This window comes from Agromyces sp. GXS1127, from assembly GCF_050565425.1.
Lineage (GTDB): Bacteria > Actinomycetota > Actinomycetes > Actinomycetales > Microbacteriaceae > Agromyces.
This window is the reverse complement of the sequence record NZ_JBOCIG010000001.1, coordinates 440,599-647,358: the sequence shown is the minus strand read 5'-3', so window position 1 is coordinate 647,358 and position 206,760 is coordinate 440,599. Positions and strand designations below refer to the sequence as shown.

Annotated in this window: 183 protein-coding genes, 1 tRNA gene, 1 other RNA gene and 1 pseudogene (1 of these 186 only partly in view); 86 read left to right on the top strand and 100 right to left on the bottom strand. The window is 72.8% G+C overall.

The annotated features are described in order from the left end of the window. Positions 1-76: 76 nt before the first annotated feature. Positions 77-352, top strand: a pseudogene (locus ACQ393_RS02955) (integrase core domain-containing protein); the annotation flags it as partial. Positions 353-943: 591 nt separating this feature from the next. On the opposite strand, the gene ACQ393_RS02950 reads toward ACQ393_RS02955, so the two are convergent. Together ACQ393_RS02950 and ACQ393_RS02945 are read right to left on the bottom strand one after the other, a co-directional pair. Next, positions 944-2,026: a CU044_5270 family protein gene (locus ACQ393_RS02950; protein WP_430645322.1), complete on the bottom strand. Its 1,083-nt coding sequence runs from the start codon at positions 2,024-2,026 to the stop codon at positions 944-946. Continuing rightward, the gene (locus ACQ393_RS02945) at positions 1,992-2,600 is read right to left on the bottom strand and encodes an RNA polymerase sigma factor (RefSeq protein WP_430645321.1); all 609 of its coding nucleotides are present in this window, start codon (positions 2,598-2,600) and stop codon (positions 1,992-1,994) included. The genes ACQ393_RS02950 and ACQ393_RS02945 overlap by 35 nt, the downstream gene beginning before the upstream one ends. 436 nt (positions 2,601-3,036) lie before the next feature. On the opposite strand from ACQ393_RS02945, the gene ACQ393_RS02940 reads away from it, so the two are divergent. Further along, a complete protein-coding gene (locus tag ACQ393_RS02940) occupies positions 3,037-3,564 on the top strand; it encodes a VanZ family protein (RefSeq protein WP_430645320.1) in 528 nt (175 codons plus the stop codon). Between the two features lie 8 nt (positions 3,565-3,572). Here the strand turns inward: ACQ393_RS02940 and ACQ393_RS02935 are convergent, their stop codons facing one another. From ACQ393_RS02935 to ACQ393_RS02890, 10 genes are all read right to left on the bottom strand, one after another. After that, positions 3,573-5,327, bottom strand: a complete 1,755-nt coding sequence (locus ACQ393_RS02935) for an ABC-F family ATP-binding cassette domain-containing protein (protein ID WP_430645319.1) — start codon at positions 5,325-5,327, stop codon at positions 3,573-3,575. Positions 5,328-5,722: 395 nt separating this feature from the next. After that, positions 5,723-7,267, bottom strand: coding sequence for a malate:quinone oxidoreductase (locus ACQ393_RS02930; protein WP_430645318.1), 1,545 nt, complete (start codon positions 7,265-7,267; stop codon positions 5,723-5,725). A 108-nt stretch (positions 7,268-7,375) separates the two neighbouring features. Next, complete coding sequence (locus ACQ393_RS02925) at positions 7,376-7,504, bottom strand: hypothetical protein (RefSeq protein WP_430645317.1); 129 nt, start codon at positions 7,502-7,504, stop codon at positions 7,376-7,378. Positions 7,505-7,724: 220 nt separating this feature from the next. Next, positions 7,725-8,780: an aspartate-semialdehyde dehydrogenase gene (locus ACQ393_RS02920; RefSeq protein ID WP_430645316.1), complete on the bottom strand. Its 1,056-nt coding sequence runs from the start codon at positions 8,778-8,780 to the stop codon at positions 7,725-7,727. A gap of 165 nt (positions 8,781-8,945) precedes the next feature. Next, positions 8,946-10,220: an aspartate kinase gene (locus ACQ393_RS02915; protein ID WP_430645315.1), complete on the bottom strand. Its 1,275-nt coding sequence runs from the start codon at positions 10,218-10,220 to the stop codon at positions 8,946-8,948. A 176-nt stretch (positions 10,221-10,396) separates the two neighbouring features. Then, the gene (locus ACQ393_RS02910) at positions 10,397-10,750 is read right to left on the bottom strand and encodes a nuclear transport factor 2 family protein (protein ID WP_430645314.1); all 354 of its coding nucleotides are present in this window, start codon (positions 10,748-10,750) and stop codon (positions 10,397-10,399) included. A 117-nt stretch (positions 10,751-10,867) separates the two neighbouring features. Next, complete coding sequence (locus tag ACQ393_RS02905) at positions 10,868-12,370, bottom strand: DUF222 domain-containing protein (protein WP_430645313.1); 1,503 nt, start codon at positions 12,368-12,370, stop codon at positions 10,868-10,870. A 7-nt stretch (positions 12,371-12,377) separates the two neighbouring features. Continuing rightward, on the bottom strand, positions 12,378-12,644 hold the full coding sequence (locus tag ACQ393_RS02900) for a hypothetical protein (RefSeq protein WP_430645312.1): 267 nt from the start codon (positions 12,642-12,644) through the stop codon (positions 12,378-12,380). An 88-nt stretch (positions 12,645-12,732) separates the two neighbouring features. Next, a complete protein-coding gene (gene recR, locus ACQ393_RS02895) occupies positions 12,733-13,329 on the bottom strand; it encodes a recombination mediator RecR (RefSeq protein ID WP_328289218.1) in 597 nt (198 codons plus the stop codon). Between the two features lie 3 nt (positions 13,330-13,332). Continuing rightward, positions 13,333-15,771, bottom strand: coding sequence for a DNA polymerase III subunit gamma and tau (locus tag ACQ393_RS02890; RefSeq protein WP_430645311.1), 2,439 nt, complete (start codon positions 15,769-15,771; stop codon positions 13,333-13,335). Positions 15,772-15,972: 201 nt separating this feature from the next. Here ACQ393_RS02890 and ACQ393_RS02885 point away from each other — a divergent pair, with 201 nt between their 5' ends. Next, positions 15,973-16,347 carry a TraR/DksA family transcriptional regulator gene (locus ACQ393_RS02885; protein WP_430645310.1) on the top strand — a complete coding sequence of 125 codons (375 nt, stop codon included), beginning with the start codon at positions 15,973-15,975 and terminating at the stop codon, positions 16,345-16,347. Between the two features lie 99 nt (positions 16,348-16,446). Here the strand turns inward: ACQ393_RS02885 and ACQ393_RS02880 are convergent, their stop codons facing one another. The 4 genes from ACQ393_RS02880 to pta all read right to left on the bottom strand — a co-directional run bounded on the left by ACQ393_RS02880 (position 16,447) and on the right by pta (position 21,780). Continuing rightward, on the bottom strand, positions 16,447-17,814 hold the full coding sequence (locus tag ACQ393_RS02880; RefSeq protein ID WP_430645309.1) for an MFS transporter: 1,368 nt from the start codon (positions 17,812-17,814) through the stop codon (positions 16,447-16,449). Continuing rightward, positions 17,811-18,389, bottom strand: coding sequence for an ArsR/SmtB family transcription factor (locus tag ACQ393_RS02875; protein WP_430645308.1), 579 nt, complete (start codon positions 18,387-18,389; stop codon positions 17,811-17,813). The genes ACQ393_RS02880 and ACQ393_RS02875 overlap by 4 nt, the downstream gene beginning before the upstream one ends. Positions 18,390-18,454: 65 nt before the next feature. Next, positions 18,455-19,642: an acetate/propionate family kinase gene (locus tag ACQ393_RS02870; protein WP_430645307.1), complete on the bottom strand. Its 1,188-nt coding sequence runs from the start codon at positions 19,640-19,642 to the stop codon at positions 18,455-18,457. Continuing rightward, a complete protein-coding gene (gene pta, locus ACQ393_RS02865) occupies positions 19,639-21,780 on the bottom strand; it encodes a phosphate acetyltransferase (protein WP_430645306.1) in 2,142 nt (713 codons plus the stop codon). Before pta ends, ACQ393_RS02870 begins: the two co-directional genes overlap by 4 nt. A gap of 138 nt (positions 21,781-21,918) precedes the next feature. Between pta and ACQ393_RS02860 the strand changes: the two genes are divergently transcribed. From ACQ393_RS02860 to ACQ393_RS02830, 7 genes are all read left to right on the top strand, one after another. Then, positions 21,919-23,337: a flavin-containing monooxygenase gene (locus ACQ393_RS02860; protein WP_430645305.1), complete on the top strand. Its 1,419-nt coding sequence runs from the start codon at positions 21,919-21,921 to the stop codon at positions 23,335-23,337. After that, positions 23,334-24,323, top strand: a complete 990-nt coding sequence (locus ACQ393_RS02855) for a bile acid:sodium symporter family protein (RefSeq protein ID WP_430645304.1) — start codon at positions 23,334-23,336, stop codon at positions 24,321-24,323. The genes ACQ393_RS02860 and ACQ393_RS02855 overlap by 4 nt, the downstream gene beginning before the upstream one ends. Beyond that, positions 24,320-25,282, top strand: a complete 963-nt coding sequence (locus ACQ393_RS02850) for an NAD-dependent epimerase/dehydratase family protein (protein ID WP_430645303.1) — start codon at positions 24,320-24,322, stop codon at positions 25,280-25,282. Before ACQ393_RS02855 ends, ACQ393_RS02850 begins: the two co-directional genes overlap by 4 nt. A 6-nt stretch (positions 25,283-25,288) precedes the next feature. Next, positions 25,289-25,385: signal recognition particle sRNA small type (ffs, locus tag ACQ393_RS02845), an RNA gene on the top strand. Next, positions 25,383-25,467, top strand: a tRNA-Ser gene (locus ACQ393_RS02840). The genes ffs and ACQ393_RS02840 overlap by 3 nt, the downstream gene beginning before the upstream one ends. A gap of 277 nt (positions 25,468-25,744) precedes the next feature. After that, on the top strand, positions 25,745-26,329 hold the full coding sequence (locus tag ACQ393_RS02835; RefSeq protein ID WP_430645302.1) for a hypothetical protein: 585 nt from the start codon (positions 25,745-25,747) through the stop codon (positions 26,327-26,329). A 186-nt stretch (positions 26,330-26,515) separates the two neighbouring features. Then, positions 26,516-27,016: a hypothetical protein gene (locus ACQ393_RS02830; RefSeq protein WP_430645301.1), complete on the top strand. Its 501-nt coding sequence runs from the start codon at positions 26,516-26,518 to the stop codon at positions 27,014-27,016. A 21-nt stretch (positions 27,017-27,037) separates the two neighbouring features. Here the strand turns inward: ACQ393_RS02830 and ACQ393_RS02825 are convergent, their stop codons facing one another. Together ACQ393_RS02825 and ACQ393_RS02820 are read right to left on the bottom strand one after the other, a co-directional pair. Beyond that, entirely contained in the window at positions 27,038-27,712 is a 675-nt protein-coding gene (locus ACQ393_RS02825; protein WP_430645300.1) for a GNAT family N-acetyltransferase, read from the bottom strand. Next, on the bottom strand, positions 27,709-29,550 hold the full coding sequence (locus tag ACQ393_RS02820; protein ID WP_430645299.1) for a helicase HerA-like domain-containing protein: 1,842 nt from the start codon (positions 29,548-29,550) through the stop codon (positions 27,709-27,711). The genes ACQ393_RS02825 and ACQ393_RS02820 overlap by 4 nt, the downstream gene beginning before the upstream one ends. Positions 29,551-29,599: 49 nt before the next feature. On the opposite strand from ACQ393_RS02820, the gene ACQ393_RS02815 reads away from it, so the two are divergent. Continuing rightward, entirely contained in the window at positions 29,600-30,451 is an 852-nt protein-coding gene (locus ACQ393_RS02815) for an aminoglycoside phosphotransferase family protein (protein WP_430645298.1), read from the top strand. 13 nt (positions 30,452-30,464) lie between these two features. Here the strand turns inward: ACQ393_RS02815 and ACQ393_RS02810 are convergent, their stop codons facing one another. Next, positions 30,465-30,890, bottom strand: coding sequence for a rhodanese-like domain-containing protein (locus ACQ393_RS02810; protein WP_430645297.1), 426 nt, complete (start codon positions 30,888-30,890; stop codon positions 30,465-30,467). Between the two features lie 44 nt (positions 30,891-30,934). On the opposite strand from ACQ393_RS02810, the gene trxA reads away from it, so the two are divergent. The 4 genes from trxA (at position 30,935) to ACQ393_RS02790 (ending at position 33,211) form a co-directional block, all read left to right on the top strand. Continuing rightward, positions 30,935-31,315, top strand: a complete 381-nt coding sequence (gene trxA / locus ACQ393_RS02805; protein WP_430645296.1) for a thioredoxin — start codon at positions 30,935-30,937, stop codon at positions 31,313-31,315. Continuing rightward, positions 31,312-31,587 (top strand): YgaP family membrane protein, encoded by a 276-nt coding sequence (locus ACQ393_RS02800; protein ID WP_430645295.1) that lies wholly within the window; start codon positions 31,312-31,314, stop codon positions 31,585-31,587. The genes trxA and ACQ393_RS02800 overlap by 4 nt, the downstream gene beginning before the upstream one ends. Before the next feature lie 110 nt (positions 31,588-31,697). Then, complete coding sequence (locus ACQ393_RS02795; protein ID WP_430645294.1) at positions 31,698-32,579, top strand: endonuclease/exonuclease/phosphatase family protein; 882 nt, start codon at positions 31,698-31,700, stop codon at positions 32,577-32,579. Continuing rightward, positions 32,579-33,211: a hypothetical protein gene (locus ACQ393_RS02790; RefSeq protein WP_430645293.1), complete on the top strand. Its 633-nt coding sequence runs from the start codon at positions 32,579-32,581 to the stop codon at positions 33,209-33,211. The genes ACQ393_RS02795 and ACQ393_RS02790 overlap by 1 nt, the downstream gene beginning before the upstream one ends. 2 nt (positions 33,212-33,213) lie before the next feature. On the opposite strand, the gene menC is transcribed toward ACQ393_RS02790, so the two are convergent. The 9 genes from menC to ACQ393_RS02745 all read right to left on the bottom strand — a co-directional run bounded on the left by menC (position 33,214) and on the right by ACQ393_RS02745 (position 42,258). Further along, a complete protein-coding gene (gene menC, locus ACQ393_RS02785) occupies positions 33,214-34,530 on the bottom strand; it encodes an o-succinylbenzoate synthase (RefSeq protein ID WP_430645292.1) in 1,317 nt (438 codons plus the stop codon). Continuing rightward, positions 34,530-35,351, bottom strand: coding sequence for a GNAT family N-acetyltransferase (locus ACQ393_RS02780; protein ID WP_430645291.1), 822 nt, complete (start codon positions 35,349-35,351; stop codon positions 34,530-34,532). The genes menC and ACQ393_RS02780 overlap by 1 nt, the downstream gene beginning before the upstream one ends. Before the next feature lie 146 nt (positions 35,352-35,497). Continuing rightward, entirely contained in the window at positions 35,498-36,775 is a 1,278-nt protein-coding gene (locus ACQ393_RS02775) for a saccharopine dehydrogenase family protein (protein ID WP_430645290.1), read from the bottom strand. 68 nt (positions 36,776-36,843) lie between these two features. Continuing rightward, on the bottom strand, positions 36,844-37,743 hold the full coding sequence (pucL, locus tag ACQ393_RS02770) for a factor-independent urate hydroxylase (protein ID WP_430645289.1): 900 nt from the start codon (positions 37,741-37,743) through the stop codon (positions 36,844-36,846). 2 nt (positions 37,744-37,745) lie between these two features. Further along, positions 37,746-38,108, bottom strand: a complete 363-nt coding sequence (gene uraH, locus ACQ393_RS02765) for a hydroxyisourate hydrolase (RefSeq protein WP_430645288.1) — start codon at positions 38,106-38,108, stop codon at positions 37,746-37,748. Then, positions 38,105-38,599, bottom strand: coding sequence for a 2-oxo-4-hydroxy-4-carboxy-5-ureidoimidazoline decarboxylase (uraD, locus tag ACQ393_RS02760; protein ID WP_430645287.1), 495 nt, complete (start codon positions 38,597-38,599; stop codon positions 38,105-38,107). Before uraD ends, uraH begins: the two co-directional genes overlap by 4 nt. Next, on the bottom strand, positions 38,589-40,094 hold the full coding sequence (locus ACQ393_RS02755; protein WP_430645340.1) for an amidohydrolase family protein: 1,506 nt from the start codon (positions 40,092-40,094) through the stop codon (positions 38,589-38,591). Before ACQ393_RS02755 ends, uraD begins: the two co-directional genes overlap by 11 nt. A gap of 8 nt (positions 40,095-40,102) precedes the next feature. Beyond that, positions 40,103-40,963, bottom strand: coding sequence for a bifunctional allantoicase/(S)-ureidoglycine aminohydrolase (locus ACQ393_RS02750; RefSeq protein WP_430645286.1), 861 nt, complete (start codon positions 40,961-40,963; stop codon positions 40,103-40,105). Beyond that, positions 40,960-42,258, bottom strand: a complete 1,299-nt coding sequence (locus ACQ393_RS02745) for a DUF6986 family protein (protein ID WP_430645285.1) — start codon at positions 42,256-42,258, stop codon at positions 40,960-40,962. Before ACQ393_RS02745 ends, ACQ393_RS02750 begins: the two co-directional genes overlap by 4 nt. A gap of 250 nt (positions 42,259-42,508) precedes the next feature. Between ACQ393_RS02745 and ACQ393_RS02740 the strand changes: the two genes are divergently transcribed. Genes ACQ393_RS02740 through xdhC form a run of 3 tightly spaced genes read left to right on the top strand, consistent with a single transcriptional unit; the run spans position 42,509 to position 47,287 of the window. Continuing rightward, entirely contained in the window at positions 42,509-44,014 is a 1,506-nt protein-coding gene (locus ACQ393_RS02740) for a xanthine dehydrogenase small subunit (RefSeq protein WP_430645284.1), read from the top strand. Beyond that, complete coding sequence (gene xdhB / locus ACQ393_RS02735; protein WP_430645283.1) at positions 44,011-46,404, top strand: xanthine dehydrogenase molybdopterin binding subunit; 2,394 nt, start codon at positions 44,011-44,013, stop codon at positions 46,402-46,404. Before ACQ393_RS02740 ends, xdhB begins: the two co-directional genes overlap by 4 nt. Positions 46,405-46,414: 10 nt before the next feature. After that, positions 46,415-47,287: a xanthine dehydrogenase accessory protein XdhC gene (gene xdhC / locus ACQ393_RS02730; protein ID WP_430645282.1), complete on the top strand. Its 873-nt coding sequence runs from the start codon at positions 46,415-46,417 to the stop codon at positions 47,285-47,287. 66 nt (positions 47,288-47,353) lie between these two features. Here the strand turns inward: xdhC and ACQ393_RS02725 are convergent, their stop codons facing one another. From ACQ393_RS02725 to ACQ393_RS02710, 4 genes are all read right to left on the bottom strand, one after another. Continuing rightward, positions 47,354-48,181 (bottom strand): phosphatase PAP2 family protein, encoded by an 828-nt coding sequence (locus tag ACQ393_RS02725; protein ID WP_430645281.1) that lies wholly within the window; start codon positions 48,179-48,181, stop codon positions 47,354-47,356. Between the two features lie 139 nt (positions 48,182-48,320). Continuing rightward, on the bottom strand, positions 48,321-49,592 hold the full coding sequence (locus ACQ393_RS02720) for a multidrug effflux MFS transporter (RefSeq protein WP_430645280.1): 1,272 nt from the start codon (positions 49,590-49,592) through the stop codon (positions 48,321-48,323). 228 nt (positions 49,593-49,820) lie between these two features. Further along, positions 49,821-51,011: an ROK family transcriptional regulator gene (locus ACQ393_RS02715; protein WP_430645279.1), complete on the bottom strand. Its 1,191-nt coding sequence runs from the start codon at positions 51,009-51,011 to the stop codon at positions 49,821-49,823. Next, positions 51,008-51,199, bottom strand: coding sequence for a hypothetical protein (locus ACQ393_RS02710; RefSeq protein ID WP_430645342.1), 192 nt, complete (start codon positions 51,197-51,199; stop codon positions 51,008-51,010). The genes ACQ393_RS02715 and ACQ393_RS02710 overlap by 4 nt, the downstream gene beginning before the upstream one ends. On the opposite strand from ACQ393_RS02710, the gene ACQ393_RS02705 reads away from it, so the two are divergent. From ACQ393_RS02705 to ACQ393_RS02675, 7 genes are all read left to right on the top strand, one after another. Continuing rightward, complete coding sequence (locus ACQ393_RS02705; protein WP_430645278.1) at positions 51,156-52,448, top strand: ABC transporter substrate-binding protein; 1,293 nt, start codon at positions 51,156-51,158, stop codon at positions 52,446-52,448. The genes ACQ393_RS02710 and ACQ393_RS02705 overlap by 44 nt on opposite strands. A 7-nt stretch (positions 52,449-52,455) precedes the next feature. Beyond that, the gene (locus ACQ393_RS02700; RefSeq protein ID WP_430645277.1) at positions 52,456-53,487 is read left to right on the top strand and encodes a carbohydrate ABC transporter permease; all 1,032 of its coding nucleotides are present in this window, start codon (positions 52,456-52,458) and stop codon (positions 53,485-53,487) included. Then, positions 53,484-54,374 carry a carbohydrate ABC transporter permease gene (locus ACQ393_RS02695; RefSeq protein ID WP_430645276.1) on the top strand — a complete coding sequence of 297 codons (891 nt, stop codon included), beginning with the start codon at positions 53,484-53,486 and terminating at the stop codon, positions 54,372-54,374. The genes ACQ393_RS02700 and ACQ393_RS02695 overlap by 4 nt, the downstream gene beginning before the upstream one ends. 119 nt (positions 54,375-54,493) lie before the next feature. Then, positions 54,494-56,830, top strand: coding sequence for a glycoside hydrolase family 3 N-terminal domain-containing protein (locus ACQ393_RS02690; protein ID WP_430645339.1), 2,337 nt, complete (start codon positions 54,494-54,496; stop codon positions 56,828-56,830). Between the two features lie 80 nt (positions 56,831-56,910). Beyond that, positions 56,911-57,306 (top strand): RidA family protein, encoded by a 396-nt coding sequence (locus ACQ393_RS02685; RefSeq protein WP_430645275.1) that lies wholly within the window; start codon positions 56,911-56,913, stop codon positions 57,304-57,306. A 121-nt stretch (positions 57,307-57,427) separates the two neighbouring features. Further along, positions 57,428-57,742 (top strand): hypothetical protein, encoded by a 315-nt coding sequence (locus tag ACQ393_RS02680; protein WP_430645274.1) that lies wholly within the window; start codon positions 57,428-57,430, stop codon positions 57,740-57,742. After that, positions 57,739-58,224, top strand: a complete 486-nt coding sequence (locus ACQ393_RS02675; protein ID WP_430645273.1) for an SRPBCC family protein — start codon at positions 57,739-57,741, stop codon at positions 58,222-58,224. The genes ACQ393_RS02680 and ACQ393_RS02675 overlap by 4 nt, the downstream gene beginning before the upstream one ends. Before the next feature lie 63 nt (positions 58,225-58,287). Here the strand turns inward: ACQ393_RS02675 and ACQ393_RS02670 are convergent, their stop codons facing one another. Beyond that, positions 58,288-58,797 (bottom strand): MarR family winged helix-turn-helix transcriptional regulator, encoded by a 510-nt coding sequence (locus tag ACQ393_RS02670; RefSeq protein ID WP_430645272.1) that lies wholly within the window; start codon positions 58,795-58,797, stop codon positions 58,288-58,290. A gap of 163 nt (positions 58,798-58,960) precedes the next feature. On the opposite strand from ACQ393_RS02670, the gene ACQ393_RS02665 reads away from it, so the two are divergent. Next, positions 58,961-60,214, top strand: coding sequence for an MFS transporter (locus tag ACQ393_RS02665; RefSeq protein ID WP_430645338.1), 1,254 nt, complete (start codon positions 58,961-58,963; stop codon positions 60,212-60,214). A gap of 68 nt (positions 60,215-60,282) precedes the next feature. Here the strand turns inward: ACQ393_RS02665 and ACQ393_RS02660 are convergent, their stop codons facing one another. Further along, the gene (locus tag ACQ393_RS02660; RefSeq protein ID WP_430645271.1) at positions 60,283-61,041 is read right to left on the bottom strand and encodes a hypothetical protein; all 759 of its coding nucleotides are present in this window, start codon (positions 61,039-61,041) and stop codon (positions 60,283-60,285) included. A 171-nt stretch (positions 61,042-61,212) separates the two neighbouring features. Here ACQ393_RS02660 and ACQ393_RS02655 point away from each other — a divergent pair, with 171 nt between their 5' ends. Beyond that, positions 61,213-62,373: a sensor histidine kinase gene (locus tag ACQ393_RS02655; RefSeq protein ID WP_430645270.1), complete on the top strand. Its 1,161-nt coding sequence runs from the start codon at positions 61,213-61,215 to the stop codon at positions 62,371-62,373. Further along, entirely contained in the window at positions 62,370-63,086 is a 717-nt protein-coding gene (locus ACQ393_RS02650; protein WP_430645269.1) for a response regulator, read from the top strand. The genes ACQ393_RS02655 and ACQ393_RS02650 overlap by 4 nt, the downstream gene beginning before the upstream one ends. 10 nt (positions 63,087-63,096) lie before the next feature. Here ACQ393_RS02650 and ACQ393_RS02645 read toward each other — a convergent pair whose 3' ends face one another. Next, complete coding sequence (locus tag ACQ393_RS02645) at positions 63,097-64,377, bottom strand: low temperature requirement protein A (protein WP_430645268.1); 1,281 nt, start codon at positions 64,375-64,377, stop codon at positions 63,097-63,099. A 111-nt stretch (positions 64,378-64,488) separates the two neighbouring features. Continuing rightward, complete coding sequence (locus tag ACQ393_RS02640; protein WP_430645267.1) at positions 64,489-65,523, bottom strand: LacI family DNA-binding transcriptional regulator; 1,035 nt, start codon at positions 65,521-65,523, stop codon at positions 64,489-64,491. A gap of 123 nt (positions 65,524-65,646) precedes the next feature. Here ACQ393_RS02640 and xylA point away from each other — a divergent pair, with 123 nt between their 5' ends. The 3 genes from xylA (at position 65,647) to ACQ393_RS02625 (ending at position 68,836) form a co-directional block, all read left to right on the top strand. Beyond that, positions 65,647-66,837 (top strand): xylose isomerase, encoded by a 1,191-nt coding sequence (xylA, locus tag ACQ393_RS02635; protein WP_430645266.1) that lies wholly within the window; start codon positions 65,647-65,649, stop codon positions 66,835-66,837. A 118-nt stretch (positions 66,838-66,955) separates the two neighbouring features. Then, entirely contained in the window at positions 66,956-68,371 is a 1,416-nt protein-coding gene (gene xylB / locus ACQ393_RS02630) for a xylulokinase (RefSeq protein ID WP_430645265.1), read from the top strand. A gap of 195 nt (positions 68,372-68,566) precedes the next feature. Then, positions 68,567-68,836 carry a hypothetical protein gene (locus ACQ393_RS02625; RefSeq protein WP_430645264.1) on the top strand — a complete coding sequence of 90 codons (270 nt, stop codon included), beginning with the start codon at positions 68,567-68,569 and terminating at the stop codon, positions 68,834-68,836. A gap of 122 nt (positions 68,837-68,958) precedes the next feature. On the opposite strand, the gene ACQ393_RS02620 is transcribed toward ACQ393_RS02625, so the two are convergent. The 4 genes from ACQ393_RS02620 to ACQ393_RS02605 form a co-directional block, all read right to left on the bottom strand. Then, entirely contained in the window at positions 68,959-70,056 is a 1,098-nt protein-coding gene (locus ACQ393_RS02620; protein WP_430645263.1) for a glycerate kinase, read from the bottom strand. Continuing rightward, entirely contained in the window at positions 70,053-70,784 is a 732-nt protein-coding gene (locus tag ACQ393_RS02615; RefSeq protein WP_430645262.1) for a ThuA domain-containing protein, read from the bottom strand. Before ACQ393_RS02615 ends, ACQ393_RS02620 begins: the two co-directional genes overlap by 4 nt. A 34-nt stretch (positions 70,785-70,818) precedes the next feature. Continuing rightward, positions 70,819-72,912, bottom strand: coding sequence for a beta-galactosidase (locus ACQ393_RS02610; RefSeq protein WP_430645261.1), 2,094 nt, complete (start codon positions 72,910-72,912; stop codon positions 70,819-70,821). A gap of 61 nt (positions 72,913-72,973) precedes the next feature. Beyond that, positions 72,974-74,263 (bottom strand): ABC transporter substrate-binding protein, encoded by a 1,290-nt coding sequence (locus ACQ393_RS02605; RefSeq protein ID WP_430645260.1) that lies wholly within the window; start codon positions 74,261-74,263, stop codon positions 72,974-72,976. 250 nt (positions 74,264-74,513) lie between these two features. Here ACQ393_RS02605 and ACQ393_RS02600 point away from each other — a divergent pair, with 250 nt between their 5' ends. The 3 genes from ACQ393_RS02600 to ACQ393_RS02590 all read left to right on the top strand — a co-directional run bounded on the left by ACQ393_RS02600 (position 74,514) and on the right by ACQ393_RS02590 (position 77,809). After that, positions 74,514-75,836 (top strand): ABC transporter substrate-binding protein, encoded by a 1,323-nt coding sequence (locus ACQ393_RS02600; protein WP_430645259.1) that lies wholly within the window; start codon positions 74,514-74,516, stop codon positions 75,834-75,836. A gap of 72 nt (positions 75,837-75,908) precedes the next feature. Beyond that, positions 75,909-76,886 carry a carbohydrate ABC transporter permease gene (locus ACQ393_RS02595; RefSeq protein ID WP_430645258.1) on the top strand — a complete coding sequence of 326 codons (978 nt, stop codon included), beginning with the start codon at positions 75,909-75,911 and terminating at the stop codon, positions 76,884-76,886. Beyond that, positions 76,880-77,809 carry a carbohydrate ABC transporter permease gene (locus ACQ393_RS02590; RefSeq protein WP_430645257.1) on the top strand — a complete coding sequence of 310 codons (930 nt, stop codon included), beginning with the start codon at positions 76,880-76,882 and terminating at the stop codon, positions 77,807-77,809. Before ACQ393_RS02595 ends, ACQ393_RS02590 begins: the two co-directional genes overlap by 7 nt. 40 nt (positions 77,810-77,849) lie before the next feature. Here the strand turns inward: ACQ393_RS02590 and ACQ393_RS02585 are convergent, their stop codons facing one another. Next, a complete protein-coding gene (locus ACQ393_RS02585) occupies positions 77,850-78,713 on the bottom strand; it encodes an AraC family ligand binding domain-containing protein (protein ID WP_430645256.1) in 864 nt (287 codons plus the stop codon). A 128-nt stretch (positions 78,714-78,841) separates the two neighbouring features. Between ACQ393_RS02585 and ACQ393_RS02580 the strand changes: the two genes are divergently transcribed. Genes ACQ393_RS02580 through ACQ393_RS02570 form a run of 3 tightly spaced genes read left to right on the top strand, consistent with a single transcriptional unit; the run spans position 78,842 to position 85,757 of the window. Beyond that, positions 78,842-82,120 carry a DUF5107 domain-containing protein gene (locus tag ACQ393_RS02580; RefSeq protein WP_430645255.1) on the top strand — a complete coding sequence of 1,093 codons (3,279 nt, stop codon included), beginning with the start codon at positions 78,842-78,844 and terminating at the stop codon, positions 82,118-82,120. Then, positions 82,117-83,427 (top strand): cellulase-like family protein, encoded by a 1,311-nt coding sequence (locus ACQ393_RS02575; RefSeq protein ID WP_430645254.1) that lies wholly within the window; start codon positions 82,117-82,119, stop codon positions 83,425-83,427. The genes ACQ393_RS02580 and ACQ393_RS02575 overlap by 4 nt, the downstream gene beginning before the upstream one ends. Further along, positions 83,424-85,757 (top strand): beta-galactosidase, encoded by a 2,334-nt coding sequence (locus ACQ393_RS02570; RefSeq protein WP_430645253.1) that lies wholly within the window; start codon positions 83,424-83,426, stop codon positions 85,755-85,757. Before ACQ393_RS02575 ends, ACQ393_RS02570 begins: the two co-directional genes overlap by 4 nt. Positions 85,758-86,052: 295 nt before the next feature. Here the strand turns inward: ACQ393_RS02570 and ACQ393_RS02565 are convergent, their stop codons facing one another. From ACQ393_RS02565 to ACQ393_RS02520, 10 genes are all read right to left on the bottom strand, one after another. After that, entirely contained in the window at positions 86,053-86,724 is a 672-nt protein-coding gene (locus ACQ393_RS02565; RefSeq protein WP_430645252.1) for a hypothetical protein, read from the bottom strand. 10 nt (positions 86,725-86,734) lie between these two features. Next, positions 86,735-87,658, bottom strand: a complete 924-nt coding sequence (locus tag ACQ393_RS02560) for a carbohydrate ABC transporter permease (protein WP_430645251.1) — start codon at positions 87,656-87,658, stop codon at positions 86,735-86,737. Then, positions 87,655-88,650: a carbohydrate ABC transporter permease gene (locus ACQ393_RS02555; RefSeq protein ID WP_430645250.1), complete on the bottom strand. Its 996-nt coding sequence runs from the start codon at positions 88,648-88,650 to the stop codon at positions 87,655-87,657. The genes ACQ393_RS02560 and ACQ393_RS02555 overlap by 4 nt, the downstream gene beginning before the upstream one ends. Positions 88,651-88,721: 71 nt before the next feature. Next, the gene (locus ACQ393_RS02550) at positions 88,722-90,023 is read right to left on the bottom strand and encodes an ABC transporter substrate-binding protein (protein WP_430645249.1); all 1,302 of its coding nucleotides are present in this window, start codon (positions 90,021-90,023) and stop codon (positions 88,722-88,724) included. Between the two features lie 116 nt (positions 90,024-90,139). Further along, complete coding sequence (locus tag ACQ393_RS02545) at positions 90,140-91,108, bottom strand: family 43 glycosylhydrolase (RefSeq protein WP_430645248.1); 969 nt, start codon at positions 91,106-91,108, stop codon at positions 90,140-90,142. Then, positions 91,105-92,211, bottom strand: a complete 1,107-nt coding sequence (locus ACQ393_RS02540) for a Gfo/Idh/MocA family protein (protein ID WP_430645247.1) — start codon at positions 92,209-92,211, stop codon at positions 91,105-91,107. The genes ACQ393_RS02545 and ACQ393_RS02540 overlap by 4 nt, the downstream gene beginning before the upstream one ends. Next, complete coding sequence (locus tag ACQ393_RS02535) at positions 92,208-92,948, bottom strand: cupin domain-containing protein (RefSeq protein WP_430645246.1); 741 nt, start codon at positions 92,946-92,948, stop codon at positions 92,208-92,210. The genes ACQ393_RS02540 and ACQ393_RS02535 overlap by 4 nt, the downstream gene beginning before the upstream one ends. Beyond that, positions 92,945-93,937, bottom strand: coding sequence for a PmoA family protein (locus tag ACQ393_RS02530; RefSeq protein WP_430645245.1), 993 nt, complete (start codon positions 93,935-93,937; stop codon positions 92,945-92,947). Before ACQ393_RS02530 ends, ACQ393_RS02535 begins: the two co-directional genes overlap by 4 nt. Positions 93,938-94,031: 94 nt before the next feature. Then, complete coding sequence (locus tag ACQ393_RS02525; protein WP_430645244.1) at positions 94,032-94,397, bottom strand: hypothetical protein; 366 nt, start codon at positions 94,395-94,397, stop codon at positions 94,032-94,034. Further along, positions 94,394-94,852, bottom strand: coding sequence for a VOC family protein (locus ACQ393_RS02520; protein ID WP_430645243.1), 459 nt, complete (start codon positions 94,850-94,852; stop codon positions 94,394-94,396). The genes ACQ393_RS02525 and ACQ393_RS02520 overlap by 4 nt, the downstream gene beginning before the upstream one ends. A gap of 92 nt (positions 94,853-94,944) precedes the next feature. On the opposite strand from ACQ393_RS02520, the gene ACQ393_RS02515 reads away from it, so the two are divergent. Then, complete coding sequence (locus tag ACQ393_RS02515) at positions 94,945-95,661, top strand: 4a-hydroxytetrahydrobiopterin dehydratase (protein ID WP_430645242.1); 717 nt, start codon at positions 94,945-94,947, stop codon at positions 95,659-95,661. Between the two features lie 228 nt (positions 95,662-95,889). Here the strand turns inward: ACQ393_RS02515 and ACQ393_RS02510 are convergent, their stop codons facing one another. Together ACQ393_RS02510 and ACQ393_RS02505 are read right to left on the bottom strand one after the other, a co-directional pair. After that, positions 95,890-96,990, bottom strand: coding sequence for a M24 family metallopeptidase (locus ACQ393_RS02510; RefSeq protein WP_430645241.1), 1,101 nt, complete (start codon positions 96,988-96,990; stop codon positions 95,890-95,892). Continuing rightward, entirely contained in the window at positions 96,987-98,033 is a 1,047-nt protein-coding gene (locus tag ACQ393_RS02505; RefSeq protein ID WP_430645240.1) for a LacI family DNA-binding transcriptional regulator, read from the bottom strand. Before ACQ393_RS02505 ends, ACQ393_RS02510 begins: the two co-directional genes overlap by 4 nt. A 202-nt stretch (positions 98,034-98,235) precedes the next feature. Here ACQ393_RS02505 and ACQ393_RS02500 point away from each other — a divergent pair, with 202 nt between their 5' ends. The 5 genes from ACQ393_RS02500 to ACQ393_RS02480 are packed head-to-tail and all read left to right on the top strand — an operon-like array spanning position 98,236 to position 104,201. Next, complete coding sequence (locus ACQ393_RS02500) at positions 98,236-99,306, top strand: NAD-dependent epimerase/dehydratase family protein (RefSeq protein ID WP_430645239.1); 1,071 nt, start codon at positions 98,236-98,238, stop codon at positions 99,304-99,306. Further along, positions 99,303-100,301, top strand: a complete 999-nt coding sequence (locus tag ACQ393_RS02495) for a 5-dehydro-4-deoxyglucarate dehydratase (RefSeq protein WP_430645238.1) — start codon at positions 99,303-99,305, stop codon at positions 100,299-100,301. The genes ACQ393_RS02500 and ACQ393_RS02495 overlap by 4 nt, the downstream gene beginning before the upstream one ends. Beyond that, a complete protein-coding gene (locus ACQ393_RS02490) occupies positions 100,298-101,410 on the top strand; it encodes a mandelate racemase/muconate lactonizing enzyme family protein (RefSeq protein ID WP_430645237.1) in 1,113 nt (370 codons plus the stop codon). Before ACQ393_RS02495 ends, ACQ393_RS02490 begins: the two co-directional genes overlap by 4 nt. Beyond that, entirely contained in the window at positions 101,407-102,984 is a 1,578-nt protein-coding gene (locus ACQ393_RS02485) for an aldehyde dehydrogenase (NADP(+)) (protein WP_430645236.1), read from the top strand. The genes ACQ393_RS02490 and ACQ393_RS02485 overlap by 4 nt, the downstream gene beginning before the upstream one ends. Positions 102,985-102,992: 8 nt before the next feature. Next, positions 102,993-104,201, top strand: a complete 1,209-nt coding sequence (locus ACQ393_RS02480) for an MFS transporter (protein WP_430645235.1) — start codon at positions 102,993-102,995, stop codon at positions 104,199-104,201. 99 nt (positions 104,202-104,300) lie between these two features. On the opposite strand, the gene ACQ393_RS02475 is transcribed toward ACQ393_RS02480, so the two are convergent. Then, positions 104,301-105,368 (bottom strand): DUF2510 domain-containing protein, encoded by a 1,068-nt coding sequence (locus ACQ393_RS02475; protein WP_430645234.1) that lies wholly within the window; start codon positions 105,366-105,368, stop codon positions 104,301-104,303. A 60-nt stretch (positions 105,369-105,428) separates the two neighbouring features. Next, entirely contained in the window at positions 105,429-106,778 is a 1,350-nt protein-coding gene (locus ACQ393_RS02470; RefSeq protein WP_430645233.1) for a Gfo/Idh/MocA family protein, read from the bottom strand. Positions 106,779-106,976: 198 nt separating this feature from the next. On the opposite strand from ACQ393_RS02470, the gene ACQ393_RS02465 reads away from it, so the two are divergent. After that, positions 106,977-108,020, top strand: a complete 1,044-nt coding sequence (locus ACQ393_RS02465; RefSeq protein WP_430645232.1) for a LacI family DNA-binding transcriptional regulator — start codon at positions 106,977-106,979, stop codon at positions 108,018-108,020. A 96-nt stretch (positions 108,021-108,116) separates the two neighbouring features. Here ACQ393_RS02465 and ACQ393_RS02460 read toward each other — a convergent pair whose 3' ends face one another. Continuing rightward, the gene (locus tag ACQ393_RS02460) at positions 108,117-114,521 is read right to left on the bottom strand and encodes a fibronectin type III domain-containing protein (RefSeq protein ID WP_430645231.1); all 6,405 of its coding nucleotides are present in this window, start codon (positions 114,519-114,521) and stop codon (positions 108,117-108,119) included. A 439-nt stretch (positions 114,522-114,960) separates the two neighbouring features. Between ACQ393_RS02460 and ACQ393_RS02455 the strand changes: the two genes are divergently transcribed. The 4 genes from ACQ393_RS02455 to ACQ393_RS02440 all read left to right on the top strand — a co-directional run bounded on the left by ACQ393_RS02455 (position 114,961) and on the right by ACQ393_RS02440 (position 119,915). After that, complete coding sequence (locus ACQ393_RS02455) at positions 114,961-116,148, top strand: Gfo/Idh/MocA family protein (protein WP_430645337.1); 1,188 nt, start codon at positions 114,961-114,963, stop codon at positions 116,146-116,148. 2 nt (positions 116,149-116,150) lie between these two features. After that, positions 116,151-117,386 carry a dihydrodipicolinate synthase family protein gene (locus ACQ393_RS02450; RefSeq protein ID WP_430645230.1) on the top strand — a complete coding sequence of 412 codons (1,236 nt, stop codon included), beginning with the start codon at positions 116,151-116,153 and terminating at the stop codon, positions 117,384-117,386. Further along, positions 117,383-118,282, top strand: a complete 900-nt coding sequence (locus ACQ393_RS02445) for a sugar phosphate isomerase/epimerase family protein (RefSeq protein ID WP_430645229.1) — start codon at positions 117,383-117,385, stop codon at positions 118,280-118,282. Before ACQ393_RS02450 ends, ACQ393_RS02445 begins: the two co-directional genes overlap by 4 nt. A gap of 97 nt (positions 118,283-118,379) precedes the next feature. Continuing rightward, a complete protein-coding gene (locus tag ACQ393_RS02440; RefSeq protein ID WP_430645228.1) occupies positions 118,380-119,915 on the top strand; it encodes an alpha-N-arabinofuranosidase in 1,536 nt (511 codons plus the stop codon). Between the two features lie 5 nt (positions 119,916-119,920). Here ACQ393_RS02440 and ACQ393_RS02435 read toward each other — a convergent pair whose 3' ends face one another. Continuing rightward, positions 119,921-121,690, bottom strand: a complete 1,770-nt coding sequence (locus ACQ393_RS02435) for an ABC transporter ATP-binding protein (RefSeq protein ID WP_430645227.1) — start codon at positions 121,688-121,690, stop codon at positions 119,921-119,923. A gap of 103 nt (positions 121,691-121,793) precedes the next feature. Between ACQ393_RS02435 and ACQ393_RS02430 the strand changes: the two genes are divergently transcribed. Continuing rightward, positions 121,794-123,227: a GNAT family N-acetyltransferase gene (locus ACQ393_RS02430; RefSeq protein ID WP_430645226.1), complete on the top strand. Its 1,434-nt coding sequence runs from the start codon at positions 121,794-121,796 to the stop codon at positions 123,225-123,227. A 43-nt stretch (positions 123,228-123,270) separates the two neighbouring features. On the opposite strand, the gene ACQ393_RS02425 is transcribed toward ACQ393_RS02430, so the two are convergent. From ACQ393_RS02425 to ACQ393_RS02410, 4 genes are all read right to left on the bottom strand, one after another. Beyond that, positions 123,271-124,404: an AI-2E family transporter gene (locus ACQ393_RS02425; RefSeq protein WP_430645225.1), complete on the bottom strand. Its 1,134-nt coding sequence runs from the start codon at positions 124,402-124,404 to the stop codon at positions 123,271-123,273. 75 nt (positions 124,405-124,479) lie between these two features. Continuing rightward, entirely contained in the window at positions 124,480-125,736 is a 1,257-nt protein-coding gene (locus tag ACQ393_RS02420) for a serine/threonine-protein kinase (protein ID WP_430645224.1), read from the bottom strand. 178 nt (positions 125,737-125,914) lie between these two features. Continuing rightward, complete coding sequence (locus tag ACQ393_RS02415; RefSeq protein WP_430645223.1) at positions 125,915-126,472, bottom strand: MarR family winged helix-turn-helix transcriptional regulator; 558 nt, start codon at positions 126,470-126,472, stop codon at positions 125,915-125,917. A gap of 67 nt (positions 126,473-126,539) precedes the next feature. Next, entirely contained in the window at positions 126,540-127,256 is a 717-nt protein-coding gene (locus ACQ393_RS02410; protein WP_430645222.1) for an NUDIX hydrolase, read from the bottom strand. A gap of 36 nt (positions 127,257-127,292) precedes the next feature. Here ACQ393_RS02410 and ACQ393_RS02405 point away from each other — a divergent pair, with 36 nt between their 5' ends. After that, a complete protein-coding gene (locus tag ACQ393_RS02405; protein ID WP_430645221.1) occupies positions 127,293-128,111 on the top strand; it encodes an MBL fold metallo-hydrolase in 819 nt (272 codons plus the stop codon). 32 nt (positions 128,112-128,143) lie between these two features. Here the strand turns inward: ACQ393_RS02405 and ACQ393_RS02400 are convergent, their stop codons facing one another. From ACQ393_RS02400 to ACQ393_RS02385, 4 genes are all read right to left on the bottom strand, one after another. Continuing rightward, on the bottom strand, positions 128,144-128,953 hold the full coding sequence (locus ACQ393_RS02400) for a TerC family protein (protein ID WP_430645220.1): 810 nt from the start codon (positions 128,951-128,953) through the stop codon (positions 128,144-128,146). Between the two features lie 28 nt (positions 128,954-128,981). Continuing rightward, positions 128,982-130,520, bottom strand: coding sequence for a lipase maturation factor family protein (locus tag ACQ393_RS02395; protein WP_430645219.1), 1,539 nt, complete (start codon positions 130,518-130,520; stop codon positions 128,982-128,984). A gap of 66 nt (positions 130,521-130,586) precedes the next feature. Continuing rightward, on the bottom strand, positions 130,587-130,904 hold the full coding sequence (locus tag ACQ393_RS02390) for a hypothetical protein (protein WP_430645218.1): 318 nt from the start codon (positions 130,902-130,904) through the stop codon (positions 130,587-130,589). Positions 130,905-131,091: 187 nt separating this feature from the next. Next, on the bottom strand, positions 131,092-131,667 hold the full coding sequence (locus tag ACQ393_RS02385) for an NADPH-dependent F420 reductase (protein WP_430645217.1): 576 nt from the start codon (positions 131,665-131,667) through the stop codon (positions 131,092-131,094). A 112-nt stretch (positions 131,668-131,779) separates the two neighbouring features. Here ACQ393_RS02385 and ACQ393_RS02380 point away from each other — a divergent pair, with 112 nt between their 5' ends. Together ACQ393_RS02380 and ACQ393_RS02375 are read left to right on the top strand one after the other, a co-directional pair. Then, entirely contained in the window at positions 131,780-132,301 is a 522-nt protein-coding gene (locus ACQ393_RS02380; protein ID WP_430645216.1) for a MarR family winged helix-turn-helix transcriptional regulator, read from the top strand. A 195-nt stretch (positions 132,302-132,496) separates the two neighbouring features. Then, positions 132,497-133,714 carry a hypothetical protein gene (locus ACQ393_RS02375; RefSeq protein WP_430645215.1) on the top strand — a complete coding sequence of 406 codons (1,218 nt, stop codon included), beginning with the start codon at positions 132,497-132,499 and terminating at the stop codon, positions 133,712-133,714. A gap of 12 nt (positions 133,715-133,726) precedes the next feature. Here ACQ393_RS02375 and ACQ393_RS02370 read toward each other — a convergent pair whose 3' ends face one another. Further along, positions 133,727-137,551 carry an adenylate/guanylate cyclase domain-containing protein gene (locus tag ACQ393_RS02370; RefSeq protein ID WP_430645214.1) on the bottom strand — a complete coding sequence of 1,275 codons (3,825 nt, stop codon included), beginning with the start codon at positions 137,549-137,551 and terminating at the stop codon, positions 133,727-133,729. A gap of 113 nt (positions 137,552-137,664) precedes the next feature. Here ACQ393_RS02370 and ACQ393_RS02365 point away from each other — a divergent pair, with 113 nt between their 5' ends. Beyond that, positions 137,665-138,288 carry a ClpP family protease gene (locus ACQ393_RS02365; RefSeq protein WP_430645213.1) on the top strand — a complete coding sequence of 208 codons (624 nt, stop codon included), beginning with the start codon at positions 137,665-137,667 and terminating at the stop codon, positions 138,286-138,288. Further along, entirely contained in the window at positions 138,285-138,911 is a 627-nt protein-coding gene (locus ACQ393_RS02360) for a ClpP family protease (protein WP_430645212.1), read from the top strand. Before ACQ393_RS02365 ends, ACQ393_RS02360 begins: the two co-directional genes overlap by 4 nt. On the opposite strand, the gene ACQ393_RS02355 is transcribed toward ACQ393_RS02360, so the two are convergent. The 7 genes from ACQ393_RS02355 to ACQ393_RS02325 form a co-directional block, all read right to left on the bottom strand. Then, positions 138,893-139,321 (bottom strand): helix-turn-helix domain-containing protein, encoded by a 429-nt coding sequence (locus ACQ393_RS02355; protein ID WP_430645211.1) that lies wholly within the window; start codon positions 139,319-139,321, stop codon positions 138,893-138,895. The genes ACQ393_RS02360 and ACQ393_RS02355 overlap by 19 nt on opposite strands. Before the next feature lie 176 nt (positions 139,322-139,497). Next, positions 139,498-140,259: a hypothetical protein gene (locus ACQ393_RS02350; RefSeq protein WP_430645210.1), complete on the bottom strand. Its 762-nt coding sequence runs from the start codon at positions 140,257-140,259 to the stop codon at positions 139,498-139,500. Positions 140,260-140,290: 31 nt separating this feature from the next. Beyond that, complete coding sequence (locus tag ACQ393_RS02345; protein ID WP_430645209.1) at positions 140,291-142,495, bottom strand: alpha-galactosidase; 2,205 nt, start codon at positions 142,493-142,495, stop codon at positions 140,291-140,293. Between the two features lie 9 nt (positions 142,496-142,504). Beyond that, entirely contained in the window at positions 142,505-143,833 is a 1,329-nt protein-coding gene (locus ACQ393_RS02340; RefSeq protein ID WP_430645208.1) for an ABC transporter substrate-binding protein, read from the bottom strand. Between the two features lie 49 nt (positions 143,834-143,882). After that, a complete protein-coding gene (locus ACQ393_RS02335) occupies positions 143,883-144,689 on the bottom strand; it encodes a carbohydrate ABC transporter permease (RefSeq protein WP_430645336.1) in 807 nt (268 codons plus the stop codon). Between the two features lie 137 nt (positions 144,690-144,826). Beyond that, positions 144,827-145,777 carry a carbohydrate ABC transporter permease gene (locus ACQ393_RS02330; RefSeq protein WP_430645207.1) on the bottom strand — a complete coding sequence of 317 codons (951 nt, stop codon included), beginning with the start codon at positions 145,775-145,777 and terminating at the stop codon, positions 144,827-144,829. Further along, positions 145,774-147,876 (bottom strand): beta-galactosidase, encoded by a 2,103-nt coding sequence (locus ACQ393_RS02325; protein WP_430645206.1) that lies wholly within the window; start codon positions 147,874-147,876, stop codon positions 145,774-145,776. Before ACQ393_RS02325 ends, ACQ393_RS02330 begins: the two co-directional genes overlap by 4 nt. 121 nt (positions 147,877-147,997) lie before the next feature. On the opposite strand from ACQ393_RS02325, the gene ACQ393_RS02320 reads away from it, so the two are divergent. After that, positions 147,998-149,020, top strand: coding sequence for a LacI family DNA-binding transcriptional regulator (locus tag ACQ393_RS02320; RefSeq protein WP_430645205.1), 1,023 nt, complete (start codon positions 147,998-148,000; stop codon positions 149,018-149,020). Between the two features lie 10 nt (positions 149,021-149,030). Here ACQ393_RS02320 and ACQ393_RS02315 read toward each other — a convergent pair whose 3' ends face one another. Continuing rightward, positions 149,031-149,861: a helix-turn-helix domain-containing protein gene (locus ACQ393_RS02315; protein ID WP_430645204.1), complete on the bottom strand. Its 831-nt coding sequence runs from the start codon at positions 149,859-149,861 to the stop codon at positions 149,031-149,033. 87 nt (positions 149,862-149,948) lie between these two features. On the opposite strand from ACQ393_RS02315, the gene ACQ393_RS02310 reads away from it, so the two are divergent. After that, on the top strand, positions 149,949-150,902 hold the full coding sequence (locus ACQ393_RS02310) for a phytanoyl-CoA dioxygenase family protein (RefSeq protein WP_430645203.1): 954 nt from the start codon (positions 149,949-149,951) through the stop codon (positions 150,900-150,902). 14 nt (positions 150,903-150,916) lie between these two features. Here ACQ393_RS02310 and ACQ393_RS02305 read toward each other — a convergent pair whose 3' ends face one another. Then, positions 150,917-151,558, bottom strand: a complete 642-nt coding sequence (locus ACQ393_RS02305; protein WP_430645202.1) for an SDR family oxidoreductase — start codon at positions 151,556-151,558, stop codon at positions 150,917-150,919. 284 nt (positions 151,559-151,842) lie between these two features. Between ACQ393_RS02305 and ACQ393_RS02300 the strand changes: the two genes are divergently transcribed. Then, positions 151,843-152,328, top strand: a complete 486-nt coding sequence (locus tag ACQ393_RS02300; protein ID WP_430645201.1) for an NUDIX domain-containing protein — start codon at positions 151,843-151,845, stop codon at positions 152,326-152,328. 31 nt (positions 152,329-152,359) lie between these two features. Here ACQ393_RS02300 and ACQ393_RS02295 read toward each other — a convergent pair whose 3' ends face one another. The 3 genes from ACQ393_RS02295 to ACQ393_RS02285 are packed head-to-tail and all read right to left on the bottom strand — an operon-like array spanning position 152,360 to position 154,762. Beyond that, positions 152,360-153,172, bottom strand: a complete 813-nt coding sequence (locus tag ACQ393_RS02295; protein ID WP_430645200.1) for a nitroreductase family protein — start codon at positions 153,170-153,172, stop codon at positions 152,360-152,362. A gap of 4 nt (positions 153,173-153,176) precedes the next feature. Beyond that, complete coding sequence (locus tag ACQ393_RS02290; RefSeq protein WP_430645199.1) at positions 153,177-153,572, bottom strand: hypothetical protein; 396 nt, start codon at positions 153,570-153,572, stop codon at positions 153,177-153,179. Beyond that, entirely contained in the window at positions 153,569-154,762 is a 1,194-nt protein-coding gene (locus tag ACQ393_RS02285) for an AI-2E family transporter (protein ID WP_430645198.1), read from the bottom strand. The genes ACQ393_RS02290 and ACQ393_RS02285 overlap by 4 nt, the downstream gene beginning before the upstream one ends. A gap of 100 nt (positions 154,763-154,862) precedes the next feature. On the opposite strand from ACQ393_RS02285, the gene ACQ393_RS02280 reads away from it, so the two are divergent. Next, positions 154,863-155,936: a PHP domain-containing protein gene (locus tag ACQ393_RS02280; RefSeq protein WP_430645197.1), complete on the top strand. Its 1,074-nt coding sequence runs from the start codon at positions 154,863-154,865 to the stop codon at positions 155,934-155,936. A 112-nt stretch (positions 155,937-156,048) separates the two neighbouring features. Here ACQ393_RS02280 and ACQ393_RS02275 read toward each other — a convergent pair whose 3' ends face one another. From ACQ393_RS02275 to ACQ393_RS02265, 3 genes are read right to left on the bottom strand one after another with little or no spacing between them, the layout of a single operon-like run. Then, positions 156,049-156,243: a hypothetical protein gene (locus ACQ393_RS02275; RefSeq protein WP_430645196.1), complete on the bottom strand. Its 195-nt coding sequence runs from the start codon at positions 156,241-156,243 to the stop codon at positions 156,049-156,051. A gap of 13 nt (positions 156,244-156,256) precedes the next feature. Further along, positions 156,257-156,667, bottom strand: coding sequence for a DoxX family protein (locus ACQ393_RS02270; protein WP_430645195.1), 411 nt, complete (start codon positions 156,665-156,667; stop codon positions 156,257-156,259). A gap of 31 nt (positions 156,668-156,698) precedes the next feature. Then, positions 156,699-157,640, bottom strand: a complete 942-nt coding sequence (locus ACQ393_RS02265; protein WP_430645194.1) for a cytochrome b/b6 domain-containing protein — start codon at positions 157,638-157,640, stop codon at positions 156,699-156,701. A gap of 166 nt (positions 157,641-157,806) precedes the next feature. On the opposite strand from ACQ393_RS02265, the gene ACQ393_RS02260 reads away from it, so the two are divergent. Further along, positions 157,807-158,544, top strand: coding sequence for an EI24 domain-containing protein (locus tag ACQ393_RS02260; protein WP_430645193.1), 738 nt, complete (start codon positions 157,807-157,809; stop codon positions 158,542-158,544). Between the two features lie 213 nt (positions 158,545-158,757). Here the strand turns inward: ACQ393_RS02260 and ACQ393_RS02255 are convergent, their stop codons facing one another. Both ACQ393_RS02255 and ACQ393_RS02250 read right to left on the bottom strand, forming a co-directional pair. After that, on the bottom strand, positions 158,758-159,477 hold the full coding sequence (locus tag ACQ393_RS02255; protein WP_430645192.1) for an NAD-dependent deacylase: 720 nt from the start codon (positions 159,475-159,477) through the stop codon (positions 158,758-158,760). Further along, a complete protein-coding gene (locus ACQ393_RS02250) occupies positions 159,474-160,079 on the bottom strand; it encodes a class I SAM-dependent methyltransferase (protein WP_430645191.1) in 606 nt (201 codons plus the stop codon). Before ACQ393_RS02250 ends, ACQ393_RS02255 begins: the two co-directional genes overlap by 4 nt. A 328-nt stretch (positions 160,080-160,407) precedes the next feature. On the opposite strand from ACQ393_RS02250, the gene ACQ393_RS02245 reads away from it, so the two are divergent. After that, positions 160,408-161,157: a maleylpyruvate isomerase N-terminal domain-containing protein gene (locus ACQ393_RS02245; RefSeq protein WP_430645190.1), complete on the top strand. Its 750-nt coding sequence runs from the start codon at positions 160,408-160,410 to the stop codon at positions 161,155-161,157. Positions 161,158-161,258: 101 nt separating this feature from the next. Further along, positions 161,259-162,527, top strand: a complete 1,269-nt coding sequence (locus ACQ393_RS02240; protein ID WP_430645189.1) for an endonuclease/exonuclease/phosphatase family protein — start codon at positions 161,259-161,261, stop codon at positions 162,525-162,527. Between the two features lie 87 nt (positions 162,528-162,614). Here the strand turns inward: ACQ393_RS02240 and ACQ393_RS02235 are convergent, their stop codons facing one another. Both ACQ393_RS02235 and ACQ393_RS02230 read right to left on the bottom strand, forming a co-directional pair. Next, positions 162,615-163,166: a hypothetical protein gene (locus tag ACQ393_RS02235; protein WP_430645188.1), complete on the bottom strand. Its 552-nt coding sequence runs from the start codon at positions 163,164-163,166 to the stop codon at positions 162,615-162,617. A gap of 97 nt (positions 163,167-163,263) precedes the next feature. Beyond that, a complete protein-coding gene (locus ACQ393_RS02230; protein WP_430645187.1) occupies positions 163,264-163,881 on the bottom strand; it encodes a histidine phosphatase family protein in 618 nt (205 codons plus the stop codon). A gap of 193 nt (positions 163,882-164,074) precedes the next feature. Here ACQ393_RS02230 and ACQ393_RS02225 point away from each other — a divergent pair, with 193 nt between their 5' ends. From ACQ393_RS02225 to ACQ393_RS02210, 4 genes are all read left to right on the top strand, one after another. Next, on the top strand, positions 164,075-164,938 hold the full coding sequence (locus tag ACQ393_RS02225; protein WP_430645186.1) for a class I SAM-dependent methyltransferase: 864 nt from the start codon (positions 164,075-164,077) through the stop codon (positions 164,936-164,938). Positions 164,939-165,029: 91 nt separating this feature from the next. After that, entirely contained in the window at positions 165,030-165,281 is a 252-nt protein-coding gene (locus tag ACQ393_RS02220) for a hypothetical protein (RefSeq protein WP_430645185.1), read from the top strand. An 83-nt stretch (positions 165,282-165,364) separates the two neighbouring features. Beyond that, positions 165,365-167,641 (top strand): LuxR C-terminal-related transcriptional regulator, encoded by a 2,277-nt coding sequence (locus ACQ393_RS02215; RefSeq protein ID WP_430645184.1) that lies wholly within the window; start codon positions 165,365-165,367, stop codon positions 167,639-167,641. Between the two features lie 232 nt (positions 167,642-167,873). Beyond that, positions 167,874-168,491, top strand: a complete 618-nt coding sequence (locus tag ACQ393_RS02210) for a dihydrofolate reductase family protein (RefSeq protein WP_430645183.1) — start codon at positions 167,874-167,876, stop codon at positions 168,489-168,491. 15 nt (positions 168,492-168,506) lie between these two features. Here the strand turns inward: ACQ393_RS02210 and ACQ393_RS02205 are convergent, their stop codons facing one another. From ACQ393_RS02205 to ACQ393_RS02185, 5 genes are all read right to left on the bottom strand, one after another. Then, the gene (locus ACQ393_RS02205; RefSeq protein ID WP_430645182.1) at positions 168,507-168,974 is read right to left on the bottom strand and encodes a VOC family protein; all 468 of its coding nucleotides are present in this window, start codon (positions 168,972-168,974) and stop codon (positions 168,507-168,509) included. After that, positions 168,971-170,515: an ATP-dependent DNA ligase gene (locus tag ACQ393_RS02200; protein WP_430645181.1), complete on the bottom strand. Its 1,545-nt coding sequence runs from the start codon at positions 170,513-170,515 to the stop codon at positions 168,971-168,973. Before ACQ393_RS02200 ends, ACQ393_RS02205 begins: the two co-directional genes overlap by 4 nt. Before the next feature lie 99 nt (positions 170,516-170,614). Further along, positions 170,615-171,802, bottom strand: coding sequence for a HupE/UreJ family protein (locus ACQ393_RS02195; protein WP_430645180.1), 1,188 nt, complete (start codon positions 171,800-171,802; stop codon positions 170,615-170,617). Further along, complete coding sequence (locus ACQ393_RS02190; RefSeq protein WP_430645179.1) at positions 171,799-175,353, bottom strand: metallophosphoesterase; 3,555 nt, start codon at positions 175,351-175,353, stop codon at positions 171,799-171,801. The genes ACQ393_RS02195 and ACQ393_RS02190 overlap by 4 nt, the downstream gene beginning before the upstream one ends. Positions 175,354-175,578: 225 nt before the next feature. After that, positions 175,579-176,019, bottom strand: a complete 441-nt coding sequence (locus ACQ393_RS02185; RefSeq protein ID WP_430645178.1) for a VOC family protein — start codon at positions 176,017-176,019, stop codon at positions 175,579-175,581. 119 nt (positions 176,020-176,138) lie between these two features. On the opposite strand from ACQ393_RS02185, the gene ACQ393_RS02180 reads away from it, so the two are divergent. The 8 genes from ACQ393_RS02180 (at position 176,139) to ACQ393_RS02145 (ending at position 182,310) form a co-directional block, all read left to right on the top strand. Continuing rightward, on the top strand, positions 176,139-176,624 hold the full coding sequence (locus tag ACQ393_RS02180; protein ID WP_430645177.1) for a DUF3806 domain-containing protein: 486 nt from the start codon (positions 176,139-176,141) through the stop codon (positions 176,622-176,624). 111 nt (positions 176,625-176,735) lie between these two features. Continuing rightward, positions 176,736-177,461, top strand: coding sequence for a hemerythrin domain-containing protein (locus tag ACQ393_RS02175; protein ID WP_430645176.1), 726 nt, complete (start codon positions 176,736-176,738; stop codon positions 177,459-177,461). Between the two features lie 51 nt (positions 177,462-177,512). Then, positions 177,513-178,259 carry a GntR family transcriptional regulator gene (locus tag ACQ393_RS02170; RefSeq protein WP_430645175.1) on the top strand — a complete coding sequence of 249 codons (747 nt, stop codon included), beginning with the start codon at positions 177,513-177,515 and terminating at the stop codon, positions 178,257-178,259. 9 nt (positions 178,260-178,268) lie between these two features. Further along, entirely contained in the window at positions 178,269-179,291 is a 1,023-nt protein-coding gene (locus tag ACQ393_RS02165; protein ID WP_430645174.1) for a 1-aminocyclopropane-1-carboxylate deaminase, read from the top strand. Between the two features lie 27 nt (positions 179,292-179,318). Continuing rightward, on the top strand, positions 179,319-179,465 hold the full coding sequence (locus ACQ393_RS02160; RefSeq protein WP_430645173.1) for a hypothetical protein: 147 nt from the start codon (positions 179,319-179,321) through the stop codon (positions 179,463-179,465). A gap of 49 nt (positions 179,466-179,514) precedes the next feature. Then, positions 179,515-180,441, top strand: coding sequence for a 3-methyladenine DNA glycosylase (locus ACQ393_RS02155; protein WP_430645172.1), 927 nt, complete (start codon positions 179,515-179,517; stop codon positions 180,439-180,441). A 105-nt stretch (positions 180,442-180,546) separates the two neighbouring features. Further along, positions 180,547-181,353, top strand: coding sequence for a VOC family protein (locus ACQ393_RS02150; protein WP_430645171.1), 807 nt, complete (start codon positions 180,547-180,549; stop codon positions 181,351-181,353). Positions 181,354-181,356: 3 nt separating this feature from the next. After that, the gene (locus ACQ393_RS02145) at positions 181,357-182,310 is read left to right on the top strand and encodes an NAD(P)/FAD-dependent oxidoreductase (RefSeq protein WP_430645170.1); all 954 of its coding nucleotides are present in this window, start codon (positions 181,357-181,359) and stop codon (positions 182,308-182,310) included. Positions 182,311-182,337: 27 nt separating this feature from the next. On the opposite strand, the gene ACQ393_RS02140 is transcribed toward ACQ393_RS02145, so the two are convergent. After that, positions 182,338-182,508 carry a hypothetical protein gene (locus ACQ393_RS02140; RefSeq protein WP_430645169.1) on the bottom strand — a complete coding sequence of 57 codons (171 nt, stop codon included), beginning with the start codon at positions 182,506-182,508 and terminating at the stop codon, positions 182,338-182,340. Between the two features lie 157 nt (positions 182,509-182,665). Here ACQ393_RS02140 and ACQ393_RS02135 point away from each other — a divergent pair, with 157 nt between their 5' ends. Beyond that, the gene (locus tag ACQ393_RS02135; RefSeq protein ID WP_430645168.1) at positions 182,666-183,493 is read left to right on the top strand and encodes a DUF2306 domain-containing protein; all 828 of its coding nucleotides are present in this window, start codon (positions 182,666-182,668) and stop codon (positions 183,491-183,493) included. A 73-nt stretch (positions 183,494-183,566) separates the two neighbouring features. On the opposite strand, the gene ACQ393_RS02130 is transcribed toward ACQ393_RS02135, so the two are convergent. Together ACQ393_RS02130 and ACQ393_RS02125 are read right to left on the bottom strand one after the other, a co-directional pair. Beyond that, the gene (locus ACQ393_RS02130) at positions 183,567-184,043 is read right to left on the bottom strand and encodes a GNAT family N-acetyltransferase (protein WP_430645167.1); all 477 of its coding nucleotides are present in this window, start codon (positions 184,041-184,043) and stop codon (positions 183,567-183,569) included. A gap of 72 nt (positions 184,044-184,115) precedes the next feature. After that, a complete protein-coding gene (locus ACQ393_RS02125; protein ID WP_430645166.1) occupies positions 184,116-185,168 on the bottom strand; it encodes a 2,3-butanediol dehydrogenase in 1,053 nt (350 codons plus the stop codon). 158 nt (positions 185,169-185,326) lie between these two features. Here ACQ393_RS02125 and ACQ393_RS02120 point away from each other — a divergent pair, with 158 nt between their 5' ends. Beyond that, positions 185,327-185,914 (top strand): TetR/AcrR family transcriptional regulator, encoded by a 588-nt coding sequence (locus ACQ393_RS02120; RefSeq protein WP_430645165.1) that lies wholly within the window; start codon positions 185,327-185,329, stop codon positions 185,912-185,914. A gap of 7 nt (positions 185,915-185,921) precedes the next feature. On the opposite strand, the gene ACQ393_RS02115 is transcribed toward ACQ393_RS02120, so the two are convergent. The 4 genes from ACQ393_RS02115 to ACQ393_RS02100 form a co-directional block, all read right to left on the bottom strand. After that, complete coding sequence (locus ACQ393_RS02115; RefSeq protein ID WP_430645164.1) at positions 185,922-188,150, bottom strand: hypothetical protein; 2,229 nt, start codon at positions 188,148-188,150, stop codon at positions 185,922-185,924. A gap of 163 nt (positions 188,151-188,313) precedes the next feature. Continuing rightward, complete coding sequence (locus ACQ393_RS02110) at positions 188,314-189,654, bottom strand: serine hydrolase domain-containing protein (protein WP_430645163.1); 1,341 nt, start codon at positions 189,652-189,654, stop codon at positions 188,314-188,316. Positions 189,655-189,740: 86 nt separating this feature from the next. After that, positions 189,741-190,175, bottom strand: coding sequence for a hypothetical protein (locus ACQ393_RS02105; RefSeq protein ID WP_430645162.1), 435 nt, complete (start codon positions 190,173-190,175; stop codon positions 189,741-189,743). A 7-nt stretch (positions 190,176-190,182) separates the two neighbouring features. Then, positions 190,183-191,091, bottom strand: coding sequence for a DNA-formamidopyrimidine glycosylase family protein (locus ACQ393_RS02100; protein WP_430645161.1), 909 nt, complete (start codon positions 191,089-191,091; stop codon positions 190,183-190,185). Between the two features lie 92 nt (positions 191,092-191,183). On the opposite strand from ACQ393_RS02100, the gene ACQ393_RS02095 reads away from it, so the two are divergent. The 5 genes from ACQ393_RS02095 (at position 191,184) to ACQ393_RS02075 (ending at position 194,499) form a co-directional block, all read left to right on the top strand. Then, positions 191,184-191,804: a TetR family transcriptional regulator gene (locus tag ACQ393_RS02095; protein ID WP_430645160.1), complete on the top strand. Its 621-nt coding sequence runs from the start codon at positions 191,184-191,186 to the stop codon at positions 191,802-191,804. Beyond that, entirely contained in the window at positions 191,804-193,159 is a 1,356-nt protein-coding gene (locus ACQ393_RS02090) for a glycosyltransferase (RefSeq protein WP_430645159.1), read from the top strand. The genes ACQ393_RS02095 and ACQ393_RS02090 overlap by 1 nt, the downstream gene beginning before the upstream one ends. Before the next feature lie 66 nt (positions 193,160-193,225). Beyond that, complete coding sequence (locus tag ACQ393_RS02085) at positions 193,226-193,621, top strand: YybH family protein (RefSeq protein WP_430645158.1); 396 nt, start codon at positions 193,226-193,228, stop codon at positions 193,619-193,621. Between the two features lie 67 nt (positions 193,622-193,688). Next, complete coding sequence (locus ACQ393_RS02080) at positions 193,689-193,946, top strand: DUF4190 domain-containing protein (protein WP_430645157.1); 258 nt, start codon at positions 193,689-193,691, stop codon at positions 193,944-193,946. Between the two features lie 115 nt (positions 193,947-194,061). Further along, positions 194,062-194,499 carry a phytase gene (locus ACQ393_RS02075; protein ID WP_430645156.1) on the top strand — a complete coding sequence of 146 codons (438 nt, stop codon included), beginning with the start codon at positions 194,062-194,064 and terminating at the stop codon, positions 194,497-194,499. A 108-nt stretch (positions 194,500-194,607) separates the two neighbouring features. On the opposite strand, the gene ACQ393_RS02070 is transcribed toward ACQ393_RS02075, so the two are convergent. Then, positions 194,608-199,107 (bottom strand): beta strand repeat-containing protein, encoded by a 4,500-nt coding sequence (locus ACQ393_RS02070; RefSeq protein ID WP_430645155.1) that lies wholly within the window; start codon positions 199,105-199,107, stop codon positions 194,608-194,610. A gap of 274 nt (positions 199,108-199,381) precedes the next feature. On the opposite strand from ACQ393_RS02070, the gene ACQ393_RS02065 reads away from it, so the two are divergent. From ACQ393_RS02065 to ACQ393_RS02045, 5 genes are all read left to right on the top strand, one after another. Further along, positions 199,382-200,047 carry a class I SAM-dependent methyltransferase gene (locus tag ACQ393_RS02065; RefSeq protein ID WP_430645154.1) on the top strand — a complete coding sequence of 222 codons (666 nt, stop codon included), beginning with the start codon at positions 199,382-199,384 and terminating at the stop codon, positions 200,045-200,047. Positions 200,048-200,254: 207 nt separating this feature from the next. Continuing rightward, positions 200,255-200,986, top strand: a complete 732-nt coding sequence (locus ACQ393_RS02060; RefSeq protein ID WP_430645153.1) for a DUF2306 domain-containing protein — start codon at positions 200,255-200,257, stop codon at positions 200,984-200,986. After that, positions 200,983-202,113, top strand: coding sequence for a sensor histidine kinase (locus ACQ393_RS02055; protein ID WP_430645152.1), 1,131 nt, complete (start codon positions 200,983-200,985; stop codon positions 202,111-202,113). Before ACQ393_RS02060 ends, ACQ393_RS02055 begins: the two co-directional genes overlap by 4 nt. After that, complete coding sequence (locus ACQ393_RS02050; RefSeq protein WP_430645151.1) at positions 202,110-202,787, top strand: response regulator; 678 nt, start codon at positions 202,110-202,112, stop codon at positions 202,785-202,787. The genes ACQ393_RS02055 and ACQ393_RS02050 overlap by 4 nt, the downstream gene beginning before the upstream one ends. Before the next feature lie 119 nt (positions 202,788-202,906). After that, on the top strand, positions 202,907-203,200 hold the full coding sequence (locus ACQ393_RS02045) for a hypothetical protein (protein ID WP_430645150.1): 294 nt from the start codon (positions 202,907-202,909) through the stop codon (positions 203,198-203,200). Positions 203,201-203,231: 31 nt separating this feature from the next. On the opposite strand, the gene ACQ393_RS02040 is transcribed toward ACQ393_RS02045, so the two are convergent. Further along, entirely contained in the window at positions 203,232-203,819 is a 588-nt protein-coding gene (locus ACQ393_RS02040) for a VOC family protein (RefSeq protein WP_430645149.1), read from the bottom strand. Between the two features lie 151 nt (positions 203,820-203,970). Between ACQ393_RS02040 and ACQ393_RS02035 the strand changes: the two genes are divergently transcribed. Then, positions 203,971-206,364, top strand: a complete 2,394-nt coding sequence (locus ACQ393_RS02035) for a hypothetical protein (protein ID WP_430645148.1) — start codon at positions 203,971-203,973, stop codon at positions 206,362-206,364. 373 nt (positions 206,365-206,737) lie between these two features. On the opposite strand, the gene ACQ393_RS02030 is transcribed toward ACQ393_RS02035, so the two are convergent. Further along, positions 206,738-206,760, bottom strand: the final stretch of a protein-coding gene (locus ACQ393_RS02030; protein ID WP_430645147.1) for a hypothetical protein. It continues 2,959 nt past the right edge of the window; only the last 23 of its 2,982 coding nucleotides appear in the window; the start codon falls outside the window, past its right edge — the gene reads right to left on this strand; it ends in the stop codon at positions 206,738-206,740.

Here is a 206,760-nt window from a genome sequence, read left to right as displayed (position 1 = left end):
AGTTCGAGGTCATCATGAACACGCCAGCCGCACTGGCTGCGTGACTAAAAACTGTCACCTATCCGTGCAGCAGACCCGTGGTCATCTCGGCCGGCTCGTCGAGCACGTGTCACGGCTGGGCGTGGAGGCGATCACGGGCAAGCCGTACAAGCCGACCACGCAGGGCAAGAACGAGCGCTTCCACCAAACCCTGTTCCGCTACCTCGACAAGCAGCCCCTCGCGCCGAGCCTGTTCGAGCTGCAGGGGCAGGTCGACGCGTTCGACGAGATTTACAACACCCAGCGCCCCCATCAGGGCCTGCCCGGCCGCGTCACCCCGCAGACCGCCTGGAACGCCACCCCGAAGGTCGAAGCGCCGCGCCCGCGACCGGCACCCTACGTCGTCCGCGCCCCGCGCGAGCCCAAGCCGCCCACGCAGCGGCCGGCGAACCTGCCCGATGGCACCACGATCCGCACGCTCAGCAGCGCCGGCACGCTCATGGTCGACCGAGTCACCTACAAGGTCGACGGGCGCCGCGCCTACGAAGACGTGCTCGTCATCGCCGACGGCCAGCGCATCACGATCGTCGACCTGCACGGCGAGGTCCTCATCGAGCACACCCGCCCGGCACCAGGGATCACCTACGTCGGCAACGGAAACCCACGGGGCCCGCGGGTCAAGGCGCCTTCACCGTCACCGATGTCTTGATACATGAACTGTCACCGATGTCCTGAGGCAGAACTGCCTCAAGACATCGGTGACACGCCACCTCGCCCCGGAGGCCCGCCACCACAGCGCCAACCGGGCGCGACGACGCTCAACCCGGCCCGCTCCCCAGGGCGACGAAAGATCGAGGCTAGCTCGCGCTTTCGGGCGGCACGACGATGACAATCGGCTGGGTCGGCGGGAGTGTCAGGTCGGCGGGACCGGATCCCACACCGTCGCCGTGGGGACCATGCGCGCTCAGCACTGGCCCGTCTCCGGGTTGACGGGCATCTTGCCGCACACGGTACCGCCGTCCGGTGCGCTGTCGACGACGGTTGTCGTGACAGTCGTCCACGAGAGGGCGGTTCCTGTGGGGACGCCGTCCTGGTCGCGAAGCAGCACTTCACGGTCGCCGATGAACTCTCCGGTCGTCGGGTCGACGATGATCTCGACCCGCGTGCCCCAAGCGTCTTCGACGCGTCCGATCGCGACACCGGTGCGGCCGTCGAGGGTGGCCTGGTCGTCGACGAACTCGACTCCGGGGATCAGTGCTGCCGCTTCGTACATCGCGGCGCGAAGCTCCGCGGGCACGTTTCCGATCCGCAGCCGGTCAGCGATGTACACGAGTGCTTCGGTGTCGGGCGAAGGACCCGCGCCGAGCGTCGCCCGGTAGATGTAGTTCAGGAGGCGGTAGGGGTCGCGTGGCAGCGCGTCGAGGTCGTCGAACCCGGCGTACTTCGGGCCGCCGTAGAACGCGCCCGCGGGGGCGCGGAGCACGTCACCGGTCTCGAATGAGTCGGACGACGAGACTGCTCGCCACCACATGTCCGCGATCTCCTCCGACTCCGGGCCGAAGGTGCCGTACACGGACTGCGGCCCGCGCACCCAGACCCATTCGTCCTCCGGATCCGCAGGACGGTAGAGCGTGTCGTCCGAGGCGTACTGATAGGACGCGACGACATCGTCGTAGCCGCCGCTCGAGAGGTGGACCCCGCGGGTCCGCACCTCGAGGTACTGCCCCGGCGAAAGCACCGGATCGACGGTCTGGATCGCGGCGGTGGATGCCTCTTCCAGAACGGCGGCGGCCGCAGGATCCGCCCCTCCCCGCCAACCGGCGAGTCCGACGACATCGGTGAGCACGAGTCCCGTCACCAGCGCTGCCGCGCCCAGGGTGCTCAGGCCGCCGATTGCGAACCGTCGTCGAGCGCGCGTGTGCCGCGCCGGGCGAGGCGCAGCCGTTCCGGCGGCGCGCTCCAGGAGGGCCGCACGCCCCCTGTTCAGTGCCGCTCCCGGCGGCTCTTCCTCGCTACGCGTGTTGCGCAGCAGCGTCAACTCGTCCATCACCTGTCTCCCGCTCGATCTCGGGGTTGCCGACTGCGTTTCGGAGCAGTCGGCGCGCCCTGTTCAGACGTGAGCGCACTGTGCCGATCGGCACGTCGAGCGCGGCAGCGACACCGGCGTAGTCGAGGTCGCCCCAGGCGTACAGCAGGAGGGTGTCGCGATCGGATGCCGTCAACGCGCGCAACGCCGAAGCCAGGCGCCGTGTCGTACGCGCGGCATCCAACCGCGCACCGGCCCGCTCGATCATGTCGGGCGCGAGCTGCGCCGCGACATCCGCGACCATGCCCTTCCATGCCCGCGCCTCCAGCCGCACATGCTTGCGCATGAGGCGGGTGGCGATCCCCAGCAGCCAGGGACGAGCGTCGACGACCTCGAGGTCGTAGTCTGCTCGCTTCTCGAAGGCAACGAGGAAGGTCTCGGACATGATGTCCTCGGCCCGGTCATCTCCGAGTCGCTGCGCCGCGTAGCGATAGATCGACGGCGCGTGTCGGTCGAAGAGCGACGCGAACGCGGCCGGCTGTTCCGCCGACCGCTTGATCACCTCGTTGTCTGCACTCACATCCGTATTGCTCATTCACCGCAATCGAGTTCACAGATCGCCCTGGCTTGGGGAAGACTACCGGGGAAGAACAGCTAGCGATGCGTTCGAGCTGCGGCGGCGCGCTCATGCTGGATCGGGTCACCGACAAGGTAGACGGGCGCCGATCCTACGAAGACGTCCTCGTCATCACCGACGGCGACCGCATCACGATCGTTGACCTGCACGGCGGGGTCCTCATCGAGCACACCCGCCCGGCACCCGGGATCACCTACGTTGGCAACGGAAACCCGCGAGGCCCGCGGGTCAGAGCGACTCCACCGTCACCGATGTCCTGATGCATGAACTGTCACCGATGTCCTGATGCAGAACCATCACCGATGTCCTGAGACATCACAACGCACGGATCGCCGACAGCCCGCGGCAACGTCGAAGCAATGCCGTGGCAATGCCGCCGGGCTACGCTGTCACGATGCCCCGGCTGCCCGACTCCGAGCGCGCTCGGCGCGCCCCGGCCTCCGACGGGCCGTCGGGCCGAGCGCTGGCATGGCGCCGTCTGGTCATCATGGTCGTGGGCGTCGCCTACGGCATCGGACTCTGGACCGTGCTGTTCTGGCCGGTCCATGTCGACGGCGAGGGCGGGCTCATCCGCGTCGACGGGATCATCGAGCTCCTGGCGCGGATGGGCATGCCCGCGCGCATCCGATACCCGCTCGTGCAGTCCGGGCTGAACGCCGTGCTCTTCCTGCCGTTCGGGGCCCTGTGGGCGGCGTGGTTCCGGCGGCAGCGGTTCCACCTCGTGGTCTCCGCCACGCTGCTGGCGTCCGCGGTGAGCCTTGCGGCGGAGTTCGCCCAGCGGGCGTACCTGCCCGACCGCACGTTCGACCTCCGCGACGTCGTCGCGAACGGCGTCGGCGCGGGCATCGGGGCGCTCATCGTGGTGCTCGCGGCGCGTTCGGGCCGCAGCCCGGGCGCGGGTCCGGGCCGCGGCCTCGAGTAGCGCCGCCGTCAGGCCGCGCGCGCCCGTGCATCGAGCGCGAACTCCTCCCCCGCCCAGCGGCGCCGGAGCCAGCGGTCGTGGCTCGCCACCACGACCGCGCCCGGGAAGCCCCCGAGGGCCGCTTCGAGGTCGCCCGCGAGCGCGAGCGAGAGGTGGTTCGTCGGCTCGTCGAGCAGGAACACGTGCGGCGGCGACGCGATCACGAGCGCGAGTGCGAGCCGCCGCTGCTGCCCGACCGAGAGCCGCCCGACCGGCCGGTCCAGGTCGCGCGGCGCGATCAGTCCCAGCCCGGCGAGCGGCACACGCTCGGCGCGCCGCTCCCCCAGCGCCAGCTCGTAGATCGCGCGCGGCGAGGCATCCGGATCGGGGAACCGCACGTCCTGCTCGAGGAGGCCGACCCGCAGGCCCCGACGACGATGCACCGCGCCCCGATCGGGCGCGAGGCGCCCGGCGAGGAGCGACAGGAGCGTCGACTTGCCCGCGCCGTTCGCGCCCGTGACGAGCAGGCGCGTCGCCGACGACACCCGCAGTGCGGGGACGTCGAGGCGGCCCGCGACCGACACGTCGGCGACCTGCAGCAGCAGCCCCGGGTCATCCGAGAGCGCGTGCGCGCCTGCCGGGATGCCGGCGAACGCGAGCGGCGCCGGCGGCCGGGCGACCTGCGTGCGCTCGAGCTCGGCGAGGCGCACCTGTGCGTTGCGCACCCGCCGGGAGACCGCCTCTGCGACGTTCTCGCCCTTGAAGTGCCTGATGAACCGGTCGTTGTCGGTCGGGCCGCGGCCGGGGGCGACGCTCCGGGCGGTCTCGGCGACCGCGAGTCGCAGCCGCTTCAGCTCGGCCTGCTCGTCGTCGTGCTGCCGACGCCATCGCGCGAGCTCGTCGTCGCGGACGCCGAGGTACTCGCTGAACGAGCCCCCGAAGACCGTGCCGACGGATGCCGCGAGCGCCGCCTCACGCGAACGCTCGCCCGGCGCGCGTCCGGCCGCACCGGCGAGCGCGAGCGCCGTCGCACCCGAGCGCCCGGGATCCAGGTCGAGCAACCCGGTCGCGACCCGGTCGAGGAACTCGCGGTCGTGACTCGCGAAGACGACCGGCCCGGGCCACGCACGGAGCCGGCCCTCGAGGAACGCCGCGGCGTCGTCGTCGAGATGGTTCGTCGGCTCGTCGAGCAGCAGGGCCTCCGGCGCCGAGAGCAGCAGGGCCGCGATCGCGAACCGGCTGCGCTGGCCCCCGGACAGCTCGTCGATGCGTCGGTTCCGGCCGAGCCCGGCCAGGCCGAGCCCGGCGAGCAGCTCGTCGCGTCGCCGTTCGACCGACCACACGTCGGCCCGCTCGGCCGCCCCGAGCGCCCTGGCGTAGCGTTCGGCCGCAGCGGCCGCGGGCGCTGCGGCGACGCCGGCGCCGTCGCCCGCTGCGAGCGCCGCCGCCGCGTCGTCGAGCTCGCGCTCGATCGCGCGCACCTCGGCGATCGCCGCCTCGATCACGTCGTCGACGCGGTCGTCGGGTGCGAACGGCAGCTCCTGCAGCAGCAGCCCCGTTCGCCCGGGCCGGGCGACCCGACCCTGCACGACCGCCCCGTTGAGGGGCTCGTCGGCGAGCAGCCGGAGGAGCGTGGACTTGCCGGCGCCGTTCTCGCCGATGAGCCCGAGCCGCTGCCCGGGCGGAACGGCGAAGCCGAGATCGGCGAACACGCTCCGATCGCCGAATGCGACCGACAGCCCGTCGGCGCGGAGGTGGGAGGAGTGGGAATGGATGACCGTCATGCGGAAGGGATCCCTTCGCGAGGTGCCCCCGCCGGAGTCCGCCGCGCGCTGCGGTGAGCATGGGCGACACGTCGACCGGCCGGTCGTCGCGCGTGAGCGACGACGACGGCCCGGGAGCGGAGGTGGATCCCGCCGGGCATGTGCCGTCGTCGAGGCGCGCGCGAACACGGTCGCGATCAGTGCTAGAGCGCACACCCCGATGTCAACGGCGCCTCAGGCGCGGGACGGTGGGATGTACTCACTTCATAGCGTCGTCGAGAGTAGCAGAGGTCGGGGCGCGTGAGAAGAGCGGATGCCGCGGGGCTGGGGTCTCGATACGGGCGCTGCGCGTCCTGCTCGACCACCGGGGGTCTCGACACGGGCGCTGCGCGTCCTACTCGACCAACGTCGCCGGGTCAGGCGGTGAGCTGCAGCGCGGCCGCGGTCCGGGCGAGCGAGGCCGCCGCGGCATCCGGGTCGTCGGAGAGGGTCGTGCCGTACGACGGGATCATCTCGCGGATCTTCGGCTCCCACTCGCCGATGCGCTCGGGGAAGCACTTCTTCATGACCTCGAGCATGATCGGCACCGCGGTCGACGCGCCAGGCGAGGCCCCGAGGAGACCGGCGATCGAGCCATCCGCCCCACTGATCACCTCGGTGCCGAACTGCAGCACGCCGCCCTTCTCCGGGTCCTTCTTCATGACCTGCACGCGCTGGCCGGCCGTGATGAGCTCCCAGTCCTGCGTCTTCGCGGTGGGCATGAACTCGCGGAGGGCCTTCATCTTCTTCTCGCGCGAGGCGAGCAGTTCGGAGACGAGGTAGCGCACGAGGTCGAAGTTGCGCAGGCCCACCTGCAGCATCGGGACAAGGTTGTGCAGGCGGATCGAGAACGGCAGGTCGAACCACGTGCTCGTCTTGAGGAACTTCGGCGTGAAGCCCGCGTACGGTCCGAACAGCAGCGACGTCTCACCGTCGACGACGCGCGTGTCGAGGTGCGGGACCGACATCGGCGGGGCGCCGACGGCGGCCTTGCCGTAGACCTTCGCCTGGTGCTGCGCGACGATCTTCGGGTTCGTGGTGCGGAGGAACTGACCGGAGATCGGGAAGCCGCCGTAGCCCTTGATCTCGGGGATGCCGGAGTGCTGCAGCAGCGCGAGCGCGCCGCCGCCGGCGCCGACGAACACGAACCGCGCGCGAACGGTCTCGGGGGTGTTGCCGACGAGATTGCGGATCTTCAGCTTCCAGGTGCCGTCCTTCTGGCGCTTGAGCCAGGTCACCTGGTGGTCGGTGCGGATCTCTGCGCCGCGGGACTCGATGTCGCGGAGCAGCTGCACGGTCAGCGCGCCGTAGTCGACGTCGGTGCCCGACTCGATGCGCGTCGCGGCGATCCTCGCCTTCGGGTTGCGCTTCTTCGCGAGGAGCGGCGCCCACTCGGCGATGGTGTCGAGGTCCTCCGAGTACTCCATGCCGGCGAAGAGCGGCTCGCCCTCGAGCGCGTCGACGCGCTTCTTCAGGTAGTCGATGTTCGACCGCCCGCGCACGAACGTCATATGGGGCGTCGAGTTGATGAAGCTCCTCGGCTCGGGCAGCGCGCCCGACTCGACGAGGTGCGCCCAGTACTGCCGGCTGACCTGGAACTGCTCGTTGATCGAGACCGCCTTGTCGGCGCTGACCGTGCCGTCGGCCGCCTCGGGCATGTAGTTCAGCTCGCAGAGTGCGGCGTGCCCGGTGCCGGCGTTGTTCCACGGGTTCGAGGATTCCTGGGCGACGCGACCGAGGCGCTCGTAGACGCGGATGCTCCAGTCGGGCTGCAGCCTCGAGATCAGGGAGCCGAGCGTGGCGCTCATGATGCCCCCGCCGATCAGCACGACGTCGACGGTGTCCTCGGAATTCACGCGTTCCAGTGTATGGGCGGTCGGATGGACGCGATGACCAGCCCGTTCGTCGCGACCGGCCGACATGTCCAGCGGATGCCGCGGGTGGAAGTCGGGGATGACCTGCCGCGTCGCAGTGGCGGCGACGAGACGGGCGCATCTCCAGCCGTTCCCTCCCGGCGGCCGGTCGCGAGATCAGAGGGCCCGAACGCCGCCCGCGATGATCCCGACACCGGCGGTGAGGAGTCCGATCGTGAGCGAGGCGGCGCCGAGCCACAGCAGCAGGATGGCGCGGCCCGGCTTCTGCGGATCGCCGCCCAGCACGGAGAGGAAGAACCCACGACCTCTCCGCGACGCTCGGCCGCGCGGTCGGCGCGCTCGCAGCGGCCCGCCCGGAGCGGCGCGCCGTTCGCCGTGCGTCGGATTCGTTCGCGGTCGCGGCCGATCGCACCCGGGCCCCCGGGCTGGCGCCCGCGCGCCGTCCGCCCGGATACGACGAGACCCGGCCGTCGTCGGGACGGCCGGGTCTCGGAAGCGGGTCTGGTCAGACCGACGCGAGCGACTTCGCCGCGACGAGCTCCGCGATCTGCACCGCATTCAGCGCGGCGCCCTTGCGCAGGTTGTCGTTCGAGACGAAGAGCACGAGGCCCTTGCCCTCGGGCGCCGACTGGTCCTGGCGGATGCGGCCGACGTAGCTCGGGTCGGTTCCGGCGGCCTGCAGCGGCGTGGGGATGTCGCTGAGCGCGACGCCCGGGGCATCCGCCAGCAGCTCGGTCGCGCGCTCGGGCGTGATCGCGTTCGCGAACTCGGCGTGGATCGAGAGCGAGTGGCCGGTGAAGACCGGCACGCGCACGCACGTGCCCGCGACGCGGAGGCCGGGCAGCTCGAGGATCTTGCGGCTCTCGTTGCGGAGCTTCTTCTCTTCGTCGGTCTCGAGGTCGCCGTCGTCGACGATCGAGCCGGCGAGCGGGATCACGTCGAACGCGATGGGCCGCGGGAACTTCTGCGGCTCGGGCATCGTCACGGCGCCGCCGTCGTGCACGAGGCCGATCGCGTCCTGGGCGACCGCGGCCTTCGCCTGCTCGAGCAGCTCCTCGCCGCCGGCGAGGCCCGCGCCCGAGACCGCCTGGTACGTCGAGACCATGAGCCGCTCGAGGCCGGCCTCGTCGTGCAGCACCTTGAGCACCGGCATCGCGGCCATGGTGGTGCAGTTCGGGTTCGCGATGATGCCCTTCTTCGCCTCGTCGATGGCGTGCGGGTTTACCTCGCTGACGACGAGCGGAACCTCGGGGTCCATGCGCCAGCCGCTCGAGTTGTCGATGACCATGACGCCGGCCGCCGCGAAGCGCGGCGCCTGCGCCTTCGAGAGCGTGGCGCCGGCGGAGAAGATCGCGATGTCGAGGCCAGTGGGGTCGGCGGTCGAGGCGTCCTCGACGAGGATCTCCTCGCCCTTGAAGGGCAGCGTCGTGCCCGCCGACCGCGCCGAGGCGAAGTAGCGGATCGAGGCGACCGGGAAGTCGCGCTCCTCGAGGAGGCGGCGCACGACCGCGCCGACCTGTCCGGTGGCGCCGACGACGCCGATGTTCACTCCGTGTGCCATGGTGCTTCCTCTCGTGGCATCCATCAAGTATTCAGGAGGTCCGGCGGTGCGCAGGACCCGAGTCGGCCGATCGTCCGGCATTGGCAGTGATCCGCGGCGATCCGGCAGTCGGTCGACGGATGCCGCGTGGCGCGCCGCGTCGCGGCATCCGCTCGCTTCGACGGGTCAGCGACCGGTTCCGGCGTAGACGACCGCGTCGTCGTCGCCGTCGAGGTCGAACGCCGTGTGCACCGCGCGGGCGGCGGCGTTGACGCTGTCGGCGCGCGTGACGACCGAGATGCGGATCTCGGAGGTCGAGATCATCTCGATGTTGATGCCCGCCTCGTAGAGCGCCTCGAACAGCTTCGCCGAGATGCCCGCCGCCGAGCGCATCGCGGCGCCGACGAGCGAGAGCTTGCCGATCTGGTCGTCGTACTGCAGCGACTGGAAGCCGAGCGCCTCCTGCACGCCGGAGAGCGCCTTGAGCGCCTTCTCGCCGTCGGACTTCGGCACCGTGAACGAGATGTCGGTGCGGCCGGTCGCGGCCGCCGAGACGTTCTGCACGATCATGTCGACGTTGGCGTTCGTGCCGGCGACGATCTTGAAGATCTTGGCCGCGGCGCCCGGAACGTCGGGGACGCCCACGACGGTGATCTTCACCTGGGACAGGTCGACCGCGACACCGGCGATGACGGACTCTTCCACAGCTTCTCCTTCGGGAAGACGCTCGGGGTCGTAGACGATCGTCCCCTCGCTGTTGTTGAACGACGAGCGCACGTGCAGCGTGACACCGTGGCGGCGCGCGTACTCGACGGCGCGGATGTGCAGCACCTTGGCGCCGGAGCCGGCGAGCTCGAGCATCTCCTCGCTCGTGATGCGGTCGAGCTTGTGCGCCTTCTTCACGACGCGCGGGTCGGACGTGAAGACCCCGTCGACGTCGGTGTAGATCTCGCACACGTCGGCGTCGAGGGCGGCGGCGAGCGCGACTGCCGTGGTGTCGCTGCCGCCGCGGCCGAGGGTCGTGATGTCGCGCGACTCGCGGCTGAAGCCCTGGAAGCCGGCGACGATGACGACGGCGCCCTCGTCGAGTGCTTCGCGGAGGCGCACCGGGGTGACCTCGACGATGCGTGCGGCGCCGTGCGTGGCATCCGTGATCATGCCGGCTTGGCTGCCGGTGAACGAGCGGGCGTCGTGGCCGAGGCTCTTGATGGCCATGGCGAGGAGCGCCATCGAGATGCGCTCGCCCGAGGAGAGGAGCATGTCGAGCTCGCGCGGGGCCTGGATCGGGGTGACCTCGTTGGCGAGGTCCATGAGCTCGTCGGTCGTGTCGCCCATCGCGGAGACGGCGACGACGACGTCGTTGCCGGCCCGGCGGGTCTCGACGATGCGCTTCGCGACCCGCTTGATGCTCTCCGCGTCGGCAACGGACGATCCGCCGTATTTCTGCACGATCAAGCTCACGTGGGCGCTCCCGGGGGGTGTCTGGGCCGGGGAAACGTTCACCCGGCGCCGGAAGGTCCATCATACGGCGGCACGCATACGCGCCCGGCCATGTGACGGCGGGCGGCATCGGCGACGGATGCCGCGGGCGCGCGTCATCACGTCGGCGCCGCGCGGCGCCGCGCCCCGGCGCACGGTCAGCGGTCGCGCTCCATGTACCACTCGGTGAAGCGCGTCGCACGGCCGTCGGGCGCCAGGCGGATGACCCAGAGGTTGTCGTAGAGCTTGGCGGCCGGGTAGTCGGTGCGGCCCTGCACGACGACGAGGTCGTCGGTCTCGGTCAGGACCTCCCAGTCGAAGTGCCAGTCGCCGGGCTCGTCGCGCGAGTCGAGCCATCCGGCGATGATCGCCTCGCGGCCGCGGAGCGCGTCGGGGTCGTCGGGGCTGAACTCGTAGATCGCGTCGTCGGTGAAGAGGGCGGCGATGTCGTCGGCGTCGTTGGACTCCCATGCCCGGACGTACCCGGCGACCCAGTCGGTTCCTGCGCTCATGGGCTCCGTTCTACTGGCGTGCTGTCAGGTCGTCAACCGGGTTCCGGCAGGTCATCAACCGGGTTCCAGCGCGCGGTGGGATGAGGGACGTACGACATGCGACGATCCACCGCGCAATCATGCGGCGGATCCGATCGGGGGATCATCCGTGGGCGCCCGCGGTCTCTCTCGCACGGGGACGCCGTCGAGTTCGACCGGGTTCACGATGTCGGCGCGGGTCTTCGGTCGCATCTCGCGGGGGCGTTGCTCGGGGTCCACGAACGGCGGCGGGATGAGCCAGTACCTGCCGCCCTCGCGTCGGACCTCCCAGCCCTGGTTGTGGTACCTCAGGTGATCGCCGCGGCAGAGCAGGATGCCGTCGGCCAGATCGGTTCTGCCATCGTCACGCTGCCAGTGGTCGATGTGGTGCGCTTCGGTCCATGACGGCGGCCGATCGCAATCGGGATCCATGCACCCGCCGTCTCGTACCGCCAACGCGATCTTCTGCGCGCGTGTGAAGAGGCGTTCCTCCCGACCGAGGTCGAGGCACTTCCCGTCGTCGTCGAAGCGCAGCGGAAGATACCCCTCGCAGAGACCGCGTGCGATGGCCGTGAGTGGAACCGCGTGCTCGTGGCCCTCGATCGCACCGGAACCGCCGTGTTCGAGCGAGCGGGCGTTGACCACCAGCCGAACCGACGGTCGACGCTCGTCGAGCAGCCGATCCGGATCGACGCTCGCACCGGCGCGGAGGAGCTGCACGAGCCCTTCGGCCGCCGCCCTGCCCCGTGTGGCGAGGTCGCCGTCGAACCGCTCGTCGCGCACGACCGGGTCGCCGAAGCGACGACCTCGAGCCGCGTTCGCGGAGCGGTCGCCGACACGACGCGGGTGCGTGAGCTGGTCGAAGACGGACTTCACGAGCATGCCGCCCTCGGGTTCGAGCTCGAACTCGCCCCGCACCATGCCGTCTTCTTTCACCCAGAGCCGCCAGAACTGGCTTCGCCGTCGGGCTTCGTGGGACTCGGCCACTCCCGTGACGTCGAGTCGGTCGCGCAGGGCGCGAGCCGCACGGCGCGCCTGGTCGGCGCTCAACGTGCGGCACTCGTCGATGAGTGCCGGAAGCGCGCCCGCCAGCACCTCGCCCGAGACCCGCTCATTCGGTTCGCCGAGCCCTGCGCGGATCGCCTCGACGAGACCGAAGGAGAGGATGCGTCGCTCGAACGCCTCGGCGAGCGCGGCGAACCACGGAGCATCCGCCGCGGTCATCGCCGCCGTGCCGCGGGCGACCTTGCGATCTCGGGCGACCTCGTCGACGGCGGCCGTCTCGGCGAGCATCTCGCCGACTCTCGCGAGGCGCCTGGCGTCGTGCGTGGTACCACCGGTCTCGGAGCGGATCATCGCCTGCGCGCTGGCATGCCCCTGCCGTTGCGCGAGCCCCTGCAGCCCGGCGGCCGGCCGCGACCGGTGTGCGACCTCGGCCGCGCAGAGCGCCGACCAGCGGGTCACCTCGCGCGAGAGCGCTGCGATCGACCGCTGCAGCGCGACCACCTCGTCATCGCCGAGCGCGCGGAACACCGAGGTGCCGCTGGACTCGCCCTGCAGTCGGGCGGCCAGCTCGTCGATGAACGCGGCCGGGGAGGACATGTCTCGATCACACCACGACCCACCGACATCCGCTCGCCTCAGAAATCGGGCCGTGAACTGGGAAAATGCCTGTGAAGAAGACACGAACCCCGGCGCCTGTGGAGGACAGGTCGATGCCGACCAGCACGCGCGAAGCCTGCGGCGGATCAGGTGGGCGCGGGCGCCGCAGGTACCACTCCGTGAACTCGGTCGCGCGTCCGTCCGCGTCGAAGCGGATCACCCACGGGTTGATGACGTCGTCGGCGCGGCCGGGGTAGTCGGTGCGGCCCCGCACGATCGCGAATCCGGATGTCTCGAGCTCGACGTGCCAGTCGAGGGCCCAGTCGCCGGGCTCATCGGCAAGCGCCGGCCGCGGCCGGCGCTCAGCCGACGACGCGGCGGCCCTCGAAGGCGCGACCGAGGGTGACCTCGTCGGCGTACTCCAGGTCGCCGCCGACCGGGAGGCCGGAGGCGAGACGGGTGACGCGGATCTCGAGGGTCGTGAGCAGGCGGCTGAGGTAGGTCGCGGTGGCTTCGCCCTCGAGGTTGGGGTCGGTCGCGATGATGACCTCGGAGACGGTGCCGTCGGCGAGCCGCTGCATGAGCTGGCGGATGCGCAGCTCGTCGGGGCCGATGCCGTCGATCGGGCTGATCGCGCCGCCGAGCACGTGGTAGAGGCCGCGGAACTCGCGCGTGCGTTCGATGGCGACGACGTCCTTCGCCTCTTCGACGACGCAGATGAGGCTGGGGTCGCGGCGCGGGTCGCGGCAGATCGAGCAGGTCGACTGCTCGGCGACGTTGCCGCAGATCTCGCAGAACTTCACCTTGTCGCGCACCTCGATGAGGATCTCGGCGAGCCGTGAGACGTCGAACTGCTCGGTCTGCACGATGTGGAACGCGATGCGTTGCGCCGACTTCGGCCCGATGCCGGGGAGGCGACCGAGTTCGTCGATGAGCTCCTGGACGATGCCCTCGTACACGCGCTACCCCCGCTCGCCGAATCGGGCCTGCGGCGCCTCGACCTCTTCGAGGAAGGTCGCGCCGAGCAGGTCGCGCACGACGGCCTCGCCGTAGCGCTGGATCGCCGGGGCGGCGCCGGCGGTCGCGCCCTGGGCTGGGCGGGATGCCGGCTTCCGCGCGCCGCCTCGGGCAGGTGCGGCGGGTGCCGGGCCGGCGTGCATGTCGGGGCCGGGGCCGGGCGCGTAATCGGGCTCCGGTTCGAGCGGCGGCGCGTCGGCATCGTCGAGGGGCGGCGGCACGTCGTCCCGCGGCGGCACGTCGTCGGCGGCGGCCTGCACCGGGGCCGGCCCGGCGGGCGCGGGCGCGGGCCGTTCTGCGACGGCGGTGCGCGTGGCCGATCGAGCGGCGGGGGCGGATGCCTCGGCGGTCGCCGAGTCGGATGCCGGTGCCGTCGGGTCCGAGGTCGGGATGGCGACGGTCGCCCACGAGTCGACCGGGCCGCTCGAGGTGACCGCCGTCGCGTCGGCCGGCCTGCCGGTCGATCGCGTGCTCGACGCGGACGCGCCCGATGGGGACGAGGAGGCGGACGCCGGCGCCTCGGCACGGGTCGCGGCGGCCGACGCGGCGGGCGCGGGAGCAGCCGGGGCCTTGCCGCCGTCACGCGCGGGCGACGAGCCGGCGCCGGGCGTCGCGGGGCCGCGGTCCGCTCCACCGCCGGCGGACACGACGCGCGCGAGGAACTTCACCCGCACGCCGAGGACCTCGGCGATCGCGGCTCGGAGCAGGTCGCCGACGCTCTGCCCGGGAGGCCCGGAGCGGAAGTTGCCCATGTCGGATTCGCTCGGGAATCCGAGCACCAGCACGTCGTCGTCGCGGTACTCCAGAACCTGCGCGGTGAACGCGACCATCCACGCGCTGCGCTTGGTGCGCTGGAGCGACGAGAGCACCTCGGGCCAGGCGTCGCGCATCTGCTCGACGGTCACCGGGCCGACAGGGCGCACCGGCACGGTGGGGGCCGCCGGCTCGGCGGGGGCGAGCGGCGCGGGCGCAGCTGGCGCCGCGGCGGTGGTCGCGGCGGAGCCGGCGGGCGAAGCGGGCCCGGCGCTCGTGACGGGCCCGGTACTCGGCGTCTCCCACTTCGGCGGCGCCGAGGCTGCGGAACGCTCCGGTGCCGGCGGCTTCTCCGCGGACGTTGCAGTCGCCGGTGCAGGCGTCGCCGAGGCAGGCGCAGGCGTCGCAGCCGGGACGGGCGCGGGCGCGGCGGGAGCAGGCGCGGAACCGCCGCCCGCGGCATCCGTCACCCCGACCCGGCGCTCGAGCCGCTCGACTCGGGCGAGCGCGCCGCGTTCGGTCTCGTCGCTCGACGGCACGAGCACACGGGCGAGCATGAGCTCGAGATGCAGGCGCGGGGAGGTCGCGCCGGTCATCTCGGTCAGGGTCTGGTTGACGAGGTCGGCCACGCGCGAGAGCTCAGCCGAGCCGAAGACGGATGCCTGGGTCGCCATGTGCGCGAGCTCGTCGGCCGGGACGCCCCGGAGCACGGCGGCCGCCGCCTCGGGCGTCGTCGCGGCGACGACGATGAGGTCGCGCAGCCGCTCGAGCAGGTCCTCCACGAAGCGACGCGGATCCTGTCCGGTCTGCATCACGCGATCGGCGGCGGCGAACGCACGCGCCGCATCGGCGGCTCCGATCGCCTCGACGACGTCGTCGAGCAGGGCGCCGTGCGTGTAGCCGAGCAGCGCGACCGCGCGCTCGTAGCCGACGGTCGATCCCTCGGAACCCGCGATGAGCTGGTCGAGCAGCGAGAGCGTGTCTCGCGGCGAGCCGCCGCCGGCGCGGACGACGAGCGAGAGCACGCCCGGTTCGACCTGCACCCCCTCCTCGTCGCAGAGCTTCTGCACGTAGTCGAGCATCGGCGCGGGCGGCACGAGCCGGAAGGGATAGTGATGCGTGCGCGAGCGGATGGTGCCGAGCACCTTGTCGGGCTCGGTGGTTGCGAAGATGAACTTCACGTGCTCGGGCGGCTCCTCGACGAGCTTCAGGAGCGCGTTGAACCCCTGCGGCGTGACCATGTGGGCCTCGTCGAGGATGAAGATCTTGTAGCGGTCGCGAGCCGGTGCGAACACCGCACGCTCGCGCAGGTCGCGGGCGTCGTCGACGCCGTTGTGGGATGCCGCGTCGATCTCGACCACGTCGAGCGACCCGCCGCCCGCGCGCGACAGCTCCACGCAGCTCGGGCAGACGCCGCACGGAGTGTCGGTCGGCCCCTCGGCGCAGTTCAGGCAGCGCGCGAGGATGCGCGCCGACGTCGTCTTGCCACAGCCGCGCGGGCCGGAGAAGAGGTACGCGTGGTTCACCCGATCGGTGCGCAGCGCCGTCATGAGCGGCTCGGTGACCTGGGACTGGCCGATCATCTCGGCGAACGTCTCGGGCCGGTAGCGGCGATAGAGGGCGGTGACCACGCGTCAATGGTAGTCGCGCCCTCCGACACGTCCGCCGCCGATCCGGAGGGGCGGCGCACGATCGCCGGCGGTGCCCGACGGCGGCACACCGGGCCGTAGGACCCGGCCGCGAAGTGGGCGGCACGGCATAGGATCGGTGGACCGCACCGGCGCGGACGCGGCATCCGACCCCGCCCGGTGCACGACGACGGAGGTGGTCACGTGACGACGGGGGTCAGCACGCCCGCGCAGCTCGAGCGGTTCCGGGAGCTCCTGCTCGCAGAGCGGCGAGAGGCCGAGGAACGACTCGCCGAGCAGAGCGAGGGGATCACGGCGGTGCGCGAGGCGAGATCCGACACGTCGGTCGACGACGAGCACGACCCCGACGGGCCGACCATGAGTCAGGAGTGGTCGCAGCGGACGGCGGTGCTGCACGACGTCGAGCACGAGCTCACCGACATCGACCAGGCGCTCGCGCGCATCGACGACGGCACCTACGGCGTCTGCGAGCGCTGCGGAGAGAAGATCACGGTCGCGCGCCTCGAGGCGCGTCCGACGGCGACGCGCTGCATCGACTGCGCGCGGCTCGTGCACTGAGCCCAGAAACGCAGGTCCGGCAGCCGGCTCGGCCCCGCCCCCGTTCGGCCCGGCGGACCATCCCGCCCGCGGCATCCGCTACCCCGGGCCGGCAAGCCCTCACCCGACCGTCCGCAGGCCGCGGAACGACTTCAGATACAGCGGCGACGACGCGAGCACGAGGTAGATCACGGCGCACGCCGTGACCGTCGGCGCGAGGCCGAGCTGCTCGGCCGCGAGGCCGCCGAGGACGGCGCCGAGCGGCATCGTGGCGGTCACGCCGGCCGTCGTCACGCCGAAGACCCTGGCCCGCATGCCGTCGGGGATCAGCCCGTACATCGCGGTCGAGATCATCGGGTTGATGGCGCCGGCGGCGAATCCCGAGAGGGCGAGCACCGGCAGCAGCACCGCCGAGGCAGCACCGAGCGCCATGGTCAGGTACGGCACGGTGCCGGCGACCATGAAGCAGGCCGCGAACAGCAGCCGCCCCGAGAACCGGTGCCCGACGGACCCGAACACGATCGACCCGGTCAGGGCGCCGCCGGCGAAGCATCCGACCATGAAGCCCAGCTGGGCCGGGTCGCCCAGCACCTCGGTCGCGTAGAGGGGCTTCAGCACCATCATGCCCGCGGCGTCGATCGCGTTCGTGAGCGTGACGAGCAGCACGATCGAGCGCAGCAGGGGTGAGGATGCCACGAAGCGGAGCCCCTCGACGAAGCCGCCGCGCCCACCGGGCACGAGTTCGACCCGACCCTGCGCGGCATCCGCGTCGGCAGCGCCCGGGCCGGGCCCGGCGACGGGCCGGGCGTCGTGGCGCGGGATGAAGAACGCGACGAGGAGTGCGGACACGACGAACCCGCCGGCGTCGACGAGCAGCGCGGCCATGGGGCCGAGCAGGGCGACGAGGCCGCCCGCGGTCGCCGCGCCGAGCATGATCGCGGTGCGCTCGACCGCGGACTGCGCGCCCGCCGCACGTTCGATGGGCCAGCGCGCGAGCGCGGCCAGGTCAGGCGTCAGCGACGTCTTCGCGGTGTCTCCGGGCGGGTCGAGGAGGCCGCCGAGGAAGACGAGGGCGAGCAGGGCGCCGAACGGCAGTCCCACAGTTGCGTGCAGCAACGGGATCGCGAACACCGTGGCCGCGCTCGCGAGATCGGCGACGATGCTCGACGCCCGGTAGCCGAAGCGGTCGACGAGCACGCCGCCGAGCGCCCCGCCGATGACGAGCGGCACGGTCGCGAACACGCCGACCACGCCCGCGGCGAGCGGCGAGCCGGTCTGCTGGAGGGCGATGATCGGCAGCGCGACGAGGGCGATCGCGTTGCCGCCCCGGGAGAACAGCGCGGCGGCGAGGTTCGCGAGGATCGGCAGGCGGCGGCGCGGCGGCAGCTGCGGCTGCGGCTCCTCGAGATGCGGCGCGGCCGTCTCGCTCGCGGGGCCGCCTTCGGACGTCGAGCGATCGTCGACCCGGGCCTCCGCATCCGCGCTCATTGCCCACTCCGCGGGAAGGTGTGCGTGATCCAGCGCACCGCACGCGTGCCGGGGCGCGGCTCACGGCCCACTGCCCACCACTTCTCGCGCACGGCCGCGAGGTCGGCGGTGAGTTCGCGGAACTCGTCGAGCGTGAGCTGCGCGCCGCCGTCGCTCGAGTCGGATGCCGCGATCCACTCGGGCTCGAGGTCGAGCTCGGCGTCGAGCGCGGCGAGCAGTTCGCGGTGGTAGGAGTCGATGACGGTGCGACGCATCGCCTCGGCGGCCTCGCGGCGGTCGGGGTCGTCGAGGTAGCTCTCCGCGCTCAGGCTCGTCATCTCGTGGGCGGAGCGCCACCAGCGCTCACGCCCGTCGCGCTCGTGCTCCGGTGCGGGCTCGACGAAGCCGTACTTCGCGAGGGTCGAGAGGTGGTAGCTGATCGACCCCGACGCCGCGCCGGTCGCCTCGGCGAGCATGCCGACCGAGTGCGGCCCCTGCATGCGCAGCAGGCCGAGGATGCGCAGCCGCAGCGGGTGCGCCATGGCGCGCATGGCCCCCGAATCGCGCAGGTCGATGGACTTTCCGTGTTCGCTCACGCGACGATCGTAACTCTACAAGAGTTCTTGCACAACATTTCTTGCAGAATCGATGCGGCGTCGGTTCAGATGGCGGCGAGCGTCTGCCGGGCGATCTCCAGTTCCTCGTTCGTGGGCACTACGAGCACGGCCGTGCGGGACCCGTCGGTCGAGATCCGCCGCGCCTCCCCCGAGCGTTCCGCGTTGCGCGCGGCATCCACCTCGACGCCGAAGCCCTCGAGCCCGGCGAGTGACATGGCGCGCACGTCGGCCGCGTTCTCCCCCACGCCCGCGGTGAACACGATCGCGTCGACCCGGCCGAGCTGCGCCGCATAGGCGCCGACGTACGCGCGCACGCGGTGCGCGTACACCTCGAGCGCGATCCGCGCCCGTTCGTCGCCGGATGCCGCGGCCTCCGTCAGGTCGCGCATGTCGCCGTGCCCGCCGAGGCCGAGCATGCCGCTGCGCTTGTTCAGCAGGTCGTCGACCTCGTCGACGCGGAGCCCGACGCGACGCTGCAGGTGCAGCACGACGGCCGGGTCGAGGTCGCCTGAGCGCGTGCCCATCGCCAGGCCCTCGAGCGGGGTCATCCCCATACTGGTCTCGACCGAACGCCCGCCGTCGACCGCACAGGCCGAGGCGCCATTGCCGAGATGCAGCACGATGAGCTTCAGCTCCTCGACGGGCCGGCCGAGGAACGCCGCCGCCGCACGCGAGACGTACCGGTGCGAGGTGCCGTGGAACCCGTACCGGCGGATCCGGTGCTTCTCGGCGAGGTCGCGGTCGAGCGCGTAGAGGTACGCCTCGGGCGGCATCGTCTGGTGGAACGCCGTGTCGAACACGGCGACGTGCGGAACCGACGGGAACGCGCGCTCGGCCGCGACGATGCCCGCGAGGTTCGCAGGGTTGTGCAGCGGCGCGAGCACCGACAGCTCGTCGATGTTGATCTTCACGAGCTCGGTGATGATCGTCGGCTCGAAGAACCGGGCGCCGCCCTGCACGACGCGGTGGCCGACGGCGACGGGCGGGTGCTCGTCGAGGGACGGGCCGTGCGCGGCGAACGCCTGAAGCATCCACGCGAAGGCCGCGTGGTGGTCGGCGATCGTCGCCTCTTCGCGGAAGGTGTCGCCCGCAGCATCCGTGTGGGTGGCTCGACCGGCGCCGGCGCCGATGCGCTCGACGAGGCCAGACGCGAGCGGCTCGCCCGCCTCGACGTCGACGAGCTGGTACTTGAGGGACGACGAACCGGAGTTGATGACGAGGACGACGCTCACGACGCCGCCTGGATGGCGGTGATCGCGACCGTGTTCACGATGTCCTGCACGAGCGCGCCGCGCGAGAGGTCGTTGACGGGCTTCTTGAGGCCCTGCAGCACCGGCCCGATCGCCACGGCGCCGGCAGAGCGCTGCACCGCCTTGTAGGTGTTGTTCCCCGTGTTGAGGTCGGGGAAGACGAACACCGTCGCACGCCCGGCGACCGACGAGCCCGGCAGCTTGGTGCGCGCCACCGCGGCGTCGGCCGCGGCGTCGTACTGGATCGGCCCTTCGACGGGCAACTCCGGCGCGCGCTCGCGCACGAGTTCGGTCGCCCGCCGAACCTTGTCGACATCCGCCCCCGAACCGGACTCGCCGGTCGAGTACGACAGCATCGCGACGCGCGGCTCGATGCCGAACTGCTCGGCCGTCTTCGCCGACGAGATCGCGATGTCGGCGAGCTGCTCGGCGGTCGGGTCGGGCACGACCGCGCAGTCGCCGTAGACGAGCACCCGGTCGGCGAGCGCCATGAGGAACACGCTCGAGACGACGTTCACGTCGGGCTTCGTCTTGATGATCTCGAAGGCGGGGCGGATGGTGTGCGCCGTCGTGTGCATCGCGCCGGAGACCATGCCGTCGGCGAGGCCGAGCTCGACCATCATCGTGCCGAAGTACGAGACGTCCTGCACGGTGTCGCGCGCCTGCTCGAGCGTGACGCCCTTGTGCGCACGGCGGCGCTGGTACTCGTCGGCGAACCGGTACACGAGCACGTGGTCGTGGTTGGAGAGCACGGTCGCCTTGGAGAGGTCGAGGCCGAGGCCGATCGCGCGCGAGCGGATCTCGATCTCCTCGCCGAGGATCGTGAGGTCGGCGACGTCGCGCGCCAGGAGCGTCGCGGCCGCACGGAGGATCCGGTCGTCGTATCCCTCGGGCAGCACGATGTGCTTGCGCACGTCGCGCGCGCGCGCGAGCAGCTCGTACTCGAACATGAGCGGCGTGACGACGTCGGTGCGCGCCACGTCGAGCCGGTCGAGCAGTTCGGCCTCGTCGACGTGCTTCTCGAAGAGGGCGAGCGCGGTGTCGCGCTTGCGCTGCGACTCGGCGGCGAGCTTGCCGCGGGTCTGCGTGATCGCGAGCGCGGTGTCGTAGCTGCTGAGCTGGGTGCGGATGATCGGCAGGCCCGACTTCAGGCCCTCGATCAGTCGCTCCACGGTCTCGGAGATCGGGAACCCGCCGTTCAGCACGATGCCCGCGATCGACGGGAACGTCGCCGAGGAGTGCGCGGTGAGCACTCCGAGGAGCACCTCGCTGCGGTCTCCCGGCACGACGACGACGGCACCCTCGGTGAGCCACGCGAGCACGTTCTCCATCGACATCGCAGCGACCACGACGCCGAGCGCCTCGCGCTCGAGCAGCTCGGGATCGCCCGCGTACAGGGTGCCGTCGACCGCCTTCATGATCGAGCGCATGGACGGCGCGACGAGGTACTGGTCCTCCGGGATCGCCCAGACCGAGACGGATGCTTCGGGCCCGCCGGCCGCGTTCGCGCCGCTGGAGGCCGACCGCACGGCGTCGACGATCGCGTCGAGCCGATCGGGGTCGGCCCGGTTCGCGACGACGCCGAGCAGCGCGGCGTGCTCGCGCTCGAGCTCCTCGACCGCGAGCTCGGTGATCTGCGCGAGCTCGTCGGGCGTCCGTGCGTCCGTATAGCCGAGGCGTTCGCTCGCGCCGCGGCCCTGCGTCACGCGCCCGCCGACGACGAGGAGGACCGGTGCACCGAGGTTCGCCGCGATGCGCGCGTTGAAGGCGAGCTCGGTCGGGCTGCCGACATCCGTGTAGTCGGACCCGATCACGACGACCACGTCGCACCGCGCCTCGACGGCCTTGAACCGGCGGACGATCGTGCCGAGCGCGGCCTCGGGGTCGCCGTGCACGTCCTCGTAGGTGACGCCGATCGCCTCGTCGTAGCCCAGGTCGATGACGCCCTCGTGCGCGAGCAGCAGCTCGAGCACGTAGTCGCGCTCCTCGGTCGACCGGGCGATGGGGCGGAAGACCCCCACCCGGGTCGCGCGTCGGCTCAGCGTGTCCAGCGTCCCGAGCGCCACCGTCGACTTGCCGGTGTTCCCCTCGGCGGAGCAGATGTAGATGCTGTGCGCCACCCGGCCAGCCTATCGAGCGCCGTTCGGGCTGCGCAGGGGCGCACCCCGGTTCCGGAACCCGAGCGCCGTTCGCTTATGCTGTTCGCACCCGACGCGGCGTCGGCCCCGACGACGTCGCCCACGCAGCAGGAACCACCCGTGAACCCCATCGCCCTCATCGGAGCGGGCCCATCCGGTCTCGCCGGTGCCCGCGCGCTCAGCCGCGCCGGCATCCCCTTCATCGGCTTCGAGGCCGGCCCCGACGTGGGCGGCCTCTGGAACATCGACAACCCGCGCTCGACGATGTACGAGTCGGCGCACCTCATCTCGTCGCGCACGACGACCGAGTTCGCCGAGTTCCCGATGCGCTCGACCGCCGACTACCCCGGGCATCGCGAGCTGCACCGCTACTTCCGCGACTACGCCGACGCGTTCGGCCTGTGCGAGCACTACCGGTTCGACACCAGGGTCACGGCGGTCGAGGCGATCGACGGCGATGCGACCGGGGCGAGCGGATGGCGCGTGACCGCCGTGGCCGCGGACGGCACGAGCACCACGACCGAGCACCCGGCCGTCATCCTCGCCAACGGCACGCTCGCCGAGCCCAACGTGCCGACCTTCCGCGGCGAGTTCGCGGGCGAGCTCATGCACACGAGCGCATACAAGAGCCCGAAGGTGCTCGAGGGCAAGCGCGTCCTCATCATCGGCGCCGGCAACTCGGGGTGCGACATCGCCGTCGACGCGGTCCACCACGCGGCATCCGTCGACCTGTCGGTGCGCCGCGGCTACTACTTCGTGCCCCGCTACCTGTTCGGCCGGCCGGCCGACACCCTCAACCAGGGCCGCCCGCTGCCCGCGCGCATCAAGCAGTTCGTCGACACGCGCGTGCTCAAGTCGTTCACGGGCGACCCCGTGCGGTTCGGCTTCCCGAAGCCCGACTACCGGATCTACGAGTCGCACCCGATCGTGAACACGCTGATCCTGAACCACCTCGGCCAGGGCGACCTACGCGTGGTCGCCGACATCGACCGGTTCGACGGGTCGACCGTGCACTTCGCCGACGGCAGCGCCGCCGACTACGACCTCGTCATGCTCGCGACGGGCTACCGGCTCGACTACCCCTTCGTCGACCGGGCGCACCTGAACTGGACGGCCGCGGCACCCGAGCTCTACCTCAACGTCTTCCCGCCGAGCTTCAACGGCCTGTTCGTGCTCGGCATGATCGAGGCCTCCGGCATCGGATGGCAGGGTCGCTACGAGCAGGCCGAGCTGATCGCCGCCTACCTCGCGGCCGCGCGAGACGAGCCGGATGCCGCGTCCCGCTTCCGGGCGACGGCCGCGAAGCCGTGGCCCGACCTCACGGGCGGGTACCGCTACCTCGGGCTCGATCGCATGTCGTACTACGTGAACAAGGACGCGTACCGGCGTACGGTCAAGCGCGTGCTGCGGACGCTGCCCGCGCCCGCGGCATCCGTCGTGCCCGCGGCATCCGGCCACCCCGTGGCGTCCGCCGGGCCGGCGCCCGCCTCGGCAGGCGACACCGCGACCGACACCCGGAAGGCGGACACCCGCGCATGAACATCGACGACGTCGTCCTCAACTTCGCGCCCGGCTCGATGATCGCCCTGAACGTCGTGCTCGGCTTCATCATGTTCGGCATCGCGCTCGACACCTCGCCCGACGACTTCCGCGCCGTCGCGCGCGCGCCGAAGGCGATGGTCATCGCGCTCCTCGCGCAGGTCATCCTCCTGCCCGCGGTCACGTTCGGGCTCACGCTCCTCCTCGACGTGCAGGCCTCGGTCGCGCTCGGCATGCTGCTCGTCGCGGCCTGCCCGCCCGGCAACATCTCGCAGGTGCTGACCTACCGCGCTCGCGGCAACGTCGCGCTGTCGGTGTCGATGACCGCCGTCGCGAACGTGATCTACATCTTCGTGCTGCCGCTCAGCATCGCGTTCTGGGGCAGCACCCACCCCAAGGCGTCGGAGCTCGTGCAGGCCGTCAGCCTCGACGGCTGGCAGATGCTGCTCGACATCTTCCTCATCATCGGGCTGCCGTTCATCGCGGGCTTCGTCATCCGCGCGATCTGGCCGCGCTTCGCGGCGCGCGTGCAGCCCTACGCGCGCTGGATCAGCCTGCTCGCGCTCGTGGGCTTCATCGTCGCCGCGCTCGTCGGCAACTGGGCGATCTTCATGGCGTACATCGGCGTGGTCCTCCTCGCCGTGTTCCTGCACGACGCGATCGCGCTCGGCCTCGGCTACGCGAGCGCGCGGATCGGCGGCCTCGGCGTGCGCGACCGCAAGGCGATCACGTTCGAGGTCGGCATCCGGAACGCGGGCCTCGGCCTCGGCCTCGTGTTCTCGTTCTTCGGCGGGATCGGCGGCATGGCGATCGTCGCCGGCTGGTGGGGCATCTGGGACATCATCGCCGGGCTCGCGCTCGCGACCGTCTGGGCGCGACGCACGAGGCGAGCGGATGCCGCGGCCGACGGTGATGCGGACGCCCCGGCCGACGGCGACGCGGATGCCGCCTCCGGCCCCTCGACCACGAGCGGGGCGGCGTCGTGAGCCGCCGCATCCTCGTCACCGGGGGCAGCGGGTTCCTCGGCTCGAACGCGGTCCGCGCCCTGGCCCGGGACCCGGACGTCGAGCTCGTCGTCTCGGGCGACGTGCGCCGGCCCGCGGCATCCGTGCCCGAGGGCGTCGTCGTCGAGGCGTGCGACGTGACGGATGCCGCGGCCGTCGCCGCCGTCGTGGAGCGGCACGCGATCGACACGATCGTGCACCTCGCCGCGATCGTGAACCCCGGCGGGCTCAGCGAGGAGGTCGAGTACCGCGTCGACGTCGAGGGCACGCGCAACGTGCTCGAGGCCGCCGTCGCGGGCGGCGTCACGCGCATCGTGGTGTCCTCGTCCGGTGCCGCCTACGGGTACCACGCCGACAACCCCGAGTGGCTCACCGAGGACGACCCCATCCGCGGCAACGACGAGTTCAGCTACTCGCGCCACAAGCGGCTCGTCGAGGAGATGCTCGCCGACTACCGCGCGCGCCACCCCGGACTCGGTCAGGTCGTGCTCCGCATCGGCACGATCCTCGGCCCGAGCGTCGCGAACCAGATCACGGCGCTGTGGGAGGCGCCGCGCATCCTCCGCATCGCCGGTTCCGACAGCCCGTTCGTGTTCGTCTGGGTGGACGACGTGGTCGGCGCCATCGTGCACGGCGCGACGGGCGACGTCACGGGCGCGTTCAACGTCGCCGGCGACGGCCGCGTGACCGTGACCGAGATCGCGGACGCCCTGGGCAAGTCGACCGTGACCGTGTCGCCGAAGCTCCTCACCGCGGTGCTGCGCGTCGGGCGCGCCCTGCGCCTGACCGTCCACGGGCCGGAGCGCGTCGGATTCCTGCGCTACCGGCCGGTGCTCGACAACACCCGCCTGAAGCGCGTGCTCGGCTACTCGCCCGAGCGGACGAGCCGCGAGGCGTTCGACGAGTACCTCGCGGTTCGAAGCGCCCGCTCGCTCGGGTAGACTGTCCGAGGCTCCTCACGTGGCGCCATCCAGGCCAACTCCCCCAGGGCGGAAACGCAGCAAGGGTAACCGGGCTCTGGCGGGTGCGTGAGGGGTCCCAGGAGGATTCGCCTAGTGGCCTATGGCGCACGCTTGGAAAGCGTGTTGGGTGAAAGCCCTCGGGGGTTCGAATCCCCCATCCTCCGCCGAGCAGATGAGCGCCGCGCCCGAAGGGTGTGGCGCTCATCTGCTTCATGGACGCTGCGATTCGAGGAGGAGGGAGGGCGGAGCCCGACCGACGGGGTCCCCCATCCTCCGCCGATGCGAATCGGTCCGAGCCCCCGGTCCCGCACCGGGGATCCTGCCGTTTCCACCCCCGAACGGGCGTCGCCGCAGACGCCCGAACGCGGGATGATTCGCCCAGCCCGGACTCCGCTGCGCGACGACGCACGACCTGCGTCGCGCGCCCGAGGAGGGGAACCCGTGTCAGCATCCAGCCCGATCCACCGTCGCGGCCTGATCGCCGCCGTCTCCGCCGCCGCGCTCGCGACGTCGGTCCTCGCCGCCGCGCCCGCTTCGGCGCGCCCGCTCGAGAACCTGCGCTTCGTGGAGGAGGAATCGTTCACCGACGAGGACTTCTGCGGCGCCGGTGTCAGTGTCGACGTCGAACTCACCCGCGAGGTTCATGTCCTGTTCAATACGCGGAAGCCCGGCACGGCGCCGTACTGGGGCGGGAACTTCAGCGTCGACGTCCGATACACGAACGAAGCGGGTGACACGGTCACCGAGATCGTGCGCGGCTATGAGCGGGATCTGAAGATCACGGACCACGGCGACGGCACGATGACCATCCTCGTGCTCTCGACGGGGAACGCGACGGTCTACGACGAATCGGGGACGGCGATCGCGCGAAACCCGGGTCAGGTCAGGTACGAGGTCCTCATCGACCACGGCGGCACTCCGGACGACCCGTCAGATGACGAGTTCATCGCCTTCCTCGGGCTCGTGAAGGAGTCGACGGGCCGCACCGACGACTTCTGCGCGGCGGTGCTGCCCATCCTCGGGTGAGTACGCCCGACGCGCAGAGCGCAAGTCCCCCTTAATGCCGAATAGCGGCATCCGGACCGTCGGCACATCATGGTTCCGATGTCAGTGGCAACGGTGAGAACGGGATACGGGGACGCAGGGGACTCCCGCACCGGCCAGGCAGGGGGCAGGGGTCTCAGGGTGCTCACCCTGAGACCCCGACGCTCCTTGACCCGGTCCGTCGGGCTCCCGGTGCTCGCCCTCCTGCTGCCCGTCGTGCTGACCGTGCTCTGGCTCGTCTCGCCGCTCGGCGCGGCGGCCATGGGCTTCACCACGGCCGCGATCGTCGTCCTCTTCGTGCTCGGCGCCGCCGCGTACATCGGATACCAGCGGGCCGAGGTCGTCGTGAGCCCGCACGGCGTCGTCGAGCGCGGGTTCCTGGGCCGCATCAACAGCGTCGCGCGCCGCGAGATGGCCCGCGTGCTCCGGCTGGAGACGTACCGGGGCGACACGCTCGAGACCGTGCAGCAGCTGTTCATCGTCGACGATCACGGACGCTGCCTGTTCCGCATGCGCGGGACCTTCTGGGACGACCGCTCACTGGACGCGATCGCCGGCGTGCTCGAGCTCGACGAGGAGATCCGCACCGAGCCGGTGACCATGAGCGAACTCCGCACGTCCGACCCGCACCTGCTCTACTGGTTCGAGGGGCGCGGCCTCCCCTCCTGAGCGAGCCGGCCGAGGCGACGCTCAGCGCGTCGCGATGCCGAACCGCGGCGCGTCGGCCGTGCTGGACGGCAGCTCGTGGAAGCCGAGCCGCTCGTAGAACGCCCGCGCGCCGACGTTCGCCGGATCGATCCCGAGGTGCAGCGCCGGCACCCCGCGGTCGGCGAGTGCCGCGCGCAGCGTGTCGACCAGCCGGCGGCCGAGCCCCCGGCCCTGCAGCTCCGGCAGCAGGTCGATGTGCAGGTGCGCGGGGTACGCGCCGAGTTCCGGGATCCGCATCCGCTCGGGATCGCCGCCGTCGGCGATGAGCTGCGACTCGGTGTAGGCCGGACGGTGCTCGGTGGGCGGGCCCGCCACCGGATGCCGCTCCCGGAACGCCGGCGCCCACTCGCGCGCGTACCAGTCGATGAACTCGGCCGTGTCGGCGATGCCGAGGACGTAGCCGCCGACCCGACCGCCGCCGCGCTCGACGACGAACGCGAGGTCGGGCGCGTAGTCGACGTAGGGCAGCGCGTACACCTCGGGCATGAGTGAATCGTCTCGGTACACGCCCCTGGCGTCGCCGCCGCCCGCCGCGGTCAGCAGGCAGATCCGGGCGATCGCCTCGCGGTCCTCGGGCCGATACGCGCGGATGACGGGTTCGGGCACCCCGACGTCCGGGTCCCCGGCGTCGCGCGCCGGCCGCGCGGCATCCGTCATCTGCGCTTCGCCATGCCGAAGAGGCCCGTCAGGACCTGCGTGATCACCTTCTGCGTCGTCTTCGAGCCGAGCACCTCCTCGAGCGCGGAGCGCCGGGGGGTGCGCGAGCGCGATCGGGACGTGCCCGAGGTCTTCTTCAGGAGCCGGTCGTACTCCGCCTGCGCCTGCTTCTCGGCCTTCGCCTGGTCGGCCTCGATCTTCGCCTGCATCTTCGCGTACTCGGCGTCGGCCCTCGCCTTCGCCTCGGCGGCTTCGGCCGCGTCCGCCGCGGCCGCGGCATCCGCCATGCGCCTGGTCAGCAGTTCGTGCGCGGATTCGCGGTCGATCGCCGTGCCGTACTTCGCAGTGAGGGGGGATGCCGCGACGGCGGCGTCGATCGCGGCATCCGCGCTCGGCGACATCGAGGCCTGCGGTGCACGCAGGCGCGTCCAGGCGACGGGGCTGGGCGCGCCCTTCTCGTTCATGACGGTCACGATCGCCTCGCCGGTGCCGAGCACGGTGAGCGTCTCCTCGAGGTCGTAGCCCGAGTTCGGGTACGTCGAGACCGTGGCACGCAGTGCCTTCGCGTCGTCGGGCGTGAACGCGCGCAGCTGGTGCTGCACGCGCGAGCCGAGTTGGGCGAGCACGTCGCCCGGCACGTCCTTCGGCGTCTGGGTCACGAAGAACACGCCGACGCCCTTCGAGCGGATGAGCCGCACGGTCTGCACGACCTGGGCGAGGAAATCCTTCGAGGCATCCCGGAAGAGCAGGTGCGCCTCGTCGAAGAAGAACACGAGCTTGGGCTGGTCGAGGTCCCCGACCTCGGGCAGTCCGCCGTAGAGGTCGGCGAGCAGCCACATGAGGAACGTCGAGTAGAGCGCCGGCTTGTCGGCGACGCCGGGCACCTCGAGCAGGCTGATCACGCCGCGGCCGTCGGCGGCGGTGCGGAGGAACTCGGCCGTATCGATCTCGGGTTCGCCGAAGAAGACGTCGGCGCCCTGGTCGGCGAACGCGATGAGCTCGCGCAGGATGACGCCGACGGTCGCCTTCGACAGGCCGCCGAGCCCCTCGAGCTCGCCCTTGCCCTCATCGCTCACGAGGTACGCGAGCACGGCCCGCAGGTCGTCGAGGTCGAGGAGCGCGAGGCCGTTCTTGTTGGCGTAGTGGAAGACGAGGCCGAGGCTCGACTCCTGCGTCTCGTTGAGCCCGAGCACCTTGCTGAGCAGCAGCGGTCCGAAGCCCGAGATCGTCGCGCGGATCGGCACGCCCCGGCCGACGCCGCCGAGCGAGAAGAACTCGGTCGGGAAGCTCGCCGCCTCCCACGCCTGGCCGATGCCGTCGGTGCGCTTCAGCAGCTTCTCACTGCTCGTTCCGGGCGTCGCGACGCCGGAGAGGTCGCCCTTGATGTCGGCCGCGAACACGGCGACGCCGGCCGCTGCGAGCTGCTCGGCGAGCACCTGGAGCGTGCGGGTCTTGCCCGTGCCCGTCGCCCCGGCGACGAGGCCGTGCCGGTTGGTCATCGCGAGCGGGATGCGCACCGGCACGTCGGGCATCGCCTCGCCGTTCACGAGGGCGCCCATCTCGAGCGCGGGACCCTCGAAGGCGTACCCGGCGCGGATGCGGTCGACCTCATCGGCGTCGAGCGGGCCGTCGGCCGAGGGCGGGGCGGATGCCGCAGGGGCGGCGGGTTCGGCGGCGGTGGGCGCCGCATCCGTCGCCGCGTCGGCCGCCGCCTTGGCGAGGGCGGCCGCCTCCTCCGCCTTGCGGATCGCCTCCGCCGCCTGCTCCTGCAGCGCCGCCGCCGCTGCCGCCGCGACCTCCGCCGCCTCCTGTGCCCGCTTCACCGCGTCGTCCGACATGGGGCCGATCCTAACGGCGCACTTCGGGCGGCGAGGCGATACTGGGCGGATGAGCGATCTCGGACCCGTCGACCCCGGGAGAGCGGACGAAGCGGCGTGGCTGCGCCGTTGGCGGCTGCGACCCGACGGTGATCCGGCGACCACCGCGACGAGCCGCCTGCTGCCGGTCCGGACCGACGACGGCGAGCCCGCCGTCCTGAAGATCGCGCACGAGTCGGAGGAGGCCCGCGGCGCCGCGCTGCTCGCCGCGCTCGACGGGCACGGGGCCGCGAGGGTCCTGCGGCGCGACCACCGGGCGCTGCTGATCGAGCGCGCGACGGGCGCCCGCGACCTCGTCGACCTGGTCCGCGCGGGCGAGGACGACGCGGCCACCCGCATCATCTGCGAGGTCGCCGCGGTGCTCCACGCCGAGACCGGACGCGTGCTCGGCCTCGACGACCCGCCGGACCTCGTGCCCCTCGAGCAGTGGTTCGGGCAGCTCTTCGCGCAGGCCGACGGACTCGGCCCGCTGCACCGGGCCGGCGCCGACCTCGCGCGCCGCTTGTTCGACGAGGATCACGAGCCCGAGGTGCTGCACGGCGACCTGCACCACGGCAACGTGCTCGACTTCGGCGAGCGCGGATGGCTCGCGATCGATCCGAAGGCACTGCTCGGCGACGCCGAGTTCGATGCGTGCAACCTGCTGTGCAACCCGTCGCACGAGCGCGCGCTCGTGCCCGGCCGGCTGGCGCGTCAGTTCGCGGTCGCCGTGGAGGCGACGGGCTTCGCGCCGAAGCGCCTGCGCGACTGGCTCGTGGCCTGGAGCGCGCTGTCGTCGACCTGGTTCGAGCTCGACGACCGCCCCGAGCGCGCGGCGACGGCCGCACGGATCGGCGAGACCGCGGCCGGGCTCGCCACGTGAGCCGTCGCCCGTCCTACTGGACGATCGGCAGCCCCGTGGCATCCGCTGCCTGCTGCATCGAGCCGGCGTCGGTGACGTCGAGGCCGGCGTCCTCCATGAGCGCCGTGGCCTGGGCGGAGCGGTTGCCCGACTGGCAGTAGACGACGTAGTCGCCCTCGGCGTCGAGCGTCGGGATCTCGGCGGCGAGCTGGCCGGAGGTGAGGTCGAGGTTGACGGCGCCGTCGAGGTGGCCGGCGGCGTACTCGGCAGGCGTGCGGACGTCGACGACGACGGTGTCGGCGCCGAGTTCGATGGGTTCGGTCGAGGCGCAGCCGGCGAGCGCGAGCGCGGCGGCGCCGGCGGCGGCCACGAGGGCGGCGCGGATGCCGCGGGCGGGCCGAACGGGACGAAGGGGGCGGGTCGCCGGGGCGCCCGCGGGGGTGCTGATCATGGTCTGCATGACCTGAATAATACCCCAGGGGTATCATCTGGTAGAATCGGGGCATGGCTTCCGTGAACATCACCAACGACACGATCGAGTCGACCATCAAGGACAACGACATCGTGCTCCTCGACTTCTGGGCCGAGTGGTGCGGGCCGTGCCGCATGTTCGGCCCGATCTTCGAGCGCTCCTCGGAGCAGCACCCCGACGTCGTGTTCGGCAAGGTCGACACCGAGGCCGAGCAGGCCCTGGCCGCGGGCTTCCGCATCACGTCGATCCCGACGCTCGTCGTCTTCCGCGAGGGCATCATCGTCTTCGCCCAGCCGGGCGCCCTGAACGGCGCCCAGCTCGAGCAGGTCATCGAGGGCACCAAGGCCCTCGACATGGACGACGTGCGCCGCCAGCTCGCCGAGCAGCAGGCCGCTGCCGCCGCCCAGGCGTGAACCGCCTCGTCCGCTCGCTCGCCTCGCGCTCGTGCGCGGTGAGTCGCGGTGAGCGGGTGCTCCGCGGCGTGATCGCGGTGTTCCTCGCCGCGTTCGCACTGTCCAACCTCGACAACCTCTGGTGCGCCATCCCGGCGGGCGTCTGCGCCACGTTCCTCGCGATCGGCGCCGTGACGGGCTGGTGCCCGACCGACCTGTTCTCCCGGGCCGCGGTCGAGACCGAGCCGAACGCGCTCGGCTACCCCGAGGCGCGGCGCGAGCTGCTCGGCTGAGCGGGCGGGCTGGTGCGGGTCCGCCGGGCCGGCTGCGGCCGGGCGACGACGGCCCGCCGCGCGGGCCGGGCGATCCGATCAGCGGCACGGCCCGGGCGTACGCTGGGCGCATGACGTCGGACGAGCCGCTCATCGGCCCGGTCGAGGCGCCCGACCTCCACGTGATGTCCTTCAACATCCGCCGACGGATGCCGCGGAACCGGCCCGGGAGCCCCGACCGATGGGCTGTGCGCAAGCCCCTGGTCCGGCGACTCCTCGCGGCGGAGCGACCCACCGTCCTGGGCGTGCAGGAGGCCCTCGACGAGCAGGTCGAGGTCGTGGCCGACGCCCTCGGCGGCAGCCACCGCTGGGTCGGCACGGGGCGCGACCCCGGCGGCCACGGCGAAGCCTGTCCCGTCTACTTCGACGCCGAGCGGCTCGAGCTCACCGACTGGCGCCAGCGCGCACTCTCCGCGACGCCCGACGAGCACGGCTCGCGGTCGTGGGGCAACCTCACGCGCCGTCTCGTCGTCTCGGCCGAGTTCACCGACCGCGAGACCGGCGGGCGACTGCACGTCTTCAACACGCACCTCGACCACCTGTCGCGCCGCTCGCGGATGCAGTCGGCGCTCATGATCGCCGGGCTCGCCCACGCCGCCCGACTCGACGAGCCCGGGACGGCGATCGTCGTCACCGGCGACTTCAACGCAGACGAGCGCTCGGCGGTGCACCGGCGGCTCACGATCGACGGCGTGCTGCACGATGCCTGGGACGCCGCGGGCGAGCGGCTCACGCCCGAGTGGGGCACGTTCTCCAACTACGGTCCGCGCCGTCGCGGCGGTCGCCGGATCGACCTCATCCTCGTCGGCGGCGCCGCCGAGGTCACGCACGCCGGCATCAACGCCGCGCGCTTCGAAGGGCGCGCGGCATCCGACCACGAACCCGTGCAGGCCGTGCTGCGGCACCGGCCGCACGACGACACGGCCCCCGGCCGGGAGGAGGAGCGTCACTGATGCGGAGCCTGTGGAACGCGCTGACGCGACGGGCCGAGGGCCCGGCGGAGATCACGGCCGACGTCATCCGCCTCATCGGGCTGCTCTGCATCCCGATCGCGGCGATCGGCTGGGGGCCGCTCGGCGGCGTGAGCCTCGCGTTCGCGACCGGAGGGATGGTGATTCCGCGCGCACTGCGGCTCCGGCCGGGCTTCGACATCCTCTTCGGCATCGTCACGCTCGTCGCGGTGTGGAGCAGCGTGACCGACCTCTACGTGACGGTGAAGTGGTGGGATCTGCCCGTGCACTTCGCCCTCAACGGGCTCATCGCCGCGGTCGGCTACCTGCTCCTGGCGCACTTCCGCATCGTCGCCGACGAGCGGTCGCTGCCGCGGCCCGTGCTCTCCACGGCCATCGTGACGACGGCGCTCGGCATGACGTTCGGCGTGTTCTGGGAGATGTTCGAGTGGTTCGGCAAGAACTTCATCGACGGTGAGATCTACGTCGGCTACACCGACTCGATCGGCGACCTGCTGCTCGGGGGCATCGGCTCGGTGGTCGCGGGGCTGACGATGCCGATCATCCGCGCACACCGCCGGAGCGAGCCCGAGCCGCAGGTCGATCCCTCCACCGCGGAGCGACGCGACGCCTGACCTCAGTGGCGACCGACGGTCACGGGCGGACGCGCCGCCCAGGCTCGCACGAGCTCCTCGCGCACGTGCACGCCCGTGCCCGCGCCATCCGGAACCCGCAGCTGCCCGCGGTGCTCGCCCGTGCCGAGCACGAAGGGCTCGGTGACATCCTCGGCGAAGTAGCGATCCGATGCCGAGGTGTCGCCCGGCAGCACGAATCCGGGCAGCGCCGCGATCGCGACGTTCGCGGCGCGACCCACTCCCGTCTCGAGCATGCCGCCGCACCACACCGGCACGTCGCGGGCACGGCACGCGTCGTGCACGCGCAGCGCTTCCAGGAACCCGCCCATGCGGCCGGGCTTGATGTTCACGATGCTCGTCGCGCCGCGCTCGATCGCGTCGACCGCGGTCGTCACGCCGAGGATCGACTCGTCGAGGCACACGGGCGTCTCGGCGGCCTGCGCGAGTCGAACGTGCGTCGCGAGGTCCTCCTCGGCGAAGGGCTGCTCGATGAGCAGCAGCTCGAACGGGTCGAGGCTCGCGAGCAGCGGGATGTCGTCTGCCGTGTACGCCGTGTTGGCGTCGACCTGCAGCATCGCGTCACGGCCGATGAGCTCGCGCACCGCGGCGACCGGAACGAGGTCCCAGCCGGGCTTGACCTTCAGCTTGATGCGGCGGTAGCCCGCCTCGACGTAGCCCGCGACCTCGTCGAGCAGCTCCTCGACCGTCGGGGCGATGCCGACCGAGACGCCGCAGTCGACCCACTCGCGCGCGGCGCCGAAGCACTCCCCCATGGACCGGCCCTGCGCGCGGAGCTCGGCGTCGAGGACGGCCGCCTCGAGCGCGGCCTTCGCCATGCGATGGCCGGCGACGAACGAGAGGCCGGGGGCGACGGATGCCGCGAGCGGCACGCTCGCGATGGACCCGGCCGCACCGCCGCCCGTGCCGGGCGCCGCGGCCCGGCCGTCGGCCCGCTGCTCGCGGTCGTCGACCCACATGCCGGCCGCGTGCGCCGGATCCTCGATGAGCACGCCGCTCACGTGCCCGTCGTCGACGACGTGCGGCGCGGGCGACCGCAGCAGTGCAGGCGCGAGGTAGTGCTCGATGACGGATGCCGCGCCGTCGACGTACTCGCCCGAGTAGAACGGGTCGCGGCCCGCGACGCACTCGCCCCAGCCGTCGCCGCGGTCGGTGCGCACGCGCACGAGCAGGACCTCGCGCGCAGTCTCACGGCCGAACGAGGTCTCGAAGGGCCGGACGAGCGGCACCTCGAGCCGGTGCAGCTCGATCGCCTCGATGCGGGGAGCGGTCGTCGTCGTGGGTTCCGGTGTGTCGGACATCAGGCCTCCCGGTCGGGGTCGTCGGCGGTGAAGACGTAGTCGCCGCTCGCGTCGAGCTCCGGGCGGAGGCGGCCGTCGGCGAGGGCGGCGAACGCGTCGCGCGACGCGGCGCGGAGTGCGGCCGCGGTCTCGGCGTCGGCCGCCCTGACGGCCTCGAAGTCGGCCACGAGCGGGAGGCCGCCCTCGGCGTGCCAGGCGGGCTGCGGCATCCGCTCGAGGGCCTGCGCCGTGCGCGGCGAGGTCAGCCGCCAGCGCACCTCGAAGCGGTCGCTGCGGTCGCCGCGCGAGATCGCGTCGCGGAGCTCGCCGTAGAAGTCGGGGCGGTAGGCGGCGACCTCGGCGCCCAGCCGCACGAGGTTCATGCGTGCGTTGCGGCGGATGAGCGGGTCGTACGTCCAGCGGATCTCGTCGACGCCGTGGTCGAGGCAGATCGCGCGCTGGCGGAGCTTCAGCGCGACGCCGATGCCGCGCCCGCGCGCCGCGGGGTCGACGGCGTTCATGTGCGAGTGCACGTGGAGGCCGCCATCCCAGCCGAGGAAACCCAGCGCCGCCCCGAGCGGCGGATCCGCGGGGTCGGCGAGCTCGCCCGCGGCATCCGCTCGCCCCTTCTCGAGAACGGCGACGAGCACCGTGTTGCCAGCGTGCGCGATCGCCTTGAGCGACGCCAGATCGACGGAGCGGCCGGCGCCCCACGTCGCGTCGAAGCGCGCGAGCGCGCCCGCGAGCTCGTCTGGCCGCGCCTCGCGGGTGACGACACCGGCGCGGCGGTCCTCCTCGTCGGCGAGCTCGTGCGCGCGGGCGCGGGTCGCGGCATCCGTCATGGTCCGGACACTACCGCGTCCGAGCGTCGCCCGGGGGTCCCTCCGGCCCCGCCGCCAGTGAGGTTTCTGCACTGGAGGCACGCACCGAATCGCGCTTCGGCGCAGAAACCTCACTTGGAGGAGAGAGGACCCGGGCGCGGCGCGGGTCAGCGCGCCAGGCGGTCCTCCATGCCCCACGGCTGGCCGTAGCCGCCGTCGGCCTCGGCGCGCGCCATGAGCTCGAGGAACGGCTGCGCGTCGAATGCCTCCGGGCCGAGCACGCCGCGGCCCGACCAGACGCCGGTGGCGAGCAGCTCGAGCGCGATCACGGGGTTGAGCGCGGTCTGCCACACGACGCACTGCGCCTCGTACTCCCGCATCGTCCACTCGTTGTCGCTCACGTGGTAGAGGTACACCTCGCGGGGCGCGCCATCCGTGCCGGTGCCGGTGACCCAGAGCCCGGCGCAGGTCTTGCCGGTCATGCGCGGGCCGATCGTGGCGGGGTCGGGCAGGGCGGCGGCGACCACGTCGCGCGGCGCGACCTCGACGGGGCCGTTCGCGCTCCGCACGCGCACGGGCGTGGTCGAGTCGAGCCCGAGCAGGTGGAGCGTCTTCAGCACGTTGATGAACTCGTCGCCCAGGCCGTACTTGAAGGTCACGCGCTTCGCGTCGACCCAGCGCGGCATGAGGAGGACCTCCTCGTGCTCGACGTTCACGCACTCGACCGGGCCGATGCCCTCGGGGAACTCGAACACCTCGGGCTCGCTGAAGGGCGGGGTCGTGAACCAGCCGCGCTCCTGCTCCCAGACGACGGGCGGGTTCAGGCACTCCTCGATCGTGGTCCAGATCGAGAACGAGGGCGCGAAGATCTCGTTGCCCTCCTCGTCGCGGACGACGAGGTTCGCGCCGTCGCGCGTGCCCAGCTCGTCGATCTCGCTGAAGAGGTGGTCGGCGGCGTAGCGCGCGAACACGTCGGAGAGCCCGGGCTCGACGCCCATGCCGACGAGCGCGAGCCGGCCCGCCTTCTCCCAGTCGTCGGCCTGGGCGAACTGGTCGTCGCCGAGCTTCACGCCGGTCTCCGCGTACGGGTCGGTGGGGTGCGGCTCGGACAGGCTCATCGCCATGTCGAGGTAGTCGGCGCCGGCGGCGAGCGCGCCGGCGAAGATCGACGGCACGAACTTCGGCTCGACGGCGTTCATGACGTGGGTGGCGCCGTGCTCGCGGGCGACGGATGCCACGACCTCCGGGTCGCTCGCGTCGACCTGCGCGGTGGCGAGCCGGGCCGCCACGGCCTCGCCGTGCCTCCCGGCGATCCAGTCGACCGTGCGGCGGGCGCGGGACTCGTCGTAGTCGCTCACGACGAGGAGTTCGAAGAAGTCGCGGCGGGCGGCGATCTTGGCGATGGCATCGCCCACGCCCCCCGCGCCGATGAGGAGGATTCGCATGGTCGGTACGGTAGCCGTCCGCGCTTCAATTGTCCAGTTGGACAACTGACGTGAGGCCCCGCCACCGCCTAGCAGAAGCCGGCGATGCCGTCCCACGCGACCGCCGGCGAGACCGCCCCCTCGCGCACCACCGCCGCCTCGATGAGCCCGTAGGGCCGGTCCGCGGCGTGGAAGACCTCGTTCGGGTTGTCGAGCCCGAAGGGCGAGAGGTCGACGGCGAAGTGGTGCTTGTTCGGCATCGAGAAGCGGATCTCCGCGATCTCCCCGTGCGCCTCGAGCACCCGCCGGCCCATGCCGTAGAGCGTCGCCTGCAGCCCGGGCGAGTATGGCTCGGCGAAGGCATCGAGGAGCAGCGACCGCACGCTCGTCCACGTCGCGTCGTAGTCGACGTCGGCGCGGCCGTACCGCCAGCGGGTCGTGACGTCCGTCGCCAGGATGCGGTCGCGCGTCTCGGCGAGCGTCGTGTAGCGATCGCGGGGATACGCCTCGAAGCCCGATCCGGTCGTGCGCAGGACGGTGAGTCCCGTGAGCCCGGCGAGCACGTGCCGCTCGTCGCCGTCGGCGACGACCACAGCCGTGCGCACCTCCTGGCCGCTCCGCACGAACGCGTGGTCGTGCTCGGCGCCCGCCACGTGCATGCGCTGCCAGGCGTACCGGTCGGCCGCCCAGCGGCCTCCCGTCACCCACTCGAACGACGAGGTGAAGTGATCGGCGAGCCGCAGCAGGAACGCCTCGGGGGAACCGACGCCGTCCTGCGCGAACGCGTAGATGGTGTTCTTCTGCGTGTCGGTCGGCACGATGTGCGCGTTGTCGCCCTCGACGTGCGCCGCGGTGAAGTCGCCGCGCAGCTGCGACGTGACATCGAGGTCGTCGATCTCGTGACGGGCGCGGTCGCGCGTGACCTTCACCACGCGCACCTCGGCCTTGCCGTACTGGTTCGCGCCGAGGACGATGGCGGGCTCGGACATGGTCAGCTCCCTCGGTAGGTCGAATAGGCGAACGGGCTGAGCAGGAGCGGCACGTGGACGTGCCGCCCATCGTCGGCCACGCGGAAGGTGAGCACCACCTCCGGGTAGAACGACTCGGTGCCGCGCGCGGCGAAGTACGCCGCGGTGTCGAAGCGGAGCCGGTAGACGCCCGCGGGCGGCGCGTCGGGTCCGATCCGCGAGACGCGCCCGCCGGCGTCGGTGACGGCTGCGTCGAGCCGGCGCCATCCGTCGCCGTCCCCGGCGGAGAGCTCGACGGCCACGCCCTCGGCGGGGCGACCCGAGCTCGCGTCGAGCACGTGGGTCGTGATGCGCGACCGCGATGGCGCGGCGGCCTGGCTGCTCATGCGAGGAGTCCCTTCAATCGGAGCACGGCGATCCGGCGGAGCTGGTCGGCGACGACGGGCGCCTCCTCCTCCGGCGTGTGCGCGAGGCGCTCGGTGAGCGCCTCGAGGATGTCGCGCGACGACCGCCCGGCGGCCCGGATGAGGAAGACGCGGCCGAACCGCTCCTCGTAGGCGCGGTTGCCCTCGGCGAGCGCGGCCGCGACGTCCGCGTCGGCGGGGTCGACTCCGGACTGCTCGGCGCGCGATATCGCGGCGTGCGCGCCCGCTCCCGTCGGACGCTCGCCGATGCGCGGATGGTGCGCGAGGGCGCCCTCCACCTCGGCGTCGGTCAGCGGGTGCGCCGCGGACTCCGCCGCGGCGAGCGCGTCGCCGACCGAGGCGTACGGGCGGCCGTCCACGAGCTCGGCGCACCACCGGTCGACGTCGAGGCAGGGCCGCACGAACGCGATCGCGTCGTCGCGATCGGCCCCGTTGAACGTCTCAAGCGACATCGCCCGGTCCACCCTCCGATCGTGCCCGCCGGAGCAGTCGCCCGCGCGGCACCGCGCCGACGGCCGGGCCGACCGGGTCCGCCGCACCCGCGAGCGCGACCGGCACCCCGCCGAGGTACGTCGCGCGCACCGCGCCGACCAGCGCCCGGCCGTCGTACGGCGTGATCGGGTGGCGGTGGTGCAGGGCGGCGGCATCCACCGTGAACGCCTCGTCGGGTGCGACGATCACGAGGTCCGCGTCCGCGCCCTCGGCGATCGCCCCCTTGCCGGCCAGCCCGACCAGGCGCGCCGGCGCCGTGCCCATCCACTCGACCACCTGCTCCAGGCCGATGCCGCGGCGGCGCGCCTCGGTCCAGACGACGGGCAGCCCGAGCTGGAGCGACGCGATCCCGCCCCACGCCTCGGCGAAGTCGCCGCCGCCGGCGAGCTTCATCGCGGCGGGCGCCGGCGAATGGTCGGAGACGACGGCGTCGATGACGCCCGCCCGGAGGCCCTGCCACAGCGCGTCGCGGTTCGCAGCGCCCCGGATCGGCGGGCAGCACTTGTACGCCGTGCCGCCGTCGGGGACCTCGCCGGCGGTCAGCGCGAGGTAGTGCGGGCAGGTCTCGACGGTGAGGCGCACCCCGTCCGCGCGGGCCCGGGCGATCGCGTCGAGCGCGTCGGCCGAGCTGAGGTGCAGGATGTGGACGCGGGCGCCCGTGCGACGCGCCGCCTCGATCACGGCCGCAACCGCGGCGCCCTCGGCGGCATCCGGTCGGGATGCGAGGAAGTCGGCGTAGGCGCGGCCGTGCGCGTGGGGCGCCGCGTCGATCACGGTCGGGTCCTCGGCGTGCACGATGACGAGCGGGGCGTCGGCGAGGCCGGAGCCGGGGTCGGCGCCGGGACGTGACCTGGCGCCGGAGCCGGAGCCGGAGCCGGCGCCCGCGAGCACCGCCATCGCGCGCTCCAGCTCGTCGGCCGACACCGGCGGGAACTCCGGGACCCCGGAGTCGACGAGGAAGCACTTGAACCCGAACACGCCCGCGTCGGCGAGCGCCAGCAGGTCGGCCCCGTTGCCCGGCACGATGCCGCCCCAGAACCCGACGTCGACGACCACCCGGCCGCGCGCCGCAGCCCGCTTGGCCTCGAGCGCGGCGACCGACGTCGTCGGCGGGATGCTGTTGAGCGGCATGTCGACGATCGTCGTGACGCCGCCCGCCGCCGCGGCGCGGGTCGCCGACGCGAACCCCTCCCACTCAGTGCGCCCGGGCTCGTTCACGTGCACGTGCGTGTCGACGAGGCCGGGGATCAGCACCTCGTCGTCGGCGAGGCGAACGCGGCGCCCGCCCTCGAGGCGCATGCCGCGGCCCGCGACCCGCGCGATCCGCCCGTCGCGGACCCCGATCTCGGCGGGCGCGAACCCGCCGTCGACGAGCACCCGGTCGCCCGCGAGCACGAGGTCGTACACGACGGATGCCGCGACCCGTCCGGTCGCGACGTCGTCGCCCCGCGGCATCCGCTCGCTCACCCCCACCGGCTCGCCGCCCGACCGGCGCCCGCGCCGTCGGCCCGGCCGGTCAGCCGTACCTGGCGGTTGACGTCCTTGTAGAGCAGGTACCGGAACGGACCCGGCCCGCCGGCGTAGCAGGCCTGCGGGCAGAACGCGCGGAGCCAGATGAAGTCTCCGGCCTCGACCTCGACCCAGTCGGCGTTCAGCCGGTAGACGCCCTTCCCCTCGAGCACGTAGATGCCGTGCTCCATGACGTGCGTCTCGGCGAACGGGATCGACCCGCCCGGCTGGAACGTGACGATGTTGACGTGCAGGTCGTGGGCGAGGTCCTCGGGATCGACGAAGCGCGTGGTGGCCCAGGCTCCGTCGGTGTCGGGCATGGGCTGCGGGGCGACGTCGGCGTCGCTCGTGACGAACGAGGCGGGCGGGTCGATGCCGGGCGCCGGCTCGTAGGCCTTGCGGATCCAGTGGAACGAGACGGGCGCGTCGCCCTCGTTGGCGATCGACCAGGCGGCGCCCGCGGCGACGTACGCGTACCCGCCGGGGCCCAGCACGTGTCGCGTGCCGTCGAGGTCGAGCGTCAGGTCGCCGGACGTGACGAAGAGCACCGCCTCGACGCCCTCCTCGGCCTCGGGCCGCGGCGCCCCGCCGCCAGGTGCGAGTTCGACGATGAGCTGCGCGAAGGTCGTCGCGAACCCGGCGATCGGCCGGGCGAGGATCCACGAGCGTGCACCGTGGAAGCCGGGCAGGCGGCTCGTGACGATGTCGCGCAGCACGCCCTTCGGGATGACGGTGTACGCCTCGGTCACGATCGCGCGACCGGAGAGCAGCTCCGTCTGCGCCGGCAGGCCGCCCGGCGGCGTGGAATAGCTCATGCGTCCTCCTCGTGCGTGCGCCAGCCCGTCGCCGGACGCGGGCGGTCGGTAAGCCGCGGCCGTTCCAGGTCGGCCAGCTTCGCCGGGTCGAGCCCGGTGCCGGCAGCCACCTCCTCGGCCGTGATCGCGCCGCACTGCACGCCCCGGCGCACGAACCCGGCGAGCGCGCGCACGGTCGCCGGCTCGTCGAGCACGGCACCCGCGGTGCGATCGTGCACGTGCCGGAGCCGCGCCGCCGCCCCGGGGTAGCCGTCGCGGAAGTACGCGTACGTCGCGATGTACCGCGTCGGCAGCTGGGCGGCGTGCAGGTCCCAGCCCTGCGCGAACCCGCGTTCGAGCGACCGCCGCACGAGCCGGGCGTGACGCCGCCGGGCCTCCCCCGCGCGGTCGCCGACCGGCAGCACGTTCGACGAGCCGTCGGAGAGGCGGATGCCGGTGCCGGCGACGGCCAGCTGCATGACGGCCTTCGCGTGGTCGGCGGCCGGGTGGTCGAGCGACTGGTGCGGCGCCGCGATGCCGATTGCGGCGGTGTAGTCGTAGGTCCCGAAGTGCAGGCCGGCGACGCGGCCCGCGCCGGCGTGCGCGATGCGCGCGATGGGCACGCGGCCGTCGGGCCCGAGCACGACCTGCGGGGTCTCGACCTGCACCTCGAACCGGAGCCGGCCGTCGGGCAGCCCGTGCGCGCGCTCGAGGGCGGCCGCGGCATCCGCCATCGCCTCGACCTGGGCGAGCGTCGAGACCTTCGGCAGGGTGAGCGCGAGGCCGTCCGGCAGGTCGCCCCGATCGACGAGAGCGGTCACGAAGAGGTCGAGCGAGCGGATGCCGCGGCCGCGCGTCGCCGCCTCGAACGACTTGAACCGGATCCCGACGAAGGGCGGGGCGACGCCGTCGGCGGCCGCCTCGGCGACGTGGCGGACGGCGCGCAGCACGTCGGCGTCCTCCGCGTCGTCGCCGCGGTCGCCGTAGCCGTCCTCGAAGTCGATGCGGAGGTCCTCGATCGGCTCGCGCTCGAGCTTGCGCTCGACGAACGGCGCCACGGCCGCCGCGACCTCGGGCGCGACGCCGACGTCCACGGCGAGCGCCTCGACGCCGCCGGCGGAGGCGGACTCCGCCAGCGCCGCCGCTCCCCACACCGAGACCAGCCCGGGCGTGAACGCGTCGCCGGGCACGTAGACCGTGTGCACCGGCTGCCGCGACCCGTCGTCACCCGGGTACTCGGTCGCGAGCAGGCGATCGGTCTCGGCCAGCCTCGCGTCGATCGAGGCCAGGGCGGCGGTGGGCAGGGCCGTGCGCACGGATCAGCCCGTCGTCCGGCCGTCGCGCAGGGCGCGGCCCGGGTGGGCAGCGTCGCCTGCGGCGCGGGCGTCGCCCGGGATGTCGACGGTCATGCGGTTGCGGCTCCCTTCCGCTCCGATGCGGGTGGTGCTCCTGACCTCGCCCTCATCTTCGCGCAGAAGCGCATCGGCGGGAACCGCCGCGCTCGCATGCGCGCGTCGGCGGGCCGTGCCTGCGCGCGGCGTAGACTCCGGACTGAGGGGGCCAGGCATGGACATCGTCGTCACCGTCAACGGCCGGCCGCGGGACGCCTCGGGCATCGCGGCCCACACGACCGCGCTCGACTGGCTTCGCTGGATCGGCCTGACCGGCGCCAAGGAAGGGTGCGCGGAGGGCGAGTGCGGCGCGTGCGCGGTGCTCGTCGCGACGCCCGGCGAGGGCGGCGGCGCCGACTGGACGGCGGTGAACGCGTGCCTCATGCCCGCGGCCGCGCTGGACGGGCAGGAGGTCGTGACGGCCGAGGGCCTCGGCACGCCCGAGCGGCTGCACCCGGTGCAGGAGGCGCTCGCCGCCGCGGGCGGTTCGCAGTGCGGGTACTGCACGCCCGGGTTCGCGTGCAGCATGGCGGCCGAGTTCTACCGGCCGAGGGGCGGGGCGGATGCCGCGGCATCCGATCGCACGGACGACGGAGACGGCACGGGCGACGGCGGTGCGCGCGACGGCGGGAGCGACGGCGCCGAGTCGTTCGACCTGCACGCGCTGAGCGGCAACCTCTGCCGCTGCACGGGCTATCGTCCGATCCGCGACGCCGCGGCATCCCTCGAGCGCCCCGCGGCCGACGACCCGCTCGCCGAGCGCCGGCGTCGACCCGCTCCGGCCGCGCGCGCGACGCGCATCGGGCGCGACGGCGGCTGGTTCGTCCGACCCGGAACCCTGCACGAGGCGCTCGCACTGCTTCGCGACGAGCCGGACGCGGTGGCCATCGCCGGCTGCACCGACTGGGGCGTCGAGGCGAACCTGCGCGGCCGGCGCGCACCGCTCCTCGTCGCGATCGACCGGCTCGACGAGCTCCGCGGGTACGACGAGGGCGACGAGGGCCTCGAACTCGGCGCCGCGCTCACGCTGACCGAGCTCGAGCACCGGCTCGACGGGCGGGTGCCGCTGCTCGCCGAGCTGTTCCCGCAGTTCGCATCGCCGTTGATCCGCAACCGCGCGACCCTCGGCGGCAACCTCGGCACGGCCTCCCCCATCGGCGACGCGCCGCCCGCGCTGCTCGCGCTCGAGGCGCGGCTCGTGTTCGCCTCCGCCGACGGCGAGCGCGAGGTCGACCTCGCGGTGTGCTTCACCGGCTACCGGCAGACCGTGCGGGAGCCGGGCGAGCTCATCCGCTCCATCCGCATCCCGCGCCCCACCGCGAACCTCACCGCGTTCCACAAGGTCGCCAAGCGCCGGTACGACGACATCTCGAGCGTCGCGGTCGCGTTCGCGATCGACCTCGACGAGGAGCGCCGGTCCGTGGCATCCGCTCGCATCGGACTCGGCGGGGTCGCGGCGACGCCGATCCGGGCGCGCGCCACCGAGGCCGCCCTCGTCGGGCGCGACTGGGGGGACGCCGACGCGGTGCGCGAGGCCGCGGCCGTGCTCGGCGGCGAGGGGACGCCGATGTCCGACCACCGTGCGAGCGCGGAGTACCGCGCGGCGATGCTCGAGCGCTCGCTGCTGCGGCTCCACCGCTCGACGGCCCGCGACGAGACGCGCGAGGGGGCACCGGCGTGAGCGGGCTCGCCGATCGGCCCGACGGCGCCGTCGTCGGCACGCCGGTCGCGCACGAGAGCGCCCGGCTGCACGCCGCCGGCACGGCGGTGTACACCGACGACCTCGCCGCCACGCGGCGCGACGTGCTCACCGCGTGGCCGGTGCAGTCGACGCACGTGCACGCGCGCGTCGACCTCGACGTCGCGCCCGCCCTCGAGGTGCCCGGCGTCGTGCACGTGCTCACCGCGGCCGACGTGCCCGGCGCGAACGACGGCGGCGCGAAGGGCGACGAGCCGCTCTTCCCCGATGCGGCCCGGTACCACGGGCACGCGCTCGCGTGGGTGCTCGGCGAGACCGCGGAAGCGGCCCGCCTCGGCGCCGCTGCCGTCACCGTCGCCTACGACGACCTGGCCTCGATCGTGACCGTCGAGGAGGCGATCGCGGCCGGGTCGTTCCAGGGCATGGCGCCGACCGTGCGGCGCGGCGACGCGGCATCCGCCCTCGTCTCGGCGCCGCACGTGTTCGAGGGCACGAGCGTCGTGGGCGGGCAGGAGCACTTCTACCTGGAGACGCAGGCGTCGCTCGCGCACGTCGACTCCGAGGGGCAGGTGTTCGTCGAGTCGAGCACGCAGCACCCGTCGGAGACGCAGGAGATCGTGGCGCACGTGCTGGGCGTACCCAAGCACCGCGTGACCGTGCAGTCGCTGCGCCTCGGCGGCGGCTTCGGGGGCAAGGAGATGCAGCCGCACGGGCTCGCGGCGGTCGCCGCGCTCGGCGCGGTCCGCACCGGTCGGCCGGTGCGCGTGCGGCTCACCCGCGCGCAGGACACGACGATGACGGGCAAGCGGCATCCGTTCCACGCGACCTGGCGCGCCGGGTTCGACGACGACGGGCGCATCCTGGCCCTCGAGGCGACGCTGACCTCGAACGGCGGGTGGAGCCTCGACCTCTCCGAGCCCGTGCTCGCGCGCGCCCTCTGCCACCTCGACAACGCGTACTGGATCCCGAACGTCACGGCGCACGGGCGCGTCGCCCGCACGAACATCACCTCGCAGACCGCGTTCCGCGGCTTCGGCGGACCGCAGGGCATGTTCGTGATCGAGGACGTCCTGGGGCGCGTCGCGCCGCTCCTCGGCATCGACGCCGCGACGCTCCGGGAGCGCAACCTCTACCGCCCGGGGCAGACGACGCCGTACGGCATGGAGGTCCGGCACGCGGACCGGCTCGCCACCGCCTGGCGTCGCGTGCTCGACGACGCGGAGGTCGCGCGCCGGCGCGCCGAGGTCGACGCCGCGAACGCGGCCGACCCCGACGTCAAGCGCGGGCTCGCGATCACGCCCGTGAAGTTCGGCATCTCGTTCACGTTCACGGCGTACAACCAGGCCGGCGCGCTCGTGCACGTCTACTCCGACGGCTCGGTGCTCGTGAACCACGGCGGCACCGAGCTCGGGCAGGGCCTGCACACGAAGATGCTGCAGGTGGCCGCGACCGCGCTCGGCGTGCCGTTCGCGCAGGTGCGGCTCGCGCCGACGCGGACCGACAAGGTGCCGAACACGTCGGCGACGGCGGCGTCGGCCGGCGCCGACCTCAACGGCGGGGCCGTGAAGGATGCCTGCGAGCAGATCCGTGCCCGGATGGCGCCGGTCGCGGCGCAGCTGCTCGGGGCGCCGGAGGACGCGGTGCGGTTCGAGAGCGGTCGGGTGCACGCGGGCGCCGACGCATCCGTCTCGTTCGCCGAGGTCGCGGCGGCGGCGTACGCCGAGCGGGTGCAGCTGTTCGCCGCGGGGTTCTACCGGACCGAGGGCCTCGGCTGGGATCCCGCGACGATGACCGGCACGCCGTTCAAGTACTTCGCCTACGGGGTCGCCGCGAGCGAGGTCGAGGTCGACGGATTCACCGGTGCGACGCGCATCCGCCGCGTCGACATCGTGCACGACGTCGGCGACTCGCTCTCGCCGGTCATCGATCGCGGACAGGTCGAGGGCGGGTTCATGCAGGGCGTGGGCTGGCTGACACTCGAGGAGCTGCGCTGGGACGCCTCCGACGGGCCCGGACGCGGCCGGCTGCTGACGCCGTCGGCGAGCACGTACAAGCTGCCGAGCTTCTCCGAGCTGCCCGACGAGGTGAACGTGCACTTCCTCGACCGCGCGCACGAGGACGGCGCCGTCTACGGCTCGAAGGCGGTCGGCGAACCGCCGCTCATGCTCGCGTTCAGCGTGCGCGAGGCGATCCGCGACGCCGTCGCGGCCTTCGGCCCGGCGGGGCACTCGGTCGAGCTCGGGGCCCCGTCGACGCCCGAGGCCGTCTTCTGGGCGATCGAGGCGGCGCGGGCGGCCGCGCGCCGGGGCGCGGGGCCGATGACGGATGGCGCGGGCGCACCCGCCGCCGCCGGCGCCGGTGCAGGCCGCTGACGGGACGCCGATGGACTGGATCGACGCCGTGCAGCGGCTCCGAGCGGCGCGGACCCCCGCCGTGCTCGTCACGCTCGCCATGGTCCGCGGCCACGCCCCGCGGAACGGCGGCGCGAAGATGGTCGTCGCGCCCGACGAGGCGGTCGGCACGGTCGGCGGCGGCAACCTCGAGCACACCGCCCTCGCCCGGGCGCGCGAACTGCTCCGCTCCGGCGCCGCGGAGCCGGAGCTGCTCACGCTCGCGCTGAGCGACCGAGCCGCCGCGGACTACGGCGTGCAGTGCTGCGGAGGAGAGGTCACGATGCTGCTCGAGCCCCTGCCGGTCGTCCCGGCCGTCGCGATCTTCGGCCTGGGTCACGTCGGCCTCGAACTCGCGCGGATCCTGGCCCGGCATCCGCTCGAGCTCGACCTCGTCGACTCGCGCGAGGCGATGCTGGCGCCCGAGCGCGTGGGAGCGATCGGGCCGGCCGGCGCGGCCGGGCCGTCGGATCCGCCGCCCGGAGCGGCCGGTCCGTTCGCCGATGCGGTCGCCACGATCCGCGTCCACCACCTGCCCGTGCCGGAATCCGCGCTCGCCGACCTGCCGACCGGGGCGCACGTGCTCGTCATGACGCACGACCACGCCGAGGACCTCGCGATCTGCGACTCCGCGCTGCGCACGCCCGGGCTCGGGTCGATCGGCCTCATCGGCTCGCGCTCGAAGTGGGCTCGGTTCCGCACGCAGCTCGCCTCGGCCGGCCATGACGACGCGGCGCTCGCCCGCATCGAGACCCCGATCGGCATCGACGGCATCCGGTCGAAGGAGCCCGCCGCGATCGCCGTGAGCGTGGCGGCCGAACTGCTGCAGCGCATCGAGCAGACGGCGGCCACGAGCGCTCGCTGAGAGGCGCCCCGACGGGTCCGCGGTGACGCCGCGTCGGCGCGCGGGTCGGGCGCGCGGGCGCGACGGTCAGGCGCGCGGGCGCGCGGGCGGCGTCACGTGCGCCTGCGCGAACTCGCGGTTGCGCTCGGCGATGATCGCGGCGCGGGCGAGGCGTTCGCGTTCCATCCGCTGCGCGAAGATCGTCCAGACGAGGAGGGCCGCACCGGCGCCGACGAGCGCCCCGCCGATGGTGTCGGTGACCCAGTGCGCGCCGAGGTAGGTGCGGCTGATCGCCATCAGCAGCGTGTAGACCGCGCCCGCGATCCATACCCAGACGCGGGGCCAGATGATGCCGAGGGTCACCGCGATGGTCGCGGCGTTCGCCACATGCCCCGACGGGAATGAGCCGAAATCCGAGAGCACGATGATGTCCTCGGGGCGGGCGCGCCCGAACAGGTTCTTCAGCACCTGCACGATGAGCGCGCTCGCCGCGGACGCGACGACGAAGTAGAGCGCGGCCCACGGCCTGCGGAGGACGAGCAGGATGACGGCGATCGTGATCGGCACGACGAACACGCCCATGATCCCGCCGCCGAGGGCGTCCATGCCGAACGCGAACAGATCGCCGATGGGGCCCCGGAGGGTGAAGACGTCCTCCGCCCACTCCTCGTCGATCTCGAACATCGTCTCGGCGCGCAGCAGGATCACGAGGCCGAGCACGAACGCGATGACGACCGACGCGATGCCGGCCGCGAACGGGACGAACCGCCCGACGTGCTCGGTCCGTTCCTCGCGCGCCTCGGGCTCGAGGCGTTCGCCGGTCGCGGCGACCGGGCCGCGCTCCGTCACGTCCTCCGGGCCCTCGTCGCCGGAGTGCTCGGTCCGGACGGCGTCGTCGCTCGCGGGTTGGCTCATGGAGACACGCTAGTCGCGGCGGCGCCGCGCAGCGAGGCACGGACGCCGCGTGGCACGGAGCGTTCTCGCGCGGCACCCGACACCGGGAACGAGCGGATGCCGCGGCCCATGCGGCACGCGGCATCCGCTCGGCCCTCGGTCAGTCGGCGAGCGCTGGCACCGTCTTCGGCCGGACGAGCAGCCACACCGCGGCGATCGCGACCAGCGCGGCGCCGAGCATGAAGGCGGCCATCGGCACGGCGCTGCCGACGCCGAACAGGCCGACCATCGGCGAGATGACGCCCGCGAGGCCGAAGTTCAGCGCGCCGAGCAGCGATGCGGCGGTGCCGGCCTCCGCGCCGTGGTGCGCGAGCGCGAGCACCTGGACGGCCGGGAAGGTGAACCCGCACGCGAGGATGTAGATCCAGAGCGGGATCGCGGTGCCCCAGAAGCCGGCGCCCGAGGAGTCGAGCACGACGATCGCGGTGGCCATGGCGGCGTGCACCACGGTCGCTCCCGCCAGCACGTACTGCGGCGGGATCGGCCCTCGGATGAGGCGCGAGGAGGTCTGCACGCCGATGATGACGCCGACCGAGTTGACCGCGAACAGGAGGCCGTACTCCTGCGGGCTGAACTCGTAGACCTGCTGGAACAGGAATGACGACGTCGTGAGGTACGAGAACAGGCCCGTGAAGGTCATGCCGCCGATGAGCGCGGCGCCGAGGTAGATGCGATCGCGGAAGAGCGCGCGGTAGCGCTCGCGCATCGACGAGTGGCCGGCGACGTGGCGGCGCGACTCGGGCAGGGTCTCGACGATGAGGAACGAGACGGCGAGCACGACGGCCACGCCGTAGAACGCGAGGACCCAGAAGACGCCGCGCCAGTCCATGAAGGCGAGCAGTTGCGAGCCGATCACCGGGGCGATGACGGGCGCGAGGCCGTTGACGAGCGCGAGGCGCGAGAGCATGCGCACGAGCGGCTTGCCGCCGAACAGGTCTCGGACCATCGCCATCGCGACCACGCCGCCCGCCGCGGCACCGAAGCCCTGCATGAGGCGGAAGAACGCGAGCCACGCGATGTCGGGCGCGAACGCGGCGGCGATCGACGCGGCGATGTGCAGCACCGTGGCGAGGATGAGCGGCAGCCGACGACCGACCTTGTCGCTCCACGGACCGACGATGAGCTGGCCGAGGCCGAACCCGATCATGGTCCCCGTGAGCGTGATCTGGACGGCGGCCGCGCCCACGCCGAATTCGCCCTCGAGCGCCGGGAAGGCGGGCAGGTAGAGGTCGACGGTGAACGGGCCGAGCGCGGTGAGCGCGCCGAGCACCAGGACGTAGACGAGGCGCTGGCGGCGGCTCAGCAGGTCGCCGGGGTGGCGGGCTGCGGTGTAGTCGTCCGGGCGGACGATGGGGATGGAGGCGGTGGACATAGGCGGTTCCCGAGGCGTGCTGGAGTGCGGTCGTGCGGAGGCGGCTGTGCTGGCGCACGCCGTCGGGCGCCGGGCGAAGAGGAACGGCGCCCCGTGGGGCGCCGCCGGGAGCGATCTCGGCCATCTCGGCCTCGAATCGATTCGACTGAACTTCGAGTGTACCGGGTGGACCCCCGGTCGGCGCAAGCCGAGCGGCATTCGGATTCCGAGTACGGGCCCGTACGGGCGTCAGCGCGCGACCGAGAGCGGGTCCGCGAGGAGGCGCGCGAACGCCAGCTCGGCGGCCCCGATCATGAGGCGGTCCTCGCCGAGGGCGGCGACGACGACCTCGACGTCCTCCATCGCCGCGGGCATCGCCTGGGCGGCGACCGCGGCGCGCAGCGCGTCGGGATCCTGCTCGGCGAGCGTCGCGAGGAATCCGCCGAGGATCACGAGCGACGGGTTCAGCACGTTGACGGCGTTCGCGAGCGCGGTCGCGAGGATCCGGCGCTGGCGATCGAGCTCGTCGGCGATCGCCGGGTCGCCCGCGTCGACGGCCGAGCGGATGGCGCCCGCGAGCGTCGGCTCGTCGGCCGATCGGAGCCCGACCGCCTCGAGCAGCCTGGCGCGCCCGACCTCGTCCTCGAGTACGCCGCCGTCGGCACGGCGGTCCCCCGGCGCGGCGATGCCCGGACGGTTCTGCCCGAACTCCCCCGCGTAGCCGCTGTGCCCGCCCACGGCGCGACCGTGCACGACGAGCCCGCCCCCGATGCCGCTCGCGCCGCCGTTGAGGTAGACGAGGTCGTCGACGCCGCGACCGGCGCCGAAGAGATGCTCGGCCAGGGCGCCGAGGCTCGCGTCGTTGCCGACGGACGCCGGCAGCCCGGTGGCCTCCTCGACGACCTCGCGCACCGGCGCCTCGCGCCACTCGAGGTGCGGCGCGAACCGCACGAGTCCGTCGGCGGCGCGGACGAGGCCGGGGACGGCGAGCCCCACGCCCGCGAACCGGGCGTGCGCGAGGGGCCCCTCGCGCCAGCGCCGGATCGCGTCGGCGACGAGCAGTGCGGTGCGCTCGGGCGTCACGAGGTCGTCGAGCTCGATCCGCTCGCGCACGTCGATGCGTCCGCCGAGTCCGACCGCGGCGAGCGTGACGGCGTCGACCTCGGGGTTCACCGCGACGGCGACGACGCCGGGATGGGCGGCGACGACGGGCGAGGGCCGGCCGACCCGGTTCGTGGGGTCGGGCGCGCGCTCCTCGACGAGCCCCAGTTCGACGAGTTCGCCGGCGAGGGAGGCGACGGTCGAGCGGTTCAGCCCGGTCAGCGCGGTGATCCGGGCACGCGACAGCGGGCCTTCGAGATGCGCGAGGCCGAGGATCCTCGCGAGGTTGCGTCGATGCACCCCGTCGAAGCTCCCGGCGCTTCCGTTGCGGTCGGTCACGCGCACCACTCTAGGTTCGCGGACACGCGAACGGACGCACGCGCGCCGGATTTGTTGCGCTTGACCGCATATCGGCCAGCGCGTATATTCGACACGTCCACATCACTTTCGACGTTGAAGTCGAAAATTTCGAGAGGTTCAAAGATGAACAGACGCAGCATCGGCAGGATCGCGGTGATCGGAAGCACCGCCCTCCTCGCAGTCGGCGCCCTCGCGGGATGCGGTGCGGGAGACTCGGAGGACGGCGGAGACGTCGAGCTCTCGCTCTGGCACAACGCCTCGACCGGCCCCGGCAAGGAGTTCTGGGAGCAGACGGTCGCGGACTTCGAGGCCGACAACCCCGGGGTCACGATCGACATCCAGGCGATCCAGAACGAGGACCTCGACGGCAAGCTCCAGACCGCACTCAACGCGGGCGACGCGCCCGACATCTTCCTCCAGCGCGGCGGCGGCAAGATGGCCGCCATGGTCGAGGCCGGGCAGCTGAAGGACCTCACCGACGGCATCGCCGGTGCCGCCGCCGAGGAGATCCCCGACGCCGCCTACTCGGCGAACACGCTCGACGGCAAGGTCTACGCCATGCCGATCGCGGTGCTGCCCGGCGGACTGTTCTACAGCCAGGACCTCTTCGACGAGGCCGGCATCGCCGAGAACCCGACGACCATCGACGAGCTCGACGACGCCGTCGCGAAGCTGAAGGAGACGGGCGTCGCCCCGATCGCGCTCGGCGCGAAGGACGCGTGGCCGGCAGCGCACTGGTACTACTGGTTCGCCCTCCGCGAGTGCAGCCCCGACACGCTCGCCCAGGCCGCCGACGAGCGCGACTTCAGCGACGAGTGCTGGATCCGCGCGGGCGAGGACCTCGAGGAGTTCGCCGCCACCGAGCCCTTCAACGAGGGCTTCCTGACCACGTCCGCCCAGCAGGGCGCCGGCAGCTCGGCCGGTCTCGTCGCCAACCACCAGGCCGCGATGGAGCTCATGGGCGCCTGGGACCCGGGCGTGATCGCCTCGCTCACGCCCGACCAGCAGCCGCTGCCCGACCTGGCGTGGTTCCCGTTCCCCGAGGTCGAGGGCGGCGACGGCGAGCCCGGCTCGATGATGGGCGGCGTCGACGGCTACTCGTGCTCCGTGGACGCTCCCGACGCGTGCGTCGACTTCCTCAACTACATCGGCACCGCCGACGTGCAGCAGGCCTACTACGAGGCGTTCAACGCCCCGCCTGTGAACACGGTCGCCCAGGAGGCGGTCACCGAGCCGTACCTGCAGCAGATCCTCGAGGCGTACAACGCGGCGCCGTACGCGTCGCAGTGGCTCGACACGGTCTACGGGCAGAACGTCGGCAACGCGCTGAACGTCGCGGTCGTCGACATGCTCGCGGGAAGCGGCTCGCCCGAGCAGATCATCGAGGCCGTCGACGCGGCCGCCGCCAAGGAGTGATCCGGCGATGACCGCTCGCGTGGACTCTGCGACGGAGATCGACGTGCCGGCAGGGCCCGCGCACCACGACGGGGGCGTCGCCCAGGCGGCGCCCCCGTCCCCCCGGCGCCGTCGCGGCGCGGGCTGGGGCGCTCGGCTCGAGATCGCCCTCATGGTCGGACCGGCACTGATCGTCTTCCTCGGCCTGGTGATCTTCCCGGTCGTCATGGCCGCCTATTACGGCTTCTTCAGCTGGAAGGGCTACGGACCGCCCACCGACTTCATCGGATTCCGGAACTACGTCACGATCCTCCAGGACCCGGCCTTCCAGGAGGCCGTCCTGCACAACTTCACGATCGTCGTGCTCTCCCTGGTCCTCCAGGGGCCCGCGGCGTTCCTGCTGGCACTGCTCCTCAATCGCCGCATGCGCGGCCAGTCGATCATCCGCGTCCTCATCTTCGTCCCGTACGTGATCGCGGAGGTCGTGGTCGGCACCGGCTGGAGCCTGATGCTCCAGACCAACGGCGCCGTCAACGACCTGCTCGAGAAGATGGGCCTCGGCTTCCTGGCCCAGGACTGGCTGAGCAATCCCGACCTCGCCATCTGGACGCTCATGGGCATCATCACCTGGAAGTACATCGGCTTCGCCGTGATCCTCTTCCTGGCGGGCCTGCAGGGCATCCCGGAGGAGCTCAACGAGGCGGCCGCCATCGACGGCGCGTCGTTCTGGCAGATCCAGCGCCACATCACGCTCCCGCTGATGGGACCGACGCTCCGGATCTGGGCCTTCCTGTCGATCATCGGATCGCTCCAGCTGTTCGACCTCGTGTACATCATCTGGGGCCAGTACGTCGCCTCCACGGCCGGCACCTCGACCATGGCGACGTACATGGTGTCCGAGGGCAGGAACGCCGGCAACTTCGGCTACGGCAACGCCGTCGCCGTCGTCCTGTTCGTCATCTCGCTCGTGGTGGCACTCGTCTACCAGCGATTCGTCCTCCGACGCGACACCGAAGGCGCGATCACCGGAGACCAGAAGAAGGGCCGGTTCCAGCGATGACCGCCTATCCCGAGACCGCGGCCGCGGTGCTCCCCGCCGACGGACGCGGACGGCGATCGACGTCGCCGCGCCTGCGGGCCGCAAGCCCGATCGTCTACCTCGTCGCCGTGCTCGTGATCGGCGTGATGCTCGCGCCGATCGCCTACATCATCATCGGCGGCTTCCGCACGAACTCGCAGATCACGGTGGACCCGTCGGGACTGCCCGACCCGTGGGTCTTCGTGAACTACCTCGACGTGCTGACCGGCGAGGTGTTCTGGCGCGAGGTGCTGAACTCCACCATCGTCGGCCTCGCCACCACGCTCGGCGTGATCGTGCTCGGCCTGATGGCCAGCTTCGTCCTGGCGCGCTACCGCTTCGCGGGGCGGGGGGCGCTGTATGCCCTCTTCGCAGCGGGCCTGATGTTCCCGCTCACGGTGGCGATCACGCCGCTGTACATCGTCGTGCGCTCGCTGGGGCTCATGAACTCGCTCGGCGGCGTCATCCTGCCGCAGATCGCGTTCGCACTCCCGGTGACGATCATCATCCTGGTGCCGTTCCTGCGCGCGATCCCCGAGGAGATCCAGGAGGCTGCCGCCATCGACGGCTGCAGCCGGCTGGGCTTCTTCTGGCGGATGGTGCTGCCGCTCTCGATCCCCGGTGTGGTGACCGTCGGCATCCTCGCGTTCGTCGGCAGCTGGAACAGCTACCTGCTCCCGCTGTTCATCCTCAACGACCAGGCGGCCTTCACGTTGCCGCTCGGCGTGCAGGCGTTCTCGTCGGAGTACTCCGTCGACACGGCGAAGGTGCTCGCGTTCACGTCGCTCTCGATGATCCCCGCGCTCATCTTCTTCAGCGTCTTCGAGCGCCGGATCGTCGGCGGCCTCACGGGGGCGGTGAAGGGATGACCGCGCTCGACGGCTCGACCCCGTTCGACGGGGCGACGACGCACGGCGACACCCTGCAGGCCACGGATGCCGCGTGGCGCGACGCGTCGCGACCGATCGACGCGCGCGTGTCCGCGCTCATGGCCGAGATGACGCTCGACGAGAAGCTCGCGCAGCTCTACGGCGTGTGGGTCGGCGCGTCCGACGACGGCGGCGGCGACGTCGCCCCGCACCAGCACGACCTGAACGACGACGTCGACCTCGACGCGCTGCTCCCTTCGGGGTTGGGCCAGGTGACCCGCCCGTTCGGCACGGCCCCGGTCGACGCCGCGGTCGGCGCGCTCTCGCTCGCGCGCATGCAGCAGCGCATCGTCGGGGCGAACCGCCTCGGCATCCCGTCGGCCGCGCACGAGGAATGCCTCGCGGGCTTCGCCGCGTGGGGCGCGACGGCCTACCCGGTGCCGCTCTCGTGGGGCGCGTCGTTCGACCCGGCGCTCGTCGAGCGGATGGCGCGGCGAATCGGCGGCGATATGCGCTCGGTGGGCGTGCACCAGGGCCTCGCGCCCGTGCTCGACGTCGTCCGCGACGCGCGCTGGGGCCGGGTCGAGGAGACGATCGGCGAGGACCCGTACCTCGTGGCCACGGTGGGCACCGCGTACGTGCGCGGGCTCGAGGCATCCGGCGTCGTCGCGACGCTGAAGCACTTCGTCGGGTACTCGGCCTCGAAGGCAGGCCGGAACCTCGCGCCCGTCTCGATCGGGCCGCGCGAGCTCGGCGACGTGCTGCTGCCGCCGTTCGAGATGGCCGTCCGCGAGGGCGGCGCGCGCAGCGTCATGAACTCGTACTCCGACCTCGACGGCGTGCCGTCGGCGGCGGACCGCCGGCTGCTCACCGAGCTGCTGCGCGAGACGTGGGGCTTCGACGGCACGGTCGTCGCCGACTACTTCGCGGTGGCGTTCCTGAAGCTGCTGCACGGCGTCGCCGACACGTGGGCGGATGCCGCGGCCGCGGCGCTCGAGGCCGGCATCGACGTCGAGCTGCCGACGGTCAAGGCGTTCGGCGAACCGCTGCGCGCGGCCGTCTCGACGGGCGCGGTGCCGATGGAGCTCATCGACACGGCCCTCCGCCGGGTGCTGCGGCAGAAGGCCGAGCTCGGCCTGCTCGACGCCGGCTGGTCGTCCGTTCCGCCCGCGCTCGCCGGGCTCGGCCTCGCCGACGCCGACCTCGCGGACGCCGACGGCGCGCACGCCGACCGGCTCCGAGGTCGCATCGACCTGGACCCTCCCGGCAACCGCGCGCTCGCGCGCGAGCTCGCCGAGCGCGCCGTCGTGCTGGTCCGCAACGACGGCACCCTGCCGCTCGCCGCGGACGGCGCGGACGTGCCGCGCGTCATCGCGGTCATCGGCCCGAACGCCGACGACCCGTACGCGATGCTCGGCTGCTACTCGTTCCCCACGCACGTCGTGACGCAGCACCCCGGCGTCGAGATGGGCATCCGCATCCCGAGCCTGCTCGAGGCGCTCCGGGCGGAGTTCCCCGGCAGCGAGGTCCGGCATGCGGTCGGGACGAGCGTCGACGGGGGCGAGACCGACGGCCTCACCGAGGCGGTCGAGCTCGCGGCATCCGCCGACGTCGTCGTGCTCGCGCTCGGCGACCGGGCCGGGCTCTTCGGGCGCGGCACCAGCGGCGAGGGCTGCGACGCCGAGACGCTCGCGCTGCCCGGTGCGCAGCAGGCGCTCGTCGACGCCGTGCTCGACGCCGGCACGCCGACGGTGCTGGCACTCCTCGCCGGGCGACCGTACGCGCTCGGCCGCGCGGTGTCCGAGTCGGCGGGCATCGTGCAGGCGTTCTTCGCCGGCGAGGAGGGCGCGGGCGCGATCGCGGGCGTGCTGAGCGGCCGCGTGAACCCGAGCGGGCGCCTGCCGGTGTCGATCCCGGCCTCGCCCGGCGCCCAGCCGACGACGTACCTCGCGGCGCCGCTCGCGCGGGCGAGCGACGTGTCGAACGTCGACCCGACGGCGGCGTTCCCGTTCGGGCACGGGCTCGGCTATGCGACGTTCGAGTGGTCGGAGCTCGCGGGCGGCGAGACGTCGATCGCGACCGACGGCGCGGCCACGGTGCGCCTGCGCGTGCGCAACCTCGGCGAGCGCGCGGGCGCCGAGGTCGTGCAGCTCTACCTGCACGACCCCGTCGCGTCGGTCGTGCGGCCCGTGCAGCGGCTCGTCGGCTTCGGCCGGGTCGAGCTGGCGGCGGGCGAGGCGGCGGTGGTGCGGTTCACCGTGCCGGCCGATCTCGCCTCCTTCACCTCCCGCACGGGCGAGCGCATCGTCGAACCGGGCGAGATCGTCCTCTCGGTCGGGCGCTCGAGCGGCGACCTGGTGTCGGCGCACTCAGTGCGCCTGGCGGGCCCGGTGCGCGTGGTCGACCATCGTCGCGCGCTGCACCCGACCGTCGAGATCGACCGGGTGGGTGCATGACTCCGGCGTGACCGCCGGGGCCGGCCGGCGTCATGTCGGATGCATGCGGCACACTCGGAACGACCCGAGAGGAGCTCCGCATGAGCACGCACGTGACGCCGGTCGACCCCGAGGCGCTCCCGACGAGCCCCGCCTTCGCGCAGGGCATGATCGCTCCGGCCGGCCCATTGCTCTTCGTCGGCGGCCAGAACGGCACGGATGCCTCGGGCGCCCTGCTGAAGGGCCTCCGCGCGCAGACCGAGCAGGCGCTCCGCAACGTGCTCGCGGTGCTCGCGGCCGCGGGCACCGGGCCCGAGCATGTCGTGAAGCTCACGATCCACCTCGCGCCGGGCATCGACCCCGGCGACGGGTTCGCCGCGAGCGCGGCGGTCTGGGGCGCGAACCGCACGGCCGTGACGGTCCTCATGGTCGCGCCCGCCAAGCCGGGCGCGCTGGTCGAGGTCGACGCGGTCGCGGCGATCCCGCCGTCCGAGTAGACCGGCGGACGGGTCGGCACGAGCCGCACGTGCTCCGCGCCGATCGGCCGGAGTACCACCCCCGATCGACCCGACGCGCGATACCGTGGCGGTGCACGCGACGCCAGCGACGAGGAGCGCCATGACCACGGAATCCATGCCCAAGACGGTCATCTGGTGGGGCATCGCGATCGCCCTGGCCGGTGGCTTCCTCATCGCCGCGGCGCCCTACGCGCTCAGTGCCTGGTGGGCCGTGAACACGGCCGAGTGGAGCGCGGCCGTGGTGGTCGTCGAGATCATCCTCGCCATCGCGCGGACGACGCTCGCGCCGCTCGGCGCCGCGCTCATCGCTGCGGGCCTCGTCATGGTCTACGTCGACCGTCGCCTCCGCGGCGACCGGATCGCCGACCGCCCGCACCGCTGGCGGTTCCCGAGCGCCGAGGAGGTCGAGCGATGACCGGCGGCGCGGGCGGATCGGTCGGCCGGCGTGCCGTACTGCGCGACGAGTTCGAGCTGCCGCTCACGCGGCGTGCCGCGTTCCGGCTGTTCACCGCGCGCGGCGAGGAACTCTGGGTGCCGGGTTGGGTGCCGAGCTTCTTCGTTCACGACGCCGACGACCTCGAGATCGGCACGGTGTGGCAGACGCGCGACGACCGCGACCGCCTGACGACCTGGATCGTGCTCGACTGCGAGCCGGGCCGGGGCGTGCGCTACGCGCGCGTGGCCGAGCGGTGGACGGCCGGCACCGTGACGGTCGAGCTCGACGACATCGAGGGCGGATGCCGCGTGCGCGTCGCGTACGACCTCACCGCGACGACGACGGATGCCGCGGCCGACCTCGCGCGCTTCGCCGACGGTTACGCGGCGTACCTCGCCGAATGGCGCACGGCGATCCTCGACCACCTGGCGTCGGGCGGCGCGATGCCGGATCCGGTCTGACCGGAGGCGCACGCGCGTCACCGCGTGGCGCGCTCGTCGGTGCTCGTCGCGGCGCGTCGGTGCTCAGGCGTCCACGTCGTCGAGGCGGGCGATCACGACCTCGAGCAGGCGCGCGAGCTCCTCGCGCTCGGCGTCCCCGAGATCCTGCAGCACGTCGGACTCGACCACGTCGGAACCGCGGATCGCGAGGCCGAAGAACTCCCAGCCGGGCTCGGTGAGCTTCACGAGGATCCGCGTGCGGTTCTCGGCGTCGGGCGTGCGCTCGACGAAGCCGCGCTCGACGAGCTTGTCGAGCCGGTGCGTCATCGACGAGGGGGCGACGTTGGTGAGGTCGGCGAGCTGGCTCGGCGTGAGCGCGCCGCCGTCCTTCGCGAGCGTCGCGACCACGGCCCACTCGCCCGCGGTGATGTCGAGGTCGGCGAGTTGCCTGGCATACCACTGGTCGAGCTTGCGCGAGAGGCCCTGCACGGCCGTGATCACGCGCTGCACCGACTCCTCGCCGCCCGCCGCCACATAGGCCGCCACGGCCCTGCGGTCCTGCTCCTCGGCCGCACTCGGCCCGCGTCTCGCCATGCGGGAATTCTCGCACACGTCTTTCGGTTGCTAAGATTTCGACATCGAAGTATTCGACACCGAAGCCAAGCGCGGCGGAGGTGTCGCCGCGGCGGCCGGCCGCGGCATCCGTCGTCGATCGTTCGGCCATCAACCACGCGAAAGGAGTGCGCCCGTGCGCGCGATGCTGCTCGTCCTCGCCTCGAGCATCGGTTCCCTGGGATGGGGCGGGATCCTGCCCTACCAGTACGCCTATGCCGCGGAGACACGGGATTGGGGCGCACTCGTCGCCGCGGGCGCCGCCTCGCTGTTCTCGGTCGGCGCGCTCGTGGCCGCACCGCTCGCGGGGCGGCTCAGCGACCGGTTCCCACCGGTGCGGGTCGCGGTCGTCGCACAGCTCGTCGCCGCTGCCGGCGCCGCGTCGCTCATCCTCGCCGACGGGCCGGCCGCGTTCCTCGCGGGCATGCTCGTGTTCGGCATGGGCCTGTCGGCCTCGTCTCCCGCGAAGCAGGTACTCGCGCTGCAGTGGTCGTCGAGCGACGACCGCCGCAAGGTCTTCGCCTACAAGTTCACGGGCGAGTCGCTCGGCATGGCCGCGGGCGCGTTCATCGCCGGGCTCCTCGTCGACCTCGACCGGCACGACGGGCTCGACGTCGGCTTCCTCATGGCCGCAGCGGGGTTCGCGGTGTCATCCGCCATCATCTGGCTCGCCGGCCGCGGTGCGGCGGTGCCGACCGACTTCGCGGCCGACCCGACCGGCTCGATCCGCGCCGTCGAGGCGCGATCGCGCGGCATCCTTCGCGTGATCTTCACCACCCCGGCGCTGCGCTGGACCGCGATCGTGACGATCACGCTCGCGCTCGGGTTCTACGCGCAGTTCGAATCCGGCCTGCCCGCCTACGGGATCACCGTGCTCGGCGTCGACCCGACCGTGATCGGCACCGCGGCCGCCGTCAACTGCCTCGTGATCGTCGCGATCCAGGTCGTCATGGTGCGCCTGACCGCCAAGCGCAGCGCGCCCGTGCTGCTCATGGCCGTCGGCGCGATCTGGGTCGTCTCGTGGCTCGGCCTCTCGGCGGCGCAGTTCGCGCCAGGCATCGCATCCGCGATCTTCGTGATGACGTACGGCGTCTTCGCGGTCGGCGAGACGATCTACAGCCCCGTGCTGAACCCGCTGACGGCGTCGCTCGCACCGAAGGGAATGGTCGGGCAGACGCTCGGCACCATGGCGGCCCTGCAGACGGCGTTCACCGCCGCCGGGCCGCTCGTCGCGGGCGTGCTGCTCGGCGCCGGCCTCGTCGACGGGTTCCTCTGGATGCACCTCGGCGTGAGCGTGCTCGCGGTGTTCGCGGCGTGGCGGGTGCACCGGGCGCTCGCGTCGCGCCGCATCGCCGAGCCGCCGCTCACGCGGCCGATCCCGGTCGCAGGCGGGGCCTGAGTGCGCCGGGCCGGCGCGCCGGCGCGGCGCGCGGGACGTCCCGAGCGCCGCGCCGCGGGCCGGGCCGATCAGACGACGGATGGCGCGACCGCGCGTCGCGCGACCGATTCCGCCGCGAGCGCCCAGCCCCACATGAGCGGGAGCATGGCACTGCCCATCGACGTGACCTCGGTGATGACGAAGAAGAACGGCAGCATCGCGATCAGCAGCCAGGCGGTCGTGCGCGGGCGGAACCCGCGCCGCAGCAGCACGATGCCGAGCGGGATGCCGCCGAGGCCGATCACGGCGAACGCGACGAGGCCCACCAGGAAGAACGAGTCCGTCCACGGGGTGTAGTAGTCGCCGGCGAGGGCGAGCACGAGGAGCCCGTACGCGGCGAGCTGCACGCGCCAGAGCATCCGCTCGCCGCCCACGGGGCCGCGGGCACGGTAGGCCAGGATCGCAGCGGCGAGGAAGGCCAGCCCGACGGGCAGCCAGATCTTGCCGTACGTCCAGTAGACGAGCGTCGGGTCGCCCCAGTCGAGGAGCGGCTGGAGCGCGTCGATCGCCGGCGGCGCCCACGCCGCGACCAGCGGCGACTCGAGGTCCTCCGGGTGGGCGGCGACGCGCGACAGCGCGTGCAGCTGCCCGCCGACGGTGCCGATCGCGGCCATGACCCACGCGATGACCGCGATCACTCGGGCTCGGCGGGCCGGGACGGCCGGCACGGCGCCGGGACGCTGCCCGGCGGTCGGTGCGTCGAGCGTCGTGGTCGCTGCGGCGAGGCCCGGGGTCGCGCCGGTCGTGGTGATGGCCCCGGACGCGCTGGGCGTGGTGCGGTCGGTCATGGTCGCTCTCCTTCGATGGTGGTGCGATGCGGTGCGGTCGGCGCCGACACTAGGGCGAGCGGATGTCGCGGGCGTCGTGCCGCGGCATCGACTCCGTGGACCACGGGACGAACCGGCGCGTCCTCCCACGGGAGGATGCCCTCCGGGCCCCGTCGGGCGTAGCATCCCCACGTGCAGGCGAGGATCGGGGGCATCGACATCGCGGTCGCCGCGGTCGTGTTCGTGGTCGCGCAGCTCGACGTCTGGGCCGGCGTGGGCACGACGAACGCGGTGGGCCCGGAATGGGCTCGATCGGTCGCGTTCGCCGTGGCAGCCGGCCTGCTCCTGTTCCGCCGGAGGCATCCGCTCGGGGTGCTCGCCGGAGTGACGGGTGTGTACCTCATCGAGTTCGCGATCTTCGGCTCACCGGAGGGCAACGCGGTGCTGCTCGCCCCGCTGGTCGCGGTCTACACCGTCGGCCGGCTGGAGTCGATGCCACGGTCGTTGCTCGGCGTCGCGATGGGTGCGGTGCTCTGGTTCGGGTGGTCCTGGTTCGACCCCCTGAACGCCTCGTTCTCGGACCAGCTCGACGCCGTCGTGTGGCTCGCCCCGTGGGTGATCGCCTGGCTCGTCGGGGCGCTCCTGCGCACGACGGTGCAGGTCCGCGAACAGCGACGTGCGGCGCTCGCGCAGCGCGAGTCGCGCGCGATCGCCGAGGAGCGGAACCGGATCGCGCGTGAGCTCCACGACGTGGTCGGGCATGGCCTGTCGGTCATGATCGTGCAGGCCGCGGCCGTGCGTCGGCGGTTGGCGCCCGAACAGGAGGTCGAGCGCCAGGCACTCGTGTCCGTCGAGTCCGTGGGCCGGGAGGCACTCGTCGAGATGCGCCGGCTCGTCGGCGTGCTCCGCACCGACGAAGCCGCCGAGCGCGAACCCGCACCCGGTCTCGGCGACCTCGATCGACTCGCCGATCGCGTGACGGCGGCGGGCCTCCCCGTCTCGGTGTCCGTCAGCGGCGAGGAGCGCGAGCTCCCCGCCGCGCTCGACGTCACGGCCTACCGGCTCGTGCAGGAGGGCCTGACGAACGCGCTGCGGCACGCCGAGGGCGCCACCCACGCGCACGTCGACGTCGACTTCGGCGACACTGCGCTGCGCCTGCGCGTGCGCGATGACGGCGCCGGGTTCGACGCCTCGAGGTCGGGCTCGGGTTCCGACCCGCACTCCGAAGGCGGCGGCAGCGGGCTCGCCGGGCTGCGGGAGCGGGTCGCGCTGTACGGCGGTTCACTCCTCGTGCGTCCGCATGACGACGGCGGCTGCGAGCTGTCGGCCGAGCTGCCGTGGGAGACCGCATGAGCGCGGCCGAGCCGACGCGGCATCCGTCGCCGGACCCGGGTGGTTCGGAGGGCGACGCGATCCGCGTGCTCGTCGTCGACGACCAGGCACTGGTGCGCACCGGCTTCCGCATGATCCTCGAGATCGAGCCCGACCTCGACGTCGTCGGCGAGGTCGCCGACGGCGAGGAGGCGATCGCCGCGGTCCGCGCACTCGAACCCGATGTCGTCCTGATGGACGTGCGGATGCCGCGCACCGACGGGATCGAGGCGACGCGGCGCATCGTCGAGGAGCACGGCACGACCGTCCGGATCGTCATGCTCACGACCTTCGACCTGGACGAGTACGTCTTCGACGCGCTGCAGGCGGGCGCGAGCGGATTCCTGCTGAAGGACGTGCAGGCCGAGCTGCTCGTCGCCGGCGTGAGGGCGGTGCACCAGGGCGAATCCCTCCTCGCGCCGAGCGTCACCCGTCGGATGATCGAGACGTTCGTCGGGCGACCGCGGCCGGACGCGGCATCCGCCCCATCGCACCTCGTCGCCGCGCTCACCGATCGCGAGCGCGACGTGCTCGCCCTCGTCGCGCAGGGCCGGACGAACGGCGAGATCGCCGACGACCTGTTCATCTCGGAGACGACCGTCAAGACGCACATCGGACGGCTGCTCGCCAAGCTCGGCGCGCGCGACCGTGTGCAGGCGGTGATCATCGCCTACGAAGCGGGCCTCGCCGGCTGAACCGCCCGCCTCAGCCCTCGCGGCGCACGTCGGCCTCGACGTGCCGGTAGCCCGCCGTCTCGTAGCCGACGGCCACGACGAACGGCGAGAGCATGACCACGAACAGGCACCACCCCATCGGCACCCCGAGCATCGCGAGGGCCACGCCGGCGACCAGGAAGGCGGTCATGCCGGCAGCGAGCAGGACGTGGAACGCGTCGACCGCGCGGAAGAGGATCGACCAGAGCACGAAGTACGACAGTGTGAACACGAACACCGGGATCGCGACCGAGAGGACGACCCCGGTCGTGCCGATGCTCGTCTCCCCCTCGGCGGCGTACGCCGCGACGTGCAGCCCGGCTCCGACCGCGGCGATCGCGCCGAACAGCACGATGTGGCCGTATCCCCACGCCCACTTGCGCTCGCGATGCCGGGCGAGCACCGGTGCCGACGGGAGGATGAAGTAGGTCCACCACATGCCGAACGTGAGACCCGTGCCGGCGATGACGATGAGGATCGCCTCCCCGCTCCAGCCGACATGCGCGACGACGGCCGCGACGGCAGTGACCGTGCCGAGGATCACCTCGCCGAGCGTGATGATGACCATGAGCCCGTAGCGCTCGGCGATGTGCCGGGGATTCCACGGGGTCCCCTGCCAGCCGTGGTGCTCGTCCGTCACGCCCCTCGTGGCATACGGATGGCCCGCGAACTCGGCGATCCAGAGGATCACGATCGACGCGATGAGGAACCTCCGGTCCTCCGGCTGGGCGAGCGCGAGCGCGAGCCATCCGGCCTGGATCACGACGTTGAAGACCGCGTATCGCACGGCGACCCGGCGATAGGCGGAGTCCTGCGCGGCGACGCGCAGCCACATCAGCACCAGGGAGACCCGCATCACCACGTAGCCCACGGCCACGAGGACGAAGTCGAAGGGCTCGCCACGGTCGATCGATTCGAAGACCGGCGGGATGCCGAGCGCCAGGATGATGACGCCGATCATCTGCACCATGGTCAGGCCGCGCTGCAGCCAGTCGTCGGTGTCGAACGCCGAGGCGAACCACGTGAAGTTGATCCACGCCCAGCACACCGAGAGCAGCACGAACACGAACCCCCACACGGCCGTGGCGACGTGTCCCTCCGCCACGTAGTGCGCGAGCTCGTCGCCGGCGCGCGAGAACGACACGACGAAGGTCAGGTCGAACAGCAGCTCGAGCGGCGTGACCGAGCGGTGGCGCTCGTGGGGGTCACGGCCCAGCATCCGTCGCAGCCCGTGCGGCCGCACGCGCTCGTCCACCGGCTCGAGAGCAGACACGCGATCAGGATAGGGAGCACGAGTCGGATCCACCACAGCCGCGGCGCGCCGGCGCGTCGGGCCGATGGTCGGAGGTCTGCGAGCCGAGGCATCGTGCGCGGCGCGTCGGGGTCAGGCCGACGGCGCCGCCGTGCTGTCGCGCACGACGAGGCTCGTCGCGAGGTCCATGCGCGGCGTCGGCGCACTCGCGTCGAGCGGCTCCTCGGCGAGGCGGATGGCGAGTCGCGCCGCCTCCTCGCCCATGCGCCGCAGCGGCTGGTGCACGGTGGTCAGCTTCGGCGTGAGCCAGCGCGCGAGCGGGATGTCGTCGTAGCCGACGACCGAGAGGTCCTCGGGCACGCGGATGCCGCGCTCGCGCGCCGCCTCGAGCACGCCGAGCGCCTGCATGTCGCTTCCGGCGAAGATCGCGGTCGGGCGGATGTCGCGGTCGAGCAGTTCTCGGGCGCGATCGCGCCCACCGGAGACGTGGAAGTCGCCGAACCGGATCCACTCCTCGTCGATCGGCAGCCCTGCCGAGTTCATGGCGGACCGGTAGCCGTCGATGCGCGCGAGCGAGCACATCATGTCGGCCGGGCCGGTGATCGCGGCGATGCGCGTGTGGCCGAGCTCGATGAGATGCCGCGTCGCGGCGAGCCCGCCCGACCAGTTCGCAGAGCCGACCGACGGCACGTCGGGCGAGGGATCGCCGGCCGGGTCGACGATGACGAACGGAATCGCGCGCGAGTTCAGCTGCTCGTGGTACTCGGGCGCCAGGTCGCTGAAGACGAGCACGACGCCGACCGGTCGGCGACGCATGACGCCCTCGACCCAGTCGGGGTCGGGCGAGTGGCGGGTGCCGCTGACCGTCAGCACCACGGAGAGCCCGTGCTGCTTCGCGACCGACTCGACCCCGTCGATGACCTCCATCGACCAGATCGGGTCGAGCTCGTGGAAGACGAGCTCGATGAGCTCGGCGCGCGACTCGGAGCGGCCGCCGCCGCGTCGCCGGTACCCGCGGTCGGCGAGCACCTGCTCGACACGCGCTCGGGTCGCTGCCGCGACATCCGACCGGCCGTTCAGCACCTTCGAGATCGTCGCGAGGGACACGCCGGCCTCGGCGGCGATGTCGGCGAGCGTGACGCGCTCGGGCGCGGCATCCGTTGTCATGTTTCGAATTGTAATCGCGAAAGTTTCATTCGCCCGCACCGCCCCGGCGACTTGCGCCGCGGATGCCGCAGGGTTATGTTTCTCTTGCCAACAAATCATCGATGACGCTGAAAGGCGGATCTCATGGCCAGCGCGCCCACCCGCGACGACAAGTTCTCCTTCGGCCTCTGGACCGTGGGCTACAACGGCACCGACCCGTTCGGCGGTCCGACCCGCAACGCGCTCGACGTCGTGCATGTCGTCGAGCAGCTCGCCGAGCTCGGCGCCTACGGCCTCACCTTCCACGACGACGACCTGTTCGCCTTCGGCTCGTCCGACGCGGAGCGCGACAAGCAGATCGAGCGCCTGAAGGACGCGCTCGCCGACACCGGCCTCATCGTGCCGATGGTCACCACCAACCTCTTCTCGGCGCCCGTGTTCAAGGACGGCGGCTTCACCGCCAACGACCGCGACGTGCGTCGGTTCGCACTGCGCAAGGTGTTCCGCCAGCTCGACCTCGGCGCCGAGCTCGGCGCGAAGACCTTCGTCATGTGGGGCGGCCGCGAGGGGGCCGAGTACGACTCGGCCAAGGACATCCGCCAGGCGCTCGAGCGCTACCGCGAGGCGGTGAACCTGCTCGGCGACTACGTGACCGACAAGGGCTACGACATCCGGTTCGCGATCGAGCCGAAGCCGAACGAGCCGCGCGGCGACATCCTGCTGCCGACCCTCGGGCACGCGATCGCGTTCATCGACTCGCTCGAGCGCCCCGAGCTGGTCGGCCTCAACCCCGAGGTCGGGCACGAGCAGATGGCGGGCCTGAACTTCGCCGCGGGCATCGCGCAGGCGCTGTACCACGGCAAGCTCTTCCACATCGACCTCAACGGCCAGCGCGGCATCAAGTACGACCAGGACCTCGTGTTCGGCCACGGCGACCTGCACAACGCCTTCGCCCTCGTCGACCTGCTCGAGAACGGCGGCCCCGGCGGCGTCCCCGCCTACGACGGCCCGCGTCACTTCGACTACAAGCCGTCGCGCACCGAGGACGAGACCGGCGTCTGGGAGTCGGCCGCCGCGAACATGCGCACCTACCTGCTGCTCAAGGAGCGGGCCGCGGCGTTCCGCGCCGACCCCGAGGTGCAGGAGGCACTCGCTGCGGCCAAGGTCGACGAGCTCGCGCAGCCGACGCTGAACCCGGGCGAGACCTACGACGACTTCCTCGCAGACCGCTCGGCGTTCGAGGACTTCGACGCGAACGCCTACCTCGGCGGCAAGGGCGCCGGCTTCGTCCGCCTGCAGCAGCTCGCGACCGAGCACCTGCTGGGCGCGCGCTGACCGACCGCGCCTGCCGAGCCGGCCGAGTGATACACCGTCCGCCGAGTGTTACTGCTGCACCGGTATCACTCGGCGCGAGGTGTATCACTCGAGGACCCCACCACACAAGGAGAACGCGATGACCCTCGTCGCCGGAGTCGACTCGTCGACGCAGTCGTGCAAGGTCGTGATCCGGGATGCCGCGACCGGGGCGCTCGTGCGCTCCGGCCGCGCCGCCCACCCCGACGGCACCGAGGTCGACCCCGCAGCGTGGTGGGGCGCCCTCCTCACCGCGGTGGCCGAGGCCGGTGGGTTCGACGGCGTGGAGGCGATCTCGGTCGGCGGTCAGCAGCACGGCATGGTCGTGCTCGACGCCGAGGGCCGCGTCATCCGCGACGCCCTGCTCTGGAACGACACGCGCTCGGCGCAGGCCGCGCGCGACCTGATCGACGAGGTCGGCGCGGCCGCGTACGCGGAGCGCACGGGCGTCGTGCCGGTCGCGTCGTTCACGGCGACGAAGCTGCGCTGGCTGCGCGATGCCGAACCGGATGCCGCGGCTCGCGTCGCGGCGGTGGCGCTCCCCCACGACTGGCTGACCTGGCGCCTCCGCGGATACGGGCCGGCCGGCGAGTCGCCGCTCGGGCCCGTCCTGGAGGAACTCGCCACCGACCGGTCCGACGCCAGCGGCACCGCGTACTGGGGCGCCGACGGATACGACCGCGACCTCCTGGTGCGCGCACTCGGGCACGACGCGATCCTCCCCCGCGTGCTCGGCCCCGGTGAGGCGGCCGGCCGCACGCCCGACGGGATCCTCGTCGGCCCCGGCGCCGGCGACAACGCCGCCGCAGCGCTCGGGCTCGATGCCGCCCCGGGCGACGTCGTCGTGTCGATCGGCACGAGCGGCACGGTGTTCGCCGTGACGGATGCCCCCGTGGCCGATGCCTCGGGGACCGTCGCCGGGTTCGCCGACGCGTCCGGGTCGTGGCTGCCGCTCATCGCGACGCTCAACGCCGCCCAGGTGCTCGACGTCGTGGCGCGGATGCTCGACGTCGACCACGCCGGACTCGGCCGGCTCGCCCTCGAGGCGTCGCCGGGCGCCGGCGGTGCGGTGCTCGTGCCGTACTTCGCCGGCGAGCGGACACCGAACCTGCCGGATGCAACGGCATCCCTCACCGGCCTGACGCTCGCGAACGCCAACCGCGCGAACCTCGCGCGCGCCGCCGTCGAGGGCATGCTGTGCGGACTCGCGGACGGCCTCGACGCGGTGCGCTCCCAGGGCGTCGAGTCGACGCGGGTGCTCCTCATCGGCGGCGCGGCGCAGAATCCCGCCGTGCGGGCGGTTGCCGCCCAGGTGTTCGACGCGCCCGTGGTGGTGCCCGAGCCGGGAGAGTACGTCGCCGACGGCGCCGCACGCCAGGCCGCGTGGGCGCTCACCGGCGACCGGCCCGCCTGGCCCGTCGCCGTGGCCGCCGAACTCGCGCCGGACACGCGCGCGGTCATCCGCGAGCAGTACGCGGCGGCGGCCGCGGGCGGCGTTCGCGCGAACCTCCCCTGAACTCCGGCCGGACCGGCGGCGGGGGTGGAGCCCGGCGCCGGCCCGCCGGCTTCGCACTCCGCCCGACGGGGTCCCGCACCGGCGCACCGGCGCACCGGCGCGGCTCGATACTGTCCAGGGCGGGCGTCGCGGCCTACGATGGCGAATGGGCGTCGCCCCGTGACGACGCCCGGCCGACGAGGCAGGAGGATGACGATGTCCGAATCCGATCAGGTCCAGCGACCCGACCCCGACGACGTCGAGGGCACGTACACCGAGGTCGACGGCGAGTCCGCCCAGAAGCGGACGGTCGAGGGCGAGTACACGCGCACCGACGGCGTCGACGAGGACGAGACCGTCGTCGGTGACTACACGTCGACCGCCGAGCACCCCGAGACGCACCCTGCGTCCGAGGAGCACGGCGACTACGCGCGTTCGGACGAGGGCCACCACCCCAAGCCGCACCCCGGGCCGCATCGGGTCTGACGCCGCCGGCCACCACTCGGCCGGTCGGCCCGCGCCTCGCACGGCGACCGGGCCCGACCGCGCGCCGTCGCCGAGCGAGCGCGCTTCGCCGAGCGAGCGCGCCTCAGCTGAGGGCGCGCGCCTCAGCCGAGCGCGCGCGCCAGCCGCGCCCCGGCGGCCTCGAGCCAGCGCAGCGGCTCGGACATCGCAGCCGCCCCGCCGCCGGCGAGGTCGGTGAGCGACGCGGATGCCGCGAACCGCGACGTGTCCGCATCGATGGCGCCGGCGACGAGCGCGACCGGCACACCCGCGGCATCCGCTCGCGCGGCGACCTCGGTGGGCACCTTGCCGGCCGCCGACTGGCCGTCGAACCGGCCCTCGCCCGTGACGACGATCGACGCACCGTCGAGCGCGGCCGTGAGCCCGATCGCATCGGCGACCGCACCGGCTCCCCCCGCCATGTGCGCGCCCCACACGAGCAGCCCGAATCCGGTGCCGCCGGCTGCTCCCGCGCCGGCCGCGTCCGCGAACGCCGCCCGATCGGGCAGCGCACGCACGAGCCGGCCGAGGTTGCGTTCCATCGGCTCGATCAGCTCGGGCGGCGCCCCCTTCTGCGGACCGAAGATCGCGGCGGCGCCGAACGGCCCGAACAGCGGGTTGGTGACGTCGGACAGGATCGCCGCGCCATCCGCCGGCCGTTCGCGGAGCCCCGACAGGTCGGCCCTCGTGATCGCCCCGAGCCCGCGGTTGCCGTTCGGGACCGGCCATCCGTCGGCGTCGAGGAATCGCGCGCCGAGCGCGGCGAGCGCGCCGGTGCCGCCGTCGGTCGACGAGCTCCCCCCGATCGCGAGCAGGAGTCGGGTCGCACCACCCTCGAGTGCGGCGGCGATCGCCTGCCCGAAGCCGACCGTGTGCGCATCGAGCGGACGGAGCGGGTCGAGCAGCGTGATGCCGCTGGTGAGGGCGAGCTCGACGAGCGCCGTGCCGTCGGGCAGCCGCAGCCACGCGGCATCCACCGGCCGGTCGTCGGGCCCCTGCACGGTGACCGGCACGCGCTCGGCGCCGGGCACGGCCGCGGCGAATGCGTCGAGCGTGCCCTCGCCGCCGTCGGCCATCGGCTTCGGCACGACCTCGTCGGCGGGTGCGACCGAGCGCCAGCCGCGCGCGAGCGCCTCGGCGGCGTCCGCAGCGGTCGCGGTGCCCTTGAACGAGTCGGGCGCGAGGACGATCCGGCGGCTCACGCGGTGCCGCCGGCCTGCGGGATGGGCTGGTCGGCACGGGTCGGCGCGGGCACGTGGGAGAGCCATTCGAGCGCGTTCGCGATGAGCGCGCGGTGCCCGGCCGAGTCGTAGGACCGCGCGTCGTGGCCGAGCGCGTCGAAGACGAGTCGGGACCGTCCGACCTCACGCGCCCAGGCGAGGGGGTGGCGGATGCCGTCCTCCTCGTGCTCGGCGATGGGCTCGATCACGTCGTGCAGCACGAGCCCGCTGTACCGCTCGTCCTCGACCGTGAAGTCGTCGAGCCCGTCGCGGACCGGATGGTTGCCCACGAGGTGCACCTGCGCCTCGCCGAACGGCGGGTGCCACGACACGTCGCGCTCCCAGCGCCCGCCGATCGCCCGATCGAAGGCGGGATAGTCGCGGAGGCTCGCAGCGCCCGAGTGCATGACCAGGATGCCGATGCCGCGATCCAGCGCGGCGTCGAGGGCGGTCGGGTCGACGTCGGGGGCGGCGCCCGTGCGCTCGGCCCGCGTCTCGCCGTCCGCACGCGGACGCTCGGGATCGCCCGCGTTCACCACGAGCAGCCCGATGTCCTCGCCGAGCGCCACGAGCGCGGCATCCACGTCCTCCCGGACCTCGGCCTCGTACCCGGACGCCGCGACGAGCCCGGCGAGCCGGGCGCTCGTCTCGGGATACGGATGCCACGGGTCGGCGTACCGCCCCGCCCCGCTCAGGATCAGCGCGCGCATGGGAACCTCCTCGCTCCGCTGCATCGTACGGCGCTCAGTCGGCGAGCACCATGGCCCACTCGAACGCGCCGAGCTCGACGCGCTCGACGCGATCTCCGGTGACGGCGTCGGTACCGGTGAGGTCGACGGATGCCGCGGGGCCGCCGTGGTTCACGATCGTGACGAGTCGTCCGCGGCGGGCGACCTCGACGTGCTCGGGCAGGCCGGCGATGACGGGGTCGACGCCGGATGCGGCGAGCAGGTGGTCGACGACGGACTGCACGCCCGCCTCGTCCGGGACGGTCGCGAGGTAGCGCGCCGAACCTCCCGCGGCCCCGATCAGACGCACGGTGAGCGCGGGGTCTCCGCCACGGCGGCCGGCGGTGAAGGCGGCCTCGACGCGGGTGTCGCCGCCCACGACGTGGACCTCCTCGGCGAGCAGCGTGCCCGATCCCGCGAGGGCCGGGCCGGCGGCATCCGACCCGGACTGCTCGTCGGCCGCGAACGGCGCGACCCGCTCCCCCGGCGTCGCGGCCGCGGCATCCGGCGCCATCAGCGCCCCGAAGTCCTCGATGCGGATGCCGCAGAGCGGGCCGAGCTGCGTCGCGAACCCGTCGACGCGGAACCGGTCGGCCTCATCGACGACGTCGCTGAACGGCCCGACGAGCAGGTGCCCGCCGGCCTCGGCGAACGACGCGAGCGCGGCGGCATCCGTCTCGCGCACCAGGTAGAGCAGCGGCGCGATCGCGACGTCGTAGCCCTCGCCGACGCGCGCGGCCGGCACGATGTCGACCTGCACGTGCCGGCGGTGCAGCGCGCGGTACCACCGCTGGATGATGGCGAGGTAGTCGAGCGCGTTCTGCGGGTGGTCGGAGGCCTCGACGGCCCACCAGTTCTCCCAGTCGAACACGAGCGCGACGCGCGCGTCGCGGGCCGTCGCCTCGCCGCTCGGGAGTTCGGGCAGCGCGGCGAGCGTCTCGCCGAGCGCGACGACCTCGCGCCAGGTGCGCGTGTCGGTGCCCGCGTGCGGCAGCATCGCGGAGTGGAACTTCTCGGCACCCGCCCGGGACTGGCGCCATTGGAAGAACAGGATGCCGTCGGCGCCGCGCCCGATCGCCTGCGCGCTGAGCGCGGCCATCTGCCCGGGGGCCTTCGGCGCGTTCGCCGGCCGCCAGTTCAGGGCGTTCGTCGCCTGCTCCATGAGGATCCACGGCACGTCGGGCTTCAGCGAGCGGACGAGGTCGCGCTGGAATGCCGCCGCGCGGAACGACTCCGGGTCGTTCGGGTCGGGGTAGCAGTCGTCGCTGACGACATCCAGGAGCTCGGCCCACTGGGCGTAGTTCGCCGGCTTGAACGCGCCCATGAAGTTCGTCGTGATGGGCTGCGTCGCGCCGGCCGCACGGATGATCTCGCGCTCCATGAGGTAGCACTCGAGCAGCATGTCGCTCGTGAACCGGCGGAAGTCGAGCTCCTGCCCGGGGTTGCGCGAGTAGGGCGCCTTGCGCGGCGGGAACACCTCGTCGAAGGACTGGTAGCGCTGCGACCAGAAGTTCGTGCCCCACGCCTCGTTGAGCGCATGCAGGTCGCCGTAGCGATCGGCGAGCCAGCGGCGGAACGCGTCGCGCGCGGCATCCGAGTAGTCGGCGTTGAGGTGGCAGCCGTACTCGTTGTTCACGTGCCACATGACGACCGCCGGGTGGTGCGCGTACCGCTCGGCGAGCGCGGTGACGAGCTCGCCGGCGAGGCGCCGGTAGACCGGCGACGACGGCGCGAACTGCTGGCGGCTGCCCGGCCAGTAGGTGGCGCCGTCCTCGTCCTGCGGGAGCATCTCGGGGTACGCGGCGGTCGCCCACGGCGGGGGCGACGCGGTCGCGGTCGCGAGGTCGACGGCGATGCCTCCCTCGTGCAGCAGGTCGATGACCCGGTCGAGCCAGGCGAAGTCGAACTCGCCCTCGCGCGGCTGGATGCGCGACCACGAGAAGATGCCGAGGCTCACCATGGTGACGCCCGCCTCGCGCATGCGCGCGACGTCCTCGGGCCAGATCTCCTCGGGCCACTGCTCGGGGTTGTAGTCGGCGCCGTAGTGCACGTCGGTCTCCTCGTCGAGTATCAGGGGCGGGGCGGATGCCTCGGGCTCGCCGCCGCACATCGGAATCATGCCGCGGGCGCCGACCCCCGTGTGGGAGCCGGCGCCCGCGAGCTGGATCAGGTCAGCCGAGGATGACGTTCGCCTCGGTGAAGAACTGGTCCACGGCCTCGTCGACGGTGATCGCGCCGAGCCCGATCGACTTGCCGAGGTCCCAGAAGGTCTGCTCGAGTGAGCCGTACCCGACGACCGGCACCGGCGGGGCGTCGCCGATGCGGTCGGCCACCGAGTCGAGGTAGTCGGCGACCTGCGCGTCGACGCCCTCGAGGGTCGTGCCGGCGAGCTTCGTCTCCGAGGCCGGGAAGCCGAGCGTGGTGCCGAAGACCTCGCCGGCCTCCTCGCTGTTCACGACGAAGTCGAGCCACAGCGCGGCCGCCTCGGGGTGCTCGGTGTCGGCCGAGATCGCCATCTGCAGGCCGGCCTGCCGGTAGAGGTCCTTGCCGCCGGCCTCGTCGATGGGCGGGGCGACCATGGTCACCGACTCGGCGCCCGAGTCGGCGAGGTAGCCGCCGAGGAAGTTGCTCCAGCTCGCCTCGCTCGCGGTGCGGTTCGAGCCGAAGCCCGAGATCGGGGCGATCTCCTCGAGCTGCTGCTGCGGGATCGCGACGCCGTCGCGCGCCTCGGCGCCCGAGTTCCAGAAGTCGGCCAGCTCGTCCTCGGTGAAGCCGAGCTCGCCGTCCTCGGTGTAGAGGTTGCCGCCCTGCGCGCGCAGCACGTTCTCGAACGTCTGGATGCGCTGCGTCATGTCGGTGCCGCCGTAGACCTCGCCGCCCGTGGCCTCGGTGACCTCGGCCATCCACTCGGTGTACTCGTCGTACGACGTGCCGCCCTCGTAGGGCTCGACGCCCGCGTCGGCGATGAGCTGGTCGTTGAGGAACACCGCCCAGGCGCTGTAGCCGGTCGGCAGCGAGTACTGCGTGCCCTCGAGCTGGCCGGTCTGCTTGAGGCCGTCGTCGAACGCGTCGAAGTCGATGTAGTCGCCGACCGTCTCGAGGTCGAGCAGCAGGCCCGGCTCGGCGTACTCGCGGAGGTAGGAGTCGGAGAACTGCCACACGTCGGGCAGGCCGCCGCCGGCCGCCTCGGTCTTGCGCTTCTCCCAGTACGAGGGGAAGTCGGTGAAGGTGCCGTCGATCGTGATGTTGGGGTGCTCGGCCTCGAAGGCCTCGATGAGCTGCCCGTAGCGGTCGGCGCGGTCGTCGTTGCCCCACCAGGTGAAGTTCAGCGTCACCTCCGCCTCGGGATCGTACTCGCCGCCGGCGTCGCCGGCGCCCGAGCACCCGGTCAGGGCGAGGGCCGCGGCCCCCGTGATGGCCGCGGCGGTGAGCCAGTGGCGGCCGTTCTTCCTCGTGAACATCGTCGTCCTCCGTGCAGTGGGGTGAGAGGTGCTGCTGCGCTCTGGGAAAGCGCTTCCCGGCACCATAGCGTGCAACGATTCAGTTGGTCAACACCCGAGTGTCCGACCTGGCCGCCCTCCGTCGCCCCCGCAACGCGTCGGATCATCGGATCGTCCATGCTGCAGGGGCGATCGGCTATGGGATCGCATGCCGGCCGCGCGTAGCGTCGCCTCCGCACCGCTTCCCCACACCATGCAAAGGAGCATTCCCATGCAGCAGCATCGCGCCCGTCGCCGCGCGGTCGCCGGCGTCGCCGTCGCCGCGGTCGCCGTGATCGGCCTCGCATCGTGCGCCGCCGGCTCGGAGTCCGCCGACTCCGGCGAACCGGTCGAGCTCACGTTCCAGTCCTGGGTCCCGAACATCGACCAAGCGGTTGACGCGTTCAACGACGCCCACGACGACATCCACGTCACGCTCGAGACGATCACCGCCGGTCCGGACGGCGGGTACGCGAAGATGATCTCCGCGGTACAGGCCGGCAACCCCGCGGATGTCGCCCAGGTCGGCTACGACGCCATCCCCGAGTTCCTCGTGAACGACGCGCTCGAGGACATCACCGACCACGTCGGCGACGCCGGCGACCGCTTCACCGAGTGGCAGTGGGAGACGGGCGTCTTCGACGACCGCGTCTACGCCGTCCCGCAGGCCTCCGGCCCGCTCGGCCAGTTCTACCGCAAGGACATCTTCGACTCGCTCGGGCTTGCGGCCCCGACCACATGGGACGAGTACTACGAGGCGGCCAAGGCCATCCGCGCGTCCGACCCGGACCGCTACATCGCGGCCTTCGCCTTCAACCAGGCGCCGTGGCTCATCGGCCTGTCCCAGCAAGGCGGGGGCGAGTGGTTCACCGTCGACGGCGACGCCTGGAAGGTCGCGATCGACGACGACGAGACGCTCAAGGTCGCCGAGTTCTGGCAGAAGCTCATCGACGAGGACCTCGTGAAGATCGAGGCCGACTTCTCCAGCGAGTGGAACGCCGACATCCAGAACGGCAACGTCGCGAGCTGGATCTCGGGATCCTGGGCCGACGCGATCGTCCGCGGTACCGCACCCGACACCGCCGGAAACTGGGCCGTCGCGGCGATGCCGCAGTGGAGCGAGGGCGAGACCGTCTCCGCGACCTGGGCCGGGGGCTCCGCCAACGTCGTCCTCAAGGGCTCCGAGCACCCGGCTGAGGCCGCGGAGTTCGCGCTCTGGCTCAACAGCGACCCGGAGAGCGTGAGCATCCTCACCAGCATCGGCGCCGGGTGGCCGGCCATCACCGACCTCGAGTCGATCGACAGCCTCCAGGACGACCCCGAGGTGTTCGCCTTCTACGGCGGACAGGACATCTGGGACGTGTTCGCCGAGTCGGACGCCGCGGTCGCCGCGACGTGGAAGTGGCCGCCGCTCTCGCAGACGCTCTTCGCCGACCTCACCGACAACGTGAAGTCCGCCGTCGAGTCGGGAACGCCGCTGACCGAGGCGTACCGGCAGACGCAGGAGGACTTCACCGCGGCGCTCGAGGACAAGGGCATCTCGGTCGCCGAGTGAACCGACGGGCGTGCCGGGCCGGACGGTCCGGCACGCCCTCCCCGTATTCCCACCAGCACGAGGAGCCCCAACGTGACCGCCACCGACACCGCCGCGCCGGACCGCGCGCGGCGGACGCCGATCGCGCCAGGCGACGCGCCCGCGCCGGCATTCCGTCGCCGACGCCGGACCCCCGGTGCCCTGTGGGTGCTGCTCATCCCGTTCCTCGTGATGTTCGCCGCGTTCTTCATCGCCCCGATCGTGTTCGCCGTCGTCGACAGCCTGTTCACGCAGCGCTCGAGCGGTCTCGGGCTCGGTGCGCCGACCCGCGAGTTCGTCGGCCTCGACAACTACGTCGGCGCCTTGACGAGCTCGTCCTTCCTCTCGAGCCTCGGCCGCCTGCTCGCGTTCGCGGGGATCGAGGTCCCCCTCATGGTCGTCACCGCGCTCGGGCTCGCGCTCCTGCTCGGCGCCGCGACCGCACGGTTCCCCCGCATCTTCCGGGTGACGTACTTCATGCCCTACGGCGTGCCCGGCGTCATCGCATCACTCCTGTGGGGCTTCCTCTACATCCCGGCGACGAGCCCCGTGCTGCAGGCCCTCGGAGCGCTCGGCGTCGACGGGGTGAACCCCCTGAGCTCCGACGCCGTGCTCTTCGCCATCGCGAACATCGCGCTCTGGGGCTTCGCCGGCTACAACATGCTGATCCTGATCGCCGCCCTCGACGCCATCCCCGCAGAGCTCTACGAGGCCGCGCGACTCGACGGTGCGGGCGAGTGGCGACTCATCTGGCATATCAAGCTCCCGCTCATCCGCCCGTCGATCGTGCTCATCACCCTCTTCACGATCATCGGCACGCTGCAGCTCTTCGTCGAACCGCTCGTGCTCCGCCCCCTGACGACCGCCATCAGCTCCGACTACACCCCGAACCTCGCCGCCTACAACCAGGCGTTCGCGCAGGGCAATCCGAACCTCGCCGCGGCGATGGCCGTCATCGTGGCGCTGCTCGCGTTCGGCTTCTCCGCCCTGTTCCTGCGGATCGTCAACCGGAAGGGGAACCGCGCATGGTGACCTCGATCGCCCCGGCCGCGACATCCGTCGACCACCAGGGCCGAGCCCACGGCCCCGACCGCGAGACGAGTCGGCGCGCGCGACGCTCCGCCGCGAGTTCCGTCGCCGTGAACGGCCTGCTCGTCCTCACCGCGATCTACTTCGTGCTCCCCATCGCCTGGGTGCTCATCGCCGCGACGAAGTCCCCGGGCGACCTGTACTCGACCTTCGGTCTGTGGTTCTCCGACAGCCCGCAGGCTTGGGCGAACCTCGTCGACCTCTTCACGCAGGACGGCGGCGCCTTCTCGCTCTGGATCGTGAACAGCGTCGTCTACTCGGGCGTGGGCGCCGCCGTGGCGACCGTGCTCTCGGTCGCCGCCGGGTACGCGTTCGCCAAGTACGACTTCCCGGCGAAGGAGGCGGTGTTCTGGACCGTCCTCGGCGGCGTGCTCGTCCCGGCGACCGTCATCGCGCTCCCGCTCTACTTCCTGCTGAACACCGTCGGCCTCACCGGTACGTACTGGAGCGTCCTGCTGCCGTGCACGGTCAGTCCCTTCGGCGTCTACCTCGCGCGCATCCACGCGAACGCCTCGGTCCCCGACGAGGTGATCGAGGCGGCGCGGATCGACGGCGCCGGCGACCTGCGCATCTTCGGCGGCATCGCGACCCGCATGATGACCCCCGCGATCGTCACGGTCTTCCTGTTCCAGTTCGTGACGATCTGGAACAACTACCTGCTGCCGCTGGTGATGCTGAACGACCCGAAGCGGTTCCCGATCACGCTCGGCCTCACCCTCTGGAACTCCCAGACGCAGCGCGACCCCGCCTTCACGACCCTGGTGGTCACCGGCTCGGCCGTCTCCGTCATCCTGCTCGTCGTCCTCATGGTCTCGCTGCAGCGGTTCTGGCGCGCCGACCTGACGGCCGGCGCCACGAAGGGCTGAGGGCGATGACGGATGCCGCGGCGGCGCGACATCCGTCGCCTCACCCCTTGCGGTGCTCGCGGTAGGCCGTCGGGCTCATGCCGTGCATCCTGCTGAACTGGCGGGAGAAGTAGAACGGGTCGGCGTAGCCGATCTCGCGGCCGACCTCGGCGACGTGCAGGTCGGTCGTGTCGAGCAGGAGCCGCGCGCGGGCCATCTTCAGCGCGGTGTGATGGGCGAGGACGCCACCGCCGGTCGCCTCTCGGAAGAGCGCCCCGAGGTGGGACGCCGAGACGCCGACGAGGCGCGCGAGGTCGTTCACCCGGATGCTTCCGTCCACCCGCTCCTCCAAATAGCGCATCGCGCGTTCGAGGGGTTCGCCCTGCTCGGGCAGTCGCCGGTCGACCGCGAGCTGCGTCATGAGCCGCCACGCGATGCCTGAGGTCGCGAGCAGCCGGGCGGGAGACTGGTCGCGTTCGAGCCCTGAGACGATCTCGTCGAGCAGCGCCGTGACGCGGTCGAGCGCCCGGAGTGAGACCGTCGGCCGCTCCGCCGACGCGCCGACGGCCTCCCACAGGTCGCCGAGGTCGCTGCCCCGGAGGTGGCACCACCAGATCGTCCACGGCCGATCGTCGGCGGCGCCGTAGGCGTGCGGGGCGCCCGGTGGGATCAGCACCGCGGTCCCGGGAGCGACGCGCGTGCGGGCGCCGGCGAGGTCGACCCATCCGCTGCCGTCGATGCACACGATCACGATCGCCTCGGCCGCGCCGCGCGGCCGGCGTCGCACATGCCCCTCCGCCGCCGGGAACAGCCCGGCGTCGGTCACGACGAGACGCCGGGTCACGGGTCGGGAGAGCGCTGCGTCGACGAGCGGTCGCGGCACGACGCACAATCGCTGGTGCTCGAACCCGTCTCGACGCTCCATCCCTTCATCCTCGCACCGGTCGCCCCCCGAAGCCGCGCATGCGCCTGCGCCGGCGATCATCGGAACGTCCATGCCGCACCGGTGATCGGCCATGTCCGCGGCGTGCGCACGCACCTACGCTCGATCGCGTGAGTTCCCTGCACCGTCGCATCCAGCTTCCCGGACCGCCGCCCGCCGAGCGGGCTCGACTCGAGGCGGGCGGCGTCGCGTGCTGGGAGGAGGCGCTCGTCATCCAGACCTACGAGCCTGCGGAGCCCGACCGCTATCCGCTCTTCCTCGACCGCCGGGTCTACCAGGGCTCGAGCGGGCGGGTCTACCCGATCCCCTTCACCGACCGCATCGAGGCGGTGTCCCGGCCGCGCACCTGGCGCGCCATCCATCTCGAGAACCGGTGGGTCCGGCTGGTACTGCTCCCCGAACTCGGCGGGCGCATCCACATCGGGTACGACAAGACGCGTGACTACGACTTCTTCTACCGCAACAACGTGATCAAGCCGGCGCTCGTCGGGCTCGCCGGGCCGTGGGTGTCGGGCGGGGTCGAGTTCAACTGGCCCCAGCACCATCGCCCCGCGACGTTCCTCCCGGTGGAGACGCACATCGAGCGTGCGGGCGACGACGAGGTCGTCGTGTGGCACTCCGACCTCGATCCGCTGCAGCGCATGCGGGGCACGCACGGCATCCGCCTCCGGGGCGACTCGTCGGCGATCGAGCTCGAGGCGACCCTCGTGAACCGGACCGACGTCCCCCAGACGTTCCTGTGGTGGGCCAACGTCGCGGCGCGTTCGCACGAGCGCTACCAGTCGTTCTTCCCCACTGACGTCCGGTACGTCGCCGACCACGCGCGTCGCGCGATCACCGCGTTCCCCGCCGCGGACCGCCCGTACTACGGCGTCGACTACCCGGCGTTGGCCGCCGAACGCCCGGGTGCCGATCGCATCGATGTCGCCTCGAACATCCCGGTACCGACCTCGTACATGATCACCGACACCGTCGACGACTTCTTCGGCGGCTACGATCACGACGCCGGAGCAGGCTTCGTGCACTGGGCCGATCGCGCGATCGCCCCGGGGAAGAAGCAATGGACCTGGGGTGCCGGCGAGGTCGGGCAGGCGTGGGATCGCCACCTGACGGACGACGACGGCCCGTACGTCGAGCTCATGGCCGGCGTCTTCACCGACAACCAGCCCGACTTCAGCTGGCTCGCGCCCGGCGAGACCCGGCGCTTCAGCCAGTTCTGGTACCCGATCCAGGCGATCGGGCCCGCGGTGCAGGCGACCCTCGAGGCGGCACTCGGGCTCGAGGCGGATGCCTCGTCCGCGCGGGTCGGCGTCGTGACGACGGCCGCGCACGACGTCGTGCGGGTCGTGCTCCGGCGCCGCGGCGGCGCCGACCTGGGAGAGTGGTTCGCCGCGATCGCGCCGGGTGCGCCCTTCACGGCGACGCTCGACCTCGACCCCGCCCTCGGCATCTCGTCGCGGGACGACCTCGAGGTCGACGTCATGGTCGGCGAACGCAGCCTCGTCGCCTGGCGCCCGCACGCCGCCGTCCCCGGCGAGCCGTGGGTGGCGACCGAGCCCGCGGCGCCCGACGAGATCGCGGGCACCGACGAGCTCGTCCTCACGGGGCTCCACCTGGTCCAGTACCGGCATCCGACGAGGCCTGCCGAGCCGTACTTCCTCGAGGCGGTCCGGCGGGACCCCGGGGACTCCCGGGCCCGCCTGCAGCTCGCCCGCATCGCGTTCGCGCGCGGCGAGCTCGCGACCGCACTCGCGCACGTCGACACCGCACTCGAGCGACTCACGCGCCGGAACCTCAATCCCGAGCACGGCGACGCGCACCTGCTGCGCGCGCTGGTGCTCGAGCGTCTCGGCCGGCGGGATGGCGCGGCGGATGCGTTCGGGAAGGCGGGCTGGGACGGCGCCCTCGCGCTGCCCGTGGCGCTCGGCCGGGCGCGACTCGCCCTCGCGACCGGCGACGCCGAGCTCTCGCTGGCGTTCGCCGACACCGCCTGCGCCGCCGATCCGGCGAGCACGGCCGCGATCGCGAGCCGTGTGGTCGCGCTCCGCGCGCTCGGCCGGGGCGCCGACGCCTCCCGCGACCTCGATCGGGCGCGCGCCGTCGATCCGCTCGATCCGCTGCTCGCGGCACTCGACGACGCCCTCGACCCCGTCGACCCGCGTACCCTGCTGACCATGGCGCACGAGGTGTTCCGCATGGGCGATCGCCCCCGCGGCATCGCGCTCGCGGAGCGGGCGTCGGCCGCGCCGGTCACGCCGTTCGGCAATCCGGCGCCGCTCGCCGCGTACGCGCTGGCGGCATTCCTCGACGTGGTCGACCGGCCGACGGATGCCGCGACCGCACGCGCCGACGCGGTGGCCGCCGATCCGACGCTCGCGTTCCCGCACGGGCTCGACGACCTGCAGGCGATCGAGGCGGCCCTCGAGATCGACCAGGGGAATGCGCGGACCGCCGGATACCTCGGCTGCTGGCTGCTCGACGCGGGCCGCACCGAGGCCGCGCTCCACGCCCTCGACGACGCGATCGCCGCCGGCATCGACGACCCGGTCGTGTGGCGCAACGCCGCCGTGGCACTGGTGAACGCGGGCGGCGACCTCGCGGAAGCCGACCGACGCTACGGCGAGGCGCTCCGGCGCAGTCCCGGTGACGCGAGGCTCGTCTACGAGCGCGACCAGCTCGCCGCCATCCGCCACGTGCCGTCGATCGAGCGGCTCGCCGCCGTCGAAGCAGCCGGGCACGAGGTCCTCATCCGCGATGACCTCGCGATCGCGTACGCGAACCTGCTCGTCGACGTCGGACGAGCCTCCGACGCGCTCGCGTTCCTCGACGGCCGAGCCTTCCAGCCGTTCGAGGGCGGAGAGGGCCAGGTCATCCGCGTGTTCGATCGCGCGGGCGCCGCGGTCGCGCGCGACCTGATGGCGCAGGGCGACGCGCGAGCCGCGGCGGACCTGCTCCGCGAGGGCATCCGCGTTCCCGAGCACCTGGGCGAGGGTCGCCATCCCGCCGATCCCGTGGCCGAGCGGTTCGTCCTCCTCGGCGACGCCCTGCACGAGCTGGGCGACCGCGACGGGGCTCGCACCGCCTGGCAGCGCGCGCTCGGCGGCGGTCCGCTCGCCGCGGCGTCGCGCACGCCCGACGAACGCGACGCGTGGATCGGCATCGCCCGCACCCGGCTCGGCGATGAGACGGGCGCCCTCGCCGTCTGGCGCTCGCTCGAGGACCGCGCGGACGCGCTCGATGCCGCCGCCGACCGAGTCGACTACTTCGCGACCTCCGTCCCGGAACTGCTGCTGTTCTCGGTCGACACCGCAGAGCGGCGACGGGCGCAGGCCGGCCGCCTCCGGGAGCTCGCGACGGCGGGCCGGCTCGGGGAGGTGCGCGCCGCATGACCGAGCGCTACCTCGGCACCCCGCTCACCGCGGAACCGGACCAGACGCTCACCGGCCCGATCCCCGAGCACCTTCCGAATCGCCTCGCGATCTGCCTGTGGGACTTCTCGTGGATCACGCGCGCCGGCGAGGGGGAGCCGTTCGCCGACCTCGACCGGGCGATGACGGAGACCGTCGATCGCGGCTACAACGCCGTCCGCATCTGCGCCGCGCCGATCCTCGTCGCCGGGACGCTCGGTCTCGACGCGCTCGCACGCGACCTCGAGGTCGAGGGACTCGGCGCCGCCCCGACGGGCGGCTTCTACGGACAACGGACCCGGTGGTACGACGCGCCTGGCGGGTACCGCCTCGATGTGCGCGCCCGCCTCTTCGAGCTCGTCGAGACGGCGAAGCGGAGCGGCGTGTCCGTCATCCTCTCGAGCTGGGAGTACCAGCAGACGCCCGCGTTCGCGGCGGACCCGGCATGGTTCCGGGCGCTCGACGCGGTCCCGGTCGACGAGCGCGACCGGGTGCTCGGGGATGCCTTCGACCGCCTGCTCACCGACCTCGAGCATGCGGGCCTCGGCGACGCGATCGCGTTCACCGAGCTGCACAACGAGGTCGACTTCTCGATCCTCCCGCCCATCGAGCGCGGCGGCGAGGCTGTGCTCGGGTGGCTCCGATCGCGGCATCACGGCCGGCTCGTGACGGCGAGCTACGGCAAGCCGCCCCACCTTGCGATGCATCGGGTGTCCGAAGCCCTCGACGTCGCGCAGTTCCACGTCTACTCGTACGGCGTGCTCGACGCCCTGCAGCGGCGCATCGACATCCGCTCCGAGGGCACCGAGGGCTTCCCGAACGCCGACCTCCGCGCCCTGCTGCGCGACGATGCGCCGACGTTCGCCGAGTACGGCAGCGCGGCCGACTGGAAGCTGCAGGCGACCGTCGTCACCGACCAGATGATCTACGGCTACGACTGGATCGACCCGGCGAAGTGGGACGGATGGCTCGCCGAGCACCTCGAGCCGTACCGCGAGGTCATGCGCCGCGAGGTCGAGTCGCGGGTCGTCGCGGTCGCCGAATGGTCGCGATGGCGCGAGGTCCCCGCCGCGATCGGCGAGGGCTGGGTGGGCTACACACCGCGCGACGGGCGCTTCGAGGAGACCGGCTTCGGGCTCGAGCTCGCCGAGCACGGCATCCGGACGGCGCTCGCCAACGGGGTGTGGGGCGTCGTCACGTGCTCGAACGCGGCGCCGCACCATCCGATGTGGGCCGACGTCGACTGGCAACGTCGCATGACCGGTCTCGTCACCGGGGCCAGTCGGTGACCGAGCGGATGCCGCTGCGGCTCGCCGCACGCGTGACCCCGCCGCCGCTGACGCGACCGGCGATGTCGAACGGGCGCGACCGCCACCATCGGATCGCGCTCACGAGCCGGTACGTCGAGCTCGACGGGCGGCCCGCGATCCCGGTCTCGGGTGAGCTGCACTTCTCGCGCGTGCCTCGCGCGCAGTGGCGAGAGCGACTGCAGCTCATGCGCTCGGGCGGCGTCACGGTCGTCTCGACCTACGTGATCTGGATCCACCACGAGCCGGTGCGCGGCGCGCCGCGTTTCACGGACGGGCTCGACCTCGCCGCCTTCGTGCGGCTCGCGGCGGAGGTGGGGCTCGACGTCGTCGTGCGCGTCGGCCCGTGGTGCCACGGCGAGGTGCGCAACGGCGGATTCCCGGACTGGGTGGCTGCGGCATCCGTCGCCCATCGCACCGACGACCCCGCGTACCTGAGCCTCGTCCGCGGCTGGTTCGCCGCGATCGGCCGCGAACTCGGGCCACTCTGCGGCCCCGACTCCCCGATCATCGGCATCCAGGTCGAGAACGAGCTCATCGACCAGCCGGGTCACCTCGCGACGCTCGTCGGCCTCGCGCGAGACGCCGGCCTCTCGGCGCCGATCTGGACGGCCACGGCCTGGGACGGCGCGGACCTCCCGCCGGACGTCGTGATGCCCGTGTTCGGCGGGTACGCCGACGGGTTCTGGGTCGACGCGGAAGCGCCATGGCCGTCGAGCTTCCGTGCGCATTTCCGCTTCGCGCACGACTGGGACGACCCAGGCATCGGCGCCGACCTCCGCGGGGAGCGAGCGGATGGCGCGGCGACCCCCGTGGCCGCGGCCCCGCCGCGCACCCGCGCGGCGGCCTCCCCCGACTTCCCGGTCGCGACGTGCGAGCTCGGCGGCGGCATGGCGACCGCCTATCACCGTCGCCCCCTGCCCGGCGCGCTCGATCTCGCGGCGGTCGCGAACGCGAAGCTCGGCTCCGGCTCGAACTGGCAGGGCTACTACATGTACGCGGGCGGCCTGAACCCGGGCGACGGCCTGCAGGAGTCGCTCGCGACCGGCTACCCGAACGACCTGCCGCGCTTCGACTACGACTTCCATGCGCCGATCGGCGCGGCGGGGCTGCTCGCGCCGAGCCATGCGGCGTTGCGCCTGCAGCACGCGTTCCTCGCCGCCGTCGGCGACCACCTCGCCCCCATGACGTCGGTCCTGCCCGAGCGGATGCCGCGGGGCGATGACGATCGCGACACGCTCAGGTGGGCCGTCCGCTCGGACGGCGACACGGGGTTCCTGTTCATCGGGCACCACCAGGCGTTCGAGCAGCTCGAGCCCGTCGACGGGGTGCGCTTCGAGGTCGAGTTCGACACGCGGAACGTGGTCGTGCCGCCCGCCGACCGACCCGCGCTCACGATCCCGCCCGGCACGGTCGCACGTTGGCCCCTCGGCCTCGCGCTCGGCGGCGCAATCGTGGAGTGGGCGACCGCATCGGTGCTGACGGTGCTCGGCGGGGACGTGCCGACGCTCGTGCTGCTCGCCGAGGCGGGCATCACCCCCGAGGTGGCGGTGCGGGCGGATGGCGCGGCCGCGCCGGTCGTGGTCGCCGCACCGTCGCACGGCGACGCCGACGCGGTGCTCCGATTCCGCGACGACGGCTCGGCACTCGACGTGCTCGTGCTCCCGGCGGCGTGGGCCGACGGACTCTGGGTGCTCGACGCGTGCTCGGGCGAGCGGATGGTGCTGCGCTCGCGCAGTCCGCTGTGGCTCGACGACGGCGCACTCCGCGCCCGGTCCGACCGGATGCCGCTCGTCGAGCGCTACGACCCGACCGCCGGCGCCTTCGTCGGTGTCGCCTTCGACGGGATGGAGTCGCAGCGTCTCCCCGTCAGGCACACGGAGGTCGTGCGGTTCGACCCGAACCTCACCCGCGTCGACTTCGGCGGTACGCCCGCTCGCCGTGCCGCGCCGACCGCCGACGACCTCGACCGGCTCGCGGTGCGCATCCCGCTCGGGGGACTCGGCTCACCGGAGGACGGCGTCCTGCGCACGCTCCTCGTCGAGTGGGCGGGCGACGTGGCGACGCTCGAGATCGACGGCCGCACGGTCGCCGACCGCTTCTGGGACGGCACGCCCTGGCTCATCGACCTCGACGCGGCCGGGGTGCACGCCGGTGCGGAGGTCGTGCTGCGCATCCTGCAACTCCACCCCGACGTCGAGATCCACCTGCCGCCCGTGGCGGCCGCCGGCCGTCAGGCCCACGACGGTCCGCTCGGCTCGCTGGATCGACTCGTCGGCCTCCGGTCGACCGTCTGGCGAGCCATCCCCTGAATCGAGACGTCGCGTCTGCACGGCCGCACCCTGCATCTGCGACGTCTCGATCGCTTGCCGCCGGCGCAGTGTCTCACCTCAGCACCCCCGCACCCCCGCACCCCCGCACCCCCGCACCGCGAGAAGTCGCACATGCACAGTCGCACCCTGCATTCGCGACTTCTCGATCTGGGCCGCTGGCCCGGCATCGCACCTCCGCTCCCCGAGAAGTCGCAAATGCACAGCCGCACCCTGCATCTGCGACGTTTCGATGAGTGACGCGCCTGCGCGCGGCGCGCGGACGGGCGCGTGAAGCTCAGTCCGCGTCGACGCGACGCCGCCGCGGCCGCTCGGGCACGGCGACGATCGCGAGCGCGACGCAGCCGAGCGCCGGCACGACGAGCGGGAACAGCTGCCACGTCACGACGACCGCGAACACCGCCGAGGCCACGAGGTACGCCGCCCCGACCGGGTCGCCCGCCACCGCGCGCGGTGCCGCGCGCAGCGCGCCCAGCCAGCCGAGCTCCGGCGTCCAGAGGCCGGCCGCCGTGAAGAGCGCGAGCGCGAGCGCCGCGAGGCCGAGCCAGCCGACCGCCGCGACGACCGGCCCGCCTGGCAGCGCACCGCTGCTCGCCAGGTCGATGTCGAGCAGCAGCACGAGCACGATCACGACGGATGCCGCGCCCACGCCGATCCCGCCGAGGAGTCCGGCCCGCACGTCGGCCCAGAACAGGCCGAGCTTCGAGCCCTCCGCGAGCAGGTACCGCCGCAGGTGCCGCACACCGGCGGCGAGCGCCGCGGGCAGGGTCACGAGCGGGATCGCGACCAGCGCGACGAGCACGCCCACGAGGAGCACCTCGCCGAGCAGCCCGAACGCGCTCGTCGCACCCGGGAAGCGCGCGGGCGCCGCGCCCGAGCGGACCGGACCGGAGCCCGACCGCTCGTCGCGACGCGCCGCACGTTCGGAGCGACCGCCTGCCGGAGACATCCGCTCGCCCCTAGCCCTTGAGCCCCTGGGTGGCGACGCCGTCGACGAGGAAGCGCTGGAACACGATGAAGAAGATCAGGATCGGCAGCAGCGCGAGGAAGGAGACCGCGACGGTGGCGCCGTAGTCCGAGGTGGAGGTCTGGTCGTTGTAGAGGCGCAGCGCGACCGGCAGCGGGTACTGCTCGGGGCTGTTGACGTAGAGCAGCGGGCCGAGGAAGTCGTTCCAGGTCCAGATGAACGTGAAGATCGCGGACGTGATCAGGGCCGGCTTGATCAGCGGCAGGATGATCGAGAAGAACGTGCGCCAGTGGCCGGCGCCGTCGATGCGGGCCGCCTCGTCCATGTCGCGCGGGATGTTGCGGATGAACTGCACGATCAGGAACACGAAGAACGCCTCGGTCGCGAGGAACTTCGGCAGGATCAGCGGCCAGTACGTGTCCACGAGTTCGAGCTTCTGGAACATGATGTACTGCGGGATGATCACGACGTGGAACGGCAGCAGCAACGTGCCGATCATCGCGGCGAACAGGATCCCGACGCCCTTGAACTGCACCCGCGCGAACGCGTACGCGGCCAGCGCCGAGGAGAACAGGGTCCCGATCACGGCCATCACCGCGATGAAGGTCGAGTTCGCGAAGAACCGCCACAGCGGCACGCCCGCGATGCCCTCGAGCACCTTGAAGTAGTTGTCGATCGTCGGGTTGTCGGGGATCAGGCCGGGGTTCTGGCCGAACTCGCTGGACGGCTTGAACGTGGCGATGAAGAGCCATACGAGCGGATAGAGCACGATCGCGGTCAGGATCGCGAGCACCACGAACCAGATGATCGTGTTGATCGTCTTGCGCTTGATGCGGCGGCGACCGCCGTCGCCGCGCTCCTGGAGCTCGACCTCGAGGAACTCGGCTCGGGGCTGCTCGATGGTGGAGGTGCTCATCGGTTGTCTCCCGCGTAGTGGACCCACGACTTCTGGGTCTTGAAGAGGATGGCGGCGATGATCGCGACCACGATCACGAGGACCCACGCCATCGCGGCGGCGTAGCCCATCTGCAGGTCGGCGAAGCCGCGCTTGTAGAGGTAGACGGTGTAGAAGTTCGTCATGCCCGCCGGGCCGCCCGAGCCGTTGGAGATGATGTACGCCGACGCGAACACCTGGAACGCGTTGATCAGCTCGAGCAGCAGGTTGAAGAAGATCACGCTCGAGAGCATGGGGAAGGTCACCGAGCGGAACTTCCGGATCGGGCCGGCGCCGTCGACCTCGGCCGCCTCGTACAGCTCCCGCGGCACCTGCTTCAGGCCCGCGAGGAAGATCACCATCGGGGCGCCGAACTGCCACACCGCGAGCAGGATCATCATCGGCAGCACCAGGGCCACGTTGCCGACCCACCCGCCGATCTCGATGCCGAAGAACGACAGGGTGTTGTCGACCGGCCCGTCGGTGGAGAACATCGCCCGCCACACGATCGCGACCGACACCGACGCGCCGATCAGCGACGGAGCGTAGAACGACGAACGGAAGAACGTCGAGCCCCGGTCGCGGTAGTTCAGCAGCATCGCGACCGCGAGCGCAGCGGCGAGCTTGATCGGGGTGCCGACCAGCACGTACACCAGCGTGATCTGCACCGACTGGATGTACTGCGGGTCCTCCGTGAACATGCGCACGAAGTTGTCCAGCCCGATCCACTCGGGCTCGGTGAAGAGGTTGTACTTCGTGAACGCGAGGTACAGCGAGTAGATCATCGGGCCGAGGGTCAGGCCCAGGAAGCCGATCATCCACGGGAGGAGGAAGGTGTAGCCCGTCGCCGTCTCGCGACGGTTGCGGACCTTCAGTCCGTGCCGCGTGGGGGTGTCGGGGCCGCGACGGCCGAGGAGGCGCTGGCGGCCTTCCTTGTCGGCCGTGACGATCGCTCTCGTCAGGGTGGTGCTCATGGTCTCTCTCCCGGGTTCCGTGCCGAGGGTACTCCGGGTCCGGGCCGTCGGGGCCCGGACCCGAGAGGTCCCTACTGGTTCAGGACGACGTCCATCTCGGAGAAGAACTGGCTCACGGCCTCGTCCACGGTGAGGGTGCCGAAGCCGAGCTCCGTGCCGAGCTGGCGGAACTTCTCCTCGAGGGTGCCGTAGCCGACGATCGGCACGGGCGGGGCGTCGCCGAGACGGTCGCTGATCGACTCCTCGTAGGCGCGGATCTGCTCGCCGAGCGGGTCGAGCTCAGCGCCCTCGAGCATGGTCTCCGACGCGGGCAGTCCGCGGTTGGTGCCGAAGATCGCACCCGCCTCGGGGCTGTTCACGAGGAAGTTCACGAGCGTCGCGGCCGCCTCGGGGTGGTCGGTCGTCGCGGCGATCGAGTGCAGCATCGAGGGCTTCAGGTAGAGGTCCTGCGCGCCCTCCTCGGTGACCGGCGGGGCGATGAGGCCGAGCTCGGTGTAGCCCTCGCCGAGGTTGCCGAGGTAGCCGGCGCCGAAGTTGTCCCAGGTCAGCTCGCTCGCGGTCTTCGCCGCGTCGAAGCCCGAGACCGGGTAGATCTCCTCGAGCTCCTGCTGGCTGATGACGGTGCCGGACTCGCGGATCGCGTCGCCCTGCTCCCAGAACGCCGCGAGGTCCTCCTCGGTGAAGTTCGGCTCGCCCTCGTCGGTGAAGAGGTCCTCACCGGCGGCGCGCTGCTGGATCTCGAAGTTCTGGATGCGGCCGGTCCAGTCGGTGCCGCCGTAGACCTCGCCGCCGGAGGCCTCGGTGACCTCGGCCATCCAGTCGTTGTAGTCCTCCCAGCTGCCGCCGGCGAACTCCTCCACCCCGGCCTGCTCGAGGAGCACCGGGTTGGTGAACATGCCCCACGCGTTGGTCGAGGTCGGGATGCCCGTGGTCTCGCCGTTCACGACGCCGATGCCGAGGATCTGCTCGCTGAGCGGCTCGGTGTCGATGATCTCGCCGAGGTAGGGCTCGAGGTCGAGGAGGAGCCCGTTCTCGGAGTACTGGCGGAGGTAGGAGTAGTCGAACTGCATGACGTCGGGCAGGCCGCCGCCGGCCGCCTCGGTCTGCCGCTTCTCCCAGAACTCGGGGAAGCCGAGGAAGGAGGAGTTCACCGTGATGTTCGGGTACTCCTCGTTGAACGCCGCGATCGCCTGGTCGTAGAGGTCGGCGCGCACGTCGTTGCCCCAGAAGGCGAGGTTGAGGGTCACTTCCTCGTCGGGGTCGTACGTCGCGGCCGGCTCGGAGCCGCCGGAGCAGCCCGTCAGCACGAGTGCGGCGCTCGCCGTGACCGCCGCTGCGGCGAGTGCCGCGCGTCGGGTGCGAATGTTGAACATCGTTGTCCTCCCGGAAACGTCTCTGTCTGCCTGGTGCAAGTCACGCTGGGTGGGAAAGCGCTTCCCCAAATGTAGCCCCATCGTCGCGAATGGTCAATGCGGCGAGGAAAATCGTTTCAATCCGTGATCGAACCGAGATCGGCCGTGGCGTCCCGGTCGCAGGTCAGCACGCCGTCGACGACCTCGAGCGGCACGGCGAAGATCGCACTGCGGCGCGCGGCCGCGGCATCCGTCGACCCCAGCTCCGACCCGTCCCAGTGCGGGTGCGTGAAGTAGAACAGGATGCCGCGGCCGCGGCCGACCACGACGTCGCCGTGCCGCCCGAATGTCGCGTCGCCGCGCCGCCGACCGGGCGCGCCGAGGATCACGTCGTCGGGCCCGCCCTGGCGTTCCCACGTCACGGCGTCGGCCGACCGGTGCACGCCCATGCCCCGCCACTCGTCGACGAGCATCCACCACCAGCCGCCGAGCTCGAACACGTTCGGCCCCTCGTGCGCACGCCCGCCGATCGCGCGGCCCTCGACGCGCCAGGAGCCCGGCGCGAGGTCGGCGCTCGCCGCGACCCACGTGGTCGAGTCATCCGCCTCGTCCTTGAACCACATGCGCCAGCGCCCGTCGGGGCAGCGCGCGACGCACGCGTCGATCACGCGATCGGAGCTGAGCGGGATCTCGCCGACCAGCCGCCAGGTCGCGAGGTCGTCGCTCGAGTACTCGACGATGCGGCGCGCGTGCCCCTCCCACCGGTCGGGGACGCCCTCGATCACGGTGAGGTACATGCGATACCGCGAGCCGTCGAAGATCACCTCGGGGGCCCAGTGCGTCTCGTTCCACGTGCCGTCGTCGTCGCCGAGCTGCAGGTCGTCGACCGTTCCGGCGTATCGCCACCGGCGGCCGTCGGCCGAGCGCGCGACGCCGATGCGGGTGCCGTGCACCCACGCGACGCCCGGCTCGTCGACCGACGCCCGCCGCTGCGTGTAGTACATCCACCACTCCCCCGTCAGGTGGTGGCGGATCACGGTCGGATCGGTCGCCCCGTCGTGCACCGGGTCGTGGAAGAGGGCGTCGTCGTCGGGCAGCGGCGTCACGTGCGCAGGTCGACGATCGGGCTCTCGAGGCTGCGCATCCGGGCGGCGTCGTCGCGCAGCGACGCGCGCTCGACCGTGCGTCCGCTCGTGGCCGACGAGTAGATCGCCGTGACGATCTCGAACGAGCGAGCCGGGTCGGCCGCCGTCGAGGGCAGCGGCGCACCGGTGGCGAGCGCGCGGTAGATGTCGCGCACGAGCGGGTCGTGGCCGCTCGGCTCCTCGTCGGCGGGCAGCGCCGACCACGCGTCGACGACGGCCGGGTCGACGGCCGGCGCGGGCGTGATGCGCCAGTGCTCGTGCCCGTGGCCGTAGAGGTGGTCGACCGTGACGGTCGCGAGCTCGGCGTCGATGCGGATCGAGCTGGTCTCGCGGGGCGACAGGGCGCTCGTGATCACCGACGCGACGACGCCGTTCTCGAACGCGACGGTCGCGGTCGAGACGTCCTCCATCTCGGTCTCGCGCGCGAGCCGCCAGAGCTGCCCGTTGACGCTCGCCCAGTCGCCGAGGAGCCACGCGAGCAGGTCGATCTGGTGGATGCCGAGGCCGAGCGTCGGCCCGCCGCCCTCGGTCGCCCACTTGCCGCGCCACGGCACCGCGAAGTACTCGGGCGCGCGGTACCAGAGCGTCTGGCAGGTCGCGACGAGCGGCCGGCCGAGCGCGCCCGACTCGAGCAGTCCCTTGACGTGCGCTGCGGCGGTTCCGGTGCGCTGCTGGAACACGACGGCCAGGCGCCGGTCGTTGCGGGACGCGGCAGCCGTCATCGCATCGAGCTCGTCGAGCGCGAGCGCGGCGGGCTTCTCGCACACGACGTGGACGCCCGCGTCGAGGGCGGCGATCGCCTGCTCGGCGTGCACGCCGGGCGGGGTGCAGACGTGCAGCACGTCGACGGCGCCGGTGGCGAGGAGCGCCTCGAGCGAATCGGCGACAGCGGGCCCGCCCCATCGATCGGCGAACGCCTGCGCGCGGGAGAGGTCGCGGTCGATCACCGCGACGAGCTCGCCGTCGGGCGTGGCGCGGAGCGCCTGCGCGTGCGCGTCGGCGATGGCCCCCGTGCCGACGATCGCGGCTCGGAGCGGGGTGGTCGGGCGTTCGGGGGCCGTCATCGTTCTCCCTGCGGGTGGTGGGTCGTGGTGTCGTAGCGTCGCAGCAGCCCGCACATGCCGTAGGCGGGGGCGACGGATGCCTCGGCCACGCGCGCCTCGGCGAGGCCCGCCTCGCCCGAGCTCTCGAGCGCGTCGAGGCGGTGCCCGGTCTCGCGGGCGGCGGCGAGCGCGCCGGCCTCCCAGCCGGCGCGCCAGTCGGCGACGCGCGGACGCACGAGCGCCGCCGCGCGCGCGTGCAGGCGTGCGAGCCGCTCGGGGTCGACGCTGCCGTCCTCCCCGAAGAGCGCCAGGTACCCCTCGACGGCGAGATCGCGCCGCGTGTGCGCGGCGGCGAGTCGGTCGGCGTCGGATGCCTCGGGGCCGGGAAGTGCCGCGGCATCCGCGTACCGCTCGGGGTCGGCGAGCACCTCGTCGGGGAACGTCATGACGGCGTCGCCCGCCTCGGGGAGCCCGGCGTTCTGCATGATGACGCGGACCTCGAGGACGCCGTCGTTGACGGCACGGTGGATCACGCCCGGCGCGAACCACACGAGGTCGCCGGCCGCGAGCGCGCGCTCGGCGAACGCGCCGGCGCCGTCGATCGTGTGCAGCCGGCCGCGACCGCCGACGACGAGGTACGCCTCGGCCGAGACGAGGTGCAGGTGCGGGGTGCCCCCGGCGAGCCCGTCGGCCGCGACGCCGTCGTAGACCTCGAGCGCGCTGACCGAGGTCGCGCCGGGGAAGCCGGGCGCGGTCACGGCGTGCCCCGGTCGCCGGGGGTCGCGGTCGCGGCCGCAGGACCGAGCAGTGCGGGCAGCCGTTCGGCGGCACGCGCGGCGAGCTCGGCCGCGCGCTCGGGGTCGGACGCGCCGTCCGCGATCACGACGCCGTAGCGCAGGGCCATGGTCGCGCCGGGCTCGATCACGTGCTCCTCGCTGAAGAACGGTGCGGGGCACAGGCACGCGAACTCCTCGCTGCGCGCGAACCACTGGGGCGGGTGCTGCAGGTTGCCGGGGTCGTCGACCATCACGATCGTGGAGGACGTACCCGTCTCATCGTGCCGGCCCGTGAAGCCCATCCACGGCGCGCGCGTCCCGCGCAGTTCGTCGCCGCCGGCGACCCCGGGAGCGAGCACCCGTCCGCCCGTGAACGAGCGCGGGCCGCGCCAGAACAGGCCGCCGTAGCCGGCGTTGTCGCGGCCGCGCGTCGTGGGCGAGCCGATCGGGATGGCGCGGCCGATCGTGTTCGTCAGCGCGGTCGCGAAGCCGAGCAGCCAGGCGTCATCGTCCAGAACGGATGCCGCGAGCACGCGCTCCTCGGCGAGGATCGTCTCGCCGGCCCGGGCGACCCAGTCGAGGCGCTCGCGCGCGCGGGCGACGGCGCCGTCGGTGCCGCCGCCGGCCGCGGCATCCGTCGCCTCGAGCTCGTCGGCCTCGAAGCCGACGTGCCGCTGCTCGCCGTTGTTGGGCAGCTGCACGTAGCCCTCGCCTCGCACGAACGTCGGGCCGCCCCAGAAGTTCTCGTCGCCGACGACCGGGAGGGACCACGCGATGCCCTTGTGCCAGACGTGGTCGTGCGGGCGGTAGAGGCTCACGGTCTCGCCGCCGAGCGTGCGGATCGGGCTGAAGTACGGGCGCGGCGACTCGAACGTCGGGTGGTCGGGGAGGAAGACGTACTCGGCGAGCACCGCGGCGCCCGTGCGGATCAGCAGGCGGTCGGCGTCGCGGTCGATGCGGAGGTCGGGCATCGGGCTCCTTCGGGTTCGTCGTCGATCCGGAGTGCGCGCGCGGCGCACGCTGGCGCCGGGCTGCGTGGGAAAGCGCTATCCCGAGCGTACACCGTCAGTGCGCATCGCGCACGAACGGCCGCAACCGGGCGGGTGCCGGGAACTCGAGGGCGAAGAATCGCCGGGGCGCCCCGACGCCGACGGCGCCCCAATCGTCCTTCTTGACTCGGATGCCGCGGGGCGACGCCTCGATGATCCGCACGCGAAGCCACTCGCCCGACTCGAGTTCGAGCTCGTAGGGATCGCCGAGGTAGCCGATCCCGAGCGCCTCGAGCGCCTCCTCCGCCGCGAGCCAGTCGAGCGGCGGCGTCCGCTGCCGGCCGAGCAGGTCGATCGCGACGAACCCCTCGCCCACCGGCTCCATCCAGCCGAGCAGCTCGCCGTCGACGCCGCGCCGGTGCTCGATCCAGTCGGGATTCACGGATCCAGCGTACGGCCGGGGCGTCCGACGGGCTCCCCTGCGGCGTCCCCCACCGGGTCATCCGTCCCGACGCCTCGCGGTCGCTCCTCGATGAGGGTCAGCAGGTTGCCGTCGGGATCGACGAGATGCCCTGCACGCAGTCCCCACTCCCGCGGCCGCACCTCGTGCAGGCGCGGGAAGCCCGCCTCGGCGACCGGCACCCCGGCCGCGACGACGGCGGCCGCCAGCTCGTCGACATCGGCGACCCGGACGGTGCACCGGCTCGCGCTCGTCGCCGGATCGAGCCCGGGCCACGGGAAGAACTCGAGCTGCACGTCGCCGCGGCGCAGGATCATCCATCCGTCATCGCGGAAGCTCCGCGTGAAGCCGAGGCGGACGTAGAACTCCTCGGTCGCGTCGAGATCGCTCGACGGCAGGTTCGGGACGGCACGATCGCGGGTGGCGGCATCGGACATGCTCGCATTGTGTCCTGATCACGGCCATGCCACCATTCGAGGGGGTCCGTTCCGGGTCGCCGGAGTATGCCGAACCGAGGGAGAACTCGACGATGGACATGCTGAGAAGCGGCGAGATCGCGGCAGCGGGACTGACCGACTGGCGCAAGCTGGCCCAGGCGCTGCATGCGCGCTACCTCGTCGGCGACTTCGCCACCGCCGCGCGGTTCGTCGCAGGTGTGGGCGAGGCGGGCGATGCGATCGGACACCACCCCCGCGTGTCGATCTGCGACGGCTGGATCGACCTCCAGCTGGTGAGCACCGACGCCGTCTACCGCGACGACGAGGGCGTCGAGCACCTCGTCGAATGGGTGACGCAGCAGGACGTCGACCTCGCCCGGCGGATCAGCGAGGTCGCCGCCGACCACGGGATCGACGCGGAGCCGAGCTCGGTCAGCATGGTCGAACTCGGCCTCGACACCGCGCGCTCCGCGACCATCGCCCCGGTGTGGGCGGCCCTGCTGACCGGGCACGCCGAGTCGCAGGGCCACGGGTCGCCGAGCGACGAGATCCGCGACCCCACCGGACGCGTGCCGCACCTCTGGTTCGGCGATGCCGATGACGCCGCCGCGTCCGCCGGTGCCCGGCAACGGTTCCACGTCGAGGTCTACGTGGCGCCCGAGGTGCTCGAGCAGCGCATCGCCGCGGCCGTCGCCGCGGGAGGAACCGTCGTCGATGACCGTGAAGCGCCGTCCCTCACCGTCATCGCCGACCAGGATGGCAACACCGGCGTCATCTGCACCGACGCGGCAGCCGCGTCGGCGCGCTGAGCCCTCGCCCGGCTCACGAAGCCGCGGCTCGTCGAGCGTCGCAGCCTCTCGTCGGCCGCCGCGATGTCGTGCCGCAGTGGGACCGGCTGGGAGGACCGGCACGGTGGATCGGCGGATGCGGTTGTCGTCAGGTTGTGCGGGTGCAATGGGCTTCGAACCCGCCAATCGTGACGACATCCGCGAATGACGACCGCCGGCCCCCGCGAAGCAGTCCCGATGAGGGGACCCTCAGCGCGACGCCGGCCCCGGTCGCTCGAGCTCGACCGGGCGTTCGCGACCGGCGACGCGGATCGTCGGCCAGCGCGGATCGACCGTGAGCACCTCGATGCCGTCGGGTGCGACGAGCACGGTGTCCTCGACCTTCGCACCGGGCGCGGTCGGGTTCCAGGCGAAGGCCTGGCCGAGCTGCACGACGTCGTCGATGCCGGGAACGGCGCGCGGGTCGCGGCCGGCGTAGCCGGCAGCGCCGCCCTGGTGGTGCCGCGTCCATTCGTGCGGGTCGAAGCCGTGCGACGCGTAGGCGGCGGCGCCGGCCGCGAAGACGTCGCCGAGCTCGGCACCGGGCACCGCGGCGTCGAGGAAGGCGGCCTCGACGTCGAGGATGCGCCGCGCGGCATCCGCTTCGGCGGCAGCACCAGCACGGGCCGGCGAGAACCGCAGCCATCGCGTCGCGTTCGCGATGAGCCCGTGGCGCCGGCCGCAGACGACGAGCATGGCGCGGTCGCCGAGCGCCGAACCGGTGGGCAGCGGATGCCGGTGGGCCAGCCGGGAACGTCCGGCGACGAGGGTCACGAGCGGGTCGATCCCGCGCGCCGCCAGGTCGCCCGCGAGGCGCCCGGCCACGGCGGTCTCGGGCTCCTCGGGCGACGCGGCGAGCGCGGCATCCGTCAGCACCTCGGCGACGTCGCGGCAGAGGGCGCGCAAGCGCGCGAGTTCGGCGGGGAGCAGTGAGGCGCGCGCCGCGCGCAGGTCGACCGCGGCATCCGGCTCGTCGAGGGCGCCCTCGACCGGCGCGACGAGCGGCTCGTGCCACGGCACGCGAACCACCTCGAGGTCCGAGACGTCGCCGAGCTCCTCGGCGAGCATCCGCTCGGCCTCGTTCGCGAACACGTGCAGCGCGTCGCCGCCGGGCCGCACCACGATCGCGGCGATCGGGTCGCCCGCGAGCGACACGTGCGTGCGCGCGCCGTCGAGGTACCACGACACGGCGGTGTGCGACCGCAGCACGAGCGCGGAGGCGCCCCGCCGCTCGAGCAGGCCGAGCACGCGGGCGCGCTTGGCGGCCCGATCGATTCCGAGGGCGGATGCCGCGGGCGCGAGCCCGCTCACGCCGACGCTCCGCCCGCAGCCGCCGCCGGCCGCGCCGATGGCGCGGCCGTGCTCTCCCTCGCCTCGAGGCGCGGCCGGTACAGCATGGTGTGCTCGACCGGTCCCCCGGCGATCAGCGTGCGCAGCCGCGCCCACACCTGCGCGCCGAGCTCGGTGCGCGGCACCGACATGCTCGTGAGGCGCGGCGTCGCGTAGCGCGCCATCGGCACGTCGTCGAAGCCGGCGACCGACAGCTCGCCCGGCACGTCGACGCCGAGCTCTCGGAGCCGCGTGAGCAGGCCGAGCGCGACGAGGTCGTTGAACGCGAGCACTGCGGTGACGCCCGCCCGGTGCGCGTCGACGACGGCCGGCGCGACGGCCTCGCCGTCCTCCGGGCGCGACCCGCCCGCGATGCGCTCGATCCGCACCGACGGATGCATCGCCACCGCCTCCTCGACCCCGCGCACCCGCTCGGCGTTCGAGGCGCTCGTCTCGGGGCCGGCGACGTAGGCGAGGTGCCGGTGCCCGAGCCCGACGAGGTGCTCCACGAGGTCGCGGATGCCCCGGACGTAATCGACGCCCACGATCGGCACGGCGAGGTCGGGCAGCGGGCGGTTCACGACCACGACGGGTGCCACGCGCTCGACGAGCCGGCGCAGCTTCGCCTCCGGCATGCGCGGCGCGCACAGCACGAGCGCGTCGCACCGTTGGCGCGCCTCGATGGCCGTGGTCTCCTCGTCCTCGACGCGCTCGGCGGTGTCGGCGAGGAGCACGCGATAGCCGTCGTCGGCGGCAGCGAGGCTGAGGCCTTTGAGGATGCCCTGGAACAGCGGATTCCCGAGGTCGGGCACGACCATCGCGACGGTCGCGTTGCGTCCGCTCACGAGGCTTCGGGCCGTGGCGCTCGGCGCGTAGCCGAGCGTCGCGATCGAGGCCTGCACGCGCCGCACGATATCGGGGTCGACGCTCGCCCGGCCGTTCAGCACGCGCGACACCGACGCCGGCGACACCCCGGCGTGCGTGGCGACGTCCGAGATCGTCACTCCCCTGCTGCGGTCGCCCATGCGTCCCCTTCCGGATGCCGCGGCGCGCGTCGCCCGCCCGCTCACGCCGTGTTTCGAACCCGTCGCCTGCTCGGTCTGCCGGCGCGCGCCTGCGCGCCGAGAAATCGGTTCCTCAGTCGAGCGATCAAGTTGCCCTGATCCTCGCTCCTAGCCTAGGCTAGCGCCGAGAAATCGGTTTCTCAAATCCCGGAATGGAGCTCGGATGCGCGTCGTCGTCACCGGATCGTCCGGCCGCCTCGGCCGTTCGCTCGCGAGCGGCCTCGCCGCCGCCGGGCACGAGGTGATCGGTCTCGATCGCACCCCGGCCGGCCTCGAGGGCGTCGACGAGCGGACCGTCGACCTCGCCGCGCTCGGCGCGGCAGCCCACGCGCTCGACGAGCTCCGCCCCGACGCGCTCGTGCACCTCGCCGGCATCGCGGTGCCGTTCAGCGCACCTGAGCGCGACATCCTGCTCACGAACACGGCGCTCGCGCACGACGTGCTCGCCGCCGCGGCATCCGCTCGGGTCGGTCGCGTGCTCGCCGCGTCGAGCCCGACGCCGATCGGGTACTCCTCCCCCTCGTGGCGGGCCACCGCGGTGCCGATCGACGAGACGCATCCGCTCGCGCCGGCGAATGCCTACGCCCTGTCGAAGGTCGTCATCGAGGAGACCGTGCGGATGTTCGCGCGCACCGCGCCCGGCGCGTTCGGGTTCTTCCGCCCCTGCTACGTGATCTCGCCCGAGGAATGGGCGGGCGCGCCCACCCAGCAGGGCCACACCGTCGCCGAGCGGCTCGCCGACCCCGCCCTCGCGGCGGTGAGCCTCTTCAACTACGTCGACGCGCGCGACGTCGCCGGGTTCGTCGACGCCTGGCTCGCCGCGCCGGCCGATGCGATCGACGGCGAGGGCTTCTTCGTCGGAGCCGCCGACGCGCTGGCCGAGCGGCCCGTCGCCGAGCTGTGGCGCGAGTTCGCGCCGGCGCTCGGGCCGGCCGCCGACGACCTCACGGGTACCGCGCCCGTCTTCTCTGTCGCGAAGGCACGGGATCGGCTCGGCTGGTCGCCGACCCGCGACTGGCGCTCCGAGCTCGCCGCCGCCGCGGCATCCGGCCCCGCCGCCGCACCCGGCGACGCCGCCCCCGCCCACCCCACGCCGAGTGTTACCGCTCTCGCCGAGACCGACCGGCCCACCGGTATCACTCGGCGCGAACTGCATCACACGGCGGAGGGGACCACCCCGGCCGCCCCCGCCACCGACACCGCCGCCGCCACCACCGGAACGAGGACCGCATGACCGCCCCCACCCGCCGCCTCGACTTCGACGGGGTGCTGTTCTTCCCGGTCACGCCGTTCGACGCCGACGGCCGCGTCGACCTCGACGTGCTCGGCGAGCACCTCGAGACGCGCCTGCCGTTCGGCCCGGGCGGGGTGTTCCCGGCGTGCGGCACGGGCGAGTTCCACGCACTGTCGGCGCGCGAGGCCATCGACGTCGTGCGCACGAGCGTCGACGTCGTCGCGGGCCGCGTGCCCGTGATCGCGGGCGCGGGCGGTCCGCTCGGCCACGCGATCGAGCTCGCCCGCGGGGCGGCCGAGGCCGGCGCCGACGGGCTGCTGCTCCTGCCGCCCTACCTCGTGTCGGGCACGACCGACGGGCTCGTCGCCTGGGTCGAGGCCGTCGCCGCGGCATCCGACCTGCCCGTCATCGTCTACCACCGCGGCACCGCGCGGTACTCGGCCGACGCGATCACCCGCCTCGCCGCGAACCCGAAGGTCGTCGGCTTCAAGGACGGCACGGGCGACATCGGCCTCGCGCAGGAGATCGTGCTCGCCGCCGAGGCCGCCGGGCGCGACGACTGGGCGTTCTTCAACGGCCTGCTCACCGCCGAGCTCAGCCAGGGCGCGTACCGCGGCATCGGCATCCCGCTGTACTCGTCGGCCGCGTTCGCGATGATCCCCGAGCTCGCGGCGCTGCACTACCGGGCGTACGTCGACGGCGACGAGGCGACGCGGCTGTCGCTGCTGCGCGAGTTCTACACGCCCCTCGTGCGCCTGCGCGACGAGACACCGGGCTTCGGGGTGTCGCTCATCAAGGCCGGCCTGCGGCTGCGCGGCCTGCCGGTCGGGTCGGTGCGTCCGCCGCTCGTCGACCCGACGTCCGAGCAGGAGCGGCGCCTCGCGGCGATCCTCGACTGCGGGCTCGCGCTCGTCGAGCTCGGCGGCACGCGTCCGGCCGCGTCGACGTGCCCGTCGACGGCACTGGCGGATGCCGCGGGGGCCGCGTCGCGGTGACGGCGACCATCGCGCGCATCGCGACGCGCCCGATCCGCATCCCGCTGCTCCGGGCGTGGGGGCCGGACGTCCGCGACCTCTCGGTGATCGAGGTCGCGGTCGAGGACTCCGACGGCGCCGTCGGCTGGGGCTTCTCGTGGACGCCCTCGATCGGCGCCGCGGCCGTGCGGGCGCACCTCGACCACGACATCTCCGACTTCGCGCGAGGGCGCGAGGCCGAGGCATCCGCCCTGTGGGACCCGCTCTGGACGCACCTGCACGAGGGCGGCAGCGGCGGCATCACGACGATCGCGATGGCGGGCCTCGACCTCGCGCTGTGGGACCTCGCCGGCCGGCGCGCCGGGCGGACGCTCACCGACCTCGTCGGCCGGCGCCACGAGACCGCGACCGTGTACGGCAGCGGCGTGAACCTCCACTACCCCCTCGACGAGCTCGTCTCGCAGGCCGGCCGTTGGGTCGACGCGGGCTTCGACGCCGTGAAGGTCAAGGTCGGCAGCCCCGACCTCGCGCGCGACGTCGAGCGGATCGCGGCGGTGCGCGAGGTGCTCGGCTCCGACCGCGGGCTCATGATCGACGCGAACCAGCGCTGGAGCCTCGAGCAGGCCGAGCGCGCCATCGGCGAGCTGTCGGTGTTCGACCTCGCCTGGGTCGAGGAGCCGCTCCGCGCCGACGACCTGCCCGCGCACGTCGAGCTGCGCCGCCGCATCGAGGTGCCCGTCGCGCTCGGCGAGAACGTGCACACGCGCTACCGGTTCGCCGAGTTCATCGACGCCGGCGCCGTCGACCTCGTACAGCCGAACGCGGTGCGGGTCGGCGGAATCACGCCGTTCCTCCGGATCGCCGACCTCGCCGCCGCCCGCGGCGTCGGCCTCGCGCCGCACCTGCTGCTCGAGCTCTCCGCGCAGCTCGCGCTCGCGCTGCCCGGCGAGCACCTCGTCGAGTCCGTCGAGGATGCCTCCTTCGCCGCGCTCGGCGCACTCGACGCGCCGTCGCCCGTGGCCGTCTCGGGCGCCACGGTGTCCACGACCGGGCAGCCGGGCCTGGGCATACGCTTTTCAGACGAGCTCACGGATGCCGCGGCATCCGTCTCACCCACGGAGGACCAGTGACCGAGACCGAGACCGAGACCGCCGGACACGCCCGCACCGTCGCCGCACCCGCCGATACGACGCGCGACGAGCTCGACGCGGTGGTCGCCGCGGCGCGCCGCGCGTTCGCGATCACGGTCGCCTCGACCGCCGCCGAGCGCGCGAGCTGGCTGCGCGCCGCCGCCGACGCCCTCGACGCCGCCCGCGACGAGCTCGTGCCGATCGCCGACGAGGAGACCCACCTCGGCGCGGCGCGACTGAACGGCGAGGTGGCGCGCACCACCGCGCAGCTGCGCCTCTTCGCCGACGCGATCCTCGAGGGCTCCTACCTCGAGGCGACGATCGACCACCCCGACGGCACGACCATCCCGCCGCGCCCGGACCTCCGCCGCATGCTGCGTCCGCTCGGCCCGGTCGCCGTGTTCGGCGCCTCGAACTTCCCGTTCGCGTTCTCCGTCGCGGGCGGCGACACCGCCTCGGCGCTCGCGGCCGGCTGCCCGGTCATCGTGAAGGGCCACCCCGCCCACGCGCGCCTGTCCGCACGCACGGCCGACGTCGTCGCCGGCGCACTCGTCGCCGCCGGCGCCCCCGACGGGATCTTCGGACACGTCACCGGCCACGAGACCGGGGTCGCGCTCGTGCAGCACCCCGAGGTCCGAGCGGTCGGCTTCACCGGTTCGCTCGCCGGCGGGCGCGCGCTGTTCGACCTCGCGCAGCAGCGCCCCGACCCCATCCCGTTCTACGGCGAGCTCAGCGCCGTGAACCCCGTGCTGATCACGCCCGCCGCGATCGACGCGCGCGCGGACGATCTGGCGGCCGGCCTCGCGGGCTCGTTCACGCTCGGCGTCGGGCAGTTCTGCACGAACCCGGGCGTGGTGCTCGCGCCCGCCGGTGCGGGCTTCGGCGAGCGCGTGCGTGCGGCGGTCGACGGGGCGTCCGCCGGCCCGGCGACCATGCTCACCGAGGGCATCGCGGCGGCCTTCGCGTCGGGCGTCGCCGGACTCGCCGCTCGCGACGACGTCGAGGTGGTCGCCAGCGATCCGACCGCGCAGCAGGTCGGCACGGGATCGCCCGTCGTGCTGCGCACCACGACCGCCGCCGTGATCGCCGACCCGGGCGCCCTGTTCCACGAGTGCTTCGGGCCGTCGACCCTGATCGTCGAGTACACGGATGTCGCCGACGCCCTCGCCGCCGTCCGTGCGGTGGGCGGCAGCCTCACGGCCACCGTGCACGCCCAGCCGGGCGACGAGCTCGCCCCGATCGTCGAGGTGCTCTCGGAGGTCGCGGGCCGCGTGCTCTTCTCGGGCTGGCCGACGGGCGTCGCCGTGAGCTGGGCCCAGCAGCACGGCGGGCCGTGGCCATCGACCACCTCGATCCACACGTCGGTCGGCGTGAGCGCGCTCCGCCGGTTCCTGCGGCCCATCGCATTCCAGGACGCCCCGCATGCCGCGCTGCCGCCTGAGCTCCGCGACGGCAACCCGCGCGCCATCCCGCGTCGCGTCGACGGGGTGCTCGTGCTGCCCGGCGACGCCCGAGCCGATGCGGACGCCACGGCTGCCGGTGCTCGCGCCGGGCACGCGCCGGCGGCCGGCTGAGCCACCGCGTGGGCGTCGCCTCCTACCTCCTCGCCGCGACCCCGCCCCGACTCGCCGTCGGCGGGATCACGATCGCGATCCCGGTCCTCGCGGTCGAGCAGGGCGTCGGCGTCGCGGTCGGCGGACTGCTGGCGTCCGCCGCCCTCGGGCCGAGCATCGTCGCCGCGCCGATCGCCGGCGCGATGCTCGACCGGAGCCGTCGACCCGGCGCGCTCGTCGCGGGGGCCGGGCTCGTCATCGCCGCGGCGTACGCGTTCGCGGCGTTCCTCGGGCCGGTGCCGGCCTGGGCCGTCGCGATCGCGCTCGTCGCGGCGGGCTTCGTCACGCCGTTCGTCTTCGGCGGGCTGTCGAGCTTCGTGACCGAGGGCATCCCCGACGAGCGACGCGCGTACGCGATCGATGCGCTGGCCTACAACCTCGGCGCGGTCGCCGGGCCGGCCGTGGTCGCCGCGGCGGCGGCGCTCGGCTCGGCGCGCATCGCCACGATCGTCATGGCCGTGAGCGCACTGGCGGGCGCCGTCGGCACCGTGCCGCTGCGGCTCCGGCCGGCCGCCGCGTCGCCGCACGAGCGGCCGTCGTTCCTCGGCACGATCGCCGCCGGGTTCCGCCACATCGGGACGCACCGCCCGCTCGCAGTGGTCACCTGGAGCGGCACGCTCAGCCAGTTCGGCTCCGGCGGGCTCGCGATCGCCGCGGTCGCGCTGTCGGTCGCCCGGACCGGCGACGCCGGCGAGGGCGCGATCATCGTGACCTCGTTCGCGATCGGCGGGCTCCTCGGTGCGCTGTGGAACTCGCGGCGGCCACCCCGCCGGCCGCCCGAATGGATGATGGGCTGGGGCTTCGCCGCGACCGGACTGTGCACGGTCGTCGCCGCCGCCGACCTCGGTCCGGCCTGGGCGATCGCCGCGATCGGCGCGTCGGGCCTCTTCACCGCGCCGAGCGCGGCCGCGATGCTCCTGATCCGCAAGCAGCAGAGTCCGCCGGCGCTGCGCTCCCAGGTCTTCACCGTCGGTGCCGGCCTTCGGGCGGCGGCCGCCGCCGCGGGCGCCGCCGTCGCCGGGCTCGCCGCCGGAGTCGGCGCCGAGGCGCTCATCGTCGCGATCGGGGTCGTCTGGATCGCCTCCGGCGCGATGCTCCTCGCCTACCCGGCCGGCGCCCCCGCCATCGACCGCTCCGGCGACCCACCCTCCCGTGCCGCCGACGACGCGCAGCCGTGACCGTATGCCCTCGCGACCGACCCCGGCACGGCTCCGGCTGCGAGTTCCGGACGACCATGTCGTCCGGAACTTCGCGGTGGATGGGGTCGCGCGCGCGCCCTACTGCGGAACGTTGGTGAAGACCACGTCCTCGTACTCGAACGACGGGGCGGTCTGCATCGTGAGGGAAGCCTCGTCGGCGACCGACCACGCCTCGCTCCACGTGATCGACGATCCGGGCAGGATCGCCGTGGTCGGCGGGATGCCGACCTGGCCGCCCTCGGCGCCGACGTCGAAGATCCGTGTCGCCTCGGTCCCGCCGGACGCGAGCCGCGAGAACACGACGGGCTGCACGTTCTCGGTCGAGTCATTCGTGATCGTCAGCGTGAAGACGAGGTCGACGGCCTGATCGGCGCCCGCCGACAGGTCGGACGGCGTGAACGGCTCCGGCTCGGACACGATCATCGAGACGCCGTTGCTCCACACCATGGTCTCGCCGAAGGCGAGCACCTGACCCTCCCCGGCCCCGGCGCCGGGCTCCTCGCTCGCCGGCGCCGTCGGTTCGCCGAACTCCTCCTCGAGCTGGCGGTCGATCTCATCCTGGATGACACCCGAGTCGACGATCTGCCCGAACACGCCGAACGCCACGACGGCGAACACGATCGCGCCGACGATGCCGCCGACGACCGACAGGATGAGGCCGGTGATCGCCGGCCACTTCCGGCCCTTCATGAAGAGCGCGACGATCGCGAGCACGAACGCGATCGGCAAGAGGATGAACCCGACGACCTGCACGAACGGGATGCACGCGAACACGAAGCCGACCGCGGCGACCACGAGTGCGATGATGCCGAGCACGTTGGTGCCCTCGGCGTCCGGTGCCGGACCCGGCACGCCCGGCCCGGCCGCCGCTCCCCCGTACGCGCCGTACGTCCGGTGCCCCTCGTATCCCGCGGGCGGGACGCCGCCCGGTCCGGCCGGTCCGCCGGTCGGCAGCCCCGCGAACGGGGTCGTGTCGGCGTACGGCGACGACGACCGGTCACTGCCGAGTTCCGCGGCGTCGTACGGTCGCGTCGCCGCCTCGGGGAGCGGTGCGGTGTGCTCGGTCCACTGCGCGCCGTCCCAGTACCGCTGCTGTCCGCGCCCGTCGTCGTACCACCCCGCGGGCGCGCTCGTCGGATCCCCCATGTCGGCGATGATCGCAGCGCCCCGAGGCATCCGCTCGGGTATTTAGCCCCGCGGGGCGGCTCAGACGCCCAGGTCGAGGTCCGCGATCCGCACCGGCTCGCCCGTCTCGAGCGACCGGTTCCCGGCGATGCCGACCGAGACGGCGCGCACGCCGTCGGCGTAGCCGGCGACCCGGCCGAGGGGCGCGTCGTCCGTCACCCGGTCGAACAGGTGCTGCAGCAGGTACGCGTCGCCGCCGCCGTGGCTGCCGATGCCCTCGGGGATCGGCACGACCTGCGCGCCCTCCCAGTGCCGCTGCAGCACGAGCCGCTCGGAGTCCGGCCGCACCTCGTCGACCGGCGAGTGGTCGGGGTGCATGCTCGGGTCGACGACGACGCGGCCGTCCTCGCCGATGAGCACCGCGCCGCGCTCGACCACCTCGAGCTCGGCGCGACCCTCGGTGCCGTTGACCGTGACCCGGTACCCCTCCCATGGCGCGTGCGCGTTCAGCGAGTAGCTGAGCGTCGCGCCCGAGTCGTAGTCGACGAGCGCCGCGAGGTTGTCCTCGATGGTGATGCCCTCGTCGAACACGTCGCGGTCGCGGAGGTAGCCGTCGTGGTACTCCTGGTCGAGGTAGAGCTCCTTGAGGCGCGCGTCGGCGGCGAGGTCGAGCGAGAAGGGCCCACCGGCCTCGCCCGCGCCCGTGCCGCGGCCCGGCCGCTCGCCGAGCCCGCGCGACGCGGCGTTCTCCGCGCCGTAGAAGCGGAGCCCGCCGCTGGCGAACACCCGCACCGGCGCCGCGCCGATCCACCAGTTCACGAGGTCGAAGTGGTGCGAGGCCTTGTGGATGAACAGCCCGCCCGAGTTGGCCTTGTCGCGGTGCCAGCGACGGAAGTAGTCGGCGCCGTGCACGGTGTCGAGCGCCCACTCGAAGTGCACGCTCGTGACCTGCCCGACGCGCCCGTCGGCGATCACGCGACGGAGGGTCGAGTTGCGCGGGCTGTAGCGGTAGTTGAACGTCGTGATGACCTCGCGGCCGGTCTCGCGGATGGCGGCGCCGATGCGGCGCACGCTCTCTGCGTCGATCGTGAGCGGCTTCTCGACGACGACGTCGGCGCCCGCGCGCAGCGCGCGCACGATGAACTCGGCGTGCGTGAAGTCGGGCGTCGTGATGACGACGCGGTCGAGGCGCTCGTCGGCGATCATGCGCTCGAGGTCGTCCACGGCGTACCGCGCGGGCGACGGATGCCCCGCCGCGACGACCTCGCGCTCGTACACGTCGAGCCGGCCCGGGTTCACGTCGGACCACGCGACGAGTTCGGCGACCTCGGGCACGCGCTCGGCGCCGAGCACGGTGCCCGTCATGGCGCCGATGTACATGCCCGCTCGGCTGCCCGCGCCGATGAGTCCGTACCGTTCCCGCTGCGTCATCGCTGCTCCACTCGCTGGTCCTGCTCCCGGGTGCCGCGCGTCCGGTCGAACAGGCCGGGAAAGCGCTATCTCACTACGGTAGCATTGCGACATCCGAGCACTCCGCGGCCGCGACGTCCGCGGCATCCGGCGCCCCCGGCGATAGCATGGGGCGCCTGCCAAAGCCTCGCGAGAGTGCCTCACGGATACGGAGGACGCATGACCGACGACGCCGTCGAGACCCGGCGCGCAGCTCCCGCGACGCTGCACGACGTCGCTCGCGAGGCGGGCGTGTCCCTGGCCACCGCCTCCCGATCGCTGAACGGCAGCACGCGCAAGGTCAACGAGGAGTACCGCCAGCGCGTGCTCGCCGCCGCCGCCAAGCTGAACTACTCCCCCAACCTCTCCGCCCAGGCCGTCGCGCGCGGCACCACGACGACCGTCGCGCTCCTCGTGGCCGACATCGCCGACCCGTACTTCTCGCAGATCGCCGCGGGCGTCGTCCGCGAGGCCGACCGCGAGCGGCTCATCGTCACCATGGCCGCGACCGAGCGCGACACCGAGCGCGAACTCGACCTCGTCCGCACGCTCCGCGGCCAGCGACCCCGGGTCATGATCCTCGCCGCATCACGCCGTGAGGACGACCCCAACAACGACGCCCTCGAGGCCGAACTGCGGGCCTTCGAGTCGAACGGCGGCCGAGTCGCGTTCGTGAGCAGTGCCGCCGGGGCGTTCCGCGCCGTGCAGCTCGACAACCGCGCCGGCGCCGAGGCCCTCGCGCGCGAACTCATCGGGCTCGGCTACCGCCGCTTCGCCGCGGTGACGGGCGCCGAGGGCATCCGCACCGCCGACGAGCGCCTCGCGGGCTTCCGCGCCGGTCTCGAGGCCGGCGGCGGCACGCTCGACCGCATCGTGCGCCCCGCGTTCACGCGCGACGGCGGCTACGAGGGCATGACGCAGCTCATCGAGGAGGGCCTCGACGGCGTCGAGCTGGTCTTCGCCGGTAACGACGTCATGGCCGTCGGCGCGATGTCGGCCATCCGCGACGCCGGTCTCACCCCCGGCACGGATGTCGCGGTCGCCGGCTTCGACGACATCCCCACGGTGCGCGACGTCACCCCGCCGCTCACGACCGTCCGGATCCCGCTCGAGGAGGTCGGCCGACGCGCCCTCCGCCTCGCGCTCGACGAGCCCGGCGCGGTCGACGAGTCCCCCGTGCACACGGAGGTCGTGCTGCGCGAGTCCACGCCGCGCCGCGGCTGAGCGGCGCGCCGGGCCGGCGCCATCCGCCCGCAGCCGCCCGCACGTGAGGGCCCCGGCCCGCCCGAAGGCGAGCCGGGGCCCTGCGCCGCGGAAGCGCTACTTCACGCGCACCGTGAGCGGCCTCGAGGAGGTCGCACCCGCCGCGTTCGCGAACTCGGCGACGTACACGTACTCGCCGGGCGCACGGCCCGCGATCGCGGTCGACGCCGACTGCGCGTTCGGGGAAGCCGCCGCGAGCTGCTGCTCGTCCACCAGCACGCCGTCCTCGTACAGGCGGTAGGAGGTCGCGTTCGTCCCCCACCAGAGGTTCGCGGTCACGACGTAGTTGCCGTCGCGATCCCGGTTGTCGTGCGACAGCACGGGGGCGGAAGGCGCGGCGTCGCGGACCTTCACCGTCACCGACGACGTCGCGGTGACCCCGGCGGCGTTCACGAGTTCACCCGTGTAGACGTGGTCGCCGTTCTCCGTGCCCGCCACGTCGAACGTCGCGAGCTGCGCGTTCGGCGAGTCGGGCGAGAGCAGCTGCGTCGACACGAGCTCGCCGTCCTCGTAGAGCCGGAACACGGAGCCGTTGACACCGTGCCACAGGTTCATCGAGATCGTGTACGCGCCGTCGTGCAGCCCGTCCTCCCAGCCCGAGTCCGACGACAAGATGCCGCGGCCCGGCGCCGCCGTCACCCCGCCTTCGTCCTCGTAGACGAGCAGCGACACCGACGACGCGATCACGAGGCCCGCGTGGTTCGCGGCGCGCACCGTCAGGGTGTGCGCACCCGCGAGGCCCGCGAGGTCGATCGACGCGCCAGGCGACACCGGCTCGCCGTCGAACGCCACGTCGAGGTTGCGCACGCCGGACTCGTCGTCGGTCGCGGCGACCGCGAGCTCCAGCGAGCCCGAGTCGGCCAGCAGCGTCCCGTCGGTCGGCAGGCCCGTGACGACGGGAGCCGTGGCATCCGTCGGCCCGCCCGGTGCCGCCGTCAACGCGAGCTGCGGTGCCGCCGGGTCGGCCATGCCGTCCCCGATGAAGAAGCTGGGGTGCGGGGGCTGGTTGTAGCCGGTGTTCTGCCAGGCCACGGCGACGCGGTACTGCGTGTCGTGCATGAGCGTGCGGATGCGCAGGTCGGTCGCCTCGGTCGTGGCGTAGATGCGCAGCTCCGACGAGTCGGCGCTCCGCCAGGCGATCTCCTCGCGCCAGTCGCCGAACAGGTCGGCCTGGAGGTTGGGCGTGCCCTTCGTGCCGTTGTTCGACCGGGCACCGTCGTCGGCGAGGAGCAGGTCCTCGGACTCGGTCTCCCAGTTCCACTTCGACACGGTCGGGGTGCCCTGGTTCGCCTCGGCGTTCCAGTCGTGGTCGACGATCTCGCGGAGCGGGTCGCCGTCGAACCAGGCGAGGAAGTTCGCCGCGGGGATCTCCTCCGCGATGAGCTCGCCCGTCGCCGACTTCAGCTGCCCGACGGGCGAGTTCCACGCGGCGTCGCCGCCGACCGCCCAGCCCTCGGCGCCCGCGTACCGCGGGTCGATGTCGCCGGATGCCGCGCGGCCGGTGTCGACCGTCGCCGGGATGTCCCACAGGATCTCGCCCGTACGCGCGTCGCGCATGGTCGCGCCGCGGTCGCCCGAGCTGCCCATGTCCTCGTGCGCCGAGAACACCTCGAGGCCGGGTCGCGACGGGTCGAGGTCGGACACGTGCTGGGCGTCGCCGTGGCCGAGGCCCGTCGAGTACAGCAGCTCGCCGTCGTCGTCGATCGTCGCGGAACCGTAGACGATCTCGTCCTTCTGGTCGCCGTCGACGTCGGCCACCGACATCGAGTGGTCGCCCTGGCCGTAGAGGCCCTCTGCGCCCGGCTCGTCGGAGTCGATCACCCACCGTTCGGTGAGCTCCGTCCCGTCGAAGTCGTACGCCGCGACCACGGCCCGCGTGTAGTACCCGCGACTGAAGAGCACGCTCGGGTGCTCGCCGTCGAGGTACGCGACGCTCGCGAGGAACCGGTCGACCCGGTTGCCGTAGGTGTCGCCCCAGGCACCGACCTCGCCGCGGGCCGGCGTGTAGTCGATCGTGTCGATCGCGGCGCCGGTCTCGCCGTCGAAGACGGTCAGGAACTCCGGCCCCTGCAGCACGTAGCCCGAGCTGTTCCGGTGGTCGGCGGCGGCGTTGCCGATGGGCTGGCCGACCCCGTCGACCGTGCCGTCGCCGGTCTTCATCGTGACCTCCGCGCGGCCGTCGCCGTCGAGGTCGTAGACCATGAAGTGCGTGTAGTGCGCGCCGGCTCGGATGTTCGGCCCGAGGTCGATCCGCCACAGGCGCGTGCCGTCGAGGCGGTACGCGTCGAGGTACACGATCCCGGTGTAGCCGGCCTGCGAGTTGTCCTTCGCGTTCGACGGGTACCACTTGACGAACAGCTCGTACTGCCCGTCGCCGTCGACGTCGCCGACGCTCGTGTCGTTCGCCGAGTACGAGTAGGGCTGGCCGTCCTTCGTGTACGCGTCGGCCGGCTTGTCGAGCGGCACCGACAGGTACGACGCGTCGCGCACGCCGAACTCGTCGGTCACGGTGACCTCGACGTCGTCGAGCACGCGCGTGACGAAGTAGGTGGAGTCGGCCGAGCCCTCGGCGTCGAGCAGGTTCGTCGAGTCGTCGATCGGCTCGTCGGTGATCCGGTCGCCGTCGCGGTAGACGTGGAACGCGACCGCATCGGGGTCCGTGCCGAGCATGCGCCACGACACCAGCACCCCGGAGTCGACGGCGACCGCGGTCGGCGCCCGGTCGAGGTACTCGGCCTGACGCTGGAGCACGGTCGGCGCGGGCGTCTCGAACTCCTCGGATGCCGCGGACGCACCTCCCGCGTTCACGGCCACGACCCGGTAGAAGTACGGGATCGTGGTGAGCACGTCGGCGTCGGTGAAGCGCGCCCCCTCGGTGATGCCGACGAGCTCGCCCTCCTCACCGGCGACCTCGGAGCGGAACACCAGGTAGTAGAGCGAGCCGACCGGCTCCGACCATGACAGTTCGAGGGAACGCGCCTCGATGGACTCGAGCGTGATGCCGCTCGGTGCGCCGGGCGCGTCGACGTCGAGGTCGACGAGTACGGCGTCGACGGTGCCCGACGGCACCGACTCCAGCCCCGTCTGGTCCACCGCGGTCACGTGGTACGCGTACTCGAGTCCGATGCGCGCGGTCTCGTCGGTGAACGCGGGCTCGTCGACCGAGCCGATGAACTCCGGCTCCGACTGGAACTCGCTCTGCCGGTACACCTTCCAGGTTAGGTCGTCCTCGGCATCCCACGCGAGCGAGACCGCCGGCGCGTCCGGGTCGGCCGCGACATCCGTCACCTCGAGCCCGGTGGGACCGAGCAGGATCGGCGTGACCTCGAGGCCGTTGATCCGGGTGGCGGCGGCGGCGCCGTGGATGCGCACGGTCAGCTGCCCGTCGGTGACGAGCACCGGCCCGCGGACCGACTCGTTGACGCTCGCCCTGCCCGCGTTGCCCGACCCGAAGCTCCGGCCCTCGAGGTCGAAGTTCGTGCGGGTCGAGCCGATCCAGTCGCCCGAGTAGGTCTTCACCGAGTAGGTGCCGTTCGGCACGTCGAGCAGGAACTCGGCCGAGTCGCCGGGCAGCACGAAGTCGCGCTGCAGGTCGTTCGGCACGCCGTCGGTCGAGCCGCGGTCGCGGTCGCCGAGGCCGGCAGTGCTCGCGAAGCCGAAGCCGCGCTCGGCGTCGTAGCCCGTGCCCGGGTTCACCGCCGTGTAGCCGGTCATCACCGGCTGCGTGGCCGGCCCGAAGTCGAACTTCCAGCGCGCCTGCTTGGTCGTGAAGGTCACGATGTCGGATGCCGCGGACTCGCCGCGCCCGTTGACCGCGACGACGGAGTACCGGTAGGTCGCGCCCTCGAGGAGTCCCTGCACGATGGAGCTCGTCTGCGTCGTGGTGCCGACGAGCGACCACGAGTTCTCGGGATCGCCGACGAGCTGCCGGTGGATCTTGTAGATGTCGGCCGTGGCCGAGGCATCCCACTGCAGGACCGCGCCGGCGTTCGAGATCGACCCGGCGACGAGGTTCGCCGGGGCCGGCGGCACCTCGGCGGGCGGTTCGACGTCGACGACGGATGCCGCCAGCGGATCGTCGAGCTCGCGCACGTCCTGTGCGATGAGCCGGGCCATCTGGATGGCGCCGTACTCCTGGAAGTGCGTGTCGTCGGCGATGCCGGCGGGCCGGTTCGGGAAGATACCCGGGTCGACGTGCAGGAACACCGCCTTCGCCGCCTCGGGGCCGATCTCGTTCAGGTAGGCCCGGCTCGAGGCCGACAGGTCGACGAGGAGCACGTCCTCCTCGACCGCGAGCTCGGTCATCTTCGCGACGTACTCCGGGAAGCTCACGTTGAAGATCCCGGTCTCGGGGTCGAAGCTGCGCCGCGAGACGGGCGTGACGAGCACGGGCGTGGCGCCGCGCTGGCGCGCGCCCTCCACGTAGACCCGCAGGTACTCCTTGTAGTCCTCGGGGCTCGCGTAGCGGTCGTCGACGCCCTGGGTCGCGTCATTGTGCCCGAACTGCACGAAGAGGTAGTCGTCGGGGCGGATGCCGCGGAGGATCTCGTCGAGCCGGCCCTGGCTGATGAAGTTCTTCGAGCTGCGGCCGCCGATCGCGTGGTTCGCCACGGCGACGTCATCGGCGAGGAACCGGTCGAGCATCTGGCCCCAGCCCGCCTGCGGCGCCCACGCGATGGGGTCGTAGGTCTGCACGGTCGAGTCGCCGGCGACGAAGATCGTCGGCTCGGCGCCCGCGAGGCGCTCCGCCTGCCGGGTGATGACGAGCGAGTTGATCGCGGCGGCGTCGCCGGTGACCTCGAGCGTGAGGCGACCGTCGACGAGCGCGATGGGGAACGACATCGCGAGGTACTCGCCGGCCGCCTTGGGCTGCAGCTGCACCTTGGCCATCGACTCCGCGGTGATCGCGAGCGAGGTCGCGGCCTGCGCGTCGCCCGCGACGAGCGCGACCGAGTAGTCGCCCGCACCGAGGTCGACCTCGAAGGTGCCGCCCTGCGCGAGCACGAAGTCGCTGCGGAGCGCGTCGTCGCCGCCGCGGTCGACGTCGGCCTCGCCTGCCGAGGTGGTGGGCGCGACCGAGAAGCCGTAGCCCCATTCGCCGTCGAAGGCGGTGCCCGAGGTCACGGGTAGCGCGCCGTCGGCGACGGCACCCGGGCCGAAGTCGAAGGTGACGACGTCGCCGGCCGGAATCGGGTCCGGTGCGTCGTAGACGGGCGACTCGACGACGGCGGATGCCGCGGACGACCCCGCCTCGTTCCGTGCCGTCACCCGGTAGGACCAGGGCCGCTCGACGTCGACGCCCGCGTCGAGGTGACCGGGCTCGGTGACGACGGCGATCTCCGCGAACGCGTCGGCCGCGCCATCCGCTCGCTCGATGACGTACTCGGCCGCGTTCGGCACGGCGCTCCAGGTCAGCGTCACGCCCGCGCGCGTCACCTGCGCGACGGCGAGGTCGGCGGGCGCGGCAGGCGGCTGGAGCGGCGGGATCTCGCCCGTGAGGACGGGCGGCTCGCTGCGCGGCGACTCGAGGCCGTCGGCCCCGACGGCGCTGACCGCGTACGCGTACGACGCGCCCACCGCGACGGAGGCGTCGGCGTAGGCGGCATCCGTCGCCTCGCCGATTACGGCGAACTCGCCCGCGACGGGCATGCCTGCGTCGTCGAGGGTCACGGGAGCGCGGTGGACCCGGTAGGCGGATGCCCCGTCGACGGCGGTCCAGGCCAGGTCGACGCCGTCGTGCGCGATGCGCGTGATCGACAGGTCGGCGGGCGCGGCCGGCGCTTCGGGCACGACCGGCGTCACGACGATGCCGTTGACGTAGCCGCCCGCGCCGGCGCCGGTGATGCCGACGGTCAACTGGCCGTCGGCGACCGTCGTCCGCCAGGTCTGGGATGCGACGACCTGACGCGTCGAGATGCGTCCGGCCTCGGCGCCCTCGAGCGAGACGCTCGTGGCGGTGGTGGACGTCCCGGGCAGTTCGTCGCCCGAGAGGACGGTGACGTCGTAGGTGCCGTCGGCCAGGTCGACGACGAACTCCCACGCCGTCGCAAGGACGAAGTCGTTGTTGACCGGGTCGATCGGCACGGTCGAGCCGTCGGTCTGACGCCAGCGCGAGATGGGCGAGACGCCCTCGGCCGGGACCGGGCCGTAGCCCTGCTCGGCGGAGTACCGGGTCGCCTCGGTCACCTGGACGGCGCCGTCGGCGACGGGGCTCGCAGCCGTGCCGAAGTCGAAGCGGTAGGCGCCGTCGGCGCCGGGTTCGAGGCCCGCCGCGGCGGCGGGCGTCGCGGTCAGCAGCGAGCCGACGACGGCGACGGCGGCGCCGATCGCGAGGGTGCGCGCCGAGACGCGGCGGCCGACGTCGGTGCGCTGGGGCGCGCGCGAACGCGAGCGTGAGCGTGTCGGAGGAGGCGTCGGATCGACGTCGACGGCGCGGTCTCTGCGCACGGGTGGGTAGGGCACGGTTCCTCCTCGGACAGCGTTGGCAAAGGACGCGCGCACGACGAACACCGCCGTTGGACGGCGTTCGATGGCGCACTGAACCGGGCGTGTACGGACTCGCCCCCGGTCGATCGCCTCGAGCGTTGGAAAGCGCTGTCCGCGACCGTGGGCGACATACTGACACGTTTCATGCGGCCCCCACAAGGGGCACGTCGCCCATGACCCGTGTCATCCTGCGAACTCGCACCAGCGTCGCGCCATCCGCCCGCACGCGCATCACCGCACCGCCCCCACACCACCGGGGTGTTGCGCGAACCGCACGCGGTGTCCTACACTCGGGTAAACGCTTTCCGCAGCGGCGCGGCGGCCGGTATCGACACCACGGCCCGTCTCCCGCTCCCGGCACCGAAGAGGAACCACCGTGGCAGACGCGACGACCCCGAAGTCCATCGGCATCATCATGAACGGCGTCTCCGGCCGCATGGGCTACCGCCAGCACCTCGTGCGCTCGATCCTCGCGATCCGCGAGCAGGGCGGCGTACTCCTCGCCGACGGCGAGACCCGCGTGCAGGTCGAGCCGATCCTCGTCGGCCGCAGCGAGAAGAAGCTCGCCGACCTCGCCGCGAAGCACGGCATCGAGCACTGGACGACGAACCTCGACGAGGCCATCGCCGACCCGCGCTGGGAGATCTACTCCGACTTCCTCGTCACCAAGGCCCGCGCCGCCGCCATCAAGAAGGCCATCGCGGCAGGCAAGGCGATCTACACCGAGAAGCCGACGGCCGAGAGCTTCGAGGAGGCGCTCGAGCTCGCGAAGCTCGCCGCCGACGCGGGCGTGAAGAACGGCGTCGTGCACGACAAGCTCTACCTTCCGGGCCTGCAGAAGCTGAAGCGCCTCATCGACAGCGGCTACTTCGGCCGCATCCTGAGCGTCCGCGGCGAGTTCGGCTACTGGGTCTTCGAGGGCGACTGGCAGCCCGCGCAGCGCCCCAGCTGGAACTACCGCGCGGAGGACGGCGGCGGCATCATCGTCGACATGTTCCCGCACTGGAACTACGTGCTCGAGAACCTGTTCGGCCGCGTCGAGTCGGTCTACGCGAAGGCGGTCACCGAGATCCCCGAGCGCGTCGACGAGCAGGGCCAGCGCTACCAGGCGACGGCGGATGACGCGGCCTACGCGATCTTCGAACTGGAGGGCGGCGTCACGGCGCAGCTCAACTCCAGCTGGACCACGCGCGTCAACCGCGACGAGCTCGTCGAGTTCCAGGTCGACGGCACGCACGGCTCGGCCGTCGTGGGCCTCTTCGGCTGCAAGATCCAGCCGCGCAACGCGACCCCGAAGCCCGTGTGGAACCCCGACCTCGCCGACGAGCACGACTACGCGGGCGACTGGATCGAGAGCCCCGGCAACCGCGAGTTCCAGAACGGCTTCAAGGAGCAGTGGGAGGAGTTCATCCGCCACGTCGTCGAGGACGCCCCGAACGAGTTCGACTTCCTCGCCGGCGCGCGCGGCGTGCTCCTGGCCGAGGAGGGCCTGCGCTCGAACGCCGAGGGCCGCCGCATCGAGATCCCGGTCGTCGCGCTCGACGCGCCGGTCGAGACGGTCGAGGTGCCGGGCGACGCGTCCGAGCTGACCGGGGCGCGCTGACCATGACCACGCTCACGCTGCTGGGGGCGGATGGCGCGACCCGCGCCGTCGCACTGAACCCGCCGCCCGCCTTCGCGAAACCGCGGAAGCCGCTGGGCTCGCGCGTCGCGTACGCCGCCGCGCATGTCGTGCCGAAGGCCCACGCCGACAACACGCCGGGGCAGCCGGCCGAGATCGACTGGGACGCGACGCTCGCCTTCCGTCACCACGTGTGGTCGTGGGGCCTCGGCGTCGCCGACGCCATGGACACCGCGCAGCGCAACATGGGCCTCGATGCGGCCGCGACGCGCGAACTCATCTCCCGCAGCGCCGCCGAGGCGGCGTCGGCGGGCGGAAACCTCGTCGTCGGCGTGAATACGGACCACGTCGGCGACGAGTCCCTCTCCCTCGAGCAGGTGATCGACGCCTACACCGAGCAGCTGCACCACGCGGAGGACTCCGGCGCCGGCGCCGTGCTCATGGCGAGCCGGCACTTGGCCCGGGCTGCGCAGAGCGCCGACGACTACCGCCGCGTCTACCGCGAGGTCCTGTCGAAGGCGGGCGCCCCGGTCGTGCTGCACTGGCTCGGCACCGCGTTCGACCCGGCGCTCGAGGGCTACTTCGGCTCGACCGACACGGATGCCGCGGCGGCGACGCTCCTCCAGGTCATCGAGGCGAACCGCGAGAAGGTGCAGGGCGTGAAGATGAGCCTGCTCGACGCGGATGCCGAGGTCTCGGTGCGTCGACGCCTGCCCGAGTCCGCCCGCATGTTCACCGGCGACGACTTCCACTACGTCGGCCTCATCGAGGGCGACGACGAGGGTCACTCCGACGCGCTCCTCGGCGCGTTCGCGGCGCTCGCACCGAACGCCTCGGCCGCGATCCAGGCGCTCGACCGAGACGACGTCGGCGAGTACCGGCGCATCCTCGGGCCGACCGAAGAGCTCTCGCGACAGGTCTTCGCGGCCCCGACGTACTACTACAAGACGGGCGTGGCGTTCCTCGCCTGGCTGAACGGGCACCAGCCTGCGTTCCAGATGGTCGGCGGCCTGCACGCCGCGCGCAGCCTCCCGCACCTCTCGCGCATCGTCGAGCTCGCGAACGGCTCCGGCGCACTCGAGCGCCCGGAACTGGCGGCGGCCCGCTGGCACGAGCTGCTGACGATCAACGGCGTCGACACGACCCGGGCGGATGCCGCATCTGCGACGCCCGCCGGCGCGCCCGCCGCGGCGCCAGCCTCCGAGGCGGTCCCGGCATGAGCGCCCACCCCCGCCTCTCGCTGAACCAGGCGACGATCAAGCACGCCTCGCTCCAGGAGGCGCTCGACGTGACCGCCGGGGCCGGCTACCAGGCGATCGGCCTGTGGCGCGAGCCCGTCGCCGAGGTCGGCCTCGCCGAGGCATCCGCTCGCCTGACCGACTCGGGGCTGCGCTTCACGAGCCTCTGCCGGGCCGGCTTCTTCACGATGCCCGAGGGCCCCGAGCGGCGCGCATCCATCGACGACAACCGCCGCGCCATCGAGGAGACCGCGACGCTCGCCGCGGCCGGCGCGCCCGGTTCGACGGCCGTGCTCGTGCTCGTCGCCGGCGGCCTGCCCGAGGGCTCCAACGACCTCGTCGGTGCGCGCGCCCGCGTCGCCGACGCCCTCGCCGAGCTGGTTCCGGACGCCGCAGCTGCGGGCGTGCAGCTCTCGATCGAGCCGCTCCACCCGATGTACGTCTCGGACCGCGCGGTCGTGTCGACGCTGAAGCAGGCGCTCGACCTCGCGGCGCCGTTCGCCCCCGAGACGGTCGGCGTCGAGATCGACACGTTCCACGTCTGGTGGGACCCGGAGGCGCTCGACCAGGTCGCGCGCGCGGGCCGCGAGGGCCGCATCGCGAGCTACCAGGTGTGCGACTGGAAGACCCCGCTGCCCGCCGACGTGCTGCTCGCGCGCCACTACCCGGGCGACGGCGTCATCGACTTCGCCGCCTTCACGGCGGCCGTCGAGGCGACGGGCTACGACCGCGACATCGAGGTCGAGCTCTTCAACGCCGACATCTGGGCGACGCCGCACGCCGACGTGGTCGCGCGCACCGCGGCCGCCTTCGACGCCGTCGTCGCACCGCACCTCGCGGCCGCGGCCGCCCCGACCGCGGCCGGTGTGAGCCGATAGCCTGCCCCCACCCGTCGTCCCGGACGTCCGCCCCTCGCCCGAGGCGCGCGTCCGGGATGACGCACTGCCGGAGCCGACCAGGAAGCGCAGCACCGCGATGACGCAGACCGCCCGCATCACCGTCCACCCGTCGTTCGTCGTCGGTGCGATCGACCGCCGCATCTTCGGATCGTTCGTCGAGCACCTCGGGCGTGCGGTCTACACGGGCGTCTTCGAGCCGGGTCACCCCACGGCCGACGCCGACGGCTTCCGCGAGGACGTCATCGACCTCACGCGCGAACTCGGCACGAGCCTCGTGCGCTACCCCGGCGGCAACTTCGTGTCGAACTACTTCTGGGAGGACGGCGTCGGCCCCGTCGACGAGCGCCCGACGCGGATCGACCTCGCCTGGCGCACGGTCGAGCCGAACACGTTCGGCACCGACGAGTTCATGCGCTGGGCGCGCCGGGCTGACGTCGAGCCCATGATGGCGGTGAACCTCGGCACGAGGGGCCCGGATGCCGCGGCGAACCTCGTCGAGTACTGCAACGTGCCCGGCGGCACCGCGTGGAGCGACCGCCGCCGCGCGAACGGCGCCGAGGAGCCGTACGCCGTGAAGCTCTGGTGCCTCGGCAACGAGATGGACGGGCCGTGGCAGATCGGCCACAAGACCGCGGACGACTACGGCAAGCTCGCGAGCCAGGCCGCGCAGGCGATGCGCCGGGTCGACCCGTCGATCGAGTTCGTGGTGTGCGGCTCGTCGAGCCGCGAGATGCCGACGTTCGGCGAGTGGGAGCGCGTGGTGCTCGAGCACACGTTCGACGACGTCGACTACATCTCGGTGCACGCCTACTACCAGGAGCGAGACGGCGACCGGGCGTCGTTCCTCGGATCCGCGGCATCCTTCGAGGCGTTCATGCACGAGGTCGTCGCCACGGCCGACGCGGTCGCCGCCCGCCGCCACTCGCCCAAGCGCCTGAAGCTCTCGGTCGACGAGTGGAACATCTGGTACATCTCGGAGTTCCCCGGCGAGGACAACCTGGCCCTGCTCGAGGAGCCCCGGCTCATCGAGGACGTCTACTCGGGCCTCGACGCGGTCGTCGCGGGCGACCTGCTGGCGACGCTCATCCGCAACGCCGACCGCGTCGCGATCGCGTGCCTCGCGCAGCTCGTGAACGTGATCGCGCCGATGCTCACCGAGCCGGGCGGCGATGCGTGGAAGCAGACCACGTTCCACCCGATCGCGCTCATCGCCGCGCACGCGCGGGGCGTTGCGCTCGATGCGCGCGTCGAGGGGCCGGCCCTGGCGACCGACAAGCACGGCGAGGTCGCCGGCGTCTCCGGCACCGTGACGTGGGATGCCGCGGACGGCTCGCTCGTCGCGATCCTCGTGAACCGCACGGCCGAGCCGGTCGACGCGGCCGTGGAGCACCTCGGCTTCGCCGACGTCGCCCTCGTCGAGGCATCCGTCATCGTCGCCGACGACAACCTGCGGGGCGCCTCGTCGACGGATGCCGCGGCCGACCTCGCCGCACGCGGCGCCGCCGCTGCTCCGCGCCCGCTCGAGGGCGTGTCGACGGCCGGCGACGTGACGACCGTGGCGCTGCCGGCCGAGTCCTGGGCGCTGGTGCGGTTCACCGCCCGCGTGGCGTAGACCCCCTACGCCGACTGCACCCGGTGCAGTTCCGCGTATCGCCCGCCGCGCGCGACGAGTTCGTCGTGCGACCCGACCTCGACGACGCGCCCGCGCTCGAGCACGACGATGCGATCGGCCGAGCGGATCGTCGAGAGGCGGTGCGCGACGACGAGCGTCGTGCGTCCGCGCATGAGGCGGCCGAGCGCGTCGCGAACCTTCGCCTCCGAAGCCGGGTCGAGCGCGCTGGTCGCCTCGTCGAGGATCAGGACGCGGGGGTCGCGCACGAGCGCCCGCGCGATCGAGAGCCGCTGCCGCTGACCTCCGGAGAGGCGCGCGCCGCGTTCGCCGACGACGGTGTCCCAGCCGTCGGGCTGCGCCTCGACGATCTCGAGCGCGTTCGCGTCACGCAGCGCCGCCAGCACGCGCTCGTCGGGGACCTCGCCGAGCCCGTAGACGATGTTGTCGCGGATCGTGCCCTCGAAGAGCACCGACTCCTGCGGCACGACCGACACGAACCGGCGGAACGTGCGGAGGTCCAGCTCCTCCATGTCGACGCCGTCGAGCAGCACGCGTCCGCGCGTGGGCCGCAGGAAGCCGAGCACGAGGTTCAGCAGCGTCGACTTGCCCGAGCCCGACGAGCCCACGAACGCGACGGTCTCCCCCGGGCGGATGTCGAGGTCGATGCCGTCGAGCGCAGGCGGCTCGCCGAACTCGTAGCGCACCTCGGCACCGTCGAGGCGGATGGCGCTCGCGACGCGGTGCACGGCGCGCTTGCCCTCGTTGAACTCGAGGTCGGGTTCCTGCAGCACCTCGGCGATCGAGCGGATGGACTCGGTGCCGCGCGCGATGACCGGCAGAAGCATGAGCAGCCCCGTCGCCGCCGAGGTGAGCAGCGCGAAGTAGGAGCTGAGGAGCACCACCTGCCCGGCGGTGATGGGAAGCCATCCGGCGATCGAGATCCAGGCGGCGAGCACGAGGCATCCGACTCCCAGGAGTTGCAGCGTGACCCACGACAGCGACGCGAAGCGGCCGTTGAGCAGGTCGAGCCGGAGGCCCGCCGACCGCACGCCCTCGGCTCCGGTCGCGACGCGGTCGACCGCGACGTGCTCGAGGCCGTGCGCCCGCGTGATGGGCAGCAGCGTCGCCATCTCGCCGACGCGTGCAGAGAACTGCTCGACCTCGAGCCGGAAGCGCTCGTTCCGCACCCGGCTGCGGCGGTTCAGGATGGCGCGGAGCAGCACGGCGAGCGGGATCGCGAGCGCATACACGGGCAGGAACTGCGGCACGCTGATCGCCGTCATCACGATCGCGCCGATGAGGACCATGGTCGCCGAGAGCAGCGGGTGCGCGGTCTGCTGCAGCATGACCTCGATGTTCTCGACGTCCCGGACGACCTTGGTCTGCACGATCGCGGAGTTCGACCGCGTGTGGAACCCGATCGAGAGCGCCTGCAGCCGCGCGGCGAGCGCGTTGCGCAGGTCGCGGCCGATGTCGCGCACGGCGCCCATGAAGAGCTTCGTGTACGTCACGTGGTTGGGGTAGTTCTGCAGGAGCGCGACGATCGCGATCCCCGCCCACAGCGCGAGTTCGCGGAGCGGCCCGCCGGCGACGACCACGTCGATGATCTCGGCGGTGACGACCGGCATGAGCCAGAGCGGCGTGTCCTTCAGGGCGAAGAAGAAGACGGATGCCGCGACCCGGCGCCGATGCATGGCGAGCAGGCGCAGCACCGAGCGGCCGGGTCGTCGTCCGTCGATGGCGTGATCGATCTCGGAAAGCGCTTGCCCATGCATTGGTCCATTCTGCCCCCGAACGGTCTCCGACGCCATGCCGCACCGCTGACGTGGAAGCGGGCGCGCACCGGCGACGTGGAGGCACGCTCGCTAGGCTGGATCGGTGTCGTTCGAACCACGCTCCATCCCCGTCGATCCCGAGGCGCGGACCGCGCTCGCCGCGAAGGGACTCGAGTACCGCCTGATCGATCCGAGCGACCTCCCTGCCCTCGACGGCTGGATCGACGCCGACCACCGAGGCTTCCACCACGCTCGGCCCCGCGAGGTCACGCGCGAGTACGAGCGCCGGGTCATGGCGGAGCGCCGGCTGCACGGGGTGTTCGACGTCGGGGTGCCCGAGCCGATCGTCCCGGTCGCGACGGTGTCGAGCTGGCCCACCGGGCTCAGCGTGCCGGGCGGCCGGAGCGTCGACGGCTGGGCCGTGAGCTCCGTCACGGTCTCCCCCACGCATCGCCGGCGCGGGATCGCCCGGGCGATGATGGAGGCCGAGCTCCGCTCGGCGAAGCGGGCGGGCGCCTCCGTCGCCATGCTCACGGTCACCGAGGCGACGATCTACGGCCGCTACGGCTATGCGCCCGCCGCGCGGGCGACGACCCTCGAGATCGATCGGCGACGCGCCCGGTGGGCGGGGCCGTCGGCCCCCGGCCGCGTGCACTTCGTCGAGCCGGCATCCCTCCGCGACGCCGCCGCCGCCATCTCGCGGCGCGCGGTGGCACGCACGCCCGGCGAGATCGATCGCTGGTCGGGCATGCTCGACAAGATGCTCGGCCTCGTCGACCCGGAGTCCGATGCCTCCCGCGCGCTGCGGGCCGTCCGCTACGACGACGAGCACGGCCAGCCGCAGGGCTTCGCGACCTTCCGGGTCACGCGCGAACCCAACGAGCCGGGCTGGGCCGAGTTCGACGTGTTCGCCGCGGCGACCGACGACGCCGAGCGCGCGCTGTGGCGGGTGCTCGTGGAGCAGGACTTCGTCTCCGGCGTCCGCGGGCGGCTGCGCTCCGTCGACGAGCCGATCGAGTGGCTCCTCGACGACCCGCGCGCGGTGGCCGTGACCGAGACGACCGACCACCTCTGGGTGCGCATCCTCGACGCGGCCGCCGCACTGGGCGCGCGCCGCTACGGCGCGGCGGGCGAGCTCGTGCTCGACATCGAGGACCCGCTCGGCTACGCCGCGGGCCGGTACACCCTGCTGGCGTCGGCCGACGGGCGGGCGGTCGTGCACGTGCCGCGCGACGAGGGGCGATCGGATGCCGCGGCCGCGGGTTCCGCGACCACCGGCGCCGCACCGAAGCGCGAGCGTTCCCGCGCCCGCGCCGCCTCGAGCGAGGGCTCCGGTTCGCGCGCGGCCGCTCGCGCGGCCGAACCGCGGTCGCTGAAGCTCGACGTGCGCGATCTCGCGTCGATCTACCTCGGCGGCGTGCGCCCCACGGTGCTCGCCCGTGCCGGCCGCATCACGGCGTCCTCGAACGGCGCGCTCGAGCTCGCCGACCGGATGTTCGCCTCGACGCGCGCCCCGCACCTCAGCGTCTGGTTCTGACGGCCCCGTCCGGTCGGTGTCCGGCGGCGTCGCGCCCGGGTCGTCACGCCGCGTCCTGCCGCGGGAAGATCACCTTCTCGACGATGATGATGAGCGAGGCCGCAACCGGGATCGCGACGAGCGCCCCGAGCACGCCGCCGAGCGTGCCGCCCGCGACCGCGGCGATCACGACGAGCGCACCCGGCACCGCGACGGCGCGGCTCATGATGCGCGGGCTCAGCACGTACGCCTCGAGCTGCATGTAGACGAGGTAGTAGATCGCGGCGGCCAAGCCGGTCGCGGGCGACGCGGTGAGGCTCACGAGCGTGATGACCACCGCACCCGTGAGCGTTCCGACGAGCGGCACGAGCGAGCACAGGAACGCGATGAACGCCAGGAAGATCGGCGCCGGCGCCCCGATGATCGACAGGAAGACGAGGCTCAGCACGCCGTTGATCGAGGCGAGGCCCACCTGCCCGATCACGTAGCGGCCGACCGAACCGGTGACCTCCTGCGAGACGTCGACGAAGCCGTTGCGCGATGACGCCGGCACGAAGCGCGCCGCGTACCGCTTCATCGAGTCGAGCGAGGCGAGGAAGTACAGCGTGAGGATGAGCACGATCGTCGCGCCGGTGAACCCGCCGGCGATGCCCGCGCCGACGGCGAGGAGGCCTCCGGTGAGCGCGCCGATGTTGTCGGGGTTCCCGAACCAGTCGCCGATCGACGCGACGCCGTCCTCGATCCAGGTGCTGCTGCCGGTGAGCGACCCGATCCAGGCGACCAGGTCGCTCTGCTTCACGTCGTCGACGATCTGCTCCCAGTTCGTCACCACCTCGGTGATCTGGGTGACGACGATCGGCACGATGGTCGCGATCAGGCCCACGAAGAGCCCGATGACGATCGCGAAGACGATGAGGATCGCGACCCAGCGCGGCATCCCCCGCCGCTGCAGCCAACTGACGATCGGGTCGAGCCCGAGCGCGAGGAACAGCGCGAGCGCGATGTAGAGGATGACGGTACTGAGCTGCCCGACGATCCCGCCGACGAAGAGCGCGACGAGCACGCCGAGCGCTCCGATGAAGCCGATCCGGAACGCGCGGACGCGCACTTCGGGCGCGGTCGGATCGCGGTCGGCGGTCACCTCGGCCTGCACGGCCGGCTCGGGCTTCTCGATGGCCCCGGCCACACGTCTCCACATGGCTGCGACGCTAGCCCCGCCGCCCGCTCGGACGCGGTCGGCGCGCCGTGCCGAGCGGGCGCACGACGGGTCGCACTACCCGATCAGCCCGGTGCTCGCGGCGATGCCGACGACGATGGCGATGCCGACCCCGATGACGCCGAGCACGACGCCCGCGAGACCGGCGGTCCGCCGACGCCGGGCGGTCGCCGAGTCGGACTCGTCGTTCGCCCGCGCCCAGATCGGCAGGCGGCCCTTGCGGACCTGGGTCTGCAGGATCATGAGCCGGATGAGGTCGCGCATGGTGCTCGCGACGTCGTGCGCGTTGGGGCGGACTGCGGGGTCGTCGGCCGTCATCGCACCGAGGATCGCGCGCCACTCGGGGCTGAGGTCCTCGGGGATCTCCGGCGGGCGGTGCAGCCGTGCGAGCGCGGCCTCGATCGGCGTGCCCGTGTACTCGCGCTCGCCCTTCAGCGCCTCGAGCAGCACGAGCCCGAGCGAATAGATGTCGGTGGCCGCCGTGACCTCCTCGCCGCGGGCCTGCTCGGGCGAGATGTAGGCGGCCGTGCCCATGATCGTGCCGTGGCCCGTGAGCCGCGTGCCGTCGACGAACTGCGCGACGCCGAAGTCGGCCAGTCGTGTCATGAGCGTGTACCCGAAGGTCGGCACCTCGCTCACGAGGATGTTCTCGGGCTTGATGTCGCGGTGCATGACGCCGCGCCCGTGCACGTAGCTCAGGACGTCGGCGACCTGCGCCCCGACGTCGGCGACCTGCCGCGGCTTGATCGGCCCCTCGGCGATGCGGTGGGCGAGCGAGAGCCCGTCGATGAGTTCCATCACGAGGTACCGGCGCTCGATGCCGGCATGGATGAGCCGTCCGGCGTCGTGCACGGGCACCAGGCCGACGTGGGTGAGGCCGCTCAGCAGGTTGATCTCCCGCTCGCGTCGCTGCTGGTCGGCGACGGTCTCCTCGCCCTCCCGGAAGAGCTTCACCGCGACGTGCCGGCCGAGCTCGTTGTCGCGAGCCCGGTAGACGTCGGCCATGCCGCCGGAGCCGATGTGCTCGAGGAACTCGTACCTCGGCGCGTCGAGGAGCCCCTCCCCGTCCGTCGCGGGCGACGCCGGCGCGTCGACCCCCGATGCGCCGGATGACGTCGGTGCGCCGGGCACGACGGGCATCGCCGCCGGATCGGTCCGCACGCCCGGGTCGCCGCCCGCGGCACGCCCCGGGTCGGTGGGGGTCAGCGGGTCCGTCCGCCGGGTCGGATCGGTGCGGACGCCGACGCCCGGCATTCCCGCCGGACCGGGCCCGGCGCCCGAGGGCGCACCGTCCATCGGCGGCATCCCGTGCATGGCGGCCTCTTCTCCTCGGCGACGTGCCGAATTCTGCGGGGTATTTATCTAGTTTATCTAACTAGTATCTCCCTGCACAACTTCCCTCTGAGAAGTATCAGCGCGGTTGCCCGGCCGGACAACTCCGGCGTGTGGGGTTGACACGCTCGGGTCGGAGCGACAGCGACTGCGCCGCGACTCAGGCGCCGGAGGCCGCGCGAGCGGCGTCGATGGCCGTCACCGAGGCCGTCGGGGCCGCTTCGCCCTCGGCGTCCTGGACGCTGTCGACCGCGTCGCGCATGGCGCCGAGGAAGTCGAGGACGGCCACGGCCCGGTCGTCGTCGAGCGCCTCGGCGACCTCGATCATCCGGCGGTGCATGTCGCCGAGCGTCGCCCGGACCTCGTCGTCGCTGGCGATCGTGGGTGCGATCACGAGCGCACGTCGATCGGTCGGGTGGGGGCGTCGCTCGACGTGCCCGCTCCGCACGAGCCGGTCGATGAGCACGGTCGTCGATGCCGACGAGATCCCGAGGTACGCGGCGAGGTCCTTCGGGCTCACCGAGCGCCCCTCACCCTCCCGCTTCAAGAGGTACCGGATGGCGAGGAGGTCGGTCTCCCCCATGCGCATCGCGGACCTCGTCCGCCGCCGCATCGCCGCCTCTGCCGCGCGGTAGTCGCGCAGCGCGTTGAGGACCGCCACCCCCCTGCGGGTGCGATCGGCGGAATACCAGTACCCCGAGGACCGCTCGTCAGACATCCCACAGATATTACACCAGCTGGTAACTAGACCATCTAGCAAATGCTTGGTGAAGGCCGCGAGCCGGTCAGAACGAGTGCAGGTACACCCACGGGAGGCGGTCCATCATCAGCCGGTGCCGGGGGCCGTCGGCATCCGGTCCGTCGTCCGGCACGGCTCGGTGCTCGCGATCGTCCGTGTGGAAGTGCTCGTCCTCCTGCCAGTACAGGGTCGTCCGGTCGGTGTCGAACCGACCGACGAAGGCGCGCAGCTCGTGCGCGTCGAGCGCGGCGAGCGCCGCCGGGACCGACGCGTGCCGGCGCAGCTCGTGCAGCGTCACCCACGTGGGCGGGAAGAGCGTCATCGCTCCGTCCGCGTGGTGCTCGAGCGCCTCGACCGGCGTGAGCCACTCGGCCTGCATGAACTCGGCCGTGGCGAGCCGCAGCTCGCCCTCCGGCGCCGGCGCCGCGAAGAACCGGGTTCGCATGCGCTTGGGCACGCCCTTCGGCGGATGCCACAGCGCGAACTCGACGAGGTCGTCGGCGGCGAGCACGAGGCCGACCTCCTCGAACGTCTCCCGCACCGCCGCTCGACGTGCGGCGGCCGCGGAGTCGATCCGGTCGCCCGCGGCATCCGCCTCGTCGACCGCGCCGCCGGGGAACACCCAGGCGCCCGCGAACGATCCACGATCACGCGGGCGCTCGCCCAGGAGGACCTCGACGCCGCGCGGACCCTGCCGCATCACGACGACGGTGGCGGCCGACCCGACGGCGGGCTCGCCGTCGGAGCCCACGTCGACATGCATGCGGAACAGGATACGCCGGTGGCTACACTTCGGAGCATGGCCGAGTCCGCCGACGCGCTCCTCATCCCCGACGGCATCACGCTCGTCCGCGCGCCGAACCCCGGGCCCATGACCCTGGAGGGCACGAACTCCTGGCTGCTCCGCGCCCCGGGTGCGAGCGGCTCGGTGGTGGTCGACCCGGGCCCGACGGATGCCGCGCACCTCGCGCGCCTCGCCGAGGGTGGCGTCGACCTGGTGCTCGTCACCCACCGCCATCCCGATCACACGGACGCGGTCGATGCGTTCGCCGAGCTCACGGGCGCCCCCGTCCGCGCGATCGATCCGGTCTGGTGCCGCGACGCCGAGCCGCTCCGGGACGGCGAGTCGATCGACGCGGCGGGCTTCCGGCTCGAGATCCTCGCGACCCCCGGCCACACCTCCGACTCGATGTGCGTCGCGCTCCGATCCTCCGACCACCCGGACTCCGAGGCGCCGCTCGCCGTCCTGACCGGCGACACCGTGCTCGGCCGCGGCACGACGATCATCGCCCACCCCGACGGCGCGCTCGGACCGTACCTCGGGTCGCTCGACCGGCTGCTCACGATCGGGATCGCCGCGGGCGACGCCGGCCCCGTCGCGGTGCTCCCCGGTCACGGACCGGTGCTGCCGGACCTCGCGGCGATCTGCGACGCGTACCTCGCGCATCGCGCCGACCGGCTCGACCAGGTGCGCACCGCGCTCGCGCACCTCGGCGCCGACGCGACCGCGCAGGCGGTCACGGACACGGTGTACGCCGACGTCGACCCCGCCGTGCGGGGCGCGGCCGAAGCATCCGTTCGAGCGCAGCTCGAGTACCTGCGCGGCTCCGACGCCTGAGCGCGCGCCCGACGGCTCGATTTCCGTCCGGATCAGCGCCCGGCGGGCTCCCGGTCGAGCGCCGTGCCGGTGTCGTCGACGTACTGCTGGTGCAGGTGCACCGGCTCGACGGGTTTCTCGCCGGCGCGCTTGCGCTTGCGGGCGGCCGCGGCGAGGTTCAGCGCCTCGACGAAGATCGCGAACGCCATGGGCACGTAGATGAGCGCCTTGTCGATCTTGACGCCGAAGCCGTCGGCGACGAGGAACACGCCGATGAGCAGCAGGAACGACAGCGCGAGCATCTTCACCGTGGGGTGTCGGTTGACGAACGCGAAGATGTAGCGCGCCGCGAAGAGCATGATCCCGAACGAGAGCACGACGACCGTGATGATCACGATCATGTTCTCGGTCATGCCGACGGCGGTGATCACGGAATCGAGCGAGAAGACGATGTCGAGCGCCAGGATCTGGGCGATCACGGCGCCGAAGGTGGCGGTTCCCGCGCCCGTCGTGTGCTCCTCGTCGCCCTCGAGCTTGTGGTGGATCTCGCTGACCGCCTTGTAGACGAGGAAGACGCCGCCCGCGATGAGGATCAGGTCGCGGCCCGAGAAGCCCATGCCCCAGATCTCGAACAGGTCCTCCTTGAGCGTGATGATCCAGCCGGCGGCGAACACGAGCCCGATGCGCATCAGCATCGCGAGCGTGAGGCCGAGGTTGCGCGCCTTCGCCTGCTGCTCGACCGGCAGCTTCGCGGCGAGGATCGAGATGAAGATCACGTTGTCGACCCCGAGCACGACTTCGAGCACGAACAGGGTCAGGAACACGGCCAGCAGGTCGGGCGTGAACTCGAGGGAGAAGTCCATTCCGCCATTCTCCCCGAGCGCGGGTCCCTCACGCGCGATCCGGGTCCAGCGCGATCGGCGGGATCGCGGTGCCGAGCGGATGGCGCACCCACACGTGGCCGGTCCGCCGGTGCTCCTCGCGGGTGCTGAAGCGGTAGAGCTCGGTGCGCGCGCGCACCGCGCGCGGACGGTCGCCCTCGAACGGGTCGTGCGCGAGGAGCTTCAGCGTCGCGGCATCCGCCTCGAGGAGGCGCTCGAGGAATCTCAGGAACCACGGCTCCTCGATCCTGCCGAGCGGGAGGAACCACATGAGCCAGTCGAGCCGCAGGTGGTAGGGCGCGAACTGGCGCGGGACCCTGCGCTGGTCCCCGGGCTTGCCCTTGAACGCGTACTCGGCCCAGACCGCCTCCGGATCGCGCGGGTCGTCGGCCGTGCCCTCGACCACGACCTCGACCCGCTGCCGCGTGACCGACCCGAACGCGCCGTACGCGTTCACGAGCATGTAGCGGTCGAAGCTCGCGTTCATCAGCTGGCGCCTCGAGAACAGGTTCCTGAGCGGATGCCGGCTGAGCCAGAGGATGAGCACGGTGACGAGCAGCACGAGCGCGATCCACCACGGCGGGCTCGCGGCATCCGCCGGTGCCTCGATCGCCTCGAGCGGCAGCCAGGGGAACGCCCACTGCACCGCCGCGTCGCCGACCGCGCCGAAGGCGAGCACGATGGTGATCCAGTTCAGCCACGCGAAGTTGCCGGTGACGACGAGCCAGAGCTGCGTGGCGATGATGATCGCGGCGGCGGCGGTCCGCACCGGCTGCGGCGCGAACAGCAGGAACGGCACCACGAGCTGGGCGACGTGGTTGCCGACCACCTCCACCCGGTGGAACCACTTCGGCAGGAGGTGCGCCTGCCGGCTGAGCGGGCCCGGCATGGGTTGGGTCTCGTGGTGGTAGTACAGCGCCGTGAGGTCGCGCCAGGCGCGGTCTCCCCGGATCTTGATCATGCCGGCCCCGAACTCGAGCCGGAAGACGAGCCACCACACGAGCACGACCGTCGGCAGCGGGGGCGGCACCTCCCGCGAGCCGAGGAACGCGACGAGGAATCCGGCCTCGCAGAGGAGCATCTCCCATCCGAACCCGTAGAAGGTCTGGCCGACGCTGACGATCGACAGGTACAGCGCCCACATCGCGAGGAACGCGAGCATCGGCAGCCAGGGCGGTCCGAGCTGCGGCAGCCCGATGACGACGGATGTCGCGAGCAGCATGCCGACCGCGCAGACTGCTGCCAACCGGGCGTCGGTGTACCCCCAGCGACGGAAGATCGTGGGTCCGAGGTAGCCGCGCCCCCGGGTCCGCGCGAGCCGGCCGACCGTCTCGCCCGAGCGTCCTGCGCGCTCGCGCGCGCGCCGTTCGGCGTCGTCGACGGCGCGCAGGAGTCGGGGCACGGGCAGGAGCCCGTGCGTCCCGAGCAGCGGCCGGAACTGGTTCAGGGTCGAGAGGAACGCGACCAGGAAGAGCGCGGCGATGCCGCGCTGCAGCACCTCGCGCGCGAGGTCGGCATCGCGGGCGTCGAACCAGGCGGTCCAGTCCACGTGGTCACCCCGGCCGGGGCGCGTCGTCGTTCGGCGGCCGGACGGCCCCCGACCACGGCACGCGGATCAGGCGGGCGGATTCGCCGGGTCGACGGTCTCGATCGTCTCCTCCTCGACCTCGTTCTCGGCCTCGAGGTCGTTCGAGTCGGGCGCGGGCTCCGGACCGGTGTCGCCGACGCCGCCTGCCGCGGTCTGCTCGGCATCCGCGGCCTCGCGCTCGGCGGTCTCCTCGCCCGGGAACGCATCACCCGGCCCGCCGGCCGACGCGCTGTCGAATGCGAGCGTGTTGATCGTTCCGGTCAGGTCCGGGCTCTCGGGGTTGAGGTCCCCGGCCGGGCCCAGTCGGTCCTGGGCCTCCCAGGGGTTCAGCGGATCGGCGTTCATCTCGTACTCCTCCCGGCTGCGGTGCTGGCCGGGATCGCGGTCGCGGACCGCAGTCCGTCATCTCCACGGTCCTCCCGCAGGCGGGGCGAGTCAACGGGTTGCGCCGGCGTGGCTTCGGAGGGCATGTGCCGACGACGACGCAGCACCCCGAGCCGACCGGCTGCGGGGCGCTGCGGCCGGTGCGAGATCAGGCCACGAGGGCGACGCCGGCGTTCCAGCCGACCTTCTCCTGCACGGCGAGGGTGAGCTGCAGGAAGCCGATCGACTCGAGCTCGCGGGCGCGCGACAGGGCGCCGGCGTCGACGGCGTTCACCCCGCCGGCACGGACGACGTCGATGAGCGCGCGCTTGGCGAGCTCGTCGTCACCGGCGACGAGGACGGTGGTGGGCTGTGCGCCGCCGACGGTCCTGGCGGCGAGCGTCGCGGCGAAGTTCGTGTTGAAGGCCTTGAGGACGCGCGACTCAGGCAGTGCGGCGGCGATGACGACGGCGGCCGAGCCGTCGGCGGGCACGACGAGGGAGTCGAAGGTCTCGAAGTCGAGCGGGTTCGTGATGTCGACGACGACCTTGCCCGCGAGCTGGTCGGCGCGAGCGGCGACGATGTCGGCGACCGCCGGGTAGGGCACGGCGAGGATGACGAGGTCGCCGGTGATCGGGTCGGTCGCGTCGCGCCCCACGTACTCGACGGTGCTTCCCCCGGCCGCGACGATGCCGCCGATGGCGGTGCCCATGTTGCCGTTCCCGATGATGCTGACGGTGGTCATGATGTCCTTCCCGCGCCCTCCGACGCATTGGTTGTTGCAACAACTTGTTGCGACAACCATCACTGTACGCACTTTCAGTTGTCGTGTCAACTGAATGTGGGAGACTTGGCGCATGACCGACGACACGCGCTGGCTCGACACCGAGGAATCGGCCGCCTGGGTGCGGCTCGTCGCGCTCTCCGAACTCCTTCCCGGCGTGCTCGACCAGCAGCTCCTGCACGACGTGCAGCTCACGCACTTCGAGTACGCGGCATTGATGGCCCTCGCCGGCGCGCCGGAACGCACGATGCGGATGACCGCCCTCGCCTCGCGCACGAACGCCACCCTCCCGCGTCTCTCGCACGTCGCCCGCCGGCTCGAGGAGCGCGGGCTGATCCGTCGGTTCCCATGCCCGACCGACCGTCGGGCGACGAACGCCACGATCACCGACTCGGGGCTCGAGCTGATCGACGACGCAGCCCCGGGGCACGTCGAGACGGTCCGGCGGTACGTGCTCGACGCGCTCTCCCCCGAGCAGCTCCGACAGCTCTACGAGATCGCGGGCGCCGTGCTCGCGCGACTCGATCCCGACGAGCGGCTCACGGCGACGGCGTGCCAGTTCAGCGAGGGGCCCGCGATCGCCCGAGCCGGCTGATCGGATCGGTCGATGCGGCCCGCCGGTCGAGGCCGAGCCGCAGCAGCCGGAGCATCGGCGGGGCGAAGGTCACGATCGATGCAGCACCCCCTGTACGCGGGTCGTGGCAGCGGCGGCGCGTCGCTAGCATGAGCGCATTCGTGACCTCGGACGGAGCCCGACCGCCCGGATCACCTGCGCTCCAGGAGGCCCAGGATGAACACGGCTCGATCTCTCGCACTCGCCGCCGCGGCGGCTGCGGCACTCGCACTCGGCATCGGCGCCACGACGCTGAGCGCCACCGGAACCGGTGAGGAGACGCTGCGGCTCCATCTCGGCAGCGACGCCACGCAGTTCGTCTACAGCAACGGGGGCGACCCGATCACGCAGGCCATCGGCACTCCGAAGAACTGCCAGATCACGGTGACGGGACCACTCGCCTCGATCGAAGGCAGCGACCGCGGACCGGGCCTGAAGGACGGCTCGGTCGGCATCAAGACCGGCGGCTCGACGGGCGTGCCCTGTGCCCGTGTGGACTCGACGGAGTTCCTCACGGTCGGCCTCGAGGCGGTGCCGAACGCGGTGCGTGCGTCCCTCGACCTCGAGCTCAAGGGCTCGGTCCGGGTCGACGTGACGGTGTCGCTCGGCGGCACCGCGGTGGAGACGTTCCAGGTGCGTGCCGGCGGCGGCATCGTCCCGGGCCAGGGCGTCGACGGCAGCACGACCGCGCCCTACACGGCGACGGCGACCACGGCCCAGCCGGTCGTCAACTGCCGCAACGCGTCCGACTCCGGCCCCGACTCGGGCCCGAACGACAACTGCTACGTCACCATCGAACCGAGCTCGGAGTTCGATGGGGTGAAGCTCCAGCCCGTGAGCGGCGAGGTGTCGCTCGAGGGCAGCTGGGACTTCGGCAACGACCCCGCCTTCGACACGATCTTCTACCTGACCGGCTACACGGGCGAGCTCGGCTGCACGCCGGAGAACGGCACCGCGACGATCGACCAGGGCAACGTCTACGGCACCTTCACCCGACTGGAGAACCCCGACGGGACCGACTGCGTGCTGAAGCCCTACACCCTCTCGGCCGACGTCGTCGCCGAGACGCTGAGCTTCGTGCCCGTCGACGTCGACCCGCCCCAACTCGCGGCCTACCGCGGCACGGTCGCGTTCGCTCCGAAGCTCGCCTCGAACCCCGTCACCAACCAACTCGAGTACGACCAGGACGACGACGGGCCGATCGAGTTCGCACTCATGCCGTGGTGCGCGGGAGACCCGTTCGCGAACCCGGACGTGCCCGGATCGATCGACACCGGCGTGATCCCCGACGGCGACACCTGGTGCATCGTCTCCGAGACCACGAAGGTCTACTCCACGACCCAGGTGCGCACCGAGTGGGACGTCGTCGGCATCGGCGACCCGAAGATGCGCTGAGCACTCGCTCCGTCATCCGCGGCGGCTCGGCGTGGTCTCGACCACGCCGAGCTCGCGGAGGAGACGATCGGCCTCGGCCCGGATCGACTGCGCGGCAGACGGATCGCCGGTGAGCTCCGCCTCGATGAGGAGGAGCTGCGCGATCTCGAACGGCAGGTCCTGCTCGCGGGCCTGCGCCAGGCCGGCCGAGACCACGTCCTGCGCCTCCCGAACCCTGCCGAGCGCGGCGAGCGCCGATGCCCGGGTCCGCGCGATGGTGCTGCCGTAGAGTTCGGCCTCGCCTCCGGCGCGCTGTTCGGTCTCGCCGAGCGTGTCGAGCGCATCCTCGGGGCGCCCGGCGAGCACGAGTCCGTGGGCGACGAGGACGGCCGCCTCGATCGCCGACTGGACCTGGCCGGTCCGGACGGCCTCCGCACGAAGCTCGGACAGGCTCTCGATCGCCCCCTCGTCGCCCCGAAGCAGACGCAGCCGGGCCAGCTGGATCTCGGCGAAGATCGCCGCGTCGACGAGGCCGTGCGCGCGAAGGACGCGGACCGACGGAACGAGGACCTCCTCGGCTTCGCCGAACCGTGCCTGGCTGACGAGCACCTCGCCGATGTTCGCCCCGCAGGTCGCCGCTTCGGCTTCGTTCCCCGCGCGGAGGAAGGCGTCGCGTGCGCGGGCGTAGAACCCGACGGCGTCCTCCCATCTGCCCTGCCAGTACGCCTGCCCGCCCAGGTTGTTCGTCACGACGGCCGTGCCGGGGAGGTTGCCCAGCTCCTCGTAGATGGCGAGCGCGCGCTCCCCGTACACCGCCTTCGCGGACTGCCCCAGCATCACGTACGCGGCGTCCAGCACCTGGTAGGACCGCGCCAGTGCCTCACGCTCGCCGGACGCCTCGGCTTCGAGCATCGCCTGCTGGGCGAGGCGCACGGCCGCGGGCATGTGCTCCTGCAACTGGCGGATCTGCGCGTTGAGTGCGTTCAGCCGTGCCGTCGCGCGCAGCGCCTCGGCGCTCCCGATCTCCGCGACGAGTCGCCGACCGGTCGTGAGGTCGCGATAGGCGGTGACGTAGGCTCCGGTGCGGGCGCGAGCCCGAGCGCGCTTCAGCAGGACGTCGGCGGAGCGGATCGGGTCGTCCCGGACGAGGCGGCGCGCCTGCCCGTACGCCTCGACGGAGTTCTCGAAGAGCCCGGCCTGCTCGAGCACGTCGCCCAGCGACTCCGAGACGTCGGCGACGTCGGCGGGCGGGAGGTCGGCCACGTGGCGCGACGCGCTGAGCGCTCGCCGGAAGAACGTCGCGGCTTCGAGGTTCGCATAGATCTCCTTGGCGCGCCGGCCCGCGACCCGCGACGACTCCCACGCCTCCGGCCACCGATGGGCCTCGGAGTAGTGGATCGAGAGGAGCTCGACCTGTCCCGACGGATGGCCGGCGGAGGCGGCGGCGATGGCATCGCCGACCTGCGCGTGCAGTTCGCGGCGGGTCTTGAACGGCAGTCCCGCGTAGGCGACATCCCGGATCAGGCTGTGCTGGAACTGGACCCACCCGGTCGCATCGACCGTGAGGAAGCCGCCGAGCCGCCGCAGGGTCTTCACCTGCCGGCCCGCATCGGCCACGGAGGCGCCGAGCACGGCCGACATGTGCTCCTGCCGGAACCCGGCGCCGAGCACCGCGAGGCGCCGGAGGAGGTTGCGGTCGGACGGCGGCAGCCGGTCGATGCGGGCGGCGATGAGTCCCTCGATGGACTGCGGGAGGTAGTCGACCGCGGCGCCCCCGCGGAGCACCTGGAGCAGCTCGAGCAGGAAGAGCGGACTGCCCTCCGCCCGTGCGGCGAGCGCCGCGACCTGGCTCGGGAGGAGCGGGACGCCGATCGTGGCCCGCTGGATCAGCTCGGTCGCCTGGCCGGAATCGAGCGGGAGCAGGTCGACGCGCGTGACCGCCGGCCCGTCGACCGCCACGAACCCCTGCCCGCTCGGCTGTCGGCTGACGATGACGAACCACGGTACGTCCTCGACCTCGGCGATCAGCGCCCCGAGGAGATCCCTCGACGCCTCGTCCATCCACTGGCCCTCTTCGATGAGGAAGAGCGTGGGCTGCCGGACCGTGGCGCGGAGCAGCTCGGCCACCGCGGAGCGGGTGCGGGCCGGGCGGAACTGGTCGTCGAGCTGCTCGACCTCGGCCGACTCGGGGAGTGCGAGTCCCACGGGGGTGCCGATGAGGGCGAGCCAGGGCTCGAGGCCCGGGGCGTGGGCGCGCACGAGGTCGACGAGCGCGGCCTCCGTGGCGTCCTGGTCGAGGCCCTCCAGTCCCCACGCGGCTCGCAGGAGCGCGCGGAACGGGAAGTACGGCGTCGCCATCTGGTAGAGCCGGCACTCGGCCGTGATCACGCGCTCCGGGCTCGCGGTGACGAGCAGCTCCTGGAGGAGCCGCGACTTGCCCATGCCGACGTCGCCGGTGAGGTCCACCATCCGACCGCGCCCGCTCCGGGCGTCGCCCCACGCCTGCGCGAGGATCGCGAGCTCGGCGTCGCGGCCGACCAGCGGGGTCTCGCCGAACCGCCCGCCGGCACGGCTGCCCCTCGGCTCGCCCACCGAGTACGCCTGCACCGGCTGCTGCTTGCCCTTGACCGAGAACGGCTCGCACTCGGTGATCCGGAACGTCGTGCGCGACGCCTCGAGCACGTCGCTCGTCGCGAAGACCTCGCCCGTCGGCGCCTTGGCCATGATCCGGGCGGCGAGGTTCACGGCGTCGCCCATGATCGTGTAGGTGCGCCGATAGGGCGGGCCGACCGCACCCGCGAACACGTGTCCCGAGGTGATGCCGACCCGGATCGGCGGATCGCGACGAGCCCGGTGACGGATGTCGCGGGCGGTGAGCAGCATCTGCTCCTCGTTGTTGCCCGCGGTGTCGGGGACGCCGGCGGTCAGGATGATCTTGCCGCCGTCGGGCGCGATGTCGGTCGCGAGGAAGGTGACCCCGTGCTCGTCGGCCGTCCGCTGCACGTCGGCGACCAGCGCGTCGAGCACCGCCGCCGCCCCGGCGGGATCCTCCTCGACCAGCCGGTCGAACCCCGAGTAATGCAGGAAGGCGATCGCCGCCGGCCGGTGCTCGGGGTCGATCGTGCCGCTCTGCAGCGTGCGTCGGAGGCCGACCGGGACGAACTGGCGGAGGTCCACCTGCGGGCTCTCAGCCACGAGGAACCCGGACTGCTCGACATGCGGTCCGCGACTCAGGAGCCGGCCGGGTCCGCGGACCGCTCCGACGACCGAACGCGGCAGCAGCGCTGCGGTCTCGGGACTCACGAGGATCTGCCCCGCGGTGGCCGCCCCCTCCATCTGCACGGTGCGGGTCGCCGCCGGGCCGGCCACGATGAACTCGCGGTGCGAGCCGCCGACGAGGAAGAAGTCGAAGGTGCCGCTGTGCACCCCGACCGACATCCGGAGCGACACCGTGCCCGCGCTCGTCGCGAAGCCGTCGATCTGCCGCAGCTCGGTCCGCATGTCGTGTGCGGCGGCCGCGGCGCGCAGGTGGTGCCCCTCCCCCGTGAAGAGCAGGAGCTGCGCGTCGCCTCCGAACTTGAGCAGGTTCGCCCCGAACGCGTAGGCGGCGGGGAGCAGCCGGTCGAAGGTCCCGTCGATGACCTCGGTGACCTCCTCGGCGCCGACGTCGCCGTGGCGGGCCAGGCGCTCCGACATTCGGGTGAAACCCGAGATGTCGACCAGGACCATCGTCCCCTCGGCCGCACGGTGCAGGCGCCCGGGCGTCTCCTCGTCCCAGTAGCGGACCATGCGCGGCACGTACGGCTGCAGCACGTCGACCGACCCTGGGTCGGACGCGGGCGAGCCGGACGGGTTCATGGGGAGACCTCCCTCGGTGTCAATCTAAGCCACGACGCCTCGCGCTGCCGTGAGCAGCGCTGCCCTGGGCGGCATCCCGCCCGGAACCGCACGCCGCGACGCAGGCTGGGCGCATGACCGATCGAGAGAGCCCACCAGTCCAGCCCATCGACGCCGAGCTCACGCGCCGGCTCTTCCACGAGCGCATCATCGTGCTCGGCGACGAGCTCGACCAGGCCGGCGGCAATCGCATCTGCGCGCAGCTCGTCGCGCTCGCGGCCGACGACGCGCGCCGCGACATCCGCTTCTGGATCAACTCGCCCGGCGGCTCGGTGCCCGCGATGCTCGCGATCCATGACGTCATGCGGGCCATCCCGAACGACGTCGCGACGATCGCGGTCGGCATGGCGGCGAGCGCCGGCCAGTTCCTGCTCACGGCGGGCACGCCCGGCAAGCGCGCGGCGCTCCCCCACTCCCGCATCCTGCTGCACCAGGGCTCGGCGGGCATCGGCGGCACCGCCGTCGACGTCGAGCTGCAGGCCGACGACCTCAGGTACACGCGCGACACCGTGCTCGGGCTCATCGCGCGCTACACGGGCCGCCCCGTCGAGCGCGTCCGCGAGGACTCGCTCCGCGACCGCTGGTACACGGCCGAGGCCGCCGTCGACTACGGCTTCATCGACCACGTCACCGAGCGGTTCGACGAGCTGTTCCCGCTCGAACCGCGCGCCGTCGCCGGGCTGGGGGTGCCCGCATGACCTCGTACACGATCCCGTACGTCGTCGAGAAGCGGGGCGGTGTCGAGCGTTCGCTCGACGTGTACAGCCGCCTGCTCTCCGAGCGCATCGTCTACCTCGGCACCGAGATCGACGACGGCGTCGCGAACGTGCTCATCGCGCAGTTCCTGCACCTCGCCTCCGAGTCGGGAGAGACCCCGATCAGCCTGTACGTGAACTCCCCCGGCGGGTCGCCGAGCGCCGCGCTCGCGGTCTACGACACCATGCGGCACATCAGGGCGGATGTCGCGACGACGTGCGTCGGACGGGCGGGCGGTCCCGCGGCCGTCCTCCTCGCCGGTGGGGCGCCGGGGCAGCGCTCGATGCTGCCGCACAGCACGGTGACGCTGCACCAGCCCTCGACGCAGGGACGCGGTACCGTGCCCGACCTCATCCTGCACGCCGACGAGGTGCTGCGCGTGCGTGCCGAGCTCGAGGTCGCACTCGCGGCCGACACGGGACGCACCGCGGCGCAGCTGCGCGCCGACACGGACCGCGACCTGATCCTGCCCGCGCAGGCGGCCGTCGAGTACGGGCTCGCCGACCACGTGCTCACCGCGCAGGTGCCCGTCGGCCTGGTCGCGGGTCAGGCGGCCAGGAGGTAGGCGCCCGGCGGCGCCGTCGCGGGCGAGGGCGCCGTCACGGGCGCGAACGGCGCGGTCGCGTCGCGCGAGGCGGTCAGGTCGAGCAGCCGGGCCCGTCGGCGGGCCGTCTCGGCCTCCCGGGCCGACCGCTCCGAGAGCCGCCCGGCGACACGGCCGACCACGTCGACGAGCTCGAGACCGAGCGCGTCGACCACCGCCGAGAGCAGCTCCGACGAGGCCTCCTTGCGGCCGCGCTCGATCTCGGAGAGGTACTGCGGCGACACGCCGGCGGTGCGGGCCACCTCGGTGAGGATGCGCTCCTGCTCGCGACGCTCGTCGCGGAGCACCTCGCCGAGCACGTCCCGCCACAGCGGCCTCGATCGCGGCGCGGTCTCGACGGTGCGTGCCGGGAACTCGATCGTCTCGCCCATGTGCCGAGGCTACGCACCGCCGCCGACGGCGGACAGGGCGATCCGCTCTCAGCAGAATCCCCGTCGCGATGGCGTCGGGGAGCACGACCGCGGCGGGGTGGGCCAGCCACTCGTCGACGCAGCGGTCGGCGGCATGCCGGCTACGCCGGCTCGTAGGTGAGGCAGTCGCCGCGACCTCAGAGCAGCCAGGGGTCGATGCCGGGATCCGCGGTGCGAGGTGGATCGGCGAGCGCCGGCGGCGGCGGCATCCGTCGGCGGGCGCGGCCCGCCATCCACCCGCGCACGGCGCCGGACGCACCGGTCGCGCCGGCGCCGAGCCGGACGAACCGGCGGGAGGGCGGCCCGGTCGGGACATCGGCCGGCAGCGACGACGCGGCCACGATCCATCCGGGCATCCCGAGCAGGCGGAGCACGCGCGCGAGTCGCTCGGACTCGAAAACGCTGTCCGAGTCGAGCGGCTCCTCGAGCACCTCCGCGAGGTCCTCGCCCGCGTCGGGCCGGCCGGCCGCGGTCGCGAACGCGAACGCGTGGTCGGCTCCGAAGGGTTCGTCCAGCACGTCCTCGTCGGCTCCGGGTTCGTGCGACGGGTCACTGGAGTACCGCCCGAGTTCCTCGCCGCCGCTCCAGGCGGCCAGCACGAGCTGGCGGTCGAGGCGCACGCGGATCGCGACCGCGACGGCGTCGAGGGTCGCGGCGAGCGCGGCCGCCGTCTCGAGCACCCCGCGTCGCCCGGAGGCGACCGTGCCGTCGCCGGGCACGGCGAGGGCGACCACCCAGTCCTCGGCGGGCGGTGCGAGCCACCCCGTGAAGCCGAGCTCGCCGAGCGCCGCGAGTACTTCCTCCCACGGTGCGGCGCCGGCCGGCACGAGCACCGCCGCGTAGCTCTCGCCGCCGGGCGGCTCGGAGTCGGCGGGAACGCCGGGTACGGGGAGCGTCATGCCTCGATCATCCTCCTGCGCGCCCGCGCCGTCAGCCGCCCTCGGCCGGTGGCTCGTCCTCGGCCGTGAGCTCGAGCACGAGCGCGTTCTCGGGCGCGAGGAGCGGCATGGGCAGGCCGACCTCCTCGAGCACCCGCCCGGGAAGCCGCACCTCGCCGCGCGCGAACCACGGCGGGTCCGCGTCCTGGATCGCGCGCACGGGCCCGAGGTCGACGCGGCGCACGCGGTAGTCGACGGCCGGGTCGAGTCCGGGCATCCGCACCGCCGGAGGAAGCGCCCCGTGGGGCGTCCCCACGACCGCGATCGACATGACGGCGTGCCGGCGGTCGGACGCGACGACGCCGTGCACCACCTGCGCGGCGTCGCCCGCGTCCCCTCGCACCACGCGTCCGGAGTGCAGCAGCCCTCGGAGACGGCGGTAGGTCGCCGTCCACGCCGCGACGGCGGTCAGGTCCGCCTCGGTCGCGGTCCCGAGGTTCCACTCGATTCCGGCGCTGCCGAAGAGCGCGGTCGCGAGCCGGAAGGAGAGCTCGGAGGTGCGTCCCGTCGTGTGCGCCCGCTCCGCCCCGAGATGGGAGCCGAGGTACTCGGGCGGCACGACGAGGCCCGTGAAGCGCTGGATGGACTGGCGTTCGAGCGGGTCGTTGGTGTCGCTCGTCCAGACGCGGTCGGTGCGTTCGAGGATGCCGAGGTCGACGCGCGCTCCGCCGGAGGCGCACGACTCGATCTCGACGCCGGGGTGCGCGGCTCGCACCCGGTCGATCAGGGCGTAGAGGGCCGCGGTCTGGGCGTGCGCCGATCCGCCGAGCAGGTCGCGGTTGTGGTCCCACTTCAGGTAGCGGATGTCGTGCGCCGCGAGCAGCGCGTCCAGCGCGTCGAACACGTGGTCGGCGGCGCCGGGTGCGGTGAGGTCGAGCACGCGCTGCGAGCGCCATTCGGGGTCCTCCGGGCGACCGAGGACCCACTCCGGATGCTCGCGCGCCAGCTCGGAATCGGCGCTGATCATCTCGGGCTCGACCCAGAGCCCGAACTCCATTCCGGCCGACGCGACGCGATCGACGAGCGGCCCGAGCCCGTCGGGCCAGACGGCCGGGTCGACGGTCCAGTCGCCGAGTGCGCGGCGGTCGTCGCGACGGCCGAGGAACCAGCCGTCGTCGAGCACGAACCGCTCGACCCCCACCCGCTCGGCGGCCGCGATCAGCGGCTCGAGCCGGTCGAGCGAGTGGTCGAAGTAGACGGCCTCCCACGTGTTGAGCGTGACCGGACGCGGCCGTCCGCCGATGGTCGACCACGACCGGATCCACGGGTGCAGCCGATCGGAGATCCCGTCGAGCCCGGTCGTGGAGTGCACCGCGACGACCCAGGGCGAACTCGCCTCCTCGCCCGGCTCGAGCACGAGCTCGCCCGGGGCGAGGAGTTCGCCGCCGCCGAGCGTCGTCGGGCCGAGCGCGCTGCGCTCCGCCCACGCCTCGGTGTCGCCCGACCAGGCGACGTGCATCGCCCACACCTCGCCGTGTCGGAACCCGAACCCGGGCGTGCCGGCCGCGATCAGGAAGGCGTCGTCGTGACCGCCGCGTCCGTGGCGGGATTCCCGGGCGTGCACGCCGTGCTCTAGCGGCCTGCGGATCGGGCGGCGTTCGCGCGCCCACAGCCCGCTGAAGTCGAGCAGTTCCGCGGCACGGGCCGGGACGGGGAGCACCGTCGCGAGCCGCGCGAGCGACAGCCGGCCCGCTCCGCGGTTGGCGATGCGGTGGCGGGCCCGGAGCACTCCCTCCGGCGCCAGCTCGAGGCGCGTCGAGACGGCCACCCCGGCCTCGTCGTCCACGACCTCGAACGCGATCGCACCGCCCGTGACATCCGCCCCTGCGGACGTCCCGACGACCTCGCCGTTCCCCGCCGAGCGTCCGCCGACCACCTCCAGGGACCCGGGCACGAGCCGCAGGTGCGGCGCACGGAGCGCCGCGGCTGCCTTCATTCCGTCGACGGCGGCGTCGCGCGATGCCTCGAGCCCCGGGCGTCCCGACCAGCCCTCGCCCAACGTGGGCACGAGGCCGACCCGCAATGGCACGTCGATCGACGACGGCGGAACGGCCGGGACGGAGGCCTCGGCCAGGGCGATGAGGGCGTGCGGCCCGAGGGCACCGAGGTCGCTCCCCCAGTGCAGCACGGCGGGCACGCCCGTGCCGCGGGCGTCGACGATGAGGCTGACGCCCGCGGCACGGAGGTGATGGATCACGGCGAGAGGCTACTCGGCGACCGGGATGGACTGCGCCTCGAGCGTCGAGATCGTCGAGGCCTGCCCCTTCTCGAGCGCTTCGGCGAGCGTGCCGCTGCCGGAGGCCGCGGCCTTGAACCCGTCGGAGACGTCGGCGTAGGTCTGGGTCATCGTCGGGCCCCACACGAAGTCCGGGTTGACCTGGGCCGCGGCCTCGGCGAAGACGTCGTAGATCGGCTGGCCGCCGTAGAACTCGACGCCCTCGGTGAGGGTCGGCAGCTCGAGGCCCGCCGTCGTGGCCGGGTAGATGGCCGCGGTCTGGTTCAGCGACGTGAGCGCCTCATCCGAGGTGTTCAGCCACAGCGCGAACTTCGCCGCCTCGTAGAGGTGGTCGGTGCCGTTGAAGACGGCGATCGACGAACCGCCCCAGTTGCCGGCCGCGGCATCGCCGTCCTCCCACTGCGGGGCGAGGGCGACCGACCAGTCGCCGGCGGTGTCGGGTGCGCCCGACGAGATGGAGTTCGCACCCCACACGGCGGAGTTCCACGTCCAGACCTCGCCCGAGTTGTAGGCGTTGTTCCACTCGTCGGTCCACGCCGGGTACGTCGAGACGAGGTCGTTCTCGATGAGGTCCTGCCAGTAGTCGGCCACCTTCACGGACTCGTCGCTCGTGAGCTCGACCGTCCAGGCGTCGCCGTCGTTGGCGAACCACTCGCCGCCGGCCTGCCAGACGAAGCCGGCGAACTGGTTGATGTCGGTCTGCGAGAAGTTGGTGATGTAGCCGCCCTGCTCGCGGATCTTCACCGCGGCGTCGCGGTACTCGTCCCACGTCGTCGGCACGTCGATGCCGTTCTGCTCGAACAGGTCGCTGCGGTAGAACAGCGCCATCGGCCCCTGGTCCTGCGGGATGCCGTACACCTCGTCCTCGGTGCCCAGGGTGACCTGGCCCCACGTCCAGTCGAGGAACTGGTCCTCGGCCGAGACGACGTCCTCGCAGGCGGCCAGGTTCTCGAGTCCGTCCTGCACGCGGAAGTTCGGCAGCGCGTCGTACTCGATCTGGCCGAGGTCGGGGGCGTTGCCCGCCTCGAGCTGGTTGAAGAAGTTCTGGTAGGTGCCGGCGTTGCCGGACGGGCCGGTCTGCACCTCGACCTGGATGTCGGGGTTCGCCTCGTTCCAGATCGCGACGGCGTCCTCGATGCCCGGGATCCAGCTGGTGAACGTGAGCGTGACGTCCTCGCCCGCGGGCTCGCAGGACGCCGCGTCGCCGCCCGAGCCGGAGTCACCCGCGGCGCAGCCCGTCAGGGCCAGCGCGGCGGACGTGAGCAGGGCTGCGGTGACCGCTCGTTTCGTGTGACGCATGAGCTTTCCTTCTCTCGGTGGTGGTCCCGGATGCCGCCGGGTCGGGGGTCTACTTGATGGCGCCGGTGCCGAGGCCGGTGCGCCAGTACCGCTGCAGCAGCAGGAACGTGATGATCAGCGGGACGATGGACAGCAGCGAGCCGACGAGCACGAACGTGCGCAGCTCGGGGAACTGGTTGATGGTCGAGTTCCACGCGTACAGGCCGTACGTGACCGGGAACAACTCCTCGCTGCGCAGCATGATGAGCGGGAGGAAGAAGTTGTTCCAGATGGTGACGAACTGGAACAGGAACACCGTGATGAGCGCGGGGAACATGAGGCGGATCGACACGGTGAAGAACGTGCGGAGCTCGCCCGCGCCATCCAGCCGACTCGCCTCGAGCAGTTCGTCTGGGACGGATGCCTCGGCGAACACCCGCGCGAGGTAGACGCCGAACGGGCTCACCACGCTCGGCAGGAACACCGCCCAGAAGGTGTCGGTGAGCTGCACGCGGCTGAAGAGCAGGAACAGCGGCAGCGCGAGTGCGGTCGCGGGGACGAGGACTCCGCCGAGCACGATGTTGAAGATCGTCTCGCGGCCGGGGAACCGGTACTTCGCGAGGGCGTAGCCGCACATGCCGGCGAGCACGGTCGCCACCACCGCGCCGAAGCCGGCGTAGAGCAGGCTGTTGAGGATCCACTTCAGGTAGACGCCGTCGCGGTAGGCGAAGAGCGCGCCGATGTTCTGGAACAGCTGGAAGTCGGCGAACCAGAGCGGGTTCGTGCTGAACAGCTCCCCCCGCGACTTCGTCGAGGCCACGAGGAGCCACCAGATCGGCACGAGGAAGTAGAGCGTGAAGATCGCCATGACGAGCATGGCGCCCGATCGGGAGAGCAGGCTCTCGCGCGGGCCGCGCCCGCGCGCGGCACCGGGATGCGCGTCGCCGTCGCGGCCGATGCCGCGCGGGTTCACCGCGGCCACCGCCGACGTGGCGTCGGGTTCGATCGAGGTGCTCATGCGTCTGTTCCGCCCCGTCGGGTGAATCTGAGGAACGCGAACGAGAGGATGAACGTCGCGAGCGCGAGCACCACCGAGAACGCGGCGGCGAGCGAGACGTTCGGGATCGAGCTCGTGGCGTAGATCGTCATGTTCGGCGTGTACGTGCTCGTCACCGCCGAGCTGAACGAGCGGAACGTCTGGGGCTCGGCCAGCAGCTGCAGCGTGCCGATGATCGACAGCACCGCCGTCAGCACGAGCGCCGGCCGCACGAGCGGGATCTTGATCGACCAGGCGATGCGCGCCTGGCCGGCGCCGTCGATCCGGGCGGCCTCGTAGATCTCCTGCGGGATCGCGAGGAGCGTCGAGTAGATGATGAGCATGTTGTAGCCGACGAAGACCCAGGTCACGACGTTCGCGATGGCCCACAGCACGAAGTCGGCAGAGAGGAGGTCGATTCGGCTCGTGACGGCCTCGAACGGCGAGAGGTTCGGGGAGTAGAGGAAGCCCCACATGATGGCCGCGATGACGCCGGGCACGGCGTACGGTGCGAAGAACGCGAGGCGGAAGAACTTCTTGCCTCGGATGAGCGGCGAATCGAGCAGGAGTGCGAACAGCAGCGCGAGGCCGAGCATGACGGGCACCTGCACGATGCCGAAGGTCAGCACGCGGCCGACCGAGGTCCAGAACGCCTCGTTCTGGAAGACGAGCGCGTACTGCTGGAGGCCGCCGAAGACCTCGCGCGCCTCGCCGAACGTCCCCTCCCGTTCCACGACGAGGAGGGACTGCCAGATGGCGACGCCGATCGGCACCAGGTAGAACAGCACGAACAGCGCCGCGAAGGGCGCGACGAACGCGACGATCGCCCAGGGGTGCTGGATCCTGCGCCGTCGAGCCGGTCCGGGTCTGCGGACCTGCTCCTCCGTCGCGACCCGTGTCGCGGCGGGTGTGGCTGCGGATGCGCTCATGCCGCGCCCTCCTCTCTGATCACCCGGACCTCGCCGGCGGGCACGACGATGCGCCCGCCGACGGCGGTGCCGGTCACGAGTTCGATGCCGTGCGCGTCGAACTCGACGGCGTCGGCGCCGTGGTTCACGACGAAGCGCCAGGCACGCTCGCCGTCGGTGCGCCGCGTGACCTCGACGTCGGCGGAGGCGCCCGGCTCGAACACCACTCCGGCGCCCTCGGCGACGCGACCGACGAGGTCGAGCAGGTCGTCGCGCTCGAGCAGCGTGCCGAGGTACCAGGCGTCCCCGGCGCCGGGGGCGCCGGCGGCGGCGCCGGCACGGCGGGTGACGGCCGGACGGCCCGCGGCGGGTCCGTCGGCGAAGCGGTCCACGACCTCCGCGTCCGTCGCCTCGAGGCGGTCGCTCCAGAGCGAGGCCGAGGCGCCGGACTCGAGCGTGATGGGCGTGCCGGGCAGCACCGGCGCGAACTCCTCGACGCGGACGCCCAGCAGGTCGCGCCAGGCGCCGGGATATCCGCCCATGCGCACCCGATCCTGCTCGTCGACGATCCCGCTGTAGAACGTCACGAGCGCGTGCGCACCCGAGGCGACGGCCTCGTCGAGCCTCGCGGCGTCCGCATCGGAGACGAGGTAGAGGCCGGGCGCCACCACGAGCCGGTACCCCGTGAGGTCGGCTCCGGGCCGGACCACGTCGACGCTCGCGCCGAGGTCGTGGAGCGCGCCGTACAGCGCGTGGACCTGGTCGAGGTACTCGATGGCGTGGGTCGGCCGGGTCTCGGCGTCGGAGGCCCACCACGACTCCCACGAGAACAGGAGCGCGACGTCGGCCTGCACTCGCGCGCCCGCGACCTCGTCGAGCGCACCGACGATGCGGCCGAGCTCGACGACCTCGCGCCAGAGCTCGGAGTCGGTGCCGGCGTGCGGCACGAGGGCGGAGTGGAACTTCTCCGAGCCCTGGAGCGAGGCGCGCCACTGGAAGAAGCACACCGCGTCGGCACCGCGGGCGACATGGGCGAGCGAGTTGCGAAGGAGCTGGCCCGGTTCCTTGGCGAGGTTGACGGGCTGCCAGTTGACCGACCCCGTCGAGTGCTCCATGAGGAGCCACGGCTCCCCTCCGGCGAGGCCGCGCGTGAGGTCGGCGGCGAAGGCGAGTTCCGTCCGGGGCTCGCCGAGGCGGTGGTCGAGGTAGTGGTCGTTGGCGATCACGTCCATCTCGGGTGCCCAGGACCAGTAGTCGAGGTTGCGGATGTGCGCGGTGACCATGAAGTTCGTGGTGATGGGCAGGTCGCTGCGGCGACGGATGGCGTCGGCCTCGGCCCGGTAGTGGTCGAGCAGCTGCTCGGAGGAGAACCGGTGGAAGTCGAGCACCTGCCCGGGGTTGCGGCTCGAGAGCGTGAGCTTCGGGGTGAGGATCTCGTCCCAGTCGGTGTAGCGCTGGCTCCAGAAGCTCGTGCCCCACGCGCGGTTGAGCTCGTCGATCGTGCCGTAGCGGGTGCGCAGCCAGCGACGGAAGGCGCGCGTGCTCTCCGTGCAGTGGCAGAGCGCGTTGTGGCAGCCGAGCTCGTTGGAGACGTGCCACAGCGCGACCGCGGGGTGCCGGCCGTAGCGTTCGGCCACGGCCTCGACCAGCTCGAGGGCTGCGCGCCGGAACTCGGACGAGCTCGGGCACCAGGCCTGGCGCCCGCCGGGGTAGCGGGTGGTCCCGTCCTCGACGACGGGGAGGATGTCGGGATGCCGCGTGGTCAGCCACGGCGGAGGGGACGACGTGCCCGTGCCGAGGTTGATGCGGATGCCCGCGTCGTGCAGGAGACCGACGACCTCGTCGAGGTCCGTGAAGTCGAACGCGCCGTCCGGAGCCTGCAGCGCGGCCCAGCCGAAGACGTTGACCGCGACGAGGTCGACGCCGGCCTCGCGCATGAGGCGGACGTCCTCGCGCCACGTCGCCCGGTCCCACTGCTCGGGGTTGTAGTCGCAGCCGAAGGCGATGCCCGCGTGCTGGAAACGGGGCCGGCTGGCGGCGGGAACAGCCTCGGCCTGCGGCGGCGGGGTCGGCGCCAGCGTCGTCGCGTGGTGGTCCACGGTGCTCCCGGTGATCGTCATTGACTCTGTGAACGTGCACAGATTTGGCTGGGTGAACACCTCGGGCGCTTTCTGTGAACGTACACAGAATGGCACCGCGCGGCATCCCTGTCAAGACCTCGCCGCCGATACAGTGGGTCGCATGTCGACGAAGCCGGCGCGCGCCAAGCGGGCCACCGTGCACGATGTCGCACTCGAGGCGGGCGTCTCGCGCGGCACCGTCAGCCGGTACGTCAACGGAGAGCGATACGTGTCGGCGGCCGCCCGCGAGGCGATCGAAGCGGCCATCGCGAAGGTCGGCTACGTTCCGAACACCGCAGCCCGCAACCTCGTCATGCAGCGAACCCAGGCGGTCGGCTTCATCGTGCACGAACCCCACTCGCTGTTCGTCGAGGACCCGAACATCGGCGAGATCCTCCTCGGCGCGAACACCCGGCTGTCCGAGGCGGACCACCAGATGGCGGTGCTGATCGTCGACACCGAGCGCGACACGGACCGCGTCGCGAGGTACCTCTCGGGCGGACTCGTCGACGGCGTGATCATCGTCTCGGCGCGCGCCGACGACCCGATCACGCGCGTCGTCGAACGCCTGCAGATGCCCGCCGCCTACGTCGGCCACCCGCCCGGGGCCGCCGGGACCGCGTCGTTCGTCGTCATCGACAACGTCGGCGCCGCGCGCTCGATCACCGACCGGCTCGCCGCGACGGGCCGACGACGCATCGGCATGATCGCGGCCGCCCTCGACCGCGACTCCGGCGCCGATCGGCTCGCCGGCTTCCGCGACGCGCTCGGCGACCGGTTCGACGACGCGCTCGTCGAACCCGTGCCGCTCTACTCCTACTCCGCCGGACGGGACGGCATGCGACGCCTGCTCGAGCGCGCACCCGACCTCGACGGGGTGTTCGCCGCCTCCGACGCGGTCGCCGCGGGCGCGATCGAGGCGCTGAAGGAGGCCGGGCGCCGCGTCCCGGAGGACGTCGGCGTCGTCGGCTTCGACGACAGCGCCTGGGCACGCCGCACGACGCCGCCGCTGTCGACCGTGCGCCAGCCGGCGGCGGGCCTCGGTGCCGGTGCCGCAGAACTCGTGCTCGCCCGCCTCCGCGGCGAGGACCCGCCTGCGGAACGCCGCCTCGAATGCGAGATCGTGTGGCGGGATTCGGCCTGAGCCGGAACCGTCAGCCGCGCAGGCGCCGTCGATAGGCGGCCGGAGGCTCGCCGCACCGCTCGCGGAACCGCGCATAGAACTGGCTCTGCGACCGGAACCCGGCAGCGTGCCCGACCTCGGGGACGGGCAGCTCCGACGTCAGCAGCAGGTGCTGGGCCCGTGCCACCCGGCACTGCGCGAGGTACTCCCCGATCGTGATGCCGAGGGCGCGCCGGAAGACGGTCATCGCGTGCTGCGGGGCGAGGTGGACGTGGCGCGCGACCTCCCCGACGCGGATGTCGTCCGCGGCGTGCTCCGAGATCCAGGCCGCCATGGCGGCCGCGTCCGGCCGGATGCCGACCCCGCGCTCGGCGAGCACCGGTCGCAGCTCGCCGGCGGCGATCGCCGCGCGTCGGGCGAACCCCTCGATCTCGGCGGTGGCGGCGCGAGCCGCCTCGCCGCCGTCGGCGAGTTCACCCGCCCAGACTCCGACCCGCGAGGCGAGGTCGAGTCCCGGGCGCTCGGCGACGAGGGCGATGCCCCCGCCGAGCAGGCCTCCGACGAACCCCCGGCCCAGTCCCCACCCGACGGCCGTGCCGAGCGGCACCGTGAGCCAGGACACGCGGCTCCGCGTGGCATCGGTCACCAGCTGATGCGGCCTGGCCGCCCAGAACACCGCGAGCGTTCCGGGCGGGATGACGACCGAACGCCCGTCGACGAGGTACTCCAGCACGCTCGGCGAGGCGTTGAACTCGAGGTCGTCGTGCCGATGCGCGAGGGCCATCGCCGCGGGCGCGCCATGCCAGCACGCGAGGCCGAACGACCCCGCCCCGTGCTCCGGATCCGGTTCGGCGAGACGCATGATCCCGGAATTCTCGCACGTTCTGCGAGAGGAACTGCGCGATCCTCGTCCCTACCGTGGAACCGACCCGCGAACGGAAGGACCATCATGACCATCGTCGAGCCCGACGCGCCCACCACCGGCACCGCCGCACCCGTGGCGGTCGAACATCACCTCACCCCCGAGCAGGTGCGGTTCTTCGACGAGCACGGCTACCTCGTGCTCCGCGGCCGCATCCCCGGCCCCACGCTCGCCCGCCTCCAGGCGGCGGCCGACGGCTGGATCGCCGACGGTCGCGCCCTGGGCGAGGACGACCCGGCGGCATCCGACTACCAGTGGGCGACCCGCGGTGGCAGCCGGCGCATGTTCCGCGTCGACTACCTGCACGGCAAGGGGCGGCCCGCGTCGCTCGAGCTCCTCGGCAGCCCCGAGGTGCTCGGCATCGCCGAGAGCCTGGCCGGACCGGACTTCGTGCCGACCTACGAGTCGCTGGTGTTCAAGGACGAGGGCGACGGTGCCGCCATCGACTGGCACCAGGACGCCGTGCACCCCCGCACCCACCGCATCTTCAACATCGACGTCTACCTCGACGCCTCGCGTGCCGGGGAGGGCGCCCTGCGCGTCGCACCGGGCTCCCACCTCGCCCCGGTCGACGTGTGCCAGCTGCAGGAGGAGTTCGGATGGGACGCCCCGGGCGTCATCCAGGTCGAGCTCGAACCCGGAGACGTGCTCGTGCACGACGTCATGGTCGTGCACGGCTCGGAGGCGGTCACCGGCAACCGGCTCCGCCGCACCATCTACTACGAGTTCCGTGCCGCCGAGCAGATCCTCGCCGAGGGCCCGTGGGACGCCGAGTGGGTCGACCGCCGCCTCCGGCTGCTGCCCGTCGCGCTCCGCGAGCACGCCCGTGCGAACCCGGATGCCACGGGGTTCGCCTGGCACGTCGACCCCGCCCTCCGCCCCGACGACAGCGGCGACGACGCGGCCGAGCTGCGCATCGCGCACCTCGTGCACTCGCCGGGTTCGTACTGCAGCGCAGGAAGCGTGCCGTTCACGGACTGACGGCGCCCCCGCCGTCAGCGGAGCGCCTCGGCGATCGGCGTCTCGCCGCGGTTGAAGCGGATGGTGCGACCGACCGTCGCCGGTTCGACGAGGGCCGCCGCGACGGCGTCGGCGACATCGGCGCGATCGACGTCGGAGCTCTCCTCTCCGGTCGCGTCGATCCGGCCGGTGCCGGGACCGTCGGTGAGGGTCGACGGACCGAGGATCGTGTAGTCGAGGCCCGACGCCCTGAGGTGCTCGTCGGCGTCGGCCTTCGCATCGGCGTAGTGCCGGAAGGCGCTGTCGGCGGGCACCCGGTGGTCGACGCGGGACCCGAAGTACGACACCATCACGTACCGGCCGACGCCGGCCTGCGCCGCGGCATCCATCGATCGCACGGCGGCGTCGTGGTCGACCGCGCGCGTGCGCGCCGGATCGCCGCCGCCCGCGCCCGCGGACCAGACCACCGCGTCGTGCCCGGCGATCACGTCGGCGAGACCCGGAACGTCGAGCGTCTCGACGTCGGCGACGACCGGGTTCGCACCGGTCGCGGCGACGTCGGCCTCGTGCTCCGGGTTCCGGATGACCGCGTCGACCTCGTCGCCGCGCTCCACCAGGACCCGCGCGAGCCGCAACGCGACCCGACCGTGCCCGCCGATGATCAGCACCTTCGCCATGACCAGCCTCCCCCGCCGTTCGACACCCCAACGCTACCGACGGATGCGACGGGTGGCCACCGCGGGATCCCGTCGGTCGTGGTGCTGGCGCCCGCGCACCCCGCCGCGCCAGAATGAACGCACGGACACACGGAGGTGCGCATGTCGGTCGAAACGGTGCTCTGGGGAGCCATCTTCGGGATCATGGCGGTCGGCGGGCTGGGCCTCGCGGCCTGCCTCTGGGTCTTCGCCCGAGCACCGAAGCGCTGACGCGGGTCCGCACCCGAATCCCGTCGACCCCGCCGATGACCACGCTGCAGAGCGCGGGCGTGCTGCTGTACCGACGAACGCCCGGACTCGAGGTCTTCATCGCCCACATGGGCGGCCCGTACTGGGCGGGAAAGCACGAGCGCGCCTGGTCGATGCCGAAGGGCATCATCGATCCCGGTGAGGAGCCGCGCGCGGCGGCGTTCCGGGAGTTCGAGGAGGAGGTCGGCGTCGCGGCGCCCGATGTCGGATACGTCGACCTCGGCACCGTGCGGGCCTCCGCGAAGAAGGTGCTGCACGTGTTCGCCGGGGAGTCGCCGGGGTTCGAGGTCGACGAGCTGCGCCCCGGCATGTTCGAGCTCGAGTGGCCGCCGCGTTCCGGCGTCACGGTCGCGTTCCCCGAGATCGACGAGGCCCACTGGGCCGCGGTCGACGAGGCGCGCGAACTGCTCGTCAAGGGCCAGGTCGTCGCGCTCGACCGCCTGGAGGCCCGGCTCGCCGCCGAGGCCGACGGCGTGGGCTGACGCGCGGGCGCGAGGCCGCGGCATCCGTCACTCACCCGAGGGGCGCCGACCGCGGCTCGTCCCACCCCTCCTGCGGCGTGGCGCACGTCTCGCGGAAGACGACCTGCGACGGCAGCTTGCGCTCGTGGCTGACCCAGTCGATCGCGGGCCGGCGTTGCGCCTCGGGCACGTACCCGAGCCGGTAGACGGCCATGAGCTCGAGCTCGTCGGGCACCTTCAGGAGGCGCACGATCTGCTCCCAGCGGCCGGGCACCTCCATGGGGAACGAGATGAACTGGATGCCCATGCCGAGCTCCACCGTCGTGAGCCAGATGTTCTCCATGGCCGCGCCCATGCTGAACACCGAGTAGAACGACGACAGCTGGCCCGGCCGGTACTCCGACCGGTCGAGCATGACGCCGAGGAGGAGCGGCGACCCGGCGACGAGCTTGCGGTTCTCCTCGCCGAGCGTCGTCGGCACCCCGAAGGTGTTCATGAGCTTCTGCCCGCGCTTGGTGAACACCTGGCTGGTGAACGGGCGGAGCGCCGCGGGCAGCTTGTCGAAGAGCATGCCCGAGCGCTTCTCCTCCATCTCGGCCCGGCTGAAGCGGAAGTACGGCTTGTAGCGCTCGAAGAAGGTGCCGTTCGACATGGCCTCGGTCATGCTCTCGCCCGAGATTCGCGCGACGGTCTCGATCGTGCCGCGGTCCTCGATGAGGACGAACCGCCACGGCTGGCTGTTCAGCTGCGACGGTGCGCGGCCGGCCGCCTCGATGAGGGTCCGCTGGTGCTGCTCGGAGACCGGGTCGGGGAGGAACGGCCCGTTGGTGGTCTTGCGGCGGCGGATGGCGTCGAGCAGTTCCATGGTGCTACCTCCACGAGCGGACGGCGGCGGCCGCGAGGAACGGCGCCGCCGCGAGGGCGATGAGCGGATGCCGCGTGCCGCGCGTTCCCGCGTACGGGATCACGGCGAGCGGCACGACTGCGGGAGCGAGCAGGGCGGCGGCCGCGCGGCCGGTGCGGTCGCCGGCCGCGACGCGACCGGACGGACGGATGCCGGCTCGGCTCCGTGCGCTCGCGCCCGGCCGCAGCGCCGCGGCGAGCGCGGAGACCGAGAGCGCGCACGTGGCGAGGTAGAGCGCGTGGTGCACCCACCGGAATCCGCTCGTGTCGACGAGGCCCAGGGCGACCGAGGCGCCGAGCGCGCAGTTCGCGGCGTAGGCCCCGGCGGCGGCCGTGCAGAGCACGGGCGCGGCGCCCGTCATGCGGCCGACACGTCGCTCGACCGCACGGGGGCCCTCCGTCGACCGAAGCGCCGGCGCTCGTCGATCGAGGGGTCCGGGGCATCCCAGACCTTGATGATCGCCCAGCCGACCGCCGTGAGCGGCACGGCCAGCACCGCGCCGGCGATGCCGCCGAGGATGGTGCCCGCGGTCAGCGCGACGAGCACCACGAGCGGGTGCAGCTTGAGTGATTGGGCCATGACGACGGGCTGGAGCAGGTCGCCCTCGAGCTGGTTGACGGCGATCACGATCGCGACCACGATGAGCGCCACGATGGGCCCGTTGGCGACGAGCGCTACGAGCGCGGCGAGGATCCCGGCGACCGTGGCGCCGACGAGCGGGATGAAGGCGGTGAGGAACACGACGACGGCGAGCGGCAGCGCGAGCGGGACCTGCAGGATCGCCAGGCCGATGCCGATGGCGACCGCATCGACGAGCGCCACGATCGCGGTGCCGCGCACGTAGCCGCCGAGCACCTTCACGCTGGTCTCGCCCACCCGCCGGCCGCGCTCGAGTCGTTCACCCGAGAACGGCCGCATGAAGAAGGCCCAGATGCGGTCGCCGTCCTTCAGGAAGAAGAAGAGCACGACGAGCATGAGCACGAGCCCCGTGAAGAACTCGGTGGCCCGCGAGACGCCCGTCAGGGCGCTCTGCCCGAACTCGGCGCTCGTGACGAAGTCGACGATGCTGTTGCGCCAGTCGTCGATCTGCGACTGGTCGATCGGGATGGGCAGCGACCGCACCCAGCCGAGCAGGTCGTCGAAGCCCTCGGTGGCCGACGTGGCGAGGTCGTCCCACTGCGAGCGCACGGCGAACACGATGGCCGTGACGATGCCGCCGAGCACCAGGATGCCGCCGAGCAGCGCGACCCACGCGGCGAGGATCGGCGGCATGATGCGGCGGAGCAGGGCGATGAGCGGGCTCGCCGCGGCGGCGAGGATGAGGGCGATGAGGACCGGGATGACGATGAGGGTGACGCGCGTCAGCGCGTAGATCGCGAGCGCGCCCAGCACCACGATGATGAGCACCTGCAGGCTCCGGACCGACCACCTGCCGAGGCGGTCGTTCCAGATCGGTCCGCCCGCGCCGCGGCGCGCGTGCTCGAGCAGTTGCGCGGCGTCGTCGGGGCGGTCGGCGCGAGGTTCCGGTGCGGTGCGGCGTCGGAAGAACATGGCTCGACCCTAGGGGCGCGGCGCGCCCGCGGACAGGCCTTGACGCCGGTGGGTCCGGGACCCGGTTCCGGTCGCCCGCGGCGGCGGGCAGACTGGAGCGATGGACCCGGTACAGGCGCTGGAGGAGATCGCGTCGCTGCTCGAGGTGCAGCTCGCGTCGCCGTTCAAGGCGAAGGCGTTCCGTCGCGCGGCGGGCGTGATCGGCCCGCTCCCCGACGACGAGCTCCGCGCCCGCGCCGCCGACGGGCGGTTGAAGCGGACGCCCGGAATCGGCGACTCGAGCCTCGGGGTCATCGTCGAGGCGCTCGACGGGAAGGTGCCGGGCTACCTCGCCGACCTCCGCGAGAAGGCGGGCGTCGAGGCCGCGACGGGCCTGCGCGCACTCCTCCGCGGCGACCTGCACGCCCACTCCGACTGGTCGGACGGCACGACGAGCATCGCCGCCATGGCGCGCGCCGCGGCATCCGCCGGGCTCGAGTACTTCGCCCTCACCGACCACTCGCCGAACCTGCGCGTCGCGAACGGCCTCTCTCCCGAGCGGCTCGAGTCGCAGCTCGAGATCGTGGGCGCGCTGAACGCGGGGCTCGGCGAGCCCGGTCGCGACGAGGGCGAGCGCGGGGCGCGCGACCGCGGCGACCTCGGTGTGCGGATCCTCACCGGCATCGAGGTCGACATCCTCGAGGACGGCTCGCTCGACCAGCGCCCCGACCTCCTGGACCGCCTCGACGTGGTCGTCGCCAGCGTGCACTCGAAGCTCCGCGCACCGCGTGACGAGATGACCAAGCGGATGCTGCGGGCCATCCGCGACCCGCGCATGAACGTCCTCGGCCACTGCACGGGCCGGCTCGTGCAGGGTTCGCGCGGAACGAGGCCCCAGTCGGAGTTCGACGCCGAGGCCGTGTTCGCCGCGTGCGCCGAGCACGACGTCGCGGTCGAGATCAACTCGCGCCCCGAGCGCCAGGACCCGCCCGACGACCTCATCGCGGTCGCGCTCGAGGCGGGCTGCCGCTTCGCGATCGACAGCGACGGGCACGCGCCCGGCCACTTCGGGTTCCTCGCGCTCGGGGCAGCGCGCGCCGAGGCGGCGGGCATCCCAGCGGAGCGCATCGTCACGACCTGGGACGCCGACCGGCTCGTCGACTGGGCGGGATCGAAGAAGCGGGTCGCCCCCTAGTCGTCCGACGCGACGGAGTCGACGGTCTGCGACGGGCGCGTCTCGACGGCCGAGCCCGAGCGCTCCACCAGCCAGTCCAGCACCTCGGGCACCGCGACGCGCCCGGACCCGGTTATCGCTCGACCGCCTTGCGGTCGTCTCGACGCGTCACGAGCCACCTCAGCCAGAAGAAGACGGCGACCGCGACGACCGCGACGATCACGAGCTTCACGACGAACCAGAGCACGCTGAAGACGACGTCGACGAGGATCCATGCGATCACGACGGCGGCGATGACGCCGAGGACGGTCCAGACGGTGCGGCTCATCCTCCGAGCCTAGTCAGGCTCGCGGACGGGTCGACCAGACCGCGAGCGCGACGAGCATCGGCTGGAAGAACAGCCGGATGAACCGTGCGCGGTCGCTCGTCAGGCCGAACGCATCGCGGCGCTCGCGCCACTGCGCGACGTTGCCGGGGAACACCGCGGTGAAGAACGCGGCGATGAGCCAGCCGATGCGCGAGCGTTCGCGCGGCAGCGCGACGAGGGCCGCACCGAGGCCGATCTCGGCGACGCCCGAACCGACGACCACCGCATCGGCGTCCAGCGGCACCCACGTGGGCACCTGCGCGCGGAACTCGCGTCGCGCCCAGAACAGGTGGCTGACGCCGGCGAACACGAGGAAGGCCGCGAGCGTCCACCGCGCGGCGGTCCGCGCGGGCGTGGACGGGGGAACGGGAGCAGGCCGGGTCATGACTCGAGCCTAGGGACCGGGTGCGACGACGTCAGCCCTGCACGCGCCCCGACTTCGCCGCGATGCGCTTGAGGAGCGGAGGCCTGGCGGCGAACCACGCCGCCACCATGGCGACCACCGACAACGAGAACACCGCGAAGCCGATCCAGTCGTCGGCGTCGCGCGCCGCGTACATCTGGTTCAGCTTGCGCAGCGCGCCCGTGGAGAGCACGAGCACGACGTGCACGAACGTGAACGCGAGGAAGAACAGCATCACCGGGTAGTGGATGGCGCGAGCCGTCCGCTCGCTCTTCGCCGACGCCCAGCGGCCTTCGACCGGCCAGATCGACGAGAGCCGTAGCCCGGTGACGAGCGCGAGCGGCGCCGCGATGAACACGACCGTGAAGTACGCCAGCTGCTGGAGGGCGTTGTAGACGATCCAGGAGTCCTCGGTCGGCCACTCGAGCGACGCGTACTGCAGCGCGGCCGAGATCGCGTTCGGGACCACGGCCCAGTCGGTCGGCACGATCCGCAGCCACTGGCCGGTCGCGAACAGCAGCACCACGTAGGTGATGCCGACGAGCACCCAGAGCGCGTCGAGCCAGAGGTGGAACCAGAGCCAGATGCCGAGGCGGCGCGGCGCGCGCTTCGTGCGCGGCCACCGCGTGTTGTCGCGCGTCCAGAACCCGGGCGGGCGGCGCTTGCCGCGCAGCTCGAGGCCGGTCTTCACGAGCAGAACCAGGAAGAACGCGTTGAGGAAGTGCTGCCAGCCGAGCCACCATGGGATGCCGACGGGCGTGCCCTCGGGGGGCGGCACGATGCCGGGGTACGCGTCGAGGAACGCCTCGACGGCGGGCAGCCCGACCAGGAGCCGGGCGATCACGATGCCGACCACCAGCGCGACCAGGACGATCACGGTCCCCCAGAGCACGCGCGTGCGCTGCGCCTTCCACCATTCGGCGGCGCGGGCGGACGTGGTGGGGCTCGTGGTCATGCGGCGTCGGGTCCTTCTCCAACGGATGCCGGCACCGGCCGGCTGCCGGGCGGCGCGTGCGCACCGGGCGTGAAACGGATGCCTCCGACGATATCGCCGTCGGCTGGGAGCGCGTGACGCGCGCGCAACACCGCGTCGCACCTGGCGGCCCACCTATGCTGGCCCGATGCTGCACGATCTCGTCGACGGAGCCCGGATGCTGTTCCGCGGCTTCGCGTTCTGGCGTCGCGACCCGGGCGTGATGCTGCTCGGCCTCGTGCCGGCGGCGATCGTGTTCGCGGCGCTCGTCTGGGGGCTCGTGGCGCTCGGAGTCGGGCTGCCCGGGCTCATCGACCTCGCCACACCCTTCGCCGATGCCTGGCAGGAGTTCTGGCGGCTCGCGTTCCGCACGCTCGTCGCGGTCGTCGTGTTCGCGGGGGCGGCGGTGCTCGCCGTCGTCACCTTCACCGCGCTGACGCTCATCGTCGGCGACCCGTTCTACGAGCGCATCTGGGCGGCCGTCGAGACCGACGCCGCCGGCGTGGCGCCCGGCGAGGGCCCGGGGTTCTGGGCGGGAGTCCGCGGGTCGCTCGTGCTCGTGCTGCAGGGCCTGCTCTCGGCGATCGTCGTGGGACTCGTGGGGATCGTGCCGGTCGTCGGCACGGTCGCCGCCGCGATCCTCGGAGTGGTGCTCACCGGGCGCCTGCTCGCGCGCGAGCTCGCGGCGCGTGCACTCGACGCACGCGGCATCCCGCCGGAGCAGCGCCGAGCGCTGCTCCGCGCGAACCGGTGGCGGTTCCTGGGCTTCGGGATCACCACGCAGCTCTGCTTCCTCGTGCCGTTCGGCGCGATCGCGACGATGCCGGCCGCGGTCGCCGGGGCGACCCTGCTCGCACGGTCGGCGGTGGTCGATCCGCCGCAGTGACATCCGACTCCCGTGCGGTGCATCCGATCCCACGATTCCGTCGGAAGTAGGTAGTGGCGGGTCACCCTCGCGTCGCGTCGTCCGCGGCGCGGCGCGAGGCCCCGCCGGTGTCGGGGCGGGTGTTCGTCGGGGGACACGACTGCTCGCCCCGGGGACCCGGCGGCGGGTGTCGCGGCGGCAGCCCACGCACCGCGGCATCCGTCGTCGCTCGGCTCATCGCCCCTCGCGGAGCACCTCGCCGACCCACTCGGGCACGACGAGGCTCGCGAGTCCGAGTCGCGACTCCGCGAAGAACGACGTGATCTCGCTCCCGGCGAGGTTCAGCTCGAGGGTCTCGGCGCCGAACGCCGACGCCGTGAGCACGAACCCGGCCGCCGGGTGGACGGCACCCGACGTGCCGATCGCGACGAACGTCTCGCACCCGGCGAGCGCCAGGTCGATCTCGTCGAGCCCGTACGGCATCTCGCCGAACCAGACGACGTCGGGGCGCAGCATCCGCTCGCCGCAGTTCTGGCACGGCGGCCCGGGCAGCAGGTCGCCCGGCGCCTCCGAGCGGGCCTCGCACGCGAGGCACCGCACGCGGCCGAGTTCGCCGTGCATGTGCAGCACGCGCGTCGACCCGGCCCGCTCGTGCAGGTCGTCGATGTTCTGCGTGACCACGAGCAGGTCGTCGCCGAGTTCGCGCTCGAGCGCGGCGAGCGCGTCGTGGGCCGGGTTCGGGGCGACGGATGCCACGGCGCGCCGTCGCGCGTCGTAGAAGCGCTGCACCGTGTCGGGGTCCTGTTCGAAGGCCTCCGGCGTCGCGACGTCCTCGACGCGGTGGCCCTCCCACAGTCCGCCTGCGTCGCGGAACGTGGGCACGCCGCTCTCGGCCGAGATCCCGGCGCCCGTGAGCACGACGATGCGCGGGACTCCGCCGAGGCCGGGCGTCACGCCGTCGCCTCGGGTGCACGCCCGCGGAAGACGAGCACCCGGGTCGGTCCGAACGGGAACGACGGCACGCGCACCAGTCGCGCCTCGTCGACCTCGAACCCGGCCTCGGCGAGCGCGGCGCCCGTGTCGCGGTCCCAGTGGCATCCGTGGCAGAACCGTCGCGAGAACGGGGTCACGGCCCGCTGGATTCCGCGCTTCAGGGTGCGCGGCGGCGCGGCGACGTGGTCGACGAACACGACCGCCCCGCCCGGTCGCAGCACACGGCGCACCTCGGCGAGCGCGGCCGCCTGGTCGGTCACCGAGCACAGCACGTAGGTGCCCACGACCGCATCGACCGATGCGTCCTCGAGCGGGATCCGCTCGGCGACGGCGTCGAGCGGCTCGGCCGGATGGCGCCACTCCCGTGCCCGCGTCGCGAGCTCGACGCGTCGCTCGGCGTCGGGCTCGAGCCCGAGCCACTCCACCTCGTGGTCGAATGCGCCGAAGTTCTCGCCCTCGCCGGCACCGATCTCGAGGACCCGCCCGCGCACGCGGCCGATGGCCTCGCGCTCGAGGTCGTCGAGCTCGTCGTCGGTGATGAGCGGGGGCCGCGTGGCATCCATCACAGGTCATGCGACCACGCGGCGCCCCGCTCGTCAAGCGGTCGGCCCGCCGCTCAGCGATACGCGCTCCGCGACGCAGCCAGGCAGCCGGGGAGCTGCGCTTCCTCGAACACGTCGACGGGGTCGGCTCGGCCGATGGTCTCGCCCTGCTCGCGCGACGATGGGCCGTCCAGTCCATCACGGCCGGCGCGGCCGGTTACGGCGCGCTGGCGCACCTCGACCCCGCGACACTCGACGATCCCGTGGTCGGCCGGGCCGCGGCACCCGGCGACCCCGCAGCAGTGGCGATCATCGCGCGCACGAACCCCGGGCGCGGCAGGATGGAGGCATGTCGTCCCTCAGCGATCTCAGAGCGGTCGGCTCGGCGTTCGCTGCGATCGCCGCATCGACCGACCCCGAGGCACCCGTGCGATCGGCGATCTGGCCCACCGCGGGTCGGATCGTCGACCACCTCGGGAACATCCAGCGCTGGGCGGCCGAGGTCGTGCGCACGGGCGCACCCGCCGACCGCCGCGAGTTCCGCCGGCCGGAGGACGCCGATCGCGCGCGCTGGTTCCGCGAGGGGAGCGATGCGCTCGTGTCGGTGCTCGAGATCGCGGACCCCGAACGCACCGTGCCGATCCTGTACGGCGCGACGGGTCCGATCCGGTTCTGGCATCGACGGATGGCGCACGAGGCGACGAAGCACCTCTGGGACCTGCGCACGGCGCTCGATCCCGATCCACGCTTCCCGGCCGAGGTCGGCCCCGACGGCCGAGCCGACGCGATCGACGAGTTCGGCGACGTGTTCATGGCCGAGGCGCGCCGACGCGGCATCGAGCCCCTTGCCGGCGCGGTCGCGCTCGCCGCGACCGACACGGTCGACGCGTGGCGCGTCCGGCCGGAGTGGGTCCTCGGACGGGAGCCGGCGGAGGCGGCATCGACCCCGCCGGCCGCGGTGACGATCTCGGCCGTCGTCGGCGACCTCGCACTGCTGCTCTGGGAACGCGCGGACCTCGTCGCCGCCGACGGCCGTTTCCGCGTCGACGGGAACGCCGACGTGGCGACCGCGCTCGCAACGACGCCCGTGCACCTCTGAGCACGCGCGACGCGGCGCTGCTCGTTCGCGCGGGGTTCTTCCGGCGGTCACCGGAGCGGCCTAGCCTGAGCGCGGATCCGAACGCCAGCAGAGGAGCTCGCATGTCCATGAGACCCGATCGCCCCAGCACCGCACGCCGCACCCCGCTCGTCGCCGCCTCGGTCGCGGCGATCGCGCTGGGCGTCTCCGTCGTCGTCGCACCGGCGCACGCCGCGCCCGGCGGCGAACCCGGGCGCGCCGACACCGTCCGCGTCGCCACCTACAACCTGTCCCTCAACCGCAGCTTCGAGGGCCAGCTCGTCGACGACCTGTCGACGCCCGACAACGCGCAGGCGAAGACCGTCGCCGAGATCATCCAGCGTGCGAATCCCGACATCGTGCTGCTGAACGAGTTCGACTACGTCGAGGGCGGCGTGGCCGTCGACCTGTTCCGCGACAACTACCTCGAGGTCTCGCAGGGTGGCGCCGACCCGGTCGAGTACCCCTACGCGTTCGTCGCGCCGTCGAACACCGGCATCTCGAGCGGGTTCGACCTCAACAACAACGGCGTCGTCGGCGGCGGCGACGACGCGTTCGGCTTCGGCCTCTTCCCCGGTCAGTACGGGATGGCGGTGCTCTCGAAGCATCCGATCGACACCGAGGCCGTGCGCACGTTCCAGCACTTCCTCTGGAAGGACATGCCGGGCGCGCTGCTGCCCGACGACCCGAACACCCCCGAGCCCGCCGACTGGTACTCGCCCGAGGAGCTCGACGTGTTCCGCCTCTCGAGCAAGTCGCACTGGGACGTTCCCGTCGAGGTGAACGGCCGGACGGTGCACGTGCTCGCCTCGCACCCGACGCCGCCGACCTTCGACGGCGCCGAGGACCGCAACGGCACGCGCAACCACGACGAGATCCGCTTCTGGGCCGACTACGTGAAGCCGGGCGCGGGCTCGCGGTACATCTACGACGACGACGGCGCGACCGGCGGCTTGAAGCCCGGTTCGTCCTTCGTGATCCTCGGCGACCAGAACGCCGACCCGCTCGACGGCGACTCGGTGGATGCCGCGATCGACCAGCTCCTCGACCACCCGCGCATCAGCGACCCGATGCCCACCTCGGCGGGCGCGGTCGAGGCCGCCGCCGTACAGGGCGGAGCGAACCTGACGCACGAGGGCGACCCGGCGCTCGACACGGCCGACTTCAACGACAACCCGGCGCCCGGCAACCTGCGCGCCGACTACGTGCTGCCGTCGAAGGACCTCCGTGTGGCCGGTGCCGGCGTGTTCTGGCCGGTCCTGGCCGATCCGCTGTCGGCGCTCACGGGCACCTTCCCGTTCCCGTCGAGCGACCACCGACTCGTCTGGGTCGACCTGCACGTGCGCGGCTGACCCCGATCGCAACCGAGTGCGATTCCTGCGGTGGAGGCGCGGATCAGCGCGCACCCGACCGCAGGAATCGCACTCGAACGCTCGCGCTCAGGCCGCGCCGGGGAGGCCCGGCCCGCACCGATCGGGCACGGCCTTCACCACGCCCGGCAGCCACTCGCGCACCTCGGGCCACGCACGCGCGGTCGGCAGGCGGCGGATGAGGCCGGCGAGCGGCGCGTCGCCCGGCTCCCACGGCAGCACGCGGCTCGGCGACGCCGCGGCGACCACGCCGAGCCACCAGTGCATCCAGGTCCCCCGCAGCGACTCGGGCTCGAGCACGACGTAGTAGTCGGGCACCCGCAGCTCGTGGCGGGCGACCGCGTCGATCACCTGGTCGATCTCGATCTGCAGGACCCCGAGCGTCGAGCGCTCGTCGTAGAACTCGACCCAGGCGGATGCCACGTGGCCGAGCGGATCGCGGTCGTGCACCACGAACGGCGCGTGCGACGTCGACGACCACGTGACGACCTCGGCGTCGGTGGCATCCGTCATCTCGGCGAACGTCGCGCTCTCGACGTTCGCGAGCCCGGCGAGGGAGCCGATCGCGGCGGTCGTCTCCTCGCCCACGACGACCAGGGTGGTGCTGCCCGGTGCCTCCATTTCCGGATCATACGTCGGGCGCGGGCGGGGGCGGGAGGGGCGACACCGGCCCGTCGCACGATCGTTCCGAGATCGCAACACGGGCCCGGAGGGGCGGTCAGGCGCGCGCGCCGACCTCGACCTCGGCCGCCGGCAGCAGCGTGGGCAGCACGTCGTCGAACACCGCGCCGCCGACGGTGTGCACCTGCCACGCCGCCTCGGCGCGGACGACGCGCGAGACCGAGAGGTTGTCGAGCTTCGGGTAGCTGCGCGGGTGGTGCCCGCTGAGCTCGGCGAGCACGTGCCGGATGAGGGTGCCGTGCGCGACCGCGAGCACGCGCGCGTCGGGGTGGTCGACCGCGATGCGCTCGAGGGCGCGGATGCCGCGGGGCCCGACCTCCTCGTCCGGCTCCTTGCCCGGGAACGCGCGACCCGGCCAGCGCTCGTCGATCTCGGAGACGAGGGTGCCCTCGGCGTCGCCGAAGTCCTGCTCGACGAGGGCGTCGTACTCGGCGCCGACCGACAGTCCGAGGCCGTCGGCGAGGATGGCGGCGGTCTCGCGGGCCCGGATGAGCGGCGAGCTCACGACGAGGTCCCAGTCGGCGGGGTCGAGCAGGGCGACCGTGGCCTCGGCCTGGGACCGGCCGGTCGCGTTCAGCGGGATGTCGGTCCGGCCCTGCATGAGGCCGCGGAGGTTCCAGTCGGTCTGTCCGTGGCGGACGAGGGCGAGATGCATGGGTTCCAGCCTAGGCGGGGCCGTCTGGGCGGATGCCGCGCGGGCGCTGGATGCCGCGCGGGGATGGATGCCTGGTGGCGGGACACCTCCACGTGGACGCCGAGGGAATCTCCGTGTGCGGCACGGATGCCGCCCGTGCGCGCCGGGCGCACTCTTGGTCGCATCGACATCACCTGCACCGAAGGAGAACCCCATGACCGACACCGTCACCACGACCACGACCCCGGCGGCGCCCGCCGACGCGGCGGCCGCCGACCGCGCACTGAAGGCCAAGCATCGCGCGATGTGGGCCTCGGGCGACTACCCGACGCTCGCGAGCGACCTCATCTGGAGCCTCGGGGCGCGGCTCGTCGCGGCGGCCGACGTTCGCCCGGCCGAGCGCGTCCTCGACGTCGCGGCCGGCAGCGGCAACGTCGCGATCCCGGCCGCGCTCCGCGGCGCGACCGTCGTCGCGAGCGACCTCACGCCGGAGCTGTTCGACGCGGGCCGACGCCTCGCGACCGAGGCCGGCGCCGAGCTCGAGTGGCGCGAGGCCGACGCCGAGGCGCTGCCGTTCGGCGACGCGAGCTTCGATGCCGTGCTCTCGTGCGTCGGCGTGATGTTCGCCCCGCACCACGAGCGCGCCGCCGGCGAACTCGTCCGCGTCGTGAAGCCCGGCGGTCGCATCGGCCTGCTGAGCTGGACGCCCGAGGGCTTCATCGGCCGCATGTTCGCCGCCATGAAGCCGTTCAACGCCCCGCCGCCCGCCGGCGTGCAGCCGCCGCCGCTGTGGGGCGATGAGCAGCACGTGCGCGAGCTGCTCGGCGAGCAGGTGGCCGAGCTCTCGATGGAGCGCGGCGCACTGGTCGTCGATCGCTTCCGCACCGGCGAGGAGCTGCGCGACTACTTCAAGGCGAACTACGGCCCGACGATCGCCGTCTACGGGCGCATCGCCGACGACCCCGTGCAGGTGCGCGCCCTCGACGACGCGCTCGCGGCGCTCGGCCGCGACGCCGGGCTCGACGGCTCCGGCCGGCCCATCGAGTGGGAGTACCTGCTCGTCACCGCGCAGCGTTGAGCCGCGCGTCCCGCTGAGCCCTCACCCCGGCGGAGCCGACATCGTTCCCCCTTCGATCCCCGTGAACCATCTCCGAAGGAGCATCACCGCCATGTACCTCAGCGAGGACTACCAGGTGTTCACGTTGCACCGGGCCGGCGAGCACCGGCTGCAGCGCGAACTCGAACTGCGACGGCAGGTCGCCGAGCGCATCGCCGAAGCGGCGGCCGAGGCGGCCGACGCAGAGGCCGGCGACGGCGTGACGGATGGCGCGCGCCACCGCCGCGGCATCCGGCAACTGCTGCCCCGGCGCCTGCGCCCGCTCTCGCCGACGCGCCCCGCGATCGGGCCGGGCGCCGCGTGAGCCGGTCCGGCACCGCGCACCGGGGATGGACTTCCGGTCCGTCCCCGGTGCGGATCGCCCGATCCGGGCCTAGAATCGGCGCCGTGGCGGGGCAGACGCTGACCCCGCGCGAGAGCGCGATCCTCGCCGCCGTCGAGCGGCGACTGAGCAACCCCGAGATCGCATCGGAGTTGTTCATCTCCGTGCGCACGGTGGAGAGCCACATCGCGAGCCTGCGCCGCAAGCTCGGCGCGGAGAGCCGGGCCGACCTGGTCGCCGCAGCGAGCGAGCGCCGCGAGGCATCCGTTCGCCTGCCCGACACGCGCTTCATCGGCCGCGAGGCCGAACTCGACGAGCTCACCGCGCTGCTCGATGCGCACCGGTGCGTGTCGATCACCGGTCCGGGCGGCGTCGGCAAGACGCGGCTCGCGCTCGAGTTCGCGGCGCGCCGGCACGGCGAGGGCTCGCCCGTCGTGATCGAGCTCGAGCACGCCGAGCCGGACGACGTGGTGCCGCGAATGGCGCGCGCGCTCGACCTCGAGGCGGTGCCCGGCGCCGACGTCCTCTCCTCCGTCGCCACGGCGCTCGCGTCGCGTCCGTACCTGCTCGTGCTCGACAACATCGACCGCGTCGGCGACGCCGTGCAGGCCGCCGCGCACCGGCTGCTCCGCGAGGCGCGGCAGCTGCGCATCCTCGGCACCACGCGCACGCCGTTCGGCGACGACGCGGAGCACGTGTACGCACTCGAGCCTCTGCCCGTCGAGGGCACGGATGCCTCGGCCGTCGCGATGCTCCTCGACCGCCTGAACGCGTACGGCGTCCCGCCGACGGCGGGCGAGCGCGAGCTCGCGGAACGCATCTGCGCGCGCCTGGACGGCCTGCCGCTCGCGATCGAGCTCGCCGCCACCGTGTCGCGGCACCTCGGGCTCGAGGAGCTCGCCGAGCGGCTGGATCGCGACTTCGCCTCGCTCGACCGCGCCGCGCCGCGCGGACGCCACCGCACGCTCGAGACGACGTTCGAGTGGACGTGGGACCTCCTCGAGGACGACGAGCGCGACGTGCTCTGCCGTCTCGCGGCCCTGCCCCGGACGTTCGACGTCGAACTCGCGACCGCGGTGACGCATCCGGGCGCCGAGGGCGTCCTGTTCCGGCTGCTCGACCACTCGATGGTCGTGCCGACCGGCGGCACGCCGCGCCGGTTCCGCCTCCTCGCCGTCATGCGCGAGTTCGTGCGGGCCCGGACCGACCCGGCGGTGATCCGGGAGGTGCTCGAGCGCCATGCCGAGTACCACGCGGAGGTCGCCGCGCAGTTCGTCGAGCACGCCCGCGTCGACGACAGCGACGAGGCGATGCAGCTCTCGATCCGGTTGTGCCCCGAGGTGAACGCGGCGCTCCGCTGGGCGATCGCGGCGCGGCATCCGTCGGCCAGGTCGCTCGCCGCCTCGCTCTCGGTCGGCGTCGAGCAGTACGGATCCGACGTCGACAGCGTGCGCTCGCTCGCGATGGCCGCTCGCGACGCGCACGTCGTCGAGGGCGCGGCGCCCGGTGAGCTGTTCGTGCTCGGCGCGGGCATCGCCTACCTCGACCTGCCGCTCGTCGACGACCTCGCCCGGCGCGCGCTCGCGACCGCGGAGGCGCGCGGCGACGCCGTCTCGCTCCTCGACGCCCACCACCTCGCGGGCCTCTCCGACGCCTACCTCGACCGCGGCGAGTCGGCGCTCGAGCACCTCGCCGAGGCCGAGCGGCTCGCCATCGAGCTGGGCGACGACTGGTCGCTCGCCTCGATCCACCAGTTCCGCGGCATCGCACTGCACGGCGCCTCGCTCGACGACCCGGCCGCGGCCGTCGCCGAGTTCGACGCCGCGATGCGCGCCTACGCCATCGCGGGCGACGCGATGCACGTCAACAACGCGCGGTACATGATGGCGTCGGTCGCCGCGCAGGCGCGGCTCGAGCCCGAGCGCACCGCGGTCTGGGCGGCGGAGTGCGCGGCCTACGCGCGCCGCGCGAGCAATGCCCACGAACTGGCGCACGCCGCGCTCGTGCAGCAGACCCTCGGCGTGCCGGATGCCGCGCTGCCGCTCGACGAGCTCGAGGCCTCGCTCCGCGCGCTCGGCGACGTGCGCTGCCTGACCCGCACGCTGCTGCTCACGGCCGAGCGCGCCCCGACGCCGGGCGCTCGGCTCCCGAGGCTCGAGGAGGCGCTGGCCCTCGCCGAGTCGGCCGGCGACGACGCGAACCGGGTGACCGCGCTCACGGATCTCGTCGACGCGTACTGGGCGGCTGGCGACGTCACGCGGGCGCGCACGGCGCTCGGGCGGCTCGAGGCGATCGCCGGGGCGGATGCCGCGGCATCCGCCCGCGCACTCCTGGATGCCTGAGGACGCACCGGCGAGCGTTGACCGGCCCGCTGCCGCGGCATCCGCTCGCCTGACTTCATCAGCGCATGAGAATCCGCCGGTCGGGCCCGCTGGCGGGCCCGTCCCGCGGATTCTCATGCGCTGGGATTTCCGGTCGGACCGACGCGGGTGGTCGACATCCGGTTCGGGAGGCTCGACATCTCGACGCGCGGATGGCGGAGGGCTACCGTGGCCCGCGGAAGGGAGCACGACCATGGGCATCCTCGCCGTCGACCTGTTCATCACGCTCGACGGGGTCTACCAGGCCCCGGGCGGGCCCGAGGAGGACCCCGAGCACGGCTTCGCATTCGGCGGGTGGCAGGCGCCGTACATCGACGAGAGATCGGGCGAGGTGATCGGCGCGGGCATCGACCGGCTCGACGCGTTGATGCTCGGGCGCAAGACGTACGACATCTTCGCCGACTACTGGCCGCGGCACACCGACACCCAGGTCGGCGCGAAGTTCGCGGAGGTGCCGAAGTTCGTCGCCTCGCACACGCTGAGCGACCCGACCTGGTCGGGCACGACGGTCGTGACGGATGTCGCGGCGGAGGTTCCGCCCATCAAGGAACGGTTCGACGAGATCCACGTGATCGGCAGCGGCGACCTCGCACGCTCGCTGCTCGCCGCCGACCTCGTCGACCGGCTGAACCTGTACCTCTACCCGATCGCGTTCGGCAGCGGCAAGCGGCTCTTCGACGAGGGCACGGTGCCCGCCGCGTTCACGCTCGCCGAGCCTCCGATCGCGTTCCCGAAGGGCGCCGTCGCGCTCGTCTACGAGCGCGCGGGCGTGCCGGTCACGGGCATCGACATGGACCCCGAGGGACGATAGCCGCACGCCGCGACGTCAGTCGAGCTCCTGGAAGATCGTGAGCTGCAGGCCGGCCGGCGCTCGCACCCGTCCGTTCACCGAACGCCAGGGCGTCTCGCGAGCGGATGCCTCGAGCTCGGCGCCCGCCGCGACGAGCTCGTCGGTCACGGCCGCCGCATCCTTCACCTCGAGCGCGACGCGGATGCGATCGCTCCGACCTCCGTCGGTCTCGACGCGGTCGATGAACCGCACCTGGGCGGGGTTGGAGAGCTCGAGCGTCGCCCGACCGGCGTCGAGGATTCGCACCTCGGCGCCGCCGTCACCGCTGTAGGCCTCCTGCTCGGGCATGCCGAGCACGTCGCGGAAGAACGCGAGCGCCGCCTCGAAGTCCTCGGCCTCGACGACGAGCCGGAGCTGACGGACCCGCCCGCCGCCGGCCGGGGCGCCCGACCCCGGGGCGCCCCTCCCCGTGCCGCCCGAACCCGCACCCACGCCATCCGTCATGCCGTTCCCCCTTCGTCGCCGCCGCGGAGCAGCGCCCGCAGCGTCTGGATCGTGTCGGTCTCGCCCGGCTCCTTGTCGGGGCGGTACCCCTTCACGCGCACGAAGCGCAGCGCGATGCCGCCCGGGTAGCGGCTCGAGCGCTGCACGCCGTCGATCGCGATCTCGACCACCGTGATCGGCGACACGAACACCGTGCTCGCGGTGCGCCGCGTCTCGATCTCGGGGAACCGCTCGGTCTGGAACCGCAGCAGCTCGTCGGTGAGCCCCTTGAAGGTCTTGCCGACCATCACGAACCCGCCGGGCTCGCCGAACTCCCCGTCGGGGTCGCGGGCGCCGAGGTGCAGGTTGGAGAGCCATCCGGTGCGCCGGCCCGAGCCCCACTCGGCGCCGAGCACGATGAGGTCGTAGGTCAGCACGGGCTTCACCTTGATCCAGCTGGCGCCGCGCCGACCGGCCGCGTAGGGCGCGCCCACACCCTTCACGACGACGCCCTCGTGCCCCGCGGCGAGCGCGTTGCGCGCGACGCGCTCGGCGGCCGCGGCATCGGAGGTCACCTCGCCGGGGATGCGGTGCTCCCCCGCGACGCGCTCGAGTTCGACGAGGCGCGACGCGAGCGGTTCGTCGATGAGGTCGCGCCCGTCGACGTGCAGCACGTCGAAGAACCACGGATGCAGCAGCACCTCGCGCGCGGCCTCGGCGCCGAAGCGCGACATCGTGTCCTGGAACGGTCGCGGCGCGCCCGCCTCGTCGAGCGCGAGCGTCTCGCCGTCGAGGATGAGCTCGCGCGCGGGCAGGCCGCGCACGACGTCGACCACCTCGGGCACGCGGTGCGTGATGTCCGCGAGGTTCCGCGTGAACACACGCACGTCGTCGCCCGACCGGTGCACCTGGATGCGCGCTCCGTCGAGCTTGAACTCGACGGATGCCTCGCCCACCTGCTCGAGCGCGGCAGCGGCGCTCGGCGCGGTGCCGGCCAGCATCGGCAGCACCGGGCGACCGACCCGGAGGCCGACGGCCTCGAGCTCGCCCGACGCGCCCGTGAGCGCGATGCGCGCGGTCTCGCCGAGGTCGCCCGAGAGCATCGCGGCGCGGCGCACGACGTCGCCCGGGCGATCGGCGGCGCGTGCGATGGCGTCGGTCAGCACGCCCTCGAGCGCGCCCGTGCGGAGCTCGCCGAGGATGACCCGGGAGACGAAGCCCTGCTCGCGGTCGGTCGCGCGCGAGCCGAGATCGGCGAGCACCGCCGCACGCTCGGCGGCCGAGCCCGAGCCGGCCGTGCCCGCGAGCCGCTCGAGCGCGTCGTCGACGTCGAGGATCGTGAGCGTCGCGGCATCCGCCGGCTCGCCCAGGCCGCCCCGCAACGTGCGCCAGCCGACGCCGACGCGACCCTGCCTGGGCTTGGCGGTCAGGAAGCCGACGGCGGGCACGATCTCGTCGGACGCGAGCCCGGCGAGCAGGCCCGCGAGCGCGTCGACCTTCGCGAGCCGCGACCGCGTGGAGGCGACCCGCTCGACCGTCGTCACGACCTCGTCGAGCAGCACCCCATCATCCTCGCACCGCCCGCCGACACGGCGGCGGGGTGCTGCGAGCCCGGCGGGCACGCCGCGGGCCGCTCATCAGGCCAGGCACGCCCGCAGCGCTCAGGCCAGGGGCCCGCCCGCGCCCATGACCCCCGCGATCACCCGCTCCGCGAACCAGAACATGCCGACGGCCGCCACGGCGAACCCGGCGACGACGGTCGCCGGCCGCCCCGCGGCCGTTCGCCGCAGCAGCACGAGCAGCGGGAACGCCACCGCGATGATCGCCAGCTGCGCCGCCTCGATGCCGACGTTGAACGCGAGGAGCGACCAGAGGAGTCCCCACGACCATGCCTCGTCGACGCCGAGCGCGCTCGCGAAGCCGAGCCCGTGCAGGAGCCCGAACGCGAACACGACCGGCATCCGCCACCGGTCGGGCACCTCGCCCCTCCAGATCGCCGCGACCGCCGCGACCGCGATCGAGAGCGCGATGATCGGCTCGACGATCTCGGCGGGCACGCCGACGATGCCGAGCGCCGCCAGGAGGAACGTCACGCTGTGCGCGACCGTGAACGTCGTCGCGGTGAGCACGAGCCCGCGCAGGCTCCGCGCGCCGAGCAGCAGCGCCACGATGAACAGCACGTGGTCGAGCCCGAACAGCAGGTGCTCGGCGCCGAGCACGAAGAACTCGCCGATGCGAGGCGCGGTGTCGGCGAGCTCGACCGTCGGTTCGGCCGCCGTGAGCACCGCGCTGCCCGCGGCGCCGTCGAGGTCCCACCCGAGCATGGTCCGCGTGGAGTGCACGAACCCCTCCCCGTCGGGGAACAGCGCGCTCGAGACCGCGAGCGTGCCGGCCTCGCCGCCGCCGCAGTCGTAGGCGTACATCACGACGGCGAAGGGGCGGTCGCCGCGATCCCGGATGCCTCCGGCGCCCACGGATTCGGCGACGCAACGCGCCCCGTCGGCCTCCACGACGAACCGCTCCGCGACGTAGTCGTCGACCGAGTCGGCATACGCGGCAAGCTGGCGCACCTGCTCGTCGCGGTCGGTCGCCTCGTAGGCATCGGCGTACGCCCACGCCGACTTCATCAGCAGGTCGTACTCGAGTTCGAGCTCGGCCCTGATGCGGCCGCCGTCGCGCGCCACCTCGGCGTACGCCGAGGTCGTTTCGTCGTGCGCGGCCGCCGGCGCAGCCGGACCGAGCGCGCCGCAGAGCGCGAACGAGAAGAGGATCAGGGCCGCCGCGGCGCGGACGGCCGCCGCCGCGACCCGGCGAACCGGGCCGCGGCGGCGGGTGGAGCCATCCGTCATCGCATCGAACCCGCGGTGCCCGCGGTCGCGGCCTCACCGAGGAACGGGAACCACGGCGAGTTCTCGTTCCAGGTGCCGGGTCGGCCCGAGGCATCCGTCGTCGCGAACACGCTCGGCTCGGAGGTCGACGTGCCGCCGCCGGCCGAGGTCGCGGTGACGATCCACGCGTACGCGGTGTCGGCCTTGAGGCGCGTCCACTCGACCGAGGCGATCTCGCCGGAGGCGACGGTCGTCTCGCCGATGACCGCCGACGGCACGAACACCGCGAGGGAGTCGGTGCGGAGCGTCGTGACGCGGCTCGTCAGGTCGACCGGCAGCACCGTCTCGTCCTCGGAGCCGTCGTAGCGGTGGCGGTCGTCGTACTCGGTCGCGCCGAACTCGTCGAGCAGCGGCGAGTACGTGTCGACGTGCATGACGCTGCGGTCGACGTCGAACGAGAGCAGGCGGAGGAAGCTCGCGCCGAAGCGGAGCTGGTCGTCGGGCTGGTAGCCGCCGATCTCGGTGAGGCCGAGCCGGTCGGCCGACACCGTGTAGAACTGGTAGTCCGCGAGCAGCTCGACGACGCCGTGGTCGATCTCGCCGACCTCGGGCTTCACGTTCGTGCCCACGCCGTGCTCGTGGCCGGCGAGGATCAGGAACACGTTCGGGTTGTCCTCGACGACCGTGTTGTAGAGCATCGAGCCGTCGGGAGCCGAGAACGGCGCGTCGCGTCCGTCGGGCTCGGTGCTCGGCGCGAGGTAGTCGTGCGTGAGCAGGATGCCGTTGCGGTCGCCGAACTGCTCGAACACGTCGTTCGCCCACTCGGCCTCCTCGCGCGTCACGCCGTACGAGAGGCCGACCACGACGAAGTCCAGGCCGCCGGCCGAGAACAGGTCGTAGTGGTTCTGGTTGTCGCCCTCGCGCCACGGCCCGCCGTACGAGGCCTGCGTCCACGACGCGGCCGCGTCCGCGGAGTTCTGCGGCCCGAAGTAGTCGTTGAAGATCGCGTCGGGGCCGTTCTCGGTGCCGGACTGGTTGTCGTGGTTGCCCGCGACGACGCCGCTCGGGATGCCCGCTGCGTCGAGCACGTCGTGCTGGCGCGAGGACACCTCCCACTCGCCGACGATCTGCTCGCGCATCTCGTCGGTCTGCGGGGCGCGGATGTTGTTCTCGATGAGGTCGCCCGTGTGCGCGACGTACGAGATCTTGCGCTGGTCGGCGTTGCCGGCGATCCAGTCGACGATGCCCGAGTACGCGGACTCCCAGATCGCGCGCTCTTCGGCCGTCTCCTGCTCGACCGCGCCCTCGGAGAGGTACTGCGTGTCGGTGAAGTGCGCGATCGAGAAGTCGACGGCGTCGGGGTCGGTGAACACGTTCGGGTCGCCGGCCTCGAGGTCGTCGGCGAAGGGGTCCTCGCCGGTCACCATGACGTGCACCTGCTGCCCGTCGAGGTAGCGCTCGTCGACCGTCGCGGTGAGCACGGTGTCGCCCTCCACGGCGCCGCGCGATCCGGCGAGCGCGTCCCACGCGTGCGCGTCGAGGTTCCAGGCGCGGAGGGTCGCGACGCGGTCGGGGTCGACCGTGCCGGTCCAGCGGATGACCGGGTCCTGCACCTGGCCCTTCACCATGACGTCGAAGCGCTGGAACGCCACGTTGCGGGAGGCGTCGCCGTCGAGCGTCTCGCCGTCGCCGGGCTCGAGGGCCGAGGCATCCGCCTTCTGCTCGCCCTCGACCTCCAGGGTCGTCGGGATGCCCGACGAGGTGCCCTGCCAGACCTGGTTCGGAGTGAGGATGTCGGCCTCCGAGAACGTGGCCGTGACGTCGCCGTCGCCCGGCTCGCCGACGGTCGCGGAGAGCGTGACCGGGCCGGTGACGTCGGCCGTGCCGGACGCGGGCGCCAGGTCGGCGGGGACGTCGGGGATGCCTGCCGAGGTGAACGCGACCTCGTGCGTCGCCTCGTTGCCCATGCCGTCGCGCGCGGTGACGACGAGAGTGTGCTCGCCCGCGACGAGGCCCGGGCCGACCGGGTCGGCGAGGCCGATCGGCTCGCCGTCGAGGGTGACCTCGGGGTCGCCCGCGATGCCGGAGGCATCCTCGAGCTGCACGTCGAGGGCGACGGCCTGCGTGATGGTCGACCCGACGGCCGGCACGCTCGAGGCGATCGCGGGCCCGGTGTTGTCGGTCACGAGCAGGCGCGTCGCGACCTCGCCGGTCGTCGCGGTCGCGGCGAGGGTGTGCTCGCCGTCGGCGACCGTCGCGGTGTCGAGGTCGGAGCGCAGGCCCTTCGCGGCCGCGTCGACCTCGAAGGTGAAGGTGGCGTCGCGCAGCAGGGTGGTGTTGCTGCCGCAGCTGCCGTCGCCCATCCGATACGTGGCGGCGAGGCCGACGCCGGCCGCGCTGCCCGCGGCCGGGGCGAGCGCCACCGACGAGATCGTGTAGTCGTCGCGGTTCGCGCCGCACGAGGTCGTGTAGGTGCCGGTCACGAGCTGGACGGTGTTCGAGCCCGGGCGCAGCCACTCGTTCGGGAACACGACGTGCACGCGCTCGCTGACGTAGTCGCCGCCGATGTCATACGTCAGGCCGTTCACGACGATGTAGCTGTGGTAGCGGGCCTCGATCGAGTTCGAGGCCACGTCGAAGCTGAGCACCGCGTCGCCCGAGCCGAGCACCGGCGTCGCGCCGATGCCCTCGCCGTCGAGCGTGAGGTCGGCGACACCGCCGTCGGCCTCGGCGGGCTGCGTGGCGAAGACCTCCTGCACGCCCGTCGCGATGGTGCCGTCGGCGGGCGTGACATAGGGGGCGCCGGCCGGGGCGTTGTTCACCGACACCTCGCTGGTGGCGCTGGCGCCGGCCTCGGTGGTCGCGACGATCGTGTGGGTGCCGTTCTCGAGCGCCGTGGTGTCGAGCTCGGCGGCGAGGCCCGTCGTGCCCTGCGGGTCGCCGAGGACGAAGAAGGAGAGCTCGGCGTCGAGCAGCTTCGAGGTGTTCGAGCCGCAGTCGCCGTCGCCGAAGTTGAACGTGTACTCGTTCTCCTCGCCGTCGGCGACCTCGCCGAGCAGCTCCAGGCCGACGTTCGAGACGACGAAGTCGTCGTGGTTCACGCCGCAGCCGGTCTGGATGGTGCCCGTGACGAACTCGATCGAGTTCTCGCCCTGCACGAGCTCCTCGTTCGGGATCTCGAGCTCGACGCGCTCGTTCACCGCGTCGGGGAGGTCGATGCGGAAGTCGCCGTTGACGAGCACGTGGTTGCCGTAGCGCGCCTCGATCGAGTTCGAGCCGACCTCGAAGCTCAGCGTCGAGACGCCCACGGTCGCGGTGGCCGCGAGCTCCCCGCCGTCGAGCGTGAGGCTCGCGACGCTGTCCCCCGCCGCCACCGGCACGGCCGCGACGGTGACGGCCCCCTCGACGCGCGCGCCGTCCTCAGGTGCGAGCAGTGGCGCGGCGACCTCGGCCGGAGTCGGCTTCGCCGTCGACGCGCCGCCCATCGGCACGGCCGCGGCCGGGATCGCCGGCGCGATCGCCAGCCCCGCGCCCACGATTCCGGCGATCGCGATCGCGACCGCCCCTGTCATCTCGCCGCTTCCGCGGCCGCGCGTCGTACGCATTCCCTGGCACCCTCCGTGGTGTCGATCCGGGCCCCGCGCATGAGGGCGCGGGGCGTTCCGGATGCCACGGTGGCCAGCCCGGGTGAACGGGCGACGTGCAGCGGGCGACGAATCGGGGACGGGCCGGGGACGACGCGGCGAACGCTTCCCGGCCGTCGGTCCGGGTCGCGCTCGCAGCGATTCAGCGGGGCGTCAGCCCGCGGGTGTCATGGCCGTCGTCCCATCGGCGAGCACCGGGGAGATGAGCCCGAACCCGTTGCCGTCGGGGTCGACGAGGTAGCCGACCCGGCCGACGCCCTGCATGTCCTCCGCGGGCAGCATCACGGTCGCGCCGAGCTCGACGGCACGACGGATCGTGTCGTCGACGCTGCCGTCGACGCCGATGACCAGGTTGCAGCCGTTGACCGGCGCGCCGATCTCCGGCGCCGGCCCGTCGCGCTGTGTGAGGCCGCCGTTGATGCCCATTCCGGGCTGTCCCGACACGTTCCCGATGGCGCCCTCCCCCGTGTCGATCGTCCAGTACGGCATGTCGCCGAACTGCGTGAAGCGCCAGCCGAACAGCTCGCCGTAGAAGTCGACGAGCCGCTGCGGCTCGGTCGCGTGGATCTCGAAGTGCACGACCAGGTTGGCCATGGTCCCCCCTCGGTTCGCAGGGCGTCCGCGACCCTGCGGACGTCGCACACGCTACGCCGACGGGATGACATCCGTCACCCCCGCACGTCGTCGTCGCCGGTTCGGGGGAGAATCGTCCAGTGGCCCTCTTCTCGCGCCGGACGGCGCCCGTCGACGATGCGCCGCCCGTGCCGCGGCTCGTCGAGATCGGCGACCCCGAGCGCGACTGGATCGACGCGCACGTCGCGCTCGTCTCGGACGCGGGCGCCGACCCCGATGACCTCGAGCAGCTGCGCGCGCTCTACGAGCGCTGGTCGGCCGGATGGCGTCGCATCAACCCGCCCGAGCGCGACGACCCGGTCATCCAGGTGAACGCGCTCGGCACGGCGTTCGGCGAGTACGTCGCGCGGCGCACGGGCCTGTCATGGCGACTCGCCGAGCACGAGGGCGGCCTCGACCTCACGCTGTACCAGCCGCGCGGCCAGGTGCTGCTCCACCCGATCGGGATCGTCGACGAGCGCTGGCGCGCGGAGGAGGCGTCGGGTGCGTTCCTCGTCGAGACCGCCGAGCGGCTCACGCACGTGCGACGGCTGGCGCACGGCGACGGCGGCGGCCGGCGGCGCTGACCCCCGGACGGGGCTGCCCGACGCTCTTGTCGGCACCTCGGGCGAGGGCTATGGTCGCGCTCGAGGGCGCAGCGCGCATCGACGCCGCGCGATCATCTGGGGGATGCTCCGATGTCCGACTTCTTCACCATGCAGGCCGGGGAGACGGCCGCGCCCGTTCCCGACGGGCCGGTCCTCTGCCAGGCGACGCCCGCGATGCGCCGCATCCACCGGGTCTTCCTGTGGGCGTACGACGAGGCACCGGGCCTCGTGCGCTCGGCGGCTGACGGTGACACCGAGCGCTCGCGCTACGTCGGCGAGGTGCTCGGCAACTTCGACAAACTCCTGCACGTGCACCACGAGGGCGAGGACCTCTACATGTACCCGCAGCTCGGCGAACGCGCCCCCGCCTGCGCGATGCACATCGCGCAGATGCTCGCGCAGCACGAGCAGGTCAAGCAGGTCCTCGACGAGCTCGCCCCGATCCGCGAGCACTGGCGGGACACGGCCGACGCCGAACTCGGCGAGCGACTCGCGACGGGGTACGAGGGGCTCTCCGCCCTGTTGAAGGTGCACCTGCGCCGCGAGGTGACCGAGGTCACGCCGGCGGTCGAGAAGGTGCTCACCGAGGAGGAGTTCGACCGGCTCTCGAGCCACGGCGTCGACGCCTTCGAGAAGAAGGTGGTCCTCGCGTACCTCGGCATGATCCTCGCGACGAACCCGCCCGACGAGCAGCGTGCGTTCATCATGGACATCCCGTTGCCGATCCGTCTGGCCTACCGGCTCGTCGGCAAGCGACTGTATCGCAAGCAGTACGCGACGCTCTTCCCCGGCCGCGCGATCCCGCAGACGATCTGACGGGAGACGCGCGACTTGACGGATGCCGCGGCATCCGATGCAATATATTGCATGCCACCGCCCGCCCGCCTCCCAGCCGAGCGCCCGAAGTCGATGCGCGACCACGCGTACACGCACCTGCGCGACGCGATCGTCTCGGGCGAGCTCGGGCCCGGCGAGCGCCTGCGCGACCCCGAGCTCGAGGCGTGGCTGGGCGTAAGCCGCACGCCCATCCGCGAGGCGATCGCCAGGCTCGAGGCCGCGGGGCTCGTGCACACCCGCCGCGCCAAGCAGACCGTCGTCGCCCCCCTCGATACGCGAACCGCGCTCGCAGCCCAGCGCATCGCGGCGACCCTCCACGCGCTCGCGGTGCGCGATGCGGTCCCGCAGCTGACGGCGGACGACCTCGAGGCCATGAGCAACGCCAACGCCGCGTTCGCCACGGCGCTGCGCGACGACGACGTCGACGCGGCCATCGCGGCCGACGACGCGTTCCACGAGGTCGCGGTGCGGGCGAGCGCGAACCCGCTGCTGCCCGGACTGCTCGAGCAGGTCACGCCGCTGCTCCGCCGCCTCGAGCGCGCCCGCTTCGGCTCGCTCGCCGGTCGCGGGTCGGTCGCCGATCACGACCGCATCATCGAACTCTGCACGGCCGGCCTCACCGACGAGGCCGCCGCCGCCACGCACGACAACTGGTCGACGCTCGGCCGGTTGCTCCACCTCGACGACGAGACCGACGACGAGACCCTCGTCGACGGCGAGACCGTCGCCGGTGGCGACGCGGGCGGCCCCGCGGCATCCGTCACCCCCACCCCCTGAAGGAGCACCATGGCCCTCGCCGACTTCCCCCGTCATCAGCTGACCTTCGGGCCGAGCCCGATCCACCCCGTCGACCGCCTCAGCGCCCACCTCGGCGGTGCGCGCGTCTGGATGAAGCGGGAGGACGTGAACTCCGGCCTGGCGTTCGGCGGCAACAAGACCCGCAAGCTCGAGTACCTCGTGCCCGACGCGCTCGCGAAGGGCGCCGACACGCTCGTCTCGATCGGCGGCGTGCAGTCGAACCACACCCGCCAGGTCGCCGCGGTCGCCGCGCACCTCGGCATGAAGGCCGTGCTCGTGCAGGAGCACTGGGTCGACTGGCCCGACTCGGTGAACGACCGCGTCGGCAACATCCTGCTCTCACGGCTCATGGGCGCCGACGTGCGCCTCTCCCCCGCGGGCTTCAGCATCGGCTTCCGCGACTCGTGGAAGCAGGCGATCGCGGATGTCGAGGCCGCGGGCGGCACGCCGTACGCGATCCCCGCCGGCGCCTCCGACCACCCGCTCGGCGGCCTCGGCTTCGCGAACTGGGCGCACGAGGTCGCGGCGCAGGAGGAGGCGCACGGCGTGTTCTTCGACACCATCGTGGTGTGCTCGGTCACGGGCTCGACCCACGCGGGCATGATCGCGGGCTTCGCCGACCTCGAGCACAACTTCGGCGGCCGGCCGCGCCGCGTGATCGGCATCGACGCCTCCGCGAAGATCGACGAGACCCGCGACCAGGTCGCGCGCATCGCGCGGAACACGGCGTCGACGATCGGCCTCGGCCGCGAGCTGCGCGACGACGAGATCACGGTGCTCGAGGGCTGGGCGGGCGACCTGTACGGCATCCCGGTCGAGTCGACGGACGAGGCGATGCGCCTGACCGGGAGCCTCGAGGGCGTGATCCTGGACCCCGTCTACGAGGGCAAGACGATGGCGGGCCTCATCGACCTCGTGTCGTCGGGCGAGATCCCCAAGGACTCGAACGTGCTCTACGCGCACCTCGGCGGGCAGCCGGCGATCAACGCGTACAGCGGCCGGTACCACTGAGCGCCGGGGCGACGCTGGGGTCGGCCCATGGATGCACGCACCCGTGGGCGTGAGCGGCTCGCCGAGGTCGCGTCCGAGCTGGTCGACCGACCGGAGGTCTCGGTGGGGCGCATGGGCGAGTGGGGCGCCATCGCCACCGAGGCGCTCGGCTTCGTGGACGAGATCACGCCGTGACCCGGGCGCTCGTCGCGGGCTGCCCAGCATGGTTGCCTATCCTCGACGGGTGACCTCGACCGCCCAGACCCGCGCCGCCGACGCCGGCCGCGCGAGCGCCCGCCTCGCGAGCGCCCGCGCCCGCTGCGTGCTCGACGCGACCGACTGGCGGGCACGCGAGCGGGCGCACGCGGAGCGGGCCGACGCCCTCACGGCCGGCCACCGGGAACGCACGGCGCGCGGCGAGCGCCATCCGATCGAGGACTTCCTGTTCACGTACTACTCGTACTCCCCCGCGCTGCTGCGCCGGTGGCATCCGGGTGCGGGCGTCGAGCTGTCGGATGCCGCGGGCTCGCCCCGCGCCGACTGGCGCTGGTACGCAGCCGGCATCACCGATCGCGGGCTCGTCGTCGACGCTGCCGCGATGCGCGCCGAGAAGGGGCCGATGCTCGGCCTCGTCGAGCGGATGCTGCGGCGCACCTCCGCACGCCCGGCGCAGTTCGGCTGCTTCGGCCTGCACGAATGGGCGATGGTGTACCGGCAGGGCGAGCATCGGCATCCGGTGCCGCTGCGCCTCGGGCCGGATGCGACCGACGAGGTCGTCGAGTCGCACGAGCTGCGCTGCACGCACATCGACGCGTACCGCTTCTTCACGCCGGACGCCGTGCCGCGCAACCGCTTCGCGCCGACCCGCGAGACGCAGCCCGAGGTCGAGCAGCCGGGTTGCCTGCACGCCAACATGGACGTCTACAAGTGGGCGGTCAAGCTCGGGCCGCTGGTGCCCGGCGACCTGCTGCTCGATGCGTTCGAGCTCGCCCGCGACATCCGGTACCTCGACATGCAGGCGTCGCCGTACGACATGGAGCCCTGGGGCGGCGAGCCGGTGCGCATCGAGACCGCCGACGGCAAGGCCGAGTACGTCCGGCGGCAGCGCGGGTTCGCCGACCGGGCGAACGCGTTGCGCGCGCGGATCCTCGACGCGCTGCCCGGCGCCTGAGCAGGCGCCCGCTCCTGTCGCCGGACGGACTGTCGGTGTTAGCATCCGGAAGCGCCGACTTCTCCGGGCGGCGCCTTTCGTCCCGCGCCCCGACAGGAGGCATGCATGCCCGGATCCGATGACCTCGTCGCCGGCGCGCCGGCCTGGGTCGACCTGACCACGACCGACCTCGACGGGGCGATCGCGTTCTACACGACCGTGTTCGGCTGGACCGCCGACCGCAGCACCGACGAACGGTACGGCGGGTACACGACCTTCCTCCTCGACGGCCGGCGCGTCGCTGGTGCGGGAAGGCGCTCGGACGACGACCCGTCGCCGCCGCACTGGACGGTCTACCTGCTCACCTGGAACGCGGCCGCGACGAGCGAGCGCATCGCCGAGGCGGGCGGCACCGTCCTGTTCGAGCCGATGGACATCCCGGAGATGGGGGTCATGGGCCTCGCGATCGACGCGACGGGCGCCGTCGTCGGTTACTGGCAGCCCGGCGGCCTTCCCGGCTTCGACGTCTACGACGAGCCGGGCTCGGCGACCCGGTTCGAGCTCGCCGCGAGCGACTTCGACGCGGCCGAGCGGTTCTACGCGCACGCGTTCCACTGGGACATCGAGCACGGCGAGGGCGAGCCGCGCTACGCCGCCTACCGCCACGGCCGCCGCACGTTCGCCCGCCTCCTCGACGCGGCCGAGCTGCTCGGCGCCGACCTGCCGCCGGCGTGGCACGTCGGGTTCCAGGTCGATGACGTCGAGGCGGCAGTGGCCCGGGCGGTCGCGGCCGGCGGCACGCTGGTCGTGCCGCCGTGGGACGTGCCCGAGGGCCGGCGCGCCGGGATCACCGACCCCGGCGGCGCCTACTTCGTCGTGGCATCCGCCCCGGCGGAGCCGGCGGAGCCGTCGGAGCACGAGCCGGCCGGGTAGCGCATGGGCACCTGGGACGTCGTGATCGTCGGCGGCGGCAGCGCCGGCCTCTCCGCCGCGCTCATGCTCGGCCGGTCGCGGCGGAGCGTGCTCGTCGTCGACGGCGGCCGCCCGCGCAATGCGCCCGCGCAGCACATGCACGGGGTCCTCGGCCGCGATCACACGTCGCCGCTCGACCTGCTCGCCGCGGGGCGCGCCGAGCTCACCCGCTACGACGTGGCCGTCGAGTCGGGCGAGGTCGCCGACGTCGCCGAGATCGAGGCGGATGACGCGGAGCCGGGCGCTCCCGTCTTCGAGGTCGTGCTCGACTCCGGCGAGCGCCACCGGGCGCGGCGGCTGCTCGTCGCCACCGGGCTGCGCGACGAGCTCCCCGACATCCCGGGCCTCGCGGAGCAGTGGGGCCGCGGTGTCGTGCTCTGCCCGTACTGCGACGGGTGGGAGGTCCGCGACCGGCGCATCGCCGTGATCGCCTCGGCCGCCGCGAACGCCCACCAGGCGCAGCTCATGCGCCAGCTCTCGGCCGATGTCGTGTTCTGCACGCAGGGCGCCGTGCTGCCGCCCGCGACGCGGGCCGGACTCGACGCGCGGGGCATCGTCATCGAGGACCGCAGCGTGAGGGAGGTGTTCGCCGACGAGGGCGGCCGGCTCCGCGGCATCCGCCTCGAGGACGGGAGCGAGTGGGAGGCGGACGCCGTGTTCGTCGCGCCGAGGGCCGTGCCGCACGACGACCTGCTGCGACGCCTGCGCGCGCGATCGATGCGGCAGGGCGGCGTCGACCAGGTGCTCGTCGACGACGACGGCCGCACGAGCGTGCGGGGACTCTACGCGGCGGGCAACGTCACGGGGCCGCGCTCGTCGGTGCCGTGGGCGATGTCGTCGGGCAGCCTGACGGGCGCCGCGATCAACGCCGACCTCGTCGACGAGGACGTGCGGAACGCGATCGACGCGCGCGGCTGACGCCGGCCGGCGCCGGTTGCCGGAGCCCTAGAAGTCCTCGTGCGCCTCGCGCAGCGTCGCGAGGTCGTCCTCCGTGGCCTGCCAGCCCTCGAGTGCCGAGCGCAGCTGACGCTCGAGCCAGGCAGCATCGGCATGCTCTTCGCCGACCGCCCGCAGCTGGGAGAGGCGTTCGGTCGCGCTCCCGGTCAGGTCGTCCATCGCTCCCCCGTTCCGGCACGGACCCTGCGGCCGACGGCCGCGGACGCGAGCCCGCACGCGAGCCATGATGCCACCCGCCGGCGCCGGCGGGCAGCCCCCGTCGGTTCCGGGGGTTCGCCCGATGCCGGCCGCCGAGGGGCGTCGATACCGTCGCCGCATGACCACCACCGAGACCCACCCGGCGGGGCGCTCCGATGCGGTTGCGGCCGCCGCCGCGATGCCACCCGCCGACGCCGCGTCGCCCGCCGCTGCGCCGCCCGCGACGACCCGCCTCCCGCCCCGCCGCGCCCGCGCCCGCGTCGCCGCCCGCATCGGGTGGACCTGGACCCTGCTCTCCTCGCTCGGGATCGCCGCCTTCGCGGTCGTGCCGTACCTCACCGCGTCGCTGCCGGTCCTCGCCGAGTCGGGCGCGAGCGGACTCGCCGACCACTACGCGGCGCAGCCGCCGCCCGTGCTCACGGCGTTCTACGTCCACATCGTCGCGGGCGGCCTCGCCCTCGTCACGGGCCCGTTCCAGTTCTGGCGCGGCCTGCGCGATCGCGCTCCGCGCGTGCACCGCTGGATCGGCCGCGTCTCGCTCGTCGCGATCGCCGTCGGCGGCCTCGCCGGGCTGGCCCTCGCGCCGTTCAGCGCGGCCGGGCTGGTCGGCACGTTCGGCTTCGGCGCGCTCGCCGCGCTGTGGCTGGTGTCCGCGTGGCGCGGCTACCGCGCCATCCGTCGTCGCGACGTGCCCTCGCACCGGGCCTGGATGATCCGCACGTTCGCGCTCACCTACGCCGCCGTGACGCTGCGCCTGTGGCTGCCGCTGCTGATGTTCGCGCAGGTGCCGTTCTCGCTCGCGGCGGGCGGCGGGTTCGATGCGGATGCCGCGTTCGCGAACGCGTACGCCGCGGTGCCGTTCCTCTGCTGGCTGCCGAACCTTCTCGTCGCGGAGTGGCTGATCCGCCGGCGCGGGCTGCCGTCCTACCGGCTCGCGGCCGGCTGAGGTCGCGGTCGGGCGGAGTCGTGGTCGGGCGGTCCCGCGGTCGGCAGGGTCCGCGGTGCAGCCGGGTTCGCCGTCAGCCGCGCTGCCGCGTCATGAACACGCTGTTCGGGTCGAGCACGTAGTCGGCGAACGGGCCCGTCTCGACGAACCCGTACTTCGCGTAGAGCGTGCGCGCCGGGCGGAAGAACTCCTCCGACCCGGTCTCCAGGCTGACCCGGGCGTAGCCGCGGCGGTCGGCTTCGGCGAGCACGTGCTCGAGCAGGCGGGCGCCGAGCCCACGGCCGCGGGCCGCGGCATCCGTTCGCATCGACTTCAGCTCGCCGTGGGCGGGATCGAGCTCCTTGAGCGCGACGCACCCGAGCAGGTCGTCGCCCTCGCCGATCGTCCAGAAGCTCACCGCAGGCTCCGAGAGGCCGGCGACGTCGAGCGCGTGCACGCTCTCGGCAGGCGAGGTCGCGAACATGTCGGCGAGGTGGTCTTCGAGCAGGCGGATGACGCGGGCGTCGGCGAGGTCGCCGGGGCGGATCTCGAGTGCGGGGGCGGTGCTCACCGGTTCATTCTGCGGCACGCGTGTTTCCCCCTCGTGACGGGTCCCCGTCGCGACGACGGGGACCCGTCGTGATCAGGCCTCGCTGGAGACGAGGAACTTCATGCCCTTGCCCGAGCGGAGGGCGTGGATCGTCTCCTCGACGGCGTCGAAGCCGATCTCGTCGACCCAGCCGGTCGTGTCGTAGAGGCCCTCGGCCATCTTGGCGATGACCGCGTCGAAGTCCTCGGGCAGGTAGCCGAGCGCGCCGACGATCTCGGTCTCGCCCATGACGAGCTGCGTGGGGAAGAAGTCCATCGTCTTCTCGTGGAGCGCGACGACGACGAGCCGGCCGAGCGGCGCGAGGTTGGCGAGGGCGGATGCCACGGCGACGCCGACGCCGGCCGCGTCGAACGCGACGTCCACGCCGTCGCCGTTCGTGAGCTCGGCGACACGCGCGCCGAGGTCCTCGTTCACCGGGTCGACGACGGTCGCGCCGAGCGCCTCGATCGCCGCGCGACGCACGGGGCTCGGCTCCGAGACGATCACGTTCTCGATGCCGTGGCCCTTGAGCGCGAACCACACGCCGATGCCGATCGGGCCGGCGCCGGCGATGAGCGCCGAGCCGCCGGCCTTCGCGCCGCTCCGCTCGACCGCGTGCCAGGCCACGGCCATGGGCTCGACGAGCGCACCGAGGCGCAGGTCGACCGACTCGGGCAGCACGTGCAGCTTGGTGGCGTCGACGGTGGTGAACTCGGCCATGCCGCCGCCGTGCGAGGTCAGGCCGTGGAAGCCGATGGTGCGGCAGGCGTTGTACGCCCCCTTGCGGCACGCGGCGCACTCGCCGCAGAAGTAGATCGGCCAGACGGCGACCCGGTCGCCGACCTTCACGCCGTCGACGCCCTCGCCGAGCTCGACGACCGTGCCGGCGAACTCGTGGCCGAGCACCTGCGGCAGGGTGGAACCGGTGACGGGGTGGGGGTGCTCGAGGTCGAGGCCGGCCTCGGCGGGTGCGTAGTAGACGTGCAGGTCGGATCCGCAGATGCCGGCGTACGCGTTGCGCAGCTTCACCTGGCCGGGGCCCGGCGTGGGCTCCTCGATCTCCTCGACCCGAAGGTCCTCCTTGGCGTGGAAGACGACAGCTCGCATCGTGTGCGACTCCTTACTCGTGGGGTGCGGCTCGAGGGCGCAGCAGCCGCGGTTCGATTCACGCGGTGCGACCACGAGTCGGGTCTCCGTCGTCGGAGATCCGCATCGAGGATACCACTTATCGGACAGGTGTCAGATAATGGATGAATGGTGAACCGATGATCGCGATGGACCCCCGCCAGGCGCGCACGCGCGCAGTGCTGCAGGAGGCCGTTCTGGAGACGGTCGAGCGGATGCCGCTGGCCGACGTCTCCGTCGCTGCGCTCGCACGGGGCGCCGGCATCAGCCGCGACACGTTCTACCGCCACGCCTCGAGCGTCGCCGACGTGCTCGCCGACGCCCTCGAGAACCGCCTCGACGCCGCGATCGCGGAGTTCACGACCTTCGACGGGATCGCCCGCGAGCGCTTCGAACGCGCCGAGCACCGGCTCTTCGCCCACGTCGCCGAGCACCGGCGCATCTACCTCAACTCGATGGGCCCGGGCCTCGCCGAGCCCGTGCACGGCATGCTCGTGGGCCGCATCGAGTCGGCCCTCGCGGACTACCTCGACGAGCACCCCGACGTGGCCCCCATCGCCGCCGGCCACCTCTCGCGCGCCGAGCACCACGCGCTCTACGCCGCCTACGGCGCGGCGGGCACGGTCGGCGTCATCGAGCACTGGCTGCGCGACGGTGCCGCGGGCGACGCCGACGACATCGCCCGCAGCACCCTCGCGGTCTCCGCACCGTGGTGGTGGAGCAGCTGAGCGCGCGTCAGCTGACCAGCCGGATCGGCGACTCGGGCGCCGGGGGCTCCGGCTCCCCGCTCTCCGCCTCGAGGTGGGCCATGAGCCCCACGAGGAAGCGCTCGACGTCGGCGAGCTCCTCGTCGGTCGGCACCCAGTGCACCGCGGTCGCGACCGAGCGCGCGAGCACCTCGAACTCCCCGGCGAAGGTCCCGATCAGCGCCGGGATCGAGTAGCCGGCGTCGTCGATGAGGTGGCGCACGGCCCGCAGCCGCTCCTCGGGCGTCAGCCCGCCCTCGGCGGTGACCCGGCCCGCGTGCAGGATCATCGCGTCGTCGACCAGCAGGGCGAAGTCGTCGTGCGCCAGGCCCAGCTCCTCGCGCAGCGCGTCGGGCGCCGGATCCGAGGCGATGCGCGCGGGATCGAGGATGCCGTGCCGCTCCAGCCGCGGGCGCAGCGCGCCGAACCGGGCGATCTGCCACGGCGAGGTGATGGGCGCGAGCACGAGCTCCCGCATCTGCGGCTCGTGCCCGAGCAGCATGAGCTCGGGATCGCGCGCCGCCTCACGCTGGTAGTAGTCGACGTGCCGCGCGTACCTGACCCCGCGGATCGCCTCCTCGATGAGCACGTTCCGCTCGGCCTGCGCCTCGATCGCGCGAGCCCGGCGCGCGGTGAAGCAGGCATAGGAGTACCGGATCTCGATCTCGAGCGACGTGCCCGCCTCGCGAAGCCAGCGCCGCGCGGCGGCCGCCTGCCGCGACCCGCCCGTCGCGCCGGTGCGGCGCGATCCGTCCTCCTCGCCCCAGTCCCCCGCGACATCCGGGTTGAAGATCAGGTAGCAGAGCGCCGCCCGAGCGCGCATGCGCGAGAGCACCCGGTTGGGGTCGCGGCGCGGCGTCGCGCTCTCCTGCTCGAGCAGGTCGATGAAGCGGTCGATGGCGACGCGGATGCGAGCGCGACGCGCGTCCACCGCGGCGTCGTCGACGGCGGACCCGTCGAGGTCGGCGTACGCCGCCCAGTTGCGGGCCGCCATCATGTAGAGCGTGAGCGTGCGGAGCAGCATCGCGCGCGGCTCCGGGGCCGGTGGGCGCGACTTCCGCCGTTCGTCGAGGCGCGCCTGGATGGGGCGCACGCCCCTGCGGAGGTCGGCGGGATCGATGCGCGCCGGACCGAGCTCCGCTTCGACCCGGACGAAGTCGTGCCACACCTTCTGGGGGATGCCGGGGAAGACCTCGGACTCCCCGCAGAGCCACGCGGCCTGGTTCACGATCGGCTCGAGGCGGTCGAGGAACGACTCGATCGAGGCGCGGTCCTCGATGGCGCCGTAGCGGTCGAACACGCGGTCGTACTCGGCGAGGATGCTGGTCGGGTCCTCCTCGATCGCGCGGCTCAGGTAGTGCCGCCGCTCGTCGCCGCGGGTCATGCGCGCGAGGCCGAGGTAGCCGACCGACTTCCAGCTCTTCGCGCGGTAGAACCCGCGCACGTCGGGGTAGCGCTCGGCCATCGTCATGGCGGTGAACCCCGCGGCGAGCGCGAGCAGCTTGCGGTGCTGGTCGGGCTCGTCCGAGTCCCACTCGAGCGCCAGCTCGACCTCGTCGAGCGAGTTGCCGTTCCGGCGGAGCGTCGCGATCCCCGATCGCGCATCGAGGATCGTGACCTGCAGCATCCACGGGGCCGAGTTGAACAGCACCTGGAAGAGCCAGGCGAGGGCGGATGCCACGCCGCTGCCGCTGCGGTCGGCGATCGCGATGAACTCGCCGAGGTCGGGCGAGCTCGGGCGCTCGACGCGCTCGCGCGGGTCGTCGAGGTTCGCGTTGCGGACCTGCATGAGCGCGTCGATCGACCACGCCGTGTTGGTCGAGCCGTCGGGGCCGATCACCTTCGCGTCGAGCCGCGACCTCGTCGCGAGGCCGGGGCCGAGGACGCCGACGGTGACGAGTGCGAGCGGCAGCGCGATGACGAGCCAGGCCGCGGCGCCGTCGTCGGCGTACGCGGTGGCGATCACGATGACGACGGGCACCAGCACGACGAGGGCCCATCCGACCACGCGGAGCACCGAGCCCGTGCGGCGGGTCGCCTTCAGGTTCCGGACGCCGGGCAGCAGCGCGACGAGGCGCGCGGCGACCGCGAGCACGAGCCACGCCACGAGCATCGCGAGCAGCGCGTCACCGAGCGGCACGAGCACCTCATCGACGAACGTGTGCCAGCGTGCGCCGATCGCCGTGGTCCACGCGCTGATCGAGGGAGTCTCGCCCATCGCGGCACTGCATCCCGTGAGCGGGACGGCAGCGCCCATCGCGAGCGCCGCCCCCGGTGCTCGGACCCGTCGTGCCGATGTGCCGCCCTGCATGATCCGCGCCTGTCTGGCGCGATTCTAGTGATGCGGCGTGCCGCCGGGACAGTGGCAGCCCTGACTGCCGTCAGCCGAGTGCGTCGATGACCTCGTCGACCATGCGCACGACCGACGGGTCGTCGTCGACCTCGGGCGTGAACCCCATGCGCACGACGACGAGCTGCTCCGACGGCACGACGATGACCTTCTGGCCGTCGTGGCCGCTGGCGTAGTACGTGTCCTCGGGCAGGGTGGGCCAGCGGAGCGATCCGTCGGGCAGGGTGTTCAGGCGCCACGTCGAGGCGAGGCCCGGGTCATCCGTCTCGGCGACGTCGGTCGGCTCGAGGCTCTGCGGCATCCAGCCGTCGGGCAGCAGCTGCACGCCGTTCCAGTCGCCGCCCTGCAGCGCGAACTGGCCGATCGCGGCCCAGTCGCGTGGCGTCGCCCACAGGTACGACGAGCAGACGGGCGTGCCCGAGGCATCCGGTTCCATGACCGCCGACGAGAGTCCCAGCGCGCCCAGCAGGGTGCGCCGAGGCAGGTCGGCGCCGAGGCCGGTGCGCTCGACGAGGATGTCGCAGAGCAGTGTCGTGTTGCCGCTCGAATACTCCTGCACCGTGCCCGGTTCATGCTCGAGCGGGAGGCTGGCGACGTAGTCGCCCATGTCCTCCTCGAGGTAGAGCATGCGCGTGATGGGCGTGCCGAGGTCGTAGGTCTCGTCCCACTCGAGGCCGCTGGTCTGGCGGAGCAGCTGGTCGACGGTGATGTCGGCGCGGCCGTCGGTCCACTCGGGCCGCAGGTGGTCGTCGTCGAGCGCGACGACGCCCTGCTGCACGAGCATGCCGGTGATCAGGTTCGTCACGCTCTTCGTCATCGACCAGCCGAGCTGCGGCGTGGATGCGTCGAAGCCGTCGGCGTAGCGCTCGCCGACGAGCACGCCGTTCTTCAGCACGACCACGCCTCGCGTGCCGAGGGCGTCGCGGTCGGCCGCGTCGAGGTCGTCGCCGAACGCGCGGGAGATCGCGGCCTCCACGCCGGGTTCGGCGACCGGCGCCGCGGCATCCGTCAGCGGGTTCGCCCCGGCGGCGACCGTGGCGGCCTCCCCGAGGTCGGGCCGGTGGTCGGCGAGCGTGCAGCCGAAGCCCTCGGTGTACCAGGCGCGCTGGCGCGCGAGCTGGCCGAGGAGCGTGCCCGTCGTCGGGTCGCCCGCCCCCTGCACGTCGAGGTAGGGCACGAGCGGGTTCTCGGGGAGGTCCGTCGCGGGGTCCTCGCGCCCGGCGACCTCGGTGACGGCGCACGCGTTGTGGGCGGCGTACCCGGTGCCGGTCAGCAGGATCGGCTGCTGCCAGAGGTACACGCCCGTGAAGGCGGCGATGAGCACGAGGGCGAGGAGGGCGACGACGCTGACGGCCCGGCGGAGGAGACGCACGAGCAAGGATCGTAACAGGGCGGACAGGGGTGTCCGGACCGCCCGGATCCGCGCGTGCGGCGTGCGCGCGGCGCGCGGGCGACGGCTCAGCGGCCGAGCAGGTCGTTCAGCCAGCCGGGCCCGGCCACCCGCACGCCGGGCGCGAGCCGCGCCCGCAGGCCGCGGTCGGCCGTGACGACCAGCACGGCCTCCCCCGCCGCGCCGAACCGCGCGGCCGCATCGACGATGGCGCCGTCGCCGTCGGCGGGTGCGCGCACGACCTCGATCCCCTCAGGGGCGGATGCCGCCCTCGCCGCCCCCTCGACCACGGCGACGACCCGCGCGACCGCGATCTCCGCACCGTCGGGCAACGCGACCGGGGCGCCGGTCGCGAGCCGCGACATCAGCTCGAGCAGTCTCGTCGCCGCGCCGGCCCGGTCGCGCCACCATCCGTCGGGCCGCGATCCCATGACATTCGCGACGTCGACGACGATCACGACCGGGGGCGGGGCGGATGTCGCGGGCCCGCGCTCCTCGCCCACCGCGGCCCTACCCCTCCTTCAGCGGCAGGATCTCGCCGCCGGTCTGGCATTCGGGGCAGTACTGCGCGGTCGTGCTCGCGAAGCTGAAGTCGCGGACCTCACCGCCGCACCCGCCCGGGCAGGGCTCACCGGTGCGCCCGTGCACCTGCATGGCGTCGACCTTCGCCCGCTTCAGGCGGTCGATGGGGATGCCGCTGCGCGCCTCGATCGCGCCGCGGATCGTGCCGGTGGTCGCCTCGTACAACCGCTGCAACTCGTCGTCGGCGAGGGTCGACGCGTGCGCGACCGGGGAGAGCCGCGCGGCGAAGAGGATCTCGTCGGAGTACGCGTTGCCGATGCCCGCGAGCGACTCCTGCTCCTGCAGGATCGCCTTGACCTGCTTGCGACGCCCGGCGACCGCGCGGTCGAAGTCCTCTCGCGTGAACGCCGGGTCGGCGGGGTCGGGCCCGTGCTTGGCGATCGCCGCGACCTCGTTCGGCTCGTCGACCACGAAGCAGCCGAGCGACACCCAGCCGCCGGCGTCCGTGAGCTCGAGCACGGCGCCGCCGTCGAACTCGAGTGAGACGAGCGTCGGGGGCGGGGGTTCGGCGTCGGCGGCCGCTGCGACGGGCGCCGCGCCTGCGGCATCCGTCGCCTCGGTCCCGGTGGCCGCAGCCTCCGGCGCGTCGCCACCCCAACGCGCCCAGCCGTGCCGGCCCAGCGAGACGACGAGGAACTCGGAACCGTCGAGCTCGATCGCGAACAGCTTGCCGTGCCGCGTGACGCCCAGCACCCGCCCGCCGACGATCGTCGTCAGCGGGCGGCTGCGCGTCTTGGTGACGCGGAACTCGACGACGTCGACGCCGCCGACGGCACGCCCGCGCAGCGTCGCGTCGAGCTCGTCGGCGAGGGCCTGCACCTCCGGCGATTCGGGCATGCCGACAGCCTCGCATGCACCGCCGACCCTGCCAACGGCCTTCCGACCCGTGGGCCTTCCCCCGCACTGTACGACGTGACAGAATGCTGTACATGCGTTCAGCCATGGTCGCCGAGGGCGACCTCACCGCCCGCGCGCGCATCGTCGCCGCGGCGCTCGACCGGTTCGCCGCGCGCGGCTACGAGGCGGCCACGATGCGCGAGATCGCCGCGCACGCGGGCGTCAGCACCGCGCTCGTCACGCACCACTTCGGCACGAAGCAGGCCCTCCGCGAGCGGTGCGACGCGCGCGTCGCGCGCTTCATCGCTGAGAAGCAGGGCGCCTCCGCGGCATCCGACGTGCTCGGCGAGGTGCTCGGCACCTTCGGCCCCTACCTCGCTCGAATGCTGGGCGATGGCGGCGCGGCATCCGACGCCCTCTTCACGCGGCTGCGCGAGATCGCGCGCGCGTCGATCGACGAGGGTGCGGCGAACGGATGGCTCCGCCCCTCCCGCGACCCGGAGGCGCAGGCCGCCGTGCTCGTCCTGCTCGGCGTCGCACCCCTCCTGCTGCTCGATCGCCTGGCCGTCTGGGCCGGCGGCGACGCGCAGGCCGCGCTCGCGCGTCTGGCCGTGCCACTCGCCGAGCTGTACACCGACGGGCTGATGACCGACGACCGGCTGCTCGCCGCGACCGGCCTCGTCCCGGCCGACACCGTCACCCAGGAGGCATGATGAAGCTGCTGCTCGTCACCGCGGGCTCGCGCGGCGACGTGGAACCGTTCGCCGCGCTGGCGCGCCGCGCCGCGGCGGCCGGTCACGACGTTCGCCTGGCCGTGCCCGACAACTCCGGGGTCGACCTCGCCGGCCTCGACGTGCGGAGCCTCGAGGCCGACTTCTCCGCGATGATCGAATCGCAGGGCGTCTCGCCGCTCGCGGCGATGCGGAACCTCCGCGAGGTCGTGCGGCCCGTCATGCGCGGGGTCATCGTCAACGCCGCGCACGCGGCGCTCGAGTTCCGTCCGGATGTCATCGCGTGGCACCCGAAGGTGCTCTCGGCGCCGGTCGTCGCCGATGCGCTCGGCATCCCGCACGTGCTCGTCGAGATGGTTCCGGCGGTCACGCCGACGCGCGAGTTCCCCGCCGCCGGCACGGTCGCACGCGACCTCGGGCCGCTGAACCGCCTGTCGTATCGGGCGGGTGCGGCCGCAGCCGGCATGTTCCGGCGCGAGATCGACGAGGCGGCCGACGTCATGGGCGTGGGTCGTCCGCACCCGGCGTCGGCGCCCGCGGCGACGATGCTGCCGATCAGCCCGGTGATCCTCCCACGCCCCGCCGACTGGCCGGAGACCGTCTCGCTCACGGGCCCGTGGCGTGCATCCGCGCGGTCGACGGCCGAGGCGGATGCCGCGGAGGCGGCGCCCGCGACGGCCGATTCGACGACGACGGATGCCGCGGGGCCGGCGCACGGCGCGTCCGACCCGGTGGCGACGGATGCCGCGAGCGCCGCGCCCACCGGCGCGATCCTCGACCCGGCGCTCGCCGCCTTCCTCGACGGCGGCCCGTTCGCCTACGCCGGGTTCGGCTCGATGGCGGCCGGCGACCCCGTCGCGCGCGGACGCGCGCTCGTCGCGGCGGCGCGGGCGCGCAGCATCCGCCTGCTCGTCGCCACCGGGCTCGGCGGCATCGCCGTGCCCGACGACCTGCGCGGCGACGACGTGTTCGTCACCCGGGCGGTCGACCACGCGGCGGTGCTGCCGCGCGCGATCGCGGCCGTGCACCACGGCGGCATCGGCACGGTGCAGGCGGCGACCGCCGCGGGCACGGTGTCGATCATCGTGCCGTTCATCGCCGACCAGCCGTTCTGGGGCGCGACCCTCCACCGCAACGGGCTCGCGCCGGCCCCGATCCCGCAGCGACGGCTGAGCGCCGAGCGGCTCGGCGAGGCGCTGGCCGCCGCGCCGGCGTTCCAGCCGGCCGTCGATGCCGCGGCCTCGCGGATGGCCGAGGAGGACGGCTCGGGCGAGGCCCTCGTCGTGCTCGAGCGGCTCGCCACCCTGCCGCGTGCGGCGACGCTGCGGCATCCGTGACCCGTCGGGACCGCACCGCGCGGCGGTGCCGTTGTGCCCGGCGCTCGACCGGAGGATGCTGAACCCATGAACGACCGCGAGGAATTCCTGATCTGGATCAACAACTCGCTCGCACCGGCCGAACGGGCCCTGTTCAACGGCGACGCCGGCCCGCGGCGTACGACCTGGTCCGCCACCGATGAGGTGAGCGTGCTCGGCGCCTGGCGCAACGCGGTCGGCAGGTCGGAGTTGCTCGACGCGTTCGACGACCTCGCGGCGAGCTTCGCGGCCTGCACCGACTACGCCTTCGAGCTGATCTCGTTCGACGTCTCGGGCGACATGGCGTACACCGTCGGCTACGAGCGCATCTCCGCGATGAAGGACGGAACGCCGAGCACCTTCACCGTGCGCTCGACGCAGGTCTACCGCCGCGAGGACGGCACGTGGAAGGTCGTGCACCGGCACGCCGACACGATGGCGTGACGGCGTGCGACGGGTTGCGGCCCGTTCGACCCGTGACAGCCGGGGGCACGAACGCTACTCTCGCGCCATGACTGCTCCCGCCACCCCGCAGACCGACCGCTGGAACATCTGGGCGATCGCCGCGATCATCACCGTCTGGTTCACGATCATCCTCGGCCTGATCTTCGGCCACATCGCCCTCTCGCAGATCGCCAAGACGGGCGAGCGGGGCCGCGGTCTCGCCCTCACGGCCGTGATCGTCGGCTGGGCCGGCGTGGTCGCGGGCGCCCTGATCATGCTGTTCATCCTGATCTTCGGCGGGCTCGCGATCTCGGCGAACACCTGAGCCGGGGGGTGACGTCCGTCGTCGCGGGCGTCGAGCGGCCGGCGCGCGTCGAGATTGGGCCATCCGTCACCTCACGGCCACCGCGAGTTCCCCCGGTTCGGGGAATCTCGTGCGCATGACCACTCGATTCCTGCCCGGCGCGGCCGCGACGATCGCCGCCTGCGCCATCGTGATCGGCGCCCCTGCGGCGGCATCCGCTCTGCCCGACGCCGGCACCGGCGCGACCGGCTACCTCATCGTGTCGAGCCAGGGCGACGACACGTTCGCCGTCTACCAGCGGCAGGGCCGCAACAAGCTCGTCGGCGCCTTCGGCGTGGGCGGCGTCGCGGGCGCCGACGAGATCAACGGCTCCGACGGCCTCGCGGTCACGAATCGCCCGGCCGGCGAGTACCGCGAGGGTCTCCTCGTCACCCACGACGAGCCCGAGACGGGCGCGGGCGTCGACGAGGAGCGCGACGCGACGAACTTCTCCTACGTGCAGTGGGCGGATGTCGCGGACGCCCTCGGGCTCAAGGTGAGCACGGTCGCGGGGAACGACCCGCGGTTCGGCTGAGGCGGGCGCTGTTCGACGCGCTGATGACCGGCGGGCCCGGTCCGCGGCGGCGGGCCGGGCCGCTCGCCGGCCGGCCCGCCGCCGTTGCGCAACCACCCCGCGCCCGCGTCACGCCACCGCCGTGCACGAGGTGAAGCCCGACGTCGCGGAGGAGAGGAACGTGCCGGTCGCGGTCGGGTTCTGCGAGTTCACGTAGTTCTCGACGGTCGGCGACGCGGCGGGCGAGGGTGCGAGCCCCTGGATCCCGAACGAGTTCACGTTCGGGTCGGTGCCGATCTTCCTGAGCACGATGCCCGGAACGACGCCGAACGGGCCGCTGCTGCCGGTCGCCTGGTTGATCGTGACCGCAACGCAGAGTGCTGCGTCGCCGGCCATGCCGCCGGAGGTCAGGTCGATGCCGGCGAACCCGCTCCCGGTCGGGGCGGCGACCGTATTGGCCGAGACCTGAACGGTGACGTCGCTGGCGTTCCCGGCCGACTCGACCGAGATGCCGGGCCCGCCGGTCGCGCGCACGTCGTTGTTCAGGATCGAACCCCTGAGCGTCGGCCCGATCCCGTTCAGCGTCGTGGCGGTCTGCCCGATGCCCGGGCATCCCGATCGACTTCCCGCGTCGATGACGTTGTTGGTGATCCGCGTGGAGACCGTCGCCGTGCCGGCGACCGTGGTCTCGATCGCCATGCAGTCGAGGTGTCGCAGCGGCTCGGTCGTCGTGCCGTTGCTCGACACGTCGACATTGCCGTCGGCGACGCCGAACACCTGCACGGTGGTGAACGCCTCGGGCTGGCCGTTCAGGCCGCCGTTGCCGCCGTCCATGCGATTGCCGGTGACGGCGATCACGTTCATCGGAGAGTTCGGTGTGCCGAGCGTCGCCTTCGCCGGGCCGGCCTCGTTCCCACCGGTGATGACGATGCCCGTTCCCGCGGCGAAGCCGTGGAGCACGTTCGACGAGACGGTCGCCTTGGTGAGGGTCGCCGCTCCGCTCGCGCTGCCCTTCGCGGCGAGGCGGAGCGCGGCGCCGTCGGTCGCGAGTGCGTCCTTCTCGATGCGGTTCCCCGAGATGGTCGCCGAGCCGATGGTGCCGCCGGCGTTCGCGATCGTGATCCCGTCGGTGAACGGTTCCGTGATGACGTTGCCGGAGATGTCGACCGCTCCGGTGAGGTTGTCTCCGCCGACGCCGTCGAACGCGATCGCGTCCTCGCCGACGGCGTCCCCCGCGCCGCTGATCGTTCCGTACGTGAATGAGAAGCCGGCGACGCCGGCACCGGCGACGCCGCTCGCTCCGGCGTTCAGGACGCGGACGTTCCGGAAGGAGGGATTCACGGTGTTCGCGAACGAGATGCCCGCACCGACCGTGTTCTGGATCGTTCCGCCCGAGTGGTCGCCGCCCTGGGCCGTGCTGCCCAGGCCCGTCACCATGAGCCGCCCCGCAGTGCCGGTCGCATTCAGACCGATCCCGAACGGCGCGCCATCGGACGAGACCCGTTGGAGCGTCATGCCGTCGGACGCGATGTCGGTCGCCAGGACGGTGATCGCGGCGCCCGTCGTCGTGTCGATCGTGTTGCCTGCGCCCGTGATCGCGATCGATCCGGATGCCGAGGCGGTGACGCCCGATCCCGCCGTCGTGTCCACGTCGAGGCCGCCGCCGGTGAGGGAGAGCGCGTGACCGTCGGAGAGCTCGAAGCGGATCGCCGACGCGGTTTCCGTGGAGAGCGTCTTGGTCGCGCCGGAGAAGACCGTCGCTCCGCCGGTGTTGCCGGTCAGCAGGATTCCGCCGCCCGCGTCGGGACCATCCGTGATCGGTCCCGAGACGGTCACGGTGCCTCCGGTCCGGTCCTGCACCCGCGCGCTCAGCGTGCCCGCGCCGTCGCCGATGGTTCCGCCGTAGCCGATGTCGCCGCTCCCGCCTGCGATGTCGAACGCCGCGCCACCTGAGGTCAGCGTGCCGCCGGAGGCGGAGAAGGTCCCCGTGCCGAAGCTGCTGAGGCTGACGCCGTAGGTCGGGCTCGTCGACGACACCGAGTCGAACGCGAGCGTCGAGCCCGACGACCCGAGCACGTGCACGGCCGGGCCGCCTGCGGCCGTGATGTCGGCGGTGCCGGCGGCCTCGACGGTCACCGGTCCGGAGAAGTCGAGCAGGAACGCGGGCACGGTGCCGGTCGTGTCGAGGTCGAGGCCGCCGATGGTCACGGCGCCCGTGGTGGCGGCGAGACGGATGCCGCCGGCCGCCGAGTCCTCGGCGATGAGCTGGTCGAACCGGCTGCCGTCGAGGTCTGAGAGCTCGGCCACGAGCGCGGGAGCGCCCCGCGAATGGACGGACACGAGGCCGGGTCCGTCGAACAGCGCGTGCCCGACCTCGTCGAGCGCGATGCCGATCGCATCGTTGAGGATGATGAGGTCGTACAGCTCGACCGTGCCGGTCGTCCTCACGAGATCGATGCCCGGGTCGTCGCCTTTCGTGCCGGTGTCGATGATGCGCACGTCGTGGATCTCGTGCGACGAGCCGCCGCCTGAGATGCCGCCGCCCCCGACGCCGGGGTCGAGCGTCAACCCGGCGATGTGGTTGCCGCTGCTGATCGAGATCGCGTCGAGGTTCTCCGTCGCCGTGAGCATCGGCCGGTCGCTCGGAACGCCGTCGTGCAGCGAGCGCCCGAGCACGACGAGATCGGCGGCCTCGCCGATGAGCTGCTGGCCGCCGTCGAGCCCGATGCCGGTGTCGTACCCGGTGGTCGTGCCGTCACCCTCGAACACGAAGATCGCGTCGCCGTTCGGCGTTGCGGCGCCGGCCTGTGCGAGCGTGTCGAACGGGGCCGTCGAGGTGCCGGCGTTCCCGTCGGCGGCGTTGCTCACGTACCAGACGCACCCGGCGACCTGGATGATGACCCGTCCCACGTCGGACGGGCCGCCCGGATCGGCGGCACCGATCACCGTGTACTCGAACGCGTCGAGCGTGTCGGTGCAGCTCCTCCCGGCCGCGGGGCGGAACACGGCGTCGCCGTCGGCCTCGAGGGTCACGGTGCCGCCGTCCTCGGTCGCGAAGGTCCCCGCGACGATCGCGAGCTCTCCCGCCGAGTCGGGATCGCCGTCATTGGCGAGCAGGCTGCCCGTCACGAGAACGTGCGGGCCGGCGACGCTCGGCGGCCCGTCGGTCGGGTCGTCGATGACGAACGCGGTGTTGCCGATCGCCGAATCGGCGCCCGTGAAGGTGTCGTCGCCCGCGAGCGGTCCGTCATCGACGCAGATCACGGTGACCGAGACCGTCGCCGTCGCCCCGCCGGGCGCGAGCGTGTAGGTGAAGTCGTCGGTGGTCGTGCCGGGCGGGTCGTTGCAGAAGTCGGCGTCGGGCTCGTAGGTGAGGCCCGTGTGCGCCCCCGGAGCGCCACCGGTGAGCGCCACGGTGCCGTTCGCCGGGTCGGTCGCCGACGCGATGGCGAACGCGCCGTCGACGTCGGTGTCGTTCGCGAGCACGTCGAGCGCCGTCGCCCCGGAGTCCTCGGCCACCGTGGCCGTGTCGTCGACCGCCGTCGGCGCGTCGTCGACGCACGTCACGGTCATCGCGACGGTCGCGGTCGAGCCGCCGGGCGCGAGCGTGTAGGTGAAGTCGTCGGTCGTCGTGCCGGGCGGGTCGGTGCAGTAGTCGGCGTCGGGCGCGTAGGTGAGGTATGCCGCGCCGGCGGCGATCACGACCGTGCCGTTCGAGGGCTGCGTGACCTGGTCGATCGAGATCGGACCTGCGTCGGGGTCGACGTCGTTCGCGAGCACGTCGATCGCGCTGGCGGATGTATCCTCGGCGACCGTCGCCGTATCGTCGATCGCCGTCGGCGGCACGTCCTCGTCGACGTCGAGCACGTCGATCGTGAACGCCTCCTCGATGCTGCCGCCGTAGCCGTCGGTGGCGCGGACGCGGATCGAGTACGTCGTCTTCGCCTCGAAGTCGAACTCGGCGGCCGTCTCGAGCACGTCGCCCGAGATCGCGAAGCTCGCGTTGTCGTCGTCGCCGGGGCCCGCGACGAGGCTGAACGTGGGCGTGGCGGCCGGGTCGGCGTCCGTGATCGAGAAGGTCCCGACATCCGTGCCCGCCGGCTCGTTCTCGAGCACGTCATCACCGTCGAGCACGATGTCGCTCGGGTCATGGTTGCCGATGACATAGCGCGTCTCGCCGGGGCCGCACGCTGTCGCGGCATCCACGCGGCGCAGCACGCCCGATGCGGGCGCGCAGAAGGTCATCGGCGTGCTGGACGGCACGGTGACGATCTCGCCGGGCGGCTTCATGCGCGTGCACGCCTTGGCCGACGAGAAGCTGCGGACCGAGCCGTCCGGCTGGATGCACAGCTCCGTCGGGCCGGGCCAGATCGCGACGAACGTCTCCTGCTTCGGCCGGCAGTCCCCGGGGCCGGCGGCGACGCGCGCCAGCCCGTTCGACTTCTGGGCGCAGACGCCGGTGAGCTGCGTCTCGACGTGCGAGGCGACGGCGACGGATGGCGCGCCGAACCCGACGACGAGCGCCACGATGGCGGCGAACACGAGTCCGGGTCCGGGAACGCGGATGCGGCGACGCCGGTGCTCCTCATCGACGCGGGTTCGATCGGCACGCGCGGGCACGGCGGACATCGGGCCTCCTCGGGCTCGGCATCGTCGCCTCGGTTCCGAACGGATCGCAGCACGGCGATGAACCTGCGCTCAGCGTGGCGGACGGAACCCTCCGCCTGCCATCCCACGAACGGGGGATGCCGAGCAAAGCTCGGCTGGGGCGGCGGCACGCTCGCCGCCCGGCCCCGGATGTCGTCACGATCGGCGGGTGCCGGCCGCCGCGCACCCGCCGATCGTGACGACAACCGACCGGGCCGTCGCGGCCTACGCTGGCGAAGGAGCGAGAGGAGCCCCGATGTCCGGTCACCGGCACGGCGAGCATGAGACGGATGGCGCGGCCGGCGCCGCCGAGATGTTCGAGCCACCGGCGTGGGAGGAGCGCTACTCGGGCGAGCAGTCCGTGTGGAGCGGCAACCCGAACGCGCAGCTCGTGGCCGAGGCATCCGCCCTCGAGCCCGGCACCGCGCTCGACGTCGGCTGCGGCGAGGGCGGCGACGTGATCTGGCTCGCACAGCACGGATGGCGCGTGACCGGCGCCGACTTCTCGGCCAACGGCCTCGCCCGCGCGGCCCGTAACGCCGAGGCGGCCGGCGTCGCCGATCGCACCGACTGGTGGCAGGTGGATGCCCGCACCTTCGACGCCGGCGGCCGGTCGTACGACCTCGTGACCACGCACTTCCTGCACCCGCCCGACCACGGGATGGTCGACGTCGTGCGGCGCCTCGCCGGCGCGGTCGCGCCCGGCGGGCGGCTGCTCGTGGTCGGCCACGCGCCACCCGCTGCCTTCACGCACCTGTCGGCGAGCCACCGCGACGCGATGTTCCTCGCGGAGGAACTGCTGCCCGGCCTGCCCGACGACTTCGAGCCGCTCGTCGTCGAGCAGCGACCGCGCACCACGGTCCGCGACGGCGAGACCCTGGACGTGCACGACGCGACGCTGCTGGCGCGCCGCGCGCGCTGAGCGAGCGGGCGGGCCCGGGCGCCGCCGGCCGGGAATGAGATCCGTGAGCCCGGGCGACTCCCGGGAACTGGCGACTGGACCCGCCATGCTTCGGGACTCGGCGTGAGGACGTTCCGTCCACGCGCATCAGCGCATCGGCCGATCGGCCGAGGCGAGGCGAGCCTCCCGGCCGATGTGCCGCACGGGCTTCACGGCGACGATCGAGGCATGACCACGACCGACGCCACCAGCCACCGCCCCGGCCGCCGCACCCGCCGCCCCGAGTGGCTCGCCCCCGCGGGCCTCATCGCGCTCAGCATCGTGCCGATCATCGGCGGCGGCTCGCGCCTCACGTCGCTCGCGACCGCTGCCCCGGTCACCGCCGAGAACGCCCGCTTCGTCGAATCGCCCATTCCCGTGGTCGTGCACATCGTCGGCTCGGTGGTGTTCCTCGTGCTCGGCGCGCTGCAGTTCGCGCCATCCCTCCGCCGCAAGCGCTGGCACCGCATCGCCGGCCGCATCGTCGCGCCCGCGGGGCTGCTCTCGGCAGGCTCGGCGCTCTGGATGACCCTCCTCTACGACATGCCCGCGATCAACGGTCCGGGCCTGTTCATCATGCGACTCGTGTTCGGGTCGGCGATGGCCGCCGCGATCGTGGTCGCCTTCGCCGCCATCCGTCGCGGCGACGTCACCACGCACAGCGCCTGGATGACCCGGGCCTACGCGATCGGCATCGGCGCCGGCACGCAGGTGCTCACGTTCGCGCCGTGGACGCTCGCGTTCGGTGCACCCGACCAGTTCGTGCACTCGGTGCTCATGGGCGCGGGCTGGGTGATCAACCTCGTCGTCGCCGAGGTGATCATCCGGCGCCGGGCGTCTCGGACGCCGCGCGCGCCCCGGCGGGCTCGTGCTTCCGGCCGATCCCGGGCGGTGGGCGCGCGCCTATCATGGGGGGCATGACGAGCCCCGCCAGGGCGCTGTGGGATGCTCCGGCCGCCTCCCCGCCGCCGCCCCGCCGGGTCTGGCGCGACTGGGTGATCGTCGCCGCGCTCCCGCCGCTCATCGTCATCGAGGCGGCGCTGCGAGCGGATGTCCCGTGGCGCTGGCTCTGGGCGGTCGTGCTCGTGGGGCTCGTGCCGACCCTGCTGTGGCGACGCATCCGCCCGTTCACGATGTTGGCGATCTCGTTCGCCGTCGGGTCGACGGTCGGGTTCGTGGCGGGCGGCGACCCGCAGCTGATCACGACGGCATACTTCCTGATCCTCGTCTACGCGGTCATGCGGTGGGGCTCGGGGCGCGCGATGCTCGGCGGCGCCGCGCTCGTGGTCGTCGGAACGCTCGTCTCCCTGCTGTTCAGCGCCCCGACATTCGGCGACGTGGTGGGCGGCATCGCCGTCGCCGCCACGACGATGACGCTCGGCGTCGCATTCCGGCAGCGCGCGGCGGCGCGGGCACGCGAGCTCGATCGCGTTCGGCTCGTCGAGCGCGAGCAGCTGGCCCGCGACCTGCACGACACGGTCGCGCACCACGTCTCGGCGATCGCCATCCAGGCCCAGGCGGGGTCGACCGTCGCCGAGTCCGATCCGGTCGCCGCGGCCGAGGCGCTGCGAATCATCGAGGGCGAGGCGTCGCGCACGCTCGACGAGATGCGCTCGATGGTCGGGGTGCTCAGGCGGGCGGATGCCGCGGAGCTCGCGCCGACGCCCGGCATCGCCGACATCCGGCGCCTCGCGCGCCTCGGCGGCTCGCCGCCGATCGACGTGCGCATCGGCGGCGATCCCGACGCCGTGCCGCCCGCGGTCGGAGCGGCCCTGTTCCGCATCGCGCAGGAGGCCGTGACCAACGCCCGTCGGCACGCGCGCGACGCGTCGCGATTAGACGTGCGCGTGCGAGTCGATGCGGCCGGCGTGCGGGTCGACGTCGTCGACGACGGCGCGCCCGCGGCATCCGCCGCCCCCGGATTCGGGCTGACCGGTATGGCCGAACGCGCCGCCGTGCTGGGCGGCACCTGCACCGCAGGCCCCGCCCCCGACGGCCGCGGCTGGGCAGTAACCGTGGTGCTCCCGAGCAGCGGATGGTCGCGGTGAGCGACCGCGCGCCCGTGCGGGTGCTCCTCGCCGACGACCAGGAGCTGGTGAGCGCCGGGCTGCGGGTGATCCTGAACGCGCTGCCCGGCATCGAGGTGGTCGGCGAGGCCCGCGACGGCGCCGAGGCCGTGGCGCTGGCGCGAGACATCCGGCCCGATGTCTGCCTGCTCGACATCAGGATGCCCGGCATGGACGGCCTCGAGGCGACGCGCGCACTGGCCGGCCCGGAGGTCGCCGACCCGATCCCCGTGGTCGTGATCACGACGTTCGACCTCGACGAGTACGTCTACGGCGCGCTTCGCGCCGGCGCGCGCGGCTTCCTGCTGAAGAATGCCGGGCCGACCATGCTCGCCGAGGCCGTGCACGCGGCCGCGCGCGGCGACGCGCTCATCGACCCGAACGTGACGATGCGACTCATCGAGGCGTTCGCCGGGTCGGATGCCGCGGCCGCGCGGTCCGCGTCGGCGCCTCCACCGGCGACCCCGCTGACCGACCGCGAGGAGGACGTGCTCGCGGCCGTCGCCCGCGGCCTCGGCAACGACGAGATCGGCCGTGCGCTGCACATCTCGCTCAGCACCGTGAAGACGCACATCGCGAGCCTCATGGCGAAGATCGGCGTGCGCAATCGCGTCGAACTCGCGATCTGGGCGCATGAGCGGGGCCGGGTGCGCTAGGCCGTGGCGAGGCTCGTCACCGCGGGCCACCATCCCGGGTCGGTCCACATCCCGAGCTCCTGTTCGAGCGCGGCGCCGACGCGGAACTGCTCGCGCTGGCGCCCTACGACTCCTCGCCGGTGGCGCCGCACCTCGGCGCGGCCCTCGCCGGCCTCGAGGGGTCGGGCCCCGACGCGGAGCAGGCGCGGCAGATCCTCGGCATCGTCGACGCCTACGCGACGGGCTTCCTCGTGGTGTGGGCGCGCAGCCGAGCGGATGGCCGTCCCGCCGGTTCACGCGGCGCCGAGGCATCCGCCGTCGCCGACCTTCGCGACCTCGATACCTTCGATCGCGGGCTGGATGCGCTCATCGCGGGGCTCGACGCGACCCTCCGCCAGCGATTCTCCGAGACGACGGACCGGCACACCCGCTAGGCGCGGTCCCGAATCGTCCGTCCGTAAGGGATCAGCGCGGCAACGGGTTCGGCCCGGTCGCCGTGACGAGCCGCTGCGGAACCCAGCCCTCGACGTGGCGGATGCCGTCGAACGTTCCGCCCTGCAGTTCGACGACCTCGCGCAGCGGGCGCTGGTGGAACTTCACGTGCGTGAAGTCCTCGAACAGGATGTACGTCGGCTCGTTCCACCGGTTCTGGAACTGCTGTCCGGTCAGCACCTCGCGGTGACGGCGCGAGAACTCGTCGGCCTCGTCGCCGACGACCACGCCGACGTGCTCCATGCCCATCTTGTAGACGCGCTGGTGCACCGGCGGGATGAGCTCGATGAGCGGGATCTCCTTGCCGTCGAGCACCCGGAGCGGCTCTGCGAGGAGGATCAGGGACATCGGCCGCCCGTTCCAGACGTTCTCCATGTTCGCGGCGGCATGGCGCTCGAGCAGCGTCCGCACGTGCACGTACTGGTCCCACTCGGGCACCCGGAACGCGAGGTGGCCCAGCTCGTACGGCGCGATGTCGATGCCGCGCGCCAGCAGGCGGTCGCGCTGCTGCGCGACGAACGCCCGGTAGTCCCCGATGATGTCGCCGACCGGATCGGACATCGTCGTCCTCCTCCCGTCCGTCCGAACGACGGGCATGCGGCGAACGTATCAGGCTAGGCGCGGCGAAGGTCGGCGTCATCCACTCGCACCACCTCGCTGTCGCCGAGGGCGCGGACCATGGGCGCGGCGCGCTCCGCCGCGATCCTACGGAATGGCTATCCTGCCGTTCAGGACGGATCGGGTCGGGTCGGGGGGAACGATGCGAGGGTCGCACGGCAATGAGGCGACGGAACGCATTCATGATGTCGGCCTGCTCTTCGTGCACGGCATCGGGCAGCAGCAGCGCGGATCTTTTCTCGTCGAAGCCGGGGATGCAGTCGTCGCCTACCTGAGAGACCGGGACTTCACAGATCGAGTCGACGGTGCGCCGATGAGTCGACTCGGGACCGTGCGCATGCCGGCAGACGAACCGCCGAGTGCGGTCATCGAGTTCGATGCGAGCGCCGATGATGACGCCATCCAGCGATCCACCTCCTGGCTACTCTCCGAGTCGAACTGGGCGAGCGCGTTCGTCCCACCGAGTGCTGGCACGACGCTGCGCTGGATTCTCCTTCGGACGCCCGCCCTGGTGGTCGTGCGCGCCATCGAGAGCCTGCTCGCCGCAGCGCGCGCTTGGGGTTGGCGGCCGCAGTACTGGTGGCGCGTCATCCTTCAGGCGCTCTGGACCGCGGTCTCCCTACCCCTCGTGGCCGCCGTCCTGATCGTCCTCGTGACGTCGGTCATAATTCGCGCGCTCATCCCGTTCGCCTGGCTGCAGACGCTGTTGGGGAAGATCGAGGTCCTGCTCTCGACCTTCATCGGCGACAGCCTGCTCTTCAGCGAGAGCGCCATCAACTCCGCAGCCATGTCCAGCGTCGTTGCACACGATGTGAACTGGCTCGGAGCCCGATGCAGAACGGTGATCGTCGTGGCGCACTCGCAGGGTGCGGCGGTCACAGCTCAGGCGCTCGAGCACACGCCACCCGTCCGCACCCTCGTCACCTATGGGGCTGGGATCAGCCAACTCCAGTGGCTCCGATCGGTGCCCCGCCGGGAGAACGTCGTCCTCGCCCTGATCAGCCTGCTCGTCCTCGGACTCGTGGGCGTCGTTGCCTTCACGATCGTCGACGTGTTCCGCGGCGGGGAGATTCCGGACTGGATGGTCGCCTTGCTGCTGTTCGGCTGGCCAGCTGCGGCGGCGTTCCTCCAAGCGATGGCGAAACAGGCCACGGCGACGACCCGCGAGTCACGGCTTCGACCGCACTCGAGGAAGCTTGCCCAGCGCTGGGTCGACCTCTGGGCCTCCGCGGATCCGGTGAACGGCGGACCGTCGACGAAGACCGTATTCGAGCAGGCCGAGGAGGTCAGGCTCTGGAACCACGGCAATGTCGTGACCGACCATTCCTCGTACTTCGCCAATCGCACGGAGTTCGTGACTCGGATCGTCGCCTACGCCATAGACGCCACTCCGAACCTACCGGCGGGCACAGCGGAATCGCTCGAGCATCTCGCGCGGGTGCGCGGAGATCTCCGACAGCGGCGCGGTCGCTGGCTCGAGGCGTTCCGAGCTGCTCTGGCAGTAGGCGTTTGGGCTGCGGCGCTCCGTTTCAGCTCAGAGCTCGCCGAGCTTGTGTCGCCGGTGATCGACTGGGTCAGAGCGTTGTTCCCGGATCGCCTCGCACCCGTGCTCGGAATCGGTCCCGAGGCCGTCGCGGCAGGAATAGTCGTCGCCCTGCTCGGGCTGGCCTGCTACGGTCTGGCGCTACTCATCTGGGCGGGTTGGGCGTTCATCGAGGAGCAACCCGCCCCGGGAGACGCGACGTTCGAGCGCGGCTCGGCGGCGATGGTCGTTGTCGCCGGCCTACTTACGAACCTCCTGCTCGCGACCGCCGCCCTCGTCTGGTTCGATTGGAGCGCAGCGCCCCGCGTCCTGGAGGTCATGTACACCCTCCCGGTGCTGTGCGCCGTCGCCATCGGGGTGATCTGGATCATCGTCCGGGTCACGCGTCGCGTCTGGAGTAAACGGGCGCAAACCCCTCAAGCACTTTCCGCTCGCGCCCTGCGGTATGGCTTCCTCGCCGGGCTGCTGCTGTGGTTCGTGGTCATTGCCGTCGTCGGCCTCGAGCGATTCGAGGCATCGCAGACCGATTGGACCATCGTGCCCGCCGTCGTAGCGAGCGTCGCGGTGCTCTCGATGATGTTCGCGGCGTTCCCCCTCTGCAGCACGTCGGGGCACTGGTCGTTCGTGAAGGACCCGCGCTCGTACCGGCCCTTCAAGTACCTCCCCCCTCCGGACGAAGGTGCCGCTCCGGCATCGAGCGCACTGCTCCTGCTCGGCGTACTCGCCGCCCAGGTCGCCTTGCTGGTATTCGCCTTCGCCATTCCACCGGGGGCGGACCTCCTGGTGATGTTCCTCGTGCTGGCGCTGCCGTTCGCCGCACTCAACGTGGCTAATTGGGCAGGCGACCGGGGCCTGTCCGGCGCCAGAGCGGCGGTCGCGTGGTCGCTCGTGATAGTGAGCTTCGCGCTGTCGGTACTCTTCATCGTCTTGCAGGTCACCGGCTGATCCTGCCCGCGGGCAACCCGCCGCAGAGGCGTGCGACGACCCGGCTTGCGCGTGAGGAGCCGGGCCGTCGCGTGTGGCGGTCTCCATACGCGCCGCCTTCGGCGGTGCTCCTCGACCACCGGGCTAGGCAGCTCGGTTCACGGTCGCGCTGGGCACGGATGCCACGACGAACTCGTCGTCGGCGGCATCCACCCGCACCGCCTCGCCCTCGCCGGGGTCGCCGGTGACGAAGAGATCGGCGATTCGTCGTCGATCTCGCGCCAGATCAGGCGACGCAGCGGGCGGGCGCCCTACTCGGGCTTGGGGCCGCGCTCCGCGAGGGGCGCTGCCGCCGCGACGCCGCGTGCCGCAGACGTCCTGGCCATCCTGCCGATCACGCCGGCAGTTCGAACACGG

What these genes read in the sequence shown, in the direction of transcription:
- ACQ393_RS02500 (WP_430645239.1), top strand. Translation starts at nt 98,236, where the DNA reads ATGCGCGTCGTCGTCACCGGATCGTCCGGCCGCCTCGGCCGTTCGCTC.
- ACQ393_RS02125 (WP_430645166.1), bottom strand. Translation starts at nt 185,168, where the DNA reads ATGCGAGCTGTCGTCTTCCACGCCAAGGAGGACCTTCGGGTCGAGGAG.
- ACQ393_RS02450 (WP_430645230.1), top strand. Translation starts at nt 116,151, where the DNA reads ATGACCACGCTCACGCTGCTGGGGGCGGATGGCGCGACCCGCGCCGTC.
- ACQ393_RS02705 (WP_430645278.1), top strand. Translation starts at nt 51,156, where the DNA reads ATGAACAGACGCAGCATCGGCAGGATCGCGGTGATCGGAAGCACCGCC.
- ACQ393_RS02170 (WP_430645175.1), top strand. Translation starts at nt 177,513, where the DNA reads ATGCCACCGCCCGCCCGCCTCCCAGCCGAGCGCCCGAAGTCGATGCGC.
- ACQ393_RS02085 (WP_430645158.1), top strand. Translation starts at nt 193,226, where the DNA reads ATGAACGACCGCGAGGAATTCCTGATCTGGATCAACAACTCGCTCGCA.
- ACQ393_RS02220 (WP_430645185.1), top strand. Translation starts at nt 165,030, where the DNA reads ATGTACCTCAGCGAGGACTACCAGGTGTTCACGTTGCACCGGGCCGGC.
- ACQ393_RS02795 (WP_430645294.1), top strand. Translation starts at nt 31,698, where the DNA reads ATGACGTCGGACGAGCCGCTCATCGGCCCGGTCGAGGCGCCCGACCTC.
- ACQ393_RS02330 (WP_430645207.1), bottom strand. Translation starts at nt 145,777, where the DNA reads ATGAGCGCATCCGCAGCCACACCCGCCGCGACACGGGTCGCGACGGAG.
- ACQ393_RS02280 (WP_430645197.1), top strand. Translation starts at nt 154,863, where the DNA reads ATGGACCCGGTACAGGCGCTGGAGGAGATCGCGTCGCTGCTCGAGGTG.
- ACQ393_RS02465 (WP_430645232.1), top strand. Translation starts at nt 106,977, where the DNA reads ATGACCGACGACGCCGTCGAGACCCGGCGCGCAGCTCCCGCGACGCTG.
- ACQ393_RS02660 (WP_430645271.1), bottom strand. Translation starts at nt 61,041, where the DNA reads ATGACCGACCGCACCACGCCCAGCGCGTCCGGGGCCATCACCACGACC.
- ACQ393_RS02455 (WP_430645337.1), top strand. Translation starts at nt 114,961, where the DNA reads ATGAACGGCGTCTCCGGCCGCATGGGCTACCGCCAGCACCTCGTGCGC.
- uraH (WP_430645288.1), bottom strand. Translation starts at nt 38,108, where the DNA reads ATGAGCAGCCAGGCCGCCGCGCCATCGCGGTCGCGCATCACGACCCAC.
- ACQ393_RS02940 (WP_430645320.1), top strand. Translation starts at nt 3,037, where the DNA reads ATGCCCCGGCTGCCCGACTCCGAGCGCGCTCGGCGCGCCCCGGCCTCC.
- ACQ393_RS02855 (WP_430645304.1), top strand. Translation starts at nt 23,334, where the DNA reads ATGAACATCGACGACGTCGTCCTCAACTTCGCGCCCGGCTCGATGATC.
- ACQ393_RS02195 (WP_430645180.1), bottom strand. Translation starts at nt 171,802, where the DNA reads ATGACGGATGGCTCCACCCGCCGCCGCGGCCCGGTTCGCCGGGTCGCG.
- ACQ393_RS02495 (WP_430645238.1), top strand. Translation starts at nt 99,303, where the DNA reads ATGACCGCCCCCACCCGCCGCCTCGACTTCGACGGGGTGCTGTTCTTC.
- menC (WP_430645292.1), bottom strand. Translation starts at nt 34,530, where the DNA reads ATGTCCGACACACCGGAACCCACGACGACGACCGCTCCCCGCATCGAG.
- ACQ393_RS02415 (WP_430645223.1), bottom strand. Translation starts at nt 126,472, where the DNA reads ATGTCTGACGAGCGGTCCTCGGGGTACTGGTATTCCGCCGATCGCACC.
- ACQ393_RS02575 (WP_430645254.1), top strand. Translation starts at nt 82,117, where the DNA reads ATGACCGAGCGCTACCTCGGCACCCCGCTCACCGCGGAACCGGACCAG.
- ACQ393_RS02225 (WP_430645186.1), top strand. Translation starts at nt 164,075, where the DNA reads ATGACCGACACCGTCACCACGACCACGACCCCGGCGGCGCCCGCCGAC.
- ACQ393_RS02390 (WP_430645218.1), bottom strand. Translation starts at nt 130,904, where the DNA reads ATGAACGCCGATCCGCTGAACCCCTGGGAGGCCCAGGACCGACTGGGC.
- ACQ393_RS02035 (WP_430645148.1), top strand. Translation starts at nt 203,971, where the DNA reads ATGGCTATCCTGCCGTTCAGGACGGATCGGGTCGGGTCGGGGGGAACG.
- xylA (WP_430645266.1), top strand. Translation starts at nt 65,647, where the DNA reads ATGGCCAGCGCGCCCACCCGCGACGACAAGTTCTCCTTCGGCCTCTGG.
- ACQ393_RS02540 (WP_430645247.1), bottom strand. Translation starts at nt 92,211, where the DNA reads ATGACGGCCCCCGAACGCCCGACCACCCCGCTCCGAGCCGCGATCGTC.
- ACQ393_RS02720 (WP_430645280.1), bottom strand. Translation starts at nt 49,592, where the DNA reads ATGTCCACCGCCTCCATCCCCATCGTCCGCCCGGACGACTACACCGCA.
- ACQ393_RS02270 (WP_430645195.1), bottom strand. Translation starts at nt 156,667, where the DNA reads ATGACCCGGCCTGCTCCCGTTCCCCCGTCCACGCCCGCGCGGACCGCC.
- ACQ393_RS02245 (WP_430645190.1), top strand. Translation starts at nt 160,408, where the DNA reads ATGTCGTCCCTCAGCGATCTCAGAGCGGTCGGCTCGGCGTTCGCTGCG.
- ACQ393_RS02590 (WP_430645257.1), top strand. Translation starts at nt 76,880, where the DNA reads ATGGTGACCTCGATCGCCCCGGCCGCGACATCCGTCGACCACCAGGGC.
- ACQ393_RS02615 (WP_430645262.1), bottom strand. Translation starts at nt 70,784, where the DNA reads ATGCGCGCGCTGATCCTGAGCGGGGCGGGGCGGTACGCCGACCCGTGG.
- ACQ393_RS02210 (WP_430645183.1), top strand. Translation starts at nt 167,874, where the DNA reads ATGGGCATCCTCGCCGTCGACCTGTTCATCACGCTCGACGGGGTCTAC.
- ACQ393_RS02235 (WP_430645188.1), bottom strand. Translation starts at nt 163,166, where the DNA reads ATGGAGGCACCGGGCAGCACCACCCTGGTCGTCGTGGGCGAGGAGACG.
- ACQ393_RS02675 (WP_430645273.1), top strand. Translation starts at nt 57,739, where the DNA reads ATGACCGGCGGCGCGGGCGGATCGGTCGGCCGGCGTGCCGTACTGCGC.
- ACQ393_RS02145 (WP_430645170.1), top strand. Translation starts at nt 181,357, where the DNA reads ATGGGCACCTGGGACGTCGTGATCGTCGGCGGCGGCAGCGCCGGCCTC.
- ACQ393_RS02950 (WP_430645322.1), bottom strand. Translation starts at nt 2,026, where the DNA reads ATGGACGAGTTGACGCTGCTGCGCAACACGCGTAGCGAGGAAGAGCCG.
- ACQ393_RS02555 (WP_430645250.1), bottom strand. Translation starts at nt 88,650, where the DNA reads ATGAGCACCACCCTGACGAGAGCGATCGTCACGGCCGACAAGGAAGGC.
- ACQ393_RS02315 (WP_430645204.1), bottom strand. Translation starts at nt 149,861, where the DNA reads ATGCGTCTCGCCGAACCGGATCCGGAGCACGGGGCGGGGTCGTTCGGC.
- ACQ393_RS02065 (WP_430645154.1), top strand. Translation starts at nt 199,382, where the DNA reads ATGTCCGGTCACCGGCACGGCGAGCATGAGACGGATGGCGCGGCCGGC.
- ACQ393_RS02100 (WP_430645161.1), bottom strand. Translation starts at nt 191,091, where the DNA reads ATGCCCGAATCGCCGGAGGTGCAGGCCCTCGCCGACGAGCTCGACGCG.
- uraD (WP_430645287.1), bottom strand. Translation starts at nt 38,599, where the DNA reads ATGTCGCTTGAGACGTTCAACGGGGCCGATCGCGACGACGCGATCGCG.
- ACQ393_RS02325 (WP_430645206.1), bottom strand. Translation starts at nt 147,876, where the DNA reads ATGACGATCACCGGGAGCACCGTGGACCACCACGCGACGACGCTGGCG.
- ACQ393_RS02565 (WP_430645252.1), bottom strand. Translation starts at nt 86,724, where the DNA reads ATGTCTCCGGCAGGCGGTCGCTCCGAACGTGCGGCGCGTCGCGACGAG.
- ACQ393_RS02920 (WP_430645316.1), bottom strand. Translation starts at nt 8,780, where the DNA reads ATGGCACACGGAGTGAACATCGGCGTCGTCGGCGCCACCGGACAGGTC.
- ACQ393_RS02820 (WP_430645299.1), bottom strand. Translation starts at nt 29,550, where the DNA reads ATGTCGGACGACGCGGTGAAGCGGGCACAGGAGGCGGCGGAGGTCGCG.
- ACQ393_RS02185 (WP_430645178.1), bottom strand. Translation starts at nt 176,019, where the DNA reads ATGGCCAACCTGGTCGTGCACTTCGAGATCCACGCGACCGAGCCGCAG.
- ACQ393_RS02115 (WP_430645164.1), bottom strand. Translation starts at nt 188,150, where the DNA reads ATGGGCGAGACTCCCTCGATCAGCGCGTGGACCACGGCGATCGGCGCA.
- ACQ393_RS02945 (WP_430645321.1), bottom strand. Translation starts at nt 2,600, where the DNA reads ATGAGCAATACGGATGTGAGTGCAGACAACGAGGTGATCAAGCGGTCG.
- ACQ393_RS02320 (WP_430645205.1), top strand. Translation starts at nt 147,998, where the DNA reads ATGTCGACGAAGCCGGCGCGCGCCAAGCGGGCCACCGTGCACGATGTC.
- ACQ393_RS02505 (WP_430645240.1), bottom strand. Translation starts at nt 98,033, where the DNA reads ATGGGCGACCGCAGCAGGGGAGTGACGATCTCGGACGTCGCCACGCAC.
- ACQ393_RS02355 (WP_430645211.1), bottom strand. Translation starts at nt 139,321, where the DNA reads ATGGGCGAGACGATCGAGTTCCCGGCACGCACCGTCGAGACCGCGCCG.
- ACQ393_RS02880 (WP_430645309.1), bottom strand. Translation starts at nt 17,814, where the DNA reads ATGAGCGCGGATGCGGAGGCCCGGGTCGACGATCGCTCGACGTCCGAA.
- ACQ393_RS02070 (WP_430645155.1), bottom strand. Translation starts at nt 199,107, where the DNA reads ATGTCCGCCGTGCCCGCGCGTGCCGATCGAACCCGCGTCGATGAGGAG.
- ACQ393_RS02750 (WP_430645286.1), bottom strand. Translation starts at nt 40,963, where the DNA reads ATGAGCTATTCCACGCCGCCGGGCGGCCTGCCGGCGCAGACGGAGCTG.
- ACQ393_RS02190 (WP_430645179.1), bottom strand. Translation starts at nt 175,353, where the DNA reads ATGACAGGGGCGGTCGCGATCGCGATCGCCGGAATCGTGGGCGCGGGG.
- ACQ393_RS02090 (WP_430645159.1), top strand. Translation starts at nt 191,804, where the DNA reads ATGAAGCTGCTGCTCGTCACCGCGGGCTCGCGCGGCGACGTGGAACCG.
- ACQ393_RS02700 (WP_430645277.1), top strand. Translation starts at nt 52,456, where the DNA reads ATGACCGCTCGCGTGGACTCTGCGACGGAGATCGACGTGCCGGCAGGG.
- ACQ393_RS02410 (WP_430645222.1), bottom strand. Translation starts at nt 127,256, where the DNA reads ATGCATGTCGACGTGGGCTCCGACGGCGAGCCCGCCGTCGGGTCGGCC.
- ACQ393_RS02680 (WP_430645274.1), top strand. Translation starts at nt 57,428, where the DNA reads ATGACCACGGAATCCATGCCCAAGACGGTCATCTGGTGGGGCATCGCG.
- ACQ393_RS02140 (WP_430645169.1), bottom strand. Translation starts at nt 182,508, where the DNA reads ATGGACGACCTGACCGGGAGCGCGACCGAACGCCTCTCCCAGCTGCGG.
- ACQ393_RS02445 (WP_430645229.1), top strand. Translation starts at nt 117,383, where the DNA reads ATGAGCGCCCACCCCCGCCTCTCGCTGAACCAGGCGACGATCAAGCAC.
- ACQ393_RS02550 (WP_430645249.1), bottom strand. Translation starts at nt 90,023, where the DNA reads ATGTTCAACATTCGCACCCGACGCGCGGCACTCGCCGCAGCGGCGGTC.
- ACQ393_RS02160 (WP_430645173.1), top strand. Translation starts at nt 179,319, where the DNA reads ATGGATGCACGCACCCGTGGGCGTGAGCGGCTCGCCGAGGTCGCGTCC.
- ACQ393_RS02740 (WP_430645284.1), top strand. Translation starts at nt 42,509, where the DNA reads ATGGACATCGTCGTCACCGTCAACGGCCGGCCGCGGGACGCCTCGGGC.
- ACQ393_RS02610 (WP_430645261.1), bottom strand. Translation starts at nt 72,912, where the DNA reads ATGTGCGGCGGCGAGCCCGAGGCATCCGCCCCGCCCCTGATACTCGAC.
- ACQ393_RS02380 (WP_430645216.1), top strand. Translation starts at nt 131,780, where the DNA reads ATGACCGACGACACGCGCTGGCTCGACACCGAGGAATCGGCCGCCTGG.
- ACQ393_RS02600 (WP_430645259.1), top strand. Translation starts at nt 74,514, where the DNA reads ATGCAGCAGCATCGCGCCCGTCGCCGCGCGGTCGCCGGCGTCGCCGTC.
- ACQ393_RS02420 (WP_430645224.1), bottom strand. Translation starts at nt 125,736, where the DNA reads ATGCACGGGATGCCGCCGATGGACGGTGCGCCCTCGGGCGCCGGGCCC.
- ACQ393_RS02780 (WP_430645291.1), bottom strand. Translation starts at nt 35,351, where the DNA reads ATGACGGATGCCGCGACCCGCGCCCGCGCGCACGAGCTCGCCGACGAG.
- ACQ393_RS02470 (WP_430645233.1), bottom strand. Translation starts at nt 106,778, where the DNA reads ATGACGCAGCGGGAACGGTACGGACTCATCGGCGCGGGCAGCCGAGCG.
- ACQ393_RS02060 (WP_430645153.1), top strand. Translation starts at nt 200,255, where the DNA reads ATGACCACGACCGACGCCACCAGCCACCGCCCCGGCCGCCGCACCCGC.
- ACQ393_RS02230 (WP_430645187.1), bottom strand. Translation starts at nt 163,881, where the DNA reads ATGCATCTCGCCCTCGTCCGCCACGGACAGACCGACTGGAACCTCCGC.
- xdhC (WP_430645282.1), top strand. Translation starts at nt 46,415, where the DNA reads ATGGACTGGATCGACGCCGTGCAGCGGCTCCGAGCGGCGCGGACCCCC.
- ACQ393_RS02075 (WP_430645156.1), top strand. Translation starts at nt 194,062, where the DNA reads ATGACCACTCGATTCCTGCCCGGCGCGGCCGCGACGATCGCCGCCTGC.
- ACQ393_RS02755 (WP_430645340.1), bottom strand. Translation starts at nt 40,094, where the DNA reads ATGCCGCGGGGCGACGACGTCGCGACCGGACGGGTCGCGGCATCCGTC.
- ACQ393_RS02905 (WP_430645313.1), bottom strand. Translation starts at nt 12,370, where the DNA reads ATGTCCTCCCCGGCCGCGTTCATCGACGAGCTGGCCGCCCGACTGCAG.
- ACQ393_RS02295 (WP_430645200.1), bottom strand. Translation starts at nt 153,172, where the DNA reads ATGGAACTGCTCGACGCCATCCGCCGCCGCAAGACCACCAACGGGCCG.
- ACQ393_RS02240 (WP_430645189.1), top strand. Translation starts at nt 161,259, where the DNA reads ATGTCCATGAGACCCGATCGCCCCAGCACCGCACGCCGCACCCCGCTC.
- ACQ393_RS02670 (WP_430645272.1), bottom strand. Translation starts at nt 58,797, where the DNA reads ATGGCGAGACGCGGGCCGAGTGCGGCCGAGGAGCAGGACCGCAGGGCC.
- xylB (WP_430645265.1), top strand. Translation starts at nt 66,956, where the DNA reads ATGACCCTCGTCGCCGGAGTCGACTCGTCGACGCAGTCGTGCAAGGTC.
- ACQ393_RS02930 (WP_430645318.1), bottom strand. Translation starts at nt 7,267, where the DNA reads ATGTCGGCCGGTCGCGACGAACGGGCTGGTCATCGCGTCCATCCGACC.
- ACQ393_RS02205 (WP_430645182.1), bottom strand. Translation starts at nt 168,974, where the DNA reads ATGACGGATGGCGTGGGTGCGGGTTCGGGCGGCACGGGGAGGGGCGCC.
- pucL (WP_430645289.1), bottom strand. Translation starts at nt 37,743, where the DNA reads ATGTCCGAGCCCGCCATCGTCCTCGGCGCGAACCAGTACGGCAAGGCC.
- ACQ393_RS02250 (WP_430645191.1), bottom strand. Translation starts at nt 160,079, where the DNA reads ATGGATGCCACGCGGCCCCCGCTCATCACCGACGACGAGCTCGACGAC.
- ACQ393_RS02685 (WP_430645275.1), top strand. Translation starts at nt 56,911, where the DNA reads ATGAGCACGCACGTGACGCCGGTCGACCCCGAGGCGCTCCCGACGAGC.
- ACQ393_RS02385 (WP_430645217.1), bottom strand. Translation starts at nt 131,667, where the DNA reads ATGACCACCGTCAGCATCATCGGGAACGGCAACATGGGCACCGCCATC.
- ACQ393_RS02665 (WP_430645338.1), top strand. Translation starts at nt 58,961, where the DNA reads ATGCTGCTCGTCCTCGCCTCGAGCATCGGTTCCCTGGGATGGGGCGGG.
- ACQ393_RS02365 (WP_430645213.1), top strand. Translation starts at nt 137,665, where the DNA reads ATGACCGATCGAGAGAGCCCACCAGTCCAGCCCATCGACGCCGAGCTC.
- ACQ393_RS02515 (WP_430645242.1), top strand. Translation starts at nt 94,945, where the DNA reads ATGGACATGCTGAGAAGCGGCGAGATCGCGGCAGCGGGACTGACCGAC.
- ACQ393_RS02640 (WP_430645267.1), bottom strand. Translation starts at nt 65,523, where the DNA reads ATGACAACGGATGCCGCGCCCGAGCGCGTCACGCTCGCCGACATCGCC.
- ACQ393_RS02080 (WP_430645157.1), top strand. Translation starts at nt 193,689, where the DNA reads ATGACTGCTCCCGCCACCCCGCAGACCGACCGCTGGAACATCTGGGCG.
- ACQ393_RS02810 (WP_430645297.1), bottom strand. Translation starts at nt 30,890, where the DNA reads ATGCAGACCATGATCAGCACCCCCGCGGGCGCCCCGGCGACCCGCCCC.
- ACQ393_RS02275 (WP_430645196.1), bottom strand. Translation starts at nt 156,243, where the DNA reads ATGAGCCGCACCGTCTGGACCGTCCTCGGCGTCATCGCCGCCGTCGTG.
- ACQ393_RS02815 (WP_430645298.1), top strand. Translation starts at nt 29,600, where the DNA reads ATGAGCGATCTCGGACCCGTCGACCCCGGGAGAGCGGACGAAGCGGCG.
- ACQ393_RS02265 (WP_430645194.1), bottom strand. Translation starts at nt 157,640, where the DNA reads ATGACCACGAGCCCCACCACGTCCGCCCGCGCCGCCGAATGGTGGAAG.
- ACQ393_RS02475 (WP_430645234.1), bottom strand. Translation starts at nt 105,368, where the DNA reads ATGGGGGATCCGACGAGCGCGCCCGCGGGGTGGTACGACGACGGGCGC.
- ACQ393_RS02285 (WP_430645198.1), bottom strand. Translation starts at nt 154,762, where the DNA reads ATGTTCTTCCGACGCCGCACCGCACCGGAACCTCGCGCCGACCGCCCC.
- ACQ393_RS02405 (WP_430645221.1), top strand. Translation starts at nt 127,293, where the DNA reads ATGGCCGAGTCCGCCGACGCGCTCCTCATCCCCGACGGCATCACGCTC.
- ACQ393_RS02135 (WP_430645168.1), top strand. Translation starts at nt 182,666, where the DNA reads ATGACCACCACCGAGACCCACCCGGCGGGGCGCTCCGATGCGGTTGCG.
- ACQ393_RS02350 (WP_430645210.1), bottom strand. Translation starts at nt 140,259, where the DNA reads ATGACGCTCCCCGTACCCGGCGTTCCCGCCGACTCCGAGCCGCCCGGC.
- ACQ393_RS02695 (WP_430645276.1), top strand. Translation starts at nt 53,484, where the DNA reads ATGACCGCCTATCCCGAGACCGCGGCCGCGGTGCTCCCCGCCGACGGA.
- ACQ393_RS02560 (WP_430645251.1), bottom strand. Translation starts at nt 87,658, where the DNA reads ATGAGCACCTCCACCATCGAGCAGCCCCGAGCCGAGTTCCTCGAGGTC.
- ACQ393_RS02040 (WP_430645149.1), bottom strand. Translation starts at nt 203,819, where the DNA reads ATGTCCGATCCGGTCGGCGACATCATCGGGGACTACCGGGCGTTCGTC.
- ACQ393_RS02335 (WP_430645336.1), bottom strand. Translation starts at nt 144,689, where the DNA reads ATGCTCGTCATGGCGATCTTCACGCTCTACTTCCTCGTGCCGATCTGG.
- ACQ393_RS02520 (WP_430645243.1), bottom strand. Translation starts at nt 94,852, where the DNA reads ATGTCCGATGCCGCCACCCGCGATCGTGCCGTCCCGAACCTGCCGTCG.
- ACQ393_RS02585 (WP_430645256.1), bottom strand. Translation starts at nt 78,713, where the DNA reads ATGGAGCGTCGAGACGGGTTCGAGCACCAGCGATTGTGCGTCGTGCCG.
- ACQ393_RS02290 (WP_430645199.1), bottom strand. Translation starts at nt 153,572, where the DNA reads ATGACGGGCGCCGCGCCCGTGCTCTGCACGGCCGCCGCCGGGGCCTAC.
- ACQ393_RS02360 (WP_430645212.1), top strand. Translation starts at nt 138,285, where the DNA reads ATGACCTCGTACACGATCCCGTACGTCGTCGAGAAGCGGGGCGGTGTC.
- ACQ393_RS02725 (WP_430645281.1), bottom strand. Translation starts at nt 48,181, where the DNA reads ATGAGCCAACCCGCGAGCGACGACGCCGTCCGGACCGAGCACTCCGGC.
- ACQ393_RS02370 (WP_430645214.1), bottom strand. Translation starts at nt 137,551, where the DNA reads ATGAACCCGTCCGGCTCGCCCGCGTCCGACCCAGGGTCGGTCGACGTG.
- ACQ393_RS02165 (WP_430645174.1), top strand. Translation starts at nt 178,269, where the DNA reads ATGGCCCTCGCCGACTTCCCCCGTCATCAGCTGACCTTCGGGCCGAGC.
- ACQ393_RS02825 (WP_430645300.1), bottom strand. Translation starts at nt 27,712, where the DNA reads ATGACGGATGCCGCGCGGCCGGCGCGCGACGCCGGGGACCCGGACGTC.
- ACQ393_RS02310 (WP_430645203.1), top strand. Translation starts at nt 149,949, where the DNA reads ATGACCATCGTCGAGCCCGACGCGCCCACCACCGGCACCGCCGCACCC.
- ACQ393_RS02400 (WP_430645220.1), bottom strand. Translation starts at nt 128,953, where the DNA reads ATGGACTTCTCCCTCGAGTTCACGCCCGACCTGCTGGCCGTGTTCCTG.
- ACQ393_RS02305 (WP_430645202.1), bottom strand. Translation starts at nt 151,558, where the DNA reads ATGGCGAAGGTGCTGATCATCGGCGGGCACGGTCGGGTCGCGTTGCGG.
- ACQ393_RS02440 (WP_430645228.1), top strand. Translation starts at nt 118,380, where the DNA reads ATGACGCAGACCGCCCGCATCACCGTCCACCCGTCGTTCGTCGTCGGT.
- ACQ393_RS02055 (WP_430645152.1), top strand. Translation starts at nt 200,983, where the DNA reads ATGACGAGCCCCGCCAGGGCGCTGTGGGATGCTCCGGCCGCCTCCCCG.
- ACQ393_RS02300 (WP_430645201.1), top strand. Translation starts at nt 151,843, where the DNA reads ATGACCACGCTGCAGAGCGCGGGCGTGCTGCTGTACCGACGAACGCCC.
- ACQ393_RS02095 (WP_430645160.1), top strand. Translation starts at nt 191,184, where the DNA reads ATGCGTTCAGCCATGGTCGCCGAGGGCGACCTCACCGCCCGCGCGCGC.
- ACQ393_RS02425 (WP_430645225.1), bottom strand. Translation starts at nt 124,404, where the DNA reads ATGTGGAGACGTGTGGCCGGGGCCATCGAGAAGCCCGAGCCGGCCGTG.
- ACQ393_RS02340 (WP_430645208.1), bottom strand. Translation starts at nt 143,833, where the DNA reads ATGCGTCACACGAAACGAGCGGTCACCGCAGCCCTGCTCACGTCCGCC.
- ACQ393_RS02435 (WP_430645227.1), bottom strand. Translation starts at nt 121,690, where the DNA reads ATGCATGGGCAAGCGCTTTCCGAGATCGATCACGCCATCGACGGACGA.
- ACQ393_RS02690 (WP_430645339.1), top strand. Translation starts at nt 54,494, where the DNA reads ATGGCCGAGATGACGCTCGACGAGAAGCTCGCGCAGCTCTACGGCGTG.
- ACQ393_RS02375 (WP_430645215.1), top strand. Translation starts at nt 132,497, where the DNA reads ATGAACACGGCTCGATCTCTCGCACTCGCCGCCGCGGCGGCTGCGGCA.
- ACQ393_RS02175 (WP_430645176.1), top strand. Translation starts at nt 176,736, where the DNA reads ATGTCCGACTTCTTCACCATGCAGGCCGGGGAGACGGCCGCGCCCGTT.
- ACQ393_RS02935 (WP_430645319.1), bottom strand. Translation starts at nt 5,327, where the DNA reads ATGACGGTCATCCATTCCCACTCCTCCCACCTCCGCGCCGACGGGCTG.
- ACQ393_RS02260 (WP_430645193.1), top strand. Translation starts at nt 157,807, where the DNA reads ATGCTGCACGATCTCGTCGACGGAGCCCGGATGCTGTTCCGCGGCTTC.
- ACQ393_RS02625 (WP_430645264.1), top strand. Translation starts at nt 68,567, where the DNA reads ATGTCCGAATCCGATCAGGTCCAGCGACCCGACCCCGACGACGTCGAG.
- ACQ393_RS02775 (WP_430645290.1), bottom strand. Translation starts at nt 36,775, where the DNA reads ATGCGAATCCTCCTCATCGGCGCGGGGGGCGTGGGCGATGCCATCGCC.
- ACQ393_RS02150 (WP_430645171.1), top strand. Translation starts at nt 180,547, where the DNA reads ATGCCCGGATCCGATGACCTCGTCGCCGGCGCGCCGGCCTGGGTCGAC.
- ACQ393_RS02910 (WP_430645314.1), bottom strand. Translation starts at nt 10,750, where the DNA reads ATGAGCGCAGGAACCGACTGGGTCGCCGGGTACGTCCGGGCATGGGAG.
- trxA (WP_430645296.1), top strand. Translation starts at nt 30,935, where the DNA reads ATGGCTTCCGTGAACATCACCAACGACACGATCGAGTCGACCATCAAG.
- ACQ393_RS02605 (WP_430645260.1), bottom strand. Translation starts at nt 74,263, where the DNA reads ATGTTCACGAGGAAGAACGGCCGCCACTGGCTCACCGCCGCGGCCATC.
- ACQ393_RS02530 (WP_430645245.1), bottom strand. Translation starts at nt 93,937, where the DNA reads ATGCCCGACCTCCGCATCGACCGCGACGCCGACCGCCTGCTGATCCGC.
- ACQ393_RS02120 (WP_430645165.1), top strand. Translation starts at nt 185,327, where the DNA reads ATGATCGCGATGGACCCCCGCCAGGCGCGCACGCGCGCAGTGCTGCAG.
- ACQ393_RS02650 (WP_430645269.1), top strand. Translation starts at nt 62,370, where the DNA reads ATGAGCGCGGCCGAGCCGACGCGGCATCCGTCGCCGGACCCGGGTGGT.
- ACQ393_RS02790 (WP_430645293.1), top strand. Translation starts at nt 32,579, where the DNA reads ATGCGGAGCCTGTGGAACGCGCTGACGCGACGGGCCGAGGGCCCGGCG.